At 72.7% G+C, this 223766-nt stretch carries 207 protein-coding genes, 2 tRNA genes and 1 pseudogene (2 of these 210 only partly in view); 122 read left to right on the forward strand and 88 right to left on the reverse strand.

Features of this window, described 5'->3' with window-relative positions; all coding sequences use genetic code 11:
- Positions 1-1415, forward strand: the 3' portion of a protein-coding gene (locus D3A60_RS01950; RefSeq protein WP_119717021.1) for an MATE family efflux transporter. The gene continues 28 nt to the left of window position 1, outside the view; 1415 of the gene's 1443 nt are visible here — the last part of the coding sequence; its start codon lies off the left edge, out of view; the stop codon is at positions 1413-1415.
- 52 nt (positions 1416-1467) lie between these two features.
- Positions 1468-3366: a signal peptide peptidase SppA gene (sppA, locus tag D3A60_RS01955; RefSeq protein WP_119717022.1), complete on the forward strand. Its 1899-nt coding sequence runs from the start codon at positions 1468-1470 to the stop codon at positions 3364-3366.
- Between the two features lie 116 nt (positions 3367-3482).
- Here sppA and D3A60_RS01960 read toward each other — a convergent pair whose 3' ends face one another.
- Positions 3483-3716, reverse strand: a complete 234-nt coding sequence (locus D3A60_RS01960; RefSeq protein WP_407062747.1) for a hypothetical protein — start codon at positions 3714-3716, stop codon at positions 3483-3485.
- A gap of 93 nt (positions 3717-3809) precedes the next feature.
- Between D3A60_RS01960 and D3A60_RS01965 the strand changes: the two genes are divergently transcribed.
- On the forward strand, positions 3810-4589 hold the full coding sequence (locus D3A60_RS01965) for an SDR family oxidoreductase (protein WP_119717023.1): 780 nt from the start codon (positions 3810-3812) through the stop codon (positions 4587-4589).
- Between the two features lie 6 nt (positions 4590-4595).
- Here the strand turns inward: D3A60_RS01965 and D3A60_RS01970 are convergent, their stop codons facing one another.
- From D3A60_RS01970 to D3A60_RS02010, 9 genes are all read right to left on the reverse strand, one after another.
- Positions 4596-5252 carry a DUF4124 domain-containing protein gene (locus tag D3A60_RS01970; protein ID WP_119717024.1) on the reverse strand — a complete coding sequence of 219 codons (657 nt, stop codon included), beginning with the start codon at positions 5250-5252 and terminating at the stop codon, positions 4596-4598.
- 29 nt (positions 5253-5281) lie between these two features.
- Positions 5282-6022, reverse strand: coding sequence for a DUF4124 domain-containing protein (locus D3A60_RS01975; RefSeq protein ID WP_119717025.1), 741 nt, complete (start codon positions 6020-6022; stop codon positions 5282-5284).
- A gap of 75 nt (positions 6023-6097) precedes the next feature.
- Complete coding sequence (locus D3A60_RS01980; protein WP_119717026.1) at positions 6098-6664, reverse strand: L-threonylcarbamoyladenylate synthase type 1 TsaC; 567 nt, start codon at positions 6662-6664, stop codon at positions 6098-6100.
- Positions 6665-6680: 16 nt separating this feature from the next.
- On the reverse strand, positions 6681-9224 hold the full coding sequence (locus D3A60_RS01985; protein WP_119717027.1) for a DNA topoisomerase I: 2544 nt from the start codon (positions 9222-9224) through the stop codon (positions 6681-6683).
- A 218-nt stretch (positions 9225-9442) separates the two neighbouring features.
- A complete protein-coding gene (locus D3A60_RS01990) occupies positions 9443-10384 on the reverse strand; it encodes an RDD family protein (RefSeq protein ID WP_196778613.1) in 942 nt (313 codons plus the stop codon).
- A gap of 49 nt (positions 10385-10433) precedes the next feature.
- Positions 10434-11150 (reverse strand): GYF domain-containing protein, encoded by a 717-nt coding sequence (locus tag D3A60_RS01995; RefSeq protein WP_119717029.1) that lies wholly within the window; start codon positions 11148-11150, stop codon positions 10434-10436.
- A gap of 71 nt (positions 11151-11221) precedes the next feature.
- Positions 11222-11710: a DUF494 family protein gene (locus tag D3A60_RS02000; RefSeq protein WP_119717030.1), complete on the reverse strand. Its 489-nt coding sequence runs from the start codon at positions 11708-11710 to the stop codon at positions 11222-11224.
- A gap of 84 nt (positions 11711-11794) precedes the next feature.
- Positions 11795-12970: a DNA-processing protein DprA gene (gene dprA, locus D3A60_RS02005; protein ID WP_231120360.1), complete on the reverse strand. Its 1176-nt coding sequence runs from the start codon at positions 12968-12970 to the stop codon at positions 11795-11797.
- Positions 12971-13205: 235 nt separating this feature from the next.
- Complete coding sequence (locus tag D3A60_RS02010; protein ID WP_119717506.1) at positions 13206-14369, reverse strand: LysM peptidoglycan-binding domain-containing protein; 1164 nt, start codon at positions 14367-14369, stop codon at positions 13206-13208.
- 155 nt (positions 14370-14524) lie between these two features.
- Between D3A60_RS02010 and def the strand changes: the two genes are divergently transcribed.
- From def to D3A60_RS02030, 4 genes are read left to right on the forward strand one after another with little or no spacing between them, the layout of a single operon-like run.
- Positions 14525-15040 carry a peptide deformylase gene (def, locus tag D3A60_RS02015; protein WP_119717032.1) on the forward strand — a complete coding sequence of 172 codons (516 nt, stop codon included), beginning with the start codon at positions 14525-14527 and terminating at the stop codon, positions 15038-15040.
- Positions 15041-15062: 22 nt separating this feature from the next.
- Entirely contained in the window at positions 15063-15983 is a 921-nt protein-coding gene (gene fmt / locus D3A60_RS02020; protein ID WP_119717507.1) for a methionyl-tRNA formyltransferase, read from the forward strand.
- Positions 15980-17269: a 16S rRNA (cytosine(967)-C(5))-methyltransferase RsmB gene (gene rsmB / locus D3A60_RS02025; protein WP_119717033.1), complete on the forward strand. Its 1290-nt coding sequence runs from the start codon at positions 15980-15982 to the stop codon at positions 17267-17269. The genes fmt and rsmB overlap by 4 nt, the downstream gene beginning before the upstream one ends.
- Before the next feature lie 34 nt (positions 17270-17303).
- Positions 17304-18977: a glycosyltransferase family 39 protein gene (locus tag D3A60_RS02030; RefSeq protein WP_119717034.1), complete on the forward strand. Its 1674-nt coding sequence runs from the start codon at positions 17304-17306 to the stop codon at positions 18975-18977.
- Between the two features lie 12 nt (positions 18978-18989).
- Here the strand turns inward: D3A60_RS02030 and D3A60_RS02035 are convergent, their stop codons facing one another.
- Together D3A60_RS02035 and D3A60_RS02040 are read right to left on the reverse strand one after the other, a co-directional pair.
- Positions 18990-19853, reverse strand: coding sequence for a glycosyltransferase family 2 protein (locus D3A60_RS02035; RefSeq protein WP_119717035.1), 864 nt, complete (start codon positions 19851-19853; stop codon positions 18990-18992).
- A gap of 3 nt (positions 19854-19856) precedes the next feature.
- On the reverse strand, positions 19857-20648 hold the full coding sequence (locus D3A60_RS02040) for a glycosyltransferase family 2 protein (protein ID WP_119717036.1): 792 nt from the start codon (positions 20646-20648) through the stop codon (positions 19857-19859).
- On the opposite strand from D3A60_RS02040, the gene D3A60_RS02045 reads away from it, so the two are divergent.
- Positions 20644-21696 carry a CDP-glycerol glycerophosphotransferase family protein gene (locus D3A60_RS02045; protein WP_196778639.1) on the forward strand — a complete coding sequence of 351 codons (1053 nt, stop codon included), beginning with the start codon at positions 20644-20646 and terminating at the stop codon, positions 21694-21696. The genes D3A60_RS02040 and D3A60_RS02045 overlap by 5 nt on opposite strands.
- Positions 21697-21718: 22 nt before the next feature.
- Here D3A60_RS02045 and D3A60_RS02050 read toward each other — a convergent pair whose 3' ends face one another.
- From D3A60_RS02050 to D3A60_RS02060, 3 genes are all read right to left on the reverse strand, one after another.
- The gene (locus tag D3A60_RS02050) at positions 21719-23179 is read right to left on the reverse strand and encodes a PH domain-containing protein (RefSeq protein WP_231120399.1); all 1461 of its coding nucleotides are present in this window, start codon (positions 23177-23179) and stop codon (positions 21719-21721) included.
- 82 nt (positions 23180-23261) lie between these two features.
- A complete protein-coding gene (locus tag D3A60_RS02055) occupies positions 23262-23789 on the reverse strand; it encodes a PH domain-containing protein (RefSeq protein WP_119717038.1) in 528 nt (175 codons plus the stop codon).
- A gap of 84 nt (positions 23790-23873) precedes the next feature.
- Positions 23874-24800, reverse strand: a complete 927-nt coding sequence (locus D3A60_RS02060) for a lauroyl acyltransferase (protein WP_119717039.1) — start codon at positions 24798-24800, stop codon at positions 23874-23876.
- Between the two features lie 77 nt (positions 24801-24877).
- Between D3A60_RS02060 and dtd the strand changes: the two genes are divergently transcribed.
- The 8 genes from dtd (at position 24878) to D3A60_RS02100 (ending at position 33424) form a co-directional block, all read left to right on the forward strand.
- Complete coding sequence (gene dtd, locus D3A60_RS02065; protein ID WP_119717040.1) at positions 24878-25318, forward strand: D-aminoacyl-tRNA deacylase; 441 nt, start codon at positions 24878-24880, stop codon at positions 25316-25318.
- 140 nt (positions 25319-25458) lie between these two features.
- Positions 25459-27312 (forward strand): RNA polymerase sigma factor RpoD, encoded by a 1854-nt coding sequence (gene rpoD / locus D3A60_RS02070; RefSeq protein WP_119717041.1) that lies wholly within the window; start codon positions 25459-25461, stop codon positions 27310-27312.
- 124 nt (positions 27313-27436) lie between these two features.
- Positions 27437-27512, forward strand: a tRNA-Ile gene (locus D3A60_RS02075).
- A 90-nt stretch (positions 27513-27602) separates the two neighbouring features.
- Positions 27603-29069, forward strand: a complete 1467-nt coding sequence (zwf, locus tag D3A60_RS02080; protein ID WP_119717042.1) for a glucose-6-phosphate dehydrogenase — start codon at positions 27603-27605, stop codon at positions 29067-29069.
- A gap of 69 nt (positions 29070-29138) precedes the next feature.
- On the forward strand, positions 29139-29843 hold the full coding sequence (gene pgl / locus D3A60_RS02085; RefSeq protein ID WP_119717043.1) for a 6-phosphogluconolactonase: 705 nt from the start codon (positions 29139-29141) through the stop codon (positions 29841-29843).
- Between the two features lie 85 nt (positions 29844-29928).
- Positions 29929-31782, forward strand: a complete 1854-nt coding sequence (gene edd, locus D3A60_RS02090) for a phosphogluconate dehydratase (RefSeq protein ID WP_119717044.1) — start codon at positions 29929-29931, stop codon at positions 31780-31782.
- Positions 31779-32774 (forward strand): glucokinase, encoded by a 996-nt coding sequence (glk, locus tag D3A60_RS02095; RefSeq protein ID WP_119717045.1) that lies wholly within the window; start codon positions 31779-31781, stop codon positions 32772-32774. Before edd ends, glk begins: the two co-directional genes overlap by 4 nt.
- Positions 32771-33424 carry a bifunctional 4-hydroxy-2-oxoglutarate aldolase/2-dehydro-3-deoxy-phosphogluconate aldolase gene (locus D3A60_RS02100; protein WP_119717046.1) on the forward strand — a complete coding sequence of 218 codons (654 nt, stop codon included), beginning with the start codon at positions 32771-32773 and terminating at the stop codon, positions 33422-33424. The genes glk and D3A60_RS02100 overlap by 4 nt, the downstream gene beginning before the upstream one ends.
- Before the next feature lie 302 nt (positions 33425-33726).
- Here the strand turns inward: D3A60_RS02100 and D3A60_RS02105 are convergent, their stop codons facing one another.
- Positions 33727-36423 (reverse strand): TonB-dependent receptor, encoded by a 2697-nt coding sequence (locus tag D3A60_RS02105; protein WP_119717047.1) that lies wholly within the window; start codon positions 36421-36423, stop codon positions 33727-33729.
- Positions 36424-36737: 314 nt separating this feature from the next.
- Between D3A60_RS02105 and D3A60_RS02110 the strand changes: the two genes are divergently transcribed.
- Positions 36738-39431, forward strand: a complete 2694-nt coding sequence (locus tag D3A60_RS02110) for an alpha-amylase family glycosyl hydrolase (protein ID WP_157981375.1) — start codon at positions 36738-36740, stop codon at positions 39429-39431.
- A 9-nt stretch (positions 39432-39440) separates the two neighbouring features.
- Here the strand turns inward: D3A60_RS02110 and D3A60_RS02115 are convergent, their stop codons facing one another.
- Together D3A60_RS02115 and D3A60_RS02120 are read right to left on the reverse strand one after the other, a co-directional pair.
- Positions 39441-41306, reverse strand: a complete 1866-nt coding sequence (locus D3A60_RS02115) for an alpha/beta hydrolase-fold protein (RefSeq protein ID WP_157981376.1) — start codon at positions 41304-41306, stop codon at positions 39441-39443.
- Between the two features lie 28 nt (positions 41307-41334).
- Entirely contained in the window at positions 41335-44043 is a 2709-nt protein-coding gene (locus D3A60_RS02120) for an alpha-1,6-glucosidase domain-containing protein (RefSeq protein ID WP_119717509.1), read from the reverse strand.
- 166 nt (positions 44044-44209) lie between these two features.
- Between D3A60_RS02120 and D3A60_RS02125 the strand changes: the two genes are divergently transcribed.
- Positions 44210-45745 (forward strand): tryptophan halogenase family protein, encoded by a 1536-nt coding sequence (locus D3A60_RS02125; RefSeq protein WP_119717050.1) that lies wholly within the window; start codon positions 44210-44212, stop codon positions 45743-45745.
- Between the two features lie 28 nt (positions 45746-45773).
- Here the strand turns inward: D3A60_RS02125 and D3A60_RS02130 are convergent, their stop codons facing one another.
- Positions 45774-47390: an alpha-glucosidase family protein gene (locus tag D3A60_RS02130; protein ID WP_119717051.1), complete on the reverse strand. Its 1617-nt coding sequence runs from the start codon at positions 47388-47390 to the stop codon at positions 45774-45776.
- A gap of 313 nt (positions 47391-47703) precedes the next feature.
- On the opposite strand from D3A60_RS02130, the gene D3A60_RS02135 reads away from it, so the two are divergent.
- The 3 genes from D3A60_RS02135 (at position 47704) to D3A60_RS02145 (ending at position 53124) form a co-directional block, all read left to right on the forward strand.
- Complete coding sequence (locus tag D3A60_RS02135) at positions 47704-49959, forward strand: Six-hairpin glycosidase-like protein (RefSeq protein ID WP_455423422.1); 2256 nt, start codon at positions 47704-47706, stop codon at positions 49957-49959.
- Positions 49956-51347, forward strand: coding sequence for an MFS transporter (locus tag D3A60_RS02140; RefSeq protein ID WP_119717052.1), 1392 nt, complete (start codon positions 49956-49958; stop codon positions 51345-51347). Before D3A60_RS02135 ends, D3A60_RS02140 begins: the two co-directional genes overlap by 4 nt.
- 169 nt (positions 51348-51516) lie before the next feature.
- Positions 51517-53124 carry an alpha-amylase family glycosyl hydrolase gene (locus D3A60_RS02145; RefSeq protein ID WP_119717510.1) on the forward strand — a complete coding sequence of 536 codons (1608 nt, stop codon included), beginning with the start codon at positions 51517-51519 and terminating at the stop codon, positions 53122-53124.
- A gap of 7 nt (positions 53125-53131) precedes the next feature.
- Here the strand turns inward: D3A60_RS02145 and D3A60_RS02150 are convergent, their stop codons facing one another.
- Positions 53132-54160 (reverse strand): LacI family DNA-binding transcriptional regulator, encoded by a 1029-nt coding sequence (locus tag D3A60_RS02150; protein ID WP_119717053.1) that lies wholly within the window; start codon positions 54158-54160, stop codon positions 53132-53134.
- 312 nt (positions 54161-54472) lie between these two features.
- On the opposite strand from D3A60_RS02150, the gene D3A60_RS02155 reads away from it, so the two are divergent.
- The 4 genes from D3A60_RS02155 (at position 54473) to hemC (ending at position 58292) form a co-directional block, all read left to right on the forward strand.
- Positions 54473-55165 (forward strand): alpha/beta hydrolase, encoded by a 693-nt coding sequence (locus D3A60_RS02155; protein WP_119717054.1) that lies wholly within the window; start codon positions 54473-54475, stop codon positions 55163-55165.
- Positions 55166-55172: 7 nt separating this feature from the next.
- Positions 55173-56255, forward strand: coding sequence for a sensor histidine kinase (locus tag D3A60_RS02160; RefSeq protein ID WP_119717055.1), 1083 nt, complete (start codon positions 55173-55175; stop codon positions 56253-56255).
- Between the two features lie 8 nt (positions 56256-56263).
- Entirely contained in the window at positions 56264-56989 is a 726-nt protein-coding gene (locus D3A60_RS02165) for a LytR/AlgR family response regulator transcription factor (RefSeq protein WP_119717512.1), read from the forward strand.
- A 385-nt stretch (positions 56990-57374) separates the two neighbouring features.
- Positions 57375-58292, forward strand: a complete 918-nt coding sequence (gene hemC / locus D3A60_RS02170; RefSeq protein WP_119717056.1) for a hydroxymethylbilane synthase — start codon at positions 57375-57377, stop codon at positions 58290-58292.
- Between the two features lie 12 nt (positions 58293-58304).
- On the opposite strand, the gene D3A60_RS02175 is transcribed toward hemC, so the two are convergent.
- The 5 genes from D3A60_RS02175 to D3A60_RS02195 form a co-directional block, all read right to left on the reverse strand.
- Complete coding sequence (locus D3A60_RS02175; RefSeq protein WP_119717057.1) at positions 58305-58961, reverse strand: DUF481 domain-containing protein; 657 nt, start codon at positions 58959-58961, stop codon at positions 58305-58307.
- Positions 58962-59029: 68 nt separating this feature from the next.
- A complete protein-coding gene (locus tag D3A60_RS02180) occupies positions 59030-60007 on the reverse strand; it encodes a dimethyl sulfoxide reductase anchor subunit family protein (RefSeq protein ID WP_119717058.1) in 978 nt (325 codons plus the stop codon).
- Between the two features lie 67 nt (positions 60008-60074).
- The gene (locus tag D3A60_RS02185) at positions 60075-60935 is read right to left on the reverse strand and encodes a 4Fe-4S dicluster domain-containing protein (RefSeq protein WP_119717059.1); all 861 of its coding nucleotides are present in this window, start codon (positions 60933-60935) and stop codon (positions 60075-60077) included.
- The gene (locus D3A60_RS02190; RefSeq protein WP_119717060.1) at positions 60932-61174 is read right to left on the reverse strand and encodes a hypothetical protein; all 243 of its coding nucleotides are present in this window, start codon (positions 61172-61174) and stop codon (positions 60932-60934) included. The genes D3A60_RS02185 and D3A60_RS02190 overlap by 4 nt, the downstream gene beginning before the upstream one ends.
- A complete protein-coding gene (locus tag D3A60_RS02195; protein ID WP_119717061.1) occupies positions 61171-64086 on the reverse strand; it encodes a molybdopterin oxidoreductase family protein in 2916 nt (971 codons plus the stop codon). Before D3A60_RS02195 ends, D3A60_RS02190 begins: the two co-directional genes overlap by 4 nt.
- 195 nt (positions 64087-64281) lie before the next feature.
- Here D3A60_RS02195 and D3A60_RS02200 point away from each other — a divergent pair, with 195 nt between their 5' ends.
- Positions 64282-65250, forward strand: a complete 969-nt coding sequence (locus D3A60_RS02200) for a helix-turn-helix transcriptional regulator (RefSeq protein ID WP_119717062.1) — start codon at positions 64282-64284, stop codon at positions 65248-65250.
- On the forward strand, positions 65250-66191 hold the full coding sequence (locus D3A60_RS02205; RefSeq protein ID WP_119717063.1) for a patatin-like phospholipase family protein: 942 nt from the start codon (positions 65250-65252) through the stop codon (positions 66189-66191). Before D3A60_RS02200 ends, D3A60_RS02205 begins: the two co-directional genes overlap by 1 nt.
- A 25-nt stretch (positions 66192-66216) precedes the next feature.
- Here D3A60_RS02205 and D3A60_RS02210 read toward each other — a convergent pair whose 3' ends face one another.
- Positions 66217-66801, reverse strand: coding sequence for a lipocalin family protein (locus tag D3A60_RS02210; protein ID WP_119717064.1), 585 nt, complete (start codon positions 66799-66801; stop codon positions 66217-66219).
- 161 nt (positions 66802-66962) lie between these two features.
- Here D3A60_RS02210 and D3A60_RS02215 point away from each other — a divergent pair, with 161 nt between their 5' ends.
- The 10 genes from D3A60_RS02215 to hslU all read left to right on the forward strand — a co-directional run bounded on the left by D3A60_RS02215 (position 66963) and on the right by hslU (position 78040).
- Positions 66963-67307, forward strand: coding sequence for a hypothetical protein (locus D3A60_RS02215; RefSeq protein ID WP_231120362.1), 345 nt, complete (start codon positions 66963-66965; stop codon positions 67305-67307).
- A gap of 73 nt (positions 67308-67380) precedes the next feature.
- Positions 67381-69597, forward strand: coding sequence for a prolyl oligopeptidase family serine peptidase (locus tag D3A60_RS02220; RefSeq protein WP_119717065.1), 2217 nt, complete (start codon positions 67381-67383; stop codon positions 69595-69597).
- Positions 69598-70288: 691 nt separating this feature from the next.
- Positions 70289-72421: a S9 family peptidase gene (locus tag D3A60_RS02225; protein WP_119717066.1), complete on the forward strand. Its 2133-nt coding sequence runs from the start codon at positions 70289-70291 to the stop codon at positions 72419-72421.
- Between the two features lie 79 nt (positions 72422-72500).
- Positions 72501-72932, forward strand: coding sequence for a YbaN family protein (locus tag D3A60_RS02230; RefSeq protein WP_231120363.1), 432 nt, complete (start codon positions 72501-72503; stop codon positions 72930-72932).
- A gap of 31 nt (positions 72933-72963) precedes the next feature.
- Positions 72964-73296, forward strand: a complete 333-nt coding sequence (lptM, locus tag D3A60_RS14660; RefSeq protein ID WP_119717067.1) for an LPS translocon maturation chaperone LptM — start codon at positions 72964-72966, stop codon at positions 73294-73296.
- A 14-nt stretch (positions 73297-73310) separates the two neighbouring features.
- Positions 73311-74165: a diaminopimelate epimerase gene (gene dapF, locus D3A60_RS02240; protein WP_119717068.1), complete on the forward strand. Its 855-nt coding sequence runs from the start codon at positions 73311-73313 to the stop codon at positions 74163-74165.
- Positions 74162-74836 (forward strand): DUF484 family protein, encoded by a 675-nt coding sequence (locus tag D3A60_RS02245; protein ID WP_196778615.1) that lies wholly within the window; start codon positions 74162-74164, stop codon positions 74834-74836. Before dapF ends, D3A60_RS02245 begins: the two co-directional genes overlap by 4 nt.
- Positions 74837-74852: 16 nt before the next feature.
- Positions 74853-75740, forward strand: coding sequence for a tyrosine recombinase XerC (gene xerC, locus D3A60_RS02250; protein WP_119717070.1), 888 nt, complete (start codon positions 74853-74855; stop codon positions 75738-75740).
- A gap of 265 nt (positions 75741-76005) precedes the next feature.
- Complete coding sequence (hslV, locus tag D3A60_RS02255) at positions 76006-76557, forward strand: ATP-dependent protease subunit HslV (RefSeq protein ID WP_119717071.1); 552 nt, start codon at positions 76006-76008, stop codon at positions 76555-76557.
- A gap of 112 nt (positions 76558-76669) precedes the next feature.
- Entirely contained in the window at positions 76670-78040 is a 1371-nt protein-coding gene (gene hslU / locus D3A60_RS02260; RefSeq protein ID WP_119717072.1) for an ATP-dependent protease ATPase subunit HslU, read from the forward strand.
- Positions 78041-78053: 13 nt separating this feature from the next.
- Here the strand turns inward: hslU and D3A60_RS02265 are convergent, their stop codons facing one another.
- On the reverse strand, positions 78054-78503 hold the full coding sequence (locus D3A60_RS02265; RefSeq protein ID WP_119717073.1) for an OsmC family protein: 450 nt from the start codon (positions 78501-78503) through the stop codon (positions 78054-78056).
- Positions 78504-78813: 310 nt separating this feature from the next.
- On the opposite strand from D3A60_RS02265, the gene D3A60_RS02270 reads away from it, so the two are divergent.
- A complete protein-coding gene (locus tag D3A60_RS02270) occupies positions 78814-80574 on the forward strand; it encodes a S8 family serine peptidase (RefSeq protein WP_119717074.1) in 1761 nt (586 codons plus the stop codon).
- 94 nt (positions 80575-80668) lie between these two features.
- Here the strand turns inward: D3A60_RS02270 and D3A60_RS02275 are convergent, their stop codons facing one another.
- Both D3A60_RS02275 and D3A60_RS02280 read right to left on the reverse strand, forming a co-directional pair.
- Entirely contained in the window at positions 80669-81127 is a 459-nt protein-coding gene (locus tag D3A60_RS02275; RefSeq protein WP_119717075.1) for a nucleoside deaminase, read from the reverse strand.
- Entirely contained in the window at positions 81124-81624 is a 501-nt protein-coding gene (locus tag D3A60_RS02280; protein ID WP_119717076.1) for a GNAT family N-acetyltransferase, read from the reverse strand. Before D3A60_RS02280 ends, D3A60_RS02275 begins: the two co-directional genes overlap by 4 nt.
- A gap of 126 nt (positions 81625-81750) precedes the next feature.
- Between D3A60_RS02280 and ubiE the strand changes: the two genes are divergently transcribed.
- The 6 genes from ubiE (at position 81751) to D3A60_RS02310 (ending at position 87983) form a co-directional block, all read left to right on the forward strand.
- Positions 81751-82554, forward strand: coding sequence for a bifunctional demethylmenaquinone methyltransferase/2-methoxy-6-polyprenyl-1,4-benzoquinol methylase UbiE (gene ubiE, locus D3A60_RS02285; RefSeq protein ID WP_119717077.1), 804 nt, complete (start codon positions 81751-81753; stop codon positions 82552-82554).
- Between the two features lie 250 nt (positions 82555-82804).
- Positions 82805-84736 (forward strand): M1 family metallopeptidase, encoded by a 1932-nt coding sequence (locus D3A60_RS02290; protein ID WP_119717078.1) that lies wholly within the window; start codon positions 82805-82807, stop codon positions 84734-84736.
- 27 nt (positions 84737-84763) lie between these two features.
- Positions 84764-85726 (forward strand): alpha/beta fold hydrolase, encoded by a 963-nt coding sequence (locus D3A60_RS02295; protein ID WP_119717079.1) that lies wholly within the window; start codon positions 84764-84766, stop codon positions 85724-85726.
- On the forward strand, positions 85723-86475 hold the full coding sequence (locus tag D3A60_RS02300; protein ID WP_231120364.1) for a hypothetical protein: 753 nt from the start codon (positions 85723-85725) through the stop codon (positions 86473-86475). The genes D3A60_RS02295 and D3A60_RS02300 overlap by 4 nt, the downstream gene beginning before the upstream one ends.
- Before the next feature lie 184 nt (positions 86476-86659).
- The gene (locus tag D3A60_RS02305) at positions 86660-87127 is read left to right on the forward strand and encodes an aminoacyl-tRNA deacylase (RefSeq protein WP_157981377.1); all 468 of its coding nucleotides are present in this window, start codon (positions 86660-86662) and stop codon (positions 87125-87127) included.
- A gap of 79 nt (positions 87128-87206) precedes the next feature.
- Entirely contained in the window at positions 87207-87983 is a 777-nt protein-coding gene (locus D3A60_RS02310; protein WP_407062748.1) for an EAL domain-containing protein, read from the forward strand.
- Positions 87984-88203: 220 nt separating this feature from the next.
- On the opposite strand, the gene D3A60_RS02315 is transcribed toward D3A60_RS02310, so the two are convergent.
- A complete protein-coding gene (locus D3A60_RS02315) occupies positions 88204-89136 on the reverse strand; it encodes a carbohydrate kinase family protein (RefSeq protein WP_119717082.1) in 933 nt (310 codons plus the stop codon).
- A 219-nt stretch (positions 89137-89355) separates the two neighbouring features.
- Between D3A60_RS02315 and D3A60_RS02320 the strand changes: the two genes are divergently transcribed.
- From D3A60_RS02320 to rarD, 15 genes are all read left to right on the forward strand, one after another.
- Positions 89356-90402, forward strand: coding sequence for a rod shape-determining protein (locus tag D3A60_RS02320; protein ID WP_119717083.1), 1047 nt, complete (start codon positions 89356-89358; stop codon positions 90400-90402).
- 106 nt (positions 90403-90508) lie between these two features.
- On the forward strand, positions 90509-91636 hold the full coding sequence (gene mreC, locus D3A60_RS02325; RefSeq protein ID WP_119717084.1) for a rod shape-determining protein MreC: 1128 nt from the start codon (positions 90509-90511) through the stop codon (positions 91634-91636).
- Complete coding sequence (gene mreD, locus D3A60_RS02330) at positions 91633-92118, forward strand: rod shape-determining protein MreD (RefSeq protein WP_119717516.1); 486 nt, start codon at positions 91633-91635, stop codon at positions 92116-92118. Before mreC ends, mreD begins: the two co-directional genes overlap by 4 nt.
- 3 nt (positions 92119-92121) lie before the next feature.
- Positions 92122-94170 (forward strand): penicillin-binding protein 2, encoded by a 2049-nt coding sequence (gene mrdA / locus D3A60_RS02335; RefSeq protein ID WP_119717085.1) that lies wholly within the window; start codon positions 92122-92124, stop codon positions 94168-94170.
- Positions 94167-95279: a rod shape-determining protein RodA gene (gene rodA / locus D3A60_RS02340; RefSeq protein ID WP_119717086.1), complete on the forward strand. Its 1113-nt coding sequence runs from the start codon at positions 94167-94169 to the stop codon at positions 95277-95279. Before mrdA ends, rodA begins: the two co-directional genes overlap by 4 nt.
- A gap of 106 nt (positions 95280-95385) precedes the next feature.
- A complete protein-coding gene (gene mltB, locus D3A60_RS02345) occupies positions 95386-96612 on the forward strand; it encodes a lytic murein transglycosylase B (RefSeq protein ID WP_119717517.1) in 1227 nt (408 codons plus the stop codon).
- Positions 96609-97847: a septal ring lytic transglycosylase RlpA family protein gene (locus D3A60_RS02350; RefSeq protein WP_119717087.1), complete on the forward strand. Its 1239-nt coding sequence runs from the start codon at positions 96609-96611 to the stop codon at positions 97845-97847. The genes mltB and D3A60_RS02350 overlap by 4 nt, the downstream gene beginning before the upstream one ends.
- Positions 97848-98032: 185 nt before the next feature.
- On the forward strand, positions 98033-99244 hold the full coding sequence (locus tag D3A60_RS02355) for a D-alanyl-D-alanine carboxypeptidase family protein (protein WP_119717088.1): 1212 nt from the start codon (positions 98033-98035) through the stop codon (positions 99242-99244).
- 144 nt (positions 99245-99388) lie between these two features.
- The gene (locus D3A60_RS02360; protein ID WP_119717089.1) at positions 99389-99667 is read left to right on the forward strand and encodes a DUF493 family protein; all 279 of its coding nucleotides are present in this window, start codon (positions 99389-99391) and stop codon (positions 99665-99667) included.
- Complete coding sequence (gene lipB, locus D3A60_RS02365; RefSeq protein ID WP_119717090.1) at positions 99655-100353, forward strand: lipoyl(octanoyl) transferase LipB; 699 nt, start codon at positions 99655-99657, stop codon at positions 100351-100353. Before D3A60_RS02360 ends, lipB begins: the two co-directional genes overlap by 13 nt.
- A gap of 101 nt (positions 100354-100454) precedes the next feature.
- Complete coding sequence (gene lipA / locus D3A60_RS02370) at positions 100455-101468, forward strand: lipoyl synthase (protein WP_119717091.1); 1014 nt, start codon at positions 100455-100457, stop codon at positions 101466-101468.
- A 242-nt stretch (positions 101469-101710) separates the two neighbouring features.
- Positions 101711-103897: a carboxy terminal-processing peptidase gene (locus tag D3A60_RS02375; RefSeq protein WP_119717518.1), complete on the forward strand. Its 2187-nt coding sequence runs from the start codon at positions 101711-101713 to the stop codon at positions 103895-103897.
- 66 nt (positions 103898-103963) lie between these two features.
- Positions 103964-104896, forward strand: coding sequence for a bifunctional transcriptional activator/DNA repair enzyme AdaA (locus D3A60_RS02380; RefSeq protein WP_231120365.1), 933 nt, complete (start codon positions 103964-103966; stop codon positions 104894-104896).
- Positions 104897-105069: 173 nt separating this feature from the next.
- Entirely contained in the window at positions 105070-106020 is a 951-nt protein-coding gene (yedA, locus tag D3A60_RS02385; RefSeq protein WP_119717092.1) for a drug/metabolite exporter YedA, read from the forward strand.
- Positions 106017-106952 carry an EamA family transporter RarD gene (gene rarD, locus D3A60_RS02390; RefSeq protein WP_119717093.1) on the forward strand — a complete coding sequence of 312 codons (936 nt, stop codon included), beginning with the start codon at positions 106017-106019 and terminating at the stop codon, positions 106950-106952. The genes yedA and rarD overlap by 4 nt, the downstream gene beginning before the upstream one ends.
- Positions 106953-106961: 9 nt before the next feature.
- Here the strand turns inward: rarD and D3A60_RS02395 are convergent, their stop codons facing one another.
- The 4 genes from D3A60_RS02395 to D3A60_RS02415 all read right to left on the reverse strand — a co-directional run bounded on the left by D3A60_RS02395 (position 106962) and on the right by D3A60_RS02415 (position 111508).
- Entirely contained in the window at positions 106962-108149 is a 1188-nt protein-coding gene (locus D3A60_RS02395) for an ABC transporter permease (protein ID WP_119717094.1), read from the reverse strand.
- Between the two features lie 186 nt (positions 108150-108335).
- Positions 108336-109496, reverse strand: a complete 1161-nt coding sequence (locus D3A60_RS02405; protein ID WP_119717096.1) for an ABC transporter permease — start codon at positions 109494-109496, stop codon at positions 108336-108338.
- A gap of 13 nt (positions 109497-109509) precedes the next feature.
- Complete coding sequence (locus tag D3A60_RS02410) at positions 109510-110181, reverse strand: ABC transporter ATP-binding protein (protein WP_231120400.1); 672 nt, start codon at positions 110179-110181, stop codon at positions 109510-109512.
- Between the two features lie 76 nt (positions 110182-110257).
- On the reverse strand, positions 110258-111508 hold the full coding sequence (locus D3A60_RS02415) for an efflux RND transporter periplasmic adaptor subunit (RefSeq protein WP_119717098.1): 1251 nt from the start codon (positions 111506-111508) through the stop codon (positions 110258-110260).
- 288 nt (positions 111509-111796) lie between these two features.
- Here D3A60_RS02415 and D3A60_RS02420 point away from each other — a divergent pair, with 288 nt between their 5' ends.
- From D3A60_RS02420 to D3A60_RS02435, 4 genes are all read left to right on the forward strand, one after another.
- The gene (locus D3A60_RS02420; RefSeq protein ID WP_119717099.1) at positions 111797-112711 is read left to right on the forward strand and encodes an ABC transporter ATP-binding protein; all 915 of its coding nucleotides are present in this window, start codon (positions 111797-111799) and stop codon (positions 112709-112711) included.
- The gene (locus D3A60_RS02425; RefSeq protein WP_119717100.1) at positions 112711-113517 is read left to right on the forward strand and encodes an ABC transporter permease; all 807 of its coding nucleotides are present in this window, start codon (positions 112711-112713) and stop codon (positions 113515-113517) included. The genes D3A60_RS02420 and D3A60_RS02425 overlap by 1 nt, the downstream gene beginning before the upstream one ends.
- A 64-nt stretch (positions 113518-113581) precedes the next feature.
- On the forward strand, positions 113582-114814 hold the full coding sequence (locus D3A60_RS02430) for a sensor histidine kinase (RefSeq protein ID WP_407062749.1): 1233 nt from the start codon (positions 113582-113584) through the stop codon (positions 114812-114814).
- A 58-nt stretch (positions 114815-114872) separates the two neighbouring features.
- On the forward strand, positions 114873-115475 hold the full coding sequence (locus D3A60_RS02435; protein ID WP_119717101.1) for a response regulator transcription factor: 603 nt from the start codon (positions 114873-114875) through the stop codon (positions 115473-115475).
- A gap of 64 nt (positions 115476-115539) precedes the next feature.
- Here the strand turns inward: D3A60_RS02435 and D3A60_RS02440 are convergent, their stop codons facing one another.
- From D3A60_RS02440 to D3A60_RS02480, 9 genes are all read right to left on the reverse strand, one after another.
- Positions 115540-116922, reverse strand: a complete 1383-nt coding sequence (locus D3A60_RS02440; RefSeq protein ID WP_119717102.1) for a leucyl aminopeptidase family protein — start codon at positions 116920-116922, stop codon at positions 115540-115542.
- Complete coding sequence (locus D3A60_RS02445; RefSeq protein WP_119717103.1) at positions 116919-117638, reverse strand: HAD family hydrolase; 720 nt, start codon at positions 117636-117638, stop codon at positions 116919-116921. Before D3A60_RS02445 ends, D3A60_RS02440 begins: the two co-directional genes overlap by 4 nt.
- Positions 117639-117657: 19 nt before the next feature.
- On the reverse strand, positions 117658-118785 hold the full coding sequence (locus tag D3A60_RS02450; protein WP_119717104.1) for an AI-2E family transporter: 1128 nt from the start codon (positions 118783-118785) through the stop codon (positions 117658-117660).
- Positions 118786-118787: 2 nt separating this feature from the next.
- Complete coding sequence (locus D3A60_RS02455) at positions 118788-119213, reverse strand: hypothetical protein (RefSeq protein ID WP_119717105.1); 426 nt, start codon at positions 119211-119213, stop codon at positions 118788-118790.
- Between the two features lie 51 nt (positions 119214-119264).
- Positions 119265-119831 carry a phage holin family protein gene (locus D3A60_RS02460; protein WP_231120366.1) on the reverse strand — a complete coding sequence of 189 codons (567 nt, stop codon included), beginning with the start codon at positions 119829-119831 and terminating at the stop codon, positions 119265-119267.
- A 156-nt stretch (positions 119832-119987) separates the two neighbouring features.
- Complete coding sequence (locus tag D3A60_RS02465) at positions 119988-120350, reverse strand: hypothetical protein (protein WP_119717106.1); 363 nt, start codon at positions 120348-120350, stop codon at positions 119988-119990.
- Positions 120351-120387: 37 nt separating this feature from the next.
- Positions 120388-121818 carry a Do family serine endopeptidase gene (locus tag D3A60_RS02470; RefSeq protein ID WP_119717107.1) on the reverse strand — a complete coding sequence of 477 codons (1431 nt, stop codon included), beginning with the start codon at positions 121816-121818 and terminating at the stop codon, positions 120388-120390.
- A gap of 96 nt (positions 121819-121914) precedes the next feature.
- A complete protein-coding gene (locus tag D3A60_RS02475; RefSeq protein WP_119717108.1) occupies positions 121915-122547 on the reverse strand; it encodes a hypothetical protein in 633 nt (210 codons plus the stop codon).
- A gap of 134 nt (positions 122548-122681) precedes the next feature.
- A complete protein-coding gene (locus D3A60_RS02480) occupies positions 122682-123200 on the reverse strand; it encodes a hypothetical protein (protein ID WP_119717109.1) in 519 nt (172 codons plus the stop codon).
- 120 nt (positions 123201-123320) lie between these two features.
- Here D3A60_RS02480 and D3A60_RS02485 point away from each other — a divergent pair, with 120 nt between their 5' ends.
- Complete coding sequence (locus D3A60_RS02485) at positions 123321-125225, forward strand: winged helix-turn-helix domain-containing protein (RefSeq protein ID WP_119717110.1); 1905 nt, start codon at positions 123321-123323, stop codon at positions 125223-125225.
- Here the strand turns inward: D3A60_RS02485 and D3A60_RS02490 are convergent.
- From D3A60_RS02490 to D3A60_RS02500, 3 genes are all read right to left on the reverse strand, one after another.
- Entirely contained in the window at positions 125222-127417 is a 2196-nt protein-coding gene (locus tag D3A60_RS02490) for a TonB-dependent receptor (protein ID WP_119717111.1), read from the reverse strand. The two genes, D3A60_RS02485 and D3A60_RS02490, sit on opposite strands and share 4 nt — an antisense overlap.
- Positions 127418-127483: 66 nt before the next feature.
- The gene (locus tag D3A60_RS02495) at positions 127484-129499 is read right to left on the reverse strand and encodes an autotransporter outer membrane beta-barrel domain-containing protein (protein WP_119717112.1); all 2016 of its coding nucleotides are present in this window, start codon (positions 129497-129499) and stop codon (positions 127484-127486) included.
- 94 nt (positions 129500-129593) lie between these two features.
- Positions 129594-131357, reverse strand: coding sequence for an autotransporter outer membrane beta-barrel domain-containing protein (locus D3A60_RS02500; protein ID WP_157981379.1), 1764 nt, complete (start codon positions 131355-131357; stop codon positions 129594-129596).
- Positions 131358-132135: 778 nt separating this feature from the next.
- On the opposite strand from D3A60_RS02500, the gene D3A60_RS02505 reads away from it, so the two are divergent.
- The 3 genes from D3A60_RS02505 to D3A60_RS02515 all read left to right on the forward strand — a co-directional run bounded on the left by D3A60_RS02505 (position 132136) and on the right by D3A60_RS02515 (position 136068).
- Positions 132136-134304 (forward strand): adenosylcobalamin-dependent ribonucleoside-diphosphate reductase, encoded by a 2169-nt coding sequence (locus D3A60_RS02505; RefSeq protein WP_119717114.1) that lies wholly within the window; start codon positions 132136-132138, stop codon positions 134302-134304.
- 262 nt (positions 134305-134566) lie between these two features.
- A complete protein-coding gene (locus D3A60_RS02510) occupies positions 134567-135172 on the forward strand; it encodes a hypothetical protein (protein ID WP_119717115.1) in 606 nt (201 codons plus the stop codon).
- A 116-nt stretch (positions 135173-135288) separates the two neighbouring features.
- Positions 135289-136068: a TSCPD domain-containing protein gene (locus D3A60_RS02515; RefSeq protein ID WP_119717116.1), complete on the forward strand. Its 780-nt coding sequence runs from the start codon at positions 135289-135291 to the stop codon at positions 136066-136068.
- A gap of 94 nt (positions 136069-136162) precedes the next feature.
- Here the strand turns inward: D3A60_RS02515 and D3A60_RS02520 are convergent, their stop codons facing one another.
- Complete coding sequence (locus D3A60_RS02520) at positions 136163-136903, reverse strand: DUF1828 domain-containing protein (RefSeq protein ID WP_119717117.1); 741 nt, start codon at positions 136901-136903, stop codon at positions 136163-136165.
- Between the two features lie 1743 nt (positions 136904-138646).
- Here D3A60_RS02520 and D3A60_RS14440 point away from each other — a divergent pair.
- Entirely contained in the window at positions 138647-139789 is a 1143-nt protein-coding gene (locus tag D3A60_RS14440) for a hypothetical protein (RefSeq protein WP_157981380.1), read from the forward strand.
- 25 nt (positions 139790-139814) lie between these two features.
- Here D3A60_RS14440 and D3A60_RS02530 read toward each other — a convergent pair whose 3' ends face one another.
- The 6 genes and pseudogenes from D3A60_RS02530 to D3A60_RS02555 all read right to left on the reverse strand — a co-directional run bounded on the left by D3A60_RS02530 (position 139815) and on the right by D3A60_RS02555 (position 144410).
- Entirely contained in the window at positions 139815-140873 is a 1059-nt protein-coding gene (locus D3A60_RS02530; RefSeq protein WP_119717118.1) for a diguanylate cyclase domain-containing protein, read from the reverse strand.
- Positions 140874-141003: 130 nt separating this feature from the next.
- Positions 141004-141351, reverse strand: a complete 348-nt coding sequence (locus tag D3A60_RS02535; RefSeq protein ID WP_119717119.1) for a thioredoxin family protein — start codon at positions 141349-141351, stop codon at positions 141004-141006.
- 212 nt (positions 141352-141563) lie between these two features.
- Positions 141564-141953, reverse strand: a complete 390-nt coding sequence (locus D3A60_RS02540) for a hypothetical protein (protein ID WP_119717120.1) — start codon at positions 141951-141953, stop codon at positions 141564-141566.
- A 430-nt stretch (positions 141954-142383) separates the two neighbouring features.
- Positions 142384-142875 (reverse strand): annotated as a pseudogene (locus D3A60_RS14665) (pyridoxamine 5'-phosphate oxidase family protein); the annotation flags it as partial.
- 154 nt (positions 142876-143029) lie between these two features.
- The gene (locus D3A60_RS02550) at positions 143030-143506 is read right to left on the reverse strand and encodes a glycine zipper domain-containing protein (protein WP_196778617.1); all 477 of its coding nucleotides are present in this window, start codon (positions 143504-143506) and stop codon (positions 143030-143032) included.
- Between the two features lie 376 nt (positions 143507-143882).
- Complete coding sequence (locus D3A60_RS02555) at positions 143883-144410, reverse strand: hypothetical protein (RefSeq protein WP_119717122.1); 528 nt, start codon at positions 144408-144410, stop codon at positions 143883-143885.
- A gap of 145 nt (positions 144411-144555) precedes the next feature.
- Here D3A60_RS02555 and D3A60_RS02560 point away from each other — a divergent pair, with 145 nt between their 5' ends.
- From D3A60_RS02560 to rnk, 3 genes are all read left to right on the forward strand, one after another.
- The gene (locus tag D3A60_RS02560) at positions 144556-144942 is read left to right on the forward strand and encodes a DUF488 domain-containing protein (protein ID WP_119717521.1); all 387 of its coding nucleotides are present in this window, start codon (positions 144556-144558) and stop codon (positions 144940-144942) included.
- A gap of 145 nt (positions 144943-145087) precedes the next feature.
- A complete protein-coding gene (locus tag D3A60_RS02565) occupies positions 145088-145510 on the forward strand; it encodes a YqaA family protein (RefSeq protein WP_119717123.1) in 423 nt (140 codons plus the stop codon).
- A 113-nt stretch (positions 145511-145623) separates the two neighbouring features.
- On the forward strand, positions 145624-146049 hold the full coding sequence (rnk, locus tag D3A60_RS02570) for a nucleoside diphosphate kinase regulator (protein WP_119717124.1): 426 nt from the start codon (positions 145624-145626) through the stop codon (positions 146047-146049).
- A gap of 14 nt (positions 146050-146063) precedes the next feature.
- On the opposite strand, the gene D3A60_RS02575 is transcribed toward rnk, so the two are convergent.
- A complete protein-coding gene (locus D3A60_RS02575; protein ID WP_119717125.1) occupies positions 146064-146696 on the reverse strand; it encodes a hypothetical protein in 633 nt (210 codons plus the stop codon).
- A gap of 143 nt (positions 146697-146839) precedes the next feature.
- Between D3A60_RS02575 and D3A60_RS02580 the strand changes: the two genes are divergently transcribed.
- The 4 genes from D3A60_RS02580 to D3A60_RS02600 all read left to right on the forward strand — a co-directional run bounded on the left by D3A60_RS02580 (position 146840) and on the right by D3A60_RS02600 (position 151804).
- Positions 146840-147133, forward strand: a complete 294-nt coding sequence (locus tag D3A60_RS02580) for a hypothetical protein (protein WP_119717126.1) — start codon at positions 146840-146842, stop codon at positions 147131-147133.
- A 183-nt stretch (positions 147134-147316) separates the two neighbouring features.
- The gene (locus D3A60_RS02585; RefSeq protein WP_119717127.1) at positions 147317-148153 is read left to right on the forward strand and encodes a hypothetical protein; all 837 of its coding nucleotides are present in this window, start codon (positions 147317-147319) and stop codon (positions 148151-148153) included.
- 364 nt (positions 148154-148517) lie between these two features.
- Positions 148518-149792: a cation:proton antiporter domain-containing protein gene (locus D3A60_RS02595; protein WP_119717129.1), complete on the forward strand. Its 1275-nt coding sequence runs from the start codon at positions 148518-148520 to the stop codon at positions 149790-149792.
- Positions 149793-149845: 53 nt separating this feature from the next.
- Positions 149846-151804, forward strand: a complete 1959-nt coding sequence (locus D3A60_RS02600; protein ID WP_196778618.1) for a hybrid sensor histidine kinase/response regulator — start codon at positions 149846-149848, stop codon at positions 151802-151804.
- A gap of 53 nt (positions 151805-151857) precedes the next feature.
- Here the strand turns inward: D3A60_RS02600 and D3A60_RS02605 are convergent, their stop codons facing one another.
- Positions 151858-152631: a glucose 1-dehydrogenase gene (locus D3A60_RS02605; protein ID WP_119717131.1), complete on the reverse strand. Its 774-nt coding sequence runs from the start codon at positions 152629-152631 to the stop codon at positions 151858-151860.
- Positions 152632-152752: 121 nt separating this feature from the next.
- Here D3A60_RS02605 and D3A60_RS02610 point away from each other — a divergent pair, with 121 nt between their 5' ends.
- From D3A60_RS02610 to D3A60_RS02620, 3 genes are all read left to right on the forward strand, one after another.
- The gene (locus D3A60_RS02610; RefSeq protein ID WP_119717132.1) at positions 152753-153772 is read left to right on the forward strand and encodes an NAD(P)/FAD-dependent oxidoreductase; all 1020 of its coding nucleotides are present in this window, start codon (positions 152753-152755) and stop codon (positions 153770-153772) included.
- A 120-nt stretch (positions 153773-153892) separates the two neighbouring features.
- A complete protein-coding gene (locus D3A60_RS02615) occupies positions 153893-156607 on the forward strand; it encodes an EAL domain-containing protein (RefSeq protein WP_157981381.1) in 2715 nt (904 codons plus the stop codon).
- Between the two features lie 76 nt (positions 156608-156683).
- Positions 156684-157580: an aldo/keto reductase gene (locus tag D3A60_RS02620; protein WP_119717134.1), complete on the forward strand. Its 897-nt coding sequence runs from the start codon at positions 156684-156686 to the stop codon at positions 157578-157580.
- 15 nt (positions 157581-157595) lie between these two features.
- Here the strand turns inward: D3A60_RS02620 and D3A60_RS02625 are convergent, their stop codons facing one another.
- Together D3A60_RS02625 and D3A60_RS02630 are read right to left on the reverse strand one after the other, a co-directional pair.
- Complete coding sequence (locus D3A60_RS02625; protein ID WP_119717135.1) at positions 157596-158177, reverse strand: hypothetical protein; 582 nt, start codon at positions 158175-158177, stop codon at positions 157596-157598.
- A gap of 131 nt (positions 158178-158308) precedes the next feature.
- On the reverse strand, positions 158309-158848 hold the full coding sequence (locus D3A60_RS02630; RefSeq protein WP_231120401.1) for a fasciclin domain-containing protein: 540 nt from the start codon (positions 158846-158848) through the stop codon (positions 158309-158311).
- Between the two features lie 288 nt (positions 158849-159136).
- Here D3A60_RS02630 and D3A60_RS02635 point away from each other — a divergent pair, with 288 nt between their 5' ends.
- Entirely contained in the window at positions 159137-159547 is a 411-nt protein-coding gene (locus tag D3A60_RS02635; protein WP_119717137.1) for a hypothetical protein, read from the forward strand.
- A 7-nt stretch (positions 159548-159554) separates the two neighbouring features.
- On the opposite strand, the gene D3A60_RS02640 is transcribed toward D3A60_RS02635, so the two are convergent.
- Entirely contained in the window at positions 159555-159866 is a 312-nt protein-coding gene (locus tag D3A60_RS02640; protein ID WP_119717138.1) for a hypothetical protein, read from the reverse strand.
- 100 nt (positions 159867-159966) lie between these two features.
- Here D3A60_RS02640 and D3A60_RS02645 point away from each other — a divergent pair, with 100 nt between their 5' ends.
- On the forward strand, positions 159967-161205 hold the full coding sequence (locus D3A60_RS02645) for a cation:proton antiporter (protein ID WP_119717139.1): 1239 nt from the start codon (positions 159967-159969) through the stop codon (positions 161203-161205).
- A gap of 99 nt (positions 161206-161304) precedes the next feature.
- Here D3A60_RS02645 and D3A60_RS02650 read toward each other — a convergent pair whose 3' ends face one another.
- A complete protein-coding gene (locus D3A60_RS02650) occupies positions 161305-161511 on the reverse strand; it encodes a hypothetical protein (protein ID WP_119717140.1) in 207 nt (68 codons plus the stop codon).
- Positions 161512-161708: 197 nt separating this feature from the next.
- Between D3A60_RS02650 and D3A60_RS14445 the strand changes: the two genes are divergently transcribed.
- On the forward strand, positions 161709-162227 hold the full coding sequence (locus D3A60_RS14445) for a hypothetical protein (protein WP_157981382.1): 519 nt from the start codon (positions 161709-161711) through the stop codon (positions 162225-162227).
- 37 nt (positions 162228-162264) lie between these two features.
- Positions 162265-162894 carry a Rossmann-fold NAD(P)-binding domain-containing protein gene (locus D3A60_RS02665; protein WP_119717143.1) on the forward strand — a complete coding sequence of 210 codons (630 nt, stop codon included), beginning with the start codon at positions 162265-162267 and terminating at the stop codon, positions 162892-162894.
- Between the two features lie 72 nt (positions 162895-162966).
- On the opposite strand, the gene D3A60_RS02670 is transcribed toward D3A60_RS02665, so the two are convergent.
- Positions 162967-163515, reverse strand: a complete 549-nt coding sequence (locus tag D3A60_RS02670) for an outer membrane beta-barrel protein (RefSeq protein WP_157981383.1) — start codon at positions 163513-163515, stop codon at positions 162967-162969.
- A gap of 258 nt (positions 163516-163773) precedes the next feature.
- On the opposite strand from D3A60_RS02670, the gene D3A60_RS02675 reads away from it, so the two are divergent.
- Positions 163774-164619: an N-acetylmuramoyl-L-alanine amidase gene (locus D3A60_RS02675; RefSeq protein ID WP_231120367.1), complete on the forward strand. Its 846-nt coding sequence runs from the start codon at positions 163774-163776 to the stop codon at positions 164617-164619.
- Between the two features lie 378 nt (positions 164620-164997).
- Complete coding sequence (locus D3A60_RS02680) at positions 164998-165855, forward strand: lytic transglycosylase domain-containing protein (RefSeq protein ID WP_119717145.1); 858 nt, start codon at positions 164998-165000, stop codon at positions 165853-165855.
- A 30-nt stretch (positions 165856-165885) separates the two neighbouring features.
- On the opposite strand, the gene D3A60_RS02685 is transcribed toward D3A60_RS02680, so the two are convergent.
- Positions 165886-166383 carry a hypothetical protein gene (locus tag D3A60_RS02685; protein WP_119717146.1) on the reverse strand — a complete coding sequence of 166 codons (498 nt, stop codon included), beginning with the start codon at positions 166381-166383 and terminating at the stop codon, positions 165886-165888.
- 121 nt (positions 166384-166504) lie between these two features.
- On the opposite strand from D3A60_RS02685, the gene D3A60_RS02690 reads away from it, so the two are divergent.
- The 9 genes from D3A60_RS02690 to fnr all read left to right on the forward strand — a co-directional run bounded on the left by D3A60_RS02690 (position 166505) and on the right by fnr (position 172092).
- A complete protein-coding gene (locus D3A60_RS02690; RefSeq protein ID WP_119717147.1) occupies positions 166505-166696 on the forward strand; it encodes a CPXCG motif-containing cysteine-rich protein in 192 nt (63 codons plus the stop codon).
- Between the two features lie 306 nt (positions 166697-167002).
- Positions 167003-167365 (forward strand): EF-hand domain-containing protein, encoded by a 363-nt coding sequence (locus D3A60_RS02695; RefSeq protein WP_119717148.1) that lies wholly within the window; start codon positions 167003-167005, stop codon positions 167363-167365.
- Positions 167366-167504: 139 nt separating this feature from the next.
- The gene (locus tag D3A60_RS02700) at positions 167505-168245 is read left to right on the forward strand and encodes an HAD family hydrolase (protein ID WP_119717149.1); all 741 of its coding nucleotides are present in this window, start codon (positions 167505-167507) and stop codon (positions 168243-168245) included.
- A gap of 126 nt (positions 168246-168371) precedes the next feature.
- Positions 168372-168848: a hypothetical protein gene (locus tag D3A60_RS02705; protein ID WP_119717150.1), complete on the forward strand. Its 477-nt coding sequence runs from the start codon at positions 168372-168374 to the stop codon at positions 168846-168848.
- Positions 168849-168972: 124 nt separating this feature from the next.
- Positions 168973-169434, forward strand: coding sequence for a hypothetical protein (locus tag D3A60_RS02710; RefSeq protein ID WP_231120368.1), 462 nt, complete (start codon positions 168973-168975; stop codon positions 169432-169434).
- A 124-nt stretch (positions 169435-169558) separates the two neighbouring features.
- A complete protein-coding gene (locus tag D3A60_RS02715) occupies positions 169559-170308 on the forward strand; it encodes a hypothetical protein (RefSeq protein ID WP_119717151.1) in 750 nt (249 codons plus the stop codon).
- A gap of 9 nt (positions 170309-170317) precedes the next feature.
- Positions 170318-170761, forward strand: a complete 444-nt coding sequence (locus tag D3A60_RS02720) for a GFA family protein (protein ID WP_231120369.1) — start codon at positions 170318-170320, stop codon at positions 170759-170761.
- Between the two features lie 26 nt (positions 170762-170787).
- Positions 170788-171273, forward strand: coding sequence for a GNAT family N-acetyltransferase (locus D3A60_RS02725; protein WP_119717152.1), 486 nt, complete (start codon positions 170788-170790; stop codon positions 171271-171273).
- Positions 171274-171336: 63 nt separating this feature from the next.
- Positions 171337-172092 (forward strand): fumarate/nitrate reduction transcriptional regulator Fnr, encoded by a 756-nt coding sequence (gene fnr, locus D3A60_RS02730; RefSeq protein ID WP_119717153.1) that lies wholly within the window; start codon positions 171337-171339, stop codon positions 172090-172092.
- A gap of 4 nt (positions 172093-172096) precedes the next feature.
- Here the strand turns inward: fnr and D3A60_RS02735 are convergent, their stop codons facing one another.
- From D3A60_RS02735 to D3A60_RS02785, 11 genes are all read right to left on the reverse strand, one after another.
- Positions 172097-172813: a sulfite exporter TauE/SafE family protein gene (locus tag D3A60_RS02735; protein WP_119717154.1), complete on the reverse strand. Its 717-nt coding sequence runs from the start codon at positions 172811-172813 to the stop codon at positions 172097-172099.
- A complete protein-coding gene (gene ccoS, locus D3A60_RS14805; RefSeq protein ID WP_119717155.1) occupies positions 172806-173060 on the reverse strand; it encodes a cbb3-type cytochrome oxidase assembly protein CcoS in 255 nt (84 codons plus the stop codon). Before ccoS ends, D3A60_RS02735 begins: the two co-directional genes overlap by 8 nt.
- A complete protein-coding gene (locus D3A60_RS02745) occupies positions 173057-175447 on the reverse strand; it encodes a heavy metal translocating P-type ATPase (protein ID WP_231120370.1) in 2391 nt (796 codons plus the stop codon). The genes ccoS and D3A60_RS02745 overlap by 4 nt, the downstream gene beginning before the upstream one ends.
- A 2-nt stretch (positions 175448-175449) precedes the next feature.
- Positions 175450-175953, reverse strand: a complete 504-nt coding sequence (locus D3A60_RS02750; RefSeq protein WP_119717156.1) for a FixH family protein — start codon at positions 175951-175953, stop codon at positions 175450-175452.
- Positions 175950-177494: a 4Fe-4S dicluster domain-containing protein gene (locus D3A60_RS02755; protein ID WP_119717157.1), complete on the reverse strand. Its 1545-nt coding sequence runs from the start codon at positions 177492-177494 to the stop codon at positions 175950-175952. The genes D3A60_RS02750 and D3A60_RS02755 overlap by 4 nt, the downstream gene beginning before the upstream one ends.
- Positions 177495-177504: 10 nt before the next feature.
- Positions 177505-177792, reverse strand: coding sequence for a hypothetical protein (locus D3A60_RS02760; RefSeq protein ID WP_119717158.1), 288 nt, complete (start codon positions 177790-177792; stop codon positions 177505-177507).
- The gene (gene ccoP, locus D3A60_RS02765; RefSeq protein WP_119717159.1) at positions 177789-178733 is read right to left on the reverse strand and encodes a cytochrome-c oxidase, cbb3-type subunit III; all 945 of its coding nucleotides are present in this window, start codon (positions 178731-178733) and stop codon (positions 177789-177791) included. The genes D3A60_RS02760 and ccoP overlap by 4 nt, the downstream gene beginning before the upstream one ends.
- On the reverse strand, positions 178730-178870 hold the full coding sequence (locus D3A60_RS02770; RefSeq protein ID WP_119717160.1) for a cbb3-type cytochrome oxidase subunit 3: 141 nt from the start codon (positions 178868-178870) through the stop codon (positions 178730-178732). The genes ccoP and D3A60_RS02770 overlap by 4 nt, the downstream gene beginning before the upstream one ends.
- Positions 178871-178872: 2 nt before the next feature.
- Positions 178873-179499, reverse strand: a complete 627-nt coding sequence (ccoO, locus tag D3A60_RS02775) for a cytochrome-c oxidase, cbb3-type subunit II (protein ID WP_119717161.1) — start codon at positions 179497-179499, stop codon at positions 178873-178875.
- 10 nt (positions 179500-179509) lie between these two features.
- Positions 179510-180964, reverse strand: a complete 1455-nt coding sequence (gene ccoN, locus D3A60_RS02780; protein WP_119717162.1) for a cytochrome-c oxidase, cbb3-type subunit I — start codon at positions 180962-180964, stop codon at positions 179510-179512.
- A gap of 75 nt (positions 180965-181039) precedes the next feature.
- Complete coding sequence (locus D3A60_RS02785; protein ID WP_119717163.1) at positions 181040-181462, reverse strand: universal stress protein; 423 nt, start codon at positions 181460-181462, stop codon at positions 181040-181042.
- Positions 181463-181597: 135 nt separating this feature from the next.
- Between D3A60_RS02785 and D3A60_RS02790 the strand changes: the two genes are divergently transcribed.
- The 6 genes from D3A60_RS02790 to D3A60_RS02815 all read left to right on the forward strand — a co-directional run bounded on the left by D3A60_RS02790 (position 181598) and on the right by D3A60_RS02815 (position 187347).
- Entirely contained in the window at positions 181598-182425 is an 828-nt protein-coding gene (locus D3A60_RS02790) for a universal stress protein (RefSeq protein ID WP_119717164.1), read from the forward strand.
- Positions 182426-182506: 81 nt separating this feature from the next.
- Complete coding sequence (dusA, locus tag D3A60_RS02795) at positions 182507-183532, forward strand: tRNA dihydrouridine(20/20a) synthase DusA (RefSeq protein ID WP_119717526.1); 1026 nt, start codon at positions 182507-182509, stop codon at positions 183530-183532.
- On the forward strand, positions 183529-184440 hold the full coding sequence (locus D3A60_RS02800) for an arginine deiminase-related protein (protein WP_119717165.1): 912 nt from the start codon (positions 183529-183531) through the stop codon (positions 184438-184440). The genes dusA and D3A60_RS02800 overlap by 4 nt, the downstream gene beginning before the upstream one ends.
- Before the next feature lie 169 nt (positions 184441-184609).
- On the forward strand, positions 184610-184978 hold the full coding sequence (locus D3A60_RS02805) for a PepSY domain-containing protein (protein WP_231120371.1): 369 nt from the start codon (positions 184610-184612) through the stop codon (positions 184976-184978).
- Positions 184979-185074: 96 nt separating this feature from the next.
- Positions 185075-185758 (forward strand): response regulator transcription factor, encoded by a 684-nt coding sequence (locus D3A60_RS02810; RefSeq protein ID WP_119717166.1) that lies wholly within the window; start codon positions 185075-185077, stop codon positions 185756-185758.
- A gap of 188 nt (positions 185759-185946) precedes the next feature.
- Positions 185947-187347, forward strand: coding sequence for an ATP-binding protein (locus D3A60_RS02815; RefSeq protein ID WP_119717167.1), 1401 nt, complete (start codon positions 185947-185949; stop codon positions 187345-187347).
- Between the two features lie 33 nt (positions 187348-187380).
- Here D3A60_RS02815 and D3A60_RS02820 read toward each other — a convergent pair whose 3' ends face one another.
- The gene (locus D3A60_RS02820) at positions 187381-188130 is read right to left on the reverse strand and encodes a M90 family metallopeptidase (RefSeq protein ID WP_269203655.1); all 750 of its coding nucleotides are present in this window, start codon (positions 188128-188130) and stop codon (positions 187381-187383) included.
- Between the two features lie 40 nt (positions 188131-188170).
- Entirely contained in the window at positions 188171-188434 is a 264-nt protein-coding gene (locus D3A60_RS02825; protein WP_119717168.1) for a hypothetical protein, read from the reverse strand.
- 178 nt (positions 188435-188612) lie between these two features.
- Here D3A60_RS02825 and D3A60_RS02830 point away from each other — a divergent pair, with 178 nt between their 5' ends.
- The 10 genes from D3A60_RS02830 (at position 188613) to D3A60_RS02875 (ending at position 195943) form a co-directional block, all read left to right on the forward strand.
- Positions 188613-190493 (forward strand): DegV family protein, encoded by a 1881-nt coding sequence (locus tag D3A60_RS02830; RefSeq protein WP_196778619.1) that lies wholly within the window; start codon positions 188613-188615, stop codon positions 190491-190493.
- Positions 190494-190597: 104 nt separating this feature from the next.
- On the forward strand, positions 190598-191281 hold the full coding sequence (gene plsY, locus D3A60_RS02835) for a glycerol-3-phosphate 1-O-acyltransferase PlsY (RefSeq protein WP_119717170.1): 684 nt from the start codon (positions 190598-190600) through the stop codon (positions 191279-191281).
- Complete coding sequence (gene birA, locus D3A60_RS02840) at positions 191278-192279, forward strand: bifunctional biotin--[acetyl-CoA-carboxylase] ligase/biotin operon repressor BirA (RefSeq protein ID WP_119717171.1); 1002 nt, start codon at positions 191278-191280, stop codon at positions 192277-192279. Before plsY ends, birA begins: the two co-directional genes overlap by 4 nt.
- Complete coding sequence (locus D3A60_RS02845) at positions 192276-193019, forward strand: type III pantothenate kinase (RefSeq protein WP_119717172.1); 744 nt, start codon at positions 192276-192278, stop codon at positions 193017-193019. Before birA ends, D3A60_RS02845 begins: the two co-directional genes overlap by 4 nt.
- A 94-nt stretch (positions 193020-193113) precedes the next feature.
- The gene (locus D3A60_RS02850; protein ID WP_119717173.1) at positions 193114-193836 is read left to right on the forward strand and encodes an SPOR domain-containing protein; all 723 of its coding nucleotides are present in this window, start codon (positions 193114-193116) and stop codon (positions 193834-193836) included.
- 54 nt (positions 193837-193890) lie between these two features.
- Positions 193891-193963 (forward strand) — tRNA-Thr (locus tag D3A60_RS02855).
- A gap of 28 nt (positions 193964-193991) precedes the next feature.
- Complete coding sequence (gene rocF, locus D3A60_RS02860; protein ID WP_119717174.1) at positions 193992-194915, forward strand: arginase; 924 nt, start codon at positions 193992-193994, stop codon at positions 194913-194915.
- Positions 194916-194982: 67 nt separating this feature from the next.
- Positions 194983-195117, forward strand: coding sequence for an entericidin A/B family lipoprotein (locus D3A60_RS02865; protein WP_196778620.1), 135 nt, complete (start codon positions 194983-194985; stop codon positions 195115-195117).
- A 225-nt stretch (positions 195118-195342) separates the two neighbouring features.
- A complete protein-coding gene (locus tag D3A60_RS02870) occupies positions 195343-195495 on the forward strand; it encodes an entericidin A/B family lipoprotein (RefSeq protein ID WP_119717176.1) in 153 nt (50 codons plus the stop codon).
- A gap of 247 nt (positions 195496-195742) precedes the next feature.
- Entirely contained in the window at positions 195743-195943 is a 201-nt protein-coding gene (locus D3A60_RS02875; RefSeq protein WP_119717177.1) for a CsbD family protein, read from the forward strand.
- Positions 195944-196117: 174 nt separating this feature from the next.
- Here D3A60_RS02875 and D3A60_RS02880 read toward each other — a convergent pair whose 3' ends face one another.
- Positions 196118-196942 carry a hypothetical protein gene (locus tag D3A60_RS02880; RefSeq protein ID WP_119717178.1) on the reverse strand — a complete coding sequence of 275 codons (825 nt, stop codon included), beginning with the start codon at positions 196940-196942 and terminating at the stop codon, positions 196118-196120.
- A 141-nt stretch (positions 196943-197083) separates the two neighbouring features.
- On the opposite strand from D3A60_RS02880, the gene D3A60_RS02885 reads away from it, so the two are divergent.
- From D3A60_RS02885 to D3A60_RS02900, 4 genes are all read left to right on the forward strand, one after another.
- A complete protein-coding gene (locus tag D3A60_RS02885) occupies positions 197084-198412 on the forward strand; it encodes a tryptophan--tRNA ligase (protein ID WP_119717179.1) in 1329 nt (442 codons plus the stop codon).
- On the forward strand, positions 198409-198732 hold the full coding sequence (locus D3A60_RS02890; RefSeq protein WP_119717180.1) for a hypothetical protein: 324 nt from the start codon (positions 198409-198411) through the stop codon (positions 198730-198732). Before D3A60_RS02885 ends, D3A60_RS02890 begins: the two co-directional genes overlap by 4 nt.
- 118 nt (positions 198733-198850) lie before the next feature.
- Positions 198851-199780, forward strand: a complete 930-nt coding sequence (locus D3A60_RS02895) for an MBL fold metallo-hydrolase (protein ID WP_119717181.1) — start codon at positions 198851-198853, stop codon at positions 199778-199780.
- A 103-nt stretch (positions 199781-199883) separates the two neighbouring features.
- Positions 199884-200981, forward strand: coding sequence for a GGDEF domain-containing protein (locus D3A60_RS02900; protein WP_119717182.1), 1098 nt, complete (start codon positions 199884-199886; stop codon positions 200979-200981).
- 31 nt (positions 200982-201012) lie between these two features.
- Here the strand turns inward: D3A60_RS02900 and D3A60_RS02905 are convergent, their stop codons facing one another.
- From D3A60_RS02905 to D3A60_RS02930, 6 genes are all read right to left on the reverse strand, one after another.
- Positions 201013-201399, reverse strand: a complete 387-nt coding sequence (locus tag D3A60_RS02905; protein WP_119717183.1) for a VOC family protein — start codon at positions 201397-201399, stop codon at positions 201013-201015.
- Positions 201400-201470: 71 nt separating this feature from the next.
- Positions 201471-202826, reverse strand: a complete 1356-nt coding sequence (locus D3A60_RS02910; protein WP_119717184.1) for a dihydrolipoamide acetyltransferase family protein — start codon at positions 202824-202826, stop codon at positions 201471-201473.
- Position 202827: 1 nt separating this feature from the next.
- Positions 202828-203175, reverse strand: a complete 348-nt coding sequence (locus D3A60_RS02915; protein ID WP_119717185.1) for an SH3 domain-containing protein — start codon at positions 203173-203175, stop codon at positions 202828-202830.
- Positions 203175-204236, reverse strand: coding sequence for an alpha-ketoacid dehydrogenase subunit beta (locus D3A60_RS02920; protein ID WP_119717186.1), 1062 nt, complete (start codon positions 204234-204236; stop codon positions 203175-203177). Before D3A60_RS02920 ends, D3A60_RS02915 begins: the two co-directional genes overlap by 1 nt.
- Positions 204233-205306 carry a pyruvate dehydrogenase (acetyl-transferring) E1 component subunit alpha gene (pdhA, locus tag D3A60_RS02925; RefSeq protein ID WP_119717187.1) on the reverse strand — a complete coding sequence of 358 codons (1074 nt, stop codon included), beginning with the start codon at positions 205304-205306 and terminating at the stop codon, positions 204233-204235. Before pdhA ends, D3A60_RS02920 begins: the two co-directional genes overlap by 4 nt.
- 195 nt (positions 205307-205501) lie before the next feature.
- Positions 205502-209158, reverse strand: a complete 3657-nt coding sequence (locus D3A60_RS02930) for a Calx-beta domain-containing protein (protein ID WP_231120372.1) — start codon at positions 209156-209158, stop codon at positions 205502-205504.
- Positions 209159-209344: 186 nt separating this feature from the next.
- Here D3A60_RS02930 and D3A60_RS02935 point away from each other — a divergent pair, with 186 nt between their 5' ends.
- Complete coding sequence (locus D3A60_RS02935) at positions 209345-210232, forward strand: tryptophan 2,3-dioxygenase (protein WP_119717188.1); 888 nt, start codon at positions 209345-209347, stop codon at positions 210230-210232.
- 163 nt (positions 210233-210395) lie between these two features.
- A complete protein-coding gene (locus tag D3A60_RS02940; RefSeq protein ID WP_119717189.1) occupies positions 210396-211901 on the forward strand; it encodes a peptide MFS transporter in 1506 nt (501 codons plus the stop codon).
- A 72-nt stretch (positions 211902-211973) separates the two neighbouring features.
- Here D3A60_RS02940 and D3A60_RS02945 read toward each other — a convergent pair whose 3' ends face one another.
- Positions 211974-212477 (reverse strand): MarR family winged helix-turn-helix transcriptional regulator, encoded by a 504-nt coding sequence (locus tag D3A60_RS02945; protein WP_119717190.1) that lies wholly within the window; start codon positions 212475-212477, stop codon positions 211974-211976.
- 96 nt (positions 212478-212573) lie between these two features.
- Between D3A60_RS02945 and hppD the strand changes: the two genes are divergently transcribed.
- The 3 genes from hppD (at position 212574) to D3A60_RS14450 (ending at position 215853) form a co-directional block, all read left to right on the forward strand.
- Positions 212574-213665, forward strand: coding sequence for a 4-hydroxyphenylpyruvate dioxygenase (gene hppD, locus D3A60_RS02950; RefSeq protein WP_196778621.1), 1092 nt, complete (start codon positions 212574-212576; stop codon positions 213663-213665).
- Positions 213666-213776: 111 nt separating this feature from the next.
- Positions 213777-215096 (forward strand): homogentisate 1,2-dioxygenase, encoded by a 1320-nt coding sequence (gene hmgA / locus D3A60_RS02955; RefSeq protein WP_119717191.1) that lies wholly within the window; start codon positions 213777-213779, stop codon positions 215094-215096.
- Between the two features lie 106 nt (positions 215097-215202).
- The gene (locus D3A60_RS14450; protein WP_196778622.1) at positions 215203-215853 is read left to right on the forward strand and encodes a lectin; all 651 of its coding nucleotides are present in this window, start codon (positions 215203-215205) and stop codon (positions 215851-215853) included.
- Here D3A60_RS14450 and D3A60_RS02970 read toward each other — a convergent pair.
- Positions 215832-216530 carry a hypothetical protein gene (locus D3A60_RS02970; RefSeq protein ID WP_119717194.1) on the reverse strand — a complete coding sequence of 233 codons (699 nt, stop codon included), beginning with the start codon at positions 216528-216530 and terminating at the stop codon, positions 215832-215834. The two genes, D3A60_RS14450 and D3A60_RS02970, sit on opposite strands and share 22 nt — an antisense overlap.
- Positions 216531-216688: 158 nt before the next feature.
- On the opposite strand from D3A60_RS02970, the gene D3A60_RS02975 reads away from it, so the two are divergent.
- Genes D3A60_RS02975 through D3A60_RS02985 form a run of 3 tightly spaced genes read left to right on the forward strand, consistent with a single transcriptional unit; the run spans position 216689 to position 219871 of the window.
- Positions 216689-217693 carry a sodium:calcium antiporter gene (locus D3A60_RS02975; protein WP_119717195.1) on the forward strand — a complete coding sequence of 335 codons (1005 nt, stop codon included), beginning with the start codon at positions 216689-216691 and terminating at the stop codon, positions 217691-217693.
- A gap of 50 nt (positions 217694-217743) precedes the next feature.
- On the forward strand, positions 217744-218985 hold the full coding sequence (gene nhaA, locus D3A60_RS02980) for a Na+/H+ antiporter NhaA (protein ID WP_119717196.1): 1242 nt from the start codon (positions 217744-217746) through the stop codon (positions 218983-218985).
- 1 nt (position 218986) lies between these two features.
- A complete protein-coding gene (locus D3A60_RS02985; RefSeq protein ID WP_119717197.1) occupies positions 218987-219871 on the forward strand; it encodes an SDR family oxidoreductase in 885 nt (294 codons plus the stop codon).
- 4 nt (positions 219872-219875) lie between these two features.
- On the opposite strand, the gene D3A60_RS02990 is transcribed toward D3A60_RS02985, so the two are convergent.
- The 4 genes from D3A60_RS02990 to D3A60_RS03005 form a co-directional block, all read right to left on the reverse strand.
- The gene (locus D3A60_RS02990) at positions 219876-220784 is read right to left on the reverse strand and encodes a DMT family transporter (RefSeq protein WP_196778623.1); all 909 of its coding nucleotides are present in this window, start codon (positions 220782-220784) and stop codon (positions 219876-219878) included.
- On the reverse strand, positions 220784-221284 hold the full coding sequence (locus D3A60_RS02995) for an Mpo1 family 2-hydroxy fatty acid dioxygenase (RefSeq protein WP_119717199.1): 501 nt from the start codon (positions 221282-221284) through the stop codon (positions 220784-220786). The genes D3A60_RS02990 and D3A60_RS02995 overlap by 1 nt, the downstream gene beginning before the upstream one ends.
- Before the next feature lie 64 nt (positions 221285-221348).
- Entirely contained in the window at positions 221349-221570 is a 222-nt protein-coding gene (locus D3A60_RS03000; protein ID WP_119717200.1) for a hypothetical protein, read from the reverse strand.
- A gap of 11 nt (positions 221571-221581) precedes the next feature.
- Positions 221582-222523 (reverse strand): phosphoribosylaminoimidazolesuccinocarboxamide synthase, encoded by a 942-nt coding sequence (locus tag D3A60_RS03005; RefSeq protein WP_119717201.1) that lies wholly within the window; start codon positions 222521-222523, stop codon positions 221582-221584.
- 143 nt (positions 222524-222666) lie between these two features.
- Between D3A60_RS03005 and D3A60_RS03010 the strand changes: the two genes are divergently transcribed.
- Positions 222667-223005, forward strand: a complete 339-nt coding sequence (locus tag D3A60_RS03010) for a J domain-containing protein (protein ID WP_119717531.1) — start codon at positions 222667-222669, stop codon at positions 223003-223005.
- A 91-nt stretch (positions 223006-223096) separates the two neighbouring features.
- Here D3A60_RS03010 and D3A60_RS03015 read toward each other — a convergent pair whose 3' ends face one another.
- Positions 223097-223766, reverse strand: the 3' portion of a protein-coding gene (locus tag D3A60_RS03015; RefSeq protein ID WP_119717202.1) for an outer membrane protein. It continues 176 nt past the right edge of the window; only the last 670 of its 846 coding nucleotides appear in the window; the start codon falls outside the window, past its right edge; the stop codon is at positions 223097-223099.

The following is a 223766-nucleotide window of genomic DNA, read 5'->3' on the forward strand; positions in this document are numbered from 1 at the left end:
TGCCCACGGCGCCCGCGCGCCGCGCGTTCGCGCACGAGGTGCGGACCAGCGCGGTGCTGGCCGCGCCGCTGGTGCTCGGGCACATGGCCACCGGGCTGATCGGCTTCGTCGACAGCGTCATCGCCGGCCACCACGGCACCGCGACGCTGGCGGCGGTCGCGGTCGGCACCGCGCTGTTCTGGCTGCCGATGATGATCCCGATGGGCACGCTGATGTCGCTGCCGCCGTCGGTGTCGCAGCTCGACGGCGCCGGCCGGCGCGCCGAGATCGCGCCGCTGTTCCGCCAGGCGCTGTGGCTGGCGGTCGGCCTTGGCGTGCTGCTGTTCGGGTTCATGACGCTGGCCGTGCACGCGCTCGCGCCGATGGGCATCGCCGCGGAGATCCGCCCCGGCGCGGCGGCGTTCCTGCACGGCATCCGCTGGGGGGTGCCGGCGCTGACGCTGTACCTGTGCATGCGCTACCTCAGCGACGGCCTGCACTGGACGCTGCCGACGATGCTGCTCGGCTTCGGCGGGCTGGTCGTGCTGGTGCCGCTGGGCTACTGGTTCACCTACGGCGGCTTCGGCCTGCCGTCGATGGGCGCCGGCGGGCTCGGCCGCGCGTCGGCGGTGATGATGTGGGCGCAGGCGATCGCGTTCGCGCTGTACCTGCGCCGCGCGCGCCGCTTCGCCGACCTCGGCCTGTTCGCGCGCTTCGACCCGCCGCGCTGGGGGCCGATCCGCGGCCTGCTCGCGACGGGCCTGCCGATCGGCGTGACCGTGACGATGGAGGGCGGGCTGTTCATCGCAACCGCGCTGCTGATCGGCCGCATCGGCGACGTGCCGGCGGCGGCGCACCAGATCGCGATCAACGTCGCCAGCCTGTGCTTCATGATCCCGATGGGGCTGGCCGAAGCGACCACGGTGCGGGTCGGCCACGCGCTCGGCCGCGACGACCCGTACGGGGTGCGCCGGGCGGCGTTCGCCGGCTACGCGATCATGCTGGCGACCCAGCTCGTCTCGGGCCTGGTGCTGCTGCTCGGCAACGACGCGCTGGCGGCGATCTACACCCGCGACGCCGCGGTCGCGTCGCTGGCGGCGGTGCTGCTGCTGTATGCGGCGACGTTCCAGTTCCCCGACGGCGTGCAGGTGCTGTCGGCCGGCGCGCTGCGCGGGCTGCGCGACACCCGCGTGCCGATGCTGCTGGCGGCGCTGGCGTACTGGGGCATCGGCATGCCGCTGGGCGCGGTGCTCGGGCTGGGCTGGGGCGGGTTCGTCGCGCCGATGGGTCCGCAGGGCATGTGGATCGGCCTGATCGCCGGGCTCAGCGTCGCGGCGGTCCTGCTGGGCGCGCGGTTCCTGCGCTCGAGCGCGCCGGCGCGGCTGGCGCGGGGCGCGCCTGCATCCCTGCGCGGCCCGGTTACGAATGGCGGATGAAGTCCCCCTGCGCGGCGGTTAGGCTGGCCGGGCAATCCTTGGAGCACCTGCAATGACCCAGTCTTCCCCCCGCGGCCCGCTCGTCGAGTTCCTCGTCGGCGCCTGGAACGCGGTGAACTTCACCCGCAAGCTGATCCTGAACCTGATCTTTTTCGGCCTGCTGTTCCTGCTGCTGCTGGTGTTCATCGCCGCGCTCGGCGCCGGCGCCGGCAAGCCGGTGCTCGACGGCACCACGCTGGTGGTCGCCCCCGAAGGCCGGCTGGTCGAGCAGTACAGCAGCGACCCGGCCACGCGCGCGCTGAACAAGGCGATGGGCGGGCGGGGCGCCGGCGAGGTGCAGCTGCGAGACATGCTGCGCGTGATCGACGCGGCGGCAAAGGACAAGCGCATCGAGCGCGTGGTGCTGCGCGTCGACGAGCTGCAGGGCACAGGCATGGCGTCGATGCGCGAAGTTGCCTCCGCGCTCGCGCGCGTGCGCGCCTCCGGCAAGCAGGTGCTCGCGTTTGCCGAGGCGCTGGACCAGAGCCAGTACCTGCTGGCCGCGCAGGCCGACGAGATCTACCTCGACCCGATGGGCGGCCTGCTGCTCGAAGGCCTGGGCCGCTACCGGCCGTACTACCGCGAGGGGCTGGAGGACAAGCTCGGCGTCGACGTGCACCTGTTCAAGGTCGGCGAATACAAGTCCGCCGCCGAGCCGTACGTGCGCGACGACGCGTCGCCGGAAGCCAAGGAGGCCGATCTCTACTGGATGAACGACGTGTGGCAGCGCTACCTCGCCGACGTCGCCAAGGCGCGCGAGCTGACGCCGGCGCAGCTGGCCGAGAGCATCGACCAGCTGCCGGCGCTGATCGCCGCCGCGCAGGGCGACCTCGCCCAGTACGCGCTGCAGCGCAAGCTCGTCGACGGGCTGAAGACGCGCGAGCAGTTCGAGGACCTCGTCGCCGAGCGCGGCGAGAAGGACGAGGACGCGCCCGGCGGCTTCCGCCAGGTCTCGCTCGACGGCTACCTGACCCACCTGAACCTGTCGCGCAAGGCCAGCGACGCGCGGCCGCAGGTCGCGATCGTCGTCGCCGAGGGCGAGATCACCGGCGGCGAGCAGCCGCCGGGCACGGTCGGCGGCGAGTCCACCGCCGCGCTGCTGCGCGACGCGCGCGACGACGAGAAGGTCAAGGCCGTGGTGCTGCGCGTCGACTCGCCGGGCGGCGAGGTGTTCGCGTCCGAGCAGATCCGCCGCGAGGTCGACGCGCTGAAGAAGGAAGGCAAGCCGGTCGTCGTGTCGATGGGCGACCTTGCCGCGTCCGGCGGCTACTGGATTTCGATGAACGCCGACCGGATCTACGCCGACCCGTCGACGATCACCGGTTCGATCGGCATCTTCGGCCTGATCCCGACGATCCCGCGCGCACTCGACAAGATCGGCGTGCACAGCGACGGCGTCGGCACGACGCGCTTCGCCGGCGCGTTCGACCTGACCCGTCCGCTGCAGCCGGAAGTCGGGCAGGTGATCCAGTCGGTGATCGACAAGGGCTACCGCGACTTCACCGGCAAGGTCGCGCAGGCGCGCGGCAAGCCGGTGGCCGACGTCGACGCGGTCGCGCGCGGCCGCGTGTGGACCGGCACCCAGGCCAAGGAGCGCGGGCTGGTCGACGACCTCGGCGGGCTGCAGGCCGCGCTCGACGACGCCGCCAGGCGCGCCAAGCTCGGCAAGGCCGGCGAGTACCGGGTGCGCTACCTCGAGAAGGCGGCCACGCCGTTCGAGCGGCTGTTCGGCGGCTTCGCCGAGAGCCGAATCGGCGCGCAGTGGCTGCGCGAGTCGGGCATGGCGCAGGCGCTCATCGCGCGCGCGTCGCCGCAGGCCGCGGCCGACCTGCGCTTCATCGAGCGCGCGCTGCAGCCGGCCGCCGGGGTGCCGGTGAAGGCGCTGGTGCACTGCTTCTGCGCGCTGGACTGAGACGCGCGGCGCGCTGCCGCGGTTGACGCTCCACCCGAACGCGCGCCGGTGACCCGGCGCGCGTTTCTTGTTTCTGCTCGCGGGACCGCTCGCGCCGAACGCGCCGCGCCGGCCGGCTAGCCGCCGGCGGCGTCGATCGCCGCGCGCTGCGCGTCGGCGGCCTGCTGCACCTCGTCCTCGACCGCGCGCGCCTTGTCCTGCGGCGCCTGGATCGCGTCGCGCAGTTCGGTCGCCTGCGGCCGCGCCGCCTGCGGCTCCGGCGGCTTGTCGGTGTCCGGCGGCGGCGGCCGCGAGCACGCGGCCACCGCGAGCAGCACGGCCGCGGCGGAAACCCTGAGCATCGTGTCCATGGCGCGCCCTCGTCGCTCGCCGGAGCGCATTGCGCCGGCGCGGCTATCCTACGCCGGTCGCGCGGGTGGCGCGGCGCTGCCCCGGAGACGCGCATGGACCCGAAACGCTGGCGACTGGACGGACAGCTCGCGCTGGTGACCGGCGGCAGCGCCGGGATCGGCCGGGCGATCGCGCGCGAGCTGCTCGGCTTCGGCGCCGACGTGCTGATCGCAGCGCGCGACGCGGCCGCGCTCGAATCGGCGCGCGCCGAGCTGGTGGAGGACTTTCCCGAGCGCGACATCGAGGCGTTCGTCGCCGACGTCGCCGACGACGAGCAGCGCCGCGAACTGCTCGACTGGGTCGAGGACTTCGGCGACGGCAGCCTGCACATCCTGGTCAACAACGCCGGCGGCAACCTCAACAAGCCGGCGACCGACTACACCGAGGACGAGTGGCGGCAGGTGTTCGAGGTCAACCTGTTCTCGGCGTTCGAGCTGTCGCGCTACGCGCACCCGCTGCTGACCCGCCACGCCGCGTCGAGCATCGTCAACGTCGGCAGCGTGTCCGGCCTGACCCACGTGCGCACCGGCGCGCCGTATGGGATGAGCAAGGCGGCGATGCACCAGATGACGAAGAACCTCGCCGTCGAGTGGGCCGAGGACGGCATCCGCGTCAACGCGGTCGCGCCGTGGTACATCCGCACCCGGCGCACGCACGACAAGCTCGCCGACCCCGACTACCTCGACGAGGTGCTGCTGCGCACGCCGCTGGGCCGGATCGGCGAGCCGGAGGAGGTCGCCGCAGCGGTCGCGTTCCTGTGCCTGCCGGCGGCGGGCTACGTCACCGGCGAGTGCATCGCGGTGGACGGCGGCTTCCTGCGCTACGGCTTCTGACCCGCGTCAGCGCGCGCAGGTGGTCTCGCGCACGACGCGCGCGATGCGCTCGAAGTCGGCCTTGACCGTCGCGCGGTCGCCGGTGCCGAAGCGCAGCTGCGACTGCACCTCGCGCAGGCGCTTGCGCCAGCCGTCGCACAGGGCGTCGTCGCCGAGCTGCTGGCACTGGTCGTTGACCATCTCGCAGGCCTCGCCCGCGCCCATCGAGGTGTCGCCGCCGAGGCCGGTGGTCTGCAGTGGCGCGCAGCGCGGCGGCGGATTCGCGTCCTCGCGCAGGTAGCGGTCCTTGTCGTAGGTGCGGCACTCGAACAGCGCCGGCGGCGGCAGGCGCTCGGACGCAGACACCTGCGCGGAGGGCAGGTCGGCGAACTCGTCGGGCACGGACTGCGCCGAGTCGAGCCGCGCGTTGCCGCGCGGCGCGGCGGGCTCGCCGGTCGTGCCCGGCGATGCGCCGCCAGGAAACGGCGGCAGCGACAGGCCCGACGGCGGCGCGGCGTCGAGCACGCGCTTATCCTGCTTGCTGCCGGCCGGGCACGGCACGTCGTTCTGCACGGTCAGTGCGCCCTTAGCGTCGGTGCAGCGGTAGATCGTCACCCGGCCCGACTGCGCCGCGGCCGCGCCGATGCCGGCGAGCAGGCCCGCAAGCGCGATGCCCGCCGCCACGTGACGCATTCGCTGGGCCCGTGTGTCGTTCATCGTCCGCCGCATTCGCTGTCCAGTCGCGCGTCGATGCCGCGCTGCTCCAAGGTGATCTGCGCGCGCTCGCCCTGCATCGCGCTGTTGTATCGCGTGTTCAAGGCCCAGCGCCGGTCGCGCAGGCGGTCGCAGACTTCCGCCGCCGGTAGCGCATGGCACGCGTCGCGCACCCACGTGCCGGCGGGCACCGCGACGATGCCGGGGCCGGCGTGGCCGGGGCCGCGCGGGTACGCGGGCCGCGGGTCGCCGATCCGCAGCGTGCCGCGCACGTCGCCGCCGCCGACGTCGACGCGCCCAGTGAGCCCACCGGTCGGCCGGCCGATCGGCACGCCGGTGACGATCGGGTAGCCGAGCGTCCACAGCGGCACCCAGCGCGGGTTGCCGTCGGCGTTCTCGCTCTCGTAGCGATCGCCGTCCGGCGTCGTGCATTCGTACAGCGGCCGCGGCGCGGTCGCGACGACCACCCGCACCGGCGCCGCGGGCGCGGGTGCGCTCGGCGGTGGCGCCGCGGGCGTCGCACGCGGCGCCGGGTCCTGCGGGCGCAGCATCGTCCGCGCGCGCTGGCGTTCGCCGGCCAGGCACGGCGTGTCCCGCAGCGTCTCGCGTCCCTGCGCGTCGGTGCAGCGGTAGATCGTCACGCTGGCCGCGTGTGCGCGCGTCGCCCAGGCGCCGGCGACCGCGACCGCCACGGCGGCAGTCGTGCACGCGAGAACGGCGAGGGCGGGGCGCATCGGCATGCGCGCATCTTGCGCTGCGCGGGCGGGCGGCGGAAGGCGCGCCCGCGTGCACCGGGCGCGCCGGCGCTGAGCGGTTCAGCCGCGCAGCACGTCGCCGCTGCGCGCGTCGCGGATCACGCTGGGTGCGTTGCGGCCGCCGGTCTCGCCGGGCGCGACCGCGTCGACGCGCGCGAGCAGCGCCGGATCGAGCTCGGCGCGCGTCACCGCCGATGGCGCGCCGGTGAGGTTGGCGCTGGTCGACACCAGCGCGCCGCCGAACGCCGCGCACAGCGCGACGACCTCCGGGTGCGCGCTGACGCGAACGGCCAGGGTGTCGTGCGCGCCGGTGATCCAGCGCGGCACGCGCGCGGTGACCGGGACGACCCACGTGTTCGGCCCCGGCCAGCTGGCGTCGACGGCGTCGCGCTGCGCGCGTTCGAGCGCCGGCCAGTCGACCAGCGCGTCGAGCTGCGCGGCGTCGCCGGCGATCAGGATCAGCCCCTTGTCGACCGGGCGCTGCTTGATCGCCAGCAGCCGCAGCACCGCCGCCTCGTCGAATGGATCGCAGCCCAGCCCCCACACGCCTTCGGTCGGGTAGGCCACGACGCCGCCGTGCCGCAGCGCGGCGACGGTCTCGGCGAGCGTGGTGCCGTCGTCGGTCATCGCCGGTGCCGCGCGGTCAGAACGGCGCGTCGTCGCCGGCGTCGGCGGTCGCCGCGCGCTTGGTGGCGGCCGGCGCCTTGGTCGCCTTCTTCGCGACCTTCTTGCCGGCCTTCTTCGCGGTGGTCTTCTTCGCTGCCTTCTTCGCGACCTTCTTCACCGCCTTCTTGGCCGGCGTCTTCGTGGCCGCGCCGTCGGCCGCCGCGGCGGTCTTCTTTGCGGCCTTCTTTGCCGGCTCCTTCTTCGCCGGGGCCTTCTTGCCGAAGCCCTTGCGCACCGGCTTGCCGGTGTCGGCCAGCAGCTGGATCACCTCATCGAGCGTCAGCGACGCCGGCTCACGGTCCTTCGGGATCTTGCCGTTGAGCTTGCCGTCGCTGATGTACGGGCCGAAGCGGCCGTTGAGCACCTGGATGTCGGAGTCGTCCCACTGCTTGATGATCCGGTTGCGCGCGATCTCTTCCTTCTCCTCGATCAGGAACACCGCGCGCGCCAGGTCGATCGTGTACGGGTCGTCCTCCTTCTTCAGCGAGGCGTACACGCTGCCGCGCTTGGCGAACGGGCCGAACCGGCCGATGCCGACGCTGACCTCCTCGCCGTTGCTCTCGCCGAGCTTGCGCGGCAGCTTGAACAGCTCCATCGCGTCGGCGAGCGTGATCGTGTGCATCGACTGGCCCGGGCGCAGCGACGCGAACTCCAGCTTTTCGTCGGTGTCCTTGTCGCCGATCTGCGCGTACGGCCCGTAGCGCCCGAGGCGCACGCTGACCGGCTTGCCGGACTTCGGGTCGGTGCCGAGCTCGCGCGCGCCGGTGGCCTCGCTGCGGTCGACCGACTCGGTCTTGTCGTCGACCAGCTCCTTGAACGGCCCCCAGAACTTCTCCATCAGGGGGACCCAGTCCTCCTCGCCGCGGCTGACGGCGTCGAGCTCGTCCTCCATCTTCGCGGTGAAGTCGTAGTCGACGTAGCGGGTGAAGTGGCTCGACAGGAAGTTGCTGACCGCGCGGCCCACGTCGGTGGGCCGGAAGCTGCGGCTCTCCATCTCGACGTACTTGCGGAACAGCAGGGTCTGGATGATCGACGCGTACGTCGACGGGCGGCCGATCCCGTACTCCTCGAGCGTCTTGACCAGCGCCGCTTCGGTGAACCGCGGCGGCGGCTGGGTGAAGTGCTGCTCGGCGAGGATGTGGTCCAGCGGCACGCGCTCGCCCGGCTTCATCGCCGGCAGCTTGCGGCCCTCGTCCTCGTCCTCGGCGGCCTTGGTGTCCTTGCCTTCCTCGTACACGGCGAGGAAGCCCGGGTCGATCACGGTCGTGCCACTGGCGCGGAAGCTGTGGGCGCTGCCGGCGGCGAGGTCGACCGACACGGTGTTGAGCGTGGCCGGCACCATCTGCGAGGCGACCGCGCGCTTCCAGATCAATTCGTACAGCCGGCGCTCGTCGTCGGTCAGGAAGCGCGAGACCCGGGCCGGCGTGTGCAGCGCCGAGGTCGGGCGCACCGCCTCGTGCGCTTCCTGCGCGTTGGCCGACTTGGTCTTGTAGACGTTCGGCTGGTCGGGCAGCGCGCGGGTGCCGTAGTCGCGGGCGATCACGTCGCGGATCTCGGCGACGGCCTCGGCCGACAGATTGACCGAGTCGGTACGCATGTAGCTGATCAGGCCGACGGTGCCCTCGTCGCCGAGCGCCACGCCCTCGTACAGCTTCTGCGCGACCTGCATCGTGCGGCGGGTGGTGAAGCCGAGCTTGCGCGAGGCCTCCTGCTGCAGGGTCGAGGTCGTGAACGGCGGCGCGGGCCGGCGCTTGCGCTCCTTGCTGGCGACGTCGGTGACGTGCAGCGCGCCCTGCGCGGCCTGCACGATCCGCGCGCGCGCCGCCTCGGCGGTGTCGCCGTCGGTGACGGTGAACTGCTCGAACTTCTGCCCGTCAAGCTTGGTCAGCTTCGCGCTGAACGTCTGGCTCGGGTGCGCCAGCTGCGCCTCGATGCTCCAGTACTCGCGCGCGATGAAGGCTTCGATCTCCTCCTCGCGCTCGACGATCATCCGCAGCGCCGGCGACTGCACGCGGCCGGCGGACAGCCCGCGCTGCACCTTGCGCCACAGCACCGGCGACAGGTTGAAGCCGACCAGGTAGTCGAGCGCCCGGCGCGCCTGCTGGGCGTCGACCAGCGGCCCGGCGATCTGGCGCGGCTTGAGCATCGCCTCCTTGATCGCGCGCGGGGTGATCTCGGTGAACACCACGCGCTCCAGCGACTTGTCCTTCAGCAGGCCGCGCTCACGCAGGATCTCGGCGATGTGCCAGCTGATCGCCTCGCCCTCGCGGTCCGGGTCGGTCGCCAGGAACAGGTGGTCGGCGGCCTTGGCGGCCTTGGCGATCGCGTCGACGTGCTTTTCGTTCTTCTCGATCACCGCGTAGGTCATCGCGAAGCCCTTGTCGGGGTCGACCGCGCCCTCCTTCGGGACCAGGTCGCGGACGTGGCCGTAGGAGGCCAGGACGGTGAAGTCCTTGCCGAGGTACTTGTTGATCGTCTTGGCCTTGGCGGGCGACTCGACGATCAGGAGGTTCTTGGCCATGGGGGAGTTGGCTCCGCAGGGCCCGGCCGGGCGCTGCATGGATGACGCAGAGAAGGCGACGCCCGCGGCCATCGGGCGCGGGCGTTCAGGATGGTTCCTATTAATAGTGTCACCACGCGCCTGCTGCGGGTGTCAAGCGCGCCGGGTGCGCGGCGGCGGCCGCGCGCGCCCCGCACGGCGCGCGCAGGGCAGGCGCGACAAGGCCCGGCGGGCCGCGGTCAGGCGCCGGCGGCGCCCTGCACGAACTGCTGGTAGGCCGGGATCGCGATGGCGACGATCACCGCGGCGTACGCCAGCATCGCCAGCACCGCCAGCGCGATCACGACGACCGTCACAGTCCCCAGGTCGCGCCGTTGGCGTTCGGGCTGGCCGGTGTACGCCCACTGGTCGACGACGAGCGTGCCGGCGACCATGTCGTGGAGGCCGCGCTTGCGGTCGGTGAAGGCGGCCATCAGGTAGCCGATGTAGATCGTCACGTAGCACAGCAGGTGCGAGGCCCAGCGCGCCAGCGCCTGGCCGCGCGACAGGCGGCGGCCGTGCTCGTCGGTCACCTTGATCCCAACTGCCATCTTGCCGAGGGTGGCCTGCCGCGCCGAGGACTCGAAACCGGCGTAGTACAGCGCGCTGATCACCGGGTACATCAGGTACACCATCGCGAGCAGCCCCAACATGCCCGCGCCCGCCGCCCCCGAGTCGGCACCGAAGCCGGCCATGCCGACGCCCGCCACCAGCACCGCGGCGATCAGCAGCGCGTAGTAGACGACGCCGACCAGCAGCGAATCGATCGCCAGCGCCGCGAAGCGCTTCCAGAAGCCGGCGTAGACCACCTCGCCGCCGGCGACGTGCAGCTCGGCCGGATCGACGGACGTGGCCGGCGGCGCGTACGGCGAACGCGGCTCGGCCATCGCATACGGATTGGCCGGCGCGTCGGCCGGCGCGTCGGGCCCGGCGGTCGCGTGGCTGACCGCCGCGGCCGGGCCCGCCGACGCCGGGACCACTTCGCCGACCAGCGCGCTCCACGGCTGCCAGCTGGCCAGGCCATCGCGCCAGACCAGCGTGTCGGCGGCCAGATCGCCGGCGGCGTGGAGCTCGGCCATGGTCTCGGTCGCCACCGGCCCGTGGCGGTTGCGCTGCGCGTCGCTGTAGTACCACTGGCTCATAGGTCGAGGTCTCGTCGGGAAAAGGGCGGGGCGGGTCGCCGCGCGGGGCTCAGGGCGGCGGCGCGCGGCAGGGAGCGGGCCGGTAGCGGGGCGGCAGCGTGCCGCCGCTGCAGTCCCAGCGGCCGTCGCCGTCAGCGACCGGCGCCGCATAGATGAGGGTCAGGCCGTCGGCCTGGGGACCGATGCCGGCCAGCGTCACCTCGAATGCGCAGCGGCCGTCGGCGAGGCGCCCGAAGGCAACGGTCTCGAGCGCCGTGCCGCTGGCCGCGCGCGCGGCGGTCGCCGGGCCGGCCGTTCCCTCCTCGGCGCACGCGCCGGTGCGGTCCCGATGCTCGATCACCGCCGCCTTCAGGGCGGGGACCTGCACGAGCTCGGCCGCCACCTTGGCCCGGATGGTGTAGTCCCGGTACGCCGGCAGCGCGATCGCCGCGAGGATGCCGGCCATCGGCACCGCGACGACTGCCAGCACGATCGCCGCGATGGCGCAGCCGCCGAGGCCGCGGCGCGGTGCCGGCGCGTGGTGCGGCAGGGCGGCGGAAGCCGCTGCGCCTGGAAGGCGGGGCGGCGGCAGCGGAGGCGGCAGCGCAGCGACGTCGAGGCCGAGTTCGCTGGCCAGCCGCGACAGCGGCTGCCACTCGGGCAGCCCGGCGCGCCAGACGAGCGTCTGCGCGTCCAGCCGACCGGAGCGGAAGTGCTCGCGCAGGGCGTCGGCCGCCATCGGCCCAACGCGGCCGCTGGCGGCGTCGTGGTAGTACCACTCGATCATCCCTGTCCCCCAATCGACGCGCGAGTGTGGCCGCGACCTCCCCAGGTCACGGCCCGCGCGGCCCGTCCGGCCTAATGTACCGGCTCGGGCTCGTCCTCGAACATCTGCGTTTCCATCCACGCATACGCGGCTTCGGAGCCGGGCTGGTTGAACAGCACCATCAGCACGACCCACTTCAGGTCGTCGAGGTCGAGCGGCTCGTGGTCCAGCGCCATCGCACGGTCGAGCACCAGCTCGCGCTGGTCGGCGTCGAGCACGCCGTGCTGCTCGAGGAACAGCAGGAAGCCGCGGCACTCGACGTCGAGCTTGTCGAGTTCGGGGCCAAAGTAGACGCGGGTCGGGCCGCCGACGCGGGCAGGGCTCGCCGCGGGGCGCTGGCGGGCGAGGGCGTCGAGCCACTCGATCGCCTTGTTGATTTCGGCTGGGCTGAAACCGGCCCGGCCGAGTTCGTCGAACAGGGCGGTGCCGTGGAGCGACTCGCTGTCGCGGACCAGGTCCGCGTTGTCGGTGAAGTAGTGCTCGAACAGGTACAGCAGGACGTCCAGGATGCTCTCTTTCATTTCCCTCGGCCTGCGCCGCACGCGGCGCGGTGGGCGGAACTTGCAGACAAACCGCAGCCAAAAAGCAGGAAAACCCCGGGTGTTTCAGCCAATGCGGAAATACCGGCCGTGCTTCACCGCGACACGGCCATCAAGCTCCATGGCCAGCAGCATGGAGGACAGGTTGGCGGGCGTCAATCCAGTGCGCTCGACCAGCTGATCCATAGCCGTGGGGTCGAAACCCAGGGCCTGCCACAACCGGTTGTAGTCCCCGCTCCGTGACGGCGGTGCGGTGGAATCGCTCTCCGGGGACCGCGTGGTGCCGAGAGCGACCTCACCTGCGGCGGAGAAGGTCTCGGCGATATCGGCCGAATTGGGGGCGCCGAGCTCGCGCCGCAATCCCGCCGCCTGAACGGCCGCCAGCGGACCCAGGACGTCGAGCACGTCGGCCGTCGATTCGGCCAGCGAGGCGCCGTCGCGGATCAACCGGTGGCAGCCGCGCGCCATCGGGTTGTGGATCGAGCCGGGCAGCGCGAACACCTCGCGGCCCGACTCGGCCGCCAGGCGGGCGGTGATCAGCGCGCCCGAGCGGTGCGCGGCCTCGATCACCACGGTGCCCAAGGCCAGCGCGGCGAGGATGCGGTTGCGGCTGGGGAAATGCTCGCGCCGGGCGGTCGTGCCGGGGAGGTGCTCGCTGACGACCGCGCCGTCGGCGGCGATCCGCGCGAGCAGCGCCGCGTTACCGCGCGGGTAGGCGACGTCCGGGCCGGTGCCGAGCACCGCCACGGTGGGTGCGTCCAACGCGAGCGCGGCGTGGTGGGCCACGGTGTCGATGCCGGCGGCCAAGCCGCTGGCGACGACGAGTCCGGCCCGCGAGAACGCCGTGGCGAAATCGCGCGCGTTCTCGCGACCGACAGGCGTCGGCGTCCGGGTGCCGACCACGGCGACGGCCGGCCGCCACAGCAGCGTCGGGTCGCCGGCGACGAACAGCGCCAGCGGCGGCTGCGGCGCACCACGGAGCGACGGCGGGTAGTCGGCATCCCACGACGGCAGCAGGGCGTGGCCGGGCTGGCCCAGCCACGCGTGCGCATGCCGCTCGGCGGGCGTCGTCGGCCCGCCCAGTGCCTCGATCTGCCGCGCGTCGAGCCCGGCTGCTCGCCAAGCCGTCGGTCCGGCGTCGAGCGCCGCCGCCGCGGAGCCCCAGCGGTCGAGCACGGTCCGGCGCGGGGCCACGGCCCCGCCGACCGCCAGCCAGCGCAGCAGCGCGCGCGTCTCGCTCACGCATGGCGCCCCGCTGCCGGATGCCGGGGCGGGACGGCGCGGCACGTTTGGGCCCTGGTCTGGGGGCGATCGAGCACCTGCCGGGATGCCTGCCGCGTCGAGCGCGAACGCATCGGCGGACGGGGGTGCGTACATCGGCGCGGGCGGGGGCTCGTTGGGCATGCCCCAGCGTCGCCCACAAACAGCGACGGCGCCCTCGGGCGCCGTCGTGCGGTCGGGTCGGAAAACCCCGCGGTCAGCGCTTCGCGTCGGGGTGCTTGAGCTCGTAGCCGACGCGGCTGGGGCGGATCGAATTCATCACCAGCGCATAGCTGACCTTGTCGAACGTGCGGAACACCATCGCGTGGCCGGCGTACTCGTCCGGCAGGCGCGCCTTGCCGCCGCGCGACACCGTGTCCGGGCTGCGGTCGAAGCCGGTCTGCACCCGGTCGACCTCGGTGCTGCCGACGCGCCAGGTCGAGAACACGGTGCCGTTGTCGACGCCGTCCGCGGCGCCGACCGACAGCGCGATCACGTCGCGCGGGCCGCCGGTGGTCAGCATGTCGGCCACCGCGAGGATCTTGGCGTGGCCGTAGGCGAACTCGCGCGCCGGCGGGTGCGGCATGAACTGCAGGTCGTAGGGCTGCGGCTCGACCGGGATCAGGCGGTCGCCGACGCGGACCTCGCGGCCCTCGTTGTCGACCAGCAGCGTGGTGACGTCGACGCCCTGGGCCTGGTCCTGGTCGCCCAGGGCCTTGCTGACGGTCGCCGTGGTCAGCTGCATCAGCTCGTGGCCGAGGAACTCGCCCTTGCCGGCCGGCAGGAGGTGGCTCCACATCTGCTCGAGGCCGCGGATCGGGCGGCCGCGGAAGTCGAGGTCGTCCTGGCGCTGGCCGGACACGTCGCAGCAGCGGGCGGGGTTCAGGCGGTGGTAGGTGACCTGCGGGCGGACGATCGCATAGCGCTGGCCGGCGGCCGCGCCGTCGAGGCCCTTGACGTACGCGACCTGGCCGCTGGCGCTGCGCAGGCGGTCTTCCTCGAGCGCGACCACGTACGGCAGCTGCTCGAACTCGTCGACCACGCGCAGGTTCTTCAGGAACGCTTCGATGTCCGACAGCGGGATCGTGTTGATCGGCGCCTCGTCGCGCGGGCCTTCCTGCACCGCCACGCGGTCGAGGTAGGCCAGCGAGATCACGTCGCCCGGATAGATCAGGTGTGGGTTGCGGATCTGCGGGTTGGCCTGCCAGATCTCCGGCCACAGCCACGGGCGCTTGAGGAACTTGCCGGCGATGTCCCACAGCGTGTCGCCGCGCTTGACCACGTAGGTGTCCGGGTGGCCGGCGGCCATTTCCTGGGCAACCGAGAAGGTCGCGACGGTCAGCAGCGCAGCGGTCACGACCGTGCGGATTGGTTTAAGCATGGTGGCCATGTACCTGATTCCCCTTGCCAGTTTTCCCCACAGGCGCGGGCACTATAGCCCAGAAGGACCGCGCGGTTACAAGCGCTCCGGCCCGTTGCCGGGGTTACAATCCAACGACCGGTTGCGGATGTGACCGACGCCCCCATTTCGACGCCATGGCCCTGCTTCCGATCCTCGAATTCCCCGATCCGCGCCTGCGCACCGTCGCCGCGAAGGTCGATCCAGCGCGCGTCACCGAGCCTGCGTTCCAGCAGCTGCTCGACGACATGTTCGAGACCATGTACGACGCGCCGGGCATCGGCCTGGCCGCGAGCCAGGTCGACGTGCACCAGCGCTTCATGGTCATCGACGTCTCGGACGACAAAAGCCGGCCGCTGGTGTTCATCAACCCGGAGATCACCGCGCGCGAAGGCGAGCAGGTGTGCCAGGAAGGCTGCCTGTCGGTGCCGACGATCTTCGCCGACGTGACCCGCGCCGACCGCATCACCGTCGAGGCGATCGGTCGCGACGGCCAGCCGTTCACGCTCGACGCCGACGGCCTGCTCGCGGTGTGCATCCAGCACGAGATGGACCACCTCGCCGGCAAGCTGTTCGTCGACTACCTGTCGCCGCTGAAGCGCGAGATGGTGCGCAAGAAGCTCGCCAAGCAGCGCCGCCAGGCCGCCGCCTGATCCTGCCGCCGCACCGATGACCCTGCGGATCGTTTTCGCCGGCACGCCGGAGTTCGCCGTGCCGTGCCTGCGCGCGGCCGCCGAGCGCAATGAAGTCGTCGCCGTCTACACCCAGCCCGACCGGCCCGCCGGCCGCGGCCGCGGCGTGGCGATGTCGCCGGTCAAGCGCGAAGCGCTGCAGCGCGGCATCGAGGTGCTGCAGCCGGAGAACTTCAGGTCGGTCGTGTCGAAGGACGCGCTGCGCGCGCTGCAGCCGGACCTGATGGTGGTGGTCGCGTACGGCCTGATCCTGCCGCAGTCGGTGCTCGACATCCCGACCCATGGCTGCTGGAACGTGCACGCCTCGCTGCTGCCGCGCTGGCGCGGCGCGGCGCCGATCCAGCGCGCGATCGAGGCCGGCGACCGCGCCTCCGGCGTGTGCCTGATGCAAATGGAGAAGGGACTCGACACCGGCCCGGTGCTGCTGTCGCAGTCGCTGCCGATTGGCGAGCACGACACCGGTGGCCAGCTGCACGACCGCCTGGCCGAGCTCGGCGCGCAGGTGCTGCGCGACGGCCTCGGCCTGCTGCGCGCCGGCATCCACCCCGTGCCACAGCCGCAGCCGGAAGACGGCGTCACCTACGCGCACAAGCTCGACAAGGCCGAGGCGCGGCTCGACTGGTCGCTGCCTGCGCGCACGCTCGCCAACAAGGTGCGTGCGTTCAACCCGTGGCCAATGGCCGAGGCCGTCGTCGCCGGCGAGCGCCTGCGCGTGCACGGCGCGGTCGCGCTCGACGAGGCGCACGACGCCGTGCCCGGCACGCTGCTGCGCGCCGGCCGCGACGGCCTCGACGTCGCCTGCGGCGACGGCGCGCTGCGGATCCGCGTGCTGCAGCGCGATGGCGGCAAGGCGATCACCGCCGCCGACTACCTCAACGGCCGGCCCGACCTGAGGGGCGGATGAGCGGCGGCGCGTCGCGCGTCGCGGCGGCGCGCGTGCTCGATGCGGTGCTGCACCGCGGCCGCTCGCTGAAGGGCGAGCTTGCCGCCGTCTTGCCGACGGTGCCCGACCCGCGCGACCGCGCGCTGGTCGAGGCCATCTGCTACGCCGTGCTGCGCCAGCCGGCGCGCTTCGAGTCCGCGCTCGCCGCGTGGGTCGCGCGCCCGTTGCCGGCGCGCGACGGGGAGCTGCGCGCACTGCTGCTCGCCGGGCTCGCCCAGCTCGATCCGCTCGGCCTGCCGCCGCACGCCGCGGTGGCCGCGACGGTCGAGGCCGCGCGCGGCCTCGGTCGGCCGCACCAGGCGGGCATGGTCAACGCGATCCTGCGCCGCGCGCAGCGCGAGGGACTGCCGGCCGGCGATCCGCACGCGCACTGGCCGCGCTGGCTGCGCGACGCGATCGCGCGCGACTGGCCGGACGATGCCGCCGCCGTGCTCGACGCCAGCGCGCAGGCGCCGCCGCTGTGGCTGCGCGTGAACCGTCGCCGCCTCACGCGCGACGCCTACGCGGCGCAGCTGCGTGAGGCCGGCTTCGAGCCGCGCATCGACGATTCGCTCCCCGATGCGATCGAACTGGCGCACGCAGTGCCGGTGGCGACGCTGCCGGGCTTCGCCGACGGCGCGGTGTCGGTGCAGGACGCCGCCGCTCAGCGCGTCGCCGATGCGCTCGCGCCGCCGCCGGGTGCGCGTGTGCTCGACGCCTGCGCCGCGCCGGGCGGCAAGACCGCGCACCTGCTCGAGCGCGACGCGTCGCTGCGGCTGACCGCGCTCGACGTCGATGCCGGCCGCCTCGCGCAGGTGCGCATGACGCTGGAGCGGCTGCGCATCGGCAAGTCGGCGCGGCTGGTCGCGGCCGACGCCACCGACGTGGCCGCGTGGTGGGACGACGTGCCGTTCGACGCGGTGCTGCTCGACGCGCCGTGCTCGGCGACCGGCATCGTGCGCCGCCAGCCGGACGTGCTGCTGCACCGGCGCGCGTCCGACCTCGATGCGCTGGTCGCGCTGCAGGCGCGGCTGCTCGATGCGCTGTGGAGCACGCTCGCGCCGGGCGGCGTGCTGCTGTACGCGACCTGTTCGATCCTGGCCGCCGAGAACGCAGGGCAGGTCAACGCGTTCCTAGCGCGCACGCCCGACGCCATCGCCGAGCCGCTCGACGCGCGCTATGGACGCGCCAGCGGCGCCGGCCGCCAGCGGCCGCCGGGCGAGCACGGGCACGACGGCTTCTACTACGCGCGGCTGCGCAGGCGCTGACGCGTCCCAGCGCGGGGCTCCGTATCATTCGCGGATGCCGAAGACCTCGATCGCCCGCGACACGTGGCTGTTCTGGATCGTCGCCGCGCTGATGCTCGGCGCCGGCCTTGGCCTGCGCGATCCGTGGCCGGCCGACGAGCCGCGCTTCGCGCTCGTCGCCCGGCAGATGGTCGAGAGCGGCGACTGGCTGTTCCCGCACCGCGGCATCGAGCTGTACTCGGACAAGCCGCCGCTGTTCATGTGGCTGCAGGCGGCGGCGTACACATTCGTGCGCGAGTGGCGCGTGGCGTTCCTGCTGCCGTCGCTGCTCGCGTCGCTCGGCACGCTGTGGCTGGTGGTCGACCTCGGCCGCCGACTGTGGAACCGCCGCGTCGGCCTGTACGCCGGCTGGGCGCTGCTGCTGGCGCTGCAGTTCACGTGGCAGGCGAAGAAGGCGCAGATCGATCCGGTTGTGGTGTTCTGGATCACGCTGGCCAACTACGGCCTGCTGCGCCACGTGCTGCAGGTCGCGCGCCAGCGCGGGCCGGACTGGACGATGTGGATGCTCGGCTGGGCCGCCGCCGGGCTGGGCACGATTACCAAGGGCGTCGGCGCGATCGCGCTGCTGATGCTGGTGCCGGCCGGGATCGCGTCGCTGCGCGGCTGGGACGTGCGCGTGCACGTCAGGGACCCGCGGTTCTGGCTGGGTCCGCTCGCGTTCGCGCTGGCCGCATGCGTGTGGCTGGTGCCGATGCTGCTCGCCGCGTTCGGCAACGGCTCGGCCGAGTACCGCGCGTACGTCAACGACATCCTGCTTCGGCAGACCGCCAAGCGTTACGGCGCGTCGTGGGACCACGGCCAGCCGCCGTGGTACTTCCTCGAAGTGATGGCGCTGATGTGGCTGCCGACCGCGCTCGCGCTGCCGTGGGCGCTGCCGGCGTGGTGGCGCCGCCTGCGCCGGCGCGACCCGCGCTACCTGCTGCCGCTGGCGTGGTGGGCGCTGGTGATCGTGTTCTTCAGCATCCCGGCCGGCAAGCGCGACATGTACATCCTGCCGGCGCTGCCGATGGTGGCGCTGGCGCTGGCGCCGCTGCTGCCGGGGCTGATGCGCAAGCTCGCGGTGCGGCGCGCGGCCCTCGGCTTCACGGTGGCGCTGCCGGCGCTGCTGCTGCTGGCGGGGCTGGCGATGTGGTTCGGCGAGCCCGGCTTCGAGCGCCGGCTCGTCGACGACCGCGGCCTGGGCCGCGAACTGCCCGCGCTCGCGGCCACGCTCGCCGCGATCGGCGCGTTCGGCCTCGCCGCGGCGCTGTGGGCCGGGCAGCGCCGCGCGTTCGGGGCGCTGGTGGCCGGACTGGTCGCGCTGTGGGTCGGCTTCGGCGTGATGCTCGCGCCGCTGCTCAATGACTCGTCGTCCGCCCGCGGCCTGATGCGCGAGGTCGACCGGCGCATCGGCGCCGACGGGCAGCTCGCGCTGGTCGCGTGGCGCGAACAGAACCTGCTGATGGCCGTGCGCCCGGCGACGACGTTCGGCTTCAAGCTGGACTTCGCCGAGCAGATGCGCCGCGGGCTGGCGTGGCAGCGCGAGGCGCCGGCGACGCGCTGGCTGCTGGTGCAGGACGTCGCGCTGGCCGACTGCGTCGACGCGTCGCGCACCGTGCACCTGGGCAGCGCCAACCGGCGCGGCTGGACGCTGGTGCCGGGCGACGCTGCGCGCGGCTGCGCGCCGTAGCGCCGCGCGGCGTCAGGCGTCGCGCGCGGCTACGCGCAGGTCCGGCAGCGGCCGCGCCGCGAATTCCTGCAGGTGCCGGTCGAGCCCGCGTTCGGCGCGAATGCGCCGGGTCGCGCGGGTGTCGGCCAGCAGCGCGTCGTTCGGGCTGGCGCCCTCCTCGTGGCGCTCCGGGTGGTACAGGTGCGTGGCCAGCCCGGCGAAGCGCAGCGAGCGCCGCTGCAGCCCGGCGTGGAACGCGCGCTGGGCGAGGTCCTTGTCCTCGCGGCCCCAGCCCTCGTAGCGCTCGTCGAAGCCGTTGATCGCGACCAGGTCGTCGCGCCACCAGCCCTGGTTGCAGGTCTTGATCGCGCTGCCGCTCCGGCCGGCCGACGCGCGCAGCGACAGCGCGGCCAGCGGCGGCACCCGCAGCGTGTGGCGGCGCCGGGTCAGGCCGCGGTCGAAGAAGCGCAGGCGGTCGGTCTCACCGGACAGCAGGCGGTCGCGGCCGACCGCGTCGGTGAGCACGCGCATGCCCTGCACGAAGCTGCCGCGTTCGGCCGCGCGCAGGTGGTCCTCGACGAAGCGCGGGTGCGCGACCATGTCGCCGTCGAGCAGCAGCACGTAGTCGCCCGTCGTCGCCGCGATCGCGCGGTTGCGCGCGAGCGCGACGCGAAAGCCGCGGTCCTCGACCCAGCTGTGGCGCAGCGGCACCGGGTAGTCGCGCGCGAGCCGCTCGATCAGCGCGCGGGTGTCGTCGCGCGAACCGTCGTCGGCGACGACCACCTCGTGCGGCGGCACGGTCTGCCGGGCCAGCGCCTGCAGCGCGCGCTCGAGCGCCTGCGGCCAGTTGTAGGTGGTGATGACCACGCTCGCGCGGGCCGGTCGTTCGCTCTGCATCGCTCAGTCCACGCGCTGCCCGTTGCGCAGCATCCACAGCATGATCGTCTTCTGCCGCACGTAGTTGGCACGCACGTACGCATAGACCAGCCCGTGCCAGCCGTCGAGGAAGCCGGCGCGCAGCACGTAGCCGCGCCAGAACCGCCACGCCGGCGCCAGCACCAGCTTGGCCAGCGTCGCGCGCTTGCCGCGGGCGAAGTCGTGCTCGGCCATCATCCGCGCGTAGCGCTGGGTCTTGGCCAGCTGCTGGTCCAGCGAGCGGTACGGATGGTGGACGAGGTCGCCGCGCAGCGTGCGCACGGCGCCGTCGACGCTGGCCGCCTCGTGCACCTCGCGGGTGCCGCGCCAGCCGCCGCGGCGGCGGTCGAACAGCCGCAGCACGCGGTCCGGATACGCGTTGCCGTGGCGGAGGAACTTGCCGAAGTACTCGCTGAGCCGGGCGAAGCGGTAGGCGGCCGCGCCGTCGAAGCCGCGCGCGCGCTCGGCCTCGATCGCCTCGCGCAGCGGCGGGGAGACGCGCTCGTCGGCGTCCAGGCACAGCACCCAGTCGTGCGCCGCCTGCTCGATCGCGAACTGCTTCTGGCTGCGGAAGCCGTCGAACGCCCGCTGCAGCACGCGCGCGCCGCGCTGCGCGGCGATCGCGACGGTGTCGTCGGTCGAGAACGAATCGACCACGACGACCTCGTCGCAGAACGCGAGCGACGCGAGGCAGTCGCCGATGCGGTCGGCCTCGTTGAACGCGATAATGACCGCCGACAGCGGGACCCGCTGCGGGGATGGCGAGGAAAGGCTGATGGCGGAGTACCTGTTGTTCGCGACCGAGCGCTACGCGCTGCCCATCCTGCAGCCGCTGGCCGACGCGCTGCAAGCCAAGGGCCTGCCCGTGTGCGCGCTGTTCGTCGACGGCGCCGCCGGCGCGCGCCTGGCCGAGCCGGTGCGCATGGTCACCGTGCGCGAGGCCGCCCGGCTTCGCCCGCGCGCGGTGTTCAGCGCCGCCAACTGGGTGCCGCCGTTCATCAGCGGCGCCAAGGTGCAGCTGTTCCACGGCTTCAACGTCGAGAAGCGCGACGACGCGCGCGGTCACTTCCGCGTGCGCGGCCTGTTCGGCCTCTACTGCACGCAGGGCCCGGCGACGACCGCGCCGTTCAAGGCGCTGGCCGCGCGGCACCGGCACTTCGCCGTGGTCGAGACCGGCTGGCCGAAGCTCGACCCGCTGTTCCACGACGACCGGGGCGCGTCCGCCGCGCTGCGCGCGCCGGCGAACGACCGGCCCGTGGTGCTGTTCGCGTCGACGTTCACCGAGCGCCTGAGCGCCGCGCCGCACCTGTTCGATGCGATCGCCGCCGAGATCGCGCGCGGCGACCGCTACTGGCTGCTGACCCTGCACCCGAAGACCGCGCCGGCGCTGGTCGAGCGCTACCGCGCGCTGGCCGGCGACAACGCCGCGTGGGTCGAGAGCGAACAGCTGGTCGCGGCCGAGCGCGCCGCCGACGTGCTGGTCGCCGACACGACCTCGGTCGTCTCGGAGTTCGTGGTCCAGCGCAAGCCGGTGGTGACGTTCCGCAACCGCGCGCCGAAGCCGCACATGCTCGACTTCGACGACCCCGCGCGGCTGCCGGCGATGCTGGAGCGCGCGTTCGCGCCCGACGACGCGCTGCGCGCGCACATCGCCGCGTACGCCGACGAGATCCATCCGTACCGCGACGGCTATTCGTCCAACCGGGTGCTCGCGGCGACCGAGGCGGTGATCGCCGGGCGCCTCGGCCGCCTCGGCAGGAAGCCGCTGGCCGCGCGGCTGCGCGCGCTGCAGATCCGTGCGGCGATGAACTACTGGTGGCCGTGACGCGACGGCCGCGCGGGTAGGCCTACCAGCGCAGCGGACGGGTCGCGAGCACGGCGGAAAGCCGGTCCTGCAGCGCGATCGCGTCCGCTTCGGGGATGAAGCGCAGCCGCAGCGGCGGCGCCATCGGGCCGGCGCCGGCGGTGTCCAGCCACAGCGACGCGGTGCCGCAGCGGCGGTCGATCGGCGAGCGGCTCAGGTGCAGCGCCTGCAGCTTGTCGATCTCGGCGAAGCGCCAGCGCCGCGACCACCAGCCCTCGCGCACCGCGACCAGCGTGCCGTCGACCGCATAGCCGGCGCGCCGCGCGTTGCGGACCGCGGCCAAGGCCGCCCATGGCAGCCACGCCAGCACCAGCAGGCCCCAAGGGCCGAAACGCGCGCTCGCGACCGCGGTCACCGCCAGCGTGACCAGCGCGCCCGGCCAGAACAGCCGCAGCCAGCTGCCGCGCGGCAGCGGCTGCCAGTCCAGCGCATCGAACCGGGCGCGCGGCAGCAGGTGGGCGACGAGCGCGTCGCAGGCATCGGGCGTGGCGATCGGCGCCAGTTCGCGCAGCGCGCGCTGCGAATGCTGGGTCTCCACCGCGACCGCGATGTCGACCTCGAGGCTGCGTCGCTTCAGCCAGCGGTGCAGCACGCCCTCGCGCAGCGTCCACGCCTGGATGCGCCGGCGCGACGCGCTGGTGCGCCAGCGCGCGAGCAGGCCGCGCTCGACCGTGAGCCGGCGTCCGTGCTCGCTGAGGCGGAACCCGTGGTATTGCAGCAGCGCGATCGCGATCGAGAACAGCCGCAGTACCAGCACGCACGCGGCGACGAACACGATCGCGCCCAGTGCGTAGTCCACCGGGCCGGACAGGTGGCTGCCGGCGTAGCCGAACACGCCCTTGCCGACGCTCTGCATCAGCGTCGTCAGCAGCTTCGGGCTGAACTGCGAAACCGCTGCGAACGCGGCGCCGACCACCAGCATGCCGCGGTTCGACACCACGCCCAGGCGCAGCACTTCGCCCAGCGGCAGGTGCAGCAGCGTCTGCGCGTCGCCCTCTCCATCAACCGCCGCGCCGGCCGCCGGGCCCGCCGCGGCCGTCGCGGCGCCGCGGCGGCGCACCAGCGCCTCGAGCGCGAGCGCGTCGTCGAGCCGCAGCACGCGCATCTCCGCTTCCGGCCGGGTGCCGCCGGCCGACTCCAGCCGGACCTCGGCGACGCCGAACACGCGGTGCAGCAGCGACTGCTGCACGGCGACGTTGTGGATCCGCGCGAACGGGATCACCCGCAGGCTGCGTTCGAGCAGGCCGCTGCGCACGACCAGGCGGTCGCCGTCGATGCGGTAGCGGTAGGTCAGGAACTGCCACACCGCCAGCAGCACCAGCGCGCCGACCGGGATCAGCGTCCACAGCTCGTTGCGGTCGCCGCGCTGGCCGAACACGACCAGCGCGACCAGCGGCACGATGAACTGCTTCAGCTGCGCGAGCAGCACGAACAGCCACGACATCGGGTGCAGCCGGCGATCGGCGTCCGACGGCGCCGCGTCGCCGGGGTGGGGCGGCAGCGGCGGCGGCAGCGTGGGGCCGACCTCAATCGTCATCGCGGTCGATCTGCTGGCCGAGCCGGTCGCGCAGGTGCTCGGCGTCGTCGGCGTCGAGGTTGGGGACCGTCACCGCGCTGTGGCGGGTGCCGGCGGTGTGCACCACCAGCGTGGCGAGGTGGCGCCGGCGCTGCAGCGGGCCGCGCTTGAGGTCCAGGTGCTGGACGCGGGTGATTGGAACGCGCGTCTCGCGCTGCCAGAAGCGGCCGCGTCGCACCGCGAGGCCCTCGCCGTCGAGCCGCCACGCGGTGCTCCGGTGCTGCTTGGCCCCGAGCCACGCGCCGAAAAGCGCCGCGGCCAGCGCCAGCAGCGCGGCGCCGAGCCACGGCGTCAGCAGGTCCGACACGCGCGCGAGCACCGCGCCGGCGACGGCGGCCGGCATCGCCAGCGGCAGCGCGCCGCCAAGCACCGCCAGCACCATCGCGCGGGCCGGCAGCGGCTGCCAGCCGGTCGGGACCGGGTCAGTCGGAAGCGCGTCGAGGCCGACGACGATCGCGTCGGTCGGATGCTCATTCATTCGCCGGGCTCCCGCTGGGCTGGCGTTGGCGTCGTGAGGCGTGCAGGTGCGGCATTCCGTTGTCCCCCGGTGCCCGCGCTCCGGTCAGCGCGGTTCGTAGTACGGGTTCTCTTCCCCGGAACCCGGCGGCCGCAGCGTATAGCGTTTGTAGGTCCACTGGTATTGGGCGGGGTCGCGGCGCGCGATGCGTTCGACTTCGGCGTTGAGCGCGGCGACGGCGATCGCCGGGTCCGGGTCGGCGATCGCCGCCGGCGCCTCGTCGATGTGCAGCGCGAACGCCGGCTTGCCGTCGTCGCTGCCGATGCGTTCGCACCAGGCGAACAGCACCGCGGCGCCGGTGCGTTCGGCGAGGCGACCGACCAGCGTCATCGTCAACGCTGGAACGCCGAAGAACGGCGCGAACTCGCCGTCGCCGGCCTTGGGCTGCTGGTCGGGCAGGATGCCGACGACGCCGCCGTCGCGCAGCAGCTTGAAAAGCTGGCGCACCGCCGGGCCCTCGGCGCGCACTTGGGTCACGCGGTCGGGATCGCCGTGGCTGGCGCGCACGCGGTTGAGGAAGGCCTCGCCGATCGCCGACTCCGGCGGCCGGTACAGGATCGCCAGCCGCGTGTGGTCGGCGAGCCACTGGTTCAGCAGCTCCCAGTTGCCGTGGTGCGGGGCGGCGACGATGACGCCGCGGCCGGCGGCGATCGCCGCGTCGAACCGTTCGACGCCGTGGGTCTCGCGCAGCAGCGCCAGGTTCTCGGCGCGCGGCCGCGACCACAGCCGCAGCGTCTCGACCAGCTGGCGCGCGGTCGTGCGCAGGATCGCGCGGTGCAGGTCGTCGCGCTCGGCCGGATGCAGCCCCGGGTACGCCAGCCGCAGGTTGATCCGCGCGACCCGGCTCTCGCGCACGTCGCGGCGCAGCCACAGCGCGGCCAGCGCGTCCCCGGCGGCCATCAGCCAGCGCCACGGCAGGCGCGCGAAGGCGGCGACGAGCGCGTGCAGCGCGCGGGCGATCAGGTCGGTCATGGCCGGAGTGTAGCGGGGGCCTCGCGTCGCCCCGGCGCGCCGTACGATGCGCGCCTCGACCCGTCGCGGAGGTGCCGATGCTCGCCCTGATCCAGCGCGTGACCGAAGCCAGCGTCCGCGTCGACGGTGCGGTCGTCGGCCGCATCGGCCCCGGGCTGCTCGCCCTGGTCGGGGTCGAGCCCGGCGACGGCGGCGCCCAGGTCGCGCGCATGGCCGAGCGGCTGCTGGGCTACCGCGTGTTCGACGACGGCGCGGGCCGCATGAACCTGTGCCTCGGCCAGACCGGCGGCGGGCTGCTGCTGGTCAGCCAGTTCACCCTCGCCGCCGACACCCGCAGCGGCATGCGGCCGGGCTTCAGCAGCGCGGCCGCGCCGGAACTGGCTGAACCCGTGTTCAACCGGCTGGTCGCGGCCTGCCGGGCGGGCCACGCCGGCGGGGTGGAAACCGGGCGCTTCGGTGCCCATATGGTCGTCAGCCTGGTCAACGACGGCCCGGTGACGTTCCTGCTGCGGGCCTGACACGGACCGGAGGGCGCGGGAGGCCGGTCGGCCGGCCCTCGCCCCGCCAGCGCGGGAGAAATTCGCCCCTGCCGCCGGCCGCCAGCGCGCCGGCTGGTATAATGCAGGGTTCCCCAGCTTCAACCCGCGGTGCCGAGTACATGGCCAACGAACGTCAGCCCCCCGCCTCCGACATCAAGCAGCTCATCAGCAAGGGCCTGGAGCAGGGCTACCTGACCTATGCCGAGGTCAACGACCACCTGCCCGACGACATGGTCGATGCCGAGCAGATCGAAGACATCATCGGCATGATCAACGGCATGGGCATCCAGGTGCATGAAGTTGCGCCGGATGCCGAGACCCTGCTGCTCGCCGGCGAAAGCGCCGGCGGCCGCGAGGTCGACGACACCGCCGCCGAGGAAGCCGCCGCCGCGCTGACCGCGCTCGACGGCGAGGGCGGCCGCACCACCGACCCGGTGCGCATGTACATGCGCGAGATGGGCACGGTCGAGCTGCTGACCCGCGAGGGCGAGATCGCCATCGCCAAGCGTATCGAGGAGGGCCTGAACCAGGTCCAGGCCTCGCTCGCGTCGTTCCCGGGCACGATCCAGGTGCTGCTGGAGGACTACGAGCTGCACAAGGGCGGCAAGAAGCGCCTGGCCGAGATCGTGGTCGGCTTCAACGACGCCGAGCCCGAGCCCGAGCCGGTGCCGGTCGTGGTGGTCGAGGCCACTGACGAAGTCGAGGACGAGGAAGAAGAAGTCGAGGCCGCCGAGGACACCGCGGACGAGGGCCCGACCGGTCCAGACCCGGCCGAGGTCGCCAGCCGCATGGGCGCGATCGCCGACGCCTACGCCAAGTTCGAGAAGGCCCACGCCAAGCACGGCCCGTCGCACAAGTCGGTGCTGAAGCTGCGCGAGGAGATGGCCGAGGTCTTCGTCTCGCTGAAGCTCCCGCTGAACCTGACCGACAACCTGGTCAAGAACCTGCGCGAGTCGGTCAACGCGATCAAGGAGCACGAGCGCCGCATCCTCGACCTGTCCACGCGCGTTGCGAAGATGCCGCGCAAGGACTTCATCCGCGCGTGGGAAGGCAACCAGACCAACCTCGAGTGGGTCGACGAACTGCTCAAGCGCAAGCAGAAGTGGTCGTCGGGCCTGCGCGACGTGCGCGAGCAGATCATCGACGAGCAGCAGGCGACGATCGCGCTGGAGCACAAGCTCGGCGTGACCCTGGCCGACCTGAAGGACATCAGCCGGCAGATGGCCTACGGCGAGGCGCGTGCCCGAAAGGCCAAGAAGGAAATGGTCGAGGCCAACCTGCGCCTGGTCATCTCGATCGCCAAGAAGTACACCAACCGCGGCCTGCAGTTCCTCGACCTGATCCAGGAAGGCAACATCGGCCTGATGAAGGCCGTCGACAAGTTCGAGTACCGCCGCGGCTACAAGTTCTCGACCTATGCGACCTGGTGGATCCGCCAGGCGATCACCCGCTCGATCGCCGACCAGGCGCGCACCATCCGCATTCCGGTGCACATGATCGAGACGATCAACAAGCTCAACCGCATTTCCCGCCAGATGCTCCAGCAGTACGGCCGCGAGGCCACGCCGGAGGAGCTGGCCAAGGAAATGGACATGCCCGAGGACAAGATCCGCAAGGTCATGAAGATCGCGAAGGAGCCGATCTCCATGGAGACCCCGATCGGCGACGACGAGGACTCGCATCTGGGCGACTTCATCGAGGACACCAACGTGGAGTCCCCGGTCGAGGCGACGACCAACATCAACCTGTCCGAGACCGTCCGCGACGTGCTCGCCGGGCTGACGCCGCGTGAGGCCAAGGTGCTGCGCATGCGCTTCGGCATCGACATGAACACCGACCACACGCTGGAAGAGGTCGGCAAGCAGTTCGACGTGACCCGCGAGCGCATCCGCCAGATCGAAGCCAAGGCGCTGCGCAAGCTGCGCCACCCGAGCCGCTCCGAACAGCTGCGTTCCTTCCTCGACATCGACTGATCGCGGTACCGGCGGCCTCGCCGCCGACCCGCAAGCCAAGGCCCGCCGCGTGCGGGCCTTTCGCTGTCTGCCGCCGCGAGCGCGGGCGGCCGCGCCGACGCCCGCGATATCATCCGCGTCGCACGGGCCTATAGCTCAACGGTTAGAGCAGGGGACTCATAATCCCTTGGTTCCAGGTTCGAATCCTGGTGGGCCCACCACGGCCGCTCGGCACGGGGGCTGTAATCGTATGCACGGCTGCGCCCCGGCGCCGGCGCGGTAGATTGGGGCGGTCGTCCACGGACCCGCCCATGACCTCGCACGCCGCCTCGCTGCTGACCATCTTCGGCGCCTCCGGCGATCTGTCGCAGCGGATGCTGCTGCCGTCGCTGTACGGCCTGCAGGCCGACGGCCTGCTGCCCGAACGCATGCGCATCCTCGGCACCGCGCGCAGCGCGCTCGACGACGCCGGGTTCCGCGCGCTGGTGGCGGAAGCGATCGCGCGGTTCGTGCCGAAGGCAGAGCAGGACGCCGCGACGCTCGACGCGCTGCTCGCCCGCGTCGGCTACCAGCCGGCGGTGGTCGACGACGGCGACTCGATGGCCGCGCTCGCCCGCCGCGTGCAGGCCGAGCGCGAAGGCGGCGACGTGGTCTACCACCTCAGCACTGCGCCGCGCTTCTACGCGACGATCTGCGACGCGCTCGCGGCCAACGGCGTCGCCGGGCCCGGCACGCGCGTGCTGCTGGAGAAGCCGATCGGCCACGACCTGGCCAGTTCGATCGAGATCAACGACGGCGTCGCCGCGTCGTTCGACGAGGACCGCGTGTTCCGCGTCGACCACTACCTCGGCAAGGAAGGCGTGCAGAACCTGCTGGCGCTGCGCTTCGGCAACGCGCTGTTCGAGCCGCTGTGGAACGCGCGGCACATCGAGCAGGTGCAGATCACCGTCGCCGAGACCGTCGGCGTCGAAGGCCGCGGCGACTACTACGACCACTCCGGCGCGCTGCGGGACATGCTGCAGAACCACCTGCTGCAGCTGCTGTGCCTGACCGCGATGGAGCCGCCGTCGCAGTTCGACCCGGGCGCGGTGCGCAACGAGAAGCTCAAGGTGCTGCAGTCGCTGCGCCCGATCGGGCGCGACGACGTGGCCAGCGAGACCGTCGCGGGGCAGTACACCGCCGGCGCGATCGGCGGCGCGGCGGTGCCGGGCTACCTCGACGAGCTCGGTCGCGGCAGCCGCACCGAGACCTTCGTCGCGCTGCGCGCGCACATCGACAACTGGCGCTGGTCCGGCGTGCCGTTCTACCTGCGCACCGGCAAGCGCATGGCGCGCCGCGCGACCGAGATCTACCTGCAGTTCCGCCAGGTGCCGCACTCGATCTTCGCCAGCGGCGGCGCCAGCGTGCAGCCCAACGCGTTGCTGATCCGGCTGCAGCCGGAGGAGCGCATCGAGCTGCTGCTGATGAACAAGACGCCCGGCCTGGACCGCGCCGGGCTGCGGCTGTCGCAGGTCGCGCTCGACCTCGACCTGCACGAGGAGTTCGCGTCGCACCGCCGGCGCATTGCCTACGAGCGCCTCTACCTCGACGCGATCGAGAACAACGGCACCCTGTTCGTGCGCCGCGACGAGACCGAGGCCGCCTGGCGCTGGGTCGACGCGATCCGCGACGGCTGGGTGCACGCCAACCTGGCACCGCGTCCGCACCCCGCAGGCACGTGGGGCCCCGGCAGCGCGGTGACGCTGACCGAGCGCCACGGCCACAGCTGGCGAGAGTGAGCCGACGGTGATGCAATCGCCCGCCCCGGCGGCGCGCCCCGCGCGCGCCGCGACCCGCAGGAGCCGCTGATGGGCTGGACGCTGCGTGCCTACGATGACGCCGACGCGCTCGCCACGGGCGTCGCCGACGCGCTCGCCGCCGCGTGCGATGCGGCCCTAGCCGAGCGCGGCCACGCGTGGCTCGCGTTGGCCGGCGGACGCACGCCTTTCCCGGGCTATCGCGCGCTGGCGGCGCGGCCGCTGCGCTGGGCCGACGTCACCGTGGTGCCGACCGACGAGCGCTGCGTGCCGCACGAGCACGAGGCCAGCAACCTGCGCGGTCTGCGCGAGGCGTTCGCCGCCGCGGCCGGCGTGCGGATCGAGTCGCTGACCACCGTCGACGGCGAGCCCGGCGCGTCGGAAGCGCATGCGCAGTCGCTGCTCGCGCGTGCCCCGGCGCGCTTCGACGCGGCACTGCTCGGCATGGGCAACGATGCGCACACGGCGTCGCTGTTCCCCGGTGCGCCGCAGGTGCGCGCCGCGCTCGACCCGCGCGGCGCCGCGCGCGCGTGCCGCGTCGACCCCGTCCCGCTGCCGCCCGAGGCCCCGTACCCGCGCATCAGCCTGACGGCGGCGGCGCTGCTCGCCGCGCGCGCGGTGCACCTGGTGATCACCGGCGACGGCAAGCGCGCGGTGCTCGAGCAGGCATCGGCGGCCGGTGATCCGCTGCGGTACCCGATCGCCGCGATCCTGCTGGCGCCCGACCTCGACGTGCAGGTGCACTGGTGCGCGTGAGCCGCGCCCACGCTCCCGTCGCGCGCGCCGGGCGTACCCTCGCTGCTGCCGCGCAGCGCAGCGCAATGACCCAAGAGACCCGCTGATGGCCCTGCACCCGACCCTCGACCGCGTCACCGCGCGCATTGCCGAGCGCAGCCGCACGCTGCGCAACGACTACCTCGCGCGCATGGACGCGGCCCGCCACGACGGCCCGGCGCGCGCGCGTCTGGGCTGCGGCAACCTCGCGCACGGCTTTGCCGCGTCCGGCGTCGACAAGCCGGGGCTGCGCGGCGGGCGCGGCGGCAACATCGGCATCGTCACCGCGTACAACGACATGCTGTCGGCGCACCAGCCGATGGAGCAGTACCCGACGCTGATCCGCGCCGCCGCGCGCGCCGCCGGCGGCAGCGCGCAGGTCGCCGGCGGCGTGCCGGCGATGTGCGACGGCGTGACCCAGGGCCGCGACGGCATGGAGCTGAGCCTGTTCTCGCGCGACGCGATCGCCCTGGCCACCGCGGTGTCGCTGTCGCACGACATGTTCGACGCGGCGCTGCTGCTGGGCGTGTGCGACAAGATCGTGCCGGGGCTGCTGATCGGCGCGCTCAGCTTCGGCCACCTGCCGGTGATCTTCGTGCCGGCCGGGCCGATGACCTCGGGCCTGCCGAACAAGGAGAAGGCCGCGGTGCGCCAGCGCTATGCCGAAGGCCTGGCGACGCGCGAGGAGCTGCTGGAGGCCGAGGCGGCCAGCTACCACGGCCCCGGCACGTGCACGTTCTACGGCACCGCGAACTCCAACCAGATGCTGATGGAGGTCATGGGCCTGCACCTGCCGGGCAGCGCGTTCGTCAATCCGGGCACGCCGCTGCGCGACGCGCTGACGGTCGCCGCGACCGAACAGGCGCTGCGCATCAGTGCGCTCGGCGACGACTACCGTCCGCTGGCGCGCACCGTCGACGAGAAGGCCATCGCCAACGCGATGGTCGGCCTGGCCGCGACCGGCGGGTCGACCAACCACGCCCTGCACCTGGTCGCGATCGCGCGCGCGGCCGGGCTGCTGATCGACTGGGACGACCTCGACGAACTGTCGCGCGTGACCCCGCTGCTGGCGCGCATCTACCCGAACGGCGGCGCCGACGTGAACCACTTCCAGGCCGCGGGCGGGCTCGGCTTCGCGATCCGCGAGCTGATCGACGCCGGACTGCTGCACCCGGACATCGCCTGCGTGCACGGCGGCGACCTGCGCCGGCAGGCGATGGAGCCGCACATGGACGACCTGGCGCTGCGCTGGCGCGAGCCGCCGGCGGCGTCGCTCGACGACACCGTGCTGCGCGGTGCCGCCGCGCCGTTCGACCGCGAGGGCGGGCTGCGACGGCTGCAGGGGAACCTCGGCCGCGCGGTCGCGAAGATCTCGGCGGTCGCGCCCGAGTTCCGCACGATCGAGGCGCCGGCGCGCGTGTTCGATTCGCAGGACGCGATGCTGCATGCGTTCCAGGCCGGCGCGCTGACCGGCGACTTCGTCGCGGTGATCCGCGGCCAAGGCCCGCGCGCGAACGGCATGCCCGAGCTGCACAAGCTGACCCCGGCGCTGGCGGTGATGCAGGACCGTGGCCAGCGGGTCGCGCTGCTGACCGACGGGCGCATGTCCGGCGCGTCCGGCAAGGTGCTCGCCGCGATCCACGTCAGCCCCGAGGCGGCCGACGGCGCGCCGATCGCGCGCGTGCGCGATGGAGACGTCATCCGCATCGACGCCGACGCCGGCACGATGGACGCGCGCGTCGACGCCGCCGAGTGGGCCGCGCGGACGCCGGCGACGCTGGCGCTGGCCGGCAACCGCTTCGGCATGGGGCGCGAACTGTTCGGGCTGATGCGTGCGCAGGTCGGCAGCGCGGAGCAGGGCGCGTGCAGCCTGTTCGGCGACGAGGACGCGGCCCACGCCGCGCGGGGTGCCGCGCGATGACGGCCGGGCTCGACCTGGCGCTGATCGCCGACATTGGCGGCACCAACGCGCGCTTCGCATTGACCGACCTGGCCTCGCCGCGGCCGCGGCTGCTCGAGGTGCGGTCGCTGGTGGCGGCCGAGTTCGCCAGCCTGCAGCACGCGGCCGAGCACTACCTGCAGCAGGTCGGCGCGACGCCGACCCGCGCCGGCATCGCGGTGGCCAGCCCCGCCGACGCCGACGAGATCCGCCTGACCAACCGCGCGTGGTCGTTCAGCCAGCGCGAGCTGCAGCGCACGCTCGGCCTCGCGCAGCTGCGGGTGCTCAACGACTTCGGCGCGATCGCGCACGCCGTCCCTGCGCTGCAGGCCGACGACTGCGTCGCGCTGTACGGGCCGACCGACGCGCCGCTGCGCGGGCCGGTGACGGTGATGGGCCCGGGCACCGGGCTCGGCGTCGCCCAGCTCGTCGGCGGCCGCGACGACGACTGGCACGTCGTCGAGACCGAGGGCGGGCACGTGACGTTCGCGCCGCTCGGCGACGAGGAGCTGGAGATCGCGCGCTGGCTGACGCGGCAGCACGGCCGCACCTCGACCGAGCGGGTCCTGTGCGGCGCCGGCATCGCCAGCATCGACGCGGTGCTGCGCGGCGTGCAGCCGGGCGCGCCGGCGTCGGCGCTGCGCGAACCGGCCGCGGTGGTCGCCGCCGCGCTGGAGGGGCACGACCACGCCGCGCGTCGCGCGCTCGCGCGCTTCTGCGCCGTGCTCGGCAGCGTCGCCGGCGACGCCTGCCTGATCCACGGCGCGCGCACGCTGATGATCGCCGGCGGCATCGTGCCGCGGTTCGTGCCGTTCCTGCGCAGCAGCGCGTTCCGCGAGCGCTTCCTTGCCAAGGGCCGCTTCGCCGCGTACCTGGAGTCGGTCGCGATCCACGTCATCACCCACCCGAACCCCGGGCTGCTCGGCGCCGCGATGGCGCTGCGCCAGTCCGCCGCGCACGGAGCCGACGCATGAGCCAGTGGACCCCCGAGCTGCGCGCGCAGCGCGTCGACGCGATCCTGTCGCAGGCGCCGGTGCTGCCGGTGCTGAGCATCGCGAACGTGGACGACGCGGTGCCGCTGGCGCGCGCGCTGGTCGACGGCGGCCTGCCGGTGCTCGAGGTCACGCTGCGCACCGCGGTGGCGGTCGAGGCGATCGCGCGGATCGCGCGCGAGGTGCCCGGCGCGGTGGTCGGCGCCGGCACGATCCGCACCGGCGCCGAGCTGGCGGCCGTGGCCGATGCCGGCGGCGTGTTCGCGATCTCGCCCGGCGCCACCGAGGCGCTGTACGACGCTGCACAGGCCGCGACGATTCCGTGGATCCCGGCGATCGCGACGGCCAGCGAGTTGATGCGCGGCCTCGAGCACGGCCACCGCCGATTCAAGTTCTTCCCGGCCGAGTCGTCCGGCGGCATCGGCGCGCTGAAGGGCTTCGCCGGCCCCTTCGCCGAGGCGCGCTTCTGCCCGACCGGCGGCATCGACGCGGCCAAGGCCCCGGGCTACTTCGTCCAGCCGAACGTCGTCACCGTCGGCGGCTCGTGGATGGTTCCGTCCGACGCGCTCGCGTCGCGCGACTGGCCACGCATCGCCACGCTGGCGCGCGAGGCGGCCGCGCTGCGCGGCTGATTACCGCACGGCCGCGGGCGGCGGGGTCCCCGCGCCCTTGCTTCCAAGTCGCGATCCGCCGCGACAGCTCCTCCCATTGCCAAAGCGCTGTTGGGCCCTCAGCCCGGCGACGCTGCGTCTGCCGTCGCCGCGCATTCCAAGCACAACCGGTCGCTGCTGGCGCGGGCGAAACGCCGCCCGCCCGCGCGCACGCCACGCGCCGGCCTGCGCTGCACCTGCGCCCAGTCGCGCCGGGCCGCGCATAAAAAACCCCCGCCGATTCGCATCGGCGGGGGCGGGGATGACGCAAACCGCTGCGTGGATCAGAAGCGGTAGTTGACGCCGAACAGGTAGGTGCGGCCGTACTCGAAGAACTCGCGCGGACGGTCCTGGCGGCCGTCGAACGTCGAGCGGAACGGCTCGTTCTCGACGTTGTTGACCTGCAGCAGGAACGACAGGTTCTCCAGCGGGCCCGACTGGATCGTGTAGCCCAGCTGCACGTCGGTGACCTTCTCGCCTTCGAAGATGCGCACGGTGCGGTCGCCGCCGAAGCCCTGCACTTCGCCACGGAAGTCCGAGCGGGTGCGCTGGCTGACGCGGGCCGAGAAGCCGAAGCGCTCGTAGTAGGCCGTTGCGTTCGACACGTACTTGGACAGGCCGGGCAGCGTGGTGGCCGGGCGGTCCGGACCGTCCGGGCGGATCTCGCTGTCGACTTCCGAGTAGTTCGCCTGGATGCCGAAGCCTTCCAGCGGCGCCCACAGCATCTCCAGCGGGATCGACACCGCGAACTCCCAGCCCTTCAGCGTGCCGCCCTCGCCGTTGATCGGCTGGCTGAACTCGCCGATCGACGACTGCGGAATGGCGGACGCGGGCAGGTTCGGCGGCAGCGGCAGCTGGCTGAAGTCGAACTGGGTGACCTGGTCGTACACGTAGGTCTTCAGGTCCTTGTAGAAGTAGCCGGCGCTGACGTAGCCCTTGCCGGCGAAGTACTTCTCGTAGCTCAGGTCGAGCGCGTCGGCCTCCCACGGCCGCAGCTCGGAGTTGCCGCCGCTGCCGGACCACTGCGGGCACGGCGGCGCGTCGCCGGCCGGGCACGTCGTCGGGGTGCGGTTGATGCTGTAGCCGGCGTTGGCGCGCATCTGGTCCATGCGCGGACGCGCCTGCTGGCGGCCGGCACCGAAGCGGATGTACTGTTCGGCCGGAAGCTGCGCCTTGAGGTTCAGGCTCGGCAGGTAGTCGGTGTACGTGGCCCCGCGGGTGGCGGGCTGGTCGAGCGTGATGCCCTCGAACGTCGACACGCCGGTCGAGGTCTGGTCGACGTTGATGCCCTGCACGCCGATGTTGCCGCGCACCGGGATCGAGCCGAGGTCGAAGTCGAGGTTGGCCTGGACGTAGAACGTCGCGACGCGCTCGTTGACCTCCCAGTTCTTGTTGTTGATGTCGCCGTTGTTGATGTTGGCGCGGCGGTTGTAGATGGTGTTGAACGCGTTCAGCGCGTCGTATCCGTACAGGCCAGTGAGGCCGGCGAAGTCGAAGTCCGAGCCGTTGCCGGCCGGCAGCGGCGCCTGGGCGCCGTCACGGCACGCGTTGAGGCACAGGAAGTTCTCGTTCGACGCGCGGCTCTTGGTGCGGTCGGTCAGGTTGACGCCGAAGTCCAGGCTGCTCAGGACGCCCGACTCGAACGTGCGCTCGAGGTCGAAGCGCACCGAAGTCAGCTCGTCCTTGACCTCGAAGTCCTTGATGTAGCCGTCCTGGCCCCAGCCGCCGGCGTCGGTCAGGCGCAGGATGCTCGGGTCGGTGTAGTCGTAGCCGAAGTCGAAGTCGAAGTAGCCGTCCGGGTTGAACGTGATGCCGACCGTGTCGCCGGCGACGCCGTTGGCCAGCCCCGCGTACGTCTCGAGGATGCGCTCCTCGCGCTTGGCGCTGGACGAGCTGATGTCGGCCGACAGCGTCCACGCCTCGTTGAGGCGCAGCTTGTTGTTCCAGCCGATCGAGAACAGGTCGTCCTTGGCGGCGTTGTAGTCGTTGCGGATGACCGGATCGAAGTTGTTAAACGTCGCCTGGATCGCGGTGCCTTCGGCGTTGTTGGTGCGGCTGACCGGCTGGCCGGGCGGGCCGAACACCAGGCCGAATTCCATGCCGCGCTTGGTCTCGAGCTTGTCGAACTTCGAATAGAACAGGTCCAGTCGCGACGAATAGACGTCGTTCGGCTTGAACTCGAGCACGCCGACGAAGCCGTCGCGCTCGTTGTCGTTGTCGATCTGGTACAGCTTGCCGCCGCCCAGCACGCCGTTGTCGTAGCCCCAGGACTCGAACTGGGTGCCCTGCACCGGGTTGTTCAGCCGCGCATAGCCGAGCGCCAGGCCGACGGTGTTGTCGGCGAACTGGTCGACGTACGACAGGCTGAAGCGGTTGCCGTATTCCTTGTTGTCGCCGCGCTTGTTGAGGTCGCCGCGCACGTTGACCGCGATCACCTGCTCGCCGTACGACAGCGGGCTGACGGTCTGCAGGTCGACGGTGCCGGACAGGCCCTGGCCGACCAGCGAGGCGTCCTGGGTCTTGTACACGACGACCTGGTTGATCAGCTCGGACGGGTACTGGTCGAACTCGACGCCGCGGTTGTTGCCGAGGCTGACCTGTTCGCGCCCGTTGAGGGTGGTGGTGGAGAAGTCGCCGGAGAAGCCGCGGATGTTGATTTCCTGCGGACGGCCGCCGAAGCGCTGCGCGGTCAGGCCGGGCAGGCGCGCGATCGAGTCGGCGATCGAGGTGTCGGGCAGCTTGCCGATGTCCTCGGCCGAGATGGCCTCGACGATCGACGAGTTCTCCTGCTTGGTCTCGATCGCGTTCTCGATGCCGGCGCGGATGCCGGTGACGACGACCTTGTCGAGTTCGGTCGCCTCGCCCTCGGTGGCGGGAGCCTGCGTCTGCGGGTCTGCGGTTTGCGCCTGGGCGCCGGTGGCGATCAGCACGGTCGCCGAAGCGAGCGCCATGCTGAGCAGGTTGCGCTTGAGTCTCAACATCTCCCCTCCACTCCAACTCTCTAATGTTGTAGGCGGAACCGCTCGGCGCCGGTGGCGTCTGCACGGGATCCGGTGCGCCCAGGGACCAAAGGCGGTCCTGGAGCGTGGGGCGATGGTAGTCGGCGGGGTGGCTGCACAAAGCCCCTTGCATACGTATTCATTAAAATTGCGTGACAGCCCGGTGGGACAAGGCTTTGCGGGCCGTGCAACAGTCCGTCGCGCACCCCCGCCGCCCGTCTGCCGCCGGCAGCCGCCGGCGCGTCCACGGCCCTGTTCAGCCGTCCGCGACGACGCGAGTGCGCGAGGAGTCGGCGATGCGAAGCACCTTCCCGATGCGCGAGTGGCCGGCGCTGGCCGCGGTCCTGCTGGCCGTTGCCGCCGGCGCCGGCTGCGTCAGCGCTCCCAGCGCGCCCGCAGCGCCGAGCGCGCCGCCTGACGCCGACGCCGCCGCGGCCGGCCCGCTGCACGTGCCGTCGCCGGACTGGCGCGACCAGGTCATCTACTTCGTGATGACCGACCGCTTCGCCGACGGCGACCGGTCCAACAACGACCAGGGCGCGGGCGAATACGATCCGGCCGACAACGCGCGCTGGAGCGGCGGCGACCTGCGCGGCATCGCCCAGCGCCTCGACTACATCCGCGGCCTCGGCGCGACCGCGGTGTGGGTGACGCCGCCGGTCGCGAACCAGTGGTGGAACCCGCGCACGCGCTACGGCGGCTACCACGGCTACTGGGCGGTCGACTTCAAGGCGGTCGACGCGCACTACGGCACGCTCGACGACTACCGCGCGCTGTCGCGCGCACTGCACGGCGCCGGCATGTACCTGGTGCAGGACGTGGTGGTGAACCACACCGCGAACTTCTTCGAGTACGACGCCGGCCACGACCCCGCCGACCCGACCCGCGGCTACGCGCGCCACGCCGACACGCAGGGCCGCTCGGCGCCGGTGCAGCCGCCGTTCGATCGCAACGACCCGCGCGATCCCGACGACCGCGCCGCCGGCATCTACCACTGGACGCCGACGATCCGCGATTTCGGCGATCGCACGCAGGAGCTGACCTGGCAGCTGGCCGGCCTCGACGACCTCGCCACCGACAACCCCGCCGTGCGCCGCGCGCTGCGCGACGCCTATGGCTTCTGGATCCGCGAGGCCGGCGTCGATGCGTTCCGCGTCGACACCGCGTATTACGTCACGCCGGAGTACTTCACCGACTTCCTGCACTCCGACGACCCCGCCGCGCCCGGCATCGCCAAGGTGGCCGCCGCCACAGGGCGCCGCGACTTCCACGTGTTCGGCGAAGGCTTCGGCATCGACCGCGCCTACGACGACGCGCAGGCGCGCAAGATCGACGCATATATGCGCGCGCCCGGCGCGCCGTCCGGTACGCCGCCGGCGTACCTGCCGGGGATGATCAACTTCCCGCTGCACGGCACGCTGCTGGACGTGTTCGCGCGCGGCCACGCGAGCGCCGAGCTCGGCCACCGCATCGAATCGATGATGAAGGTGCACGCCGATCCGTGGCGGATGCCGACGTTCGTCGACAACCACGACGTCGACCGCTTCCTCGCCAGCGGCGACGAGGCGGGGCTGAAGCAGGCGCTGCTGGCGATGCTGACGCTGCCGGGCATCCCGACCATCTACTACGGCACCGAGCAGGGGCTGCGCGAGCAGCGCGCGGCGCTGTTCGCCGGCGGCGTCGGCAGCGGCGGGCGCGACCGCTACGACACCGGCGCGCCGCTGTACCGCTACCTGCAGCGCGCGATCGCGCTGCGCCGCTCGAACCCGGTGTTCTCGCGCGGCACGCCGACGGTGATCGGCAGCAACGCCGCCGCGCCCGGTGCATTGGCATACCGGATGGACCACGGCGACGCGCGCGCGATCGTCGCGTTCAACAGCGCGCCGCGCGCGAGCCTGATGGACGGCGTCGACACCGGCCTGCCGCCCGGCACGGTGCTGCGCGGCGTGTTTGCCATCCAAGACGACGACGCCGACGGCGCCGCGCCCGAGCTCGTCGTCGGCGACGACGGCCGGGTGACGCTGCCGCTCGCCGCGCGCGCGGGCTTCGTCTGGCTCGACACCGGCACCCGCCGCGTCGGCGCCGCGGCGACGGCCGCGCTGGCGATCGACGCCGGCGCCCCGGCGCGCGCCGGCGGCGACTTCACCCTGCGCGGCAGCGCGCGCGGGGTCGACGCGTTCCGGCTGGTGGTCGACGGCAACCTCGACGACGCGATCACCGTCCGCCCCGGCCGCGACGGCCGCTGGCAGGCCACGGTCGACACGTCGGCGATCGTCGACGGCGACGCGCTGCACCGCGTCGTCGCCTGGGACCCGGGCACCGGCGCGCGCGCGACGGCGCACGAGTTCCGGGTCGCGCGCGAATGGGCGCTGCTGGCCGACGTCGCCGACCCGGCCGGAGACGACGCCGGTCCGGCCGGCCGCTACGTCTACCCGACCGATCCGGACTGGCAGGCGCGTCCGCTCGACCTGCGCCGCGTGCGCGTGTTCGGCGCCGGCGGCGCGCTGAAGGTCGAGATCACGACGAACCGGCGCATCGCCACGTGGAACGGCGCCAACGGCTTCGACCACGTCGCGTACACGCTGTTCGTCGGGGTGCCCGGCCGCCCCGGCGGCGCGACGGTGATGCCGCTGCAGAACGGCACGCTGCCCGGCGGCATGCGCTGGCACGTGCGCGCCCGCGCCCACGGCTGGAGCAATGCGCTGTTCGCCAGCGACGGCGCCAGCGCCGCGGCGGAAGGCACCGCGATCACGCCGGTCGCCGCGCTTGCGCTCGGTCCGGGCGAGCACACGGTGACGTTCACCGTGCCGGCGAGCGCGCTCGGCAAGCCCGCGTCGCTGTCGGGCGTGCAGCTGTTCGTCAACACCTGGGACTACGACGGCGGCTACCGCGGGCTGACGGCGACGCCCGGCGGCTACACCGTCGGCGGCGGCGACGGCCGCGTCGATCCGCTGTGGATGGACGACAGTGGCGTGATCACCCTGCCGTAGCGGCGCGGCTCACCGTCCGCCGCCTTCGCGGCCGAACAGGAAGCGCAGCGGCGCGTCGAGGCGCGCCCGCCACGCCTGCTCGGTGTGCTCGGCGCCGTCGAAGCGGCGCGTGGTCCAGTTCTCGCCGTCGACGTAGCCGGCCGCGCGCAGGTAAGCGTCCATCCGCCGCTGGAACGGCGCGTAGCCGGCGTCGAGCGTCGCGGTGCCGTGGTCGAAGTACAGCCGGTGCGTGCGCGGGTCCGGCAGGTGGCGACCGAACCAGTCGACGGTGACGCCGTCGCCGATCGGCCAGTGCGTGGACAGCGCCGCGACCTTGCCGAACACCTGCGGGTACTGCGCGGCCGCGTACAGCGAGATCAACCCGCCCATGCTCGAGCCCATCACCGCGGTGTCGTCTCGCCCCGGGCGCGTGCGGTAGGTCGCATCGATGAACGGCTTGAGCTCCTCGACGAGGAAGCGCAGGTACGCGTCGGACTGCAGCTGCGCGGCCGGCACCGGCGCGATGCCAGGCACGCCCGTAGCCAGCAGGCCGCCGGCATCGACCACCGGCGCGCGCGGCATGTACTCGTCGAGCCGGCGCGGGGTGTTCGACACGCCGACGACGATCGCCAGCTCCATGTCACCGCCGGCGATCAGCCGCGTCATCCAGCCGTCGACGTCCCAGTCGGCGCCGGTCCACACCTGCGCCGGGTCGAACAGGTTCTGGCCGTCGTGCGCGTACAGCACCGGGTAGCGGCGAGTCGGGTCGTCGGCGTAGCCCGGCGGCAGCCACACGTCGACGGTGCGCGCGGCGACGTGGCGAGACGGCACGTCGTGCCAGCCCTCGACGGTGCCGGTCGCGTCGATCGCCGGCGCGCGCACCGCGTACGCCCACCGCAGGAACACCGGCAGCATCCGCGCCCACGTCGCCTGGTTGTGCTCGCCGCCGTCGAGCTCGTACAGCGCCAGGTCGGCGCGCGTCGGCCGCACCGCGTGGCTGGCGTTGACGGTGTAGCCGAGCTGGCGCAGCCCCTTGGCGCGCACGGTGTCGCCGGCGACGTCGCCGAGCACGAACTCGCGCACGTCGTCGAGCGCGTCGTTGATGCCGTCGCGGTCGCGGTCGTCGGTTTCCTCGGTGGTGCCGACGGCGACGAAGAGCCTCGGGCCGTTGGCCGGCGTGGCGCGCGCGAGCTGCCCGTGGGCCAGCCGGGTGCGCTGCGCGGCCTCGGGCGTGCTCGAGTCCGCCGGCAGCCACAGCGACGGCGAGAACGAGCCGACGCGCCCGAACACCTCGCGGTACTGCCAGCCGAGGTTGAACGCGTTGAGGCCACCGAGCGACCAGCCGAGCACGGCGCGCGCATCTGCGGTGGCGCGGGTGCGGTAGCGCGCGTCGATCGCCGGCACCAGCGTGGTCGCCACCCACTCGGAGTAGGCGTGCGCATGGGTGCCGACGGCACCGTGCCGGGTGTTGGCGACGAGGCTGCGCGCGGCCGCGCGATCCGACAGGCCGTAGGCGCCGAGCCGGTCGGCCGGCATGTCGATCGCGACGACGATCGGCGCGCGGATCGTGCCGTCGCGGGCGAGCCGGTCGAGCGTGTCCGCGAGCGCGACGGCGTCGCGGTCCTGCCCGTCGTTGACGTACAGCGTCGCGTGGCGCGCGTCGCCGGCGGCGTAACCGGGCGGCAGCAGCACGGTCGCGGTCATGCCGTCCGGCGCGAACGCGGTCGCCGGGAACGCGATCGACTCGGCCGTGTAGGTCGCGGTCGGGGACGCGGCGGGCATCGCGCCGGGCGCGGGCGCGTCGGACGGCGCGACGTGCGCGCAGCCGGCGAGCAGCGCGGCGAACGCGGCCACGCAGGCGGACGACAGCAGGGAACGGCGGGGAGCGGCGTGCATGGCGGGTCTCGATGGGAATGGGGCAGGGCTACTCGACGACGAACACCACCGCGGTGCGCGCCGGCACGGTCAGCCGGCCGTCGCGCCGCGACCAGCGCGCGTCGCGCGCGCGCCGGTCGGCGGCGTCGCGCGCGCGGTGCACCGGGTGCAGCACGAAGCGCACGCCCGCGTGCTCGGGCAGCGCCAGCGTCTGTGCGCTCGGCGCGACGTTGATCGCGTACAGCACCTGGACGAATCGGGCGTCGTCGAGGCCTTTGCCGTCGAGTTGGCCGACGACGACGGCCGGGTTCTGCGCCGCGCCGCTGTTCGGGAACGTCAACCGCCGCTGCACGTCGTCTGCCGTGCGCAGGCGGAACAGCGGCGTGCTCGCGCGGATCCGCAGCAGGTCGTGGAACGCGTCGCGGGTGAACGCGATCTCGCGCGGCGAAGGCGCGATCAACGCGTCGCGCAGCAGCGGCCGCATGAGGTCCCAGTTCGCGCGGTTGTCCGACGCCGGCGGCAGGCCGGTGCCGAAGTGGTTGGTGGTGTAGGTCCAGTCGAGGCGGTTGAACCAGTCGCCGGAGTCGAAGCTGTTGCGGTCCAGCGACTTGCTGCGCAGCACCTCGACGCCGGCGTGCCAGTACGCGACACCCTGGCTGAAGGCGGTCGTCGCCAGCGCCAGCACCTGTACGCGCGCGCGGTCCTCGCGCGAGGTGTCGCGCGGCAGTTTGTAGGCGTTGAGGTCGAACAGGGTCTGGTTGTCGTGGTTCTCGACGTAGTTGACGACCTCGTCGGGCTGGCTCGCGTAGCCGGCCGGCTGGCCCTTGTAGTCGACCTGCGACGCCGGCTTGCGCACGCCGTCGGCGGCGGTGAACGCGTAGTCGCGCAGCGTGCCGGCGAGGCCGACGCGGACCAGGTCGGCGGCGTGGCGCAGGGCCTGCTCCGTGGCCGCGCTCTGCCGCACCGAGGGCGCGTTCGGCGCCAGGTGCAGGCCGTTGACCCAGCCCTGCGCGCTGACCAGCGCGTCGCCCGAGTCGGCCGGGCCGCCGCCGCGCACCGCGTCGCGCGCGCGGTCGCTGAAGGTGCCGATGCCGCTGCCGTTCAGAGACAGCTGCGAGGCCTGGACGAAGCGCTTGCCGTCGGCGACCTCGCCGAAGTTCCAGCCCTCGCCGATGAAGTGGATGCGCCGGCCGGCGGCGGCGTCGACGCGGCGCGAGATCGCCTCCATCGCCGCGCGCGGCTGGTGGCCCATCAGGTCGAAACGGAACGAGTCGATCCGGTGCGCGGTCGCCCACAGCACGATCGAGTCGGCCATCAGCCGCGCCATCATCCGGTGTTCGGTCGCGGTGTTGTCGCAGCAGGTCGATCGCTCGACCGTGCCGCTGGCGTCGAGGCGGTGGTAGTAGCCCGGCACGATCCGGTCGAGCACCGCGCGCGGCTCCTGGCCCGATGTGGTCATGTGGTTGTAGACGACGTCCATGCCAACGCGCAGGCCCTCGCGGTGCAGCGCCTGCACCATCGAGCGCAGTTCGCGGATGCGCACCGCGCCGTCCATCGCGTCGCTGGCGTAGCTGCCCTCGGGCGCGTTGAAGTGGTACGGGTCGTAGCCCCAGTTGAAGCAGTCGCGCGCGGCCACCGCCATCACCGCGGCCTGCTGCGCGTCGCTGTCGGGCGCGGCGTCGGGCACGGTCGGGGTGGCGCAGCCGATCTCAGGGATCGTCGCCAGGTCGAACACCGGCAGCAGGTGCACGTCGGTCAGCCCGGCCGCGCGCAGCGCGCGCAGGTGGCGCATGCCGTTCGAGTCGCGCTGCGTGAACGCGAGGTACTTGCCGCGGTGCGGTGCCGGCACGCTGGCATCGTCGCGGGAGAAATCGCGCACGTGCAGCTCGTAGATGCTCATGTCGACCTGCGCGGCGAGCGGCGCGGGCCGCGGCGTGGCGTCCCAGCCGTCGGGCTTCAGCGCCGGGTCGTCGAGGTCGGCGATCAGGGTGCGCTTCGAGTCGGCCGACAGGCTGACCGCGTACGGGTCGGTCGCGCGGTTGCGGACGACGCCGACGCCGCGCACGAACACGTCGACGAGGTAGGTGTAGTAGGCGCCGCGGCGGTCGCCGGGCAGCGTCGTCGTCCAGGTGCCGCTGGCGTCGTCGCGCGTCAGCGGCAGCGCCTGCGTTGCCGGGGACTGCGGGCCGTCGTACGTGCACAGCGCCACCGACTGCGCCGTCGGCGCCCACAGCGCGATGCGGGTGCCATCGGCGCGCGGCGTCGCGCCGAGCGCCGGCGCGGACTCCGCGGCGGCGTAGCGGTCGTCGAGCGCGCCCGGGTGCTGCACGTACGTCGCATCGACGACGCGGCCGCGCGCGTCCTCGCGCACCAGCAGCAGCTGACCGCGCAGCAGCGCGTCGATGCGATCGGTCTGCGCGGACGGCAGGGCGGCGTCGACGCCCGGCGCGACGAAGCCGAAGCGCGCGGCGACCGCGGGCGGCAGCGCGTCGGTGGGCGTCTCGAGCGCGATGGCGCCGTCGCCGCCGCGCACCGGGCGGCCGGCCTCGGCGCGCAGGATGCCGGCCGCGGCGTGGTGCAGTCGCAGGCGCTCCCCATCGGCCAGCGCGACGCCGGGCCAGCGCAGCCGCGTGGCCGACAGCCAGACCGCGCGCGCGTCGGTGCCGGCATGCGCCACTGGCGCCAGCACGCGGGTCGGCTCGGCGGCGTCGCAGTCGGCGCTCGACGCGACGGGCCACGTCCCCTGTGGCGCGGCCATCGCGCCCGTGTTCAGTCCCGCCAGCAGCGCGCCAGCGGCGATGAATACGATTGCAGGTCGCGCCGCGCGCGGCCCCGGCGCCGACGCGTTGCGTCGCTGCGTCGCAGAATGCCGGGCGGCCGATGCGGTCGCATACTCGCCGCGGGCGAGGGAACGGGTGTCAGTCATGAGTGCAGTCCACGCGGGTTCGGGCCGGATAACGGAAGTGGTGATCGTCGGCGGCGGCACCGCCGGCTGGATGACGGCCGCGGCGCTGTCGAAGGTGCTGTCGCGCGAGTACACCGTCCGCCTGATCGAATCGGAGGAGATCGGCATCGTCGGCGTCGGCGAGGCGACGATCCCGATGATCAAGCTGTACAACCAGGCGCTGGAGCTCGACGAGGCCGACTTCGTCCGCCGCACCAAGGGCTCGTTCAAGCTCGGCATCGAGTTCCGCGACTGGGGCCGCATCGGCGACTCGTACATCCACGGCTTCGGCAAGATCGGCCAGGACCTCGGCGTGGTGCCGTTCTACCACTACTGGCTGAAGATGCACGCGCTCGGCAAGGCCGGGCCGCTGGACGAGTACTCGATCAACACGATGGCCGCGCGCCACGGCAAGTTCATGCGCGCGGTCACCGACCGGCCGAACTCGCCGCTGGCCGACATCGCCTACGCGTACCACTTCGACGCCGGGCTGTACGCGCGCTTCCTGCGCGAGTACGCCGAAGCGCGCGGCGTGCAGCGGATCGAGGGCAAGGTCGTCGACGTGACCCTCGACGGCGAGAGCGGCGACGTCGCCTCGGTGACGATGGACGGCGGCCGGCAGGTGGCTGGCCAGCTGTTCATCGACTGCTCCGGCTTCCGCGGCCTGCTGATCGAGCAGGCGCTGAAGACCGGCTACGTCGACTGGACCCACTGGCTGCCGTGCGACCGCGCGATGGCCGTGCCGTGCGCGTCGACCGGCGAGATCACCCCGTACACCCGCTCGACCGCGCGCGAGGCCGGCTGGCAGTGGCGGATCCCGCTTCAGCACCGCATCGGCAACGGCTACGTGTATTCCAGCCGGCACATCAGCGACGACGAAGCCGCCGCCAAGCTGCTGTCGCGGCTCGACGGCGAGGCGCTGGCCGACCCGCGCCCGCTGCGCTTCGTCACCGGCAAGCGCAAGCGCACGTGGAACCGAAACGTCGTCGCGATTGGTCTGTCCAGCGGCTTCATGGAGCCGCTGGAGTCGACCAGCATCCACCTGATCCAGGCGGCGATCGCGCGCCTGACCGCGTTCTTCCCGCACGCCGGTTTCGATCCGGCCGACATCGACGAGTTCAACGCGCACTCGGATTTCGAGGTCGAGAAGATCCGCGACTTCCTGATCCTCCACTACCACGCGACCGAGCGCAGCGACACGCCGTTCTGGGACTACGTGCGGACGATGGACGTGCCCGACACGCTCAAGCACCGCATGGCGCTGTGGAACGCGAACGGCCGCGTGTTCCGTGAGCACACCGAAATGTTCGCCGAGCCCAGCTGGGTGCAGGTGATGCACGGCCAGCGCATGGTGCCGGCCGGCTACCACGGCCTGGTCGACATCCACTCCGAAGAGAAGATCGCCGAGTACCTCGAGGGCATCCGCGGCGTGATCGGCAACTGCGTGCGCGCGATGCCGACCCACGAGGCGTTCATCGCGCGGCACTGCGACTCCGAGCAGCGCGCGGCGGCCTAGCCCGCCGGCGCCCGCCGCGCGCGGCCGCTCAGGCCAGCGCGGCGAACAGCGCGCCATGCGCCGGCAGCTGCAGCTGCCCGGCGTCCAGGCGTGCGGCATTGACGCCGGGCGCGTCGAGCGCCAGCGCGGTCAGGCCCGGCGGCAGCGGCCACGACACCGGTTCGGCGGACAGGTTGAACACGACCAGCCGGCGCTCGCCGTCGAGCGTGCGGGTGAACGCGAGCACCGGCTCGGGCGCGTCGATGAAGGCGATGTCGCCCCACATCAGCGCCGGCTGCGTCTTGCGCCAGCGCAGGAAGCGCCGCACCGCGTTGAGCGGCGAGCGCGGGTCGGCATCCTGCAGCGCGACGTTGCGCTCGCGGTGCGCGGCCGGGATCGGCAGCCACGGCGCGTCGCTGCCGAAGCCGGCGTCGGCGCTGCCGTCCCACGGCATCGGCGTGCGGCAGCCGTCGCGGCCCTTGAACTTCGGCCAGAAGGTGATGCCGTACGGGTCCTGCAGCGCCTCGAACGGCACCTCGGCCTCGGTCAGGCCCAGCTCCTCGCCCTGGTACAGGCACACCGAGCCGCGCAGCGAGCAGACCAGCGCAACCAGCTGCTCGGCCAGGCCGGGGCCGGCGCCGCGGCGGCTCCAGCGCGTCACCGCGCGCTGCACGTCGTGGTTCGAGATCGCCCAGCACGGCCAGCCGTCGGACATCTTCGATTCGAGGTTCTCGACTGTGCCGCGCACGTAGGCCGCGGTGCAGTCGTCGGTCAGCAGCTCGAAGCTGTAGCCCATGTGCAGCCGGCGCTCGGTGACGTACTCGGCCATCGTCGCCAGCGAGTCCTCCGACGAGATCTCGCCGAGTGTGGTCGCGTCGCCGTAGCGGTCGAGCAGCGCGCGCAGGTCCTCGAGGAACGCGATGTTTTCCGGCTGCGTGTTGTTGTGGTGGTGGTACTGGAACGCGTACGGGTTGTCGGGGCTGAAGCCGCGGCCGACGCGCAGCGCCTCGGGCTTGGGCGGGTTGTCGCGCAGCCGCGCGTCGTGGAAGCAGAAGTTGATCGCGTCCAGACGCAGCCCGTCGACGCCGCGGTCGAGCCAGAACTTCACGTTGTCCAGCGTCGCCGCCTGCACGTCCGGGTTGTGGAAGTTCAGGTCCGGCTGGCTGGCGAGGAAGTTGTGCAGGAAGTACTGGCAGCGCCGCGGCTCCCACTGCCAGGCCACGCCGCCGAAGATCGACAGCCAGTTGTTCGGCGGGCTGCCGTCGGGCTTGGCGTCGGCCCACACGTACCAGTCGGCCTTCGGGTTGTCGCGGCTCTCGCGGCTCTCCTTGAACCACGCGTGCTCGATCGACGTGTGGCTGAGCACCTGGTCGATCATCACCTTCAGGCCCAGCGCGTGGGCCTTGGCGAGCAGGCGGTCGAAGTCGCCCAGCGTGCCGAACATCGGGTCGACGTCGCGGTAGTCGGCGATGTCGTAGCCGAAGTCGGCCATCGGCGACTTGAAGAACGGCGAGATCCAGATCGCGTCGACGCCGAGGCTGGCGACATAGTCGAGCTTGTCGATGATGCCCGGCAGGTCGCCGACGCCATCCCCGTTGGTATCGAGGAAGCTGCGCGGGTAGATCTGGTAGATCACCGCACCGCGCCACCAGCGACTCGTCGTCATCCCGCACCACCGCATGAAAGAACGCACGCCCGCTCGGCGCACAGGGGCGCCACTATTCCACGCGCCGCGTCCGCGGGCATGCCAACGTTTGGCACGCGCCGATGAATACGTTTGCAGGTGAATTTGTGCGGGCGGGCGGCTGACTACCATGGCCGCGCAATGCGGTTTCGGCGGCCTGCACGGCTTGCGATTGCTGCAGTTGCAGCATCCCCGACCCCGCGGAGCGCCGCCCCCGATGAGTTTCCTGCCCCGGCGTTTGCGATCGCGTCCGCCCGCCCCGCGCGCGGCGCGCGCCGCGCTGTGCACCGCGCTGCTGCTGGCCGCGCCCGTGTTCACCGCGCACGCCGCATCGTCGCCCACGGCGGACGTCCCCGCGGCCGACGACCGCATCGACGCCGACGCGCTCCAGTGGCGTGGGCTGCGCGCGAGCGTGGTCGTGCAGCCCGACGGCAGCGCGCGCCTGCGCACGCCCGGCGGCGAGCAGCGCATCGCTGCCGCGCCGATGCGCAGCGAAACGGCGAGTCCGCTGTTCGACGCGCTGTTCGCGCTGGCGCAGAACGAGATCGAGGCGGCCAAGGTCGAGGCGATCACCGACTGGGGCTTCAACGACAACCGCCCGCTGCCGTGCCCGTGCTTCGAGACCGGTGAGAAGTGGCGCTACGTGTGGACGCGCGACCTCTCGTTCGCCGCCGACCTCGCGCTGGCGCGGCTCGAACCCGAACGTACGCGCACCTCGCTGCGCTTCAAGCTGTCCGAGCCGCGCGTGGCCGCCGCGCCGCCCGGGCTGTACGTGGCGCAGGACACCGGCTCGGGCGGCAGCTGGCCGGTCAGCACCGACCGGGTGGTGTGGTTTCTCGCCGCGCGGCACCTGATCGACGGCGACGACGCCGACGCCAAGGCCTTCGACGAGCAGACCTGGCGCGCGCTGACCGCGACGCTGGCGCAGGACCGGCTGCACGCCTTCGACGATGCACGCGGCCTCTATCGGGGCGAGACCTCGTTCCTCGACTGGCGCGAGCAGACCTACCCGGCCTGGACCGCGAACGAGGTGACCTTCATCGCCCAATCGTTCGCGCTGTCGACCAACGTCCTGCACCACCAGGCGCTGCGGCTGGCCGAGCGGATGGCGCGGGCGCGCGGCGACGCGCGCGCGGGCACGTATGCGGCGCAGGCCGATGCGCTGGCCAAGGCGATCGACGCGCGCTTCTGGCGCGAGGACCGCGGCCGGTACATGAGCTACGTCGGCACCGCCCAGCACCCGGTCGACATCGAGGCCTACGACCTGCTCGGCATCGCGCTGGCGATCGACGCCGGCATCGCGCCGCCGGCGCGCGCGCGCCGCGCGCTGGCGAACTACCCGACGCTGCCCAGCGGCAGCCCGGTGATCTGGCCGCAGCAGCCGGGCATCCCGATCTACCACAACCGCGCGATCTGGCCGTTCGTCAGCGCGTACGCGCTGCGCGCCGCGCGCCGCGTCGACGCGCCGGCGCGCATCGCCCACGAGCTGCGCTCGCTGCTGCGCGGCGCGGCGCTGTCGGGCTCGAACATGGAGAACTTCGAGCTGACCACGCAGGCCGTGCAGTTCGACGACACCGCGCCTGACGGCCGGTCGCTCAGCGGCCCGGTGGTCAACTCGCGTCGGCAGCTGTGGTCGGTCGCGGGCTTTGCTGCGATGGTGATCGAGGGCGTGTACGGGCTCGAGGCGGACGGCCGCGTCGCGCCGAAGCTGCCGGCCGAGCTGGTGCCGCTGCTGTTCGCCGAGCGGCGCGAGATCACACTGCAGCTGCGCGACCGCCGCATCACGCTGCGCCGGCCCGCCGACGACGCGCTGGCGGCGGCCGGACCCGATGCGCTGCTGGTCGCGGGCCGGACCATCCGCGCCGGCCGCGACGTGCGCGTGGAGCTGAAGCCGGTCGCCACGACGGCCGCCGCGATCGCGACCCACGCCGACGCGTTCGCGCCGGCGTCGCCGGACGCGCCGGCATTCACGCGCGCCGACGCCGGCTGGCGCGTCGACGTCGCCGACGACCAGCGGCTGTATGTCGACGGTGCGCGCCGCGGCGCCGGCGCGAACGCGATCGCCGACGACGGCGCGCAGCACTGCGCCAGCCTGACGCGCGTCGACGCGGCCGGCCTCGAATCGCTGCCGGGCCCGACCGCGTGCGTCGGCCCGTCGACCAGCGTTGAAGGCGACTGGCCGCGGCGCTGGACCGCCCCGGCCGCCGGCACGTACCGCGCGCAGCTGCGCTACGACAACCGCAACGGCCCGATCAACACCGGCGTGACCGCCGCGGTGAAGCGCCTGCACGTCGACTGCGACGGCCAGCCGCCGCAGGCCGGCACGCTGGTGATGCCGCACAGCGTCGGGGAGCAGGCGTCGACGACGGTGGCGTTCACCGCGCCGGCCGGCGCGGCATGCGCGTTCCGCCTCGACGACGGCTTCAACATGAGCTACCTGCGGCACTTCGCCGACTACACCGGCGGCAAGGGCGGGCGCACCGGCCCGCTGAATTCGGCCACACTCGGCGCGCTGATCGTGGCCCCGGCACCCAAGGACTCCTCGCGATGAACCAAAAACCGACGCTGTCGTTCTGGCAGATCTGGAACATGTCGTTCGGCTTCCTCGGCATCCAGTTCGGCTTCGCGCTGCAGGGCGGCTTCATGTCGCGGATCTTCCAGACGCTCGGCGCCGAGAAGGACGCGCTGCCGCTGCTGTGGATCGCCGCGCCACTGACCGGCCTGCTGGTGCAGCCGGTCATCGGTTACTTCAGCGACCGCACCTGGCACCCGCTGCTCGGCCGCCGGCGGCCGTACTTCCTGATCGGCGCGATCCTCAGCTCGATCGCGCTGGTGTTCATGCCGTACTCGTCGGCGCTGTGGATGGCCGCCGGCCTGCTGTGGGTGCTCGACGCGTCGATCAACATCTCGATGGAGCCGTTCCGCGCGCTGGTCGCCGACAAGCTGCCCGAGCGCCAGCGCTCGTACGGCTTCGTGCTGCAGACGCTGATCATCGGCATCGGCACGTGGGTGGCCAGCAACCTGCCGTGGTTCGTGACCCAGATGGGCGTGTCGAACGAGGCCGGCCCGGGCGTGGTGCCGCCGTCGGTCAAGGTCGCCTTCTCGATCGGCGCGTTCGTGTTCCTGGCCAGCATCCTCGTCACCGTGCTGACGACGAAGGAGTACCCGCCGGAGGACCTGCAGCAGTTCGACGCCGACAGGAAGTCGGGCAAGGGACTGGTCGGCGAGATCGTGCACAACGTCGTGCACATGCCGCGGCAGATGCGCGCGATCGGCGCGGTGCAGTTCTTCAGCTGGCTCGCGTTCTTCTCGATGTGGTCGATGGCCACGCCCGGCCTGACCGAGCACGTGTTCAAGGCGCCGGCGCCGAACCCGGCCGCGTTCGACATGGCCGACTCGGCGCAGGCGGCGACGTTCACCGCGGCCAACGCCGCGTTCCAGGACGCGGCGGACCTGGTCGGCTCGTTCATGGGCTACTACGGCCTGTCGTCGATGGTGGTCGCGCTGCTGCTGAGCGTGTACGCCGCGCGCCGCCCGCTGAACCGCCGGCTGGTGCACTTCGTGTCGCTGCTGCTCGGCGGCGCCGGCTTCCTGTCGATGGCGTGGGTGCCGTCGCCGGCGTGGCTGATCGGCTCGTTCGCGCTGGTCGGCGTGGCGTGGGCGAGCATCCTGTCGATGCCGTACGCGCTGCTGGCCTCATCGGTCGAGGCGCACAAGATGGGCATCTACATGGGCATCTTCAACATGTTCATCGTGGTGCCGCAAATCGTCGCGGCCACGCTGCTCGGCCCGGCGCTGCGCGGCTTCTTCGACAATCAGGCGATCTACGGCCTGGTCATCAGCGGCGTCAGCCTGGTGCTGGCCGCACTGTGCCTGGTGCGCGTGCGCGAACCCCATCACGAGACCGGCGCGGCGCCGCAGCCCGCGCCGGCGCATTGAGCCCAAGGAGTTGCGCGTGATCCGTTTCCGTCCTGCCGTGCTGCCGCTCGCGCTGATCGCCACGCTCGCGGCGTGCCAGCCGTCCACGCCGACCCCGTCCGCCGACGCGCCGGCGCCGGCGGCCCCGGCGAAGGTGCCCGCCGTCGAGTACGTCGGCACCACCGAGCCGATGGCCAGCGACGCGGTGTACTTCGTCGTCACCGACCGCTTCGTCAACGGCGACCCCGGCAACGACCAGCGCGACCAGGCCGCCGGCGACCCGGCGCTGCGCACGTTCGACCGGCCGACGCCGGGCGCGCGCGCCGAGGGCGACAACGTCGGCTACCTCGGCGGCGACTTCAAGGGCATCGTCGACCACCTCGACTACATCCGCGAGATGGGCTTCTCGGCGGTGTGGATCACCCCGATCGTCGACAACCCGGACGAGGCGTTCACCGGCGGCAAGCGCGCGCAGAAGGGCGGCTTCTGGACCGATGGCGGCAAGACCGGCTACCACGGCTACTGGGGCGTCAACTTCTACAAGCTCGACGAGCACCTGCCGAGCCCGGGACTCGACTTCGCCGGCTTCACCAGGGCGCTGCACGCGCGCGACGTCAAGGTCGTGCTCGACATCGTCGCCAACCACGGCACGCCGTCGTACTCGGCGCCGACCGACCGCCCGGCCTACGGCAAGGTGTTCGACGCGGCCGGCAACAAGGTCGCCGATCACCAGAACCTGCGCCCCGAGCAGCTCGACCCCGCGGGCAACCCGATGCACGCGTTCTTCAACACCAAGCCCGGGCTGGCCGAGCTGTCGGACTTCAACGAGAGCAACCCGGCGGTGATGGACTACATGGTCGGTGCGTACGCGCAGTGGGTGGGCCAGGGCGCCGACGCGCTGCGGATCGACACGATCCCGTGGCTGCCCCATTCGTTCTGGAGCGAGTTCACCCGCCGAATCCGCGCCGAAAAGCCGGGGATGTTCATGTTCGCCGAGGCGTTCGACTTCGACCCGAACAAGATCGCCGAACACACGCAGGCTGCGAACGGCGGCGTCAGCGTTCTCGATTTCCCGCTGAAGGAAGGGCTGGCCAAGGCGTTCGGCAACGAAGCGGCGGGCTTCGAGGAGCTGGCCGGCCGGCTCTACCTCGACGCCGGCCCGTACGCCAATCCGTACGAGCTGATGACGTTCTACGACAACCACGACATGCCGCGGCTCGACGCCGACGACGCGGGCTTCATCGACGCGCACAACTGGCTGTTCACCGCGCGCGGCATCCCGGTCATCTACTACGGCTCGGAGATGGCGTTCATGCGCGGCGCGGCCGAGCACGCCGGAAACCGCAACTACTTCGGTGCCGAGGGCATCGCGCAGGCGCGCGCGCACCCGATCCGCGCCGCGCTGGCGCGCATCGCCAAGGTGCGGCAGGCGTCGCCGGCGCTGCAGCGCGGCCTGCAGCTCAACGTCGTGATGCGCGGGCAGCGCGCGGCGTTCTACCGCGTGTACCAGCGCGGCGACGAGCACCAGATCGCGCTGGTGCTGCTGAACAAGGGCGACCAGCCGGTGAACTTCGACGTGCGCGAGCACCTGCAGGCCGGGCGCTGGACCGCCGCGATCGGCGGCGGCGCGGTCGACGTGCCGGCCGGCGGCGCGCTGAAGGCGACCGTGCCGGCGCACGGGGTCGAGGTCTACCTGCTCGACGCACCGGTCACCGACCCGTCGCTGAAGGCCGCGCTCGAGCCGCTGCGCAACCGTCGAGTCGCGGCGGTGCCGTACGCGCCGCCGAAGCAGCCCTAGGCGCGGATCAGCCGCCGCTGGAGCGGCGCACGACCAGCTCGGCCGGCAGCAGGGTGCTCTCGGCCGGCTCGTCGCGGACCAGCTTCATCAGCGTGTCGACCAGCAGCTCGCCGGCGCGGGTGGTGTCCTGGAACACCGTGCTCAGCGGCGGGTTGGCGAACGCCGCCATCGGGATGTCGTCGAAGCCGACTACCGCCACGTCTTCAGGCACGCGCCGGCCGTGCTCGGCCAGCGCGCACATCGCGCCGATCGCGATCAGGTCGCTGGCGGCGAACACCGCGTCGAACGCGACGCCGCGGCGCAGCAGCTCGGTCGCGGCGGCGTGCCCGTCCTGCTCGGAGCTTTCGGCGTCGACCTGCAGCGCGGCGTCCATCGCCACGCCGGCGTCGGCCAGCGCGGCCTCGCAGCCGCGGTAGCGCGCGAAGAACTCCGGGAAGCGGTTCGACGCCTCGCCGAGGAAGGCCACGCGCGTGCGCCCGCGCTCGAGCAGGTGCTCGCCGACGTGGCGGCCGCCGGTGAAGTTGTCGCAGCCGATCGACAGGCCCGGCTGGTCGGGCAGTACCGCGCCCCAGCGGACGAAGTGGGTGCCGTTGGCGACCAGCTGGTCGAGCTTGTCGCGGTAGGCCAGGTAGTCGCCGTAGCCGAGCAGGATCAGCCCGTCGGCCTTCATGCTGTCCTCGTAGTCGGCGTGCCAGTCGTCCGACAGCTGCTGGAACGACACCAGCAGGTCCTGGCCCTGCTTCGCGCATGCGCGCGTGATCGAGCCGAGCATCGACAGGAAGAACGGGTTGATGTGCGACTCGTCGCTGGTCGGGTCCTCGAACAGCAGCAGCGCCAGCGTGCCGGCGCGCTGGGTGCGCAGGCTGGAGGCGTGGCGGTCGACCTTGTAGTTCAGCTCGCGCGCAAGCGCCTCGACGCGCCGGCGCGTCTCGGCGTTGACCAGCGGGCTGCCGCGCAGCACGCGCGAAACGGTGGCCTGCGAGACGCCGGCGAGGTGGGCGATGTCGAACGAGGTCGCCTTGGACTTCTTGCGCATGCGGTCGAGGATCGCTGCAGAGCGGCCGCGAGTGTAGCCACGCGCGCCGTGATCGGCATCCGCGCGCGGCGGCGGCGCGTCGCGCGTCGCATCGCCGATGGCCGTCGTGCAGGCGCCGCGGCCTGCCGCAGCGCGCGATCGCGCGACTCGCGCCGGTCGCGATCGGCTGCGACGCGACGCAGCGCGACGCATCGGCGAGCGCGCCGGGTTTGTTGCGATGCGTCACGGATCTGCGCGGCGCGACCGCAGCCGGCCGCGTTCGCCGCGCCCGCGCAGTGGCGTCGCGGCGAGCGCTGCCGCCACAATGCGGGCATGACCCTGACTGCGAACGATGCCGCCGTCCTCGACACCGTCGAGCACGAGACCGGCCCCCATCCCGGCTGGACCGTGCTGTGGCTGCACGGCCTCGGCGCCGACGGCCACGACTTCGCCCCGATCGTGCCCGAGCTGGTGGCGCGCGACTGGCCGGCGATCCGCTTCGTGTTCCCGCACGCCCCGGTGCGCGCGGTGACGATCAACAACGGCGTGCGGATGCGCGCGTGGTACGACATCCGCGACTTCGACCTGGCCAATCGCGCCGATGCCGACGGCGTCAACGAATCGGTCGAACAGGTCGAGGCGCTGATCGCGCGCGAGGCGGCACGCGGCGTGCCGGCGTCGCGGATCGTGCTGGCCGGCTTCTCGCAGGGCGGGGCGATCACGCTCGCCGCCGGCCTGCGGCGCGCCGAGCCACTGGCCGGCCTGGTCGCGCTGTCGACCTACCTGCCGATGGCGCAGGAGCTGCTCGGGCAGGTCGGCGCGCGCGCGCATGCGCAGCCGGTGTTCTTCGCCCACGGCAGCGGCGACCCGGTCGTGCCGTTCGCCGCCGGCCAGCACAGCGCCGCCGCGCTGCAGCGCCTGGGCTTCGACGTCGAGTGGCACGCGTACCCGATGGCGCACCAGGTCTGCGCGGAGGAGATCGCCGACCTGCGCGCGTGGCTCGGCGCGCGGTTCCGGGCCGGCTGACGCGTCGATGGCCGACGCCGGCGACGCGCGCGAGCCCTGGCTGCCGGACCTGTGCCGGCTGCCGCGGCTGGCGGTGATGCTGGGCATGGCCGAACTCGTGGTCGTCGTGCTGGCGCTCGCGCCGGACGGCGGGGCGCGCTGGGACGTCGAGCGCTTCGTCACCGCCAGCGGCTTCTCGCTGTGGCTGGCGCTGACCGCGTCGGTGCTGCTGTGCGTCTCGCGCCGCTCGCTGTCGCGGCTGCCGCCGGCGCTGGGCACGGCGCTGGCGCTGGTCGGCGGCGGCACGGTGGCCGCCCTCGGCGCGGCGATGATGTACGTGATCGACGACAGCCTCGGCTATGGGCTGGTGCCGCGCGAGGTCTCCGCCGTGCGCTTCGCGTGGGGGTCGGCGGCGATGACGATGCTGATCGTCGGCGTGGTGCTGCGCTACCTGTACGTCAATGACGGCTGGAAGGCGCAGGTGCGCGCCGCGGCGCGTGCGGAGGCCGACGCGCTGCAGGCGCGGATCAAGCCGCACTTCCTGTTCAACAGCATGAACACCATCGCCGGGCTGGTCCGCCACGATCCGGTCGTGGCCGAGCGCGCGGTGCTGGACCTGTCCGACCTGTTCCGCGCCGCGCTCGGCGCCGGCGAGCCGAACTCGACGCTGCGCGAGGAGGTCGAGCTGGCCGAGCGCTACCTGGCGATCGAGCAGCTGCGCCTGGGCCATCGGCTGCAGGTGGAGTGGCGCAAGCACGAACCGCTGCCGTGGACGCTGCCGATGCCGCGGCTGGTGCTGCAGCCTCTGGTCGAGAACGCGGTGCTGCACGGCATCTCGCGGCTGCCGGCCGGCGGGCTGATCGAAATCGACCTGTCGCAGGACCAGCACACGCTCGTGGTCGCGGTGCGCAACCCCGCGCCGCCTCCGCGCGAACGTGACGGACCGCACGCCGACGGCGGCAGCCCCGGCGCGCAGCACGCGCAGACCAGCATCGGCCAGCGCCTGCGCTACGCGTACGGCCCGCAGGCGAAGATGACCGCGGGCTGGGCAGACCACTACTATCTGTGTGAACTTCGGGTGCCGACGGGGATGGAGGCGCTGAATCGATGACGATGGCGATGAAAGTGGTGGTTGCCGACGACGAGCCGCTGGCGCGCGAGCGACTGCGCACGCTGCTGGCCGACATCGACGGCGTCGAGGTGGTCGCCGAAGCGGCCGACGGGCACGAGGCGCTGCACGCGTGCGCCGAGCAGCGGCCGGACCTGGTGCTGCTCGACATCGCGATGCCGGGCATCGACGGCCTCGAGACCGCGCGCCACCTGGCCGCGTTCGAGCCGCGCCCGGCGGTGGTGTTCTGCACCGCCTACGACGCGCACGCGCTGTCGGCGTTCGAGGCCGAGGCGATCGACTACCTGGTCAAGCCGGTGCGGCCGGAGCGGCTGGCCGCGGCGATCGACCGCGTGCGCACGTTCGCCGCCGGCCGCGGCATCAATCCCGCCGCGCCGACCCAGCGACGCACCCACCTGTGCGCGCGCCTGCGCGGCAGCCTGCGGCTGATCCCGATCGAGGACGTCCACTACCTGCAGGCCGAGGAGAAGTACGTCGTCGTCCACCACGCGCGCGGCGAGGACCTGATCGAGGAGTCGCTGAAGTCGCTCGAGGAGGAATTCGCCGAGCGCTTCGTGCGTATCCACCGCAACTGCCTGGTCGCGCGGCACGAGATCGTCGAGCTCAAGCGCAGCCCCGACGGCCACGTGCAGGCGGTGCTGCGCCACGGCAAGACCCCGCTCGAGGTCAGCCGCCGCTGCGTGGCGGGACTGCGCGACACGCTGAAGCACCTTTGATCGGGCAGGCCCTGGCGAAGCGCTTATCGTCGCTGGGGCTCTGAGCGCGGCTTACTTCGACGGCTACAACTGCGAAGGCTTCCGCGCCGTCGGCGCGGGTCACTTTCTCTTGCATGCCCAAGAGAAAGTAACCAAAGAGAAGGGCACCCCGGGGCTGCGCGCCCTCCGCTTCGCTGCGGGTTCGCGGACGGACCGGGGTTTTTCGACAGGACATCCCTGTCCTGTCGAAAAATGCGCGGCGTCCCTGCCGCGCACCCTGCGGGCCTGATCCGGTCCCTCCGCCGCTGCGCTACGGGGCCCGGAGCCGAATCAACGGCAGCGGCCCGAGTCGTTCCGGGGACACGCGTAGGTCGGGGACGCGAGCCAAACCGGCGATAATGCGCGCATGAACCTGCTTCGCATCGCCACCCGCAAGAGCCCGCTCGCCCTGTGGCAGAGCGAACACGTCGCCGACGCGCTGCGCGCGGCCCACCCCGGGCTCGACGTGGTGCTGGTGCCGATGAGCACGCGCGGCGACGAGGTGCTGGACCGCTCGCTGTCGGCGATCGGCGGCAAGGGCCTGTTCCTGAAGGAGCTCGAGCTCGCGATGCTGCGCGGCGACGCCGACTGCGCCGTGCACTCGCTGAAGGACGTGCCGATGGAGCTGGAGCCCGGCTTCGTGCTGCCGGCCATCCTCGCCCGCGCCGACCACGCCGACGCGTTCGTCAGCAACCGCTACGACGGGATCGACGCGCTGCCGCATGGCGCGGTCGTCGGCACGTCGTCGCTACGTCGGCAGGCGCAGCTGCGCGCGCTGCGGCCGGACCTGGTGCTGCGCGACCTGCGCGGCAACGTCAACACGCGGCTGGCCAAGCTCGACGCCGGCGAGTACGACGCGATCGTGCTCGCCTGCGCCGGCCTGCAGCGGCTGGGCTTCGACGACCGCATCCGCGCGCGCCTCGACGCCCCGTCGTGGCTGCCGGCGCCGGCGCAGGGCGCGATCGCGATCGAGTGCCGCGACGACGTGGCCGCGACGATCGCGCTGTGCGCGGCCCTCGACCACGCCGCGACGCGCACCTGCGTCGAGGCCGAGCGCGCGATGAACCGCGCGCTGCACGGCAGCTGCCACGTGCCGGTCGCCGCGCTGGCGCGGCTGGACGGCGACACGCTGCGACTGGATGGGCTGGTCGGCTCGGCCGACGACGGCCGCGCGGTGCGCGCCGGTGCGCACGGCGGCAGCGACGCCCCGGACGCGCTCGGTCGCGACGTCGCCGCCTCGCTGCTGGCGCAGGGCGCCGGCGCGCTGATCAACGCCGACGGATAAGCCGCCCCGCGCTCAGAACCAGCGGCGCAGGCCCAGCCAGCCCTCGGCGTGGCGGCTGCTGTCGTCGATCTGGCTGCCGTGGCGGATCACGTAGTCGGTCTCCAGCAGCCACGCCGGCCACACCTCGACCTCGAGCCCGAACGACTGCTTGATGAAGGTGTCGCCGTCGCGGCCGGCCTCGACCTGCACGCGCTGCGTCCACTGCGCGCGCTCGCCGAGCTTGCGGCCGAAGTCGACTTCGCCGCGCAGCACCGGGCCGGTGTCGGCGATGCCGTCGTCGTGCAGCGGCGCCAGCCGGTAGCCCGCGCCGACCTGCACGCCCAGCCGCGTGTCGGGTTCGCGCACCGCCTGCACGCCGACCCGGCCGCCGACGCGGAACGGGTTCGAGTAGCCGGCGCGCGAGGTGCGCGCCGTCGCGCCGGCGGCCAGCGGCGCGCGCGGCTTGGCGCCGGGCAGGACCGGCAGGCCGGCGGCGCGTTTCGCCGGCAGCGGCGGCAGGCTCGGATCGCGCCGCCACTCCTCGTCGCCGCAGCGGGTCGAGTAGCAGTGCAGGCGCAGCCCGCCCGGGCGGCTGGCGAGCGCGACCAGCGCCGGATCGCCGCCGTACTGCGGTCCGGGCGCGGTCATGAACGGGGCGCCGAGCAGCGCCAGGGCAACGGCCTCGAGCATCAGCGGGGGAAAAAAGCCAGCGGCATCAGCAGCCTATGATGCCACGGCCGCCCCGCCGGGCCGGCGCGTCAGTAGTAGAGCGTGACCAGGTGCCGGGCCTGGGCGAAGAACAGCCAGCGCTCGACCACCGCGCCCAGCCACGCCGCCAGCGCCGCCACGGCGAACGCCGGCGCCGCCGCCGCCGGCTGCAGCGCCGCCAGCACGGCGGCCAGCAGCGGCACCGCCGCGAACAGCACCAGCGCGATCGCGCGCAGCCGGCCCGCGTGGCGCCGCGCGACCACGTAGCCCATCTCGCGCAGCAGGTAGTTGCTCTCGGTGTGCGGCCGCTCGAACACCGACACCGCGCGGCCCGACAGGCCGACCGCGTCGCCGCGGTCGACGGCCAGCGGGGTGCGGTCGATCGCGCGCCAGTAGCCGAGCTTCACCAGCGCGGTCGCCAGCGCGCCGGCGCCGAGCACCAGCGCGTAGCCCGGCACGGCCGCGGCGTCGAGCCCGACCAGCGCCAGCAGCATCGCCAGCAGCGCGGCGCCGGTCAGCAGCGCGAACGCGAGGTAGGCCGGCACCACCAGCGCCTGCCGCCACGCAGGGATCGGCTTCAGCGACGCGTAGATCATCGCCGTGCACGCGACGGTCGCTAGCGCGAGCGCCGTCATCGCGATCGCCAGTACCGGCAGCCACGGCCCCTGCAGCGCCGGCAGCGTGGTCGGGTGGTCGAGGTCGAGCGCGACCAGTGCCAGGAACGCCAGCACCGGCACGTAGCTGGCCAGCGCCAGCACGCCCTCGCGCGAGAGCCACGACGTGCGCCACTGGGAGAACGCGCGCCATGCACGCCGCGGCTGGCCGAGGTGGCCGACCGAGCTGAGCAGGCCGACCGTCACCAGCACCAGCGCGAACGCCAGCAGCGCACCGAACACCAGCGGCGTGGTGCCGCCGAGCCGCGCGCCCTGCAGGTGGCCCCACGCGAGCATCGCGCCGATCCAAGCGATCAGCCCGTAGCCGGCGCCGGACAGTGTGGTGAAGAAGATGACCGAGAAGGCGGGGTGCATGGCGGGCCGGGATTCGCGACGTCGGGGTGGGTGCGGCGGTGGCTCGGAACGGCGGGAACGCGGCGCGTCAGCGCGACAGCGCGCGGTCGAGCCAGCGAAGCAGCGGCGGCAACGCGGCGGTGTCCAGCGCCTCGGCCGGCTCCGTCGTCGGCGCCGCGACCGGCGCGCCGCCCGCGCGGCGCGGCCGCGGCGGCAGGTAGCGGTTGACCGGCGCGTAGCCCAGCTGCGGCAGCAGCGGCACGCCGCCGCGCTCGGCGACCAGCTTCGACACGTTCGACTCGGGATCGCCGAGGTCGCCGAAGTGGCGCGCGCGCGTCGGGCACGCCTGCACGCACGCCGGCTGGCGCTCGGCTTCGGTCAGGTGCTCGTTGTAGATCCGGTCGACGCACAGCGTGCATTTCTTCATCACGCCCTCGACCGCGCTGTACTCGCGCGCGCCGTACGGGCACGCCCACGAGCACAGCTTGCAGCCGATGCACTTGGACTCGTCGACCAGCACGATGCCGTCCTCGGCGCGCTTGTAGCTGGCGCCGGTCGGGCACACGGTCACGCACGCCGGCTGCTCGCAGTGCAGGCACGAGCGCGGGAAGTGCAGGGTCATTGCCGGCTGCGCGGCTTCCTGCGCGAGGCTGCCGGCCGTGCTGCACGCGGTCGCCGGCGCCGCGCCGCCGAGGCCGAGCGCGTCGTGCGCGCCGGGGTCGAACGCCGGCGTCGCGTAGTCGGTGCCGGCGACCTCGTAGCTGTGCACGCGGTTGAACCACACGCCCGACGGGTCCTTGCCGTACGGCTGCTCGTCGGTCAGCGGCCCGGCGATGCCGCCGGCGTTCCACTCCTTGCAGCTGACCGCGCAGGCGTGGCAGCCGACACAGGTGTCGAGGTCGATGACCAGCCCGAGCTTCTTCGTCGACGGCGGCGGCAGCGCGGTCATCGACGCGCCCCCTTGACCAGCCACACCCCCACCAGGAACACGCCGAACGCCAGCAGCACCGTCGGCGCGAACCCGGCGAGCAGCGCGCCGATCGACGCCGCATCCGATGCCGCCATGCCGAACGGCTCGATCGCGCCGACGCCGAGGCCGACCACCAGCGCGAAGCCGAGCAGCACCAGCGCGACGCCGGCGACGAGGCGCGCGGTGCGCGCGCGGGAGTGCAGCGGGGACGGGGTCATCGGGTCGCCTTCTCGCGCGCGGCGCGCAGGTCCGCACCGTAGCGCAGCGGTCGGGGGTCGGCGTCGCCGGCGGCCACCGGGGCGAACTGCGGCGCGCTCTGCGTGGCCGACGACGCGGCGACGTCCGCGCGCTCGATCCGCACGCGCAGGTCGAACCAGGCGGCCTGGCCGGTGACCGGGTCGGCGTTGGCGTACGCGCCGCTCGGCGTCACGTCGGAAATCAGGTGGTTCAGCAGGAAGCCCTGCCGGCCTTCGGGCGCGTCCTTCGCCAACTTCCACGCGCCCTTGCGCTTGCCAATCGCGTTCCAGGTCCACACCGTGTCCGGCTGCGTGTTGGCGGCGAACTTCGCCTGCACGGTGACCTGGCCGTGGTGCGAGGTCACGGTGACCCAGTCTTCGTCGGCGATGCCGTGACGCTTCGCGGTGTCGGGGTGCAGGTACAGGTAGTTGCGCGCGGCGATCTGCCGCAGCCACGCGTTCTGCGAGCCCCACGCGTGGTACATGAACATCGGCCGCTGGGTCACCGCGCTGAGCGGGAACCGGGCGTCGAGGTTGTCGATCTGGGCGCCCTCGAACGGCTCGTACCAGATCGGCAGCGGATCGAAGTACGTCGCCACGCGCTCGCGGTGCGCGGCCGGCGGCACGTGCGGGCCGAATCCCTGCGCGGCGAGCCGGAACTTCTGCAGCGTCTCGGAGTACAGCTGCAGCACGGTCGGCTCGGCGTGGCCGAGGAATCCCATCTTCTGCGCCCAGTCGAGGTAGCCGCGGTTGGCCATCTTGTAATAGCGCGCGTCGTGCGGAAGCTCGCTGCGCCAGAAGCCGCCGTGGTCGATGTAGCGCTGCAGCTGGTCGGGGTTCGGCTCGCCCTTGGCCTCGTGCTCGCCGTTCGCGCCGCGCCAGCCGGCCAGCAGGCCGACGCCGGGGGCGCGCTCGTGGCGGGTGATGTAGTCGGCGTAGTCGCGGTAGCGCGCCGAGCCGTCCTCGTTGACCAGCCCGGGCAGGCCCAGCCGCGCGCCCAGGTCGATCAGCACCGACTGGAAGCCGCGCACGTCGCGCGGCCTCTCACCCGACGCGGGTGACTGCGTCGCCGGATCGAGCACCGGGTGGCGGATCGCGTCGCTGGCGCCGTCGGCGTCGGAGATCGGCCGGTCGAGCAGGCTGATCGCGTCGAAGCGCTCGAGGTAGGTGGTGTCCGGCAGCACCAGGTCGGCGTAGGCGACCATCTCCGATGAATACGCGTCGGCGTAGATGATCCGCGGGATCCGGTACTCGCCCGACGCGTCCTTGTCGGTCAGCCAGCCGATCGTCTCGCGCGTGTTCATCGCCGAGTTCCAGCTCATGTTGGCCATGAACATCATCAGCGTGTCGATCTTGTACGGGTCGCCGGCCCACGCGTTGCGGATCACCGTGTGCATCATCCCGTGCGCGCTGAGCGGGTAGGCCCACGAGAACGCGTGGTCGATGCGGCGCGGCTGGCCGTCGGCGTCGACCAGCAGGTCCTCCGGGCCGTGCACGAAGCCCAGCGGCGCGGCGTCGAGCACGCCGTTGGCCTGGCGCTGCCTGCCCGGGCGGTTCGGCGGCGGGATCGGCTTCGGGAACGGCGGCTGGTAGCGGAACGAGCCGGGCGTGTCGACCGCGCCGAGCAGCAGCTGCAGCAGGTGCAGCGCGCGACAGGTGTGGAAGCCGTTGCTGTGCGCGCTGATGCCGCGCATCGCGTGCATCGCAACCGGGCGGCCGGTCATCGTCGCGTGCTCGCGGCCCCACGCGTCGGTCCATGCGATCGGCAGCTCGATCGCCTCGTCGAACGCCGCCTGCGCGAGCTCGCGCGCGATCCGGCGGATCGTGTCGGCGGGAACGCCGCAGCGCGCGCTGACCGCGTCGGGCGCGAACGCCGGGTCGAGGTAGCGTTCGGCGACCAGCTGGAACGACGGCACCGCGACCCGGCCGTCGGCCAGCGTGACCTCGCCGACCACCGCCGGCGCGGTGCCGATCGCGTTCGCGTTCGCCGGCGCATTTGTGCTGCGGTCGAAGCACAGCGGCTGGCCGTCGGCGTCGCGCGCGAACAGCCCGTCGTCGGCGCCGCCGGGGTTGCGGATCACCAGCCAGTGCGCGTTGGTGTAGCGCACCAGGTAGTCGAGGTCGATGCGGTCGGCCTTGAGCAGCTCGTGGATCAGCGCGAACGCGAACAGCCCGTCGGTGCCGGGGCGGATGCCGATCCACTCGTCGGCGATCGCGCCGTAGCCGCTGCGCACCGGGTTGACCGCGATGATCTTCGCGCCGCGCGCCTTGAGCTTGCCGAGGCCCAGCTTGATCGGGTTGGAGTCGTGGTCTTCGGCCACGCCCCACAGCATCAGCACGCGCGCGTGCTCCCAGTCGGGCTCGCCGAACTCCCAGAAGCTGCCGCCGAGCGTGTACAGCCCGCCGGCGGCCATGTTCACCGAGCAGAACCCGCCGTGCGCGGCGTAGTTGACGGTGCCGAACTGCTGCGCCCACCAGCCTGTCAGCGCCTGCGACTGGTCTCGCCCGGTGAAGAACGCCAGTTCGTCAGGGTTGCGCTCGCGGATCGGCGCCAGCCACGACGTCGCCAGCGCCAGCGCCTCGTCCCATTCGATCTCGCGGAACTCGCCGCTGCCGCGCTCGCCGACGCGCAGCAGCGGCTTGTCGAGCCGCGCCGGCGAGTAGTGCTGCATGATCCCGGCCGAGCCCTTCGCGCACAGCACGCCCTGGTTGACCGGGTGTTCGGGGTTGCCCTGGATGTATCTGATGCGTCCGTCCTGCAGCCACACCTTGATGCCGCAGCGGCACGCGCACATGTAGCAGGTCGTGGTCTTGACCTCGTCGCCGGGCGAGGGCGAGGTGTCGATGACGGGCTCCTTCGGGGCCCGCGGGACCGGCGGTGTCGGCGTGCGCATCGCGCCATTGTGCCCCGCGCCGTCGCCCGCCGGCGAACGCCCGCGCGAAGTTGGCGTGAGCACATGCGCGCGAGCGCCCGCCGGCGCGGGCTTTCCGCCATCGGCCGCAGCGCGGCGACCGCGCAGCAGTGGCGGCCGCGCGTCGCGCGGTGCGATGCTTGCGGGAGGAACCCCCGCCCTGACACCGGCCCCGCCATGGAACGCATCGAACGCATCCACGCCCTGCACCGCATCCTGACCGCGGCGCGCTACCCGGTCACCGTGCAGCGCCTGCAGGAGGACCTGGAGTGCTCGCGCGCGACGGTCTACCGCGACCTGGCGTACCTGCGCGACTACCTGATGGCGCCGGTGGTCGGCAACGGCGAGGCCGGGTTCCGCTACGACACCAGCGAGGGCGACCGCTTCGAGCTGCCGGGCCTGTGGCTGAGTTCGGAGGAGCTGCACTCGCTGCTGGCCGCGCAGCAGCTGCTGATGCGCAGCGGCGGCGGGGTGCTGTCGAACGCGCTCGCGCCGCTGCAGCAGCGCATCGAGAAGCTGCTCGACGAGCACGCTGGCGGCCGCCGGCTACCGGTCGAGCGCGTGCGCGTGGTGCCGCACCGCACCCGCAAGCTCGACGAAAGCGTGTTCCGCACCGTCGCCACCGCGGTGCTCGACCGCAAGCGGCTGGCGTTCGACTACCGCGCGCGCTCGACGGACGAGCACACCCGCCGCAACGTCGCGCCGCAGCGGCTGACCCACTACCGCGACAACTGGTACCTCGACGCCTGGGACCTCGACCGCGAGGGGCTGCGCAGCTTTTCGGTCGACCGCATGACCGCCGCGCGGATGCTCGACGAGACCGCGCGCGATCTGCCCGACGAGGAGCTCGACCGGCACCTGGCGTCGAGCTACGGCATCTTCTCCGGCACGCCGAAGGGCTGGGCGACGATCGTGTTCAGCGCCAAGGCCGCGCGCTGGGTCGCCGACGAGCACTGGCATTCGCAGCAGCAGGGCCGGTTCCTCGCCGACGGTCGCTACGAGCTCAAGCTGCCGTACAGCGCCGGCCGCGAGCTGCTGATGGACGTGCTGCACTACGGCGCCGACGCGGAGGTGGTCGAGCCGCCGTCGCTGCGCGAGCAGGCGCGCTCGCTGCTGTCGCTCGCGCTCAGCCAGTACGACCGCTGATGGCGGCCGCGGACGCGCCGAAGATCGAGCGCGGCGAAGCCGTCGCACTGGTGCTGGGCGCCGGCGGCGCGCGCGGGCTGGCGCAGATCGGCGTGATCGAGGCGCTGCAGGCGCGCAACCTGCACGTGACCGCGGTCGCCGGCTCGTCGAGCGGCGCGCTGGTCGGCGGGCTGTTCGCCGCCGGCAAGCTCGGCGAGTACCGCGACTGGCTGTACGGCCTCAACCGCGCGCAGATGCTGCGGCTGCTGGACCCGGCGCTGGGCCGCTCGGCGCTGTTCGGCGGCGAGCGGCTGATCCGCGCGCTGCGCGACCTGACCGGCGACGTGCGCATCGAACAGCTGCCGATCCAGTTCACCGCGGTCGCCGTCGACCTGATGCGCCAGCGCGAGGTGTGGCTGCGCGAGGGCGACCTGTGGGACGCGGTGCGCGCGTCGTTCGCGATCCCGGGCGTGTTCACCCCGCACCGCGTGCACGGCCGCGACCTCGTCGACGGCGGGCTGCTGGCGCCGCTGCCGATCGCCGCGACGCGGCTGTCCGACGCGCACCGGCTGATCGCGGTCGACATGCACGGCTGGCCGACGCGGCCGCCGGGCAAGCCGGCCGAGGCGGTCGAGCCGGTGGAGTCGACGCCCGACCGGCTTGTCGCGGGCGCCGAGGCGCGCTTCGCGGCGTGGTTCGGCCGGCGCATGGACAAGGCCGCCGCGCCGCCGGCGGCGGGGGCCAACGGCCTCGGCGAGCTCGGCTTCACCGAGCTGATGGCGCGCTCGCTCGACACCATGCAGGCGCAGATCGCGCGCGTGCAGCTGGCGCTGGACCCGCCGGAGCTGGTGATCCGGATTCCGCGCGATGCCTGCCAGTTCTACGAGTTCTGGCGCGGCCGCGAGCTGGCCGAGATCGGCCGGCGCGAGGCTGACCGCGTGCTCGACGAAGCCGGCTACTGAGCGACGACGGCGGCGTGCGCGCCGCTCAGCGGGCGCGCGGCTTTTCGGCCTCGGCGTAGCCGGGCTGGCCTTCCTGCTCGGGCACCTGCGGCACGCGCACCAGCTTGGCGGTGTCGACGCCGTGGCCGGCCATGCGCCGCAGCAGGTCCTGGTACAGCGCTTCGTCGATCTGCGGCTGGCGCGCGAACACCCATGCCAGGTCGCGGCCGGGGTAACCGATCAGCGCCCACGAGTAGTCCGGGGCGACCTCGAGGATGCGGAACTTGGTCGGGATCACGCCGAAGAACCACGTGGTCCAGTCGCGGTCCCCGGAGTCGGGCTTGACCGTCGCGCGCGATTCGAACTGCTTCTCCGGCTCGCCGAAGCCTTCGCGGTAGACGTAGCGCACGCCGATCTTTCCCGGCCCCGTCAGGGTGTACTCGTCGCGGCTGGCGACGTCGCCGTTCTCGGCGAAGTACGGCACGCGCGCGATCACGTGCCACGGGCCCATGAAGCGCTGCAGGTCGATCGGGGCGGCGCCGGCGACCGGGGGGGTCGAGCGGCAGGCCGACAGCAGCACCAGCGCCAGGCCGGCGACGGTGGCGAGCAGGAGGGGGCGGGAACGCGGCATCGGCAGCTCCGTGACGTCGGTGGGTACCGGGTAGCTACGCCGCCCGGCCCGTTCGGGAGGCGCCACCGTCGCCGACGTCCGGCGAACAGCGCGTCAACGGCGGTCGCAGCCGGTGAGATGGCCGGCGGCGATGGTGCCTCCATCCCGCCCGGAGCGCCGCCATGAAAGCCGCCATGACCGCCAAGACCCCGACCGACCGCCCCGTCCACCCGCTGCTCGACGCGGCGGTGCGCCACGCCGTCGCGGCGGGCACGGTGATCGTGCTGCTGGTCCCGTCCGCGCGCGGGGTGCACGCGGCGATCGGGTGGCTGCCGCTGTGGCTGGTGGCGATGCCGCTGCTGGCGTGGTGGGCGCTGCACGGATTCGCGCTGCCGCGCCGGGCTGCGCCGCCGGTCGCCGCCGCGCCGACCGTGCGCCCGCGCCGGCGCAGCGCTGAACAGGCGCGGCGCCGCAGCCGCGCGGGCGCGCGTCCGTCGGGCGGGGCCGCGGGCCGCGAGCTGGGGTGACTTCGGGCATTCCAGCGCGGCGCGGGCCCTGTGCTAGCGTGCCGGGCCCTGTCCCACAGCCGCTGGAGTGACCATGCCCGTTGCGAGTCGTGCCCCCGGAACCCTGCTGTCGCAGGCCTGCCAGAGCCTGATCGTCAGCGCCGGCCTGGCCGTGGCGGCCGTCGGACCCGCCAACGCCCAGACCAACCGCCCGGAGGCCCCGCAGGTGAACACCGCCAACGACCCGTACCTGTGGCTCGAGGATGTCGGTGGCGAAAAGGCCCTGTCGTGGGTGCGCGAGCGCAACGCCGTGACCGAGGCCGAGCTTGCCGCCAAGCCCGAGTTCAAGCGGCTGGAGGCGGACATCCGCGCGATCCTCGATTCGGACGCCAAGATCCCGGCGGTCGAGAAGATCGGCGACCACTACTACAACTTCTGGCGCGACAAGACCCACGAGCGCGGCCTGTGGCGCCGCACGACGCTCGAGGAGTACCGCAAGGCCAAGCCCACGTGGGAAACGGTCATCGACCTCGACGCGCTGAACAAGGCCGAGAACGAGAACTGGGTCTGGCACGGCGCGAACTGCCTGAAGCCGGTCGACCCGAAGGCCCCGGTCGAGCGCTGTCTGGTCGCGCTGTCGCGCGGCGGCGCCGACGCCGATGTGACCCGCGAGTTCGACCTGGCCACGAAGACCTGGGTCAAGGACGGCTTCTACCGCGCCGAGGCCAAGGGCGCGCTGGGCTGGATCGACCGCGACACCGTTTACGTCTACACCGACTTCGGCAAGGACGCGAAGGGCAACACCACGCTGACCAGCTCGGGCTACCCGCGCGTGGTCAAGCAGTGGACGCGCGGCACGCCGATGGCCGACGCCACCGCGGTGTACGAAGGCACCGGCGAGGACATGTACATCGCCGCGTACCGCGACGACACCCGTGGCTTCGAGCGCGACTTCGTCAGCCGCACGATCGCGTTCTACAACGACGAGCTGTACCTGCGCACGCCCGCCGGCCTGACGAAGGTCGACGCGCCGAACTCGGCCAACAAGGTCGTGCACAAGCAGTGGCTGATGCTCGAGCTGCGCGAGCCGTACGCCGCCGGCGGCACGACCTACCCGGCCGGCAGCCTGCTGGCGACGAAGTTCGACGACTTCATGGCCGGCAAGCGTGTGTTCACCGCGCTGTTCACGCCGACCGAGCGCGCCTCGCTGTCGAGCTTCACGTGGACGAAGAACAAGCTCGTGCTGAACGTGCTCGAGGACGTCAAGAACCGGCTCTCGGTGCTGACGCCCGGCGACGGCGCGTGGGCGAGCGAACCGTTCACCGGTGCGCCGGCGTTCGGCACGCTGACGGTGTCGGCGGTCGACGCCGACGACAGCGACGCGGTGTGGCTCAGTGCCGCTGACTACCTGACCCCGAGCACGCTGGCGCTGGCCACGCTCGGCCAGGCGCCGGAAGTGCTGAAGTCCAACCCGGCGTTCTTCGACGCCTCGCGCCACGCGATCGAGCAGCACTTCGCCACCAGCGCCGACGGCACCCGCGTCCCGTACTTCATGGTGCGGCCGAAGGACCTCGCGTTCGACGGCACCGCGCCGACGCTGCTGTACGGCTACGGCGGCTTCGAGGTCTCGGAGCTTCCGCGCTATTCGGGCGCGGTCGGCAAGGGCTGGCTCGAGAAGGGCGGCGTGTACGCGGTTGCCAACATCCGCGGCGGCGGCGAGTACGGCCCGCGCTGGCACCAGGCCGCGCTGAAGGCCAACCGCTACAAGGCCTACGAGGACTTCGCCGCGGTCGCCCGCGACCTCGTCGCGCGCAAGGTCACCTCGCCGCAGCACCTCGGCGCGCAGGGCGGCAGCAACGGCGGCCTGCTGACCGGCAACATGCTGACCCAGTACCCGGAGCTGTTCGGCGCGATCGTCGTGCAGGTGCCGCTGCTCGACATGCAGCGCTACCACAAGCTGCTGGCCGGCGCGTCGTGGATGGCCGAGTACGGCAATCCGGACACGGCCGACTGGGAGTTCATCCGCACGTTCTCGCCGTATCACCTGTTCGACCCGAAGCGAGACTACCCGGCGACGATTTTCATGACCTCGACCCGCGACGACCGCGTCCACCCGGGCCACGCGCGCAAGATGATGGCGCGCATGCTCGAGGCGGATAAGGACGTGCGCTACTACGAGAACATCGAAGGCGGCCATGGCGGTTCGGCCAACAACGCGCAGGCCGCGCACATGAGCGCGCTGGCGTTCACGTTCCTGTGGAACGAACTGGGCGGCAAGGGCGGTGGCGGCGCGGCGGCGTCGGCGAAGTAGCCGCGCCGAGGCGGCGGGCGCTTCGCGGCGTGCGTGACTGTCGGTGCTCCGCTGCCCTTGATGCGGGGATGACTGAGCCTGTCGCTGTCGCTGTCGCTGTCGCTGTCGCTGTTGAATGAATCGCGGGCGAGGGGCGATCGCCCCAGACCCGAAGGGCGCCGCACATGGATGTGCGGCGTTTTCCGACTGAGCCAGGATGGCGAGTCGGAAAATCCTGGCGGGGCCTGTCCGTCGCGACGGGAGATCTGTCGAGGAAGCCGTTTCTTTTGGTTACTTTTCTTTGGGCGAGCAAAGAAAAGTGACTCGCCGACAGGCGAAAGCCGTTGCTGTTGCTCTTGGCATTAGAGGTGAACATCCAAAACTTCCGCCGCTGTTGCGGCGGGTAACGTTTCTTTGCTGGTGCAGAGTCCGAGTGGATTCCCTGACGCTCAAAAAGTCGCCAATTCTCCTGACAACCCCCTCCCGTGCGACCAGCTGCTTTCGCCGGGATCTTTCGACACGCGTCCCTGCCGTGTCGAAAAACGCCGCACATCCCTGTGCGGTGCCCTCCGGGTCTGGTGAGGGCGGCCACGTTCCAGCTTGTTCGTGGGTCAAAGGCTTCAAGTCAAAGGCGGCAGCCGCCGCGATACGTGATACGTGATACGTGATACGTGATCCAACCCAGTTGCAAACCCGCCGTCGGACCCCATCCATGAAACCCACCCTGCTGTTGGCGACGCTGCTGATGACCACTTCCCCGATTCTCGCCGCCGATCTCCCGCCGCCGCCGGACGCGCCGCGCCAGCCGTTCGAGGTCAAGGCACCGCACGGCGCCACGCGCAGCGACGAGTACTACTGGCTGCGCGACGACAAGCGCCAGAAGCCGGAGGTGCTCGACTACCTGAAGGCCGAGAACGCCTACGTCGACGCCTACATGCAGCGGCTCAAGCCGCTGGAGAACCGCCTGTACGACGAGATCGTCGGGCGCATCAAGCAGGACGACAGCTCGGTGCCGTACCGCGAGCGCGGGCACTGGTACTACTCGCGCTTCGAGACCGGCAAGGACTACCCGATCTACGCGCGCCGCGCCGGCACGATGGACGCCGCCGAGCAGGTGCTGCTCGACGTCAACGCGATGGCCGCCGGCAAGGACTACTTCAGCGTCGGCGACTGGGAAGTCAGCCAGGACAACGCGCTGCTGGCCTGGGCCGAGGACGCGGTCGGCCGCCGCCAGTACACGATCCGGATCAAGGACATCGCCAGCGGCAAGGTGTTCGATGACGTGATCACCGGCGTGTCGGCCAACCTGGTGTGGGCCGACGACAACCGGACGCTGTTCTACGTCGAGAACGACCCGGAAACGCTGCTGACGGTGCGGGTCAAGAAGCACGTGCTCGGCACGCCGGCCTCGCAGGACGTGGTCGTCTACGAGGAAGAGGACGACAGCTTCTACATGGGCATCGGCCGCACCCGCGACGACCGGTTCATCTGCATCGGCGTCGACAGCACCGTGTCGAGCGAGGCGCGCTGCGCGCCAGCCAGCGACCCGCGCGAGTTCACCGTGCTGGCCCCGCGCGAGCGCGATGTCGAGTACAGCGCCGACCACTTCGGCGGCCGCTGGGTGATCCGCACCAATGCTGGCGGCGCAAAGAACTTCAAGCTGGTCACCGCGCCGACCGGGTCCACCTCGCGCGCGCAGTGGACCGACTGGGTCGCGCACCGCGACGACGTGTTCATCGACGGCTTCGAGCTGTTCGACGGGTTCACCGCGATCGCCGAGCGCTCCGACGGCCTCGAGCGCCTGCGCCTGCTGAAGGGCGACGCGGAGGAATACGTCAAGGCCGACGAGCCGGCGTACTCGATGGGGCTGGACGTCAACGCCGAGCCGGACACCGACTGGCTGCGCTACAGCTACACGTCGCTGACCACGCCGGTGACGACGTACGAGTTGAACGTGCGCACCGGCGAGCGCCGCGAACTCAAGCGCCAGCCGGTGATCGGCTACGACCCGTCGAAGTACACGACCGAGCGGGTCTGGGCGACCGCGCGCGACGGCACCCGCGTGCCGGTGTCGCTGGTCTACCGCAACGGCTACCAGCGCGACGGCAGCGCGGCGATGCTGCAGTACGCGTACGGCAGCTACGGCAGCTCGACCGACCCGAACTTCAACCTGCCGGTGGTCAGCCTGCTCGACCGCGGCGTGGTCTACGCGATCGCGCACATCCGCGGCGGCCAGGAGATGGGCCGCGCGTGGTACGACAGCGGCAAGCTGTTCAACAAGAAGAACACCTTCACCGACTTCATCGACGTGACCGACTTCCTCGTCGCGCAGGGCTACGCGGCGAAGGACCGCGTCGCCGCGTACGGCGGCAGCGCCGGCGGCCTGCTGATGGGCGCGATCTCGAACATGGCGCCGGACCGCTACGCGGTGATCCTGTCGCAGGTGCCGTTCGTGGACGTGGTGACGACGATGCTCGACCCGTCGATCCCGCTGACCACCAACGAGTACGACGAGTGGGGCAACCCGGAGAAGCAGGACTATTACGACTACATGCTGTCGTACTCGCCGTACGACCAGCTGTCGAAGCAGGCGTACCCGGCGATGTTCGTCGGCACCGGGCTGTGGGACTCGCAGGTGCAGTACTGGGAGCCGGCGAAGTACGTCGCCCGCCTGCGCGACCTGAACACCTCGGGCCGGCCGGTGCTGTTCCGCACCAACCTCGACGCCGGCCACGGCGGCAAGTCGGGCCGCTTCCGCCGCTACCGCGAGCTGGCGGAGATGTACGCGTTCCTGCTCGACCGCCTCGGTGCCGACGGCGCCGGCGGCGTCGCGGCCGCGAAGTAGGGCTCGCCTCGCCGCCGCACGTCCCGCGACGGGGCGGTGCGGGGGCGCGCGTGTCCCGGGCGCGCATTAAGCTGGAACGGTGAGCCGCCCGCCCGTGCCCGACCGCGACGAAGCGCACCCGCCCATCGCCACCCGATGGCGCTGGGCGTGGTGGCTGCTGGCGTATGCCAGCCTCGCGCTCGGGCTGGTCGGCGTGCTGCTGCCCGGGCTGCCGACGGTGCCGTTCGTGCTGCTGGCCGCTTTCGCGGCCGCGCGCGGTTCGCGGCGGCTGCATGGCTGGCTGCTGGCGCACCGCCAGTTCGGCCCGGTGATCCGCGACTGGGACGCGTACGGCGCGGTCAGCCGCCGGGCCAAGCGGCTCGCGCTGACGATGATGGCCGCCTGCGCGGTGATCCTGTTCCTGACCGCGCCGCGCTGGTGGATGGCGGCGATCGGCACCGCGTTCATGGCCGCCGTCGGCACCTGGCTGTGGGCGCGGCCCGAGCCGCCGCCGCGCCCGCCGTCGCATTGAGCGGGCACGGCGCCGCGCTACACTGCGGCGCATGAACCTGAAGACGCTTGCCGTACTGATCGCGCTGTCGCTGCCGCTCGCCGGCTGCGGCAACAAGGGCCCGCTGGTGCTGCCGCAGAAGCCGGTGCCGGTCGAGGAATCGATGCCGCTGGAGGCGCCGCCGGAGCCGGCCGACGCCACCGTCGAAGCCACCACCGACGCGCCCCCCGCCGACGCCGACGCCGACGCGACCGTCGACGCAGATGCGGACGCGGACGCCGACACCGACGCCGACGCCGACGCCGACGCCGACGCCGACGCCGACGCCGACGCCGGCGCCGACGCGCTACCCCCGGCCGAGCCGCCGCCGACGCCGCTGCGCTGAGCCCCGGGGCCGCCATGCGCTTCAGCAAGATGCACGGCGCCGGCAACGACTTCGTCGTGCTGGACCTGCGCGACGGCATGGCGCCGCCGGACGCCTACGAGTGCCGGCGCCTCGCCGACCGCCACAACGGCGTCGGCTGCGACCAGATCCTGACGATCGAGTCGCCGCGCAGCGGCGAGTCGGTGGCCAGCTACCGGGTCTGGAACAGCGACGGTTCGACCTCGCAGCAGTGCGGCAACGGCGCGCGCTGCATCGCCGCGTGGCTCGCGCGCGACGCCGCCCGGCACGGCCATCCGCTCGGCGACTCCTTCGGCGTCGACAGCCCCTCCGGTACCCATGCGGTCGAACGCCTGCGCGGCGACGGGCGCGCGGGCGATGGCTTCCGCATCGCGATGGGCGTGCCCGAGTTCACCCCGTCGCGGATCCCGATGCACGGCGTCGACACGGCCGCGCCGGAGTACGTGCTGCAGATCCACGACACGGTGCTCGCGTTCGGCGCGGTGTCGATGGGCAACCCGCACGCGGTGATCGAGGTCGACGACGTCGACGCGGCGCCGGTCGCACAGATCGGCGCGCTGCTGCAGGCGAACGGGATGTTCCCGGAGTCGGTCAACGTCGGCTTCGCCCAGGTGCTATCGCGCGACCGCGTGCGCCTGCGCGTGTTCGAGCGCGGCGTCGGCGAGACCCTGGCCTGCGGCAGCGGCGCGTGCGCGGCCGCCGCGGTGCTGATGCGCCGCGGGCGTGTCGACCGCGCCGTGACGCTGGCGCTGCCCGGTGGAGAGCTGGAGGTGGCGTGGCCGGACGACGACGCCACGCTGACGATGGCCGGCCCGGCCGCATTCGTGTTCGAGGGGGAGTGGGAACGATGAGCGACACCGTGGAAAAGCTCGGCGCGCATGAAGTCGCGGCGTGGCTGCGCCGGCACCCCGGCTTCCTGAAGCAGTTCCCGGACCTGGCGCTGAGCCTGGTCGTGCCGCGCGACGAGGGCCCGGCCGCGTCGCTCGCGAGCTACCAGCTCGAAGTACTGCGCGACAAGAACCGCGAGCTGTCGCGGCGCCTGCAGGACCTGTTCGCGAACGCGCAGGAGAACGAGCGGCTGGCCGTGCGCACGCACCAGCTGACGCTGGCGCTGATGCGACAGGGCACCGCCGGCGACACGCTGCGCGCGATGGCGGCATCGTTGGCCGAGGACTTCAACGGCGACCTCGTGCGGCTGGTTGTGTTCGAGCCGATCGCCGGTCTCGAGGAAGCCGACTGGCTGCAGGTCATTGACGCCGGCGATGCCCGGCTGGCCCCGTTCCGCGACTGCCTCGCCGACGGCGAGCCGATCTGCGGCCGGCTGCAGCCGGAGAAGCACGCGCTGCTGTACGGGCTGCGCGCCGAGGACGTGGAGTCGACGGCGCTGCTGCCGCTGCCCGGCGTCGGCCTGATCGCGGTCGGCAGCCGCGACGCGAACCGCTTCTTCCCTGGCATGGGCACGCTGTTCCTGCGGATGATGGGCGAGTCGCTCGCCACCGCGCTGCGGCGCTTCCAGGGCTGATCCGCGCGGCGCGCGCATGCAGCCGGTGCCGCTCGCCGCGATCGAGGACTACCTGTCGCACCTGCGCGTCGAGCGCGCGGTGTCGGCGCACACGCTCGACGCCTACCGGCGCGACCTCGACGCGCTCGCGCAGTGGGCGCACGCGGCCGGGCACGACGTCGTCGCGCTGCAGGCCGAACCGCTGCGCGCATTCGTCGCTGCCGAACACCGCCGCGGGCTGTCGCCCAAGAGCCTGCAGCGCCGGCTGTCGGCGTGCCGCAGCTTCTACGGCTGGCTGCTGAAGCAGGGGCGCATCGCCGCGAGCCCCGCGGCGGCGATCAAGGCGCCGAAGGCGCCGCGCAAGCTGCCGCAGGTGCTCGACCCCGACGAGGCCAAGGCGCTGGTCGAGGTGCCGACCGACGCGCCGCTGGGCCTGCGCGACCGCGCGCTGCTCGAGCTGTTCTATTCGTCGGGCCTGCGCCTGAGCGAGCTGTGCGCACTGCGCTGGCGCGACCTGGCGCTCGACGACGGCCTCGTCACCGTGCTCGGCAAGGGCAGCAAGCAGCGCAGCGTGCCGGTCGGTTCGCACGCGCGCTCGGCGCTGGCGCAGTGGCGCGCGTCGACCGGAGCCGGCAGCGACGCGTTCGTGTTCCCCGGGCGCAGCGGGGCGATCAGCCCGCGTGCGGTGCAGCAGCGGCTGCGCGTGCTTGCCCAGCGCCAGGGCCTGTTCAAGCGCGTGCACCCGCACCTGCTGCGGCATTCGTTCGCCAGCCACGTGCTCGAGTCGTCCGGCGACCTGCGTGGCGTGCAGGAGCTGCTCGGCCATGCCGACATCGCCACGACGCAGATCTACACGCACCTCGATTTCCAGCACCTGGCCAAGGTGTACGACGCGGCGCACCCGCGGGCCAAGCGCAAAGCGTAGGGCGGGCTCGAGCCGGCCGGCTGCGGGGTGTTTGCGTCGTCGATGCCGCATGCCATCGTCTACAGCCGTGGGCTTCGATGGGCGTAACCGAGGCGGAGCGATGGCGGCGGCGTGAGCCCACCCGACGCCCGCCCCACGACCGCCCTCCATGCGTCCCGCGCCGCCCGTGCCGGGGCTGCCCACGTCCTGCGTCGAGCACGCCCGGCCCTGGCGCTTGAACGGGTCGGCCCCGGCCCCACGTTGGTGGGACCCCCACGGAGGTCGCATGGACCCCAGCCAGAACCCCACCACGTTCCACGCCACGACCATCGTATCGATCCGCCGCGACGGCCGCGTCGCGGTCGCCGGCGACGGCCAGGTCACGCTCGGCCACACGGTGATGAAGTCCAACGCGCGCAAGGTGCGCCGGCTCGGCCGCGACGGCCAGGTGCTGGCCGGCTTTGCCGGCGCGGCGGCCGACGCGTTCACCCTGTTCGAGCTGTTCGAGGCCAAGCTCGAGAAGCACGGCCAGCTGACCCGCGCCGCGGTCGAGCTGGCCAAGGACTGGCGCACCGAGCGCCGGCTCGGGAAGCTCGAGGCGCTGCTGGTCGTCGCCGACCGCGACACCTCGCTGATCATCAGCGGCACCGGCGACGTGATCGAGCCGGAGGACGGCATCGTCGCGATCGGCTCGGGCGGCATGTACGCGCTGTCGGCCGCGCGCGCGCTGGCCCAGCACACCGCGCTCGACGCCCGCACGATCGCGGTCGAGGCGCTGAACATCGCCGGCGACGTGTGCATCTACACCAACCGCAACGTCGTCGTCGAAGAACTCTGATCGCTGCCCGTCGCCGACCGCCGCCGCGCCACGCCATCTGGCGCGCGCCGTCGCGACCCTGCCCCCCACAGGACCCGAGATGACCCCCAAGCCCGACACCAGTTCCGCCTCCATGACCCCGCGCGAGATCGTGCAGGAGCTCGACCGCCACATCGTCGGCCAGAACGCGGCCAAGCGCGCGGTCGCGATCGCGCTGCGCAACCGCTGGCGGCGCATGCAGCTGCCGGCCGAGCTGCGCAACGAGGTCATGCCGAAGAACATCCTGATGATCGGCCCGACCGGCGTCGGCAAGACCGAGATCGCGCGGCGGCTGGCGACGCTGGCCAACGCGCCGTTCGTCAAGGTGGAGGCCACGCGCTTCACCGAGGTCGGCTACGTCGGCAAGGACGTCGAGCAGATCGTCCGTGACCTCGCCGACACCGCGGTCAAGCTGTACCGCGAACAGGCCAAGCAGCGCGTGCGCAGCCAGGCCGAGGAGCGCGCCGAGGAGCGCATCCTCGACGCGCTGCTGCCGCGCCGCGCGCCGGCGACCACGATGTTCGGCTTCAACCCGCAGGAGGCCGCCAAGGACGAGGCGTCCGCACACCAGCACTCGCCCGAGGCCAGCGACACCCGCGCCAAGCTGCGCCGGCAGCTGCGCAGCGGCGCGCTCGACGACCGCGAGATCGAGGTCGAGGTCGCGATGAACGTCGGCGTCGACATCATGGCGCCGCCGGGCATGGAGGAGATGGGCCAGCAGCTGCGCCAGGTGTTCTCGCAGATGGCCGGTGCCAAGACCCACTCCAAGACGCTGACGGTGCGCGCCGCGCGCGCGCAGCTGACCGAGGACGAAGCCGGCAAGCTGGTCAGCGAGGACGACGTGCGCGAGGCGGCGATCGAGGCCTGCGAGCAGCACGGCATCGTCTTCATCGACGAGATAGACAAGGTCGCCAAGCGCGGCGAGTCCGGCCTGTCCGGCGGCGACGTCAGCCGCGAGGGCGTGCAGCGCGACCTTCTGCCGCTGGTCGAAGGCTCGACCGTCAGCACCAAGTACGGGCCGGTCAAGACCGACCACATCCTGTTCATCGCGTCGGGCGCGTTCCACCTGGCCAAGCCGAGCGACCTGATCCCGGAGCTGCAGGGCCGCTTCCCGATCCGGGTCGAACTGACCGCGCTGAGCAAGGACGACTTCGTCCGCATCCTGACCGAGCCGAAGGCGGCGCTGACGACGCAGTACGTCGAGCTGCTGAAGACCGAAGGCGTGACGCTGGCGTTCGCGCCCGACGCGGTCGAGCGGCTGGCCGAGATCGCCGCGACCGTCAACGAGCGCCAGGAGAACATCGGCGCGCGGCGCCTGCACACCGTGCTCGAGCGCCTGCTCGACACGCTCAGCTACGAAGCGCCCGACCGCGGCGGCAGCGCGCTGACGATCGACCGCGCCTACGTCGATGCGCACCTGGGCGAGCTGGTGCAGGACCCGGACCTGAGCCGCTACATCCTCTGATCGGCCGGCGGCGTCAGCTGGCCTGCGGCTCGACGACGACCTCGCAGCGCACCGAGTTGGCGATGAAGCAGTTGCGGTGCGCCGATTCGTGCAGCCGGGCCAGTGCGTCGGCGTCGGGCGCGTCGCCGCCGAACGCCACGCGCGGGCGCAGCACCACCCGCGTGATCGCCAGGCGCCCGTCGGCATTCTTGTCCAGCGTGCCGACCGCGTCGTCCTCGTAGCGATCGATGACGAGCTGCTTCTTCGCCGCGATCGCGAGGAACGTCAGCATGTGGCAGCCCGACAGCGCGGCGACCAGCGCCTCTTCCGGATCGACCGCGTCGGCGGCGCCGCCGTAGCCCGGCGCGGCCGACGCGCGAAGGGTCTGGCCGGAATCGAAGCTCCACGCGTGCTCGCGCGGGTAGCCGGCGTCGAACGCGCGGTCGTCGCGCGACCAGCGGATCGAGGCGGTGTGCTCGGACATGGGGGAACTCCTCGGAACGGAGGGCCGATTATCGGTCCATCGTCCAGGGCGCACGGGGTCGGGACGGCGTCGCGATGGCTCGCGATGGGCGTCGATCTCGGGCCGACGCCGCCCCATTGCGGACCGGTCCGCGCGACGCCCCCGCCGCCGCGGCGACCGGTGCCGTCGCCGCGCCGCGTTGGAACTGTCGGGTCCGGGTCCATGCGGCAGTGCACAACCGTGTTCAGCCGCGCCCGGGCGTATGGTCGGCGCTCGCGTCCGTACAGGGGCGGCGCGGACCTTGGCAGTCCACTCAACGGGGAACCCTTGCATGAAGCAGCATTCGCTCGCCGCCGCGCTGGTCGCGGCCCTCGCGCTGTCCGCCACTGCCGCCGCCACCGCCGCCGGGCCCGACCCCGACCGCGTGATGGTCAAGTTCCGTCCGGGCGCCGCGGCGCAGGTCGAGAACGCCCTGCGCGCCGCCGGCGGCCGCATCCACCTGCAGCTGGCGCCGCAGCGCGTGTTCGCCGTCAGCGTGCCGGCCCAGGCGCTGGCCGGACTGCGCAACAACCCGAACATCGAGTACGTCGAACTCGACGCGCCGCGCTATCCGAGCGCGCAGACCACGCCCTACGGCATCAACAACGTGCAGGCCCCGGAAACGTGGGCGGTCGGCGCCGACGGCACCGGCATCAAGGTGTGCGTGATCGACTCGGGCATCAACGCCGCGCACGAGGACTTCGCCGGCGTGTCGATGACCGGCTACCCCAGCGGCTGGAACAGCGACAGCTGCGGCCACGGCACCCACGTCGCCGGCACGATCGCCGCGGCCAACAACAGCGTCGGCGTGGTCGGCGTCAGCCCGGGCAAGGTCTCGCTGCACGTGGTCAAGGTGTTCGACGGTGCCAGCTGCGGTTGGAGCTACGCGTCGACGCTGGTCGACGCCGCCAACCGCTGCGCGTCGGCCGGTGCCAAGGTCATCAACATGAGCCTCGGCGGCTCGACCAGCAGCGCAACCGAAAGCAACGCGTTCGCCACGCTCGACAGCCAGGGCATCCTCAGCATCGCCGCGGCCGGCAACGCGGGCAACAGCAGCAACAGCTACCCGGCCTCGTACCCCAGCGTGATGTCGGTGGCCGCGGTCGACCAGAACAACGCCAAGGCATCGTTCTCGCAGTTCAACGCGCAGGTCGAGATCGCCGGGCCGGGCGTCGGCACGCTCAGCACCTACCCGTTCCGCAGCGCCTCGATGAGCGTCGGCGCGTCGAGCTACATCGTCTCGGCGATGGAAGGCTCGGTGCAGTCCACCGCAGGCGGCGCGCTCGTCAACGGCGGCCGCTGCACCGCGGCGGGCAGCTGGGCAGGCAAGGTCGTGCTGTGCGAGCGCGGCGACGTCAGCTTCGCCGACAAGGTCAACGCGGTCACCGCCGGTGGCGGCGTCGCCGCGGTGGTCTACAACAACGCGCCGGGCGGCTTCTCCGGCACGCTCGGCACCGGCGTGACGTCGACCATCCCGGCGCTGAGCATGAGCCAGGAGGACGGCCAGTCGCTGGTCGCCGGCGCGATCGGCCAGAACGCGGCGGTGAGCTCGGTGACCCAATCCAACACCAGCGGCTACGCCTACCTCGACGGCACGTCGATGGCGACGCCGCACGTGGCCGGCGTGGCCGCGGTGGTGTGGAGCGCCAAGCCGACCGCGACCAACGCGCAGGTGCGCAGCGCGCTGACCTCGACCGCGCTCGACCTCGGCGCCGCCGGCCGCGACACCAGCTACGGCTACGGCCTGGTGCAGGCCTTCGACGCGACCGAGGCGCTGCTCGGCGGCGGTGGCGGCGAACCGGCGCCGGCGCCCTCGGGGCTGACCGCCAGCAACCTCGGCACGGTCAAGGGCAAGGTCTCGGTCGGGCTCGCCTGGAGCGGCGGCGCGGTCACGATAGACGTGTACCGCAATGGCGCGAAGGTGAAGTCGGCCATCAGCAACACCGGCGCGACCAACGACGCGGTCAAGGTGCGCGGCAGCGGCACGCTGACCTACCAGGTGTGCAACGCCGGTACCACGAGCTGCTCGGGCAGCGCCACCGTCAACTACTGACGCGCGCAATCTCGGCGTCGACAGGGGCCCGCTTCGGCGGGCCCTTTCCGTTCGTCGCCTGTGGACCGGAGGGGCGCGGTCGGCGCGCGCGCGATCAGTCCTCGCCGATGTCCTCGTGCCAGACGTCCGGATTCGCGGCGATCCAGTCGCCGAGCATCGCGATGCATTCCTCGTCGGCCAGGTCGATCACGTTGACGCCGCTGGCGCGCAGCCAGTCGACGCCGCCGGCGAAGTTCACCGACTCGCCGACCACGACCGTGCCGATGTTGAACTGCCGCACCAGCCCGCTGCAGTACCAGCACGGCGCAAGCGTGGTGACCATGATCGTGTCGCGGTAGCGGCGCTGGCGGCCGGCCTTGCGGAAGGCGTCGGTCTCGCCGTGCACGGACGGGTCGCCCTCCTGCACGCGGCGGTTGTGGCCGCAGCCGAGCAGCACGCCGTCGTTGCGGTACAGCGCCGCGCCGATCGGAATGCCGCCCTCGGCCAAGCCCTGGCGGGCCTCGGCGATGGCGGTGGCGAGCAGGGCGCGGTAGTCGGGGGTCTCGAGGGTCATGCGGGCTCCGCGGCGCCGTGGCGGCGCAGCATGTCGACGTGGGGGATGCCGTCCTCGTCGTAGACGTCGGAGACGGCGACGAAGCCGGCGCGGCCGTAGTAGTGCACGAGGTGCGCCTGCGCGCCGATCTGCACGTCGCAGCCCGGCCACTCGCGCGCGACCAGCGCCAGCGCCTCGCGAAGGAGCGGCAGGCCGAGCCCGCGCCCGCGGAACGCCGGCGCGGTGACGATGCGGCCGATGCTCGGCTGCGGGTAGCTCAACCCCGGCGGCAGCACGCGCGCGTACGCGGCGAGCGCGCCGTCGACGCGGCCGCACAGGTGCCACGCCCGCGGGTGCAGGTCCTTGCCGTCGGCATCGAGGTAGGCGCAGGCTTGCTCGACGACGAACACCGCGCTGCGCAGCGCCAGCAGTTCGTACAGCGCATCCGGCGCCAGTTCGGCGAATCGGCACGCGTGCCAGTCGACGGCGGGCGGGGCGAGGGCGGCGGGCTCGTGCATGCGGCCATGATGCCAGCGCAGCGCCGAGCGGGTCCGGCGCGGGCGCGCGTCGCGCGACACGCGCCGCCGCCGAGCGCCCGGCTGCGCGGGTTCGGCCGCTTCCCCGCGATCGGCGATAATCGGCGCATGAACGAGACCCGCCCCCCGTCGGACCCCAGCGCCGGCAGTGCCCGTCCCGGCAGCGACCGCGCCGGCACCACCCACTTCGGCTTCCGCGACGTGCCGGTCGGCGACAAGCAGAAGCTGGTCGGCGAGGTGTTCTCGTCGGTGGCCGGCAAGTACGACCTCATGAACGACCTCATGAGCCTCGGCATCCACCGGGTCTGGAAGCGCTATTTCGTCGGCACCGCGCAGGTCAAGCGTGGCGACCGCGTGCTCGACCTGGCCGGCGGCACCGGCGACATCGCGCTGCTGCTGCGCGACCGCGTCGGCGACGCCGGCAGCATCGTGCTCGGCGACATCAACGGCGAGATGCTTCGCGTCGGCCGCGACCGCATGACCGATGCCGGCAAGGTCGCCGGCTTCGAGTACGTGCAGCTCAACGCCGAGAAACTGCCGTTCCCGGACGCCAGCTTCGACCTGGTCACGATCGCGTTCGGGCTGCGCAACGTCACCGACAAGGACGCCGCGCTGCGCGAGATGCACCGCGTGCTGAAGGTCGGCGGCCAGGCGCGCGTGCTCGAGTTCTCCGAGGTCACCGCCGAGTGGTTCAAGCCGATCTACGACTTCCACTCGTTCAACATCCTGCCCCGGCTGGGCAAGCTGTTCGCCGGCGACAGCGGCAGCTACCAGTACCTGGCCGAAAGCATCCGCAAGCACCCGCCGCAGGCCGAGCTGAAGGCGATGATGGAGGCCGCCGGCTTCGCCCGCTGCAGCTTCCGCAACCTGTCCGCCGGCATCTGCGCGATCCACACCGGCTACAAGGCGTAGGCCTGCGCGGGCCCGCCGTCGCGGCGCGTCCAACCGCCGCGACGGCCGGTCATCCCCCCGACGGGAAGTCGGTGTTGCCATCACGACGGCTCGCGCGCAGCCCAGCGCGGCTTCCGCGCTGAGGTGCCGCGCGGAGGCCGCGCACGTTGGCCTGCGCCCGCCCGACGACTGAATGCGTGGCCCCGGGGGTCACGCGCCCGCGGCGGGGGCCGGCGCTAAACTCGCGGCTTTCCACCACCGCAGGCCTCCCATGCGCTATTCCGTCCTGACGATCTGCCTCGCCGCCGCGCTCGCCGGTGGCTGCCAGCGCGATGCCGCGCCGACTGCCGAGCCCGCGACCCCGGCCGCCGCCGCGCCGGCGACCGCCGACGCGCGGCTCGACGAGCATTCGTACGCGCAGCCGGACAAGGTCCGCACCCAGGACCTCGCGCTCGCGCTGAAGGTCGACTTCGACGCCAAGACCCTGTCGGGCAGCGCGACGTACACGCTGGAGTGGCTGGACCCGAAGGCCACGCAGCTGGTGCTCGACACCCGCGACCTGACGATCGAGAAGGTCGTCGGCGAGCGCGAGGACGGCAAGTGGGTCGACCTGCCGTTCGCGCTGGCGCCGGAGGACGAGACGCTCGGCAGCAAGCTGACGATCGAGGCGCCGCAGCGCAATCCGCGCATCCGCGTCACCTACACGACGTCGCCGGAGGCTTCGGGCCTGCAGTGGCTGACCCCGGCGATGACCGAGGGCAAGAAAACGCCCTTCATGTTCAGCCAGTCGCAGCAGATCCACGCGCGTTCGTGGGTGCCGCTGCAGGACACGCCGATGGTGCGCTTCACGTACACCGCCAAGGTGACGTCGCCGCAGGACGTGATGGTGCTGATGAGCGCCGACAACGACCCGAACGCCGCGCGTGACGGCGACTACACGTTCTCGATGCCGCAGAAGATCCCGTCGTACCTGCTGGCGATCGCTGCCGGCGACCTGGTGTTCAAGCCGATCAGCGCGCGCAGCGGCGTGTGGGCCGAGCCGACCGCGGTCGACAAGTCGGTCGCCGAGTTCGCCGACACCGAGAAGATGATCCAGGCCAACGAGGCGCTGTACGGCCCGTACCGCTGGGACCGCTACGACATGCTGGTGCTGCCGCCGTCGTTCCCGTACGGCGGCATGGAGAACCCGCGCCTGTCGTTCATCACCCCGACGGTGATCACCGGCGACAAGTCGCTGGTCGCGCTGATCGCGCACGAGCTCGCGCACAGCTGGTCGGGCAACCTGGTGACGTTCGCGACGTCGAAGGACGCGTGGCTCAACGAAGGCTTCACCAGCTACGTCGAGAACCGCATCATCGAGGAGCTGTACGGCAAGGAGCGCGCCGACATGGAGAACGTGATCGAGCGCAACGAGCTGGCCAGCGAGTTCAAGACCATCGACCCGTCGCTGCAGGTGCTGTCGCTGAAGCCGGGCACGCTGAAGGATCCGGACGGTTCGAGCAGCGCGACCGTCTACACCAAGGGCGCGTGGTTCCTGCAGTTCCTCGAGCAGCGCTTCGGCCGCGAGGTGTTCGATCCGTTCCTCAAGGGCTACTTCGACCACTTCGCGTTCCAGAGCATCCCGACCACGACCTTCCTCGAGTACCTGAAGGCGAACCTCATCGACAAGCACCCGGGCAAGGTGACGATGGCCGAGGTCGAGCAGTGGGTGTACGAGCCGGGCGTGCCGGACAGCGCGCCGAAGACCGCTTCGCCACGCTTCGATGCGGTCGACGCCGCGCGCAAGGCGTGGCTCGACGCCGGCACGCTGCCGGACGCCAAGCTCAGCGCCGGGTGGACCACGCAGGAGTGGGTGCATTTCCTCGAGGGCATGCCGGAGACGCTCAGCGTCGACCAGCTGTCCGCGCTCGACGCCGCGTACCGCTTCACCGGCACGCCGAACGGCGAGATCGCGCAGCGCTGGTACCCGCTCGCCGTGCGCAGCGGCTACACCCGCGCGAACGATGCGATCGCCGCGTTTCTGCAGACCATCGGCCGGCGCAAGCTGATCATGCCGACCTACGAGGCGCTGGTGAAAACCCCCGAAGGCCTGAAGCTCGCCGAGGAAACCTTCGCCAAGGCGCGGCCGGGCTACCACCCGATCACCACCGGCTCGGTCGAGGGCGTGATCGCCAAGGCCAAGGCGCCGCCGGCCGCGAAGTAGCCGGTGGCTGCGACGGCGTCGCGCCGCATGCGCTTCGTTGCGGCCGCCGTGCTGGCGGCCGTGCTCGGCGCCGCTGCGCTCGTCGCATCCGATCCGTACGCACTGGTGCGCGCGCAGTTCGCGCGCCAGCGCGTCGCGACGGGCCTGGACAAGGCGACCGTCGACGTCGCCGGCCACCGCTGGGTCTATGCCCACGCCGACGACGCGCCGCCCGGCGCGCCGCTGGTGGTGATGGTGCACGGCTTCACCGGCAGCAAGGAGAACTGGTACCCGCTGGCCGAACGCCTGCGCGACCGCTACCGCGTGGTCGTGCCGGACCTGCCGGGCTGGGGCGAGAGCCAGCGCATCGCCGGCGCCGATTACGGCTTTGGCGCGCAAGCCGAGCGCGTCGCGGCGTTTATAGAACGCATCGCCGGCGACGCGCCGACCGGCGAGGTCGTGCTGCTCGGTCACTCGATGGGCGGCGGCATCGCGGCGCTGGTGGCCGCGCGCCACTGGGACCTCGTCGACCGCATCGGCCTGCTCGACGCCGCCGGCGTGCGCTTCGCCGACAACCGGTTCGGCGTCGACGTGCTCGCCGGGCGCAACCCGTTCGAGGTGACCGATGCGGCTTCGCTGGACGCCTACCTCGACGTGCTGTTCCAGCGCGACGACGCGCGCCCGTGGATCCCGTGGCCGGCGTCGCGCGGCTACATCGACCGGCGCCGCGCGCAGGCTTCGTTCGAACAGGACGTGCTCGCGCGCATCGGACGCGGGCCGGAGCGCTTCGCGCCGGGCGACGCGGCGGTGGGCATCCGCCAGCCGGCGCTGCTGCTGTGGGGCGCCCAGGACCGCGTGATCGACCCGAGCGCGATGGGCCTTTACGCGCAGCGCATGCCGCACGCGACCCAGGTGCTGATCGACGACGCCGGCCACATGGCGCTGATGGAACACCCCGACGCGGTCGCCGCCGCGGTGACCGCACTGATCGAACGAGGACGGCCCCGATGATCCGACCGATGCTCCAGAGCATTCCACGCCCGCTGCTGCTGGCCACGCTGTGCACCGTCGCCCTGGCCGCCTGCCAGCGCGGCCCCGACCCCGCCGAACAGGCGGCCGCGGCCGCCGCCGAGGCCGCGCGGATCGAGGGGCAGGCCGAGGAGATCGCCGCGCGCTTCGACGCCGAGTTCGCCAAGGGCAACTGGGAGCTCGCCGCGATGCACGGCCAGGCGCTCAAGTCCGACTTCCCCGACAGCGCCGCGTTCAAGCGCATCGCCGCGCAGTTCGACGAGGCCAGCACCAAGGGCGACGCCGCGCGCGAGCAGCGCCGCATGCAGGGGCTGTGGTCGTACTCGCGCGTCCCGGCTGGCAAGGGCACGCAGGTGTCGGCGTCGATCTACGCGCGCGACGGCGTGCGGATCGACGGCGCCGCGCGGTCGGTGCGGCTGATCTTCCGCGACCACCCCGAGTGGGGCCGCAGCAGCTACCTGGTGCTCGAGTCCGGCGATTTCGACTGCTACGGCGGCTGCCGACTGAAGGTGGCCGTCGACGACGGCGCGGCGAAGTCGATGGCCGGCAGCCGGCCGAAGACCGACGAGGCGATCGCGATGTTCGTCGAGGACGAGCGCGCGCTGTGGCGGCTGGCGAAGTCCGCCGAGCGCACGCTGTCGATCGAGGTGCCGGTCAAGGGCGCCGGCAAGCACACCGCGGTGTTCGAGGTCGGCGGGCTCGACGCGGCGCAGCTGCCGGGCTGGAACTGAATCGCGCCGGATGGCGCGGGCGACCGACGACGGGCGGTCGTGTGCTGCGCCGCACCCAGGCGTAGCCTCGTTGCACGGCGGTGCGTCCCTGCGCCGCCGGCCCGTGCGCGACGGAACGGCGCACGCCAACGACGCGCGGCGCCTGCCCGAGCGCACCGTCCGCGCCTCGACCGAGGATGCCGCCATGCTCGCCCCCCGACTGCACAGCCTGCTCGACGAGGGCCACGCCCCGTACACCGAGATCCGCCACCCGCGCACGTTGACCGCGGTCGAGACCGCGGCGGCAGCGCACGTCGACCGCATGCTGTTCGCCAAGAGCGTCGTCGTTCGCATCGACGGCAAGCTCGCGCTGGTCGTGCTGCCGGCCGGCAACCGCGTCGACCTGACGCGCCTGTCGCGCGCGCTCGGCGAGGCGCCGGTGGAGCTCGCCAGCGAGGACGAGTTCCGCGGCGCGTTCCCCGACTGCGAACTCGGCGCGATGCCGCCGTTCGGCCACCTCTACGGCATGCCGGTCTATGTCGATTCGCGCCTGGCCCAGCAGCCGGAGATCGCGTTCAATGCCGGCACCCACACCGACGCGGTGCGGATGCCGTACACCGAGTTCGAACGCCTGGCCGAGCCGGAGCTGCTGTGGCTGGCGCATGTGATGTAGGCGACCGCCGCCGTCCCCCGGGGCCGACCGGGTAAGCTCGCGCAACGGCCGCGCCGCGGCCGACCCGTGGACGGTGCCGATGTACCTCGACCGCTTCTTCGCCGACCTGCCGGAAGCGCGTCAATGCGTGCACTGCCGCGGCGGGTCGCTCGACCTCGAGCTGCAGATGGCGTTCCAGCCGGTGGTCGACGCGGTCGAGCGCAGCGTCTACGCGTACGAAGCACTGGTGCGTGGGCCGAGCGGAGAGGGCGCCGGCCACCTGCTGCGCGACGTGTCGCCGGCGCAGCTGTACCTGTTCGACCAGACCTGCCGGGTGCTGGCGATCGACACCGCGGCGCGCCTCGGGCTGCGCGAGCGGCTGTCGCTGAATTTCTTCCCGAATGCGATGTACGAGGCCAGCAGCTGCATCCGCCTGACCCTGGCCGCGGCCGGCAAGGTCGGCATGCCGGTCGGGCAACTGGTGTTCGAGCTGTCGGAGGCCGAGCGCATCGACAACCCCGACCACGCGATGACGATCCTGCGCGAGTACCGCAAGCAGGGCTTCAACACCGCGATCGACGACTTCGGTGCCGGCTACGCGGGGCTGTCGCTGCTGGCCAGCTTCCAGCCCGACGTGGTCAAGATCGACCGCGCGCTGGTGGCCGGCATCGCCACGGCGCCGGCGCAGCGCGCGATCGTCGTCGGCGTGCTGTCGATCTGCGCGGCGCTGGGCTGCCGCGTCGTGGCCGAGGGCGTCGAGGACGTGCGCGACTACGCGGTGCTGCGCGAGCTGGGCGTGCGCCTGTTCCAGGGCCACCTGTTCGCGCGCCCGGTGATCGGCGCGCTGCCCGAGCCCGACTGGCACGCGTTCGGCTGAGGGCGCGCGGCGGCCGCCACCCGTGCGGGATGCGACGGGTTGCGCCGCGATTTCGCGGAGCGCGATGGCGGGCCGGGGCCCGCCCTAACGCGCGTAGCCGAACTGCTGCTTGAACTGCTCGGCGAACCCGGCGCAGTCGAAGCGCACGCCAGACCGGCACGGTGCAACGGCGATGCATGGGCCGTCGCCACGGCCCGCGGTACCCATCGCGCAGGGTCGCTTACAGTGCGTAGCCGAACTGCTGCTTGAACTGCTCGGCGAACTCGGCGTAGTCGAAGCGCTGGTTCTGCGTGCCCGGGTGCTCGACCTTCAGCGCGCCCATCAGGTTGCCCATGCGGCCGATCGTCAGCCAGTCGTAGCCCTTCTCGATGCCGAAGATCAGCCCGGCGCGGAACGCGTCGCCGCAGCCGGTCGGGTCGGTGACGCGGCGCTCGTGCGCCGGCGGGATGTCGTAGGTCTTGTCGGGCGTGTGGATCTGCGAGCCGTGCGGGCCGCGCGTGGTGATGTACGCCTTGACCCGCTTGACGATGTCGGCCTCGCTCCAGCCGGTGCGCTCCTGCAGCAGGTTCGACTCGTAGTCGTTGACGGTGACGTAGTCGGCCAGCTCGATGAACGCGCGCAGCTCCTCGCCGTTGAACAGCGGCATCGCCTGGCCCGGATCGAAGATGAAGGGAATGCCACCGTCGGCGAATTCCTGCGCGTTCTGCAGCATGCCCTCGCGCCCGTCGGGGCTGACGATGCCGAAGGTGATGCCGGCCACGTCGCGCACGTGGTTCTCGTACGAACGCATCATCGCGCCCGGATGGAACGCGGTGATCTGGTTGTTGTCGTGGTCGGTGGTGATGAACGCCTGCGGCGTGAACAGCTCCTCGATCTCCTTGACCTGGTCGAGGCGGATGCCGTGCTCGGTGAACCATTCGCGGTACGGGCCGAAGTCCTGGCCGACGGTCGCCATCGGCACCGGGTCGCCGCCGAGCAGCTTGAGGTTGTAGGCGATGTTGCCGGCGCAGCCGCCGAACTCGCGGCGCATCCGCGGGACCAGGAACGACACGTTCAGGATGTGCACCTTGTCCGGCAGGATGTGGTTCTTGAACTGGTCCGGGAACACCATGATGGTGTCGTAGGCCAGGGAGCCGCAGATCAGGGCTGACATCGGTTCGAACGTCCGTGGGCAGGCGGCCGGTGCCGCGCGGGCGCGTAGGGTAGCCGGTGACGTCCGGGGCGGCCAGAAGCGGCCTGCGGCCGGGGCGGTCCGGCGACTGCCGCTGCGCGTCACAAATCGCGCCAAAACGTTGATTCTCCTTGCTCCTGACGGCACGCGATTGCTAGTCTGGCGAGCCTGCTCCCGCCCTCCTGACGGCCACTTTCCCCGATGTTCAAGAAGTTTCGCGGCATGTTCTCCAACGACCTGTCCATCGACCTGGGCACGGCCAACACGCTCATCTACGTCCGCGGACAGGGCATCGTGCTGAACGAGCCGTCGGTGGTCGCGGTCCGCCAGGACCGCCTGATCGGCGGGACCCGCTCGGTCGCCGCGGTCGGCGCCGAGGCCAAGCAGATGCTCGGCCGCACCCCGGGGCACATCACCACGATCCGGCCGATGAAGGACGGCGTCATCGCCGACTTCACCTACACGGAGGAGATGCTCAAGCACTTCATCCGCAAGGTGCACAAGTCGCGCTTCCTGCGCCCGAGCCCGCGCGTGCTGGTGTGCGTGCCGTGCGGCTCGACCCAGGTCGAGCGCCGCGCGATCAAGGAGTCGGCCGAGGAGGCCGGCGCCCGCGAGGTCTACCTGATCGAGGAGCCGATGGCCGCGGCGATCGGCGCCGGCATGCCGGTGACCGAGGCGCGCGGCTCGATGGTCGTCGACATCGGCGGCGGCACCACCGAGGTCGCGGTGATCGCGCTGAACGGCATCGTCTACTCGGCGTCGGTCCGCATCGGCGGCGACCGTTTCGACGAATCGATCATCAGCTACGTGCGCCGCACCTACGGCACCCTGATCGGCGAGGCCACGGCCGAGCGGATCAAGCTCGAGATCGGCTGCGCCTACCCGCAGAAGGACCCGCGCTCGATGGAGGTGTCCGGCCGCAACCTCGCCGAGGGCGTGCCGAAGATGATCACGATCAGCGCCAACGAGGTCCACGAGGCGCTGCGCGAGCCGCTCAGCGGGATCGTGGCCGCGATCAAGCTCGCGCTCGAGCAGACCCCGCCGGAGCTGTGCGCCGACGTCGCCGAGCGCGGCATCGTGCTGACCGGCGGCGGCGCGCTGCTGCGCGACCTCGACCGGCTGATCAGCGAGGAGACCGGCCTGCACGTGCAGATCGCCGACGACCCGCTGACGTGCGTGGCCCGCGGTGGCGGGCGCGCGCTGGAGCTGGTCGACATGCACGGCAACGAGTTCTTCGCACCCGAGTAAGTGCTGCGCGGGGGCGGCGCTGCCGTCGTCCCCGCCGTCCGGCCGCGGCTGTCGCCGCTGCCGCTTCTTCCTGCCGTCCCCCCCGCCGACCCTGCGCTGACCTGACGTGCCGCCCTACGCCGGTCCCTCCACCGCCGCCCGCTCGGGCGATGTCGCCGGCACGCTGAAGCTGCTGGCGTACCTGGCGCTGTCGGTGACCCTGATCCTGCTCGACCACCGCGGCGGCTGGCTCAACCAGGCGCGACGCCAGGCCGCCGTGCTGGTGCAGCCGCTGTGGCTGGTCGCCGGCCTGCCCGGGCGGCTGATGCAGACGATCAGCGAAGACGCCGGCACGATCTCCTCGTTGACCGAGGAGAACCGCCGCCTGCGCAACGAGCTGCTGGTCAGCCGCGCGCGCATGGCGCGGCTGGCGTCGGTCGCCTCCGACAACGCGCGGCTGCGCGGGCTGCTCGCCGCGGCCCAGCAGGGCGCGCTGGACGCCCAGCTCGCGCCGGTGCTCGACATCGACCTGGAGCCGACCCGCCAGCGGCTGGTGCTCGACGCCGGCAGCAGCGACGGGGTGCGCGTCGGCCAGAGCGTCATCGACGCCGGTGGCCTGATCGGCCAGATCATCGACACCACGCCGATGCACGCCACCGTGCTGCTGCTGACCGACCCGTCGCACGCGGTGCCGGTCGCGCTGGCGCGCAACGGCGTGCGGCTGGTCGCGTACGGCACCGGCCGCACCGACCGGCTGCAGCTGTCGAACGTGCCGCTGTCGACCGACATCAAGGTCGGCGACGTGCTGGTGACGTCCGGCCTCGGCGGGCGCTTCGCCGCCGGCTTCCCGATCGGCACCGTCACCGCGCTGCGGCCCGACGAGAGCCGTGCGTTCCTCGTCGGCGACGTGCGCCCGGCCGCGCAGCTCGACCGCGGCCGCGACGTGCTGATCCTGCGCACCGCGCCGGCGCGGCCGGTGATCGGCCCGACCGCGCCGCTGGCGAACGCCGGCGCAGTCCGGATCGACGGACTGCAGGTCGAGGCGCCGCCGGCGCCCGCAGCCGCGTCGGCGCCGGCTCCGGCGTCCGCGGCGGGGCAGGGTGCCGGTCCAACGCCCGCGTCGCCGGCCGCGCAAACACCGCCCGGCGCTGGGCCGCCAGCGGCGACCGCCGCGCCGCCGGCATCGCCCGCGTCGCCCGCCACGGCGCCGCCGGGCCCGCCGTCCACGCCGCCGGCCACCGGGGAGCGCCGCTGATGCGCGCCCGTTCGCCGTGGCTGCGTCCGGCCAGCCTTGTCGCCGCGCTGCTGCTCGGCCTGCTGCCGCTGGCGCCGGCGCTGCAGCCGCTGCGGCCGTACTGGCTCGCGCTGGTGGTCGCGTACTGGGTGATCGAGGACCCCGACCGCGTCGGCCTCGGCTACGCGTTCCTGGTCGGGCTGGTCGCCGATCTCGCGTTCGGCAGCCTGTTCGGCGAGCAGGCGCTGCGGCTGGTGGTGATGACCTTCATCCTGCAGCGCTTCCGCGCGCGCCTGCGGTTCTTCCCGCTGTCGCAGCAGGCGCTGGCGATGGGCGGCCTGCTGCTCAACGACCGAATCGTCACCGCGGCGATCCACCTGACCCTCGGCCTGCCGACGCCGCCGTCGTCGGCGTGGATCGCACCGCTGGTCGGGCTGCTGCTGTGGGCGCCGGTGTTCCTGGCGCTGGACGCGCTGCGGCTCGGGCACTGGCGCAGGCGCTGACCGGTGGGCCCGCGCCGCCGCATCCTGAAGAACGCCTCGGCCGAGGCCGAGCAGTTCCGCCGCCGCTCGGCGCTGGCGTTCGCGATGGTCGCGCTGATGATCGGCGGGCTGGCGCTGTGGTACTTCCGCCTGCAGGTCTGGCAGCACGCCGACTACGCCAGCCGCGCCGAGGAGAACCGCATCCGGCTGCAGCCGGTGGTGCCCGGGCGCGGGCTGATCCTCGACCGCAAGGGCCGGATCATCGCCGACAACGTGCCGGCATACCGGCTCGACGTGGTGCCGAACGAGGCCGGCGACAGCAAGCGCTGGCTGCCGGCGCTGGGCGCGATCGTCAGCCTCGCGCCCGAGGACATCGCCCGCTACGAGGCCAACCGCCGCGTCGCCCGCGGCTTCAAGCCGGTGCCGCTGAAGCTGCGGCTGACCGAGGAGGAGGCCGCGCGCTTCGCGGTCGACCGCTGGCGCTTCCCGGGCATCGAGCTGGTGTCGTACCTCAACCGCCGCTACCCGCACGGCGAACTGACCTCGCACATCACCGGCTACGTCGCCCGCGTCGACGCCGACGACCTGGCGATGCTCGGCGAGGGCGGCTCGGCGCTGAGCCACATCGGCAAGACCGGGCTGGAGCGCTATTACGAGGAAGCGCTGCGCGGCAAGATCGGCTACGAGAAGATCGTCACCAACGTCGACGGCCGCCCGATGCACTCCGCCGGCCGCGTGCCGGCGGTGCCCGGCGCCGACCTGCGGCTGAGCATCGACCTGGACCTGCAGCAGGCGATGGTCACGGCGTTCGGCGACCGCGACGGGTCCGCGGTCGCGGTCGACCCGCGCACCGGCGAGATCCTGGCGATGGTCAGCCTGCCGGCCTACGACGCCAACCTGTTCGTCAACGGCATCAGCCAGACCCACTACACCGCGCTGACGACCAACCCGTCGCGCCCGCTGTTCAACCGCAACGTGCTCGGCGGCGGCCCGCCGGGCTCGACGGTCAAGCCGCTGGTCGCGCTGGCCGGCGTCGACAGCGGCCTGCGCACGCCGGCGTCGACGGTGTTCTCGACCGGCGAGTTCTTCATCCCCGGCCAGCGCCGCGGCTACCGCGATGCGCACGGCGGCGCCGGCACGACCGACCTGCGCAAGTCGATCGCCGCGTCGGTGAACTACTACTACTACAAGCTCGCCTACGAGATGGGGATCGAGCGCTTCGACCAGTACATGCGCAAGTACGGGTTCGGCGAGCCCAGCGGCATCGACCTGGCCGGCGAGAACCCCGGCGTGGTGCCGTCGCCGCAGTGGAAGGCGAAGAACAGCAAGGAACGCTGGTACCCGGGCGAGACGGTCATCGCCGGCATCGGCCAGGGCTACTGGATCGCCACCGCGCTGCAGCTGGTGCGCGCGACCGCCGCGGTCGCCGACGGCGGCGAACTGCGCCGCCTGCACCTGGTCTCGGCGCGCCGCGACGGCTTCGAGGCGCCGTGGACGCCGCTGCCGCAGCCGGCGCCGCGCCGCATCACCGACAACCCCGACCACCTGCGCGCGGTGCAGGAGGGCATGGTCGCGACGATCCATGGCGCCGGCGGCACCGCGCGCGCGATGGCGATCGGCGCGCCGTACCTGATGGCCGGCAAGACCGGCACCGCGCAGAAGATCAGCCGCCGCGGCAACGTCAGCGTCGACCCGAAATCGCTGCCATACCACCTGCGCCACCAGGCGCTGTTCGTCGGCTATGCGCCGGCCGAGAACCCGACGATCGCGATCGCGGTCGTCGTCGAGCACGGCGGCTACGGCGGCACCGCGGCCGCGCCGATCGCGCGCAAGGTCTTCGACGCGTGGCTGCTCGGCAAGATGCCGGAGCCGGAGGAGGGCGTGCTGCGCTCGCCGCAGGGCGGCGCGTCGCTGGTGCCGGTGGTGCAGCCGCCGGCCACGACGCCGGCCCAATCGGCCACGCCCGCAGCGTCGCCCGGCACGCCGCCCGCCGCCACGGCCCCCGCGCCCGCCACGCGTCCGGGCGCGTCCACGCAGCGGCCGCCGGCACCGGCCACGGGACCGTCGCGATGAAAGTGATCCTGCGCTGGCTGTTCGACCTGCTGCTGCGCTTCACGCGCACGCTCGACCTGCCGCTGCTCGGCGCGCTGCTGGCGCTGATGGCGGTCGGCCTGGCGGTGCTGTACAGCGCCGGCGAGCAGTCGACGCGGCTGGTGTTCGCCCAGGGCGCGCGGTTCGCGGTTGGGCTGGGCGCGATGTGGCTGCTGTCGCGGATGCCGCCGTCGCAGCTGCGCAACTGGACGCCGCTGGTCTACGGCGCCTCGCTGGTGCCGCTGCTGGCCGTGCTGTTCCTCGGCGACGGCAAGCACGGCAACCACTGGCTGAACCTCGGCGTGTTCTATTTCCAGCCGGCCGAGGTGCTGAAGCTGAGCCTGCCGATGATGGTCGCCTGGTACCTCAACCGCCGCCCGCTACCGCCGCGGCTGCCGGTGGTGCTGATGGCGGGACTGATCATCGGCGTGCCGACCGGCATGATCCTGCTGCAGCCGGACTTCGGCACCGCGATGCTGGTCGGCATCAGCGGCGCGTTCGCGCTGTACCTGGCCGGGCTGCCGTGGTGGTGGTTCGGCGCGGCGTTCGGCGGCATCGCGGCCGCGGCGCCGGCGGCCTGGTTCTGGCTGCTGCGCCCGTACCAGAAGGACCGCATCCTGACCTTCCTCAACCCCGAGTCGGACCCGCTCGGCACCGGCTGGAACATCATCCAGTCAAAGATCGCGATCGGCGGCGGCGGGCTCACCGGCAAGGGCTGGGGCGAGGGCACGCAGGCGCACCTGAACTACATCCCCGAGCACACCACCGACTTCATCTTCGCCGTGCTCAGCGAGGAGTTCGGCTGGATCGGCGTCGTCGGCGTGCTGGCGCTGTACCTGTTCGTCGTCGGCCGCTGCCTATGGATCGCGGTCGAGGCGCGCGATGGCTATTCGCGTCTCGTCGCCGGCGCGCTCGGCCTGGCGTTCTGCGTGTACGTGCTGGTCAACGGCGGCATGATTTCCGGGCTGCTGCCGGTGGTCGGCGTGCCGATGCCGCTGTTGAGCTACGGCGGCACGTCGGCGGTGTCGCTGCTGGCCGGCCTCGGCGTCGTGATGGCGGTGCGTGCGCACCGGCCGGTGCACGGCCGCTGATGCGCCTTCGCGGGCTCGCGGCCACGCGTTGACCAAGCTGACTGGCGCGTTCATTCGCGCCCGATTCGCGGCAGACGCGCCGTGGCTGCGTGATAACCTCGCGACGATGATCCGACGCCGCTCCTACGTTCGCAGCGCCCTCGTCGGCGCCGTCCTGATCGCCCTCGCCGGCTGCGCCACCCAGGCCCCGCCGCCGACCGCGACCACGCCTCCGCCCGCCGCAGCGCCCGCGCCGGCTGCGCCCGCCTCGGCGCCGGCGCCTGCTGCCGCGGTTCGACCCGCGCCGCCAGCGGCCCCGACCACCGCGCCCACGCTGCTGCCGACGGTCGAGCCGACCGCCGAGCAGCGGGCCGCGTTCGCGCGCGAGACGGCGCAGCGCTTCGGCGTCGACGCCGCGTACGTGGAGTCGGTGCTGGCCCGCGCGCAGATCCGCGACAGCATCGTCAGCGCGATGTCGCGTCCGGCCGAGGCCAAGCCGTGGCGCGACTACCGCCCGATTTTCATCACCCAGTCGCGCATCGACCAGGGCCGCGCGTTCCTCGCCACGCACCGCGACGCGCTCGCCCGGGTCGAAGCGCAGACCGGCGTGCCGGCCGAAGTGATCGTCGCGATCATCGGCGTCGAAACCAGCTACGGCGGCAACACCGGCAAGTTCTCCGTGGTCGACGCGCTGTACACACTAGCGTTCGCGTATCCGCGCACCGGCGACCCGGCCAAGGCCGCGCGCGAGGACGCGCGCACCGCGTTCTTCCGCGACGAACTCGCGCAGCTGTTCGCGCTCGGCAAGGAAACCGGCCTCGACGTGACCACGCTGACCGGCAGCTACGCCGGCGCGATGGGCTGGGGCCAGTTCATGCCGTCGAGCTACCGCGACTACGCGGTCGACGGCGATGGCGACGGCAAGCGCGACCTGTTCAACGACCTCGACGACGTGTTCGCTTCGGTCGCCAACTACTTCGTCAAGAAGGGCGGTTGGGTCCGCGGCGGCCCGGTCGTCGCGCGCGCGAACCGCAACGCGACCGCCGCCGATTTCGTCGCCGAAGGGCTCGAGCCGCGCTACACGCTCGACGATCTGGCCGCGCGCGGGTACCGCCCGCTCGTCGCGGTGCCGCCGGGCGAGAACGCCACGCTGCTGAACCTCGACGGCGTCAACGGCCCGGAGTACTGGCTGGGCTTCCAGAACTTCTACGCGATCACCCGCTACAACATCTCCAAGCACTACGCGATGGCGGTGCACCAGCTTGCCGAGGCCATCGCGGGCCGCGACGCCGCGGTCTCAGCGCCCGCGCCTGCCACCCCCGCCGCAACCGCCAGCGGAGCCGCCGGCGCATGAGCCGCGCGCTGCTCGCGGCGCTGCTGGCGCTCGGGCTGGCCGCGTGTGCCGGCACACCGAAGAAACCCCAGGCCACCGCGCCGGCGGCCGCGAAGCCTGCGGCCGCCGCGGCTTCCGCGCGAGGCGCCAAGGTGTCGCCGTACGCGCCCGCGCAGGAAGACCCGAGCAAGCGCGGCAACTACGTCGCCGGCGGCCTGTACGCGCCGGGCGTGGCCGACACGACCCCGGACTACGTGCCCGATGTCGAGCGCATCCCGGAGCCGGAGGTGGTCGACGAGCCGCGCTCGCGCTACGGCAACCGCTCCCCATACCAGGTGCTCGGCAAGAGCTACCACGTGCGCGACAGCGCGCACGGCTACGTCGAGCGCGGGCTGGCCTCGTACTACGGGCAGAAATTCCACGGGCGCCGCACGTCGAACCTCGAGGTGTACGACATGTACGCCTTCAGCGCCGCGCACAAGACGCTGCCGCTGCCGAGCTTCGCCCGCGTCACCAACCTCGACAACGGCAAGTCGGTGGTGGTGCGCGTCAACGACCGCGGCCCTTTCCACGCCGGCCGCGTCATCGACCTGAGCTACGCCGCGGCGGTCAAGCTCGGCATCACCCGGCGCGGCACCGGCAATGTCGAGGTGCGCGCGCTGAAGCCCGGCGATCCGGACGTGCCGGTGCTGGCGCGCGCGCAGCCGCCGGCACCGCCGGCAGTCGGCGCGACCAGCGCCGGCAGCGGCCTCGACACGCTGGTCGCGGCGGTCTCGCCGATCGGCACCGCGCGCGCCGGCGAGCCGGCGCCGCGCGCGGCCGCGCCGACCGACTACCGGTTCGACATGCGCCGCGACGGCAAGCCGATGACCGCCGACGAGTTCGACGCGTGGATGAAGGCGCGCCAGGTGCGCGTCGCCACCGGCAAGCCGGCGCCGCGCGCCGCCACCACGCAGGCCGTCGCGCCGCCGCCGCCGCCGCCGGCGCAGGCCGCCGCCGCGGTCGCGCGCGCCGCGCCGGCCGGCGACGCCGTGACCCTGCAGATCGCCAGCTTCACCGCCCGCGCCAACGCCGACCGTGCGCTGTCGATGCTGCGCGCCGCGGGCATCGACGACGCGCGCGTGCTCGACGCCGACGCCAACGGGCAGAAGGTCTGGCGCCTGCGCGTCGGCCCGCTGCAGGCCACGGCCGCGCCGGAACTCGCCGCCCGCGTGGTCGGACTGGGGTTCGGCACGCCGCAGCGCGTGCGCGAGTAGCGCCGCTCCAGCCTGGATAGCGCACCATACGCACCTCGATTTCGCCGCATCCCGCGGGGCCGGAGGCCCTGCCCGCGACCGGGTTCCGACCCGGCGCCCGCCAGCGAAACGCGCCGGACGCGCGCCTCGCCGGCTGCACCCCCTGCCACCGACCGGTCGCCGCCGGTCCCCGGAGCCGTAAACCGATGAAAGCCCGCCTTACCTTCGCCGCGATCGCCGTCGCCGCCCTGGCCACCTCGGCCGCCGGCCTCGTCCTCGCCCAGGCGCCCGCGCCCGATGCCCCGGCCGCCGCCGCCAGCGCCGCGCTGCCGGTGCCGCCGCCGCCGAAGATCACCGGCACCGCGTGGGTGCTGATGGACTACGCCAGCGGCAACGTGCTCGCCGGCGAGAACTACGACACCCCGCTCGAGCCGGCCAGCATCACCAAGGTCATGACCAGCTACGTCATCGCCGCCGAGATGAAGGCGGGCAAGGTCAAGGAAACCGACCAGGTGATGATGAGCGAGAACGCCTGGCGCTCCGGTGGCGCCGGCACCGACGGCAGCTACTCGGGCTTCGAGGTCAACAAGACCGCGCCACTGCTCGAGATGGAAAAGGGCATGGTCGTGCAGTCGGGCAACGACGCGGCGATCGCGCTGGCCGAGCACGTCGCCGGCAGCACCGACGCGTTCGCGTCGCTGATGAACCAGTACGCCGCTCGCATCGGCATGAAGAACAGCCACTTCGTGAACCCGCACGGCCTGCCGGCCGAGGGCCACGTCTCGACCGCGCGCGACCTGGCGTTGCTCGGCCGCGCGCTGGCGCGCGACTACCCGGTCGCGTACTCGTACAACAAGATCAAGGAGTTCACGGTCGGGCCGATCACCCAGCCCAACCGCAACCTGCTGCTGTGGCGCGACCCGTCGGTCGACGGCATCAAGACCGGCCACACCTCCGGCGCCGGCTACTGCCTGATGGCGTCGGCCAAGCGCGGCGACCAGCGCCTGATCTCGGTGGTGATGGGCTCCACGTCCGAGGCCCAGCGCGCGAGCGACAGCCAGGCGCTGCTGAACTGGGGCTTCCGCTTCTTCGAGACGCACGAGCTGTACGCCGCCGCCAAGCAGGTGGCCAAGCAGAAGGTGTGGAAGGGCAAGGCCGACGAAGTGCAGCTCGGCGTCGCCGCGCCGATGCTGGTGACCGTGCCGCGCGGCCGCTACGAGCAGCTCAAGCCGATGATGGACGTGCCGGCGACGCTGGTCGCGCCGATCGCCAAGGGCCAGAAGATCGGCACGGTCAAGGTGATGCTCGACGGCAAGGCGATCGCCCAGCAGCCGCTGGTCGCGCTGAACGCGATCGAGGAGGGCGGCTTCTTCAAGCGCCTGTGGGACGAGTTCTGGATGTGGTGGGAATCGATCTGATCCACCGCCCCGTCCGAGGGATGCAGCAGGGCCGGCGAAAGCCGGCCCTGTGCGTTCCGGCGGTCCTGTTCGCCGCCTCGGGACGCTTGGCACGGGGGCGGGCCGCCGCTTGGGTTCGCCGCCGGCCGTACCCATAATCGGCCGATGGACATCAAATCCGACAACCCCGACCACGGCTTCCAGTTCCCCGGCACCTTCGAGCTGTCCGCGATGGGCCCGGCCGAGAAGGACCTGGAGACCGTCCTGCCGACGCTGCTGCTCGATGCCGGCATCGAGGTGCTGCACGAGTCGGTCAACTGGAAGGCCTCGTCGAACGGGCGCTTCGTCTCGGTCCGCATCAGCATCCGCGCCGACAGCCGCGAGCAGTACGAGCGCGCGCACCAGGTGCTGCGCGAGCACCCGGAAGTGAAGTGGACGCTGTAGGCGTCGCCGAACCCGCGGCCGCACCGGCCGCTGCCCGGGTGCGGGCCGCCGCGCGCCTGCGCGACCTCGGCCGGCAGCCGTACGAGCCGGTGTGGCGCGCGATGCAGGCCTTCACCGACGCGCGCACCGACGACACGCCCGACGAGCTGTGGCTGGTCGAACACGACCCGGTGTTCACCCTCGGCCAGGCCGGCAAGCCCGAGCACGTGCTGATGCCGGGCGACATCCCGGTGCTGCACGTCGACCGCGGCGGCCAGGTGACCTACCACGGGCCCGGCCAGATCGTGCTGTACCCGCTGCTCGACCTGCGCCGGCTCAAGGTCGGCGTGCGCGAGTACGTCGAGCGCATCGAGCAGGCGGTGATCGACACGCTGGCCGAATGGAACATCGAGGGCCGGCGCCGCGACGGCGCGCCGGGCGTGTACGTCAACGGCGCCAAGGTGATGGCGCTGGGCATCCGCGTGCGCCGCGGCTGCACGTTCCACGGACTGGCGTTCAATATCGCGATGGACCTGTCGCCGTACCGGCGGATCAACCCCTGCGGCTACGAAGGGCTGCAGGTGACCTCGGTGCTAGACTTGGGCGGCCCATCGGGCATGGAGCCGGTCAAGCCGGTGCTGGTCGCGCAGCTGGCGCGGCAGTTCGGCCTCGACGTCGACGCGGCCCCGCCGCCGACGCTGGCCTGAGCCGCCGCGGCCCGCCGGCGCCCGACGCGAAGCCGCTCCCCGACGCCCCTCCCACGCCCGCGCGCCGCGCCGGCGACCCCGCTCCGCCCGGACACCCTGCAATGACCGACCCCGCCGCCAAGTCCATCCCGCTCGCCGTCGTCGATGGCGCCGCGCCGGCGCCGCTGCAGGCCGGGGTCAAGCAGCTCGGCGGCGACAAGATCGCGCGCTCGCCGGTGCAGTTCGCCGACGCGCCGGTGCTGCGCAAGCCGTCGTGGATCCGGGTGCGGATCCCGTCCGGCAACTCGGTCGCCAACCTCAAGGCCAAGCTGCGCGAGAACCGCCTCGTCACGGTGTGCGAGGAGGCCAGTTGCCCGAACATCCACGAGTGCTTCAGCCACGGCACCGCGACGTTCATGATCCTCGGCGAGGTCTGCACGCGCCGCTGCAGCTTCTGCGACGTCGCCCACGGCCGGCCGAAGCCGCCGGACCCGGCCGAGCCACTGAGCCTGGCGACCACCGTCGCCGACATGGGCCTGAAGTACGTGGTGGTGACCAGCGTCGACCGCGACGACCTGCGCGACGGCGGTGCCCAGCACTTCGTCGACTGCATCGCCGCGATCCGCACCCACAGCCCGCGCACCCGCATCGAGGTGCTGACGCCGGACTTCCGCGGCAAGGGCCGGATGGAGCGCGCGCTCGACATCCTGGCGACCAACCCGCCGGACGTGTTCAACCACAACGTCGAGACCGTGCCGGACCTGTACGCCAACGTGCGCCCCGGTGCCGACTACCAGTGGTCGCTGACCCTGCTGCAGAAGTTCAAGGCGCAGCACCCTGGCGTGGCGACCAAGTCCGGGATCATGCTCGGCCTTGGCGAGACGATGGAGCAGGTGCAGGCGACGCTGCGCGACCTGCGCGCGCACGACGTCGACATGGTCACGATCGGCCAGTACCTGCAGCCGACCGCGCACCACCATCCGGTGCTGCGCTACTGGACCCCGGACGAGTTCAAGCAGCTCGAGGCCTACGGGCTGTCGCTGGGCTTCACCCACGTCGCGTCCGGTCCGCTGGTGCGCTCGTCGTACCACGCCGACCAGCAGGCCAAGGACGCCGGGCTGCTGGCGCTGGCGTGATCGTCCGTCGCCCCTGAACAGGGGGCACGACACGCGGATCGCGTGCGCCGGAGGCCGCGCCGCGCGGTGGCCTGCGCATCCGCAGCTGAACGTTTTCCCGTATCGATTCCATAACGGGGTCGGTGGCACGCTTCATCGCGCCCGTGTCGCGTGACAGCCCCGGCAACTTTCGGCACTGTGGGGTGGTCCTACCCCGCGTCATTCTCGACCCCATGGCCGACCCGGCCGAGACGCCTCCCGTGATGAACGCCAAGACCTCCCTGCTTGCCTTCCTGATCGCCGCGCCGATCGCGCTGCTCGCGCGCGCCGACGGCGGTGCCACCGCGACCGCCCTGTCCGCCGCGCCGACGACCGACCAGGTGACCGCGGCCAAGATGGTCTACGGCTGGCTGTCCGACAGCCGCTACGCCTACCGCCCGCGCGCGCTCGACGACGCGCTGTCGGCCGACATGTACGACCGCTACCTGGAGTCGCTCGACGCCGGCAAGCAGTTCTTCACCGCGCAGGACATCGCCACGTTCGACGCGTACAAGCTGCGGCTCGACGACGCGATCAAGAGCGGCGAGCTCGACCCGGCGTACGCGATCTTCGCGACCTACCGCCAGCGCGTCGACGAGCGCGTCGCATTCGCCCGCGCGCAGCTCAAGCGCGACATTTTCAACTTCGCCGGCAGCGACCGCTTCGAGTTCGACCGCGAGAAGTCGCCGTGGGCGGCCGACCGCGCCGCGCTCGACGCGCTGTGGACGCAGTCGGTGCGCAACGACTGGCTGCGCCTGAAGCTGGCCGGCAAGCAGCCCGAGGACATCCGCAAGACCCTCGACAAGCGCTACGCCAACCTCGGCAAGGGCATCGCCGAGCTCAAGGGCGAGGACGTGTTCCAGACCTTCCTCAACAGCTACGCCAACGCGATCGACCCGCACACCGATTACCTGACCCCGCGTTCGGCCGACAACTTCAACATGTCGATGTCGCTGTCGCTGGAGGGGATCGGCGCGGTGCTGCAGAAGCAGGACGACGTCGTCGCGATCCGCGAGATCGTGCCCGGCGGCCCGGCCGGCAGCTCCGGCAAGCTGAAGCCGGGCGACCGCGTGGTCGGCGTCGGCCAAGGCGACAGCGGCGCGATGGAGGACGTGATCGGCTGGCGCATCGACGACGTCGTCGCCAAGATCCGCGGTGCCAAGGGCACCAAGGTGCGGCTGGACGTGATCCCGGCCGAGGCCGGCCTCGACAGCAAGCCCAACCGCATCGTGCTGGTGCGCGACAAGGTGCGGCTCGAAGACCAGGCCGCGAAGTCCGAGATCATCTCGATCCCGGCCGCCGGCTCGACGCCGGCCAAGCGCATCGGCGTGATCAAGCTGCCGGGCTTCTACCAGGACTTCGAGGGCCGGCGGAAGAACGCCAACGACTACGCCTCGGCGACCCGCGACGTCGGCAAGCTGCTGGTCAGCCTGCGCGCGCAGAAGGTAGACGGCGTCGTGCTGGACCTGCGCAACAACGGCGGCGGCTCGCTCAACGAGGCGATCGAGCTGACCGGCCTGTTCATCGACCGCGGCCCGGTCGTGCAGGTGCGCGAGTCCGGTGGCCGCGTCAGCGTGGAGGGCGACGGCGACACCGGCATCGCGTGGGAGGGCCCCCTCGCGGTGCTGATCAACCGCGGCTCGGCCTCGGCGTCGGAGATCTTCGCCGGCGCGATCCAGGACTACGGCCGCGGCCTCGTCATCGGCGAGACGACCTTCGGCAAGGGCACGGTGCAGAACCTGGTCGACCTCGACCGCTGGCCGGCCAACGAGACGCCGCGCTACGGCCAGCTGAAGCTGACGATCGCGCAGTTCTTCCGCGTCAGCGGCGGCAGCACGCAGAACAAGGGCGTGGTGCCGGACATCGCGTTCCCGGTGTCGGTCGACGCGACCGAGTTCGGCGAGAGCACCTACGACAACGCACTGCCGTGGACCAAGATAGCCGCGGTGCCGCACACGCGCTACGGCAACTTCGGCCCGCTGGTGCCGAAGCTGCGCGCGCTGCACTCCGCGCGCGTCGCCACCGACAAGGAGTTCCAGTGGTGGTCGGACGACGTCGCCCAGTTCCGCGAGGAGCGCGCCAAGACGTCGGTCACGCTGAACGAGGCCGAGCGCCGCGCCGAGCGCGACCGCGAGGACGCCAAGCGCAAGCAGCGGCAGGAGCAGCGCCGGGCGCTCGGCCTGGCGATCGATCCGCTCGGTGACGACGACGCCGACGACGGCCTCGCCGCCAGCGAGCGCGACATCGCCAAGGACGCTGCGCGCGAGAAGCTCGCCGACCAGCGCCCGGACCCGCTGCTGCGCGAATCGGCCGCGATCCTCGCCGACGCGGTGCGCCTGCTCAACGCGGACCGCCAGCTGTCGGCGCAGGTGCTGCCGACCGCGGTGCAGCCGGGCCACTGGGCCGACTGACGGCCGCGGAGCGATGCGCAAGGAACGGATAGCGGGCGCCTTCGGGCGCCCGCTATCGTTTGGGCCATGGACACGACCACCGACCGCACCGCGACCGCCCGGCCCGTCACGCGCCCGGCGTCCGACCACGTCTCCCACACCGCGCGGATGACCGCCCGCCGCCCGCCGACGTCCGACCGCCCCGCGCCTGCCGACGTGCTCGACCGCGCCCGCGCGCTGCTCGACGCCGGCGAGCCGACGCTGGCCGAACTCGCGCGCACGCTCGGCCTCGGCGCGACGCAGCTGCAGCGCCGCTTCACCGCGCGATTCGGCCTCAGCCCGTCGGCCTACCTGGCCCAGCGCAAGCTCGGCGCGCTGCGCGCGGCGCTGCGCGACGGCGCCGACGTCTCCGCCGCGCTGTACGACGCCGGCTACGGCTCGCCGTCGCGCGTTTACGAGGACGGTGCCGCCAGGCTCGGCATGACCCCCGCGCGCTACCGCGCCGGCGGCGTCGGCGAGCAGATCCGCTGGAGCCTGGTCGACACCGCGCTGGGCACCGCGCTGGTCGCGGCGACCGCGCGCGGCATCTGCATGGTCGAGCTCGGCGACGACGGCGAGGCGCTCGAGGCGAAGCTGCGCAGCGAGTTCCCGAACGCCCAGATCGAGCGCGTCGACGCCGGCCGCGACGAGTTCCTCGCTCCGCGCCTGCACGCGGTTGCCGACGCGCTCGCCGGCCGGCACGCGGCGGTGCCGGTGGCGCTGGTCGGCACCGCGTTCCAGAAGCGGGTCTGGGACGCGCTGATGAAGATTCCGGCCGGGCAGACGCGCAGCTATGCGCAGGTCGCCGAATCGCTCGGCGCGCCGCGCGCCGCGCGCGCGGTGGCCAGCGCCTGCGCCGGCAATCGCGTCGCGGTGGTCGTGCCGTGCCACCGCGTCGTCCGCGGCGACGGTTCGCTCGGCGGCTACCGCTGGGGCGTGGCGATGAAGCAGCGCCTGCTCGAGCGCGAGGGCGCGCGCTGAGCGATGCGCCTTCGCACGGCGCGTCGTTGCGCGCGTGCCGCGCCAGCGTCCCGCCCGGTGTCACTGACGCTGCCGTGCGCGCGCCGTTACCCTAGTCGCCGCCGCGCGCCGCACGATGTCCCGCAAGAGCACGTCCCGCGCCGCCTCGATCCCTCCGCCTGAGCCCGCCCCCGATGCGCCACGCCGCCCCCGAAGCCCCGCGCGCCGCGCCCAGCGGGCTGGCGATCGCCGCCGCGCTGCTCACGCTGTACGTGCTGTGGGGCTCGACCTACCTGGCGATCCGCTTCGCGCTCGAGGGCTACCCGCCGTTCCTGCTCGGCGCGATCCGCATGTCGATCGCCGGCGCGCTGATGTACGCGATGCTGCGCTGGCGCGGCGAGCGCGGGCCGACGCGCCGGCAGTGGAAGACCCTCGCGGTGCTGTCGATCTGGATGGTGCTGCTGTCGAACGGGCTGGTGAACCTGGCCGAGACCGAGGTCGGCTCCGGGCTGGCGGCGATCGCCGTCGCGTCGATGCCGCTGTTCGCCGGCGTGTTCGCGATGCTGCGCGGCCGCCACCCGACGCGGATCGAATGGGTGGGACTGGTGGTCGGTTTCCTCGGCGTGATCTGGCTCAACGCCGGCAGCGAGCTGTCGTCGTCGCTGCTCGGGCTGGTGTGCCTGACGATCGCGCCGATCGCGTGGGCGTGGGGTTCGATCTGGAGCCGCGACCAGGACCTGCCGGGCCCGTTCATGTCGGCGGCCGGGCAGATGCTCGCCGGCAGCGCGTGGATGCTGCTGGCCGCACTGCTGACCGGCGAGCGCATCGTCGCCGCGCCGTCGTTCGATGCGACCGCGGCGCTGCTGTACCTGGTCGTCGCCGGTTCGATCTTCGGCTTCACCGCGTACATCTGGCTGCTGCACCACGTGCGCCCGGCACTGGCGACCAGCTACGCCTACGTCAACCCGCCGATCGCGGTGCTGTTCGGCGCGCTGCTCGGCGGCGAGCACTTCACCGCGCACGACCTCGGCGCGATGGCCGTGATCCTGGTCGGCGTGGTGATCATCACGCTGTCGAAGGCGCGCGCCAGTCGCACTGCCGCGCCCCAGCCCGCGGCCGCACCCGCCAGCGAGCCGGCGGCATGAGCCCGTCGGCGGCGCAGGAGCGCCGCGCCGGGCTGTGGATGGCGCTCGGCGCATTCGTGATCTGGGGGCTGATGCCGCTGTACTGGCACCTGCTGAAGGCGGTGCCGTCGTGGCAGATCGTGCTGCACCGGATCGCGTGGGGCGCGATGCTCGTGTCGGCGTGGCTGCTGTGGCAGCACGGACGCGGCTGGCTGCGCGCGACGCTCGCGCGCCCGCGCGTGGCCGCGACGCTGGCGCTGACTGGCGTGCTTATCGCGTTCAACTGGGGCCTGTACATCTGGGCGGTCAACGCCGGCCACGTGGTCGAGACTGCGCTGGGCTACTACATCAACCCGCTGCTCAACGTGGTGCTCGGCGTGGCGCTGCTGCACGAGCGGCTCAATCGCGCGCAGTGGGCCGCGGTCGCGCTGGCCGCGTGCGGCGTGGCGTGGCTGACCTGGCAGTTCGGCCAGCCGCCGTGGATCGCGCTCGCGCTGGCGCTGTCGTTCGGGCTGTACGGCCTGCTGCGCAAGCTGGTGCCGGTCGACGCGGTCGCCGGACTCGGCGTCGAGAGCCTGTACCTGCTGCTGCCGGCGCTGGCCGGGCTGGCCTGGGCCGAAGCCACCGGCCGCAGCGGCTTCGTCGGCCTCGGCGACGCGCCGGCGTGGGGCGTCGGCATCGACGCGCTGCTGGTCGTCGGCGGTGCGCTGACCGCGCTGCCGCTGATCGGCTTCGCCTACGCCGTGCGCCGCGTGCCGCTGTCGGTGGTCGGCTTCCTGCAGTACATCGCGCCGACCCTGCAGCTGCTGATCGGCGTGTTGGTGTTCCACGAGGCGTTCCCGCGCGAGCGCGCGGTCGGCTTCGTGCTGATCTGGCTCGGCCTGGCGGTGTTCGCGATCGACGGCTGGCGACGCTCGCGCGCCCCGGCGCCGGTGCCGGCCAGCGCCGGCTGACGCGAGCGCTCAGGTCGCGCGCAGCGCGTCGGTGACCGGGATGCGCGCGGCGCGGACGGCGGGCATCAGGCCGCCGAGGAAGCCGATCAGCAGCGCCCAAACGAGGCCCTGCACGACCAGCGCCGGCGTCACCGCGAAGTTGAACGCGACCTGGGTGAACGAGCCCGGGCTCAGCGTCGATACGCTGTAGCCGTTGAACAGCACGTACGCGAGCACCGCGCCGACGAGGCCCCCGGTCACCGCCAGCACCAGCGACTCGGCCATCACCGAGGCAATCACCGGCAGCCGGCCGAAGCCGAGCGCGCGCAGCGTGCCGATCTCGCGCGTGCGCGACGACACCGCCGAGTACATCGTGTTGAGCGCGCCGAACAGTGCGCCGAACGCCATGATCACCGTGATCACGTTGGTCAGCAGCCGGATCAGGAACGTCAGCGATTCCGACTGCGCGCTGAAGTAATCGAGCTCGCGCTCGACGTCGACCGTCAGCTGCGGGTCGTCCTGCAGCCGCGCCTTGAGGCCGTCGAACGACGCGGCCGAGTCCAGCTGCACCAGCACCGACGAGTAGCCGCTGCGGTCGAACGCGTTCTGCACCGCCTCGGTGTCGGCCCACAGCTCGGACTCGTGGCCGTCGCCGTTGGACGCGAACACGCCGACGATCGTCCACGGGGCGCCCTTGAACACCAGCACCTCGCCGACCGCGAGGCCGTCGAACTGCCGCTGCGCGCTGCGCCCGACCATCAGCTCCTGCAGGCCGGGGCGGAAGCGCCGGCCCTCGACGATCGCGACCTCGGGCCGCAGCTCGAACGCGTTGGGCTCGACGCCGCGCAGGGTCACGTTGGTGCCGCCGGCCTCGCCCTTGCGGGCGACCTCGGTGATCACGATCAACTCGCCCGACGCCAGCGGCAGGCCGTCGCGGCCGCGCACGACCGCCGGGTCCTGCTTGATCAGCGTGACCAGCCCGCGCTCGAGGAAGCTCGACAGCTCGGCGTTGCTGCCGGCGCGCAGCACGATCGCGCGGTCGTCACGGCCGGTGGTGCCGAGCGTGCGGGTCAGGCCGGCCGACATCGACAGCATCGCGACGAGCACCGCGACGACGCCGGCGATGCCGACGACGATGACCAGTGAGGCGCCCCACCGCTGCGGGATGCTCTGCAGGTTCATCGCGACGATCTCGCGGGTCTGGCGCAGCGCGGTCATTGGCCGATCTCCGTGCATCCCGCCGAGCCGTCCCTGGCGCACCGAACCGGCCCGCGCATCCCTGCGCGGGCGCTCAGCGGCGCGCGCCAGTGCCGCGCGACAGCCCCGCTTCGCCCCCACCGCTGCGGGATGCTCTGCAGGTTCATCGCAACGATCTCGCGGGTCTGGCGCAGCGCGGTCATCGCGTCACCGCCCCGCCAGCGCGTCGACGATCTTCAGCCGCATCGCGCGCAGCGCCGGCGGCAGGCCGACCGCGGTCGCCAGCACCAGCACCGACACCGCGACGAACACCCACACGCGCCGGTCCGGCTGCAGCGGCGGGAACTCAGGCGGCAGCCCGGCGGTCACCACCGCGGCCAGCGCCATGCCGAGCGCGGCGCCCAGCGTGCACAGCAGCAGCGCCTCGGCCAGCACCAGCCACAGCACGGTGCGGTCGGTGAAGCCCAGGCACTTGAGCACCGCGAGTTCGGGGATGCGCTCGCGCACCGCCTGGCTCATCGTGAAGCCGGTCAGGATCAGGATGGTGAAGAACACCGCGCCGGAGATGGCGTTCATGATGAAGCCGATGTCGCCGAACTGGCGCAGGAAGCCGAGCTGGAAGTCCTGCTCGTTCTGGCTCTTGGTCTCGTCGGCCGAATTGGCGAAGCGGCGGTCGATCTCGGCGGCGACGCGCGGCGAATCCAGCGGGTCGGCCACGCGCACGACGAACACGCCGGCCAGCCCGCGCGCGCCGGCGCTGCGCGCCTCGTCGAACTGGCCGTAGTTGAGGTACATCAGCTGCGCGCGGTCCTGCCACTCCGCGTCCTTGCCGTCGAAGATGCCGACCACGCGCCACTCCCACACGCGCGAGCCGTCGGCCTTGGTCCAGATGAAGCTGTTGAGCGGCACCACGTCGCCGAGCTTCCAGCCGTACTTCTCGGCCAGCTTGCGGCCGACGATCGCGCCGTCCTGGGTCGACACGAACGCGCGCCACTGGTCCTCGTCCATGACCCACTCGGGGTAGGTGTCGCGCAGGCGCTGCGGGTTGACCGCGAACTGCGGGAAGCCGGCGCGCTCGTCGCGGTACTGGCCGCCGAAGAACTGCGAGTGGCCGACGCGCTCGACGCCCGGCACCGACTCGATCTGCGGCATCAGCCGCATCGGCAGCGGCTGGGTGAAGCTGGTCTTGGCCTGCACGATCAGCCGGTTGGCGCCGAGGAAATCGGCACCGCCGGCGAACAGCGAGTTGACCGCCTGCAGCAGCCCGAGCAGCAGGAACGCCGCGGTCAGCGACAGCAGGGTGAACGCCGTGCGCGTCTTCTTGCGGAACAGCGCGCCCCAGACCAGCGGGAAGTACTTGCGGATCATCGTCGGCGCCCCTTCAGTGCGGCGACGGCTCGTCGACCAGCGTGCCCTTGTCCAGGTGCACGGTGCGGCGCGCGTACTCGGCCGCCTTCGGGTCGTGGGTCACCATCACGATGGTCTTGCCGAACTCACGGTTGAGTCGCTGCAGCAGGGTCAGCACCTCGTCGGCGGTCCTGCGGTCGAGGTCGCCGGTCGGTTCGTCGCAGATCAGCAGCAGCGGGTCGGACACCAGCGCGCGCGCGATCGCGACGCGCTGCTGCTGGCCGCCGGACAGCTCGTTCGGCTTGTGCCGCGCGCGGTCGCCGAGCCCGACCAGCCCCAGCGCGATCTGCGCGCGCCGCGCACGCTCGGACGCGCCCATGTCGGTCAGCAGCAGCGGCAGCTCGACGTTGCGCTGCGCGGTCAGCACCGGCATCAGGTTGTAGCTCTGGAAGATGAAGCCGACCGTGTCCGCGCGCCACGCGGCCAGGTCGTCGCCGGACAGGTCGTCGATCGCGACGCCGTCGACGCGCAGCTCTCCGTCGCTGGGCGAGTCGAGCCCGCCGATCAGGTTCAGCAGCGTGGTCTTGCCGGAGCCGGACGGACCCATCAGCGCGACGAAGTCGCCGTGCGGGATGTCCAGGTCGATGCCGTGCAGCACCTCGATGCGCTGCTTGCCGCGCTCGTAGGCCTTGGTCAGCGCGCGGATCTCAACCAGCGGCCGCGCTTCGGGCGGCAGGTCGGGCGCCGCGCCGTGGACCGGACGATGCTCGGCGTCCATCGGACTACTTCGCGTCCGCGCCGGCGACGGTCACGCGCTGGCCGTCGCGGACCTTGGCCGGATCGATGACGACGGCTTCGCCGGGCTTCACGCCCGACGCGAGCCGGCGGTCGGCGTCGCGGGTTTCCGCGAGCGCGACCTCGCGCGCGTCGGCGGCGCCGTCGACGACGACGAACACCGTGCCGCGCGTCGCCTTGGCCGCGCCCTTCGGATCGGTGCCCTCGGGCAGCACGATCGCCTTCGACGGCACCCACACGCCGGTCGGCTTCGGCGCGTTGGCGGCGTTCTTCTCGAGGAAGCTCACGCGCACGCCCATGTCCGGGACAATGCGCGGGTCCTTCTCGGCCAGCGAGATGCGCACCTTGACCGTGGCCTTGCTGCGGTCGGCGGTCGGGATGATCGCGATCACCGCGCCGGGGATGCGCCAGTCCGGGTACGCGTTGAGCACCGCCTCGATCGGCATGCCCGGCTGCACGCGGCCGATGTAGGCCTCGTTGACGTCGACCTGCACCTCGAGCGAGTCCATGTCGACGATCGTGCCGATGCCGGTGCGGGTGAAGCCGCCGCCGGCCGACACCGGCGACACGATCTCGCCCGGCTGCGCGGCCTTGGCGGTGATCACGCCGGCGAACGGCGCGCGCACGATGGTGTTGTCGACGCCGAGCGCGGCGACCTCGAGCTGCTCGCGCGACACCGCGACGTTGCGCTGCGCAGACGCCAGCTGCGCGCGCAGGGCGTCGCGCTGCGCGAGCGCCTGGTCGTACTGCGCGCGCGACACCAGCTGCTGCTGCACCAGGCTGCCGAGCCGGCGCGCATTGGCCTCGGCCTCGCGCAGCTGCGCCTGCACCTGGTCGATCTGGCTGCGCGACGCGGCCAGCTGCGCGGCGGCGAGCTGCTGCTGCGCGCCGGCGTCGATCGGATCGAGCCGCGCCAGCACCTGGCCTTCCTCGACGCGCTGACCTTCCTCGATCAGCACCTCGCGGACCTTGCCGGAGATCTTGGTCGACACCGTGGCGATGCGGCGGGCGACGATGTAGCCCGACGCGTCGAGCACCGACGCGTTGGCGGGGTCGGCCGCGTCGCGCGCCGGGACCGTCTCGACCGCGACCGGGCGGCGCATCGCCAGCACCGCGAGCAGCGCCACCACGACGACTGCGGCGCCGACGACGAGCGGCCACTTGCGTCGGCGGGGCTTCTTCGCCCCCGACTTGCGCTCGATGCGCAGTTCCTTGAGGGCGTCTTCGGGGCGGCTCATGCGGGGGCGTCCTGGCGATGGGGGCGTGCGCGGGGCAGTGTGGCCGTGCTCGGGTGCGCCGCCAACCTGCCGGTCGTCACCTTCGCAGTACGCCGGGACCGGCGCTGCGGAGGCGCGGCCGCGGCGGCGTCGCCGCGGCGGACCGCGTCGATCGCGACGGCACCCAGCATCGACGAGCAGCGGGGCCGTGTCACCTGACGACTGTCATGGCATCGGCATGACGCGCGCGACTGCCGGCGCCGCGAACGGGCGCCTAACGTGGTCGCACCGTCCCCGCTGGAGTGCGCCATGCCGTCCCCGTCCCCGGTCCTCGCGCGCCTGCACGGCGCCAGCAAGCGCTACGGCGAGGTCGTCGCGCTCGACGGCGTCGACCTCGAACTGCGCGGTGGCGAAGTGACCGCGCTGCTCGGCGCCAACGGCGCCGGAAAGACCACCGCGGTGGGCCTGCTGCTCGGCCTGCTGCAGCCCGACGCCGGCCGCGTCGAGCTGTTCGGCACCACGCCGCAGTCGCTGGCCGCGCGGCGCGGCATCGGCGTAATGCTGCAGGCGAGCGCGCTGCAGGACACGCTGCGCGTCGGCGAACTGCTCGAGCTCACGCGCAGCTACTACGACGCGCCGCGCAGCGTCGCCGACTGCGTCGCGCTCGCGGGCCTCGACGGCCTGCTCGGCCGCCGCTACGGCGCGCTGTCGGGCGGCCAGCAGCGGCGCGTGCAGTTCGCGCTGGCGATCTGCGGCCGGCCGCGGGTGCTGTTCCTCGACGAGCCGACCACCGGGCTGGACATCCACGCGCGGCAGGGACTGTGGCGCGCGATCGGCGAGCTGGTCGGGCAGGGCGCCTCGGTGCTGCTGACCACCCACTACCTCGAGGAGGCCGAACGCCTGGCCGACCGCGTCACCGTGCTGGCCCGCGGGCGCGTCGTCGCCGACGGCGCGATCGACGCGGTCCGCGCGCACGTCGTCCGCCGTCGCGTGCGCTGTGTGTCGACCCTCGACGCCGCCGCGCTCGCCGGCTGGCCGCAGGTGTGCGAAGTACGGCGCGACGGCGAGCGGCTGGAGCTGGTCGCGCACGACGCCGCCGAGCCGCTGGTGCGGCGGCTGCTGGCCGAAGACCCCGGCCTGCGCGAACTCGAAGTGGAGCGCGCCGGCCTGGCCGACGCGTTCCTGGCCTTGACCGGCGACAACGAACTGAAGGAGGCCGCGTGATGGACACGATGATCGACACCACTGCCGCACCCGCCGCCGCACCCGCCGCGGTCGCGCCGCGCCGCCCCGCGCGCATCCGCAGCTACTGGCTCGAGGCCAAGTACGAGTTCGTGCGGCTGCTGCGCACGCCGATGTTCGCCGTCCCGACGATCGCGTTCCCGGCGCTGTTCTACCTGCTGTTCGGGGTCGCGCTGGGCTCGCGCGGCGACGGCCAGGCCGCGCAGTACCTGCTGGCCACGTATGGCGTGTTCGGCGTGATGGGCGCGGCGCTGTTCGGCTTCGGCGTCAGCATCGCGGTCGAGCGTACGCAGGGGCTGCTGGCGCTCAAGCGCGCCCTGCCGATGCCGCCGGGCGCCTACCTGCTGGCGAAGATGGCGATGGCGATGCTGTTCTCGACGCTGGTGTCGCTGCTGCTCCTGCTGCTGGCGGCATCGCTGGGCGGGGTGGTGCTCGACCCGTGGCAGTGGGCGCTGCTGCCGGCGATCCACGTGGCCGGCGCGCTGCCGTTCTGCGCGATGGGGCTCTACCTGGGCACTCGCGTCAGCGCCAACGCGGCGCCGGTGGTCGTGAACCTGCTGTACCTGCCGATGGCGTTCCTGTCCGGGCTGTGGCTGCCGCTGCGGGTGCTGCCGGACGCGCTCGCGGCCGCCGCGCCGGTGTGGCCGGCGTACCACCACGCGCAGCTCGCGCTGAAGGTGGTGGGCATGGATGCCGGGGGCTCCATCGCCCTGCACGTGCTCGTGCTGGTGGCCTTCACCGCGGTGTTCTTCGGGCTGGCGCGCGCGCGCCTGGCGCGTCGTGGCTGAGCGCGGCGCGGGCCCGTCGACGCGGTGGCATCATCGGCACCGTTGGCCGCATCGCGGAGTGCGCATGAACGGCGGGGGCGTGGCACGGTTCGTCCCGGCGTGGCTGCAGCCGGCGCCCGATTCGATCGCCGCCACGCTGCGGCGCGAGGGCAAGTCGCCGTGGTCGGACGCGGTGCACGTGCTGTGGTCGGCGTGGATCTTCATCACCCCGGCGTTCTCGCCAGCCGGCTACGACGCGCGCTGGCTGGTGGTGACGGTGCTGTCGTACCCGGTGTTCCTGCTGCTGTTCGCGATGACGCTGCTGGCGCCGCCGCGGCAGGTGCCGCGCTACGCGCTCGGCATGGTCGCGATGAGCCTGGCGCTGCTGCCGTGGTACCTGTCGGGCCTGAGCTACTTCGTGTTCGGCTGCGTGATGCTCAGCCGCGGACAGCCGCACTCGCTGCTGCGCCACGCCGCCGTGCTGCTCGCGCTCAGCGCGGTGCTGGTCGGCTACGCGGTGTGGCTGGGCTATCCGTGGCAGGCGGTCGCGTGGCTGCCGCTGGTGACCCTGATCGTCGGCTCGGTGGTCCAGGTCGATTGCCTCAACCAGCGGCGCGACGCCGCGCTGCGGCTGTCGCAGGAGGAAGTGCGCCGGCTCGCCGCGACCGCCGAGCGCGAGCGCATTGGGCGCGACCTGCACGACCTGCTCGGGCACACGCTGTCGCTGGTCGCGCTCAAGTCGGAACTGGCCGGCAAGCTGGTCGAGCGCGACCCGACGGCCGCGCGCAGGGAGCTGGCCGACGTGACCCGCGTGGCCCGCGAGGCGCTGACCCAGGTGCGCAGCGCGGTCACCGGCATCCGCGCGGTCGGGCTGGCGAGCGAACTGGCGTCGGCGCGGCTGCTGCTGGAATCCGACGGCGTGCATTTCCATTACGCGCTGGCGCCGGTGGTGCTGCCGCCGGAGGTCGAGGCGGTGCTGGCGCTGACCCTGCGCGAAGCGGCCACCAACATCCAGCGGCACGCGCGCGCCCGGCGCGCCGAGGCGGCGCTGGAGGTCGCCGGCGACGCGGTGGTGCTGCGCGTCGAGGACGACGGCCGCGGCGGCGACATCGCCCCCGGCAACGGGCTGTGCGGCATGCGCGAGCGGATCGAGGCGCTCGGCGGGCGGCTGCGCGTCGACGCCGCCCCCGGCCGCGGCACGCGCATCGAAGCGATCCTGCCGATGCCGCGCCCGGCCGACGGCGTGCGCGGCGACGCCCCGCCAGCGCCCGCGCACGCGCCCGGACCCGGCGACGCCGCCTCGTCCGCGGCGGCGTAAGCGCGCGCGGCGATCTGCGGTAACGTGCCGCAGGGCCAACCGGCACGGGGTGCGCGCAATGATCGGGGTGCTGCTGGCCGAGGACCAGGCGATGGTGCGCGGCGCGCTGTCGGCGCTGCTGAAGTTGGAGTCGGACCTCGACGTGCTCGGCACCGCCGCCGACGGCGAGGCCGCGTGGCGCGACGTGCAGCGGCTGCAGCCGGACGTGCTGGTCACCGACATCGAAATGCCCGGCCTGACCGGATTGGAGCTCGCGCAGCGGATCGCCCGCCACGGGCTGGCCACGCGCGTCGTCGTGCTGACCACGTTCGCGCGCCCGGGCTTCCTGCGCCGCGCGCTCGACGCCGGCGCGCGCGGCTACCTGCTCAAGGACGCGCCCGCCGAGAACCTCGCCGAGGCGATCCGCCAGGTGCACCGCGGCGGCCGGGTCATCGATCCGCAGCTCGCGGTCGACGCGTGGGGCGAGCCCGACCCGCTCAACGAGCGCGAGCGGCAGGTGCTGCGGCTGGCCGGCGAGGGGCTGTCGGCCGGCGACATCGCCGCGCAGCTGCAGCTGTCGGCCGGCACCGTGCGCAACTACCTGTCCGAGGCGATCGGCAAGCTCGGCGTCGGCAACCGCATCGAGGCGTACCGGCTCGCGCGGCAGAAGGGCTGGCTGTAGGCGGGCGCGGGCCGGTCTACAGTGCTGCCCAATCGCACGGCAGCGGGCGCGAGCCCGCCTTGCATCACCCGCAGCGCGACTTCAACAGCGCATACGCCGCGCGCAGGCCCTGCGCCTCGCCGCCGGCGGGGCGGCCGGGGCGGTCGGCGTCGTTCCAGCTGTAGACGTCCAGGTGCGCCCACGGCTGGGTCGGCGGCACGAAGCGGTCCAGGTACAGCGCCGCGGTGATGCTGCCGGCCATCTTCGACGGCCCGCCGTTGGCCAGGTCGGCGATGCCGCTGGCGAGATAGCGCAGGTACGGGCGCCACAGCGGCATCCGCCACAGCGGGTCGCGCAGCTCGCGCCCGGCGGCGAGCCACGCGTCGGCGACTGCGTCGTCGTTCGCGTACAGCGCCGGCAGGTCCGGGCCCAGCGCGATTCGCGCGGCGCCGGTCAGCGTGGCGAAGTCGAGCACCAGCGTCGGCGACTGCTCGACCGCGTACGTCAGCGCGTCGCACAGCACCACGCGGCCCTCGGCGTCGGTGTTGTCGATCTCGACGCTGATGCCGGCGCGGGTCGCGATCACTTCGCCGGGGCGGTACGCGTTCGGCCCGACCGCGTTCTCGACCGCCGGCACCAGCAGGGTCATGCGGATCGGCAGGCGGCGCGCCATCACCAGCTCGGCCAGCGCGATCGCGTGAGCGGCGCCGCCCATGTCCTTCTTCATGTTGCGCATGCCGTCGGCCGGCTTGAGGTCGAGGCCGCCGGTGTCGAAGCACACGCCCTTGCCGACGATGACGACGTGCGGGTGCGAGGCATCGCCCCACGCCAGCTCGATCAGCCGCGGCGCGCGGTGGCTGGCGCGGCCGACGGCGTGGATCGCCGGGAAGTTCTTCGCCAGCAGGTCGTCGCCGCCGACCACGTCGATCCGGGCGCCGAAGCGCTCGGCGAGTTCACAGCACACCTGCTCGAGCTGGTCGGGGCCCATGTGCTCGGTCGGCGTGTTGACCAGGTCGCGCACGCGCACGCACGCGGCGAGCTGGTCGAATACCTCGGCGATCGCGTCGCCGTCGGCATCGACCTGCAGCAGCGCCGGCGCGCGCGGCGCCGCCTTGTAGCGGCTGAAGCGGTAGCTGCCCAGGCCCCAGCCGAGCTGCAGCGCGGCGAGCGCCGCCGGCTCCAGCCCGTCGGGTGCGCGCCAGCGCAGCGCCGGCAGCGCGAACGGCGCGTGCGCGTAGCCGAACGGATCGAGCGGGTCGCCGATGCCGAGCACCGCGGCCGCCGCCGCGCCGCCGTCGCCCGGCAGCACCAGCGCCGTGCCCGGCGCGCCCTCGAAGCCGTGCGCGTCGAGCCATGCGCCGGCGGCCGCCGGCTGCGCGGCCTTCCAGTCGGCCAGCGTCGCGCGCGACACCAGGTGCAGGGGCAGCGCGTCCGCGCCGGCGTCGGTGTAGCCCAGGGGCAGGTTCATGCGGCGGCGTTGTCCGTCTGCAGGGCCGCGTCGAGCCAGTCGGCCAGCGCGGCGAGGTCGGTGAATTCCAGGTCCGGGCGCAGCGCGGCGTGCGGCCACGTGCGTCCGTCGCGGTTGATCCAGCAGCTGCGCAGCCCGGCGCGGTGCGCGCCGACCACGTCCATCTCGATGTCGTCGCCGACGTGCAGCACGTGGGCCGGCGGCACGTCGAGCCGCGCGCACGCGGCGTGGAAGATGCTCGGGTCGGGCTTGGCGGCGCCGTGCTCGCGCGCGCCGAGCTGGAATGCGAAGCGGTCCATCAGCCCGATCCGCACCAGGTCGGCGTTGCCGTTGCTCAGCGCCGCCAGCGGCACGCGCGCGGCCAGCCGGTCGAGCGCGTCGACGGTGTCGTCGTAATGGACGACGTCGCAGCGCGCGGCGAAGAACGCGTCGAACGCCGGCTGCGCCAGCGCGACGTCGTCGCCGGCGGCGGCGAGCATGCGCTCGAGCGAGATCATCCGCTGGCGGGTGAAGTCATGCGCCAGGTGCGGGTGCTCGCGCGCGACCTCGTCGCGCAGCGCGCGCATCGCCTCCAGCGGGAACCGTTCGGCAGTGCGCGGGGCGTGCCGGCGCAGCCACTGGCCGAGCACGGTTTCGGCGCGCAGCACCACGGGCGCGATCGGCCACAGGGTGTCGTCTAGGTCGAGGGTGATCGCACGGACGGGAAAAGGCGCCATGAGCGCATTCTAGCGCCGCTCACTCCATCAGCCGGGCCCAGCCGTCCATGCCCTCGATGCGCTCGAGCACCAGCTTGACGCAGACCAGCAGCGGCACCGCCAGCAGCAGCCCGATCAGGCCCCACAGCCAGCCGAACACCATCAGCGCCAGGATCAGCACCAGCGGCGACACCCGCATGCTGCGGCCGAGCACGATCGGCGTGACGATCTGGCCTTCCAGCGTGTGCAGGCCGAGGTAGATGCCGGCCGGCACCAGCGCCTTCCAGTCGTCGAACGCGACGAAGCCCATGATCAGCATCATGCCGATGCCGATCAGCGGGCCGACGTACGGGGCGAAGTTCAGCAGCGCGGCCATCGTGCCCCACAGCAGCGCCTCGGGCAGCGGCACCTTCAGCCAGTGCAGCAGGCCGGCGAAGATCAGGCCGACGGCGATGTTGATCACGGTGATCGTCAGCACGTAGCGCGACAGCTCCAGCTCGATCGACTGCATGATCTCGACCGTCAGCTTCTTCTGCTGCCGCCCGGGCAGCAGCGCGATCGCGTTCTTCTGCAGGTTCTCGCCATAGACCATGAAGAAGAACGTCAGCAGCACGACCGCCAGCACCGAGGCGATCAGCTTCGGGGTCGTGGTCAGCATCTTGTAGGGGTCGTCGGTTTCGGTGCGCACGACCTGCACCGGCTTCGACTCGCCGCCGGCGGCGCGGGCGATGTTCTCGGCGGCGCGGTTGGCGTCCTGCACCGGCTTGGTCAGCTCGCGCAGCTTCGGGGTCATCTCGCGCATCGCGCGCGGCGCCTGCCGCACCCACTCGCTGGCCGGCTCGACCAGCTGGGTGCCCAGCGCGCCGGCGATCGCCAGCCCGCCCAGCAGCACCACCAGCGCGCCGAGCACGCGCGGCACGTAGAGCCGCCGCAGCGCGCGGATGATCGGGTTGCCGACCAGCGCGAAGAACACGGCCAGCAGCACCGGCAGGATCAGCTCCTGCGTCGCCCACAGCACCGCGCCGACGGCGATCGTCGCCAGCAACGCCGCGGCCGCGGACGAGCGCGGGCGCGGTTCGGTCGGCGGCGCGTTCGGGATCGGCGCGTCGGGACCGGGCGCAGCCGGCGACGCCGGAGCGGCGTCGGCGGGGGAATCGATCGGCGGCATGGTCAGGACTCGGCGGCGGTGTGCGTGCGCGCGTCCTGCGCCGGAGGGGAAGCGGGTGCGGCGGCAGAACCGGCGGCGGCGTGCGGGAGGTCGTCGACCGGCACGCCGGCGCGTTCGGCGACTTCGGTCGTCGTCTCGGCGGCGCGTTCGGCCTCGCCGGCTGCGGCCTGCGCGCTGCCGCCGGCCACCAGGCTCGACACCATCGAGATCATCTGCATCAGCGAGCCGCCGCTGGCTGCCGCGCGCAGCGGCCGCGCGCGGCCGACGAAGAAGCCTGTTACCAGGCCGGCGACCACGATGCGCCCCGGCGTCCACGCCGCGCGCCACGACGACTTCAGCTGGCGCAGGTCGGCCGACACGCGCCGCTCCTGCGCCTCGAGCGCGTCCTCGGCCTGTTTCACCTTCGCGATCAACTGTTCGAAGCTCATGGCTGTTCGACGCTCATCGGCTCGTCGGCTCGGGAAAGGGGCGCGGCGCGGTCATGGCGGCGTGACGTCGATGCCGCGGCGGTCCTTGACCGGCGCGCCGTCGGCGGCCTCGACCGGTGCGGCCTCGGCGGCGGCGCGGGTCGACACCGGCGAGCCGGGATCGGGCGTGAAGTCGGCCAGCTCGCCGAGCCCCAGCCGCGCCAGCTGCCGGCGCGTGGCCTGCAGCCGGGTGTGTTCGAAGTAGCGCATGCTCAGCCACCCGGCGACGCCGGTGACGACCAGGCTCAGCACCGCGGTCAGCAGCAGCGATACGGTCCACGACCACTGCAGCGTGCCGTTGAGGAACACGATCAGCGTGGCCATCAGCAGCAGCCACGCCGACGCGCCGAACGCGATCGCCACGCCGGTCAGCGCCAGCGTGCGGCCGAGCGCGCTGCGCGCCAGCGAGATGTCGGCGAACACCAGCGAGCGCATCGCCTTGGCCGCATCGACGCTGGCGCCGAGGCCGGCGCGACCGGTCGCGCCGATCTGGCGCAGCGCTTCGGCCAGGTCCGGCGGCGGCGCGGCGCCGGTGGCGTCGTCGCCGTCGCGCGGCGCATCGGCGCGCGGGTCGTTCAACGGTGCATCCCCTCTGCAGGTGGCGGTGCGGTCTGCGCTGCGTTCATGGCGTTCCCCTGCCGCAACGCAAAGGTCGTGTCGCGCGCTGCGCGCGGTTCGAAGCCGGACGGACCGGCTGGCCGGCCCGCGACGTTCGCGCGGGCCGGCGACATCGGCTTACTTGTCGCCGCTGCGGGCGAGCTTGGCAATGATCCAGCCGGCCGCGAAGGCCACGCCGAACGACGCCAGCGGACGCTCGCGGATCAGCTCGGCGGCGCTGTCGATCAGGTCCCGGCCCTTGTCCATCAGCGCGTCGACCTGCTCGCCGGCGGCGCTGCCGGCCTGCTCGGCGGCATTGAGGCCGGCCAGCGCGCCGTCGGCCAGGTCGGCCTTGACGTGTGCCTTGCCGATCTTGAGCTCGGCGCCGGCGGCGCTGGCGGCGTTGACGAGCGCGGCGCCCGCGTCCGAAGCGGCCTGCTTCAGGTTGCTGCCGGCTTCGCCGAGATTGGTCTTCATGCCGTCGGTGGCGGTGGGGCTCATGGGGCGGATCCTCGAATTCGGGTGGGGGCGACCGGCGTCACTGCATCAGCAGGGTGCCCGGGCGATTGCCGCGCATGACGCGCAGCACCAACTGTGCAGGAGCCTGCGTGAAGCTCGCGCGCAAGCCGGGCAGGTCGCTGAACGCGCCGGCCGACGCGGCCACGACCACGTCGCCGGGCTGCAGCCCGCTGCGCGCCGCGCGGCTGCCGCGGGCGACCGATTCGACCAGCACCCCGCGCAGCCCGCCCTGGCGGTAGCGCTCGGGCAGTTCGGCGAACGTCGCGCCTTCGAGCCGCGGATCGAGCTCGACGCCGGCGATCTGGCGCGGGTGCTCGCGCAGCGTGGCGCGCACCGTCAGCGGCTTGCCGTCGCGGAGCACATCGAGGCTGACCGGGGCGCCGACGGCCTGCAGGCCCTCGAAATTGCGCAGCGCGCCGGCGTCGTCGACGCGCTGGCCGTTGGCCGCGAGCACCACGTCGCCGCTGCGCAGCCCGGCCGCGGCCGCCGCGCTGCCCGGGAACACGCGCGTGACCACCGCCCCGCGCGGGTCGGCCAGCCCCAGCGCCTGGGCGATCCGCGCGTCGACCGTCTGCGCCTCCAGCCCGAGCGTGCCGCGCCGGACCTCGCCGGTCGCGACGATCTGGTTGACCACGTCGCGCGCCAGGTTGGTCGGGATCGCGAAGCCCAGCCCGATGTTGCCGGCCGCCGACCCGCGCGGGTTGAAGCTGGCGGTGTTGATCCCGATCAGCTCGCCGTTGAGGTTGACCAGCGCGCCGCCGGAGTTGCCGGGGTTGATCGACGCGTCGGTCTGGATGAAGTTCTGGAAGCCGAGCCCGCGCAGGCCGCTGCGACCGACCGCCGAGACGATGCCCGAGGTCACCGTCTGGCCGATGCCGAACGGATTGCCGACCGCGACGACGAAGTCGCCGACGCGCAGCGCGCCCGAGTCGGCCAGCGGCAGCGCGCTGAGCTTGTCGGCCTTGATCCGCATCACCGCGACGTCGGTGTCCGGGTCGGAGCCGACGAACTCGGCCGCCAGCGTGCGCCCGTCGCTGAGCGTGACCGACACCGCGTCGGCGCCCTCGATCACATGGTGGTTGGTGACGATCAGCCCGCGCGCGGCATCGACGATCACGCCCGAGCCGAGCGACTCGTTGATCCGCTCCTGGGTCAGCTCCGGGAACATCCGCCGGAACATCGGATCGGCGCCGAACGGGCTCACCTGCACGCGCTGCTTGGCGTGCACGCTGACCACCGCCGGCGTGACACGCGCGAGCATCGGCGCCAGCGACGGCAGCGGCGTGGTGCCGACCGCCGCCGGCAGCGCCGCGACGGTCGGCGCGGCCGCCTGCGCCAGCGGCGCGGCGTCGGCCGGCGCCTGCACCGCGTCGCGCATCGCGGTCGCGGCGAAGCCGCCGAACGCGGCGGCCAGGGACAGGGCGATCAGGGTCTTGGACGAGTTCTTCATGCGGGGTCGATCCGGGCGCGAGTGGGCAACCGGGGCTGCCGGCTGAACGGAGTCAGTCTCGACGCGAATCGTACAATCGCCGCTGAAGACGGGCCGTCAGCGCGCGCCCTCGACGTCGCTCCCGCGCACGTGTCTGACCGGGCCATCGACGAGCATCCGCTCGACGCTGCCGGCCTGAGCGCATGCGCCCGGCGCGCCGTTTAGGCAGGCATGCACGCGCCACCAGCCCGGCCGCGGCCGCGCGACCGGTGCCAGGCGACCGTCTGCATCGACGGGCACGGCGATCGCGGTCCCGATCGGCAGCGGCGTGCGCGAGCGCAGGCAGTAGTCGCCCCCCGGCGGCCGCACCCAGCACTTGCCCCGCCCGTCGGCCGCGCCCTGCCGGTCGAGGCAGTACGCGTGGCCGCCCGCGAACGCCGGCGCGAGCCGGCACTCGCTGTCCGCCCGGCAGCTTTCGCCGCCGTTCGGACCGCTGCTGTAGACCAGGCACGCGCCGCCGGACCCGTTCGACACGATCCCGTCGGGGTGTGCCTCGATCCGGAACGACGCGTGCATCCCGCGCGCGTCGACGTCGACCGGGCCGGGCACGATGCGCATCGGCGTCTGCGCGCTGGCCACCGCCGCGAGCGCGCACAGCGCCGCCAGCGCGAGTGCTTGAGCCCGCCGCCTCCGGACCTGCATCCGCATGTGCATGTCGATCTCCTTGAAGGGTGGCGCCCTGCCGATCATGCGCGCTCGATCGCGCCGATGGCACGTGGGGCGCGGGTGGCGTGGCGCGGCACGGTTGCGCCACGCCGCGACAGCGCCGGGCCAGCGGCGCGCAGGCAGCTGCCGCGCGCCGCGGGCGAACCTCGACGCGGGCGCTACTGGATCCGGACGCCGGATCCGGTCCCGCACTCCTCGGCGACGATGCTGCCGTCGGGGCGGTAGCGGACCGCGCGGACGGGCCCGGCGTTCTGGGTGCCGTCGTTGCTCAGCAGGATCGTCCGCTCGACGACGCCGTAGCCGTGGTAGGCGCCGTCGACGAAGTAGTCGAAGCGCAACTGCATCGCGTACTGCCCGGTGGCGGGGTTGTACGACCACGTCCCCAGCCCGATCGAGCGCTGGGTGATGCCGGGCACGCCCTGCACGTTGGGCACGCCGTTGGGCGGGAAGCGCGCGTTCTCGACCACGATGCCGCCGGCCTGGAACACGATCGTGTTGCGCACCGTGCGGAACGGCAGCCCGCTGCCGCACGGCTGCACGAGCCCGGTGCCGTCCCACGCGCCGACGATGCGGTTGGCCGGCACCGCCAGGGCGCCATCGCGGGCAGGATCGGCGCCGGCGGGCAGCGTGACGGCGGCGACGGCGAGGGCAAGGGCGAACGTGGTAGTCAGGTTCATGATGCGCACTCCTGTGTGGTGGCCCCGGATCGGGGTGCGGCGACCGTGCCGGTCCATGGCCTGCCTGTCGCCCAAAATCCGCTGAAACAATCTGAAATCCCCTGAAACGGAGTCACCGGGTTGGCCACCAGCGTCCGCTTCGACGGTTTCCGCCTCGACCCGGCCACGCGGCAGCTGCGCACCGAGGCCGGCGCGCCGGTGGCGCTGACGGCCAAGGCCTTCGACACGCTCGCCTACCTGGTCGAGCACCGCGACCGCGTCGTCAGCAAGGACGAGCTGCTCGCCAGCGTGTGGGCCGGGCGGGTCGTGGAGGAGAACAACCTCACCCAGGCGATCTCCGCGCTGCGCCGCGCGTTCGGCACCGGCGCGGGCGAACACCGCTACATCGTCACGGTCCCCGGCCGCGGCTACCGCTTCGTCGCCGAGCTCGACCCGGCGCCGCTCGATGCCGGGGCGCCCGTGCCCGTCGCCGGCACGCCGGCCGCCGCGTCGGCGCCGCGCCGCCCACGCTGGGAGCACGCGCTCGTGCCCGGGGCGCTGCTGTTCCTGCTCGCGCTGATGTCGATCGCGGCCTGGCAATCGCAGGACCGCGGCGCCGCGTCGCCGCGCGTCGTGCCGCCGGCCCCGGCGGCGGCGACGGGCGCGCCGGCGGACACGCTGGCGGTGCTGCCGTTCCGCTCGCTGTCGCCCGGGCCGCGCGACGAGCTGCTCGAACTCGGCCTCGCCGACACGCTGATCGCGCGCATCAGCAGCGCCAGCACCCTGCACGTGCGTTCGCTGGCGTCGAGCCAGCGCTTCGCCGGCAGCCGCCACGACCCGCTCGAGGCGGCGCGCAAGCTCGGCGCGACGTACATCGTCGAAGGCACCACCCAGCGCAACGGCGACGCCATCCGCGTCTCCACCCGGCTGCTGGACGCGCGCGACGGCCGCGCGGTGTGGTCGGGCACCTTCGACGAGTCCATCGGCCGCGTGTTCACCCTGCAGGACCGCATCGCCGCGTCGATCACGTCCGCGCTCGCGCTGAAGCTCGCGCCGGCCACCGGCCGCCCCCCGTGCGAAGGCGCTAACGCCGACGCGTACCGCGCCTACCTGACCGGCAGCTACCAGCTCGGGCGTCCGTCGGCCGAGCGGATGCGCAGTGCGCTGGCCGCGTTCTACCGCGCCATCGACCTCGACCCGACGTGCGCGCGCGCCTACGCCGGCCTGTCGTTCGCCTACCGCGCGCTGGTGATGACCGGCGACGAGAACCCGCGCGTGGCCTTCCCGCTGGCCGAGGCGGCCGTCGAGAAGGCCCTGGCGATCGATCCGGGCCTGGCCGAGGGCTACTCGTCGCGCGGCTTCATCCAGTTCTGGTACGGCTGGGACTGGGCGGCGTCGGAGGCCTCGCTCAAGCGCGCGATCGAACTCAATCCCAGCCTCGCCGAAGCGCACCTGGCGTACGCGCACCTGCTGCACAACATCGGGCGCATGCCCGAGGCGGCCGTGCACGCGCGCGAGGCGATCGCGCTGGACCCGCTGTCGCCGCTGGTGGGCACGCTCGGCGCGGCGTTCCTCGGCGCGGCCGGGCATCGCGACGAGAGCGCGGCGGTGCTCGACGGCGTGCTCGAGCGCGACCCGGAGTTCTGGACCGCGCTGATGGTGCGCGCGCAGCGGCGGATCAAGCAGGGCGATCCCGCCGGCGCGGTCGCCGACATGCGCCGCGCGCTGTCGCTGTGCGGCAACTGCAGCCAGGCCGAGGCGGTGCTCGGCGCCACGCTGGTCGCCGCCGGCGACCGCGACGGCGCGCGCGCGCTGGTGCGGGCCATGCACGAGCGCCGGCGCGAGGACTACGTGCCCGCGACCAGCATCGCCGCCGTGCACAACGCCCTGGGCGACACCGACGCCGCGCTCGACCTGCTCGAGCGCGCCTACGCGGAGCGCGACGTGCGCATGACCTTCCTCGCCTCCGACACGCGCTGGCACAACCTGCGCTCGCAGCCGCGCTTCCGGGCGCTGCTGCAGCGCATGCGCCTGACGGCCGGCTAGAACGCGTACGACACCGTCAGCGAGACCGTGCGCGGCGGGCCGTAGTGGTCGGTCAGGATGCCGAGGGTCGGGAACGCGAACCCGGTGGTCCGGTACGACGCATCGGCCAGGTTGTCGCCGCGCAGCGCCAGCTGCCAGCGCTCGCGCGGCGACGTCCATGCGACCCCCGCGCTCCACACCGCGTAGCCGTCCTGGGCCAGCGCGTCGTTGAGGTCCGGCGTCGGCCAGCTCCTGCTCTGGTACCGCCCGTCGACGCGCCACGCGAGGCGGCCGCCTCGGCGCAGCGGCACGTCGACCAGCACGCCGCTGCCGGCCGTCCAGCGCGGCGCATTGGCGAAGCCGCGACTGGGGCGCAGGTCGCCGCTCGCGTCCTCGTAGCGGTCGTAGGCCGCGTCGAGGTAGCCGACGTGGCCGGTCCAGCGCAGCCGGCCGGCGAACACGCGCCACTCGAGTTCCGCGCCGCGCGTGGTGCCGTCGCCGGCGTTGCGGAAGTCGCGCAGCAGGCTGTCGTCGACGCCGTCGCCGTCGGTGTCGTGGTTGACGAACACGCTGAGCTGGATGTCGCGGTACGTGTTGTGGAACAGCGCGAGGTCAAGCTGTGCGCGCCCGTCCCACCACGCGGTCTTGGCACCCAGTTCGACCGCGGTGACGGTCTCGTCGTCCACCGCGTGCACGGTGCCCGGCGCGCGCGGGTTCGGGACGATGTTGAAGCTGCCGCCCTTGAAGCCGCGGCTGGCGTGCGCGTACAGCGTCGTGGCCGCCATCGGCCGCCACGCCAGCCCGACCCGCGGGGACGGCGACCGGAACCAGCGCGCCGCGGCGTAGTCGGCCGATGGCGCGCCGAGCGGCACCGCCAGCCCTGCATCGGCATAGGCCTGGTTGAACACGTCGGTGGCCTTGCGCTCGACCGTGTAGCGCAGGCCGAGGTCGAGCTCCCATGCGTCGCCGAGCGCGCGCGTCAGGTGGCCGTACAGCGCCGCGCTGCGGGTCTCGATCGTGCTGCGGGTCACGCTGACGCTAGGACTGCGCGAGCTGTTCGTCCCGACCCCGCCGGAATCGGCGTCGAACAGGTACAGCCCGGCTACCGCGTGCGTGCCGCCGGCGTTCCAGTGCAGCTGGAATTCCTGCGACGCCTGGCGGTCCTCGAAGCGGCGGCGCAGCGTCGAGATGTTCAGCGGCAGCGTGTCGAAGTCGACGTAGCCCAGCGACTCCCCGCTGCGGTACGCGCTGATCGCGCGCAGCGTCCACGCCGCGCCGGGCGACCAGTCGACGGTCGCCGATGCGCCGCCGGCCTCGAGGTCCTGCAGGTCCGGCGCGTTGCTGCGCACGTCGTGGCGACCCGGGTCGGGCGGGGTGCGCGCCGGATCGAACGGGTTCACCGTGCGGCGGCGGAATCCCTGCGCGCCGGACTGGTCGAGCGTGCGGTCCCAGGCCAGCCGCACCTCGACGTCGTCGGCCGGGCGCCACAGCGCGGTGGCGCGGGCGACGACCGCGTCGCGCGCGCTGACGTGGGTGCCGGTGACGATGTTGCGGCCGTAGCCGTCGCGTTCGAACGATGCCAGCGCCACGCGGGTGCGCAGGCGATCCCCGGCCGGCAGGTTGACCACGAGCCTGCCGTCGCGGCGCCCGTAGCGGCCGATCGTCGCCGACGCGCTGCCGGAGAACTCCGCCTCGGGCTCGCGGCTGACGTACTTGATCGCGCCGCCGAGGGTGTTCTTGCCGTACAGCGTGCCCTGCGGGCCGCGCAGCACCTCGACGCGGTCGACGTCGATCAGTTCCAGCAGCGCGCCCTGCGGCCGCGCCAGGTACACGTCGTCGAGGTACACGCCGACGCCGGGTTCGACGCTCCAGATCGGATCGGACTGGCCGATGCCGCGGATGAAGGCGGTGACCGTGCCGTTGAACGCGCGCGCGGGGTAGACGGTCAGGTTCGGGGTGATCGCGCCGAGCGCGGCAATAGTCTCGGCGCCGCGCGACTCCAGCTCCTCGCCGTCGGCCACGGTCACGGCCATCGGCACGTCGGACAGCACCTCGGCGCGGCGGCGCGCGGTGACGACGATGGTGTCGAGCTCGAACGCCGCCGGCCCGGCCGCCGGGGCGGCAGGCGGCCCGGACGGCTCCGCGCCGCGGGCGTCGTGCACCGCGGCGGCCGCGCACAGCATCCACGCTGCGCGGGTCGGTCTGCCTGGCATCCAGTTCCTCCCAGCGTCCTGTCACACGTGGACGGTGCACCCCGTCCCCAGCCTACGCCGCCGCCGTCACCACGGGCGGGCGAACGCCAGCTGCCAGCGCACCGGATCGGCGGCGGCCGGAACGTGCGTCCCCTGCAGGGACCACGCCCAATCGCGCCCGAACCGGCCGAGCAGCGACCACTCCGCCCACGTGGCGTCGCGCGCCGCCGTCCAGTCGACCACGTCGAACGCCGCGCCCGGGGTGGCGACGAATCCGCCGCGCAGCGTGCCGTCGGTGCCGAGCCGCCGTTCGCGCCGGACGTCGAGGTGCAGCTCGACGCCGCGCGAACCGGCCAAGCGCCATTCGCGCACGTAGCGCACGCCGAACGACGCGCTGGACTGCGCGATGCGCGCGCCGTCCGCGGCCAGTTCCCAGCCGGTGTCGCCGGACTCGCCGAACGCGCCGGCGTGCACGCGCGAGTGGTCCAGCCCGACGTACGGGCTCAACCCGCCGCCGGCCACGTCGAACGGCCGGCTGGCCTGCGCGTGCACGGCGGTCCAGCGCAGGTGCCGCTGCGACGCCGCCGTGCGCAGACCGGCGTCGCCAAGGTCGACCGGGCGCCGCACCAGCGCGGTCGTGTGGCCGATGGTCACCGAGCCCGTCGCCCGCCAGCTGCCGAAGCGGCGGTGCAAATAGGCGCCCGCGCTCGCGCCGGCGTCGTGCGCGCCGGCGCCCGAGACGTGCGCACCGCGCGCCATCGCGGCGCCGACCAGCCAGCCGTCGCCGAGCCAGCGGTCGCCGCCGTGCACGCGCCCGCCATCGTCGAGCGAGGCCGACCACGCACCGGCAGGTTCGCCTTCGCGTCGCCCGTCGAGCTGCGCATCGACGCGCGCGGCCAGCCGCGCCGCGGCGCGATGCGCATCGTGCTGGAGCCGCGCATGCGCGGCGCCGCCGAGGCTTTCCAGCCGACGCGCCGCGCGCGCGGGATCGGACTCCATCAGCAGGTCGGTGCTCGCCGCCACGAAGCGCCGCCGGGCGGCGTTCGTCGCCGCGGCCGGGTCGAAGCGGTCGGCCACCTCGAGCGCGCGGTCGACCGCGCCCGCGCCGGCCTGCGCCGCCGGGGTCGCCTGGGCGCTCGACGCGATGGCGCTCTGCATCGACAGCCGGGTCATGTCGAGCCACACGTCGTTCGGTCCGTAGCGCAGGCCGCCTTCGATGAAGAGCCCCGGCGACGTCCACTGCGCGAACCGGCCGAACACGCCACCGTCGGCGTGCAGGATCTGCGCGCTGTACGGCGCCGCGGGCAGCGGATAGCCCTCGCCCCAGCCGTCGACGAAGCTGCGGACGATCAGCGTGCCTGCCAGATGCGCCTCGCCGTTCACCTGCAGGGTGCTGACGTCGCGGGCCAGGCCGTACGGGTCGACCATCAGGGTGACCACCAGCGCGCCGGTCGGCGACTGGCGGAAATTGCTCTGCAGGGTGGGGAGCGGTACGTCGCGCTCGGTCACGCCGACTTCCAGCTGGCCGTCGTTGTCGAAATCGCCAGCGACCTGGCCGAACAACCGCAGCGCACCGAGGTTGGCCACCTCGCCCATGACGACGCCGGCGATCGACGCATAGCCGCGGTTGATCAGCGTGCCGCGGATCATCCCATCGGGGGCGGCCCCCCGCAGTCCGCCGCCGAGCGACAGGTACCCGTCCGGCCCCACCTCCACCAGCGGCGACGACAGCGTGTTGCCGGCGCGGATCGACAGCGAACCCAGTTCGACCGCGGTGCGGCTGAACGTGTACGTGCCCCAGCCCAGCGTGGTGTCCAAGCTGGGATCGTCGCGCCCAAGGACCAGCTCCCGGTACTGCCCGCGCACGATCAGCGCATGGCCGCTGGTCCGACCTCCGAGCATGATCGCGTTGTCGCTCACCACGCAGTCGGCCAGCACCGGCGGCGGGCACGGACCGATCGGGGCCGCGGCCGGGGGCGGCGGTGGCGGAAGTGCCGGCGGCGGGGTCGGGGCGCGCACGTTGTCGCCGCCACCGCCCGAGCCGCAGGCGGGCAGCAGGCAGGCGACGGCGGCGGTCAGCAGGGTGATCGAAGGCGTGCGCATGGCGTAGCTCCTGTACGGAGGGGCCGGCCGGGCCGGCAGGAACGGGAGGAGGGGCGTGTGGGTCGGGCCGGCACAGGGGCGCGGGTGCGTTCGGTCAGAACCGGCGACGCACGAACAGTGACCAGCCCGCATCCGGCGCCCCGGTCGCGCCGCCGTCGCGGTAGTCCATCGCCCACTGCCAGCCCGACGGAAACCGACCGGTCAGGCCGGCGGCGACGTACCCGGCCCCGGGCGAAGCCGGGCCGGCGTCCAGCGCGAACGTCGCATCCGGCGTGCCGGTGAACGCGGCCCGGGCGGCAGCGCCGTCTGCGTCGAGCCGCATCCGGTACCGCGCGTCGACCGACACGCCGACCAGGGCGGCGCCCACCGGCCATTCGCGCGCGAACCGCGCGCCGGCCGACAGCGCGAACTCGCGCGTGTGCCCGTCTCCGGTGGCGAGTTCGAGGCCGGTGGCGCCGTCTTCGACGAAGCGCCCGGCGCGCACGGCGCTGTAGTCGACCGCCACGTACGGCGTCCATGCGCCCGCGCCGAACGGCACGCGCCGGCCCGCTTCCGCGCGGACGTACGCGTGCGACAGCGGGCGGCGCGCGGTCGCCACATGCACCCCGGCGTCGCCGAGGTCGATCGTGCGCGACGTCGTCAGCGCTGCGCGGCCGTGTCCAGCCTGCACCGTGAGATGCCGTCCGCCGTCGCGGCGGTGGGCGAACACGCCGCCGGCGACAGCGCGTCCGTGGGCGCGCCCGCCCATCGCGTCGAACCCGACCGTGGCGTCGCCGGCGGCGACGTGGGCGCCCACCAGCCAGCGACGATCGAGCCAGTGCGCGCTGCCCGCGGTCGTGCCGTCCAGCGACGCGCCGCCAGCGGTCGCGGCGCGCAGCGCGGTGGGCTCGGCCCACGCATGCGTGCGCGCGTCGGCCGGGACGGCGGCCAGGCGGGCGTCCAGCTGCCCCGCGGCGTGGATCGCCTGCCGACGCAGCGCATCGCCGAGCAGGGCCTGTCCCTGGCCCGACAGGCTCGACAGGCTGCGCTCGGCCTGGTGGCGGTCGCGGATGTGCTGCAGCGACGCGGCCGACGCGAGGAAGTGCCGCTGCGACGGCGCGAGCCGATCGGCCGGAGACCCGGCGAACCGGTCGGCGTGCGCGAACGCCGCGTCCAGCCGCGCGGCCGACGCGCGCGCCGCGGGCGAGGCCTGTGCGCTGGCCATCGCCGCCGCCAGCGAGATCCGGGTCGCGTCGAAGTAGACGTCCTGCGCGGTGTAGCGCAGCGTGCCGTCGAGGAACAGGCCGCTGCTGCGCCAGCCGTCGAACGCGCCGCTGATTCCGCCGTCCGCGCGCAGCACCAGCACGCTCGACGGCGCCGTCGGCAGCACGTAGCCCTGCGACCGCGCGCCCATCAGGATCAGCTGGCCGTCGAGCGCCGCGGTGCCGGTGACCTGCAGCTCCCAGCCGAGCACCGCCTCGAGCGTTCCGGTCGGCGCCTGGATGTAGTTGCCTTCGATCCGGCTGCGCTGCGGCTGCACGCAGAAGGTGATGCCGGTGCCGCACGTGTGGTGGAGCGTCACCCGGTCCTCATTGAGCACGTTGCCGCGCACGGTGCCGGCCAGCCACAGCTCGCTGGGGCCGAATCCCAGTCCGGTGGGGTCGTACTGCACGTGCACGTTCGACACCAGGGTGTCGTGGACGACGAGGCCCGCGCCCGCGATCTGGGTGCCGCCGGAAAACCGGTACTCGCCGCCGAACAGGTTCAGCCACCCGCCGTCGCCGGCCACCACCAGGCGGAAATCACTCTGCCGCCCACCGGTCATCCGGAACTCGTCCCACGTCGGCGTGTACCTGACCGGGACGACGCAGTCCGCCACCACCGGGCTCGGGCACGGCTCCGCCGGTGCGCCGCCGGGCGGCGGAGGCGGTGGCGTGGGGGGCGGCGGAGCAGGCGGGGGGTCGTTGCGGACCAGGCCGCCCCCGCCGCCCCCGCCGCCGCAGGCCGAAAGGCTCAAGCACAGCGCGCACAGCACCGCGATCGATGAACGTTTCATGTGAGTGCCCGGTTGCGGCGGGAGTCGCCAGGTGCGGCCGACGCTGCGCCCGCGCCGGCGCGTCGCGCCACGTGCAGCGGCTGAAAAAAACTGAAAGAAGCTGAAGGCGCCGCGCGCGCGACCCCGTCGGCGGCGGGTGTCACGCGCCGCGCCGCGCGCCGGCCGGACGCGGCGCGCGGCCCGTTGCGCGCGTGCAATCCGGCGTCGCGCACGCGTCTTCGGCGCCGTTCGCGCGCCGGATGCCCACGCGACGCGGCGCGTCGCCGCAACGCTGCGACGGCCATCAAAAAACCGTTGACTTCACCCGGAGCCGGGCGTAGTTTCAGTCTCCGCCCCCGCCACAAGATGTAGTGGTTACTGGCGGGAGAAGCCCAAGCGAAAGGGTTCTCAGGCTTGGGACGTGTGGAACGTACAGCCACCGCTGGGGAGCGGTGGGGGGACGGGAGCTGACACGACCACAAGCGGATAAAAACACGATGCCACGCGACGCGAACACGCGGACGCGGGCACGGCCGTCGGCGGGATTCACGCCGGCGGCGTCCAACCAGAACACACTCGGTCGCGGCCCGTCCCCGACCGGAACTACGGAGACAGGTCAGGCATGAGCACGGTGCGCCTCGAGGCGGTGAAGATGACGACGGTCGAGCAGGCCCGGCCTGACGGAGACATCCCGATGCAGCCGGCGTCCCAGGACATCTGGGACAAGAAGTACCGGCTCAAGACCAAGTCGGGCGAGGCGGTCGACGCCGACATCGATGCCACCTACCAGCGCGTCGCCAAGGCCCTGGCCGAGGCCGAGCCGACCGCCGAGACGCAGCAGTACTGGCACGAGCGCTTCACCTGGGCGCTGCGCCGCGGCGCGATCCCCGCCGGCCGCATCACCTCCAATGCCGGCGCGCTCGAGCACAAGCCGGCCACCAGCACGATCAACTGCACCGTCAGTGGCACCATCGAGGACTCGATGGACGGCATCCTCGAGAAGGTCCACGAGGCCGGCCTGACCCTGAAGGCCGGCTGCGGCATCGGCTACGAGTTCTCGACGCTGCGCCCGCGCGGCGCGTTCGTCGCCGGCGCCGGTGCGTACACGTCCGGCCCGATGTCCTTCATGGATATCTACGACAAGATGTGCTTCACCGTGTCGTCGGCCGGCGGCCGCCGCGGCGCGCAGATGGGCACGTTCGACGTGTCGCACCCGGACGTGAAGGACTTCATCCGCGCCAAGCGCGAGGACGGCCGGCTGCGCCAGTTCAACCTGTCGCTGCTGATCACGGACGGCTTCATGGACGCGGTCAAGACCGACGCCGACTGGCCGCTGGTGTTCCCGGTCAACGAGAAGGAGCGCGGCGACATCAACCTCGCCGACCCGGCGCAGGTCGTGTGGCGCGAGTGGCCGACCCACCGCAACTACATCACCCGCGACGACGGCCTGGTCGCCTGCAAGATCTACGGCCACATCCGCGCGCGGCACCTGTGGGACATGATCATGGTCTCGACGTACGACTACGCCGAGCCGGGCTTCATCCTGATCGACCGCGTCAACGAGATGAACAACAACTGGTGGTGCGAGACGATCCGCGCCACCAACCCCTGCGGCGAGCAGCCGCTGCCGCCGTACGGCGCCTGCCTGCTCGGCTCGGTCAACCTGACCAAGTTCGTGCGCAACCCGTTCACCGACCAGGCGCAGTTCGACTGGGAGGAATACAAGGAAGTCGTGCGCGTGTTCACCCGCATGCTCGACAACGTGGTCGAGGTCAACGGGCTGCCGCTGCAGCAGCAGCGCGACGAGATCATGCGCAAGCGCCGCCACGGCATGGGCTTCCTCGGCCTGGGCAGCACGGTGACGATGCTGAAGATGAAGTACGGCTCCAAGGAGTCGTGCGAGTTCACCGAGCGCGTCGCCCGCGAGATGGCCGTCGCCGGCTGGGAGATGGGCCTGGCGCTGGCCAAGGAGAAGGGCGCCGCCCCGATCATGGCCGAGCGTTTCGAGGTCACCGCCGAGATGCTGCGCAAGCGCCCGGAGATGAAGAAGGACGGCTGGAAGGTCGGCCAGCAGATCGAAGGCCGCGTCCTGCACGCCAGGTACAGCCGCTACATGCAGCGCGTGGCCGAGGTTGCCCCGGAGCTGGTCGCCGAGCTGGCCGAGGTCGGCGCGCGCTTCACCCACCACAGCTCGATCGCCCCGACCGGCACCATCAGCCTGTCGCTGGCCAACAACGCCTCCAACGGCATCGAGCCGTCGTTCGCGCACCACTACAGCCGCAACGTGATCCGCGAAGGCAAGAAGTCCAAGGAAAAGGTCGACGTCTACTCGTTCGAGCTGCTGGCCTACCGCGAGCTGGTCAACGCCAAGGCGATGCCGTTCAGCGACGAGCCCGACGCGAAGCTGCCCGACTACTTCATCTCCGCCGACGACATCTCGCCGAAGGAGCACGTCGACGTGCAGGCCGCGGCGCAGAAGTGGGTCGACAGCTCGATCTCCAAGACCGCCAACGTCCCGACCGATTACCCGTACGAGGACTTCAAGGACATCTACCGCTACGCCCACGAGCAGGGCCTCAAGGGCTGCACCACGTTCCGCTTCAACCCGGCCGCCTTCCAGGGCGTGCTGGTCAAGGAAGCGGACCTGGAGAACACGACCTACCGCTTCGAGCTCGAGGACGGCAGCGTGGTCGAGGTCAAGGGCAACGAGCAGATCGAATACGACGGCGAGATGCACAGCGCCGCCAACCTGTTCGACGCGCTGAAGGAAGGCTATTACGGCAAGTTCTGATCGTCGCGGTGCCGGCCGCGCGTAACGCGCGGCGGCGGCGATCGCGGCATCGGGTGCGCTCGCGGTGCAACGCGCGCGCACCCCGGACGAGGCGACCGCATCGCCTCGCGCGCAGACCGGGCCGGTTGCGTCGCGAGTGTCCAGGCCCCGCGCGATCGGCGTCGTTGACGGCATTGCGCGCGCTGCAGGTATAGCATCGCCCCGTGGAGCGCCATCCCGGTGTTCCCGCCCCGATTACACAAGCACATCCGACGAGGTCCACATGAGCAACGGTAATGGAGTGACGGCGACCCTGACGCAGGCCGCCGACAGCGTGAAAGAAACCGCCAGCAACATCGGCAGCGCGATCGCCCATGGCGCCGAAGGCGCGGTCAAGACGGTCAAGAAGACCGCGACCAAGGCCCGCAAGGCCGCGAAGAAGGCCGTCGGCACGGCGAAGAAGAAGCTCGCCAGCGCCAGCGCCGCCGCCAAGAAGGAAGCCGCTTCGCTGACGAAGAAGACCACCAAGAAGTCGACCAAGAAGACCGCGAAGAAGGCCACCAAGAAGGCCGCCAAGAAGTCGACCGCGCGCAAGCCGGCCGCCAAGAAGGCCGCGGCGAAGAAGGCGACGAAGAAGACGGCGAAGAAGGCCACGAAGAAAGCCGCCGCCAAGAAGACGGTGAAGAAGGCCGCCAAGAAGGTCGCGAAGAAGGCGACCGCCGCCAAGAAGGCAGTGAAGAAGGCCGCCAAGAAGGCGACCCGCAAGGCCCCGGCGAAGAAGGCCTCGGCCCGCAAGGCCCCGGCCAAGAAGGCGCCCGCCAAGAAGGCAATGAAGAAGACCGCCAAGCGTCCTGCAAAGAAGGCCGCGAAGAAGGCGTCGAAGCGGTAAGCAACACCCAAGCAACGAGCATACGTTGCCCCGATTGGTCCCCGCGCCCACGCGGCGCGGGGACCGCATTACCGGGGCGTAAGTGCACCACCCAGCACCCGCATCAGGACACGTCCATGGCCGTCAAGATCGAAAAGAAAATCAAGGGTTACGCCGTCCTCACCCCCGAGGACCGCGCCAAGGAAGCCGCCAAGGTCGAGACCGCCGCCGCGCCCGCCGCCGAGCCCAAGGCGACCGCCGACGTCATCCAGATGCACGAGCGCGTCGAGCGCCCGGAAGTGCTGATCGGCTCCACCTACAAGATCAAGACGCCGTTGGCCGAGCACGCCATGTACGTGACGATCAACGACATCGTGCTGAACCCCGGCACGGAGCACGAGCTGCGCCGCCCGTTCGAGGTGTTCATCAATTCCAAGAACATGGACCACTTCCAGTGGATCGTCGGCCTGACCCGGATCATGTCGGCCGTGTTCCGCAAGGGCGGCGACGTGACCTTCCTGGTCGACGAGATGAAGGCCGTGTTCGACCCGAAGGGCGGCTACTTCAAGGCCGGCGGCGTGTACATGCCGTCGCTGGTCGCCGAGATCGGCGCGGTGGTCGAGGACCACCTGAAGTCGATCGGCATGATCCACGACCCGGAGATGAGCCCCGCCCAGCGCGCGCTCATCGCCGAGAAGCGCGCCGCGTACGAGCAGCGCTCAAAAAAAAACTCTGACGTAGTCGCCGCGCCCGCCGACCAGGTCGGCGCGCAGGGCACCGAGGACGTCGCGGTCACCGGCGACGGCGCGTCGTTCCCGCCGTCGGCGTCGATGTGCCACAAGTGCAGCACCAAGGCTGTGGTGATCATGGATGGGTGTGCGACTTGCTTGAACTGTGGGTATAGCAAGTGCGGTTGATGAAACTTGCACTCTGAGAACAAAAAGGTCAGGTCAAAGATGACCTGACCTTTTTTCTGGTGGTGTTACGGGCGCAAGCCGCCCTGGGTGGATGTTAGGCGGCTAACGCCAGCGCACCACCGTCGTACACGACAACGTCGGCTGCGTCAGCGAAGTATCGGCCGGCCTTCTCAGTGTCCTTCGCAGACTCCAGGACCGCGATCAAACGTAGGCCCGGGCGCGCCGGCCGGATATCTCCAAACTTGCCGCCGGCCTCGTAAACCGACTTCCAACTGGTTTGGTTGTCATCCGCCGAGATGGTCTGGATCAGCGCCGGGCTTTGGCCGTCCAGATCGAGGCCGAAGGGGAACCGAAGCTGATGCCCGCTGATCCCCACAACTTCCGGGCGTCGGACAATCCGCTTGCCGAACTGGGCCTCAAGCAGCGTGCCGATGATTCGCTCGAACCGTTCGTTGTCCCTCGGGCGATGTTTCAAGCTCGCGTGTGCAATCGCGCTCGCTGCCTGCACATACCGCGCAACGGCAAAGGGGAGCTCGTCGGGGCTGCATGTTGCGCTAATTACCCCATCGTCGCCGAGTGTCAGGCCGAAGTCTTCCGCTAGCGCTCGGTAACGCGAAGCCCGATCGCGGGTCAATCTCGCACCAGCCACCGCGGCGTTGAACACGATGTCGCCGTCGTCCGTGACGCGAATCCGCCCAGCATCTGCCGCGACGATGTAAGCGCCGATCAGCGTGCCGTCGCCAGGGAACGTCCAGTTCGATTCCAAATACCCCGATCCCTCCGCCAGCTTCACGTAGCGGCCACAGAGCGCGGTAGCGATGGCGTCGTGGTTCATGGGAGTAGCCCGAGTTGGAGAGTTGGGAACTGGAAAGGTGGGGCGCCGGTTATTCCGGCCTTGGCAACAAAGTAATCCCAATAGCGTTCAAAGGGCACCGCGTCGAGCGGCTCGGCATACCCTTCGATTGAATCATCGCTGACCGTGTGGACATGCGGGAACCCAACTCGCTGGCAGAAGTGCGGCCTCCCCACTCCAACGCTATTAAAGTGCCCCCCCGGCCCGTTCTCGTCGACGGCGAATACGCGCGAATGGTTGAAGTAGAGCCCAAGGCTCAACTTGTCGGCGCATCCCGGGATACTGGCTGGCTTGAAGTAGCACTGGACGAAAAGGCTGGCTGGCTGCGACCCGTCAGGTAGGGACAGGCGTTCTCGAAAGGTGAACCCAGGCGGCTTGCCTCCAGCATCCACCCACGTCATCTCACTCGACGCGACCCACGCCTTCGGGAGGGCGATCGTACGTCTGATTTCGGCTACGACGGCCGGGTCGGGTATGCCCGAACGCTTACCTGCCACTGGGCCCGTCCTCTGCTCGCATCCAAGCTCTCCGATCCCCTCTTGCCCGAAGCCTAGCGTGGACTGTTGCCAATCGCCACGCGAGGAACATTCCCCTCAATCGCTAACCCGCAGGGGCAAGCCTGAGCCCTACACCTGCCGACGAATGGAAGGAATGGAGTCAGGTGCGGCTGCCCCAGCCGCGGCAGCCGTGCGGGCAAACTGCAAACCAGAAAGCTTTCACGCGCGTCGCGCGCGAGTCGCTTTTGTCCTGGCAAAAGTGACCAAAACCGCCCGCGCCGGACGCTCGTCGGGGCGGTGAAGCCGCCCCGATCCCCTGCGCTCCGCAGCGCATGGCGGCACGGCGCCCAAACTCGCTTCGCTCAGACATGGGCGCCTCTGCGGCCGCCACGCGCTGCGGTGCTCGGCGAGCTTTACGGCGCGCCCAAGATCAACTTCAACGTCACGGCAACGGCAACGGCAACGGCAACGGCGAAGGCGATGGGGATGGACGCGACCCGTAGGATGGGTCGAGCCGCAGGCGATACCCATCATCGGAAGCCGCAGGCGATACGCATCATCGGTAATGCGGCGCGCGATGACTCGCCCGCCCGGAACGCGAGGTGCTGGTTCCCGGGCCTCGACGGACCATGCTTCCACCTCGACAGCTCCAGACGTCGACCCGTAAGCGCGACGGCTGGACCCGGGCAGGTCGACGCTTCGACCTCGAGGCTTGGCGCTCCCACCCTGTGGGGTCGACGAGTCGACCCAAAGGGCTGAAGCTCCGACCTTGAGGGGTCGACGGTTGGACCTGCAGGCCCGGAGCGCCGACCCCCAAGGGTCAAACACTCGACCTTTTGGGGTCCACGGTCCGACCTCTTGGCTCGGAGGTTCGACCCCTGAGGGTTCGACGTCCGAGTCCCGGGGCTGACGTGCGAAGTGTCCTGGTTCGGCGAGGGAGGGGTTGCGGTCGTCAATCCCCGGAGATCAGACAGCTGGGCCCGGAAAGCAGTCATCGACGTCTAAAATTCACCCGGCGGTGCCTGGATTCCACTCACCGGTGCGTGGAAATCAGCGGGCGGCTAGTGCCGATCACGCACCGTCGCCTGTCCATTACACACCGGCGTCTGGAATCGAGCCGTCGTTGTCCGGGCATCGCTCGCCAGCATCCGAAACTCAGTCGGCCATGTCCGTAAATCACTGGGCCGACGGCCCCGCTTACACTCGAGCCGGATCGAAGGGGGCTGGCATGAAGTCAATTGGCACGGAGCTGTTCGCCGCGTCGCTCGGGGCGCGGGCGAATCCGAAGGTCGCGTACGAGCGACTGAGCGCGCGCGACCTTGAGCTGCGTGAGACATGGTTTCGCGATGCGATCTTCGACAATCCCGAAATCGTGATCGGGCCGTGCCGCGAAGCGGGGCGGGTCGACGATGCGGAAGTGTGGATGCCGTGGGGCATCGAGAAGAACTTCGGTGCCGGCCCCATCGACGTGCTGCTGGTGTCGTCGTACGGCCGCGTGGGTTTGGTCGAAACGAAGCTGTCCTACAACCCGCAGAAGCGCCGCGAGGTCGTGGCGCAGGTGCTCGACTACGCGCTCTCGCTGCAGGAGAAGGGGCGCAGCGCATTGCCCGACCTGCCGCAGTCCGACGACAGCCCGGACGAGGAGGATCTGGTCGACGCGGTGTCCAGCGGCAAGTTCCTGCTGCTGATCGCCGGCGACTCGCTCGATCCGCGCGCGCTTCGCCTGTCGGAGGCGCTGTTGGCCCGGCACCTCACCAACGAGTGGGACCTGGGGATGGTCGACATCAACCTGTTCCGCCATGCGGACCGCCCTGGCGAGGTCATCCTGGTGCCGGAGCTGCTGGGGCTGGTGCGCAGCGACGTGCGGCAGGTGGTGCGGGTGCAGGTGGAGGGGCAGGTGGCCGCCGCTCGCGTCACGGTCGAGCGCATCGCGCCGGACGTCTCGGTGCAGCGTGGTCGCAAGCTCGAATCCCCCGATGCGTACCTGCACCAAGTGGCCACCGTGGCGCCCGACACGCTGGAGACGTCGAGAACGCTGGCGGCGGCATTCGCTCTGCGGGCGACCTCGGCACCGTCGCGCATCCAGCTCGACCTCGAAACCCGCACGCTGAATCTGTACGCCCTGCTGCCCGGTGGAAGGCGGGCGCGGTTTCTCACGCTGTGGCCGCAGGGACGGGTCGTCGTGCTGTTCCGTTATCTCACCGCGAATGGCGTTCTGGTCGAACGGCTGAAGCAGGTCTGTCGCGAAACAACGGGCGCGACGCCGGGCGAGACAAGGTTTGAGCTGCAAATGGATGCCTTCAGCCCCGAGGTGCTGGTTGAGCTGACGAACGCACTGTGCGACGCAGTGGAAGCCCACGAGATCGCATAGGCACGCGGCACCTCCCAACCGTGCGTCAGCGCTCGGCATCCTCGTCCACCCGCCGCGCCCCCGGCCGGTGCGACACCGAATGTCCGGCGGGCAGGATGCGATGCGAATCGGGGCCGTGGATGGCGACGCAGTTGCGGCCGGTGTCCTTGGCGACGTAGCACATGCGGTCGGCGGCGGCGATGAGCTCGTCGACCGACAGGGCGCCGGTGTCGAAGTCGACCTGGCCGATGCTGGTGCCGATGCGGAACTGGCCGCCGTCCCACGCGAACGCGAACTCGATCACCGCCTTGCGGATCTTCTCGGCCACGGTGGTGGCGTGCGCGGACGTGCAGTTCTCCAGCAGCACGGCGAACTCGTCGCCGCCGAGCCGGGCGACGGTGTCGCGCTCGCGCAGCTGCCGACGCAGCAGCACGGCCAGCTGGCGCAGCAGTTCGTCGCCAGCGAGGTGCCCGCCGAGGTCGTTGACCGCCTTGAAGCGGTCCAGGTCGAGGTACAGCAGCGCGTTGCAGGTGCCGAACTGCGCGGCGTGGCCGATCGCGCGCTCGAGCTGCGACAGGAACGCGCGGCGGTTGTGCAGGCCGGTCAGCGGGTCGTGGTTGGCGTGGTAGGCCAGCTCGCGCGCGAGCCGCGTAGACGCGGTGACGTTGCGGAACGTCACCACCGCGCCGATGCGGCGGTGCCGGCGGTCGTGCACCGGCGCGACCGCGCCGTCGACGAGGATCGCGTGGCCGTCGCGGCGGCCCAGCGTGACGATGGCCTCGGGGTCGCTGCTGCTGAAGCCGTCAGCCACCACGTCGATCGCCCGGCCCTGGTGGTCGGTGAAGTTCAGCACCGACGCGAGCGGGCGGCCAAGGCACTCGCCTTCCTTCCAGCCGCTCAGGTGCGACGCCACCGGGTTGAGGCAGGTCAGCCGCCCGTCGTTGTCGACGATCGCGATGCCGTCGGCGATCGCGCACAGCGCGAGGTGGTTGCGTTCGGCGGTGAGCTCGCTGGCGCGCAGCCGCGCGCGCACGGCCGACAGCTCGGCCTGCAGGCGCGTGATCTCGTGCTGGGGCTCGGCGTCCGCGGAATCTGCGGGACGCACGCGCCGGCCGGGGCTCCTCATGGCGAAGAGCATCGCCGCGGCGACGCCAAGCGCGGGTGAGTGCCGGGCTCGCGCTGCGCGACGCGTCGTCGGAACTGTGCGCTGCGCGTGCAAGCCGGATGAAGCGGCGTCAGGGCGCGAGGGAGCCGGGCGCGTCGACGGCGGCGTCGAGCGCGGCCAGGTCGCGCGCCTCGCGCGGGCGCACGACGCGGGCGATCTCGACGCCGTCGCGCAGCAGCACCAGGCTCGGCCACAGCTTCACCCGGAACGCGCGGCCGAGCGGGCGGCCGCGGCCGTCCTCGATGCGCCGGTGCGCGAGCCCGTCGTGCGCGGCGACCCACGCGTCGACCGGCGCGCGCGCGGCCATGCAGTGCCCGCACCAGTCGGTGCCGAAGTCGAGCAGCACGAGGCCGGGCAGGGCGGCGACGTCGGCCGCGTCGGGCTCGTCAGCGCGGTACGAGGCGTCGCGGCGGGTCATGGCAATTCCGAAGTCGCAGGCCGGACAGGCACGGTGCGCCGCCGCGCGTCCATGGGGCGTCGATTCGGAGCGGGACGCGGGCATGCGCGGTGTCGTCGCCCGCGACGTCCGGTTCGAACGCCGTGAGCGCGGTGCGCGGCGTGCGCCATGGGAGCGACGTCAGCGACGGCCGCGACGGCTGCATCCGCTGCACGCCGTGCCGTGCGCGTGGATCACCGACCGTCGCGCGCGAGGCGGTCGCGGTTGCGCACCGCGGTGACCTGGGCCGGGCGCAGCGCGGCGTTGCCGACGCCGAGCCAGAGGCCGGCGCCGTCCATCCACGCGTTCATCCAGCCCGACGGCGTCCACGACGACGGTCGCGCCGCGAGCTGCATCAGCCGCATCGGCAGCATCGCCAGTTCGGCGCTGGCCGCGACCAGGCCGGCCTGCGCGGCCTCGAACTTCTCCGTGCCCATGCGCTGCGCCTCGGACTGGTGCCACGGCGACATCGCGGTGGCCGGGTTGGCGAACGCGCGCATGCGCGCGGCGACCACGCTGGCCGAGGCGCTGCCGGTGGTGTTCAACAGCGCGGCCGCGGTGCGGGCAGTGCGACGGGACGACATGGGGGAGCTCCGGAACGGGCGGTGGGAGCGCCACCGTGCGCGCCGGGGACTGAACCGAGTGTGCAGCCGCGGCGCGCGTCGAGGCGCGCGCCGGGCGGTATGTGGTGGTCGGCGGCGCGCATGCGCGCGCCGGGTGCAGCCGCTAGCGCGACGTGCGCTTGCCTGCGGCCTTCTTCGCGGTCTTGCGCGGCGCGCTCTTGCTGGTCGCGGCCTTGCCGGCGGATGCCTTCCGGGTCGGCGCCTTGCGGGAGGTCTGCTTCGCGGCCGGCGTCTTCGCCGCGGGCTTCTTGGCAGGCGTCTTCTTCGTTGCCGCCTTCTTTGCCGGCGAATTCTTCGCCGTCGCCTTCTTCGCCGCGGGCTTGCGCGGCGTCGGCGCGCGGCGCGTGCCCGGGCGGTCGGTGCCCGGCGGCTTGACGCTGCGGCCGGTGGCGACGTCGACGATGCGGTTCTCGGCCATCACGTCGTCGTTGCCGGTGAAGCGCGCGACCAGGAACGTGGCGGCTTTTCCGAGCCAGCTGCCCGGGCCGTCCCAGTACTCGATCGTGCGCACCTGCACTTCGATCAGGGTCAGGTTCGGATCGTCCTTGCCCTTCGGGAAGAACGCCTTCATCGCGTCGTTCCAGAACGAATCGATCAGCGCCTGGTCGCGGCGCACGCGCGCGTCGCCGGCGGCGGAGATGTAGGTGTTGGCGTCCTTCGACGAGTACGCCACGTTGACCTTGGGGTTGCGCTTGATCTCGGCGACCTTCGGGCTGTCGGCCTCGGTCATGAACCAGATGCGCTCGCCGTCGAACTCGGCGGTCTGCGTCGACAGCGGCCGGCTGACGAGGTACCCGCCCTTGCCGACCGTGGCCAGCATGGCGATGTCGATCTTCTTCATCAGCCTGGCGAGCGTTTCGATTTCCTGGTTGCGCGTGGCCATTGACGGTCTCCGGTGGGCGAGCGAACCGGGCCAGTGTCCACGCTGCGCGTCCTTGTCGCGTGATCGCGACGCGCGCGCGCGACGCGAGCAAAAGGCACAAAAAAAGGGCCCCGCGAACGGGGCCCTTCGATGCGTTGCGGTGTCGCGCTTGCGATCAGCGGCCGTCGCGGTCGGCATCGCCCGGAACGGCGCGCTCGACGCGGTGCCAGGCGGCGCGCGTGGCGTCCTTGGCGTCTTCCCACGCCAGGCGCGAGGTGCCCTTGGTGCGCTCGTAGTCGCTGCGCAGGTCGGACTCGACCTCGTCGAAGTTGCGGTCGGCGTACTTCGAACGGTTCTCGTAGCCGGTGCGGTAGGCCGGCGCGTAGTCGTCGTAGCTGTAGTTCGGCTTGACGTACGCTTCCTTCGAGTACTGCTCCTGCCAGTAGGCATTCTCGGCGGTCGGGTTGACCGCTTCGCCGGCGGCCTTGCCGCCGAGCCCGCCGACGACCGCGCCGACGGCGCCGCCGACCACCGTGCCGACCGGACCGGCGACCGAACCGACCGCTGCACCGGCGACCGCGCCGGCCGTCGCGCCCAGGCCGGTACCGACCGGATGCGCGCCCGGCGTGCCGGTGATCGGATCGCGGTTCATGTCATTGGATTCTTTGTTGCCCATGGTGGTGTCCTCGGGGGAGCGGCGCGTGTGCGCCGGGAACGATCAATCTGCGCGCGTGCCGGTCGTCGCCGCGTGTATGCCTACGCGGTTGCCGCGTTCAGCGTCGACGCATCGGCGCGCGAAGCGTGAACGGTTCACGGTGCGTCGCGCGGCGATCGGCAGGTCGCGTGCGGGTCGATCGACCACGCCTCGGCATCGTGACGCGCATGCGCGGCGCGGAGTGCGCGACGCGTGATGCGTGGTCGCTCGCACGAACCGCGTCGAGCCAACAGTCGCGCCAACAGGTGCGATCCCTGCGCACCGCTCGCGCGCGACGGCGTGCGCGCTGCGCGGCGCCGACTGCCCGTGCCGACTACTTGCCTTTGCGCTTGCGCGCCTTCTGCGCCTTCGCGCGCTGGGCGGCGGCCTTCTCCGCGGCCTGCTGCGCGCGCACGCGGGTGATCTCGGCCGGCAGCTCGCGCTGGAACAGTGCCAGCAGCTGCGCGACCGCGTCGTGGTCGATCGGCTTGCCGGCCGGCGTGGTCGCGGTGACGCGCGTCGTCAGGCGCCCGGGCGAGTCGGCCGCCGGCACCGCCTTGGTCAGCACCATGAACTGCGCGCCGCCGTAGCGCAGCGCGTACAGGTCGAGCATCTGCGCGCGGCCCTCGTAGTGCACGCCGGGCGTGCGCACCGCGATCTGGCCGATCGCGTTCCACGTGTCGAGCTTGTCGGCCTCGATCGCGAACTCGCCGCGCGTCACCGTCGGCGGCGCGGGGGCCTCGGCGACCGCGGGCGCCGGCTCGGCCGGTTCCGGCGCGGTGCGGCAGCCGGCCACGACGAAGGCGAACAGCAGCAGCGGCAGCAGCAGGCGCGACGGCGGGGCGGGGCGGTGGCTGGGCATCGGGTGTCTCCGTTCGTTGCGCCGTTGTGCCACCGCGGCGGTGAACGCAGGCCCAAACGCGCGCGTCGCCGCGCTTCGACGCGCGCGTGCGCTGAAGCGCCGTAGCATCGTGGCGTCGCCGTGCGATCCCCCTGTGGAGCCCGCCATGTCCGTCCGAATTGTCCGCCTCGGCACGCCGCGCCTGCCCGGCGAGGGCCTGCGGCTGGGCACCGTGCGCAGGCCGCCGCGCGGCGTGCCGAAGGCGCGTTTCGCCCGCGACGACTGGTTCGACCTGTGGTTCCCGAACCTGGCGCCGTCGGCCGAGGCGATGACGCTCGGGCGCGCCGCGTCGACGCCGGCGCAGTGGAACGCGTTCGCGCGTCGCTACCGGCGCGAGATGGCCGAGCCGGCCGCCGCGCACGACATCCGGCTGCTGGCCGCGCTGTCGCACACCGCGGACTTCTCGGTCGGCTGCTACTGCGACGACGAGGCGCGCTGCCACCGCTCGCTGCTGCGGCAGCTGCTGGCCGATGCCGGCGCGCGGCTGGCGTGAGCCGCGTTCGCGCGCGGGCACGACGCCCGCGCTGCGACGCGGCGCGCGTAAGCTCGGCCGCCCAACGTCCACTCGCATGCCGCAGCGCCGATGACGCACGCCAATCTCGCATCGCCGACGGCGCACCGCGCATGACGCACCGCCCATGATCTATGTCGGCCTGTTCGCCACCGCGCTGCTCGCGGCCACGCTGATGCCCGCGCAGTCCGAGGCGCTGCTGGTCGCGCTGCTGCTGGCCGACCACCCGGCGTGGCTGCTGGTGCCGGTCGCGACCGCCGGCAACGTGCTCGGCTCGACCGTCAACTGGTGGCTCGGCCGCGGGATCGAACGCTTCCGCGCCCGGCGCTGGTTCCCGGTCGGGCCGGCCGCGCTGGCGCGCGCGCAGCGCTGGTACGCGCGCGTCGGCAAGTGGTCGCTGCTGCTGAGCTGGGTGCCGGTGGTCGGCGACCCGCTGACGCTGGTGGCCGGCGTCATGCGCGAGCCGCTGGCGCCGTTCCTGCTGCTGGTGACGCTGGCCAAGCTCGGCCGCTACGTCGCGCTGGCGCTGGTCGCGCTGCAGTTCGCCTGAGCGCTGCGCGCCGGTTTGACCTTTCCGCGGCGCGGGGCCAGCATGCCGCCATCATCGACCGCCCCAGGGCAACGCGCACCGGCGCCTTGCCCTTTCTGCTTTCTGGAGACCGCATGTCCACTCCGTCGCCGCTCGATCCACCGCCGATCATCGTGTCCACGCACGACGCCCGTCGCCTGGAGGCGCTGCTGGCCGCGCCCGGCGCGGCCGACGCCGACGTCGTGGAGGCGCTCGAGGCCGAGCTGGCACGCGCCGAACTGCGCGAGCCGGACGCGATCGGGCCGGACGTGGTGACGATGAACTCGCAGCTGCGCTGCATCGACGAGACCAGCGGGGCGATGCACGAGCTGCGGCTGGTGTACCCGCGCGACGCCGGCGCCGCGCCGGGCAACGTGTCGGTGCTGGCGCCGGTCGGCGCCGCGCTGCTCGGACTGTCGGTGGGCCAGTCGATCGACTGGCCGCTGCCGGGCGGGCGCACCACGCGCCTGCGCGTCGACCGCGTGCTCGACCAGCCCGAGGCGCACGGCCGCGCCGACTGAGCGCGCGTCGTCGGCTACTCGGCGAGCGCGGCGCGCAGCTCCGGTGCCAGCACGATCGTCGCGGTGAACGCGTCGGCGTTGGCGTTGATCGCTTCGCACAGCGCGACGTCGTCGAGCCCGCCGGCCTGCGCGGCGAGGTCGCGCATGTTGTCGGCCATCAGGCGCTCCATCGCCGTCCGGCCGGTCGCCAGCACCAGCGCCTCGTCGACGCCGTGCGGGCGCCCCAGCGCGACCGCGCGGCGGTGGTCGTCGCCGTACGCGCGCGCGAACGCGGCGGCGAACGGGGCCAGGTCGACGCCGTGTCGGGCGCAGTAGTCGACCCGCACCACCGAATTGACCAGGTAGAACCCCTGCACGCTGGCGGACAGCTTGATCGCGCGCTGGCGCGGGTCGGTGCTGGCGCCGAGCGACTCGATCGCCGCTTCGTCGGCGGCCCGCTTGAGCGCGTCGGACATCGGCTCGTCCGGCCGGCGGATCCGCGCCGCGCGGTCGGTGAGCTGGCGGGCCTTCGCTTCGGCCAAGCCCTGCCCGAGCGCGATCTGTTCGGGCGTCGACGCGCGCGGTGCGTCGTCGGCGTGCGCCGTCATAGCGGGCACCGCAAAGGCGAGCGCGACGAGCGCGGCAAGCGTGGCATTCGTGCGTGGCATGCGTCCTCCCCGACGCGTTGAGAGCCCGCAGTCTAGCTACCGGCGGCGCGCCGCGGGGTCGGGTGCCGGGTTGAGCGCCGCGCGCGGCGGCGGGTACCGTGTCGCCCGGGCCAACGTCGGCCCGCCAGGGGAAGGGGAAACACATGCACGCAATCCGGATCACGGCCGCGCTCACGGTGCTGTTGGCATCGGCCTGCTCGGGCGGCACCGCCGGCTCGGACTCGCGCGACGTCACCGCGCAGGAGTGCCGCAGCTACTACGAATACACCTACCGGCTCGACGGGATGGACGCGAAGGCCGTGCTCGGCGAGGAGCAGCTGGCGAAGGATTCGGCGACCTGCGCCGACACCGGCATGGTCACGCGCCGGCACTACGACTGCGCGATGGCGGCCAAGTCGGTCGCGGCGCTGCAGGCCTGCGGCGCGCCGAACACCTGATCGAAGACCGGCCGGTCGCCGCGACGCGGCCGACACCGCGGGCCGGCGCCGCGCCGGCCTGCCGGTGGTCGCGGGCGACGCGCCCAGGCCGGTCCCGGAGCCACGCCGCGTGCACCGGGTGGCTTGAGAATGCCGCGGCACTCGGGAACACTGCGCGCTCCTCAAGGATGGAGTGACCGCAGGATGCGACACGTACTGATCGCGCTGGCCATTGCCGGCGCCGCCCCGTTCGCCCACGCCGGCGAATGCGAAGACAACTTCCGCAAGACCGGCAATCCGTTCACCGGCGCCGACTTCGCCAGCCGGGTGACCGTGCCGCAGCTGTCGGTCAGGCAGGCGCTCGGCCAGCTGCGCGGGATCATGATCGCCGAGAAGATGGACGTGATCACCGAGGACCCCGACGGCGGCTCCATGCTGGTTGAGCAGCGCTCCACCGCGATGACCCGCGCGGTACCGATCCTGATCAACGTCAGCGACGACGCCGGCGCGGCGGCGATCGAGATGACGGTCAAGACCGAAAAGGGCCAGTTCGCCCGCCAGGAGTCGATGCGCAGCGAGGTGTGCCGCCTGCTGGGCCAGGTGCAGGGCGGGAAGGCCGGCATCGCCGCGGCCGCGCAGGGCGCCAAGGCCCGCAACAGCGCCGACGTGACCGCCAAGGACGTGTACGTGTTCTCGCGCGAGATCGCGCGCGAAGCCAAGGGCAACGCACTGGCGGTCACTGCCCGGCACAGGGGCCGCCAGTACGCGCTCAAGGGCGAGGTCGACTACGTGCAGGAGGACGGCAGCGACTACAACGTGTCGTTCCGCGTGCCCGACCAGCGCGACGTCGCGATCCGCGTGCCCGGCGACGACGCGCCGAGGGTCGGCGTGGCCTGCCTGTTCCGCCCGAACCAGCTGGCCAACGTGCTGACGTTCCGCAAGGGCGACAAGGCCAACTTCACCGGCACGTTCCTGCGCTACGACGACGGCCAGCGCACGTTCTGGCTGGAGAACTGCCGGCAGACCGTGGCCCGGAAGTAAGCACGCCGCGCCACCGGGCCGGGTTGCCCGACGCCGGCGTGCAGCGGCGGGGCGGCCTCCTTCCAAGCGGCGATGCGCGCGGCTACCGCATCGGCGGGGCCGGCGCTTCGAGCAGGCGCTGCAATGCCATCAGCTGCGGGTCGCCCGGCGCCAGGGCCAGGGCGCGCGTGGCCAGCCGGGCGCGCGGCGGGTCGTCGGGTCGATGCGATCGTCGCGTGCGCTCATGCACCGTCGGCGCCTCTCCGAGGCCAGCGCAGCCCCGGTGCGCCGACGCCAGCGCCAGCCGGCGCGGCGCCATGCCGCGCCCTTCGCGCGCGCTCGGGCACGCTGCGCCGGCTGTGTCCCGACCCGCCGCAGGAGCGCCATGGATTCGTACCGCCTCGTGCTGCTGGTGGCCGGCGTCGCGCTGCTCGGCGCGGCGTGGCTGCCGCGCCTGCTGAAAGACCACGCGCTGAGTTTCCCGACGCTGTACGTCGGGCTCGGCGCGCTGCTGTACCTGCCGAACCTGCCGCTGCCGAGTCCGGACCCGATGCAGCACGGCGTGATCGTCGAGCGGCTGACCGAGCTGACCGTGCTGGTCGCGCTGCTCGGCGCCGGCATCCGCATCGACACGCGCTTCAGCTGGCGCGGCTGGCACGTCACGTGGCGGCTGCTCGGCGTGGCGATGCCGCTGACGATCGTCGGCGCGGCGCTGCTCGGCCACCACGTGCTCGGCTACGGGCTGGCCGCGGCGGCGCTGCTCGGCGCGGTGCTGGCGCCGACCGACCCGGTGCTGGCGTCGGACGTGCAGGTCGGCGCGCCGCACGAGGGCGACGAGGACCCGGTGCGCTTCGGCCTGACTTCGGAGGCCGGGCTCAACGACGCGCTCGCGTTCCCGTTCGTGTGGCTGGCGATCGCGCTGGCCGCGGTCGCCGCCGGCGACGGGACGATGGACTGGACGCGCTGGTGGACGCTCGACGTCGGCTGGCGGCTCGGCGGCGGGCTGCTGATCGGCTGGGGCCTGGGCAAGCTGCTGGTGCACCTGCTGTTCCGCGTGCTGCGCGAGGACTCGGTCAGCCGCAGCAGCGACGGCATGAGCGCGCTGGCGATCATCCTGATCGTCTACGGCGTGGCCGAGCTGTGCCACGTGTACGGCTTCCTCGCGGTGTTCGTCGCCGCGGTGGTGATCCGCCAGTCCGAGCGCGAGCACCAGTACCACGTCGCGCTGAACCTGTTCGCCGAGCAGTGCGAGCGGCTGCTGATGGCGCTGCTGCTGATCGGCTTCGGCGGCGCGCTGGCGATCGGCATCCTCGGCACGGTCACGTGGCGCGAGTGGGCGGTGGCGCTGGGCGTCGTGCTGGTGGTGCGCCCGTTGGGCGGCTGGCTGAGCCTGGTCGGCAGCGGCCTGCCGCGGCGCGAGCGCGCGGCGATCGCGATCTTCGGCGTGCGCGGCATCGGCTCGTTCTACTACCTGGCGTTCGCGTTCAACCACGGCGCGTTCGAACGCGAGGAGTCGCTGTGGGCGGTGGTGTCGCTGGTGGTGCTGCTGTCGGTGCTGTTGCACGGCCTGTCGGCCAAGCCGGCGATGCGCTGGCTCGACCGCTGGCGCAGCCGCCGGCGCGCCGCTGGGCGCGGCCGGGCCGCCGCGCCGCGGCGCTGACGGGAACGCTGCACGCGCTTTGCTATAACGCGCGCTCGAAACGTCCCTCCCCCGTGCTGCGAGCCCGTGCGATGCCGATGCGCCAAGCCTTCGACCCCGTCGAAGACCGAGTTGCCAGCCTGCGCGCGCTGGCCCACCTGGTCGAGGATGCGCCCGGCTTCATCGCGCACGTGCGCGGCGCCACCCACGTCTACGAACTGGCCAACCGCGCCTACGCCGACCTGGTCGGCCGCGCCGGGCTGCTCGGCCAGCCGGCGCGCGAGGCGCTGCCGGACGCCGCCGGCGGCCGCTTCTTCGACCTGCTCGACGAGTGCTACCAGTCCGGCCGCGCGATCGCGGGGCGGCGCATGGAGGTGCAGTTCGCGCGCGGCGACGGCCGCCGCGACCGCTACGTCGATTTCCTGTTCAGCCCGACCTTCGACCGGCCCGAGCAGCCCAGCGGCGTGTTCATCCAGGGCATCGACGTCACCGGCCAGGTCCACACCGAGCGCCGGCTGCAGGAAAGCGAGGCGCGCTTCCGCACGATCGCCGACGCGATGCCGCAGATGGTGTGGTCGACGCTGCCCGACGGCAGCCACGACTACTACAACCACCAGTGGTACGCGTTCACCGGGGTGCCGGAGGGCTCGACCGACGGCGACGGCTGGAATGGCGTCTTCCACCCCGACGACCAGCCGCGCGCGTGGCAGGTGTGGCGCGCGAGCCTGGCGACCGGCGCGCCGTACGAGATCGAGTACCGGCTGCGCCACCGCTCGGGCGAGTACCGCTGGGTGCTCGGCCGCGCGCTGCCGGTGCGCAACGACGCCGGCGCGATCATCCGCTGGATGGGCACGTGCACCGACGTGCACGAGCAAAAGCTCGCCCAGCGCGCGCTGCTGCAGTCCGAGGCGCAGCTGCGCGATGCCGACGTGCGCAAGGACGAGTTCCTGGCGATGCTCGCGCACGAGCTGCGCAACCCGCTGGCGCCGCTCGACGCCGCCGCGCACCTGATGCGCAGCGCGTCGCGCGACCCGGCGCTGGTCGAGGAATGCGCCGACATCATCGGGCGGCAGGTGCGGCACATGGTCAAGCTGGTCGACGACCTGCTCGACGTGTCGCGCGTGACCCGCGGCGTGGTGCGGCTGACGATGGAGCCGGTCGACCTGGGGCAGGTGGTCGCCGCGGCGGTCGAGCAGAACCGCCCGCACGTCGACGGCAAGCACCAGCAGGTCGTCGTCGACGGCGCCGACGCACCGGCCTGGGTGCTCGGCGACGAGACGCGGCTGCTGCAGGTGGTGTCGAACCTGCTGTCGAACGCGTCGAAGTTCACCGGCGACGGCGGCCGCATCGGCGTACGCGTGGCGCGCGCCGGCGAGCGCATCGAACTCGACGTCACCGACACCGGCATCGGCATCGACGCGCCGCTGCTGCCGCACGTGTTCGACCTGTTCGTGCAGGGCGACGCCTCGGCGGCGCGGTCGCGCGGCGGGCTCGGCATCGGCCTGGCGCTGGCCAAGGGCATCGTCGAGCTGCACGGCGGGCGGATCGCCGCGCGCAGCGACGGCGCGATGCGCGGCGCGACGTTCACCATCTCATTGCCCGCGCACGCTCCCGGCGCGGGCGCGACGGCGGCGCCCGCGGCGGACCGCGCGCCGGCGCGGGCGCTCAGCGTGCTGCTGGTCGACGACAACGTCGACGCGGCGCGGACGATGGCGGCGGTGCTGCGGCTGACCGGGCACCGGGTCAGCACCGCGCATGCCGCCGGCGACGCGCTGGCGCTGTGCCAGGCCAACGCGTACGACGTGTGCGTGCTCGACATCGGGTTGCCCGACCTGACCGGCCACGAGCTGGCGCAGCGCATCGCCGCCGGCCACGCGCACGCATCGCCGCGGCCGCGGCTGGTCGCGCTGACCGGCTACGGCCAGCCGCACGACGTGGCGATGAGCCAGGCCGCCGGGTTCGACCGCCATCTGGTCAAGCCGGTCGCGCCCGACGCGCTGCTGCGCGTGCTCGACGACGTTACGAGCGACTGACCGGCACTCCCTCGCGCGCCGCGCCCTCGACGCAATCGCCGACCGCCGGCGCCTCAGCTGAGGTAGCCGCCGTCGACGACGACGCTGGCGCCGGTCACGTACGACGCCGCCGGCGTGCACAGGAACGCGATCATCCGCGCGATCTCGTCCGGCTGCGCGGCGCGGCCGAGCGGGATCTGCCGGCGCATGGTCTTCATCAGCGCCTCGTCGTTGAGCAGCGGCGCGGCGAAGTGGGTGTCGGTCAGCCCCGGCAGCACCGCGTTGACGCGGATGCCGGCCGGGCCGAGCTCGCGCGCGAACGCCTCGGTCATCGAGATGATCGCCGCCTTGCTCAGCGAGTACGCGCCCTGGCCGGGCGCGGCGCGGCGGCCGTTGACCGAGGCGACGTTGACGATCGCGCCGCCGCCGCGCGCCTGCATGCGCCGCGCCGCCTGCGCGGTGGCGACGAAGTAGCCGCGGATGTTGACGTCGATGGTCTTCTGGAACGCGTCGAGCGGCTGGTCGAGCAGCGGGCCGTAGTACGGGTTGGTCGCGGCGTTGTTGACCAGCACGTCCGGCACCAGCCCGCGGTCGTCGAGCGTGGCGAACAGCTGCTCGATCGCGGCGACGTCGCCGATGTGCGCGGCAACCGCGGTCGCCTGCCCGCCGGCGGCGCGGATCGACGCGGCGACCGCTTCGCACGCGTCGAGCTTGCGGCTGGAGATCACCACGTGCGCGCCGTGCCCGGCGAGCAGGCGCGCGGCCGATTCGCCGATGCCGCGCGAGGCGCCGGTGACGAGGGCGACGCGGCCGGCGAGGGCGTCGGCGGCGGGGGTGGTCGGCGTCATGCGGCGCTCCTGCGGGGACTGCCGGCAGGGTAATCGACGCGGGCGTGCGTTCACGCCGCCTCGGTGGCGGCCGGTGCACCGTCGGGGTCCGCCGCGGCGCCGCCGCGCGCCGAGCTCCGCGATGCCGACCCCCACGCCCGTGCCGACCGACACCGAACGCCGCGAACCGGCGCCCGCCGACCGCGCGCCCACCGACCGCGCGCCGCCCGACACCGTGCCCGCCGACGCGGTGCTGCCCGATCCCGCGCCGCGCGACGACGAGCGCTTCGACGTGATCGTGATCGGCGGCGGCCCGGCCGGCCTGACCGCGGCGACCTACCTGGCGCGCTTCCACCGGCGCTGCGTCGTGCTCGACGCCGGCGACAGCCGCGCGCGCTGGATCCCGGAGAGCCACAACTGCCCCGGCTTCCCGTCCGGGGTCGCCGGCACCGCGCTGCTGGACCGGATGCGCGCGCAGGCGGCGCAGTTCGGCGCGCGGCTCGCCAACGCCACGGTGACGTCGATCGAGCCCGACGGCGACGGTTTCCTCGTCGGCAGCGACGACGCGCAGTGGCGCGCCGGCAAGGTCATGCTCGCGTGCGGCACCGCCGACGTGCTGCCCGACGTGCCGTGGATCGAGGACGCCGTGCAGTGCGGCGCGGTGCGGATCTGCGCGGTGTGCGACGCGTTCGAGGCCACCGACGGCCGGCTGGGAGTGTACGGCCCGGCCGACAGCGTGATCGGCCACGCGCGCTTCCTGCGCAGCTACTCGCGCGACGTCAGCGTGCTGCCGATCGGTGCGCTGGCGGCGGCCGACCGCGACGCCGCGACCGAGGCCGGCATCGCCTGCCTCGCGCCCGACGGCACGCTCGCGTTCGACGGCCGCCGCTGCCGCTACGAGGTCGGCGGCGAGGCGTTCGAGTTCGACACGGTCTACCCGTACCTCGGCTTCCGCACCTGCAAGGACCTGATCCGCGCCGCGGGGGTGCGCTGCGACGACGCCGGCGAGATCGTCGTCGACCGCCACCAGATGACCTCGGTGCCCGGCCTGTACGCGATCGGCGACATGGTCAGCGGCCTCAACCAGATCGCCGCCGCGGTGGGCCACGCGGCCGTCGCCGCGACCCACGCCCACAACACGCTGCCCCCTGCGCCGCGCTGACCCCGGGGGCGGCGCCACGCCGGGCGTCCATCCAAGCCGCCAACGTCGCGCCCGGCCCCGGCGCCATGCGCCGCGCGTACACTCGGCCCAACGCGGTGGGGCATCGGGGAGTCCGTGCGCATGAGTTCACCGGGCGGAGCGGGGCCGACGAGGGACGAGGCGGAGCGGCTCGACTGGCTGCGCCGGTCCGATGTCCTCGACAGCGACGAAGAGCGCGAATTCGACGACATCGTCGCGCTGGCCGCGCGCCTGTGCGAGGTGCCGATCTCGACGATCACCCTGGTCGACGAAGGCCGCCAGTGGTTCAAGGCCTCGGTCGGCCTTGACGTGCGCGAGACGCCGCGCGCGATCGCGTTCTGCGCGCACGCGATCCAGGGCAGCGCGCCGCTGATGGTCCCGGACGCGCTGCTCGACGCGCGGTTCGTGGACAACCCGCTGGTCACCGGCGATCCGCACCTGCGCTTCTACGCCGGTTTCCCGCTGTCGCCCGGCGGCGGCGCGACGGTCGGCACGCTGACGGTGATGGACCGCGTGCCGCGGCGGCTCGACGCCGAGCAGGTGTCGACGATGACCGCGCTGGCGTACCAGGCCGCCGCGCTGCTGGAGCTGCGCCTGCGCCTGCGCCGGATCCGCGATGGCGAGGCGACCCTGATCCTGGCGCAGCTGCAGCTCGAGGCGCAGGTCGAGGACCGCTCGCGCCAGCTTGAGCGCACGAATGCGCGGCTGGTCGAAGCCGAGCGCCTGTACCGCTCGCTGTGGGAAACGACCACCGACGCGGTGCTGATCCTCGACGAGGGCAGCCACATCCGCTACGCCAATCCCGGCGCCGAGGCGATGTTCGGCCACGCCGTCGGCGACCTGGTCGGCCAGCCGCTGGCGCTGATCCAGCCCGAGCGCCTGCGCGCCGCCCACGTCGCCGCGATGCAGGCGTACCTGCGGACCGGCGAGCGGCGGGTCAGCTGGCGCGGGGTCGAGACCGTCGGCCTGCACGCCACCGGTGCGGAGGTGCCGCTGGAGATCTCGTTCTCGCAGATCGAGATCCACGGCCGGCTGCAGTTCGTCGGCTTCATCCGCGACATCAGCGAGCGCAAGCGCGCGCTGGCCGCGCTGCTTGACGAACGCGAGCGCGCGCAGAGCACGCTGCGCTCGATCGGCGACGGCGTGATCACGACCGACGTCGATGGACGGATCGTGTCGTTGAACCCGATGGCCGAGCGCCTGATCGGATGGACGCAGGCCGAAGCCGCGTCGCGCCCGGCGCACGTGGTGCTGGAGCTGCTCGACGAGCAGGGCGCGCGCCGGCTGCCGCCGCTGGAGCAGTGGGCGGCCGAGCGCGGCGACGGTCCGCTGCCGTTCCCGCCCGGAACGCTGCTGCAGCCGCGTCACGGCCCGCCGGTGTCGGTCGAGGGCTCGCTCGCGCGCCTGACCGGGGCCGATGCGCGCCCGATCGGCTGGGTCGTCGCGCTGCGCGACGTCTCGCAGGCGCGCCGGCTCGCCGCGCAGGTGGAGTTCCAGGCCACGCACGACGAGCTGACCGGGCTGGTCAACCGCAGCGAATTCGACCGTCGCCTGCGCGCGGTGCTCGACGACGGCCGCGCGCGCGCGGCCGGCAGCTCGCTGCTGTACCTGGACCTGGACCAGTTCAAGATCGTCAACGACACCTGCGGCCACATCGCCGGCGACGAGCTGCTCAAGCAGCTGGCCGGCCTGCTCGCGCTGCAGCTCGACAGCGGCGACACGCTCGCGCGGCTCGGCGGCGACGAGTTCGGCGTGCTGATGCGCGAGCGCAGCGCGGACGACGCCCTGCGCGTCGCCCGCTCGCTGCTCGAGGCGGTGGGCCTGTTCGTGTTCACGTGGCAGGACCAGCGCTTCGCGACGGGCATCAGCATCGGCCACGTGCATTTCAGCGGCGACGGCTTGACCGCGACCGACATTCTCAGCCGCGCCGACGAGGCCTGCTACGTCGCCAAGGACCTCGGCCGCAACCGCATCCACAGCTACCAGCCCGGCGACGAGCTGCAGGCGCGCCGGCACGGCGAGATGCGCTGGGTCGGCCTGATCCGCGAGGCGCTGGAGCAGGACCGCTTCGTGCTGCACGGGCAGCCGATTGTCCGCGTCGCCGCCGCGGCGGAGCCGCCGCAGCACGTCGAGGTGCTGCTGCGGATGCGCGCGCACGACGGCAGCCTGATTCCGCCGATGGACTTCCTGCCGGCCGCCGAACGCTACGACCTGATGCCGCGGATCGACCGCTGGGTCGTGCGCGCGGCGATCGCCGCAGCGGCTGAGGCGGTCGCCGACGATGCGGCGCGGCCGGCGCCGCTGGTGGCGATCAACCTCAGCGGCGCGACGCTGTGCGACGCCGGCTTCGCCCCGTTCGTGCGCGCCGAGCTGGCGCGGGCCGGCGTGCCGGCCTCGCGCGTGTGCTTCGAGATCACCGAGACCGCGGCGATCGCCAACCTGACCAGCGCGGTGCGGCTGATCAACGAGCTCAAGGCGCTCGGCTGCCGGTTCTCGCTCGACGACTTCGGCAGCGGCCTGTCGTCGTTCGCGTACCTCAAGCACCTGCCGGTCGACCTGCTGAAGATCGACGGCGTGTTCGTGCGCACGATGGCGAGCGATCCGGTCGACCGCGCGATGGTGGCGTCGATCAACGAGATCGGCCACGTGATGGGGCTGGAGACCATCGCCGAGTTCGTCGAGAACGACGCGATCCTGGCCGAGCTGCGCGCGATCGGCGTGGACTATGCGCAGGGCTACGCGCTCGGCGCGCCGCAGCCGCTGGCCGAGGTGCTGGCCGGCGCACCGGCGCGTATCGCGGTGCCCGCGGCGCGCTGACCGGGAGGGTGCGCGCGCCGTGTCCGCGCGCGCCGCTAACATGCCGGCGCGTTGCCCTGCGCCCGAGGAGCCTGCGATGAAAGCCACCCTTCGCGACGACAACCCCGCCGGCCTGTCGCCGGTGCTCGCCGGCTGCTGGCGGATGGGCGAGTGGGACCTGGACGTGGCCGCGCGCGTGCGCTGGATCGAGGACGCGCTCGCGCTGGGCATCACCAGCTTCGACCACGCGGACATCTACGGCGACTACCGCGTCGAGGCGCTGTTCGGCGAGGCGCTGGCGGCCCAACCGTCGCTGCGCGCGCGCCTGCAGATCGTGTCCAAGTGCGGCATCCGGCTGGTGTCGGCGCAGCGTCCCGCGCACCGGATCAAGAGCTACGACACCTCGCCGGCGCACGTGGTCGCGTCGGTCGAGCAGTCGCTGCGCGCGCTGCGCACCGACCACCTCGACGTGCTGCTGATCCACCGGCCCGACGCGCTGATGGACCCGCACGCGCTGGCCGAGGCGTTCGTGTCGCTGCGCGCGGCCGGCAAGGTGCGCCACTTCGGCGTGTCGAACCATGCGCCGTCGCAGTTCGCGCTGCTGCACCAGTGCCACCCGCTGGTCACGAACCAGCTGGAGCTCTCGCCGCTGCAGCTGGGCGCGCTCGAGGACGGCACGCTCGACCAGGCGATCGCGCTGGGGCTGCGGCCGATGGCGTGGTCGCCGCTCGGCGGCGGCCGGCTGTTCGACGGCGTCGACGCGCAGTCGCTGCGCGTGCGCACCGCGCTGGCGGCGCTGGCCGCGCACCACGGCGCGTCGCTGGCGGCGGTGGCCTACGCGTGGACGCTGCGGCACCCGTCGCGGCCGCGGCCGATCACCGGGAGCGGCCGCATCGACGGGCTGCGCGACGCGGTCGCCGGGCTCGGCATCGCGCTGTCTTCCGAGGAGTGGTACGCGGTGTGGCAGGCCAGCCGCGGCCACGAGGTGTCGTAGCGGCGGGTTGCGTCGCTACTGCGCGATCGGCGGCGGTGCGGCAGGCGGCGGAGCGTTAGACGGCGGAGCGTTAGCCGGTGCGATCGCGTCGACGAGGCGGTCGCCGAGCCGGCGCGCGGCGATCGCCCAGGCCGTGCTCGCGCCGGCCAGCGTCGAGAACACCCCGACCAGCAGCGCGATGTCGGAGGCCGGCGACTTGCCGGCCTCGGCCGGCCACAGCGCCAGCGTCCACCCGCCGGCGGCGATCGCGAACGACGCGGCGGCGAACTTCCACAGCGCGATGCGCGGCCACTGGCCGAACAGCGCGCGGCACAGCGCGTCGGCCGCGTATACGCCGACCGTCAGCGCGCCCCAGGCGCGCATCAGCGAGTCGATGCCGCCGCGGCCGTCGGCATCGACGCCGCCGAGCCACACGAACGCACGCGTCAACGCGCGGGTCACGGTCTCGGTCGTGCTGCCGTCGCCGGCGGCGTGGCCCCAGGTCGCGAGCGCCAGCGTCATCCAGCCGCCATGGAAGACCACGGCGGCCGTGGCCTGCGTGGCGGCGACGTAGCGGATGAGCTGCGCGAGGAGCGCGCGTTGCCAGTGGACGTCCATGCGGTTTCCCCCCGCGCGGGGCGCGCGGCGGACGCATGGTCGCACGCCGCCGCGGCGGCGACGGCCGCACGCGCCGCGCAAAAAAAAGGAGCGGCCGAAGCCGCTCCCGGAGGTGTCGCGCCGCGCCGCGCTTACGGCAGCAGCACCTTGTCGATCACGTGGACGACGCCGTTGCTCTGCTTGACGTCGGCGGTCGTGACGTTGGCGACGTTGCCCTTGGCATCGGTCAGCGTGACCGTGCCGCCGGCGGCCTTGGCGGTCAGCACCGCGCCCTGCACCGTCGTCAGCTTGGCTTCGCCGCCGCCGTCGGTGATCTGCTGCGTCAGGGTGGCCGCGTCGATGTTGCCCGGCACCACGTGGTAGGTCAGCACGCCGGTCAGGTCGGCCTTGGCCTCGGGCTTCAGCAGGCCCTCGACCGTACCGGCCGGCAGCGCCTTGAACGCGTCGTCGGTCGGCGCGAACACGGTGAACGGACCGGCGCCCTGCAGCGTCTCGACCAGCCCGGCGGCCTGTACGGCGGCGACCAGCGTGCTCAGGTTCGGCGCGGCCGACGCGTTGGCGACGATGTCCTTGCTGGCGTCCATCGCGACGCCGCCGACCATCGGGTTGGTGGCGGCCGGTGCGGCCTCCGCCGGCGGTGCGGTTTCGGCGGGGGCGGCGGCATCGGGCATCGCGGCGGTGTCGGCGGGGGCGTCGGCCTGGTTGCCGCCGCAGGCGGCGAGGGCGAACGTCGAAGCGAGGGCGAGGGTCAGCAGCTTGTACGTCATGGGGGTCTCCTGGAAAGTTGAGCAGTGCTGGAGCGCGGGCCACGCAAGCGGCCGGCTTCAACTGCCGGGGGACATACGCCGGGCCCGCCGGGGCAGATGCATCACCGGTTCTTAACGTCCGCGCCGCAGCGGGGCGTCGTCGCGTCGCCCACGCGCGATCGGCGACAATGCGCGCAGACCCCGGGATCGCCCATGTCGAAACAGTCCAAGGCCAAGCGCGACGCGCGCAAGAAGAAGGAACCCGCGCGGCCGATCCGGCGCCTCGGCAGCACGCTGCGGCCGCATGCGCGGCTGGTCGACGCCGCCGGTGAGGTGTTCGGCGGTGCCGGGTTCCGCGACGGCGAGTGGCTGATGGTGCTGGCCGGGCAGGTCGTCGCGCGCACCGAGAGCGCGGCGATGATGATTGCGATGCTGCGCCACGCGGCGACGGTGCTCGAAGCGCCGGGCCGCACGATCGCGCTGAACTGCTCGCCGACGCTCGAGGGCGCCGCCGCGAGCGAGGCTCTTGGCGAAGGCCGCACGCTCGACGAGTACCTGGCGTTCCTCGAGGCCGAGCGCGCCGAGCGGGCCACCCGCGCGCAGGCTCCCGCCGCGCTGCACTGAGCCGCGCTCAGCCGGCGTCGGGATCGGGGTCGTACTTGCGGCGCAGGCCGGCCGGCGGTGCGATCCCGATCGGGAACTGGGTCGTCACCCGCGCGCCGCTGACCATGCCCCAGCGGATCCCGATGCGCCGCAGCCGCGCGCGCACGATCGGCTGCAGCGCCGGCGGCGTGATCGCCAGCACGGCGTCGTGGCGTTCGGCCCAGCCGCATGCCAGCTCGAACATGCCGCCCGCGTTGGCCTGCAGCTGCGGCATGCCGCGCTCCAGCGCCTCCAGCGCGGCGTCGATCTCGGGCGGGATGTGCAGCGTGTCGGTGGTCACGTTTCCGATCCTACGCCGCGCCGGCCGCGGCGGTTTTCACGCGGTCGCGACGCGCCCGGCCCTCGGGCAGACTGCGCCATCGCCCGCGCCCTGAATCCGCATGCCGCACGCCGTCACGACCACCGAGCTGTTCCTGATCGCGATGGCGATCATCTTCTCCGTGCCGTACCTGGTCTGGCGGCTGGGCCGCACCGAGTACGTGGCCCCGCTGGTGGTGGTGCAGATCATCGCCGGCATCGTGCTCGGGCCCGGCGTGCTCGGGAAGGCGTTTCCCGACTACTACGCGTTCGTGTTCACCGCCGACGTCGTCGCCGCGCTCAACGGCGTGGCGTGGTGGGCGGTGATGCTGTTCGTGATGATCGCCGGCATCGAGCTGGACGTGCGCAAGGCGTGGACCAGCCGCCGCGAGAGCGCGGTCACCGCGGGGCTCGCGCTCGGCATGCCGCTGCTGTTCGGCAGCGCGGCCGCATGGGGGCTGCTGGCGTTCCCGGGCTGGATCGGCGAGCGCGCGCAGTCGTGGCAGTTCGTCGTCGCCGTCGGCATGGCGTGCGCGGTGACGGCGCTGCCGATCCTGATCCTGCTGATGGAAAAGCTTGGCCTGCTGCGCGACCCGATCGGCCAGCGCATCCTGCGCTACGCCAGCCTCGACGACATCGCGATCTGGGGCGTGCTGGCGGTGGTGCTGATGGACTGGGAGCGGATCGGCCGGCAGGTCGCGTTCCTCGTCGCGTTCGCGCTGGCCTGCGTGCTGTTCCGCCGGCTGATGCGCCGGCTGGCCGAACGCGACCGCTGGTACGTCGCGCTGATCTGGCTGGCCGCGTGCGCGTTCGGCGCCGACTGGGCCGGGCTGCACTTCATGGTTGGTGCGTTCCTGGCCGGCGTGGTGATGGACGCGGAGTGGTTCGACCAGCACGGCATGGACACGCTGCGCCACCACGTGCTGCTGGTGCTGATGCCGGTGTTCTTCCTCAGCACCGGGCTCAAGACCGCGTGGACGCTCGGCGGCGCGGCGGTGTTCCTCGCCGCCGCGGCGCTGCTGCTGGCGTCGGTCGGCGGCAAGCTCGCCGGCGTGCACCTGGCCGGACGGTTCCTGAAGTGGCCGCGCGGCGAGGCCTCGCTGATCGGCTGGCTGCTGCAGACCAAGGCGCTGATCGAGATCATTTTCGCCAATATCCTGCTCGACAAGCAGATCATCACCAGCGGCATGTTCACCGCGCTGCTGCTGATGGCGGTCGCGAGCACGATGCTGACGGTGCCGCGGGTGGCGCCGATGCTGCGGCGGCGCGACGTCGCGCTCGTAGCCGCCCGCGACGCGCAGACCGGATCGCGGCCGCGCTGATCGCGGCCCCGCCGGGCGGCAGGTCGCAGCGCCCTGACGGCAGCGCGCACCGGCGATCGTCTCGCCGGCGCGCGCCGGGGTCGAACGAAGCGATGCGGGTCAGTGCTTGCCGCGACGGCCCTTCAGGTTGTCGCTGGTGCCGGACTCGTTGTTGGTGCGCGTGGTGACGTGGTCGTCGTCCAGGTGCGCGGTCGGCTGCTTCTCGTTGCGGTCGTTGGCGCGGGTGTCGTGGCTGGGCTCGTTGCGCGAGGCGTCGCGGGTCGGATCGCGGCGTTGCTTGTCCTGGGTGGTCTGGCGCTGGGTCATCGGCGGTCTCCATGGGGGACGCGGAACGTCGTGTGTCCGCGATGCCACCGTGCCGCGCGCGGCGTTAGCGCCGCGGCACGCCCGCGTTAGCGGCGTCGTCACCTTCCTGTCGCTCGGCCGCGCCATGCGGCGGTGAGCTGGCATTGCGTCGACACGCCGCGACTATGCTGGCGCGCCGCACCCCATGGAGAACCGCCATGCGCCAGAACCCCGTGCACCGCCCGACCGTGGGGGCCGCCGCCCTCGCGTTGACCGCCGCCGTCGCATCGAGCGCGCTGCTGGCCGCGTGCCAGCCCCGTACGCCCGCGACGGACGACGCCACCGCGCCGACCGCGACCGCACCGGCACCGGCGCCTGCATCGACGGCACCGACGTCCGCCGCGCCGCCTGCGCCGACGCCGGCAACGCCGCCGCGCTTCGCCGGCAAGGTCTGGCGCGCCGCGGCGGGCGGACCGGTCGAGCCGGGCACGACGTACGCGTTCCTCGACGACGGCACGCTGGTTATCGATTCGCCCAATGGCACTCCCATGGTCGGGGCGTGGGCGCAGGCCGACGGCCGAATGACGATGACCGAAGAAGGCGTCACCTACCCGGTCGACGTGCTGCAGCTGGACGACAGCACGTTCCGCCTGCGCAGCAACAATCCGGGCGGCGCGGTCGAGATCACCCTCGAGGCCGCGCCGGACGTCGCGCTGCCGGTGGCCCCGGCGAAGTGACGGCGCCCGTGCGCGCGCACGCACCGCAGGCCCGCGCATGCGCCTGCTGATCGCCGGTGCGACCGGCCTGGTCGGCGCGCAGGCCCTGCGGCTGGCGCTGGCCGATCCGCGGGCGCAGCGGGTGGTCGCGCCGACGCGCCGCGCGCTGCCCGCGCACATGAAGCTCGACAACCCGATCGTCGACTACGCGGCCCTGCCCGACGACGCGCCGTGGTGGCGCGTCGACGCGGTCGTGTGCGCGCTGGGCACGACGATCCGTGCGGCCGGCTCGCAGGCGGCGTTCCGCGCGGTCGACCACGGCTTCGTGCTCGCGGTCGCGACGCGTGCGCTCGCGCACGGCGCGCGCCGCTTCGCGCTAACCTCGGCGATGGGCGCCGACCCGGCGTCGCGGGTCTTCTACAGCCGGACCAAGGGGGAGGTCGAGCGCGACCTCGCCGCGCTCGGCTACCCCTCGCTGACCTTTGTGCGGCCCGGCCTGCTCGGCGGCGATCGGGCCGAATCGCGGCCGGCCGAACGCGCCGGCCTGCACGTGCTCGGCGCGCTCGGCCCGCTGCTGCCGCGTCGCTGGCGCATCAGCCCGGCGAGCCACGTCGCCCGCGCGCTGGTCGACGCCGCGCTGAGGGCGCCCCCCGGGGTCCACGTGGTTGGCGCCGACGCGCTCGCGTGACGAAAAGAAAGGCCGCCGGAAAACCGGCGGCCAATGGGGTGACGCGGAGAGAGAGGACGCGGCGGGCGCGGGTCAGAAGTCGAAGCGCACCTGCACCTGGCCGACGTCGAGGTCGGCGTCGTCGAGCTCGAAGCGGCTGACCTCGCCGCGCAGCGCGACCGAGTCGGTCAGCCGGTACTGCACACCTAGGCCGTAGGTCGGGTCGGTGCCGCTGTCGTCGACGCGGCCGGTCAGGCCCGGGATCGACGCGTCGACGTTCCAGCGCTGCACGCCGGCCTTGGCGTACGCCGAGAAGCGCTCGGTGATCGGCAGCGAGCCGACCGCGGTGAGGTACGCACTGTCGGCCTCGATGTCGGCGCCGACGCCGCGCGGCTCGAGCGTGCCGAAGTCGGTGTAGCCGGCCTCGACGCCGAAGTAGCGGTTGACCTGGTAGCCGCCGAACACCGAGAACGCGGTGTCCTCGTCGTCGTAGCCGGACTCGTCGACCATGGCCTGGCCGACGCCGGCGCCGGCGTAGAAACCGCCTTCGGCGGCCTGCGCGCCGAACGCGGCGGCGGCAAGGGCGGCGACGAGGACGGTGCGGGCCAGCAGACGGCCGGAACGGGTGGTGCGCTTGCTCATGTCATGGACTCCTGCGGCGGATCGCGCGACGAGAGGGGGGAGGGAGTCGGCGTCCGCGATGGGCCCCGGCGGGGTGCCTGGACGGCCATCGTTGCGGACCCTTGATGGGCCCGGCCCGCGGCGTCCGAAGGCCGCCGGCGGCGACGCAGCGTGCCGCCCGTGGAACGCGACTGGCCTCGGGCGCATTGTTGTTGCGCTGTTGGCGCCTAATCGCCATCGCCTACCATCGGCCCGACCCCTCCCGCAGGACCCGCGCCGATGCCCATGCCGCTGCCGCCGCGCCCTTCGCCGTTCCGCCGGGTGGCCGCGGTCGCGCTCGCGCTCGTGCTGGCCGCCTGCACGACGCCGCGGTCGGGCAGCGAACTGGCCGCGTGGACGCCGTCGCCGAACGTCGACGGGCGCCGCGCGCAGCTGGTCGTGCTGCACCACACCCAGACCGCCACCTTCGACGAAGCGCTGCGGATGCTGCGCACGCGCAACCCGTCCGGGCGCGTCAGCGCGCACTACCTGATCGGGCGCGACGGCCGCACCGTGCAGCTGGTCGACGAGAACGCGCGCGCCTGGCACGCCGGCGCGGGACGCTGGGGCGCGATCACCGAGGTCAACTCCGCGTCGATCGGCATCGAGCTCGAGAACGACGGAGTCGCGCCGTTTCCGCACGTGCAGGTCGACGCGCTGCTGCGGCTGCTCGACGACGTCACCGCGCGGCAGCGGATCCGCCGCGAGCAGATCGTCGCGCACGGCGACATCGCGCCGACGCGCAAGCAGGACCCTCATGCCGGCTTCCCGTGGGCGCGTCTGGCCGCCGCCGGCTACGGCCTGTGGCCGCGCGAGCCGCTGCAGGCGCCGCCGGCGGGTTTCGATCCGTGGACGGCGCTCGCGCTGGTCGGCTACGACGTGCGCGATCCGGCCGCGGCGCTGCGCGCGTTCCACCGCCGCTTCCGCGGCCACGACCGCGACGGCTGGGAGCCCGGCGATGCCGAGGTGCTGTACGACCTGCAGCGACAGCGGCTTGGCCTGCCGTCGCCGCCGCTGACGCCGGTGCCTTCGGTGCCGCCCGTCCGCGATCCGGCACAGCCGGCGGTGCCGGCGCCGCCGCAGTAGCGCCGGGCGCCGCGGCGTGAAGGTTGTGTTGCGTTCAGCGTCGCGCGCCGTGCGCAGCGCAGCGGCCGTCACGGGTTCGTTCGCGACGCGGTCACGCATTCCGCGCGGCTAGCGCAGCGCGCCGGTGACGCGCGTTAATTCGGCGTTGCGCGGCCGCAGCCCGCGCCGCTGCGGTTCATCCGCACCCGCGCACCGTGCCGAGGCGCGCCAGGCGGGTGGCGAACGTCCCGCAGAGGACGCGTCGGACGGTGGCGGGCAGGGCGGCACCACCGCCCTGCCTTTTTCGCTGGATCCCGCGCGCGGCGCTGCACCGTGTCGATGGTCGCCGTGACGAAGGGCTAACGCGCCGGCGCGGGCACGCGCCTAGACTCGGCCGCGATGAATCTGACCCTGCCCGCGCTGCTGTCCGCATGCGTCGCCGTCGTCGCGCTGGTCGCGCCGGGCGCCGCGCACGCGCGCACCGTGTACCGGTGCGTGCAGGGCGGCGTCGTCAGCCTCGCGACGGCGCCTGAGCCGGGCTCGCGCTGCGTCGCCCGCGAGGTCGACGACAACGCGGTGCAGGTCAACCTGTGGGGCGCGATGGGCGTGGTCAGCGGCACGCTGTACGAGCGCCAGCAGGATGGGCGCACCGTCTACAGCACGCGCAAGCTGCCCGGCTCGACCAGGGTGCTGTCGTTCACCGTAAAGACGCCGCCGGGCGAGCCGGCACACGCCGGGCTCGGCCGCGTCGGCGCGCCGCGGCTCGAGCCGCACGACGCGCAGTTCCGCAGTGCCGCCAAGCGCGCCGGCGTCGACGAAGCGTGGCTGCGTGCGATCGCGCATGCCGAGAGCGGCTTCGACGCCCGCGCGGTTTCGAACAAGGGCGCCCAGGGCGTCATGCAGCTGATGCCGGCCACGGCGCGCGAGTACGGCGTGCGCGATCCGTTCTCGCCCGAACAGTCGATCGATGCCGGCGCGCGGCACCTGCGCGCGCTGCTCAAGCGCTATCGCAACGACCGCGTGCTCGCCGCCGCGGCATACAACGCCGGGATCGGCGCGGTCGCGCGCCACGGCGGCGTGCCGCCGTACACCGAGACGCGCGACTACATCGCCAAGGTCGCTGCGCTCGAGTCGGCCTACGCGGCCGCGCTGCAGAAGGCGCGACCGAAGCGGCGCGCGGCCGCCGTGGGCGCAGCGCCGCCCGCACTGCGCGCCACGGTCGGCGCCGCCGGCGGAGCGCTCGCTGCGCCGCGCTAGCGCACGTAATGCTTCAAAAGTAAGGGCCTGCTAGGAAAGCGCCTTCGCGGCCTCGAACGGCAGGATCGTCGCGCCGCTGGCCTCGATGACCTGCGTGACGCCGTCGAGCATCGCCTTGTCGCCGTCGACGATCACCAGGATCCGGCCGGCCTCGATCTCGTCGTGGAAGCGGCGGCGGATCGGATCGGGCAGCGACGAGCCGGTCAGCGCCGACGCCCAGCAGCCGACCATCGCCCCGGCCAGGCCGATCGCGGCCGCGCCGGCGAGGGTCAGGCCCACCGGCGCCACGACCACCGCCACCAGGCCCGCCAGCAGCCCGGTGGCGCCGCCGTAGCCGGCGCCGCGCAGCGCGGCCGGCATCAGGTCGGTGTCGGCTTCCTTGTAGCGGTCGGGAATCGCTTCGAGCTCGATGTCCGAGCGCGCGACCAGCAGCAGGTCGTCGTCGGGCACGCCCGCGCGGCGCGCGGCGTCCATCGCGGCGCGCGCGGTGGCAAGGTCGGGCGTACTGAACACGTGGCGGGTTTTCATCGGGACTCCTTGTTCGAAGCCGGTCGCGCCGGCGCCCGTTCACGATCCGACGTCGACGGTTCAAGGCCCGTGATGGCGCAGGTGCGATGCTGTGCCACCACCGACCCTGCAGGACACCGCCATGCTGCCCACCGCCGACATCCAGTGCCCGTACTGCGGCGAGCGCATCGAAGTGATCGTGGACGACTCCGCCGGCGACCAGCGCTACATCGAGGACTGCCAGGTGTGCTGCCGGCCGATCACCGTCGTCGTGTCGATCGACGACGAGGACGGCCAACCGCGCGTCGACGCGTACGGCGAAGACGACGCGTGATCCGGACGGCGTGAGGGCGATGGACGCCGCGCCGGCGTCGCGGCCTTTGCGCGACCGGGCGTGAAGATTTCGTTTCCGTTCAGGCGACTGCCGCGCCACGCGCGCCGCCAATCCGCTGCGCGCATCACGCTTCGCGCCGGCGCGCGCTGCGTGCCTAGCGGCAACGGCACGCGCGTTGGTTAAGCGCGCGTTGTGCGTGCGATTCACGTCGCGGTTGGGTTCATCGACGCGGCGACAAGGTGCAGGCCGTGCGGAATCCCCGGTTCCACCGCCGCGCGGACCACTTTCGTTCAAGGAGACCCATCGATGACCATCCTGTCCCGCAACAACCGTCTGGTTGCCTTCGCCCTCGTCGCCTCGCTCAGCGCCCCGCTGGCGTTCGCGCAGTCCGCGGCCACCGACGCGCCGCCGGCCGAGCAGGCCTCGCCCGTCGCGCAGGAAGCCGCCGCGCAGCCGGCACAGGCGGCCGCCGCCCCGGCGAAGAAGAGCTGGGCCGACGTCGATGCCGACAAGGACGGCAAGCTGACCCGCGCCGAGGCCGACAGCGTGCCGGCGCTGGCGCAGGTGTTCGCGCAGGCCGACGGCGACGCCGATGGCGCGCTGACCGCGGACGAGTACAAGGCGTTCGTCGGCAAGCAGCAGGGCGCCGCCGCCGGCGAGACCAAGTAACGCGCGCCTGCACGACTCCCCCACGTGCATGCAAGGGCGGCCCTCGGGCCGCCCTTCTGCGTTCAGGGCCGGGCGGACAATGTTCTGCGTTGCGTCGGCGGCGCTGCCGCGCGGACGCGGCTTGCGGGAGAATGCGCGCATGACCGCCTCCCCCGACGATTCGATCGCGCTGGTCGGCTTCGATGCCGACGACACCCTGTGGCGCAGCCAGGATTACTTCGACGCCGCGCAGCTGGAGTTCGAGCGCATCGTCGGCCGCTACGTCGACCTCGGCGACGCCGATGCGCAGCAGCGGCTGTACGAGCTCGAGAAGCGCAACGTCGAGATCTTCGGCTACGGGGTCAAGAGCATGGCGCTGTCGATGATCGAGGCGGCCGTCGCGATCACCGGCGAGCGCATCAGCGGCGCCGACGTGCACCGCATCGTCGGCCTGGCCAAGGACCTGCTGCAGCACCCGGTCGAGCTGCTGCCGGGCATTGCCGAGGCGGTCGAACGGATCGCCTCGCGCCACCCGGTGGTGCTGATCACCAAGGGCGACCTGTTCCACCAGGAGGCCAAGGTCCGCCGCTGCGGGCTGGCCCACTGGTTCGGCCGCATCGAGATCGTCAGCGAGAAGGACGCGTCGACCTATGCGCGCGTGCTGTCGGAGTTCGACCTGCCGGCGTCGCGCTTCGTGATGATCGGAAATTCCCTGCGTTCGGACATCGCGCCGGTGCTGCAGCTGGGCGGCTGGGGCATTCACGTGCCGTACCACACGACCTGGGCGCACGAGAACGAGGCCGACGTCGCCGCCGACGCGCCGCGACTGCGGGTGGTGCGCGACGCACGCGAGCTGCCCGATGCGGTCGCCGCGCTGGCCGCTCAGGCGCACGCCAGCTGAACAGGCACCCCAACGGCGGCTGAGCGTCGACGCCGGGTGACGGAAAAATTAGGAGGCGGTTCACCTGCGCGGACGCATCGTCGGTCCCGTGCCCACCGCGGTGGTGGGTGTCGAAAGGAGAACCGCATGGCCACCTTGACCCGCTGGATCGCCCCCGTCGTCCTCGCCGCCGGCTTCGGCGCCGTGGCGATGGCCCCGGCTCCCGCACACGCCCAGAGCGGCGACGACCTGGCGCGCGTCATCGTCGACGTCGCCGACGTGATCTTCCGCAGCGGCCAGCCGTACTACCGCCATGGCAACTACGGCTACAACGACCGCCTGATCGTCGACCGCGACCGTTACGGCCGCCCGATCTACTACCGCTACGCTCCGCGCGAGGCCTATCGCAGCGGTCCGCCGTACGGCAACGCCTATGGCCACTACAAGAACAAGCACAAGGGCGTGAAGTGCGACAAGCGGGGCCGCTGCGAGACGCGCTACTACGACCCGCAGTACGACCGCAGCTACAACGCACGCTACGACAACCGCTACTACGACAACCGCTACGGCTATCGCGACGACGATCGCTACTGGGACGGCCGCCGCTGGCGCGACCGCGACTGATCGACCGCGCATCGGCGCGTGAACCACCCGACGGCACCGGCAACCCGGTGCCGTCGTCTTTTGCGGCGTCCGTCACCGGTGGCGGTGCTAGCCTGCGCCGACCCGAGACCACCGGAGCGCCCCGATGACCCGTCGACGCCGTCCCCCGACCGCCCTGCTGCTGGCCTTCGCGATCGCGTTCGGCGCGACGCTGCCCGCGCTGCCCGCCGCGGCCCAGTCCGGCGGCCCGATCGACTGCGAACTGCGCTTCGAACTGTCCGGCTGGTCCGCGTTCTACAAGCGCGCCGACGGCACCGGCACGATCACCTGCGACAACGGCCAGCGCATGGACGTGCGCATCAAGACGCGCGGCGGCGGCATCACCGTCGGCAAGACGCGCATCGCCGACGGGCGCGGCGAGTTCTCCGGCGTGTACCGGATCGACGACGTGCTCGGCACCTACGCGGCCGCCGAGGCGCACGCCGGCGCCGGCAAGTCGGCCGGCGCGCAGGCGCTGACCAAGGGCAGTGTGTCGCTGGCGCTGGCCGGCAAGGGCGAGGGCTGGGACCTGGGCGTGTCGTTCGGCAAGTTCGTCATCGAGCGCTGATTGCCCCGCCACCGGCAAGGCTGAACCGCGCGAACGCGGCGCGGTGGATTTCAGAACGCGTTCACTGCCGCGCGCCGAGACTCGCGACCACACACCGCGGCATCGGCCGCAGCTGGAGTTCGCCATGACCACCCGTACCGATCGATCGATCCGTTCGCCGCTGCGCACGCGCCTGCTCGCGATCGCGCTCGGCCTGGCCGCCGCCACCGGCGCCGGCAGCGTGGCCGCGCAGGATTACGTGTTCGGCTGGAACCCGCGCAGCGGCGACGTCTGGGTCGACAACACCCTCGGCGACATGAACCGCTACGGCAGCCGCTACCGCGATCCGTTCGTCGACGAGCTCGTCCGCTACCACGGCGCCCCGCGCGACCTGGTCACCGACCTGCTCAACACCCGCCGCTGGGCGCCGGGCGACGTGTACTACGCCTGCGCGCTGGCCTCGGCGCTGGGCCGCCCGTGCCGCTACGTGGCCGATTACTGGGAGCGCAACCACGGCAAGGGCTGGGGCGTCGTCGCGCAGGAGCTCGGCATCAAGCCCGGCTCGGCCGAGTTCCACCGCCTGAAGCGCGGCTTCGTCCCGACTTACGACCGCTGGTCGCGCCCGATCACCCTCGACGCCGACCTGCGCGACGACTTCCCAGGCCGCGGCAACGGCGGCAACCGCGGCGGCAAGCCGGTGACCGCGGGCGCTGGCAAGGGCAAGCCGGTCAGTGCCGGCCCGACCGCGGGCAAGGGCAAGGCGACGTCCACCGGCCCGGCGGCCGGCAAGGGCAAGCCGACCACGTCGCCGGCATCGGGCAAGGGCAAACCCGCGACGACCGGCGGCAAGGCGCAGGGCCAGGGCAAGGGCAACAAGGGCAACGGCAAGGGCTAAGCTTCGCGGGTGGACACGACTGCCCCCGCGAACGCCGTCACCCCCGACCTGCGACCCGGCGACGACCGGGTCACGCACCGCGGCGGCTGCCACTGCCGCCGCGTGCGGTTCGAGGTCGATGCGCCCGCGCACCTTACGGTGCTCGACTGCAATTGTTCGATCTGCCGGATGACCGGCTTCCTGCACCTGATCGTGCCGGCGACGCGGTTCCGCCTGCTGGCGGGCGCCGACGCGCTGGCCGAGTACACCTTCAACACCGGCGTGGCGCGGCACCGCTTCTGCCGCCACTGCGGCGTCAAGGCCTTCTACGTGCCACGCAGCCATCCGGACGGCATCGACGTCAACGTGCGCTGCCTCGATCCGGGCACCGTCGCGTCGATGCACGTCGACGCGTTCGACGACGCCGACCGCGACGCGGCGACCGCCGCGCTCGCGCACCTCAGCCGGGCCTGAGCGGCCCGGCGGATCGTCGTCTCGCGATGGCCAGCTCCGGGCACATCGAGATCGTCGACTACGACCCGCGCTGGCGGGCCGACTTCGCGCGCCTCAACCTCGAGTGGCTCGAACGCTGGTTCACGGTCGAACCGATCGACCGCGAGGTGCTCGGCGACCCGGACACCCACCTGCTCGCCGGCGGCGGGCGGATCCTGTTCGCGGTCGACGCCGACGGCCGTGCGGTCGGCACCGTCGCGCTGCGCCACGACGGCGACGGGGTCTACGAGCTGACCAAGATGGCCGTCGAACCCGAGATGCGCGGCCGCGGCGCCGGTCGCGCGCTGATGGAGCATGCGCTCGCCGCGTACCGCGAGCTCGGCGGCCGCGAGCTGTACCTCGAGTCGAGCAGCCGGCTGGCGCCCGCGCTCGCGCTGTACGAGCGCGCCGGCTTCGTCCACCACCCGGCGCCGCGGCCGGGCTCGCACTACGCCCGCGCGGACGTGCACATGATCTGGGTGCCCGCCAGCTGACGTGGCGCCGGCTTCTGGCGCGCGTGAAACGGCCGGGCCATCCACGCATGGCACCATAGGCGCATGGCCTCGACCGTCCTCGACCTGAATCACGTCCGTCGCGGCTGCGCCCAGTGCTCGCTGCAGCAGCTGTGCCTGCCCGCGGGAATCAGCGCCGGCGACCTCCAGCAGCTCGACGACATCGTCAAGCGGCGACGCCCGGTGGCCGGCGGCGAGCGGTTGTTCCGGCTCGGCGACCCGATGTCGGCGGTCTATGTCGCCCGCGACGGCGCGTTCAAGACCGTGGCCCTGAACGAGGACGGCGAGGAGCAGATCGTCGGCTTCCACCTGCCGGGCGAGCTGATCGGGCTCGACGCGCTCGGCTCGGGCCACCACCGCTGCGAAGGCGTCGCCCTGGTCGAGGCCAACGTCTGCGAGGTGCCGTACGACCTGCTCGCGCACGTCGCCGCGCAGCTGCCGAGCCTGCAGCAGCAGCTGATGCGGGTCATCGGCCAGAGCGTCGACCGCGACCAGGACCACGTGGGCATGCTGGTGCGCCGCTCGGCCGGCGAGCGCATCGCCCTGTTCCTGCACGGGCTGGGCGAGCGCTACCGGCACATCGGCCAGTCGGCGATCCAGTTCAAGCTGCCGATGAGCCGCGAGGACATCGCCAACTACCTCGGCCTGGCGCTGGAGACGGTCAGCCGCGGCTTCTCCAAGCTGCACGAGGACGGCGTCATCGCGGTCAGCGGGCGGCGCATCGAAGTGCTCGACACGCTCGAGCTCAACCGCCTCGCCCACGTGCACGAAGCGGTCGACGCCAAGCGCGGACGCGCCTGACGCCTCAGGCCAGCGGCAGGCTGCGGCAGCCCAGCGCCTCGAGCACGCCGTGCAGCGCCGGCGCTTGCGCGAGCCACGGCGCGGTCAGCGTCACCAGCCCGGCCGCGAGCACCAGCAAGCCCGCGGCGGTGCGCCAGCCGCTGCGCTGCAGCCGCTGGCCCACGCGCGAGCCGGCCCAGGTCAGCGGCAGCATCACCGACAGGGTGCCGATCCCGAACGCCGCCATCGTCGCCGCGCCGTGCAGCGGGTCGGCCTGCAGCCACGCGGCGGCGAGCAGCGTCGTGCTCAATCCGCACGGCAGCCAGCCCCACAGCAGTCCGAGCGTCATCCGCCTGGCGACGGTGTCGGCCGGCAGCAGTCGCTGCTGCAGCGGCCGCAGCCACTGCCAGGCGCGCGCGCCGGGGGCGCCGAAGAAGCGCAGGCGGCCGCGCCGGTCGAGCAGGCGGATCGCGGCGACGATCATCACCGCGCCGACCATCGCCCGCAGCGCGGTGGCCAGCCACGGCGCCCGCGCCATGCCGAGCAGGCCGTAGCCGAGCCCGCCGACGATCGCGCCGGCCAGCACGTAGCCGAGCACGCGGCCGAGGTTCGGCTGCGCGGCTTCCCACCAGCCGCCGCGGCCGGACATCGCGGTGGCGATGCCGCCGCACATCGCCGCGCAGTGGCCGCCGCCGAGCAGGCCGGTCAGCGCCGCGCCGCCGAGTACAAGCCAGTCAAGCATCGCCGCGCTCCGCGGCCGCGTCTGCGTCGCTTGCGACCGCGTCCGGATTGTCCGGACCTGCCGAGGCTGGCCCCGCGCGCGCGGTGTCCACGAGCACGTCGTCGACGAACTCTTTGTCGACGAGGATGTCGAGCGCCGGCGTGTCGAGGTCGTCGAACTGCCCGCGCTTGACCGCCCACGCGAACGCCCAGCCGGCGGCGACGACCAGCACCAGGCTCAGCGGCACCAGCAGCAGCAGGCTGTTCATGAGCGCCGCAGCCGCAATGCGTTGACGGTGACGGTCAGCGACGACAGCGCCATGCCGACCGCCGCCAGCCACGGCGTGACCAGGCCGAGCGCCGCCAGTGGCAGCGCGACGACGTTGTAGGCGATCGCCCACGCGAGGTTCTGCCGGACGATGCGGCGGGCGCGCCGCGCCAGCGCGATCGCGTCGGCGATCGGCGCCAGCCGGGTGCCGACCAGGACGAAATCGGCGCTGCGGTGCGCGAGCGCGGCGCCGTCGCCGATCGCGAACGACACGTCGGCGCCGGCCAGCACCGGCGCGTCGTTGATGCCGTCGCCGACCATCGCGACGACCCGGCCGTCGCGCTGCAGCGCGCGCACGCGGGCCAGCTTGTCCTCGGGGGCCTGGCGCGCCCGCGCGTCGGCGATGCCGAGCGCCTGCGCCAGCGGCGCGACCTTGGCGTCGGCGTCGCCGCTGGCGATGTGCAGCGCCAGGCCCTGCGCGCGCAGCGCGTCGACGGTGGCGGACGCATCGGCGCGAAGGCCCTCGTCGACGACGAAGCGCGCGCTGGCGGTCGCGCCGTCGCCGAGCCACAGCGCGTCGTCGTCGCCGGCCGCGCCGGTGGCGAACGCCGCGCGGCCGAACCGCCAGCGCACGCCGTCGACGTCGGCCTCGAGGCCGTGCCCCGGCACCGCGCGCAGGCCGGCGACCGCGCGTGCGTCGTCGAACGCGGCGAACGCGGCCGCGAGCGGGTGGCGGCTGTCGCGCTCGAGCGCGGCGGCGATCGCGAGCACCGCGTCGCGCGGCAGCGCGCCGTGCGTCTCGACCGACGCCAGCGTCGGCGCGCGATCGCACAGCGTGCCGGTCTTGTCGAAGACGATGTCCGTGGCGTCCGCGAGGCGCTCGAGCGCGTCGCCGCGCAGCGCCAGCACGCCGCTGCGCGCCAGCGCGCCGTGGGCGCTGGCCAGCGCCGCCGGCACGGCCAGCGACAGCGCGCAGGGGCAGGTGATGACCAGCAGCGCCAGCGTCACTTCGAACGCGCGCGCCGGGTCATGCACGCGCCACGCGAGGTACAGCGCGACGGCGGCAACCAGCAGCACCGCGACGAAGCGCGAGGCGATGCGGTCGGCGAGCGTCGCCAGAGCGGGCCGCTGCGCCTGCGCGTGTTCGACCAGCCGGGTCACCTGCGACAGCCGGGTCTGCGCGCCGACGGCGTCGATGCGCAGGCGTGCCGGCCGCTCGCGGCATGCGCTGCCGGCCAGCACCCGATCGCCGGGGCCGCGCAGCACCGGCTCGGACTCGCCGGTCAGCAGCGATTCCTCGAAGCGGGCGGGCGCATCGAGCACGGTGCCGTCGGCCGGCACGATCTCGCCGACCGCGACGCAGGCGACGTTGCCGACGGCCAGTGCCGCCAGCGGCACCAGCTCGCGGCTGCCGTCGTCGCGCTCGCGCGTCGCGAACGCCGGCCGCGCCCGCGCCAGCGCGTCGACCTGGGCGTTGGCCACGCGCCGCGCGCGCTGCTCGAGCACGCGCGCGGCCAGCAGCAGGAACACGAACATCACTGCCGCGTCGAACCACACGTGCGCGCCGCCGCGCAGCGTCTCGACCACGCTGGGGCCGTACGCGAGCAGCGTCGCGCCGGCGACCAGCGCGTCCATGCCGAGCGTGCGCGCGCGCAGCTCGCGCCAGGCGCCGGCGAGGAACGGCCAGCCCGAGTAGAACACCACCGGCGTCGACACCAGCATCGTCACCCAGCGCAGGAAGTCGCGCGTCGGCAGGGGCATCTGGCGGGCGACATCGAGGTACAGCGCCTCGGCGAACATCATCGCCTGCATCGCGCCGAGCCCCGCCACGCCGAGCCGCAGCAGCGAGCGGTTGCGCTCGGCGCGCAGCGCGTCCTCGCGCGCCTGCCCGGTCGCCAGCCACGGCCGGTAGCCGAGCGCGGCCAGCCGCCGCAGCGCGGCCGACAGCGGCGTGCGCGCCGGGTCCCACGCGATCCGCACGCGGCCCGTCACCGCGTTGGCATTGACCTCGAGCACGCCCGGCTCGCGCGCGATCGCGCGGTCGATCAGCCATGCGCACGCGGCGCAGCGCATGCCGTCGGCGAGCACGGTGATCTCGCGGCCGCCGTCGATCGCGCGGGCGTGCCCGGCGATCACGTCGTCGCGGTCCCACGCCGACAGGTCGATCGCCTCGGTTCCGACCCGCGCGGCGTAGCCGTCGCGCAGTCGGTAGTAGTCGGACAGGCCGGCGTCGCTGATCCACTGGGCGGCCGCTTCGCAGCCGTCGCAGCAGTAGCGCGACGCCGGCGCGTCCAGCGTTTCGCCGCAGTGCGCGCAGGCGCCGGTGGCCGCGCGCTGCGCGTCGCGCGCCGGGGTCGCCATCGACAGCGGGTTCGCCGCGACCGCCACGGTCACGGCTCCGGCAGCGCCGGCTGCAGCAGCACCGCGTGCTCGCCCTTGCCGAGCCGGCCCTGCAGCCGCCACGCATCGGCGGGTGCGCGCAGTTCGACGTTCCAGTGGGTGCCGGCGTCGAGCTCGCGTTCGGCGCGCCAGCCGGTCTCGGTGGGGGGCAGGGCGAGCGAGACGTCGCGCTCGGCGTGCGACGGGTGGTGGAACGCCAGCGCCAGCGTCTGGGTGCGGTCGAACGTGCCCTTCGCCGGCAGCGCCTCGACCACGCCGTCCTGCACGCGCAGCACCACGCGCAGCCCGGCCGCGCGGGCGCGCGAATCAGCGTCGAGGGCGGCGACCTGCACCTGGCCGGTGCGCCGCACCGGGTCGGCCACGCTGTCGCTGGTGCCGCCGGTGCGGCCGGCGACGAACAGCATCGCGATGCCACCGACCACGGCCAGCGCCGGCAGGCCGACGATCAGCCACAGCAGCGGGTTGCGCCACGGGGACGGGTGTTCGCCGGTCATGGGCTCGGTCCGAAGAAGCTGCTCTCGACGACCTTGCGCACGCGGCCGTCCGGGGATTCGACGACGAAGCGCACCGCGTGCCGTCCGCGCACGTCGCCGGCGGCAGCCACCGTGATCGGCAGCGACACCACCTGCTGCGGGGCCAGCGTGATGCTCGGCGTGGTGCCGCGGATCGCCAGCCCGGGCAGCCCGGATTCGAGCTGCAGCGAATACGTGGCGGCGGCGTCGCCCTTGTTGACCAGCTTCAGCGTGTAGCCGTTGGCGATGCCGTCGGCGGTCTCGCGGTACAGCGCGTTGCGGTCGCGCAGCGCCTCGACGATCAGCGGGCTGCGGGTGCCGACGCCCCACGCCCAGGCGATGCACAGCGCCAGCAGCAGCGAGCCGTAGACGACGATGCGCGGGCGCAGCACGCGCGTGGGCTGGCCGTCGATCGCGTTCTGGGTCGAATAGCGGATCAGTCCGCTCGGGTAGCCGACCTTGGCCATGACCTCGTCGCAGGCGTCGATGCACGCGCCGCAGGCGATGCACTCGTACTGCAGGCCGTTGCGGATGTCGATGCCGGTCGGGCACACCTGCACGCAGATCGTGCAGTCGATGCAGTCGCCCAGTTCCTCCGGCGGGAACTTCGGCAGCGGCAGCGCTTCGGCCAGCTCGCCGTCGAACGTGATCGTGCCGCGCGCGTTGGCGCGGTTGTCGGCGGCGGTCGGGTGGCGCGCCGCGCGGAACACGTAGTCGTACGCGACGGTCTTCTCGAGCAGGCCGCGCGCGCGCTCGAGCACGCTGCCGAGGCCGCGGCGGCGCGGGCCCCGCGGCTCCCCGCGCATCGGGTCGTAGGCGATCAGCAGGGTGTTGCGGTCGAACATCGCGCTCTGGAAGCGCGCGTACGGGCACATGTACTTGCACACCTGTTCGCGCAGCACGCCGGCGTTGCCCCACGTGGCCAGCGAGTAGAACAGCACCCAGAACGTTTCCCAGCCGCCCCACTGGAACGGCACCAGCCGCGCGCCCAGTTCGGTAATCGGGGTAAAGAAGCCGACGAAGGTGAAGCCGGTCCACAGCGCGAACGCCAGCCACAGCGCGTGCTTGGCGCCCTTGCGCAGCAGCTTCTCGCGCGTCCACGGACCGGCGTCGAGCTTCATCCGCTGGCCGCGGTCGCCCTCGGTCCAGCGCTCCATCCACAGGAAGACCTCGGTCCACACCGTCTGCGGGCACGCGTAGCCGCACCACAGGCGCCCGGCCAGCGCGGTGAAGAAGAACAGCGCCAGCGCGGCGATGATCAGCAGCAGCGCGAGGAACAGGAAATCCTGCGGCCAGAACGTCAGGCCGAACACGTGGAACTTGCGCGCCGGCAGGTCGAACAGCACAGCCTGGCGGCCGTCCCAGCGCAGCCACGGGAACACGTAGTACATGCCGAGCAGCCACGCCACCGCGGCCACGCGCAGCCGGTCGAAGCGGCCGCTGACGTCGCGCGGGTAGATCTTGCGTTCGCTGACGTACGCCGGACCGCCGTCGTCGAGCGCGATGTCGATGCGTCGGTTCATCGCGCGCCGATCATCCGTCGCGCAGCGCGCGGTTGAAGCGACTGGCCGGGCGCAGCAGGATCCACGTGAACAGGCTCGACGACGCGGTCGCCGCCCAGAACGCGAAGAAGCCCAGCGTGTAGCCGAGCTCGCGCGACACCGGCCAGTGCGGGAAGGTCTGGTCGCGCAGCGCGATCGGGTCGACAAAGGCGAAGAACACCATCGTCGCCACGCCGGCGGCGAAGAAGCTCGGCCACAGGATCGCGCCCAGCCGCTGCGCCAGCGGACGCGGCGGCGGGTCGACCGGAACCGCGTTCATTGCCCGGCCCCGGCGCCGCCGGCCGCGGCGGTGCGCTTGGCCGACAGCGACAGCACGTACGCGGCGACCAGCTTGGCGCGGGTCTCGCCGAGCAGCTCGCCGTGCGCCGGCATCACGCCGTGGCGGCCGCTGCGGATCGCCGTCGCGATCGCCTCGTTGCTGTCGCCGTACAGCCAGTAGTCGTCGGCCAGGCTCGGCGCGCCGAGGTCCTGGTTGCCCGTGCCGTCGACGCCGTGGCACGCCACGCACACGCCCTCGTACAGCGGGCGGCCCTGCGCGGCGAGGAAGTTGTTCTTCAGCCGCACGTCGGGGTCGCCGAGCGCACGCACGTAGGCGACCACGTAGTCGACCGCGTTCTCGCCGCCCATGCCGGTCAGCACCTTCTCCCACTCGGGCATGACGCCTTCGCGGCCCTCGACGATCGACTGCAGCACGCGCTCGGGCTCGCCGCCCCAGTGCCAGACGTCGTCGGTCAGGTTCGGGTAGCCGATCGCGCCCTGGCCCGAGGACCCGTGGCACGTCGCGCAGGTGTTGCCGAAGATCGACCGGCCCAGCGCCAGCGCCTGCGGATCGCGCGACAGGTCGGCGACGCTGGCGGTGCGGAACGGCGCGAACGTCTCGTCGAGGCGCGCGGTGTCGGCGGCCTTCTGGCGGTCGTGCTCGGAGGTGGACGTCCACTTGCCGTAGCCGGCGAACGCGCCCAGGCCCGGGTACCACAGCAGGTAGCCGATGCTGAAGACGATGGTCAGGTAGAACAGGTTGATCCACCACTTCGGCAGCGGCTTGTTGTACTCGGTGAGGTCGCCGTCCCAGACGTGGCTGGTGTCCTCCGGCTTCGGGTCGCCGGGGCGACGGCGCGCCGTCCACCACAGCAGCCAGGCGCAGCCGGCGATGTTGAGCACCACCAGGGCGATGACGTACCACGACCAGCCGGCGCTCACGGGCGGTCCTCCGCGTCATCGGACAGCGGCAGGCGCGCGGCGGCGTCGAAGGCGGCCTTGCGGCGCGGGCTCCACGCCCACGCCCAGCCGGCGACGAACAGCACCAGCAGGATGGCGGTGATGATTCCGGACAGCATGCTCAGCCTCCCCGAGGCGCGTGCTTGCCGAGCGCCTGCAGGTAGGCGACCACGGCGTCGAGTTCGGTCTTGTCCTGCACCTGCGCGGCGGCGCCGGCGATCTCCTCGTCGGTGTACGGATCGCCGAGGGTCTGCAGCGCGCGCATCCGCCGGGTGACCTGCGCGCCGTCGAGCGCGTTCTCGGCCAGCCACGGGAAGCTCGGCATGTTCGACTCCGGCACGACCGCGCGCGGATCGATCAGGTGCACGCGGTGCCAGTCGTCGGAGTAGCGGCCGCCGACGCGGGCCAGGTCCGGCCCGGTGCGCTTGGAACCCCACTGGAACGGGCGGTCGTACACCGACTCGCCGGCCAGCGAGTAGTGGCCGTAGCGCTCGGTCTCGAAGCGCAGCGTGCGCACCATCTGCGAATGGCAGTTGTAGCAGCCCTCGCGCACGTACACGTCGCGTCCGGCCAGCTGCAGCGCCGGGTAGGGCTTGACGCCGGGCAGCGGCTCGACCGCCTCGGCCTGGTACATCAGCGGCACGATCTCGGCCAGGCCGCCGAACGACACGGCCACCGCGATCAGCACCGCCATCAGGCCGATGTTCTTTTCGATCTTCTCGTGCGGATTGTGGTTGTTCTCGCTCATCGTCCGGTCCTCACGCACGCGCCTGCGACGCGTCCGGCATCAGCACCGGCTGCGGCGCCGGCGAACGCGCCATCGCGAAGGTCTTGATCGTGTTGACCGCCATCAGCAGCATGCCGGCCAGCACCAGCACGCCGCCGCCGAGGCGGATCAGGTAGTAGGGGTAAGTCGCGTTGAGCGCCTCGACGAAGGTGTAGGTCAGGGTGCCGTCGTCGTTGGTCGCCCGCCACATCAGGCCCTGCATCACGCCGGCGATCCACATCGAGGCGATGTAGAACACCACGCCGAGCGTGTGCACCCAGAAGTGCGTGTCGATCCACTTCGTCGAGTACATCGCCTGCAGGCCGAGCATCCGCGGCAGCAGCGCGTAGATCGAGCCGATCGAGATCATCGCCACCCAGCCCAGCGCGCCGGCGTGCACGTGGCCGACGGTCCAGTCGGTGTAGTGCGACAGCGAGTTGACCGTCTTGATCGACATCATCGGCCCCTCGAACGTCGCGATCATGTAGAAGCTCAGCGCGACGATCAGGAACTTCAGGATCGGGTCGGTGCGCAGCTTGTGCCACACCCCCGACAGCGTGAGGATGCCGTTGATCGCGCCGCCCCAGCTGGGCGCCAGCAGGATCAGCGAGAACACCATGCCGACCGACTGCGCCCAGTCCGGCAGCGCGGTGTACTGCAGGTGGTGCGGGCCGGCCCACATGTACACCGCGATCAGCGCCCAGAAGTGTACGATCGACAGGCGGTACGAGTAGATCGGGCGCCCGGCCTGCTTGGGCACGTAGTAGTACATCATCCCGAGGAAGCCGGCGGTCAGGAAGAAGCCGACCGCGTTGTGGCCGTACCACCACTGCACCATCGCGTCGACCGCGCCGGTGTAGACCTGGTACGACTTGCCGAAGCCGACCGGCAGCGCGAGGTTGTTGACGATGTGCAGCAGCGCGATCGTGATGATGTAAGCGCCGAAGAACCAGTTGGCGACGTAGATGTGCTTGACCGTGCGCTTGGCGATCGTGCCGAAGAACAGCACCGCGTACGCGACCCAGACGATCGTGATCAGGATGTCGATCGGCCACTCGAGTTCGGCGTACTCCTTGCCCTGGGTCATCCCCAGCGGCAGCGTGATCGCGGCGGCGACGATGACCGCCTGCCAGCCCCAGAACACGAACGACGCCAGCCGGTCGGAGATCAGCGGCGCGTGGCAGGTGCGCTGGACCACGTGCAGCGACGTGGCGAACAGCGCGCTGCCGCCGAACGCGAAGATCACCGCGTTGGTGTGCAGCGGCCGCAGGCGGCCGTAGCTGAGCCACGGAATGCCTTCGCCGATGGTCGGCCAGTACAGCTGCGCGGCGATCAGCACGCCGACGGCCATGCCGACGATGCCCCACAGCACGGTCGTTGCGGCGAACTGCCGCACCACTTTGTCGTTGTATGTCCGCAGCGGCTGCGGCGAGGCAAGCGTCGTCATCGTCACTCCCAGAACGTGGCGCCAGTTTAGGAATCGGGCCGCGGCGGCGGCTTGATCCGGATCAAGTCGTCGCCGTCACGGCACCACCGTCACCGGCACGCCGGCGCCGGCGACGACCTTGCGCGCGACCGAGCCGAGCAGCAGGCCCTCGATCGCGCCGCGGCCGCGCGTGCCCATCACCACGAGGTCGATCCGCGCCGAGCGCGCGTGGCGCACGATCGCGGCCGCCGGCTCGGCGACGACGACCTTCTCGGTGAACGCGACGCGGGCGCGGCGCAGCGCGGTGCGCACGGCGCGCAGCGCGTGGTTGGCGTTGTCGGCGTGGTAGTCGGCGGTGCCTTGTACGCCGAGTTCGAGCGCGGCGATCCGCGGCAGCGGCAGGTCGGCGTGGAACACGACCAGGGTCGGCGGCTCGGCCATCGCCTGGGCCAGCCGCGCCGCGTGGCGCGCGGCGCGCACGCTGGCGGGGCTGCCGTCCACGGCCAGCAGGATCTTCATGGCTCACTCCAACGGGGAACGACGGCCACCGTACGCGGGCGGCGCGGCCCGGGCTTGATCGCGATCAATTCGCCGCCGTCGCGCCGGGCGCAGGCTGCTCCCGCCGACACCCACGGCGACGACCGGAGACGACGCATGCGCGACTTCCTGGTGCTGGCCCGCCGGGCCTTCGAGGCGGACCACGGCGCGGCGTACGCGGCGCGACTGGCCGCGCGGATGCGCGCCACCCTGACCGGGCTTCACGTGCCGCTCGGCGTGTCGGGGCCGCTGCCGGCGTACGACGCCGACACCGTCATGGCCCAGTACGCGGCCTGGATGGCGGCCGAACTCGACCGCGCGCGGGCGATGGCGCCGGGCTTCGAAGCCTGGGCGGGGTCGCTCGGGGTGGCGCACCCGGCGTGGATCGTTGCCGACGGACCGCTGGCGGCGCTGGTCCGCTATGTCGGCCACTGGCACGACGTGCTGGTCGTCGGCGGCGACGCCGACGACGGCTGGAACACGCCGGGCGGCCTGGCCGACCTGCTGCTCGGCAGCGGCCTGCCGTGCGTGGTCGTTCCGGCCGCCACGCCGGCCGGGCCGGTCCGGCTGGAATCGGTCGCGGTGGCGTGGAACGGCTCGGTCGAGGCCATCCGCGCGCTGCACGCCGCGCGCCCGCTGCTGCAGCAGGCCGAACGCGTGCACCTGCTGGTCGGCGAGGAGCGCGCGTACGGCGGCAGCTGGCCGGCGTTCCCGCTCGAGCGCTGGTGCGCGTCGCACGGGTTGCACGTCGTGGCCGAACCGCTGCCGGCGGTCAGCGATGACGACGACGCCGGCGAGGCGATCCTCGACGGCGCGCGCGCCTGCGGCGCCGAACTGCTGGTGCTGGGCGCCTACGGGCGCTCCCGCTTGGCCGAGTGGGCGCTCGGCGGCGTCACCCGCCACCTGCTCCGGCACAGCCCGCTGCCGCTGCTGATGCGCCACTGAGCGCCCGCGCCGGGCCCAATGAACGCCGGCGCGCGCGGCGGCTTGGGCGCGCGCGGCATTCCGGCGGACAATGCGCGGCCGATGACCGTCTCCGTGCTGCCGCCGCCGTCCGACCTGCGCCTGTCCGTCGCCCCGATGATGGACTGGACGGACTCGCACTGCCGCGCGTTCCACCGCGTGCTGGCGCCGCACGCGCGGCTGTACAGCGAGATGGTCCACGCCAACGCCGTCATCCACGGCGACCGCGCGCGGCTGCTGGCGATGGACCCGTCCGAGCACCCGGTCGCGCTGCAGCTCGGCGGCAGCGAGCCGGCGCTGCTGGCGCAGGCGGCGCGGATCGGCGCCGACGCCGGCTTCGACGAGATCAACCTCAACTGCGGCTGCCCGTCCGACCGCGTGCAGGCGGGGCGGTTCGGCGCCTGCCTGATGCGCGAGCCGGCGCTGGTCGCCGAGTCGGTCGCGGCGATGCTGGCGGCGGTGCCCGAGGTGCCGGTGACGGTGAAGTGCCGGCTCGGCGTCGACGACGACCACGATTGGGACCGCTTCCTCGGCTTCATCGACACGGTCGCGGCGGCCGGCTGCCGGCTGTTCGTCGTGCACGCGCGCAACGCGTGGCTGCAGGGCCTGTCGCCGAAGGAGAATCGCGAGGTCCCGCCGCTGCGCTACGACTGGGCCTACCGGCTCAAGCGCGAGCGGCCGGAGCTGGCGGTGCTCGTCAACGGCGGCATCGCCGGGCTCGAGGAAGCGACCGCGCACCTGGCGCACACCGACGGCGCGATGCTCGGCCGCGCCGCGTACCACGATCCGTATCTGCTGCACCGGCTCGACGCCGCGTGGTTCGGCGGGCCGACGCGGACCCGCGGCGACCTGCTGCGCGCGTACCGCCCCTACGTCGATGCGCAGCTGGCGCGCGGCGTGTTCCTCAAGCACATCACCCGCCACGTGCTGGGCCTGTTCGGCGGCGAGCGCGGCGGCCGCGCGTTCCGGCAGGTCCTCAGCGAAGGCGCGCACAAGCCCGGCGCGGACTGGTCGCTGGTCGAGCAGGCGCTGGCGGTGACCGACGCGTTCGCGACCCCGCCCCACGCCATCGACCCGCAGGCCGCATGATCACCCGCAACGCCCACGCCTTCTTCGACCTCGCCCGCCAGTGCGGGCCCGATTTCGGCCCCGCCACCGCGCGGGCCGCGTTCCTGGTCGCGCCCGACGGCTTCGCGCTGGCCGTCGATTCGGCGCAGGACAACCGCTACATGGCGGCGGCGGACGGCTTCGACGCCGACGCCGCGTCGCGCCAGCACCGCGCGCTGCACCGCGCCGTCGCCGAAGTGCTGCCGGCGGTGTGCTTCGCCGGCGATCCGGCGACCCCCGACGCGGTGTTCCCGAACAACGTGTTCGCCACGGCGCCCGGGCGGGTCGTGATCGGGCGCATGCGCCACCCGGTGCGCCAGCGCGAGGCGCGGCGCGCCGACATCCGCGGCTTCTTCCGCGACACGCTGGGCTACGCCGAGACGGATCTGTCGATCCAGCCGCACCCGTGCGAGCTGACCGGGGCGCTGGTGGTCGACCGCGCCCGCGGACTGGGCTACTGCGGCCTCTCCGAGCGCTGCGACGAGGACGGCGCGCGGCTGATGCACGAGGCGCTGGGCCTGCGCGCGACCCTGCTGTTCGACTTGGCTGCCGGCGAGTACCACACCAACGTCGTGCTGGCGGTGCTGGCCGGTCGCGCGGCGATCGTGTGCCCCGATGGCTTCGCCGACCGCGCCGTGGCCGATGCCATCGCCGGGTTCTACGCGCCGCACGCGGTCGTCTGTACCACGGGCGAGCACGCCGCCTTCGTCGGCAACGCGATCGCCCTGTCGGACGGCACCGTGTGGATGAGCGCGCGCGCCGGTCGGGCGCTGTCGCCCGCTCACCGCCAGGTGCTGGCCACTGCCGGCTTTGACGTCCGCACCGTCGACCTGTCGGCGATCGAGGCCGGTGGCGGCTCGCTGCGCTGCTGCATCGGCGAGATCTACTGACCTGCAAACCGGCCTCGGCGCGGATTTTGCAGGCAAGTTCGCCGCTGAACGGCGGGAATGGCGCCCGGAAAAGTTCAGACCGGATTCACCGCCTGGTTCCAAGAATGACCGTCCATCACCGGACGTACACTCGTCCGCGCCGCCGCTCCCGGAGCCGGAAACGCCTGCCATGAAGCCCGTCATCGCCCGAGTTGCGCCCTTGCTGCTCCTGGCTGCCCTTGCGGTCGGGGCCGACAGCGCGCAGGCGCAGAGCCTCGGCGGGCTGCTGGGCCGCGGTGCTCCGCCGCCGCCGGAGCGGGGCCGCGACCACGACCGCGGCGCCGATCACCGCGCGCTGTCCGACGCGGTCCGCCGGGTCGAACGCCAGAGCGGCGGCCAAGTGCTCAGCGCGGAGCGGGTGCCGTTCGACGGCCGCGACGTGAACCGGGTGAAGGTGGTCGATTCCAACGGGCGCGTGCGCGTATACATGGACGACCCGCAGGGCCGCCGGGAGCCGCCCCCGCGGCGTATACGCGGCGACGACAGCGATTCAGATTAACCTGAACGCCACGGTCCCGACCGCGGCCACGACGGCCGCCCGCTGCGGCCAGACGCCGCCCCGACAGGCGGGACCGACCCCGAACTAGGAGCCCCCATGCGTATTCTGCTGGTCGAAGACGAAGCCCCCCTGCGCGAGACCCTGGCCGCGCGCCTGAAGCGCGAGGGCTACGCGGTCGATGCCGCGCAGGACGGCGAGGAGGGCCTGTACATGGGCCGCGAGGTGCCGTTCGACCTCGGCATCATCGACCTGGGCCTGCCGAAGATGTCCGGCATGGACCTGATCCGCGCCCTGCGCGAGGAAGGCAAGAAGTTCCCGGTGCTGATCCTGACCGCGCGCTCGAGCTGGCAGGACAAGGTCGAGGGCCTGAAGCAGGGCGCCGACGATTACCTGGTCAAGCCGTTCCATGTCGAAGAGCTGCTGGCGCGCATCAACGCGCTGGTGCGTCGCGCCGCCGGCTGGAGCAAGCCGACGCTCGAGTGCGGGCCGGTCACCCTGGACCTGGCCGCGCAGACGGTCACCGTCAACGGCGGCAACGTCGACCTGACGAGCTACGAGTACAAGGTCCTCGAGTACCTGATGATGCACGCCGGCGAGCTGGTCTCGAAGGCCGACCTGACCGAGCACATCTACCAGCAGGACTTCGACCGCGACTCGAACGTGCTCGAGGTGTTCATCGGCCGCCTGCGCAAGAAGCTCGACCCGGACAGCGCGCTGAAGCCGATCGAGACCGTCCGCGGCCGCGGCTACCGCTTCGCGATCCCGCGTTCGGGCGACTGACCGCCGCGCGGGCGCGCGCCCGGCGGCGACCGCGCCCTGCCGGGTGCAGCGTCGGCGAGCGCGCCTCGGCCCCGCGGGCCGCTCCGGCCGACGATCCCCATCCTCTGGCACGGCGCCCGTGAGCGGGCGTCCGCGCTAACCTGACTGCGCATGCTGCCCTCCCACGCCGCCACCCGACGCGCCCGCCCATGAGCTGGGGCCAACCGCGCTCGCTGCAGGCGCGCCAGCTGCTGGCCGCGAGCCTCGGCCTGCTGGCGTTCCTGGCGCTGGCCGGCTACGCCCTCGATCGCGCGTTCATTGAAACCGCGGAGAGCAACCTGCGCCAGCGTCTGGCGAGCTACGCGCTGGCGTACGCCGGGAAGGGCGAATTCGCCCGTAACGGCGAGTTCATCCCCCCGTACGACCCGATCGAGCCGCGGTTCGAGCGGCCGGGCAGCGGCCTGTACGCCGAGGTGGTGTTCCCGAACGGGCACTGGGACTCGCCGTCGGCGGTCGGGCCTGAGCTGCCGACGGGAGCCATGCTGGAAGCCGGGCAGGAGCGTTTCGAAGGCCCGCTGCCGATCACCGAGCTCGACGGCGACGCCGGCGAGGCCTACCGCTACGGCTACGGGGTCATCTGGGACGCCGAGCGCAGCGTCAGCGCGCAGTTTCCGTACACGATCTACATCATCGAGGACACGACGCTGCTGCGCCGGCAGGTCGCGGTGTTCCGCGAGGCGCTGTGGCAGTACCTCGGCGGTGCGGGGCTGGTGCTGATGCTGATGCAGGCGCTGGTGCTGCGCTGGAGCCTGCTGCCGCTGCGGCGCGTGATCATCGAGCTCAAGCGCGTGCAGCGCGGCGCGGCGTCGCGGATGAGCGAGCGCCACCCGCGCGAACTCGAGCCGCTGACCGAAAGCATCAACGCGTTCATCGAAAGCGAGCGCGAGAACCTCGACCGCCAGCGCAACACCCTGGCCGACCTCGCCCACAGCCTGAAGACGCCGCTGGCTGTGCTGCGCGCGCGCCTGGACGACACCCGCGCCAGCGAGGCGGAGCTGCGCGAGGAGGTCGACCTGCAGCTGCGCCGCATGAACGAAATGGTCTCGTACCAGCTCGCGCGCGCGGCGTCGGCCGGCCACGCGCTGTTCGCCGCGCCGATCGCGATCGAGCCGCATGCCGAACAGATCGTGCGCGGGCTCGAGAAGGTGTATGCGTCGAAGGGCGTGCTGTGCGAGTTCGACGTGGCCGAGGGCGTGCAGTTCCACGGCGAGCCCGGCGACCTGCAGGAGCTGCTCGGCAACCTGCTCGAGAACGCGTTCAAGTGGGCGCGCTCGCGCGTGCTGCTGACCGTGCGTCCGGGCGAATCGATGCCGAACCGCCGCCCGGGGCTGCTGATCGCGGTCGACGACGACGGCCCCGGCATTCCGCCGGAGAAGGTCGCACTGATCCTGCAGCGCGGTGTGCGCGGCGACGAGCGCGTGCAGGGCCATGGCATCGGGCTGGCGATCGTGCAGGACCTCGTGCGCGGCTACCGCGGCACGCTCGACGTCAGCGCGTCGGAGGAACTCGGCGGCGCGCGTTTCGAGGTGCGGCTGCCGCCGGGGCTCTGAGCCCGCGCGCGTCCTGCGCGCCCCGGCGCGCTGTCACTCGAACGGCGATGGGCCGTAGAAACGCGCCAGGTGCGCGGCGACCTTCGGCATCGCGCCGCGCAGCGTGGCCGGATCGCTGAAGTGGTACTCGGTGGCGACCGCGAAGAATTCCTCTTCGGCTTCGGCCGCGTACGGATCGATCGCGGTCTCGCGCCCGGCGTCGACGTCGGCGACGAACGCCTCGAACGCGGCCTGGAAGTCGCGTGCCCAGCCGCGCTGCCACGGGCCCGGCAGCGGCGGCGTGCCGTCCATGGCGCCGTCGAGCACGTCGAGCTTGTGCGCCATCTCATGCGCGGCGACGCAGAAGCCGGCGCGCGGGTCGGCGCAGTCGGCCTCGATGTCCGCCCACGACAGGATCAGCGGCCCGGCGTCCCACGACTCGCCGATCAGCTCGTCCTCCCACTCGTGCAGCACGCCGGCGGCGTCGACGTGGCTGCGGTTCACCCGGAACGCGTCCGGGTAGACGATCAGCTGCGACCAGCCGCGCAGGCCGGCCTCGCCGAACTCGAGTAGCGGCAGGCAGCACAGCGCGGCCAGCGTGCAGCGACGGGCCGCGTCGAGCTCCAGCTCGCCGATCGGGGTGATGGTCTTCTCGTGCAGGAACCGCGCCGCCAGCAGCGCCAGCCGCGCGTCGCGATCTGGGTCGAGCGCCGCCACCCACGGCACGGCCGCACGAGTGTCGCGCCAGAGTTCGGCGGGAATCGGGTCGGGTGGGCGCCGCAGGCGGCGCAGCCAGTCGATCAAGCGGTGCGGGGGTTCAGCGCGGCGTGCTTAGCGCGGCACGTCAGCGGAACATGCCCGGCAGCAGGCTGTGCCAGCGCTGCGGCTGCAAGCGGCTGCCGCCCGGGGCGTCGCTGTGCACGCTCGGCTTGAGCTTGGACTCGCGCGCCGGACGGACCGGTGCCGGGTTCTCGCGGACCGCGGCCGGCTTGCGCTCGGCGATGTTGGTCGGGCACCCGGCGCCGTCGAGGTCGCCGGACTTGGGCTCACGCGCAGCCACGCCAGCACTGGCGGCAGCGATCAGCAGGCACAGGCAGATCCGGAGCATGGCGGGGTCCTCGCGCCGGCCACGCTGGCCGGTCGACTGCGGACTATAACGGCAAAAGATGACCGACTCCGGCCGCGCCGGGCACCGGATCGGGCGTGCCGACGGGCGGCAGGGTCCGCGCCCTCTCTTGCGCAGCGCATCATGGCTACGGCGCACGGATCGGCGAGACTCGACCGCAATGAATACGCCCCCGAACGCCGCGGACCCTGCCCCGGCGGCGACCCCGGTCCCGACCACCCCATCGCTGACCGCGCCGGCCCTGCGCCGCGCCCTGATCGCCGGCGCGCGCCGGGTCATCGCCGGCCGCGACCTGCTGAACCGCATCAACGTGTTTCCGGTGGCCGACGGCGACACCGGCAACAACATGGCGCAGACCCTCGGGGTGCTGCTCAACGGCGCGCTGCGGCGGCGCAGCGCGCACATCGGCGAACTGCTGCTGCGGATCGGCCACGAGGCCATCGACGGCGCACGCGGCAATTCCGGCGCGATCCTCGCCCAGTTCCTCTACGGCGTGGCCGAGCATGCGCGCAGCGAGCCGGTGCTCGACGCGACCACGCTCGCGGCCGCGGTGCGCCGCGGCGCCGACAGCGCCCGGGCGGCGCTGGCCGAGCCGGCCGAAGGCACGATCCTCAGCGTGATCGGCGCGTTCGCCGACGCGCTCGACGAAGCCGCGCGCGAGGCCCGCAGCACCGGGCCGCGCGACGGCTTCAACCAGGCCCTGGCGAGCGCGCGCGTCGCGCTGGCGCGGACGCCGCAGCAGATGGCGCTGCTGCAGCGCGCCGGGGTCGTCGACGCCGGCGCGAAGGGGTTCCTCGAGCTGCTCGAGGGCATCGCCGAGTTCGTCGAGGGCGGCCCGCGCGCGCTGCGCGTGCGCGGCGCCGGCGTCGCGGCCAACGATGCCGCGCTCGACGCGGCCGGCCCCGCCGGGATGCCCGACGTCCACGACCACGTCGACCCCGACCGCCGCTGGTGCACCGAATGCCTGATCAACGGCGACGGCATCGATCGCGCGACGCTCGGTGCGGCGCTGGCCGCGCTCGGCGCCGACTCGGTGGTGCTGGCCGGCGGCGCGACCCACATGCGCGTGCACGCGCATGTCGCCGCGCCGCAGGCGCTGTTCGAGGTGTGCGCCGCGCAGGGGCGGGTCGACGGCATGAAGGCCGACGACATGCTGATGCAGCAGCGCAGCGCCGAATCAAGCCGGCCGGTCGCAGTCGTCACCGACAGCGCCGCCGACCTGCCCGATGCGATCGCCGAGCGCCATGCGATCCACTGCGTGCCGGTCCGGGTCAACGTCGACGGCCAGGACTTCCTCGACAAGGTCGCGCTGACGGCGGATGCGTTCTACCGGCGCATGGCCGGCGCGGCCGAGCTGCCGCGGACCAGCCAGCCGCCGCCCGGCGATTTCCGCCGCTGCTTCGAGTTCCTGCTCGCGCACCAGCGCGAGGTCGTCTACGTGGGCCTGTCGCGCGCGGTGTCCGGCACCCTGCAGTCGGCCGAACACGCCGCGCTGCGCGGCGAGCCGGGCCGGGTCACCGTGTTCGACACCGTAAACGCTGCCGGCGGCCAGGCGCTGCTGGCGTGGCGGGCCGGCGAGCTGGCCGACGCCGGCGCCGACGCCACGGCGATCGTCGCCGAGCTCGAGCGGCTGCGCCCGCTGACGCTGACCTGGGCGATGGCGCGCGACATCCGCCACGCCGTGCGCGGCGGCCGCATCCCGGCGTGGGCGGGGCCGGCGGTGCGCTGGAGCGGCCTGACGCCGATCGCCAGGGTTCGCGCGGACGGCCGGCTCGGGATCGCCGGCGGGCTGCTGGCCAAGGCCGGCGCGCCCGAGGCGTTCGCACGCTACGTGGCCAAGCGGCTGCCGCGCGGCACGCGCTGGCGGCTGATCGTCGGCCACTGCGGCGCGGCGGACGACGGCGAGCGGCTGCTGGCGGCGATGCGCGCGCGGATCGACGCGGTCGAGTCGTACCTGGTCGCGACCGGCCCGGCGATCGGCGCGCACGCGGGGCAGGGCGCGCTGGTCGTGGCGCTGCAGCCGGCGCCGTCGCCGGCCTGATCGCGCCGCACCGCGCCGCGGCGCCGGCGGCGAAGCATTCGCGCCGCGCGCGGTTCCAGGCCCCGGATCGCAGGGCCGACACGCCGCTCGCGCATACTTCGCGCATGCCGATCGAACCCGCCGCGCTGTCGTCCCTGCACTTCGCTCCGCTGACGTGGGGGCTGCTCGTCGCCGGGTACCTGCTCGGGTCGCTGTCCGGCAGCCTGCTGCTCGGCCGCCTGCGCGGCGTCGACATCCGCGAGCACGGCAGCGGCAACGCCGGCGCGACCAACGCGCTGCGCTCGCAGGGCAAGGGCTTCGCGGTCGGCGTGGCGGTGTTCGACATCGCCAAGGGCGCGCTCGCCGCGTGGCTGGCGCTGCGCTACGCCCCGGTCGCGACCGGCCTGTCGGTCACGGCGCACGGCTACCTGGTCGCGTTCGCCGCGATCGTCGGTCACGTGTGGCCGGTGTGGCACGGCTTCCGCGGCGGCAAGGGCGCGGCGACGATGATCGGCGCGCTGCTGGTGCTGTGGCCGTACGCGGTGCCGGTGGTGCTGCTGGCGTGGTTCGGCGTGGTGTTCACGTCCGGCTACGTCGGGCTGGCGACGGTGATCGCGACGTGGACCCTGCCGCTGCTTGCATGGTGGACGGACGCGGGCACGCCGCGACTGGCGTTCTCGATCGCCGTGGCGGTGCTGCTGACGATCACCCACCGCGCCAATCTGGCGCGCCTGCGCGCCGGCACCGAATCGCGCTTCGCCCGTGCGCGCCTGCTGCACCGCTGGCGGCGCGGACGGGACGCCGGATGAGCGACGACCGCCGGCTGCTGCAGCGGCTGATCGCCGGACCGGCCACCGGCGACGCCCTGGCCCGCGAATCGGGCCAGACGCGCGCGGCAGTGTGGAAGCGGATCGAATCTCTGCGCGAGGCCGGCATCGCGATCGACGCCGCGCCCGGGCGTGGCTACGCGCTGGCCCAGCCGCTTGACCTGCTCGACGCCGACGCGATCCGCGCGCGCCTCGCGCCCGACGCGGCGCGCGAGCTGGCCGCGCTCGACGTGGCGTGGACGATCGACTCGACCAGCAGCGAGCTGCTGCGCCGGCCCGTGCCCGCGTCCGGGACCGCGGCGCTGCTGGCCGAGCGCCAGAGCGGCGGCCGCGGCCGGCGCGGTCGCACGTGGCAGTCGCCGCTGGCCGCGCACCTGTACCTGTCGACGGCGCGCGGCTTCGGCGGCGGGCTCGCCCGGCTCGGGGGCCTGAGCCTCGCCGCCGGCGTCGCCTGCGCCGAGGCGCTGCACGCGCTCGGCTTCGATGCGCTGCGCTTGAAATGGCCGAACGATCTGGTCGTGCCCGACGGCGACGGCCTGCGCAAGCTCGGCGGACTGCTGGTCGAAGGCGGCGGCGAAGTCGCCGGCCCCGCGCGCGCGGTGGTGGGCATCGGCCTCAACGTGCGCATGCCGCCCGATGCCGCCGGACGAATCGACCAGCCGTGGACCGACCTGGCCCAGCTGGCAGGCGCCGGGCTGCCCGAACGCAGCGCGATCGCGGGGACGGTGCTGTCGCACCTGCTGCCCGCGCTGGCGCACTTCGATGCCGACGGACTGGCGCCGTTCCTGCCGCGCTATGCCGCGCTGGATGCGTTGGCCGGCCGGCGCGTTCACCTGCACGGCGAAGGCGGCGAAGTCGACGGCGTGGCGCTCGGCGTCGCGGCCGACGGCGGGCTGCGCGTGCGCGGCGGCGACGGCGTCGAACGCCGGCTGCATGCCGGCGAGGTCAGCGTGCGCGCGCTCGCGGACGCAGCCGCATGAGCGCGTGGCTGTTCGACCTCGGCAACACCCGGCTGAAGTGCACGCCGCTGCGCGACGACGGCGCGGTCGGCGAGGTGCTGGCCCTGCCGCACCGCCACGACGATGTCGCCGCGGCGCTCGAGCGCGCGCTGCCGGCGCGCATCGACGTGGCGTACCTGGCGAGCGTCGCCGACCCGGCCCTGCGCGTGGCCGTGCTGCAGGCGCTCGCCGCGCGCTGCGGTCGCATCTCGCTCGCGCGCACCCAGCGGCGCGGCGGCGGCGTGGCGATCGCGTACGCGCAGCCGCACCGGCTCGGCGTCGACCGCTACCTGGCGCTGATCGCCGCGCGCACGCGCGCGCCGGGCGGCGCGGTGGTGTGCGGCGTCGGCACCGCGCTGACGATCGACCTGCTCGACGCCGACGGCCGCCACCTGGGCGGGCGCATCGCGCCCTCGCCGGACCTGATGCGCGAGGCCCTGCACCAGCGCGCGGCGCAACTGCCGGTCGACGGCGGCGCCTACCGCGAGTTCGCCGACGACACCGACGACGCGCTCGCATCGGGCTGCCTCGGCGCCGCGATCGCGCTGGTCGAGCGCAGCGCGGCCGCGGCGCGCGCGCGGGTGTCCACACCGCCGGCGCTGCTGCTGCACGGCGGCGGCGCCGCGGCGCTGCGGCCGTGGCTGCCGGGCGCGCTCGACACGCCGCACCTGGTGCTCGAGGGGCTGGCGGTGTGGGCGCGCGACGAGCGCCCGCCGGCCTGACCAACGCGGCGCGCCGGCACGCCGGCGCCGATCCGCGCGCGCGATCACAGCGCCGCCGCGCCCGGCGCCGCGGATCGCGTGGGACAATCGACGCATGTGGAACCGCGCGCTGATCGTCCTGCTGCTCGTGCTCAACGTCGGCGTCGCCGCGTGGTGGGCCACGCGCGTGCCGCCGCCCGCGCCGGCGGCTCCGGCCGCGCCGATCGGGGTGGCCCGGCTGCAGCTGGTCGGCGAACCGGGCGCGGCCCCGCCGGTACCGAGCGCCGCGCCCGCGTCCCCGATCGCGCCAGCTGCCGCAAGCGTCTCGACCGGCTCGACCGGCGCGACGCCTGCACCGGACGCGACCGGCGCCGCGGCTTCGCGCTGCTACCGCTACGGCCCGTTCGCCGATGCCGCCGCGGCCGCCGCGGCGCGCGCGCGGCTGCAGCCGCTGGTGCAGCGCGCGCGCGCGAGCGTCGAGCCCACGGCCGCCGCCGGCAGCGGCTGGCGCGTCGTCCTGCCGCCGCTGCCGTCGCTGGTCGACGCGCAGGCGACGGCGCAGCGGCTCGCGCAGGAGGGCTTCGACGATTTCCTGATCGTGCGCGAGGGCTCCGAGGCCAACGCGATCGCGCTCGGGCGCTACGGTCGCGAGGACGCGGCGCGTCGACGGGCGCAGTCCCTGGTCGACGCCGGCTTCGCCGCACGCGCCGAGCCGCTCGGCCAGGGCGCGCCGGGCCACTGGCTCGACGTCGAGCCCGGCCCGGCGTTCGACGCCGCGCGCGCCCGCGCGGCGGCCGGCGCCGCGGTGCGCGACGCGGACTGCAGCGCCCTGCGCTGATGTCGCAACGGCGGCGGTGCCGCCCCTTGCGCCGGGCTAGAATCATCGTTCCACGCCGGCTTAGCTCAGTTGGTAGAGCAACTGATTTGTAATCAGTAGGTCGTCGGTTCGATTCCGACAGCCGGCATGCCCCACACCGCAGGGACGACCACCGCATGAGCCGAACCTACCCGCCCGTGTCGATCATCGGCGCGCCGACCGACGTCGGCGCCGGCCACCTCGGCGCCCGCCTCGGGCCGGAGGCGCTGCGCATCGCCGGGCTCGGCCAGGCGCTGGTCGCCCGCGGCGTCGACGTGGTCGACCGCGGCAACCTCGACGGCCCGCGCAACCCGTGGGAAGCCCCGACCGACGGCTACCGGCACCTGCCGGAGGTCGTCGCGTGGAACCGGCTGGCGATGGACGCGGTGCTCGCTGAGCTGCGCGGCGGGCGCATGCCGATCCTGCTCGGTGGCGACCACTGCCTGGGCCTGGGATCGATCACCGCGGTCGCCCGCTACTGCCGCGAGACCGGCAAGAAGCTGCGCGTGCTGTGGCTCGACGCCCACGCCGACTTCAACACCAGCCAGGTCACGCCGTCGGGCAACATCCACGGCATGCCGGTCGCGTGCCTGTGCGGCATGGGCCCGCGCGAGCTGACCCACCTGGGCGGCGACGCGCCGGCGATGCGGCCGGACGAGATCCGCCAGATCGGCATCCGCTCGGTCGACGACGGCGAGAAGCGGCTGGTCAAGGAATACGGCCTCGACGTCTACGACATGCGCTACATCGACGAGGTCGGCATGAAGCGGGCGATGGAGGAAGCGCTCGAGGGCGTCGACCAGAACACCCACCTGCACGTCAGCTTCGACGTCGACTTCCTCGACCCGAGCATCGCGCCGGGCGTCGGCACCACGGTGCCCGGCGGCCCGAACTACCGCGAGGCGCAGCTGGTGATGGAGATGATCGCCGACACCGGCCGGCTGGCCTCGCTCGACATCATGGAGCTCAACCCGGTCATCGACTCGCACAACGCGACCGCCGAGCTGTCGGTGGACCTGGTCGAGAGCCTGTTCGGCAAGTCGACGCTGATGCGCGACTGAGCGGATCCCGTTTCCGGTGCCGTCGCGCAGGCGGCGGCGCCGCTGGCAACCTCCCGGAGAACTGACGATGAAGCAAATGATCAAATTCGCCGCGCTGCTGGTGCTGGCCACCGTGGCGCTCGGCGGCTGCAACACGATGGAAGGGCTCGGCAAGGACGTGCAGAAGCTCGGCGACAAGATCGAGGACAAGGCCGCGAACTGACCCGGCGCAGGCGTGGTCTCGCACGAAGGCCGGCGCTCGCCGGCCTTCCGCATTTGTGCGACGGGATTCGCGAAGCGCGCGCCGAACCATGCCGGTGGATGAACGCGACCCAGCACCCGGCCGGCCAATCCACGCGGAATTCACACCTGCAAACGTCCTATAGCGCCACGGTCGAGGCGGCGCAGTTGGTGCGCTGCGACCCCGGACACTCCCGAGGAGGAATGCATGAAGCGTTTGATCGCCCTGATGTTCTTGGTTGCTTTTTCGACCGGCACCCTGACCGCCTGCAACACCATGAAGGGTGCGGGCCAGGACGTGCAGAAGGTTGGCGAAAAGGTCGAAGAGAAGGCCGAAGAGTGCAAGGACGCGAAGTGCTGATCCGCGTCTGACGCGCAGCACGTTTCGCCGAGAAGGCCGGAGCAATCCGGCCTTTTCTTTTGATCGTCGATCGCCCGCGGCGGGGGCTGGCGGTCGTGTTGCGGGCGATGCGGCTGAAGGCTTCACCGGGTTCATCGACGTGCAGGCACGGCTAACGGCTTCGTGACCGGACGCGAATGCACGCGCTGCGATGCTGTCCCTGCGGTGCAAAGACGCCGCGCCTCCCCCAAGAAGAGGACCAACATCGATGAACAAGGACATCATTGCCGGCAAGTGGAACCAGGTGAAAGGCCAGGCCCGTACGAAGTGGGGCGATCTGACCGACGACGATCTCGACGTGCGCGAGGGCAACGCCGAGTACCTCGCGGGCAAGCTGCAGGAGCGCTACGGCTGGCAGCGCGACCGCGCCGAGCAGGAAGTGCGCGACTTCGAGCGCACGCTGAACTGAGCTGCGTCAGCACGACTTGCCGCGCGCGCTGATGCGCGGCGTTGGCGAGGCAAAAACGGGCCGGGAAGCCGGCCCGTTTTCGTGTCGGGTGGCCGCGCCCCTGGTCGCGCTCGCGCAGTTCGGGGATTCGAGTCGGCGTGCCGGTGGAACGTGCCGGTGGAATGCACCGGACCGTCAGTACGGCGGGTCGGCGACGAATCCGTCGGGAAACGCGCGCGGCGCGTCGTGGCGGGGCCAGCGGTGGCCGCGCGGCCACACGCCGCGGGCCAACAGCCCGGCCGGATCGTCGTAGCGCACTTCGCGCACCTGCACCGGCGCACGCGTGGCCCGGTCGAAGCCGGTGCGACCGACCGGCGACCACGCGCGTGCGCCGTGGCCCGTGCCGAGGCCCTGCGTGGCCATCGCATCGGCGGCGCGCGATTCGGCCGCCGCGGGCGGCGCGGAGACCTTGCCACGCGCGGCGGACTCGCGCGCGGCGCTGCCGTGGCCGGCGATCGGCGCCGGCGCGTCGTAGTACGGAACCGACCTCGCCTCTGTGAACACGGCAATGCCGATGACCCCGACGTTGTCGGGCCGGCCGGTGCGCGCGGCGTAGCTGTCCGGCAGGTCGGTGAATACGAACTGCGCGACGTCGTCCATTGACTTGCGCCAGCCGTGGATCTGCGTGCTCTGCCACGGCTCCAGCACGTAGCCGGCCTGCGACGGATGCGCCGTCTGGCCGGTCACGGCGTTGACGCCGTCGACCGACAGCACCACCAGCACGCGCTCGCCGGTGGTGTTGGTCAGCTGCACCGAATAGCGGTGGCCGGGCGCACCGGCGATCCAGTCGCGGCCGCGGTGCGGGGTCGCGGGCAGCCACTGGCCGGACTCGCGGTCGACGACGGCCAGGTCGACCAGCGGGCGGGCCTGCGCCGGCAGCGAACAGGCCACCGGCGCGCACAGCAGCGCGACCAGCGGGACGGACAGCAGGGAACGCAGCGGGGGCAGGCGGCGACGCATCGGGGCGATCTCCTCGGGAGGTGCTGGGCGAACGCGCGACCGCGCCGGGTGGGGTTGTGCAACGGTGCGGCCCGCCGGCCGCGGGCTGCGGTGCCGGGGCGGCGGGTAAACTGGGCGGCCTCCCCGCGCGCGCCGCACCCGATGACCCCGACCCGCGTCCTCACCGGCATCACCACCTCCGGCACCCCGCACCTGGGCAACTACGCGGGCGCGATCCGGCCGGCGGTCGCCGCGAGCCGCACGCCGGGCGTCGAGAGCTTCTATTTCCTCGCCGACTACCACGCGCTGATCAAGGTCACCGACCCGGTGCGCGTGCAGCGCTCGACGCTGGAGATCGCCGCGACCTGGCTGGCCTGCGGGCTCGATCCGTCGACGGTGTGGTTCTACCGGCAGAGCGACATCCCGGAGATCCCCGAGCTGACGTGGCTGCTGACCTGCGTCGCCGGCAAGGGCCTGCTGAACCGCGCGCACGCGTACAAGGCCGCCGTCGACAAGAACCGCGAGAGCGGCGAGGACGACGACGCCGGGATCAGCGCCGGGCTGTTCATGTACCCGGTGCTGATGGCCGCCGACATCCTGATCTTCAACGCGAACAAGGTCCCGGTCGGCCGCGACCAGATCCAGCACATCGAGATGGCGCGCGACTTCGGCCAGCGCTTCAATCACCTCTACGGCGAACACTTCACGCTGCCGGAGGCCGCGATCGAGACGCAGGTGGCGACGCTGCCCGGGCTCGACGGCCGCAAGATGAGCAAGAGCTACGACAACACAATCCCCCTGTTCGCGCCGCGCGCGACGCTGAAGAAGCTGATCGCGGGGATCGTCACCGACTCGCGCGCGCCGGGCGAGGCGAAGGACGCCGACGCGTCGAACGTGTTCCAGCTGTACCAGGCGTTCGCCAGCGCCGAGGAGGCCGCCGCGATGCGCCAGGCCTTCGCCGACGGGATCGGCTGGGGCGATGCGAAGAACGCGCTGTTCGAGCGGCTCGACGCCGAGATCGCGCCGCAGCGCGAGCGGTACGAGGCGCTGATGGCCAAGCCAGCGGAGATCGAGGCGATCCTGCGCGACGGCGCGCAGCGCCTGCGCGCGCGCTACGCGACACCGACGCTGCAGCGCCTGCGCGAGGCGGTCGGCCTGCGAAACCTGTCGCAGGTGGCGGTGTCGACGGCCGACGCCGGCGACGACGACGCGCCGGTGGCGCCGACGTTCAAGCAGTACCGCGAGGCGGACGGCCGCTTCTACTTCAAGCTGCTGCGCGGCGAGCGCGTGCTGCTGCAGAGCGCCGGCTTCGATGGCGGCCGCGACGCGGGGCAGTGGGTCGCGCGCCTCAAGCGCGACGGCGGCGACGGGCTGCGCGAGGCCGGAGGGGTGCTGCACGTCGACGGCGCGGCGATTGGCGCCCTCGGCGACGGCGTCGCGCTGGCCGAGGTAGTCGACGCGCTGGCGAAGTTTGCCGAGGACGCGGCATGAGCGCGTTCGCCCAGCTGCACCTGACCCTGATCCTGTTCCTGCCGTGGTTCACGATCCTCGGCGTGCTGTTCTGGCTGCTGCCGCGCCAGCCGCGGCCGCCGGCGCGGCGCTGGTTCGATGCGATCGCGCTGCTGCTGTCGACCGCACTTTTTTTGGCCAGCGTGTACTGGTCCTTCGAGATCGCCGATCCGAAGTACGGCGGCATGTGGAAGCAGGTGCTGGCCACCGCGGTCGGCTATGGCGTGTTCCTGGCGGCGATGACGGTCGCGTTCCTGCTGCGCCGCCGCTGGCTGCGCGAACTGCAGGGCCGCGTGCTCTGAGCCGCATGCTCTGAGCCGCGTGCCCTGACGCCGGTGGTCGCGGCCTTCGACCGAGGTCGCATCGCCGCGCGGCGCCGCGCGCCCTAGACTCGATCGCGACCGACCACGGACCGCGCGCATGCACCTGCCCCACGGCATCACTGCCGTCGACACCGGCTTCCAGCGGCCACGCTTCGACGCGGCGTACCTGCTGGTCGAGAACGGCCGCGCCGCGTTCGTCGACTGCGGCACCAACCACTCCCAGCCGGCGCTGCTCGCCGCGCTGGCGGCGCAGGGGCTGGCGCCCGAGGCCGTCGACTGGCTGGTGCTGACCCACGTGCACCTCGACCACGCCGGCGGCGCCGGCGCGCTGATGCAGGCGTTGCCGAATGCGACCCTGGCGGTGCACCCGCGCGGCGCACCGCACATGGTCGACCCGGCCAGGCTGATCGCCGGCGCGACCGCGGTGTACGGCGAGGCCGAGATCGCGCGCAGCTACGGCTCGATCCAGCCGGTCCCGGCCGCACGCGTGCGCGAACTCGCCGACGGCGACGTGATCGAACTGGCCGGCCGCCCGCTGCGCTGCATCGACACGCCGGGCCACGCGCGCCACCACCTGTGCGTGTGGGACGAGGCCAGCCGCGGCTGGTTCAGCGGCGACACGTTCGGCCTGTCGTACCGCGAGTTCGACGTCGACGGCCGCGCGTTCGTGCTGCCGACGACGACGCCGGTGCAGTTCGAGCCCGACGCGTTGAAGGCGTCGATCGCGCGGTTGCTCGCCGCGTCGCCGGACAGCGTCTACCTGACCCATTACGGGCGCGTCGGCGACGTGCCGCGACTGGCCGCCGACCTGGTCGGGCAGATCGACGCGATGGTCGCGATCGCGCGCGCGGCGGACGGCACGCCCGACCGCCACGCTCGCATCGTCCGCGAGCTGGCAGACCTGTACGTCGACCGCGCCCGCGCGCACGGCGTCGCCATGGACGCGGCCGAGGTGACGGCGCTGCTGGCGATGGACATCGAGCTCAACGCCCAAGGGCTGGCGGTATGGCTCGACCGCCCGTGCTGAACGCAGCGGGCGCCGCGCGCCGGTGCGCGCCGCGCGCACGGCCCGCGCACTGCCACCCATTTCACTAACGGCGATTGCACGGCGCGTGCAGCATCCTTCGCGCATGCCGACCGGGGCCCCCGCCGCCGACGCCGTTGCCGCCGAGCCTCGCCGCCGCGCCGCGCTCGAGGCCTACGCGATCCTCGACACCGCGCCGGAGGCGGCGTTCGACGACATCGTGCGGCTGGCCTGCATGCTGTGCGACGTCGACGCGGCGGCGATCGCATTTGCCGACATCGACCGCTTCTGGTTCAAGGCGCGCCGCGGCATCGACGTCGACGGCATCCCGCGCGAGCCGGCGCTGAGCGAAGCGGTGCTGGCGGCACCCGGAACGCTCGAAGTGCCCGACCGGCTCGCCGTGCCGTCGCTGGCCGGCCTGTCGCTGCCGCTGGAGGACGGCCCGGCGTGCTTCATCGCCGCCGCGCCGCTGCGCGACCCGCACGGCTCGGTGCTCGGCGCGCTGTTCGTCAGCTCGCCGCGGCCGCGCCGGCTCAGTGCGACCCAGCGCGAGGGGCTGGAGCTGCTCGCGCGGCAGACGACCCACCTGCTCGAACTGCGCCGCTACGACGCCGAGCAGCAGCGCCAGCTGCGTGAGCGCGAGCTGCGCGCGCTGGCCGCCGAGCGCGCGCGCGCCGAACTGCAGCGCCACAACGAGCAGTTGCTGCTGAGCGTCGGCCGCGACGAGCTGACCGGCCTGCTGAACCGGTCGGCGCTGAACCGGCTGAGCGACGACGCGCAGGCCCATCCCGACGCCTCGCCGTCGCACTACAGCCTCGTGCTGCTCGACATCGACCACTTCAAGCAGATCAACGACCGCCACGGCCACCTGCTGGGCGACCGCGCGCTGCGCGTCGTCGGCGACGCGATCACCGCATCGGTGCGCGCCGGCGACGTGCCGGTGCGCTACGGCGGCGAGGAGTTCCTGGTGGTGCTGCCGGGCGGCACCCTGGCCAGCGCGGCCGAAGTCGCGCACCGGATCCGCGCCGCGGTGGCGGAAGCGTCGCTGCCGTTCCCGCTGACCCTGTCGGCCGGCATCGCCGCGGGCGACGCGCGCGACCGGCGCGAGGCGGTGTTCGAACGCGCCGACCAGGCGCTGTACCGGGCCAAGGCGATGGGGCGCGACCGCATCGTCGTCGACGACACGCCGCGCCTGCACGACTGAACTGCGCCAGCGCAGCAGCGCGGCCGACTGGCTAGTCCCAGCGCGTCGGCGGCGTGCCGCGTTCGGGGTGCTTCATTCGCACCACGCAGAAGCGCTGGCCGGTCGGGGCTTCCATCACCCACCAGCGCTTGACGAAGGCGACCTTGCGCGCGCCCAGCGCCTCCAGTCGCGCGGCTTCGGCGTCGACGTCGTCGGCCTCCATGTCCAGGTGCACGCGCGACTCGTGCGCGACCTTCTGCACCTCGATGTGCAGGTCGCCGGGCGTGTCGCCGAACTGCTGGTACTCGGCCTCGCCGTCGCCGGCGTCGCGGTCGGCAATCGACACGCCCAGCGCCTGGCTCCAGAAGTCCGCGGCCGCGTCGAGGTCGTCGGTGCGGCAGTCGATGATGAAGCCGGCCAGTCGGCTGTGGTGCGGCATTGCGGTTCTCCTTCGGATCCGGCGCTCGCCCGACGGGGGTCGAGCGCCGTCCGCTGCATGGCCTCGCTACGTCACTGCGGCAGGCCGAGGTCGTCCAGCAGCGCCTTGAGGAAGCGCGCCGCCTCGCCGCCGGTGCAGGCTCGGTGGTCGAAGGTCAGCGAGATCGGCATGCGCCGGTGCACTTCGATGCCGCCGATCACCGCGACCACGTCGTGCGACAGCTTGCCGGCGCCGACGATCGCCACGCACGGCGGCACGACCACCGGGGTCGCATAGCGACCGGCGAACATGCCGAAGTTCGACAGCGAGATCGTGTAGCCGGACAGCTCGCTGGCCGGGATGCTGCGGTCCTCGACCTGCGCGCGCAGCCGCTGGATGCCGGTGCGGATGCCCGCGCCGTCGAGCATGTCGGCGTTGCGCAGCGCCGGCACGAACAGGCCGTCGTCGGTGTCGACGGCGATGCCGAGGTCGACCTGCGGGTGCAGGGTGCGGGTCAGCGTGTCGCCGTCGAACCACGCGTTGAGCGCCGGCACGGTCTTGCACGCGGTGACGATCGCGCGCACCAGCCGCGCGGTGATGTCCTGCTTGCCGATCCACGCGTGCAGGTCGGCGTCGTCGACCAGCGTCGTCGGCACGACCTTGCTGTGCGCGTCGGCCATGACCCGCGCCATGTTGCGGCGCACGCCCTTGAGCTGCTCCGGCTGTCCGCTGGCGCTGACCCCGGGCGGCTGGGTGCGCATCGGCCTGCCGGCCTGCGAGACGGTGCTGCGCGCCGGCGTGGCCGGCGCGGAGGCCGGCGCGGCGGACGGCGCCGCGGCGGCGGCGCGCGCAGGGGCGGCCCCGGCCTTGGCGCTGCCGTCGGCGGCCGCGCGCTTGACGTCGTCCATCGTCACCACGCCGTCCGCGCCGCTGGCGCGCACGCGGGCGAGATCGACGCCGAGCTTGCGCGCCATCGCGCGCACCGCCGGCATCGCCTTGACGCCGCCGACCGCGACCGCGGCCTCGCTGCGCACGGCGTCCGAACTCTGCATCGCGCCGACGACGGTGCCGCTGTCGGCGCGCTCGGCCTGTGCCGCGGCCGCCGCGGGTGCCGGGGCGGGTGCCGCGGCCGGTGCCGCAGCGGCGTGGCCGCCGCCGTGGTGGTGGCCGGTGTCCTGGCCCTCGGCGCGCTGCGGCATCGACGGGTCGACCTCGAACTCGGCCAGCATCGTGCCGGTGACGACGATGTCGCCCGGCGCGCCGGCCAGCTTCAGCACCTTGCCGGACACCGGCGACGGCACCTCGACGACGGCCTTGGCGGTCTCCATCGACACGAGGTTGTCGTCGAGGCGGATCGTGTCGCCGACCTTGACGAACCATTCGACGATGGTCGCATCGGGCAGGCCCTCGCCGAGGTCGGGCAGGAGAAAGGTCTTGTTGGCCGTCATGTCAGTCCTCTGGAATCACGTCGATCGCGCGCGCGGGAATCCACCCGCTCGCGCCCTGTGCATTTTCCGCCCACCACCAGCTCGCCAGTTCGCGGTGCAGGGTGAGCAGTTCGCCGATGTCGGCATCGAGCTCGCGGGTGTCGTACTCGACCTGCGCCACGGCCTCGCCGCCGTCGCGGTCGAACAGCGCCGCCGGGATCCATCCGCCGAGCCCGCCGGCCAGCGTCGTCCACACGAAGTCGGGCCAGTCGAGGTCGCGCTCGCCGAGCGTCACCGGGTCGCCGGGCGCGACCCGGATCGGCGGCCGGTCCGGGGCGCGGTGCGTCACGATGACCCGGCCGCGCTTCATCAGCCGGCCGCGAGCGTCCGCTTCGCCGCGGCGACGATCTTGTCGACGCTCGGCAGGTACTTCATCTCGAGCCGGAACAGCGGGATGTGGGTGTCGTAGCCGGTCACGCGCTCGACCGGCGCGCGCAGGTCGAACATCGAGTGTTCGGCCAGCCGCGCGGCGATCTCGGCGCCGAAGCCGGCGGTGCGCGGGGCCTCGTGCACGATCACGCAGCGGCCGGTCTTGGCTACCGACTCGGCGATCGTGTCGAAGTCCAGCGGCGTCAGCGTGGCGACGTCGATGACCTCGGCGCTGATGCCGTCGGCGGCGAGCTTCTCGGCGGCCTCGAGCGTTTCCTTGACCTGTGCGCCCCACGTCACCAGCGTCACGTCGCTGCCGTCGCGCAGCACGAAGCACACGTCCAGCGGCAGCGCCTCGCCGTCGTCCGGCACGACCTCCTTGTACTGGCGGTAGATGCGCTTGGGCTCGAAAAAGATCACCGGGTCCGGGTCGCGGATCGCCGCCAGCAGCATGCCGTAGGCGCGCGCCGGCGACGACGGCATCACCACGCGCAGGCCGGGCACGTTGGTGAAGATCGCCTCGTTGGCCTCGCTGTGGTGCTCCGGCGCGCGGATGCCGCCGCCCCACGGCACGCGCAGCACCATCGGGCAGGTCAGCCGGCCGCGCGTGCGGTAGCGCATGCGCGCGGCGTGGCAGACGATGAAGTCGACCATCGGGTACATGAAGCCGTCGAACTGCGCCTCGGCGACCGGCTTCATGCCCTGCGAGGCCATGCCGACCGTGAGGCCGGCGATCGTGGTCTCGTCGAGCGGGGTGTCGAGCACGCGCTCGGTGCCGAACGTGGCCGACAGCCCGGCGGTGGCGCGGAACACGCCGCCGTTGACGCCGACGTCCTCGCCGAGGACGACGACCGCGTCGTCGTGGCGCATCTCGTAGGCGAGCGCCTGGGTGATCGCCTCGATCAGCGTGATCGCGGTTGGCGTGGCGGCGGCGGGTGCGTTCATCGCGGCGTCTCCTGCGTCGGTGCGCGCGTCGGCGGCGCTGGCGTCGGCCGGGCTCATGCGCGGCCCTCCAGCGCGAGCGCGGCATCGCGCTGCGCCACCAGGTCGTGCGGCAGTTCGGCATACAGGTGGTCGAACATCGCTTCGACCGGCTGCACCGGCGTCTCCAGATAAGCGTTGATCTCGACGTCGACCCGCTTGCCGCATTCCTCGGCCCAGGCCTTTTCCTCCGCCTCGCTCCACAGGCCCTGCGCGGTCAGGTAGGTGCGCAGGCGGACCATCGGGTCGCGCGTCCACGCGTCCTTGACCTCGTCTTCGCCGCGGTAGCGGCGCGCGTCGTCGGCGGTGGTGTGGTCGTGCAGCCGGTAGGTCATGAATTCGATCACGCTGCCGCCCTGGCCGCCGCGCGCGCGTTCGACCGCGCGGCGCATGCCCTCGAGCACGGCGATCAGGTCGTTGCCGTCGACCTGCAGGCAGTGCAGGCCGCCGGCGATGCCCTTCTGCGCCAGCGTCTGCGCGCCGGTCTGCGCCGAGCGCGGCACCGAGATTGCCCAGCCGTTGTTGATCACGCACAGCACCAGCGGCGCGGTGTACGCGCCAGCCGAATTGAGCGCGGCGTAGAAGTCGGTCTTGGACGAGCCGCCGTCGCCGCAGCAGGCCACCGCGACGCGCGGCTGCTTGCGCAGCTTGAACGACAGCGCCGCGCCGGCGGCCATCAGGCACTGGGTCGAGATCGGCACGCACCACGGGTAGTCATGCTTCGGCCCGGCGAAATCGTTGCCGCGCTCGTCGCCGCCCCAGTACATCAGCACCTCGCGCGGTTGCACGCCGCGCATGAACTGCGCGCCGTACTCGCGGTAGCTCGGTGCGAACACGTCCTCCGGCCGCATCGACGCGCCGATGCCGACGTGGGTGGCCTCGTGGCCCAGGCACGCGGCGTACGTGCCGAGCTTGCCGGTGCGCTGCAGCGCGATCGCCTTGGTGTCGAACGTGCGCACGAACAGCATCTGCTTGAACAGCGGGAGCAGCGCCTTGGGGTCGGCGAACGCGGCGGGCAGCTCGGCCACCGGCTTTCCGTCCTTGCCCAGGTACTGCAGGTATTCGATCTCGAAGCGCGCGGCGGTCGTCATCGCGACTGCATCCTCAGGTCAATCAACCGCACGATGATAACCACCGGACGGTCATTCGCCGTTGCGCGCTGCGGCAATGCGCTGTCCTGCCGCGCAAACAAAAAGCGCGGCCGGAGCCGCGCTTTGTGCACTTGCCGGCATGGCGCCGGCCGGTTAGGGCATGCCGATCACGGCATGCCGATCAGCGCACGCCGGTCACGGCACGCCGACGATGCGGTTGCGGTAGCTCGCCGTGTTGTCGGCCGGCACCAGCTCCGGCGTCGCCGACGCGGCGGTCGCCTGCAGCGTCAGGAACCCGGTGCTGTCGGGCCGCGCCGGGACGCGGATCGCCACATCGAAGCGCTGCGACGCCCCGGCCGCGAAGGCGCCGGCGGTGCGGCACGTGGCGACGAAGCGGGCGGCGTCGCCGGCCACCTCGCACGTCCAGCCGGCCACCGGCGCGATCGCCACGTTGGCCGCCGGCGCGTCGCCGGCGAGCGTCACCACCGGCTGCCACGCGGCGTCCGGGCCGCGGTGCGTGAACAGCAGCGCGAACGGCTCGACGCGGTCGTAGTGCAGCTTCTTGTCGGGGCCGCCGAGCGCGACCGCGAGGTCGGCCTCGGCGACGACGGCCACGCTGGCGACGGCCTCGTCGTTGGCCGGCACTTCGTCCAGCGACTGCGCCTCGACCGCCACCGCCAGGGTCAGCGGCGCGTTGGCCTGCGCCTGGGTGGTCGTCGCGCTGATCGAGAACGCGGCTTCCGCGCCGTTGGCGAGCGTGGCGGTCAGGCAGGCGACGGTGGTGCGGCCGGCGTCGACCTGGGCCGCGTCGCAGCTCCAGCCGGCCGGGGCCACCACTGCCATCGTCGGCAGCTCGCCGTCGAGCGCGAAGCCAACGCCGATCGCCTCGGCCGCGTCCGGGCCGTTGTTGCGCACGGTCGCGGTGAACGTCGCCGGCAGGTTGATCCGCGTAGCCGGGCCGGCCGTGGCGGTGACCGCCAGGTCGGCGCGCGGGCGCGGGTCGAAGTACGCGATCACCGGGTCGTGGTCGGCGGTGCGCGTCGGCACGGCCGCGTTGGCGCGGCTGGTGTCGGTGAAGTCCGCGTTGATCCGTGCGTGGTCGAGGGCGAGGCGGCGCGTGGTGACGACGGCCTCCTCGTTGACCAGCACGTGGTCGAGCGTCTGCGCGTTGCCGTCGAACATGAAGGAGTAGCGCTCCTCCGGCGGCAGCGTCTGGTCGAGGTTGACCAGGTCCGGGTCGACGTAGTCGATGCCGTCGCCGGCGACCACGGTCTGCGCGTCCGGCGTCGGCGTGCCGGTGACGACGTTCATCGAGTCGACCAGGCCGTCGTTGAAGCCGAACGCGTTGAAGTCGCCGAGCACGACCAGCCGCGTGTCGGCCGAGGCGGCCTGGCGCTGCTGCAGGTACTGGGCGAGGAACTCGGCCTGGCGCAGGCGCTTGAGGCGCACGCGCTCGCCGGTGGCGGTGTCGGCCTCGACGTCGATCAGCGAGCGCTGGTGCACGCCCACCACGGTGACCGGGTAGGCACGGCCGTCGTCGAAGCGGACCACCGCGTCGAGCACCAGCGGCGGACGGTCGTTGAGCGTGTCGGGCGAACCGTTCGGCTGCGTCCACGTCGCGTCCTTGCCGACCTGGGTCACCGCGAGCACCTCGACGCGCGGCGCGCCGCCGGCGGTCGCGGCGGTCTTGACCAGCATGCCGGTGTCGATGCCGCCGACGTCGTTGCCTTCCTCGAGGTACGCGACGTACTGCGGGTCCGGCTGGCCGGCGGCGACGGCGTCGGCGTTGATCCGCGCGGCCAGCGCCTGCAGCGTCGCCAGGTTCTCGACCTCGATCGTCACCAGCACGTCGGGCGCGTGCAGGTAGTCGCGGATGCCGAGCGACGCCTTGCGCAGGCGCAGGTCGAACTGCGCCGCGCTGAGCACCGGCTCGCCGATCGCCGGGTCGTTGACCGTGTCGAAGAAGCGCTCGAGGTTGTAGCTGGCGACGGTGAACTCGTCGGCCGTCGGCACGCGCGCGGCGCGGATCTGCGGCACGAACGCCACGTTGATCGGCACGGCCGGGTCGCGGTGCACGGTGTAGCGCAGGAAGCCGTAGTCGAGCGGGCCGGTCAGGCCTTCGATCACGCTGCCGGCCGGCAGGTCGAGCACGAACGCCGGGCCGCCGAGGGTGTCGCTGTCGATCGTGATCGCCTCGGGGTTCGCGTCCCAGACCGGGATCGGCGGACTGCTCGCGCCGCCGGGGATCGCGTCGAACACCGACACGCCCGGCTCGCGGAACGGACGCGCGACCCCGGTGATGACCGCGGTCAGGATGCCGTTGACCGTGCCGGTGGTCTTCGGGTCCGGGCTGCTGCCGAGCGTCGGCGCAACCACGGTGACGCTGGCGACGGTCACGCGCATGCCCTCGGCGAATTCGAGCTGCTCGAGGCCGCCGTCGGCGGTGGTCATGTCGGCCGTCAGCGGAATCGGCGCCGGCATCGGGTTGCCGGACGACAGAGCGGTCACGGTCGGGCTGCCGCCGAGCTGGGTCAGCGGACGCTGGGCCGGCGCGGCGGGCGGGACGAACTCGAGCACGGTGCCGCGCACGCGGACGCGGTTGCCGACCGTGGCCGCGGCCGACGGCGCACCGCCGGTGAACACGAACACGCCGTCGGACGTCAGCGGGTCGGCATCGGCCTCGGCGTCGGGCGCCTGCAGGAAGAAGCCGTTGTTCTTGCGGCCGGTGACGATGCCGGTCGTGGTGACGAACTGGCCCTCGATCGGCGAGCGCGAACCGCTGCCCTGGATCTGGTGGATCGCGGTCAGCACGAAGTCGTCGGTGCGGATCGTCGCGGCGGCCTGGCCGTCGGCGACGGTCGCGCCGGTGGCGGCGACGACGTTGACGAAGAACGCCTCGTCGCCTTCGACGGCGGTGTCGCCGAGCACGTCGACGCTGATCGTGACCGAGGTCTGGCCCTCGGCGATCGTCGCCTGGCCGGCGACCGCGACGAAGTCGCTGCCGGCGCCCGCGGTGCCGTCGGCGCTGGCGTAGTCGACGACCACGCCGCCGGCAGCGGCCGGCTTGTTGAGGCTGAAGGTGAAGAACAGCGGCGAGGACCCGGCGTCGCCCTCGTCGATGGCCGCGTCGGCCACCGACAGGCGCGGCGGGCTGACGCCTGCGCCGCGCGCGATGACGCTGACGTCGTCGATGGCGAGGCCGTCGTCGGCGCCGCTGGCGTCGGTGTCGACCCAGCGCAGCCACACGGTCGCGCCCTCGGGCACGGCCAGCGAGCCGATCGTGGTCGACAGCGCGGTGCGGTTGGCGGCGGCGTTGCCGTCGCGCAGGCCCACGGTGCCGGCGTTGGACGGCGCGACGAACGCGAGCTCCGTCAGCGTGCTCCAGGTGCCGTCGGCGAGCGAGGTCGCGTCGTAGCTGACCTGCACGTCGAGGCGGTCGACGCGGCCGGCGGTGCCCATGCGCCACTGCTCGCCGACATAGGCCACATCGAGCGCGGTGATGTCGCCGCCGGTGTCGTTGCGCAGGCACGCGCCGAAGCCCGGCACGAGGCTGCCGCTGCGCAGGCCGCCGAGCGCGCGCTCGCTGCTGCCACTGGCGCCGAAGCTGAAGCTGTCTCCGGTGTTCGAGCTGCCGGTGCCGGCGGTGTAGAGGCCGTTGGCATTCGTGCCGGTTTCGCGAAGCGCCCAGCCGGCCGGCAGCGTCGCCGAGCTGCCGCTGTTGGCCAGCGTGTCGAACGACTCGGTGACGGCGACGTCGGTCGACGCCAGGCTCAGGCAGGACTGCGCGTGCGCACTGCCGATGCCGGACAACAGCAGCAGGCCGAGCGCCGCGCGGCGCAGGACGGTGGTCATCGTTTGGAACTCCCCGGAAAAGGCACGGGGGCGGCCCCACGCGCGGCGACGATTGTGCCTGCAAGCGTGGCGGGGCGTTGTTGCAGTGCGGTGACCGGGCGGATCCGGCGAGACCGGTGCGTCCGCCGCGGCCGGGCCGTCGCGGGCGATGCGCTACCCTTTGCGCCCCGTTCGAACGCCCCCGCCATGACCGTCGACAAGAACGAGCGCGCGCTCGAAAGCGGCATCCACACCGACCTGTCCGGGCGGATGACCTACGCGGGCTACCTGCAGCTGGACCGGCTGCTGTCGGCGCAGCACCCCGCATCGAGCCCGCCGCACCACGACGAGATGCTGTTCATCATCCAGCACCAGACGTCGGAGCTGTGGATGAAGCTGCTGATCCACGAGCTGCAGGCGGCCGTGGCGCACCTGCAGCGCGACCAGGTCTGGCAGACCGGCAAGGTGCTGGCCCGCTGCAAGCAGGTGCTGCACCAGCTGACCGCGCAGTGGTCGGTGCTCGAGACGCTGACCCCGTCGGAGTACATGGGCTTCCGCGAGGTGCTCGGCCCGTCGTCGGGCTTCCAGTCGCTGCAGTACCGCAAGATCGAGTTCCTGCTCGGCAACAAGAACGCGCAGATGATCCCGGTGTTCGCGTACGACCCGCCGGCGCAGGCCGGGCTGGGGGAAACGCTGGCCGCGCCGAGCCTGTACGACGAGTTCCTGCTGTACCTGGCCCGCTGGGGCCACGCCGTGCCGGCGCGCCACCTCGACCGCGACTGGTCGGTCGCGCACGTCGCCGACCCCGAGCTGGTCCCGGTGTTCGAGCGCATCTACGAGGACACCGACCGCTACTGGCGCGAGTACGCACTGGCCGAAGACCTGGTCGACCTGGAGACGCAGTTCCAGCTGTGGCGCTTCCGGCACATGCGCACGGTCATGCGGATCATCGGCTTCAAGCGCGGCACCGGCGGCTCCAGCGGGGTCGGCTTCCTGCAGCAGGCGCTGCAGCTGAGCTTCTTCCCGGAGCTGTTCTCGGTCCGCACCAGCATCGGGCCGAGCACCGCCGCCGGCGGCGCCGAGGGCGCCTACTGACGGGCGCGGCGGGGTGGGCGGCCGCGCCGTTCAGGTGAACCCTGCTGCGTTGCACCACCGGCCGGAGGTTTGACGGACCCGACGCGAGCCGGTAAACCTCGCGCTCCCCGTGCCGACGGCCCGGGGCTCATTCATTCAGTCCAAGCACGACGGGGGATACCGCATGAGCGGAGCCGCAACCTCGGGCGCCAGCGCGCCCATTCCAGAGTTCAAGCAGGTCCTGGGGCATCCCAAGCCGCTGTGGATGCTGTTCATGACCGAGTTCTGGGAGCGCTTCGCGTTCTACGGCATGCGCTGGGCGCTGGCCCTGTACATCGTCGCCCAGTTCTACGCCGGCGACAGCGCCGGTGAAGCGCCGGCCAGCCGCCTGTACGGTGCCTACCTCGCGCTGGTCTACGCCGCCGCTCTGTTCGGCGGCTACGTCGCGGACCGGATCATCGGCTACCAGCGCTCGATCCTGCTCGGCGCGGTCGTCATGGCGCTCGGCCTGTTCATGATCGTCATTCCCAACGAACAGGTGTTCAAACTCGGCCTGGCGACGATCATCGCCGGCAACGGCCTGTTCAAGCCGAACATCTCGACGATGGTCGGCCAGCTCTACTCGACCAGCGACACGCGCCGCGACGCCGGGTTCACGCTGTTCTACATGGGCATCAACGCCGGCGCATTCATCGCCCCGATCCTCACCGGCTGGCTCGCCGAGCGCATGTTCGGCGGTTCGCCGGAGATGCCGGCGTACAAGGTGGTGTTCATCGCGTCGGGCATCGGCATGCTGATCAGCCTGGTGTGGTTCTGGGTCGGCCGTGCGCAGCTCGAGGGTGTCGGGCGCCCGCCCGAAGGCGATGGCGGCAAGCGCAACGTGCTGTACGTGCTCGCCGGCGTGCTGGTGGCGATCCCGGTCATCTACCTGCTGCTCGCGATCGACGCCGGCCACCTGCAGTGGCTGCTGACCGCGCTGTTCGTCGGCCTGTGCGTGCTGATCCTCAAGGAAGGCTTCAAGGACGGCGCGATCCGGCGCGACATGGCGATCGCGATGCTGATCATCTTCGCGTTCAACGTGCTGTTCTGGATGTTCTTCGAACAGGCCGGCAGTTCGTTCAACTTCCTCGCCCAGAACATCGTCGAGCGCGACCTCGGCGGCTGGATCTTCCCGGTCGGCTGGTTCCAGTCGGTCAACTCGCTGGCGATCATCACGCTGGCGCCGCTGATCGCGTGGATGTGGATCAAGATGGGCAGCGCCAACCCGTCGATCCCGCGCAAGTTCGGCCTCGGCATCATCTTCAACGGCCTCGCGTTCCTGCTGCTGATGTTCGCGCTGTCGAGCTTGGTCGACCCGGCCACGCTGAAGATCCCGTTCTGGACGCTGTTCATGGTCTACGTGATCCAGTCGATCGGCGAGCTGTTCCTGTCGCCGATCGGCCTGTCGATGGTGACCAAGCTGGCCCCGGTGCGGCTGGTCGGCTTCGGCATGGGCGGCTGGTTCCTGTCGACCGCGATCGGCAACAACCTGTCGGGCATCTTCGCCAGCCACGTCAGCGGCGAAACCGGCATGACCGTCGAGTCGGCACTGTCGGGCTACACGTTCGGCTTCTGGGTGCTGCTGGGCAGCGGCGTGCTGCTGTTCCTGATCGCCCCGCTGATCAACAAGCTGATGCACGGCGTGAAGTAAGCCGGTCCAGTGTCCGCACGAAAGAGAAAGGCGGCCCTCGGGCCGCCTTTTTCATGGCCATTGCGTCGCCGCTCAGCCGATGCCGGCGTCGACGCCCGCCTCGATCGTGCCGTCGGATTCGGCGCGCAGCTCCAGCTCGTCGAGCCGGCCGAGCAGGCCGAACAGCAGGTCGCGCTCGGCCGGCTGCATGCCGCCGAGCAGCTTGCGCTCGAACGCCAGCGCCAGCGGCGCGACCTGGTCGTAGATCCGGTAGCCCTCTTCGGACAGGGTCAGCACCGAGCGGCGGCGGTCGTCGTCGTGCATCTCGCGGCCCAGGCGCCCCATCTCGGTGAGGCGGGCCACGGCGCGGCTGACGGCGACCTTGTCCATCGCGGTGCGCTGGGCGACCTCGTTGGCGGACAGGCCGGGGTAGCGGCCCAGCACCGCCATGACCCGCCACTCGGTGATGCCGATGCCGAAGCGCTCGGAGTAGATCCGGGCCAGCGTCGCGCTGATCCGGTTGCTGAGCACCGACAGCCGGTACGGCAGGAAGTGCTCGAGGTCCAGTTCGGCGTGGCCGGTCGTGCGTGCGGTCATGGTGCGCTGTGCCTTGCTCTTGGTTACATGTGAAACTATAAAGAGGGTTCCCCCAAAGCCGACCCGCCGGGTCGGCCGCCATTGGAAGAGAGTGCCATGAACGCCCAGCCCAACCTCGGCATGCAGGTCACCACGTTCGAAAACCCGCTAGGCATCGACGGCTTCGAGTTCGTCGAGTTCGCCGCGCCGGCCGGGCAGGGCGAGTTGCTGCACGACTACTTCCGCCGCATGGGCTTCAGCCCCGTGCTGCGCCACAAGTCGCGCGCGATCACCGTGTACCGGCAGGGCGGCGTCAATTTCCTCGTCAACGAGGACCCGGACAGCTTCGCCGCCGACTTCGCCGCCGCCCACGGGCCGTGCGCGTGCGGCTTCGCGATCCGCTTCAAGGAGCCGGCCGGCAAGGTCTTCGACACGGTCGTCGGCAACGGCGGCGAGGCGATCGACCACAAGGCCGACAGCCGCGCGATCGACGCGCCGGTGGTCAAGGGCATCGGCGACTGCATGCTGTACCTGGTCGACACCTACGGCGCCAAGGGCAACCCGTACGCCGACTACCTGCCGGTGCAGGGCGCCGACGCGAACCCGCGCGGGTTCGGGCTGACCTTCATCGACCACCTCACGCACAACCTCTACTTCGGCAACATGCAGAAGTGGTCGGACTACTACGAGCGGCTGTTCAACTTCCGCGAGATCCGCTACTTCGACATCAAGGGCGCCAAGACCGGCCTGGTGTCGAAGGCGATGACCGCGCCGGACGGCGTGGTGCGCATCCCGCTGAACGAGTCGAGCGACCCGAAGTCGCAGATCAACGAGTACCTCGACGCCTACAAGGGCGAGGGCATCCAGCACATAGCCTGCTTCACCGACGACATCTATTCGACGGTCGAGGCGATGCGCGAGTCGGGGATCTCGTTCCTCGACACGCCCGACACCTATTTCGAGGTGATCGACCAGCGCGTGCCGAACCATGGCGAGGACGTCGCCCGGCTGGCGAAGAACAAGATCCTGATCGACGCCGACGCCGAGACCAAGCAGCGCAAGCTGCTGCAGATCTTCACCACCAACGCGATCGGCCCGATCTTCTTCGAGATCATCCAGCGCAAGGGCAACGAGGGCTTCGGCGAAGGCAACTTCCAGGCGCTGTTCGAGAGCATCGAGCGCGACCAGATGAAGCGCGGCGTGCTCTGACCGGGCGGCGTCGCTCGTTTCCACCGCGGCGTCCGGCGGACGCCGCGACCCCACTGAACTGACGGGCGCCCCGGCACCGGCCGGGGTGCGCACCCACCCAAGGCGGCGGCAATGGCGATCGACGGCAACGGCTACCAATCCGGCTTCGGCAACGAGTTCGCGACCGAGGCGGTCGCCGGCAGCCTGCCGGTCGGGCGCAACTCGCCGCAGCGCGTCGCGCACGGCCTGTACGCCGAGCAGGTGTCCGGCACGGCGTTCACCGCGCCGCGCCACAGCAACCGCCGCAGCTGGCTGTACCGGATCCGCCCGGCGGCGATGCACGGGCCGTTCTCGCGCATCGACCAGCCGCGCTTCCACAACCGCTTCGACGAAGCGCCGGTGTCGCCGGATCAGATGCGCTGGGATCCTCTGCCGATGCCGGAGTCGCCGTGCGATTTCGTCGACGGCCTGTACACGATGGCCGGCAACGGCGGTCCCGCGGCGCAGGTCGGCATGGGCGTGCACCTGTACGCCGCCAACCGCGACATGGACGGGCGCTTCTTCTACGACGCCGACGGCGAGCTGCTGATCGTGCCGCAGCTCGGCCGGCTGCACATCGAGACCGAACTGGGCGTGCTCGACGTCGAGCCGCAGCAGATCGCGCTGATCCCGCGCGGCCTGCGCTTCCGCGTGTCGCTGCCGGACGGCCAGGCGCGCGGCTACGTGTGCGAGAACTTCGGCGCGATGTTCAAGCTGCCCGACCTCGGCCCGATTGGCAGCAACGGCCTGGCCAACCCGCGCGACTTCGAGACGCCGCACGCGGCCTACGAGGATCGCGAGGGTGCGGCGGTCGGCAAGGATTTCGAGCTCGTCGCCAAGTTCCAGGGCCACCTGTGGCGCGCCGACATCGGCCACTCGCCGCTCGACGTGGTCGCCTGGCACGGCAGCTATGCGCCGTGCCGCTACGACCTGCGCCGCTTCAACACGATCGGTTCGATCAGCTACGACCACCCGGACCCGTCGATCTTCCTCGTGCTGCATTCGCCCAGCGACAGCGAGGGCGTCAGCAACATCGACTTCGTGATCTTCCCGCCGCGCTGGCTGGTGGCGCAGGACACGTTCCGCCCGCCGTGGTTCCACCGCAACATCGCCAGCGAGTTCATGGGTCTGGTGCACGGCGCGTACGACGCCAAGGCCGAGGGCTTCGCGCCCGGCGGCGCGTCGCTGCACAACTCGATGACCGGGCACGGGCCCGACGCGGCGACGTTCGACAAGGCGTCGGCGTCGGACCTGTCGAAGCCCGACGTCATCACCGACACGATGGCCTTCATGTTCGAGTCGCGCGCGGTGATCCGGCCGACGGTGCAGGCGGTCGAAGCCGCGCACCGGCAGCGCAACTACCAGGCGTGCTGGTCCGGCCTGCGCAAGCACTTCGTCGCGCCGACCGGCTGACCGCTTCGCGCGCCGTTCACCGCGCCGCGCCAGACTGCGCGCGGATTCGCGCCGGGTCGGCGCGCACACACGGGAACGGGCAATGGTGGCGAGCGTGGGCAGGGGCGTGGCTGCGGTGTTGATGGGCGTGCTCGCGGCCGGCTGCGGCCCGCGGCCGGTCGACGACGCGGACGTGGCGCCGCCCGCGCCGGCGGCGATCGACGCGCCCGCCGAGGACGTGCCGCCGGCCACGGTGCCCGATGCGGCCGCCACGATCGCCTCGGCGACCGGGTCGACGCCGCCCGCCGCTCCCGTGCCGACCGGGCCGGCGCCGGCGCCGGGGGCGATCGCCTACGGCGGCTTTGGACCCGCGGCGTACGGCGGCAGCGTCGAATCGCTGCGGATGGCCTGGGGCAAGGACCTCGACGGTGCGCCGTCCGACCCGCTTGGATGCCACCACCTGACGCCGAGCGGCGGCAGCGGCCTGGCCTTCATGGTCGAGAACGACGCGTTCGTGCGCACCGACGTCAGCCGCGCCGACGTCGAGGCCCCCGGCGGCGGTCGCGTCGGCATGACCACCGCGGACATCCAGCAGCGCTACGGGCCGCGCGTCGACGTGCGCCGGCACGAGTACGTCGACACCGCGCGGGTGCTGCGGATTGCCGATCCGGCCGGGGGCAACGGCGTGCTGGTGTTCGAGACCGATGCCGATGGCACGGTCGCGGCTTGGCGCACCGGCATCGCGCCGCAGGTCGATTACGCCGAAGGCTGCAGCTGAGGCGAGGGAGTCATCGGCGAGGGTCCCGGTGACGAGCGGTCGCCGCGCCCGCGCTCGATCGTGGCCCACGTGTCGAGCTGTTCGATCGGCAACACCTCCAACAGGCGCGCGCGGACGCGCTCGCAATACGACGGCGACGTCGCGCGCTGCAGCCGCGCGAGTGCATCGGCGATGGCGTCAAGCGTCGCGTCCGCCGAGCGCGCCTCGCGCAGCGCCGACTGCAGCACGGTGGTGTCGACGCCCCGCTGCAGCGCGAGCATGTCAATCAGGTACATGCGCGCGGCCAGCAGCGACCGCTTCGTCGCGCCCGGCACGCCCGTCGTGCTCGCGTCCGCCGTCGCCGTCGCCGTCGCCGTCGTGGGCGCGGGCGCGGGCGCGGGCGCGGGCGGACGCGCGGCCGGCGCGCTGGGCCGGGCGAACCGCGCCAGCGCACCTCGCGGTTCGGCGCCCTGCTCGGTCCGCGTCGACGCCGGCTGCGCCGACGGCGGCAGCTGCAGGTAGCCGGCCGCGAGCAGGCGCGCGATCGCCGGTGCCGCGTCGGCACCCAGCAGCGTGCCGACGTCGCCATCGCTGCGGTTGCCGTCGCACAGGATCAGCACCCGCCGCTCGATCACGCTGATCGCCGGATCGCGCGCGTGCAGCGCCGCGCGCGCCCGATCGGTCTTCGCCAGTCGCATGCCCGTCCTTCCCCCCGGAGACGCGGCGACGCTACCGGCGGCCGATGTAGCGGCGATGACAGGCGGCAGGCCGCCCTTGCCGTTGCGTTGACGCAGCCCGCCCCACATTCGCCGCGGGCCGGCGCATAGAATCGGCCAACTGAGGAGAGGGGACGCCGATGTTCGCAGCGATCGGGTGGTTCGTACTGGGGCTGGTGCTGCTCGCACTGGGCGGCGATTCGATCGTCAAGGGCGCGGCCGGCCTGGGCCGGCGGCTCGGCCTGGCGCCGTTCGCGGTCGGCCTGCTGCTGGTGGCCTTCGCCACGTCACTGCCGGAGCTGTGGCTCAACGTGATGGCGATCGCCACCGGCCAGCACTCGCTGGCGCTCGGCAACGCGGTCGGCAGCAACGTCGTCAACGTCGGCCTGACCCTCGGCGCGGCCGCGTTCGCCGCGCCGCTGCTGGTGCGGTGGCGTGCGCTCGCACCGCTGCTGGTGGTGCTGATCGCCGGCACGATCGGCGTGATGGTGCTCGGCCTCGACGGCGTGCTGTCGCGCGTCGACGGCGCGATCCTCGTGATCGCATTCGTCGCCGTCGTCGCGTACGCGCTGGTGCGCTCCCGGCACGAGTCGGCCGAGCTGCAGGCCGGCATCGCCGAGTACACCTACACCCAGGATGCGCTCGGGCTGAACCTGGTGCGCGTGCTGATCGGTGCGGCGCTGCTGACGCTCGGGTCGGGACTGATCGTCGGCGGCCTGCCGTTCTCGATGCTGGGCCTGGACCTGTCCGAAAGCCATGCGTCGATCATCGGCGCGGGACTGGGCATGACCCCGCTGGTGACCGGCCTGCTGCCGGTCGCGATCGCCACGGCGCTGCCCGAGGCGGCCGCCGCGATCGCCGCGGCGCGGCGCGGGCAGGGCGACATCGTCGCCGGCCACGTGATCGGGTCGAGCCTGGTCAACCTGCTGCTGGTCGTCGGTGGGATCGCGCTGGTGTCGCCCGCGCACGGCCTGGCGGTGCCGGCGTCGTTCCTGCGCTTCGAGTGGCCGGCCGCGCTGGTGTTCGCGCTGATGCTGGTGCCGGTGCTGCGCGGCGACCTGCGCGTGTCGCGCAACGAGGGCATCGGCCTGCTCGTCGCGCTGGTCGTGTGGATCGCGTTCGAGCTGGTACTGCTGCAGCGCTGAGCCCGTAGCACCTGCGCGGAGTCGCGGCGGGGCGTCGATATACTGGGGCGATGAACACGCCCACGCCCCCTTCGCCCGCCGCCCGCCCGCTGCCGGCGCGCGCCCTGCACGCGCTGTCGGAGTTCTTCCGGCTCGAGGCCGCGGGCGGCATCCTGCTGATCGTCGCGGCGGCGCTGGCGCTGGTCGCGGCGAATTCGCCGCTCGAGGAGGCCTACGAGGCCTTCCGCAGCCTGCCGGTGCAGGTGCGGATCGGCGGGCTCGACATCGCCAAGCCGCTGCTGCTGTGGATCAACGACGGGCTGATGGCGGTGTTCTTCCTGCTGGTCGCGCTCGAGATCAAGCGCGAGATGCTCAGCGGCCAGTTGGCCGGCCGCGAACAGCTGGTGCTGCCGCTGGTGTGCGCGCTCGCCGGCGTGGCCGTGCCGGCGCTGATCTTCACCGCGTTGAACCACGACAACGGCGACGCGATGCGCGGCTGGGCAGTGCCGACCGCGACCGACATCGCATTCGCGCTCGGCGTCCTGGCGCTGCTCGGCTCGCGCGTGCCGGTCGGGATGAAGCTGCTGCTGTCGACGATCGCGGTCATCGACGACCTGATCGCGATCGTGATCATCGCGCTGTTCTATTCGCACGGGCTGTCGGTGACCGCGCTGGCGTGGGCCGCCGCCGCGCTGGCGCTGATGGCGCTGCTGAACCGGCGCGGCGTGACCGCGCTGACCCCGTACCTGCTGCTCGGCGTGGTGCTGTGGGTGTGCGTGCTGAAGTCCGGCGTGCACGCGACGCTGGCGGGCGTGGCCACCGGGCTGATGATCCCGCACGTCAACACGCGCAACGCCATCGACGACGCGGTCGAGCACTCGCCGCTGGAGCACCTCGAGCACGCGCTGCACCCGTGGGTCGCGTACCTGATCCTGCCGGTGTTCGCGTTCGCCAACGCCGGGCTGGTGCTCGGCGGCCTGCAGCTCGGCGACGTGACCGCGGCGCTGCCGCTGGGCGTGCTGCTCGGCCTGGTCGTCGGCAAGCCGATCGGCATCGTCGGCGTCGCCCTGGCGATGCGCGGGCTCGGGTGGGCGCGCTTCCCCGCCGGCATGGACACCCGCGCGATGCTCGGCCTCGGCCTGCTGTGCGGCATCGGCTTCACGATGAGCCTGTTCATCGCCTCGCTCGCGTACCGCGACCCGCACTACTACGAGCAGGCGGTGCTCGGCATCCTCGGCGCGTCGGTCGCGGCGGCGCTGGTCGGTTACGCGTGGCTGCGCGCGGTGCTGCCGGCCCGCGCGACGCAGGGCTGACGTGCGCCACGCGCTGGTGTTCGGCGGCAGCGGCCAGATCGGCCGCCCGCTGCTGGTGCGGCTGCGCCGAGACGGCTGGCGCGTGACCGCGGTGTCGCGCGACGCCCGCGCCGACGAGCCCGGCCTGCACTGGCTGCGCGGCGACCTGTCGAACGTGCCGGCGCTGCCGCCGAACATCGAGGCGGTCGTCAGCTGCGGTCCGCTCGACGCGTTCGCGCGCTGGTACGCCGCGCACGCGCCGGCGGCGCCGCGCGTGATCGCGTTCGGCTCGACCAGCGCCGACAGCAAGCGCGGCTCATCGGATCCGGACGAGCGCGACGTCGCCCAGCGCCTGCGCGACGGCGAGGCGACGCTGCTCGACGCCGCCGCGCGGCGCGACGCGGCGCTGACGCTGCTGCGGCCGACGCTGGTGTACGGCGCCGGCCGCGACGCGACGCTGACCCGCATCGCCGAACTGGCGCAGCGCTGGGGTCGCTTCCCGCTGCCGCGCAACGCGAACGGCCTGCGCCAGCCGGTGCACGTCGCCGACCTCGCCGAGGCGGCCGCCGCGTGCCTGGGAAACGACGCGACGCACGGACGCACCTACGCGCTGCCGGGCGGCGAGACGCTGCCGTACCGCGACATGGTGGCGCGCGTGCTCGCCTGCCTCGAGCCGCCGCCGGCGCTGGTCGAGCTGCCGTCGCCGCTGTTCAACGCCGCGCTGCTGGCGGCGCAGGCGACCGGACGCGCGACTCACCTGGGCGAAGCCGCGGTGCGGCGGATGCGCAGCGACCTGGTGTTCGACCTGACGCCGGCGCAGCGCGACTTCGGCTACGCCCCGCGCGCGTTCCGCCCGACCGCGGGGATGTTCGTGCCGCGCGACGACGAGCGCGTCGACGCCGACTGACGGCTCACAGGTCCTCGGCCACCGGCGCGGTGCGCGATTTCGCGATCGCCCGCAGCGCGATCACCAGCACGCCTCCGAGCACCATCGCGCCGCCGACCAGCAGCCGCGGCCCGGGCCGATCGCCCCAGAACGCAATGCCCAGCCCGACCGCAAGCACCGGCACCAGCAGCAGCCACGGCGTCACCTGCGCGACCGGATGCCGCTGCACCAGCACGTAGTACAGCCCGTGGCCGAGCAGCGACGAAACGAACGCGGCATACGCGATGCCCGTCCACGCAACCCAGCTCACGTCGCCGAGCCGCGCGAGCGCGCCCGGCTCCCACCACGCGCTGATCGCCAGCAGCGGCGCGACGCTCAGCACCGCGGTCCAGCCCTGCTGGTTGTACGCGTCGACGCCGCGCAGCCGCTTCATCAGCACGGTGCCGACCGCCAGGAACAACGCCGACACCAGCATCAGCACCAGCGCGAGCGGGCGGTCGACGACCAGCGGGTCGAAGCCGAGCACCAGCACGCCGGCGAAACTCAGCGCGATCGCCAGCCCGGTGCGCCAGCCGAAGCGTTCGCCGAGCACCCACCAGGCCAGCAGCGCGGTCATCGGCACGTAGCTCTGCAGCACGATCGCCGGCGACGACAGGTCGCCGGCCAGCTTCAGCGCCGAGAAGCTCAGCCCGAAATGCAGCACGCCGATGCACAGGCACGACGCGACCAGCCGCGGCCACTGCCCCGGCGCCGGTGCGCGCAGCACGAACACCAGCGGCAGCGCGAGCAGCGCGAAGCGCAGTGCGGTGAACAGGAATGGCGGGATCTCACGCAGCGCCAGCGCGGAGGTCAGGAAGTTGCCGGCCCACGCGACGCAGACCAGCAGCACCAGCACCAGGTCGCGGCCGCCGAGGCCGCGCGGCGCCGCCGGCACTAGTACGACCAGCCGAGCTTGCGGTAGCCCTTGGCCAGCACCCACGCCGGGCCGATCAGCAGGTAGGTCAGGTCGGTCAGGAAGCTCGGCTTGCGCCCTTCGATCTTGTGGCCGACGAACTGGCCGATCCACGCGACGACGAACACCGCGATCGCGACGGCCAGCAGCACCTGCGTGCCGAACGCCTCGTGGATCGCGCGGGTCAGCAGCCCCATCGCGACGAACACCGCCACCATGCCGAGGCCGAGCCGGCGCGAGTGGCGGTAGTAGAACAGCGCCGCGGCGACCATCGCCGCGCCGGCCCAGATGCCCGGGCGGAACCAGCTGCCCGGCGCGGGAATGCACCACAGCAGCGCTATCACGCTCCACAGGATCGCCGGCACGCAGATCACGTGGATCAGCTGGTTGGTCGGGTTGCGGTGGTCGCCGGAGTAGCTGGCGAACCAGCGGTCGATCGGGCGGTCCAGCGGCTGGGGCGAAGCGTCGGCGAGCGTGCTCATGGCGGACTCGGGCGAAGGCGCGGCGGGCGGGTGCCCAGTATGCGCCGGCGCGCCCGCGGCAGCGCTAGCGGTGGTCGCGATGGCGCCGGAACACCAGCACCCCGATCGCGACGGCGACGAACAGCAGCGTCGCCGCGAGCCACTGGTCGAACGCGAAGCGCAGCGCCAGCGCCAGCGCGAGCAGCGCGCCGACGCCGATCCGCGCGCGGTCGCTGGCGTCGGCGCCGAGCACGAACCACGCGCCGAGCCCGAGCCCGGCGCCGGCGGCGATCAGCTCGTAGGCCATCGCCGTGCCGCTCAGTCGATCGAAATGCCGGCCAGCTTCTGCAGCGCTTCGGCGTACTTGGCGCGGGTGCGCTCGATGACCTCGGCCGGCAGGCGCGGGCCCGGCGGCGTCTTGTCCCAGCCCAGCGTCTCCAGGTAATCGCGGACGAACTGCTTGTCGTAGCTCGGCGGGCTGGTGCCGACCTCGTACTCGTCGGCGGGCCAGTAGCGCGAGGAGTCCGGCGTCAGCATCTCGTCCATCACGTACAGGCGGCCGTCGGCGTCGGTGCCGAACTCGAACTTGGTGTCGGCCAGCAGGATGCCGCGCTGCGCCGCGTAGTCGCGCGCGAACGCGTACAGCCGCAGCGTCGCGTCGCGGACCTGCTCGGCCAGCTCCGCGCCGACCGTGCGCACGGCGGTGTCGAAGTCGATGTTCTCGTCGTGGTCGCCGACGGCGGCCTTGGTCGACGGGGTGAAGATCGGCTCGGCCAGCTGCTCGGCCTGGCGCAGGCCGTCGGGCAGCGCGATGCCGCTGACCCGGCCGGTGCGCTGGTAGTCCTTCCAGCCGCTGCCGATCAGGAAGCCGCGCGCGATGCACTCGATCGGCACGGGCTTGAGCCGGCGCGTCACCACCGCGCGGCGGGCGTACAGCGCGGCGTCCACGCCGGCGGGCAGCACCGACGCGACGTCGATGCCGGTCAGGTGGTTGCGCACGATGTGCTCGGTCTTGCCGAACCAGAAATTGCTGATCTGGCACAGCATCTCGCCCTTGCCCGGGATCGGGTCGGGCAGCACCACGTCGAACGCGCTCAGGCGGTCGGTGGCGACCATCAGCAGGTGGCCGAGGTCCGACGCGGCGCCCGGCGGCAGCGGGTCGGGCAGGCGGTCGGCGGGCAGGTCGAAGACGTCGCGGACCTTGCCGCGGTGGCGCAGCGGCAGGCCGGGCAGGTCGGATTGAAGCAGGGTCGTGGACAACGCGAAGGCCCCCAGGCAAGACACGGGCCCCGTCGCCGCTCCGCGCGCGGGCGCGACGGGGCCGGGCAGTGTACGCCGGTCGGGACGGGCCGGGCAGTTACACTCGCGACACGGTCCGGATGCGGATGAACGGGGCAGCATCGATGGCGGGGAAACGCTGGTACGGCAAGCTGCTTGGGCTGTTCGCCGGCGCCGCGCTGATGCGCACGAACCCGCTGTTCGGCGCGGTCGTCGGCCTGCTGATCGGGCACGCGTTCGACATCGACTGGTTCCGGCTGCGCCGTGACAACCCGTACGCGGTGCTCGGCCTGACGTCCGACGCCAGCGATGCCGAGGTCGACCAGGCCTACCGCCGGCTGATCTCGCAGTACCACCCGGACCGCTTCAACGGCGCGGCCGACGAGCTGCGCCGGCAGGCCGAAACGCGCGCCGGTGAGATCAATGCCGCGTACGACCGGATCAAGACGCTGCGCAAGCGCTGAGCCTCGCCGGCGTCGGCATCATAGAAAAAGGCCCGACCCATCGAGGGGCCGGGCCTTCGCATGCGAGGCGACGCGGGCATGCCGCCGCGGATCAGAACCGGTAGCTGGCGGTGATGCGCAGGCTGTCGAGCTCGATGTCGGTGTCGCTGCGGCGGAAATCCGTGCCGTTCGGGTTCTGCAGGATGAACGGGTTGGTCGCCGGCGCCGGGCCGGCGGCGCGGACGCGGTAGTCGCCGTCGTCGAGCTCGGTGCGCAGGTACTCGACGCCGACCGTGAACGCCTGGCCGAAGCGACGCTCGTAACCGAGGCCGAGCTGGTGGCCGGATGCATCGGTGTCGCCGTTGTTGGTGAACGTGTTGACGCCGTTGCTGGTCGCGAACGTGTTCTCGATGCTGGCGCGCGCGCCGCCGGCGGTCGCATAGACCAGGTTGGCCTCGTCGTCGCCGACGACCACGCCGATACGCGCGCGCAGGGCGGCGATGCCGTCGATCTTGCGCAGCATCGAGTAGCGCGCCGGCGTGGTGCTGAAGGCCGAGACCGCGTCGCGCGCGTCCATCAGTCCGTACTCGCCGACCACGCCGAAGACGAAGCGGTCGAACTGCCAGTCGTAGCCGGCGCGCAGGCCCCAGTCGGCGCCGCCGGTGTTCTCCGCGCAGCCGCCGGCCGGCGTCGCCGTCTGCGCCACGCCGTTGCAGAAGCCCGGCGAGAACGCATCGGCGCCGGCGCCGGTGCGCACCGTGTCGTTGAAGTTGCCGTCCAGG

It is taken from the genome of Cognatilysobacter tabacisoli, assembly GCF_003586305.1.
Classification (GTDB): Bacteria; Pseudomonadota; Gammaproteobacteria; order Xanthomonadales; family Xanthomonadaceae; genus Cognatilysobacter_A; species Cognatilysobacter_A tabacisoli.

Coding starts and splice junctions, on each gene's coding strand:
- sppA (WP_119717022.1), top strand. CDS start 1,468: ATGACCCAGTCTTCCCCCCGCGGCCCGCTCGTCGAGTTCCTCGTCGGC.
- D3A60_RS01960 (WP_407062747.1), bottom strand. CDS start 3,716: ATGGACACGATGCTCAGGGTTTCCGCCGCGGCCGTGCTGCTCGCGGTG.
- D3A60_RS01965 (WP_119717023.1), top strand. CDS start 3,810: ATGGACCCGAAACGCTGGCGACTGGACGGACAGCTCGCGCTGGTGACC.
- D3A60_RS01975 (WP_119717025.1), bottom strand. CDS start 6,022: ATGCCGATGCGCCCCGCCCTCGCCGTTCTCGCGTGCACGACTGCCGCC.
- D3A60_RS01980 (WP_119717026.1), bottom strand. CDS start 6,664: ATGACCGACGACGGCACCACGCTCGCCGAGACCGTCGCCGCGCTGCGG.
- D3A60_RS01985 (WP_119717027.1), bottom strand. CDS start 9,224: ATGGCCAAGAACCTCCTGATCGTCGAGTCGCCCGCCAAGGCCAAGACG.
- D3A60_RS01990 (WP_196778613.1), bottom strand. CDS start 10,384: ATGAGCCAGTGGTACTACAGCGACGCGCAGCGCAACCGCCACGGGCCG.
- D3A60_RS01995 (WP_119717029.1), bottom strand. CDS start 11,150: ATGATCGAGTGGTACTACCACGACGCCGCCAGCGGCCGCGTTGGGCCG.
- D3A60_RS02000 (WP_119717030.1), bottom strand. CDS start 11,710: ATGAAAGAGAGCATCCTGGACGTCCTGCTGTACCTGTTCGAGCACTAC.
- D3A60_RS02010 (WP_119717506.1), bottom strand. CDS start 14,369: ATGCTTAAACCAATCCGCACGGTCGTGACCGCTGCGCTGCTGACCGTC.
- def (WP_119717032.1), top strand. CDS start 14,525: ATGGCCCTGCTTCCGATCCTCGAATTCCCCGATCCGCGCCTGCGCACC.
- rsmB (WP_119717033.1), top strand. CDS start 15,980: ATGAGCGGCGGCGCGTCGCGCGTCGCGGCGGCGCGCGTGCTCGATGCG.
- D3A60_RS02030 (WP_119717034.1), top strand. CDS start 17,304: ATGCCGAAGACCTCGATCGCCCGCGACACGTGGCTGTTCTGGATCGTC.
- D3A60_RS02035 (WP_119717035.1), bottom strand. CDS start 19,853: ATGCAGAGCGAACGACCGGCCCGCGCGAGCGTGGTCATCACCACCTAC.
- D3A60_RS02050 (WP_231120399.1), bottom strand. CDS start 23,179: ATGTCGTGGCTGTTCGTGCTGCTCGCGCAGCTGAAGCAGTTCATCGTG.
- D3A60_RS02055 (WP_119717038.1), bottom strand. CDS start 23,789: ATGAATGAGCATCCGACCGACGCGATCGTCGTCGGCCTCGACGCGCTT.
- D3A60_RS02060 (WP_119717039.1), bottom strand. CDS start 24,800: ATGACCGACCTGATCGCCCGCGCGCTGCACGCGCTCGTCGCCGCCTTC.
- dtd (WP_119717040.1), top strand. CDS start 24,878: ATGCTCGCCCTGATCCAGCGCGTGACCGAAGCCAGCGTCCGCGTCGAC.
- rpoD (WP_119717041.1), top strand. CDS start 25,459: ATGGCCAACGAACGTCAGCCCCCCGCCTCCGACATCAAGCAGCTCATC.
- zwf (WP_119717042.1), top strand. CDS start 27,603: ATGACCTCGCACGCCGCCTCGCTGCTGACCATCTTCGGCGCCTCCGGC.
- pgl (WP_119717043.1), top strand. CDS start 29,139: ATGGGCTGGACGCTGCGTGCCTACGATGACGCCGACGCGCTCGCCACG.
- edd (WP_119717044.1), top strand. CDS start 29,929: ATGGCCCTGCACCCGACCCTCGACCGCGTCACCGCGCGCATTGCCGAG.
- glk (WP_119717045.1), top strand. CDS start 31,779: ATGACGGCCGGGCTCGACCTGGCGCTGATCGCCGACATTGGCGGCACC.
- D3A60_RS02100 (WP_119717046.1), top strand. CDS start 32,771: ATGAGCCAGTGGACCCCCGAGCTGCGCGCGCAGCGCGTCGACGCGATC.
- D3A60_RS02105 (WP_119717047.1), bottom strand. CDS start 36,423: ATGTTGAGACTCAAGCGCAACCTGCTCAGCATGGCGCTCGCTTCGGCG.
- D3A60_RS02110 (WP_157981375.1), top strand. CDS start 36,738: ATGCGAAGCACCTTCCCGATGCGCGAGTGGCCGGCGCTGGCCGCGGTC.
- D3A60_RS02115 (WP_157981376.1), bottom strand. CDS start 41,306: ATGCACGCCGCTCCCCGCCGTTCCCTGCTGTCGTCCGCCTGCGTGGCC.
- D3A60_RS02120 (WP_119717509.1), bottom strand. CDS start 44,043: ATGGCCGCGCCACAGGGGACGTGGCCCGTCGCGTCGAGCGCCGACTGC.
- D3A60_RS02125 (WP_119717050.1), top strand. CDS start 44,210: ATGAGTGCAGTCCACGCGGGTTCGGGCCGGATAACGGAAGTGGTGATC.
- D3A60_RS02130 (WP_119717051.1), bottom strand. CDS start 47,390: ATGACGACGAGTCGCTGGTGGCGCGGTGCGGTGATCTACCAGATCTAC.
- D3A60_RS02140 (WP_119717052.1), top strand. CDS start 49,956: ATGAACCAAAAACCGACGCTGTCGTTCTGGCAGATCTGGAACATGTCG.
- D3A60_RS02145 (WP_119717510.1), top strand. CDS start 51,517: ATGGCCAGCGACGCGGTGTACTTCGTCGTCACCGACCGCTTCGTCAAC.
- D3A60_RS02150 (WP_119717053.1), bottom strand. CDS start 54,160: ATGCGCAAGAAGTCCAAGGCGACCTCGTTCGACATCGCCCACCTCGCC.
- D3A60_RS02155 (WP_119717054.1), top strand. CDS start 54,473: ATGACCCTGACTGCGAACGATGCCGCCGTCCTCGACACCGTCGAGCAC.
- D3A60_RS02160 (WP_119717055.1), top strand. CDS start 55,173: ATGGCCGACGCCGGCGACGCGCGCGAGCCCTGGCTGCCGGACCTGTGC.
- D3A60_RS02165 (WP_119717512.1), top strand. CDS start 56,264: ATGAAAGTGGTGGTTGCCGACGACGAGCCGCTGGCGCGCGAGCGACTG.
- hemC (WP_119717056.1), top strand. CDS start 57,375: ATGAACCTGCTTCGCATCGCCACCCGCAAGAGCCCGCTCGCCCTGTGG.
- D3A60_RS02175 (WP_119717057.1), bottom strand. CDS start 58,961: ATGCTCGAGGCCGTTGCCCTGGCGCTGCTCGGCGCCCCGTTCATGACC.
- D3A60_RS02180 (WP_119717058.1), bottom strand. CDS start 60,007: ATGCACCCCGCCTTCTCGGTCATCTTCTTCACCACACTGTCCGGCGCC.
- D3A60_RS02185 (WP_119717059.1), bottom strand. CDS start 60,935: ATGACCGCGCTGCCGCCGCCGTCGACGAAGAAGCTCGGGCTGGTCATC.
- D3A60_RS02190 (WP_119717060.1), bottom strand. CDS start 61,174: ATGACCCCGTCCCCGCTGCACTCCCGCGCGCGCACCGCGCGCCTCGTC.
- D3A60_RS02195 (WP_119717061.1), bottom strand. CDS start 64,086: ATGCGCACGCCGACACCGCCGGTCCCGCGGGCCCCGAAGGAGCCCGTC.
- D3A60_RS02200 (WP_119717062.1), top strand. CDS start 64,282: ATGGAACGCATCGAACGCATCCACGCCCTGCACCGCATCCTGACCGCG.
- D3A60_RS02205 (WP_119717063.1), top strand. CDS start 65,250: ATGGCGGCCGCGGACGCGCCGAAGATCGAGCGCGGCGAAGCCGTCGCA.
- D3A60_RS02210 (WP_119717064.1), bottom strand. CDS start 66,801: ATGCCGCGTTCCCGCCCCCTCCTGCTCGCCACCGTCGCCGGCCTGGCG.
- D3A60_RS02215 (WP_231120362.1), top strand. CDS start 66,963: ATGAAAGCCGCCATGACCGCCAAGACCCCGACCGACCGCCCCGTCCAC.
- D3A60_RS02220 (WP_119717065.1), top strand. CDS start 67,381: ATGCCCGTTGCGAGTCGTGCCCCCGGAACCCTGCTGTCGCAGGCCTGC.
- D3A60_RS02225 (WP_119717066.1), top strand. CDS start 70,289: ATGAAACCCACCCTGCTGTTGGCGACGCTGCTGATGACCACTTCCCCG.
- lptM (WP_119717067.1), top strand. CDS start 72,964: ATGAACCTGAAGACGCTTGCCGTACTGATCGCGCTGTCGCTGCCGCTC.
- dapF (WP_119717068.1), top strand. CDS start 73,311: ATGCGCTTCAGCAAGATGCACGGCGCCGGCAACGACTTCGTCGTGCTG.
- D3A60_RS02245 (WP_196778615.1), top strand. CDS start 74,162: ATGAGCGACACCGTGGAAAAGCTCGGCGCGCATGAAGTCGCGGCGTGG.
- xerC (WP_119717070.1), top strand. CDS start 74,853: ATGCAGCCGGTGCCGCTCGCCGCGATCGAGGACTACCTGTCGCACCTG.
- hslV (WP_119717071.1), top strand. CDS start 76,006: ATGGACCCCAGCCAGAACCCCACCACGTTCCACGCCACGACCATCGTA.
- hslU (WP_119717072.1), top strand. CDS start 76,670: ATGACCCCGCGCGAGATCGTGCAGGAGCTCGACCGCCACATCGTCGGC.
- D3A60_RS02265 (WP_119717073.1), bottom strand. CDS start 78,503: ATGTCCGAGCACACCGCCTCGATCCGCTGGTCGCGCGACGACCGCGCG.
- D3A60_RS02270 (WP_119717074.1), top strand. CDS start 78,814: ATGAAGCAGCATTCGCTCGCCGCCGCGCTGGTCGCGGCCCTCGCGCTG.
- D3A60_RS02275 (WP_119717075.1), bottom strand. CDS start 81,127: ATGACCCTCGAGACCCCCGACTACCGCGCCCTGCTCGCCACCGCCATC.
- D3A60_RS02280 (WP_119717076.1), bottom strand. CDS start 81,624: ATGCACGAGCCCGCCGCCCTCGCCCCGCCCGCCGTCGACTGGCACGCG.
- ubiE (WP_119717077.1), top strand. CDS start 81,751: ATGAACGAGACCCGCCCCCCGTCGGACCCCAGCGCCGGCAGTGCCCGT.
- D3A60_RS02290 (WP_119717078.1), top strand. CDS start 82,805: ATGCGCTATTCCGTCCTGACGATCTGCCTCGCCGCCGCGCTCGCCGGT.
- D3A60_RS02295 (WP_119717079.1), top strand. CDS start 84,764: ATGCGCTTCGTTGCGGCCGCCGTGCTGGCGGCCGTGCTCGGCGCCGCT.
- D3A60_RS02300 (WP_231120364.1), top strand. CDS start 85,723: ATGATCCGACCGATGCTCCAGAGCATTCCACGCCCGCTGCTGCTGGCC.
- D3A60_RS02305 (WP_157981377.1), top strand. CDS start 86,660: ATGCTCGCCCCCCGACTGCACAGCCTGCTCGACGAGGGCCACGCCCCG.
- D3A60_RS02310 (WP_407062748.1), top strand. CDS start 87,207: ATGTACCTCGACCGCTTCTTCGCCGACCTGCCGGAAGCGCGTCAATGC.
- D3A60_RS02315 (WP_119717082.1), bottom strand. CDS start 89,136: ATGTCAGCCCTGATCTGCGGCTCCCTGGCCTACGACACCATCATGGTG.
- D3A60_RS02320 (WP_119717083.1), top strand. CDS start 89,356: ATGTTCAAGAAGTTTCGCGGCATGTTCTCCAACGACCTGTCCATCGAC.
- rodA (WP_119717086.1), top strand. CDS start 94,167: ATGAAAGTGATCCTGCGCTGGCTGTTCGACCTGCTGCTGCGCTTCACG.
- mltB (WP_119717517.1), top strand. CDS start 95,386: ATGATCCGACGCCGCTCCTACGTTCGCAGCGCCCTCGTCGGCGCCGTC.
- D3A60_RS02350 (WP_119717087.1), top strand. CDS start 96,609: ATGAGCCGCGCGCTGCTCGCGGCGCTGCTGGCGCTCGGGCTGGCCGCG.
- D3A60_RS02355 (WP_119717088.1), top strand. CDS start 98,033: ATGAAAGCCCGCCTTACCTTCGCCGCGATCGCCGTCGCCGCCCTGGCC.
- D3A60_RS02360 (WP_119717089.1), top strand. CDS start 99,389: ATGGACATCAAATCCGACAACCCCGACCACGGCTTCCAGTTCCCCGGC.
- lipA (WP_119717091.1), top strand. CDS start 100,455: ATGACCGACCCCGCCGCCAAGTCCATCCCGCTCGCCGTCGTCGATGGC.
- D3A60_RS02375 (WP_119717518.1), top strand. CDS start 101,711: ATGAACGCCAAGACCTCCCTGCTTGCCTTCCTGATCGCCGCGCCGATC.
- D3A60_RS02380 (WP_231120365.1), top strand. CDS start 103,964: ATGGACACGACCACCGACCGCACCGCGACCGCCCGGCCCGTCACGCGC.
- yedA (WP_119717092.1), top strand. CDS start 105,070: ATGCGCCACGCCGCCCCCGAAGCCCCGCGCGCCGCGCCCAGCGGGCTG.
- rarD (WP_119717093.1), top strand. CDS start 106,017: ATGAGCCCGTCGGCGGCGCAGGAGCGCCGCGCCGGGCTGTGGATGGCG.
- D3A60_RS02395 (WP_119717094.1), bottom strand. CDS start 108,149: ATGACCGCGCTGCGCCAGACCCGCGAGATCGTCGCGATGAACCTGCAG.
- D3A60_RS02405 (WP_119717096.1), bottom strand. CDS start 109,496: ATGATCCGCAAGTACTTCCCGCTGGTCTGGGGCGCGCTGTTCCGCAAG.
- D3A60_RS02415 (WP_119717098.1), bottom strand. CDS start 111,508: ATGAGCCGCCCCGAAGACGCCCTCAAGGAACTGCGCATCGAGCGCAAG.
- D3A60_RS02420 (WP_119717099.1), top strand. CDS start 111,797: ATGCCGTCCCCGTCCCCGGTCCTCGCGCGCCTGCACGGCGCCAGCAAG.
- D3A60_RS02425 (WP_119717100.1), top strand. CDS start 112,711: ATGGACACGATGATCGACACCACTGCCGCACCCGCCGCCGCACCCGCC.
- D3A60_RS02430 (WP_407062749.1), top strand. CDS start 113,582: ATGAACGGCGGGGGCGTGGCACGGTTCGTCCCGGCGTGGCTGCAGCCG.
- D3A60_RS02435 (WP_119717101.1), top strand. CDS start 114,873: ATGATCGGGGTGCTGCTGGCCGAGGACCAGGCGATGGTGCGCGGCGCG.
- D3A60_RS02440 (WP_119717102.1), bottom strand. CDS start 116,922: ATGAACCTGCCCCTGGGCTACACCGACGCCGGCGCGGACGCGCTGCCC.
- D3A60_RS02445 (WP_119717103.1), bottom strand. CDS start 117,638: ATGGCGCCTTTTCCCGTCCGTGCGATCACCCTCGACCTAGACGACACC.
- D3A60_RS02450 (WP_119717104.1), bottom strand. CDS start 118,785: ATGCCGCCGATCGATTCCCCCGCCGACGCCGCTCCGGCGTCGCCGGCT.
- D3A60_RS02455 (WP_119717105.1), bottom strand. CDS start 119,213: ATGAGCTTCGAACAGTTGATCGCGAAGGTGAAACAGGCCGAGGACGCG.
- D3A60_RS02465 (WP_119717106.1), bottom strand. CDS start 120,350: ATGAGCCCCACCGCCACCGACGGCATGAAGACCAATCTCGGCGAAGCC.
- D3A60_RS02470 (WP_119717107.1), bottom strand. CDS start 121,818: ATGAAGAACTCGTCCAAGACCCTGATCGCCCTGTCCCTGGCCGCCGCG.
- D3A60_RS02475 (WP_119717108.1), bottom strand. CDS start 122,547: ATGATCGGCAGGGCGCCACCCTTCAAGGAGATCGACATGCACATGCGG.
- D3A60_RS02480 (WP_119717109.1), bottom strand. CDS start 123,200: ATGAACCTGACTACCACGTTCGCCCTTGCCCTCGCCGTCGCCGCCGTC.
- D3A60_RS02490 (WP_119717111.1), bottom strand. CDS start 127,417: ATGCCAGGCAGACCGACCCGCGCAGCGTGGATGCTGTGCGCGGCCGCC.
- D3A60_RS02495 (WP_119717112.1), bottom strand. CDS start 129,499: ATGCGCACGCCTTCGATCACCCTGCTGACCGCCGCCGTCGCCTGCCTG.
- D3A60_RS02505 (WP_119717114.1), top strand. CDS start 132,136: ATGAGCACGGTGCGCCTCGAGGCGGTGAAGATGACGACGGTCGAGCAG.
- D3A60_RS02510 (WP_119717115.1), top strand. CDS start 134,567: ATGAGCAACGGTAATGGAGTGACGGCGACCCTGACGCAGGCCGCCGAC.
- D3A60_RS02515 (WP_119717116.1), top strand. CDS start 135,289: ATGGCCGTCAAGATCGAAAAGAAAATCAAGGGTTACGCCGTCCTCACC.
- D3A60_RS02520 (WP_119717117.1), bottom strand. CDS start 136,903: ATGAACCACGACGCCATCGCTACCGCGCTCTGTGGCCGCTACGTGAAG.
- D3A60_RS14440 (WP_157981380.1), top strand. CDS start 138,647: ATGAAGTCAATTGGCACGGAGCTGTTCGCCGCGTCGCTCGGGGCGCGG.
- D3A60_RS02535 (WP_119717119.1), bottom strand. CDS start 141,351: ATGACCCGCCGCGACGCCTCGTACCGCGCTGACGAGCCCGACGCGGCC.
- D3A60_RS02540 (WP_119717120.1), bottom strand. CDS start 141,953: ATGTCGTCCCGTCGCACTGCCCGCACCGCGGCCGCGCTGTTGAACACC.
- D3A60_RS02550 (WP_196778617.1), bottom strand. CDS start 143,506: ATGAACCGCGATCCGATCACCGGCACGCCGGGCGCGCATCCGGTCGGT.
- D3A60_RS02555 (WP_119717122.1), bottom strand. CDS start 144,410: ATGCCCAGCCACCGCCCCGCCCCGCCGTCGCGCCTGCTGCTGCCGCTG.
- D3A60_RS02560 (WP_119717521.1), top strand. CDS start 144,556: ATGTCCGTCCGAATTGTCCGCCTCGGCACGCCGCGCCTGCCCGGCGAG.
- D3A60_RS02565 (WP_119717123.1), top strand. CDS start 145,088: ATGATCTATGTCGGCCTGTTCGCCACCGCGCTGCTCGCGGCCACGCTG.
- rnk (WP_119717124.1), top strand. CDS start 145,624: ATGTCCACTCCGTCGCCGCTCGATCCACCGCCGATCATCGTGTCCACG.
- D3A60_RS02575 (WP_119717125.1), bottom strand. CDS start 146,696: ATGCCACGCACGAATGCCACGCTTGCCGCGCTCGTCGCGCTCGCCTTT.
- D3A60_RS02580 (WP_119717126.1), top strand. CDS start 146,840: ATGCACGCAATCCGGATCACGGCCGCGCTCACGGTGCTGTTGGCATCG.
- D3A60_RS02585 (WP_119717127.1), top strand. CDS start 147,317: ATGCGACACGTACTGATCGCGCTGGCCATTGCCGGCGCCGCCCCGTTC.
- D3A60_RS02595 (WP_119717129.1), top strand. CDS start 148,518: ATGGATTCGTACCGCCTCGTGCTGCTGGTGGCCGGCGTCGCGCTGCTC.
- D3A60_RS02605 (WP_119717131.1), bottom strand. CDS start 152,631: ATGACGCCGACCACCCCCGCCGCCGACGCCCTCGCCGGCCGCGTCGCC.
- D3A60_RS02610 (WP_119717132.1), top strand. CDS start 152,753: ATGCCGACCCCCACGCCCGTGCCGACCGACACCGAACGCCGCGAACCG.
- D3A60_RS02615 (WP_157981381.1), top strand. CDS start 153,893: ATGAGTTCACCGGGCGGAGCGGGGCCGACGAGGGACGAGGCGGAGCGG.
- D3A60_RS02620 (WP_119717134.1), top strand. CDS start 156,684: ATGAAAGCCACCCTTCGCGACGACAACCCCGCCGGCCTGTCGCCGGTG.
- D3A60_RS02625 (WP_119717135.1), bottom strand. CDS start 158,177: ATGGACGTCCACTGGCAACGCGCGCTCCTCGCGCAGCTCATCCGCTAC.
- D3A60_RS02630 (WP_231120401.1), bottom strand. CDS start 158,848: ATGCCCGATGCCGCCGCCCCCGCCGAAACCGCACCGCCGGCGGAGGCC.
- D3A60_RS02635 (WP_119717137.1), top strand. CDS start 159,137: ATGTCGAAACAGTCCAAGGCCAAGCGCGACGCGCGCAAGAAGAAGGAA.
- D3A60_RS02645 (WP_119717139.1), top strand. CDS start 159,967: ATGCCGCACGCCGTCACGACCACCGAGCTGTTCCTGATCGCGATGGCG.
- D3A60_RS02650 (WP_119717140.1), bottom strand. CDS start 161,511: ATGACCCAGCGCCAGACCACCCAGGACAAGCAACGCCGCGATCCGACC.
- D3A60_RS14445 (WP_157981382.1), top strand. CDS start 161,709: ATGCGCCAGAACCCCGTGCACCGCCCGACCGTGGGGGCCGCCGCCCTC.
- D3A60_RS02665 (WP_119717143.1), top strand. CDS start 162,265: ATGCGCCTGCTGATCGCCGGTGCGACCGGCCTGGTCGGCGCGCAGGCC.
- D3A60_RS02670 (WP_157981383.1), bottom strand. CDS start 163,515: ATGAGCAAGCGCACCACCCGTTCCGGCCGTCTGCTGGCCCGCACCGTC.
- D3A60_RS02675 (WP_231120367.1), top strand. CDS start 163,774: ATGCCCATGCCGCTGCCGCCGCGCCCTTCGCCGTTCCGCCGGGTGGCC.
- D3A60_RS02680 (WP_119717145.1), top strand. CDS start 164,998: ATGAATCTGACCCTGCCCGCGCTGCTGTCCGCATGCGTCGCCGTCGTC.
- D3A60_RS02685 (WP_119717146.1), bottom strand. CDS start 166,383: ATGAAAACCCGCCACGTGTTCAGTACGCCCGACCTTGCCACCGCGCGC.
- D3A60_RS02690 (WP_119717147.1), top strand. CDS start 166,505: ATGCTGCCCACCGCCGACATCCAGTGCCCGTACTGCGGCGAGCGCATC.
- D3A60_RS02695 (WP_119717148.1), top strand. CDS start 167,003: ATGACCATCCTGTCCCGCAACAACCGTCTGGTTGCCTTCGCCCTCGTC.
- D3A60_RS02700 (WP_119717149.1), top strand. CDS start 167,505: ATGACCGCCTCCCCCGACGATTCGATCGCGCTGGTCGGCTTCGATGCC.
- D3A60_RS02705 (WP_119717150.1), top strand. CDS start 168,372: ATGGCCACCTTGACCCGCTGGATCGCCCCCGTCGTCCTCGCCGCCGGC.
- D3A60_RS02710 (WP_231120368.1), top strand. CDS start 168,973: ATGACCCGTCGACGCCGTCCCCCGACCGCCCTGCTGCTGGCCTTCGCG.
- D3A60_RS02715 (WP_119717151.1), top strand. CDS start 169,559: ATGACCACCCGTACCGATCGATCGATCCGTTCGCCGCTGCGCACGCGC.
- D3A60_RS02725 (WP_119717152.1), top strand. CDS start 170,788: ATGGCCAGCTCCGGGCACATCGAGATCGTCGACTACGACCCGCGCTGG.
- fnr (WP_119717153.1), top strand. CDS start 171,337: ATGGCCTCGACCGTCCTCGACCTGAATCACGTCCGTCGCGGCTGCGCC.
- D3A60_RS02735 (WP_119717154.1), bottom strand. CDS start 172,813: ATGCTTGACTGGCTTGTACTCGGCGGCGCGGCGCTGACCGGCCTGCTC.
- ccoS (WP_119717155.1), bottom strand. CDS start 173,060: ATGAACAGCCTGCTGCTGCTGGTGCCGCTGAGCCTGGTGCTGGTCGTC.
- D3A60_RS02750 (WP_119717156.1), bottom strand. CDS start 175,953: ATGACCGGCGAACACCCGTCCCCGTGGCGCAACCCGCTGCTGTGGCTG.
- D3A60_RS02755 (WP_119717157.1), bottom strand. CDS start 177,494: ATGAACCGACGCATCGACATCGCGCTCGACGACGGCGGTCCGGCGTAC.
- D3A60_RS02760 (WP_119717158.1), bottom strand. CDS start 177,792: ATGAACGCGGTTCCGGTCGACCCGCCGCCGCGTCCGCTGGCGCAGCGG.
- D3A60_RS02770 (WP_119717160.1), bottom strand. CDS start 178,870: ATGCTGTCCGGAATCATCACCGCCATCCTGCTGGTGCTGTTCGTCGCC.
- ccoO (WP_119717161.1), bottom strand. CDS start 179,499: ATGAGCGAGAACAACCACAATCCGCACGAGAAGATCGAAAAGAACATC.
- ccoN (WP_119717162.1), bottom strand. CDS start 180,964: ATGACGACGCTTGCCTCGCCGCAGCCGCTGCGGACATACAACGACAAA.
- D3A60_RS02785 (WP_119717163.1), bottom strand. CDS start 181,462: ATGAAGATCCTGCTGGCCGTGGACGGCAGCCCCGCCAGCGTGCGCGCC.
- D3A60_RS02790 (WP_119717164.1), top strand. CDS start 181,598: ATGCGCGACTTCCTGGTGCTGGCCCGCCGGGCCTTCGAGGCGGACCAC.
- dusA (WP_119717526.1), top strand. CDS start 182,507: ATGACCGTCTCCGTGCTGCCGCCGCCGTCCGACCTGCGCCTGTCCGTC.
- D3A60_RS02800 (WP_119717165.1), top strand. CDS start 183,529: ATGATCACCCGCAACGCCCACGCCTTCTTCGACCTCGCCCGCCAGTGC.
- D3A60_RS02805 (WP_231120371.1), top strand. CDS start 184,610: ATGAAGCCCGTCATCGCCCGAGTTGCGCCCTTGCTGCTCCTGGCTGCC.
- D3A60_RS02810 (WP_119717166.1), top strand. CDS start 185,075: ATGCGTATTCTGCTGGTCGAAGACGAAGCCCCCCTGCGCGAGACCCTG.
- D3A60_RS02815 (WP_119717167.1), top strand. CDS start 185,947: ATGAGCTGGGGCCAACCGCGCTCGCTGCAGGCGCGCCAGCTGCTGGCC.
- D3A60_RS02825 (WP_119717168.1), bottom strand. CDS start 188,434: ATGCTCCGGATCTGCCTGTGCCTGCTGATCGCTGCCGCCAGTGCTGGC.
- D3A60_RS02830 (WP_196778619.1), top strand. CDS start 188,613: ATGAATACGCCCCCGAACGCCGCGGACCCTGCCCCGGCGGCGACCCCG.
- plsY (WP_119717170.1), top strand. CDS start 190,598: ATGCCGATCGAACCCGCCGCGCTGTCGTCCCTGCACTTCGCTCCGCTG.
- birA (WP_119717171.1), top strand. CDS start 191,278: ATGAGCGACGACCGCCGGCTGCTGCAGCGGCTGATCGCCGGACCGGCC.
- D3A60_RS02845 (WP_119717172.1), top strand. CDS start 192,276: ATGAGCGCGTGGCTGTTCGACCTCGGCAACACCCGGCTGAAGTGCACG.
- D3A60_RS02850 (WP_119717173.1), top strand. CDS start 193,114: ATGTGGAACCGCGCGCTGATCGTCCTGCTGCTCGTGCTCAACGTCGGC.
- rocF (WP_119717174.1), top strand. CDS start 193,992: ATGAGCCGAACCTACCCGCCCGTGTCGATCATCGGCGCGCCGACCGAC.
- D3A60_RS02865 (WP_196778620.1), top strand. CDS start 194,983: ATGAAGCAAATGATCAAATTCGCCGCGCTGCTGGTGCTGGCCACCGTG.
- D3A60_RS02870 (WP_119717176.1), top strand. CDS start 195,343: ATGAAGCGTTTGATCGCCCTGATGTTCTTGGTTGCTTTTTCGACCGGC.
- D3A60_RS02875 (WP_119717177.1), top strand. CDS start 195,743: ATGAACAAGGACATCATTGCCGGCAAGTGGAACCAGGTGAAAGGCCAG.
- D3A60_RS02880 (WP_119717178.1), bottom strand. CDS start 196,942: ATGCGTCGCCGCCTGCCCCCGCTGCGTTCCCTGCTGTCCGTCCCGCTG.
- D3A60_RS02885 (WP_119717179.1), top strand. CDS start 197,084: ATGACCCCGACCCGCGTCCTCACCGGCATCACCACCTCCGGCACCCCG.
- D3A60_RS02890 (WP_119717180.1), top strand. CDS start 198,409: ATGAGCGCGTTCGCCCAGCTGCACCTGACCCTGATCCTGTTCCTGCCG.
- D3A60_RS02895 (WP_119717181.1), top strand. CDS start 198,851: ATGCACCTGCCCCACGGCATCACTGCCGTCGACACCGGCTTCCAGCGG.
- D3A60_RS02900 (WP_119717182.1), top strand. CDS start 199,884: ATGCCGACCGGGGCCCCCGCCGCCGACGCCGTTGCCGCCGAGCCTCGC.
- D3A60_RS02905 (WP_119717183.1), bottom strand. CDS start 201,399: ATGCCGCACCACAGCCGACTGGCCGGCTTCATCATCGACTGCCGCACC.
- D3A60_RS02910 (WP_119717184.1), bottom strand. CDS start 202,826: ATGACGGCCAACAAGACCTTTCTCCTGCCCGACCTCGGCGAGGGCCTG.
- D3A60_RS02915 (WP_119717185.1), bottom strand. CDS start 203,175: ATGAAGCGCGGCCGGGTCATCGTGACGCACCGCGCCCCGGACCGGCCG.
- D3A60_RS02920 (WP_119717186.1), bottom strand. CDS start 204,236: ATGAGCCCGGCCGACGCCAGCGCCGCCGACGCGCGCACCGACGCAGGA.
- pdhA (WP_119717187.1), bottom strand. CDS start 205,306: ATGACGACCGCCGCGCGCTTCGAGATCGAATACCTGCAGTACCTGGGC.
- D3A60_RS02930 (WP_231120372.1), bottom strand. CDS start 209,158: ATGACCACCGTCCTGCGCCGCGCGGCGCTCGGCCTGCTGCTGTTGTCC.
- D3A60_RS02935 (WP_119717188.1), top strand. CDS start 209,345: ATGACCGTCGACAAGAACGAGCGCGCGCTCGAAAGCGGCATCCACACC.
- D3A60_RS02940 (WP_119717189.1), top strand. CDS start 210,396: ATGAGCGGAGCCGCAACCTCGGGCGCCAGCGCGCCCATTCCAGAGTTC.
- D3A60_RS02945 (WP_119717190.1), bottom strand. CDS start 212,477: ATGACCGCACGCACGACCGGCCACGCCGAACTGGACCTCGAGCACTTC.
- hppD (WP_196778621.1), top strand. CDS start 212,574: ATGAACGCCCAGCCCAACCTCGGCATGCAGGTCACCACGTTCGAAAAC.
- hmgA (WP_119717191.1), top strand. CDS start 213,777: ATGGCGATCGACGGCAACGGCTACCAATCCGGCTTCGGCAACGAGTTC.
- D3A60_RS02970 (WP_119717194.1), bottom strand. CDS start 216,530: ATGCGACTGGCGAAGACCGATCGGGCGCGCGCGGCGCTGCACGCGCGC.
- D3A60_RS02975 (WP_119717195.1), top strand. CDS start 216,689: ATGTTCGCAGCGATCGGGTGGTTCGTACTGGGGCTGGTGCTGCTCGCA.
- nhaA (WP_119717196.1), top strand. CDS start 217,744: ATGAACACGCCCACGCCCCCTTCGCCCGCCGCCCGCCCGCTGCCGGCG.
- D3A60_RS02995 (WP_119717199.1), bottom strand. CDS start 221,284: ATGAGCACGCTCGCCGACGCTTCGCCCCAGCCGCTGGACCGCCCGATC.
- D3A60_RS03000 (WP_119717200.1), bottom strand. CDS start 221,570: ATGGCCTACGAGCTGATCGCCGCCGGCGCCGGGCTCGGGCTCGGCGCG.
- D3A60_RS03010 (WP_119717531.1), top strand. CDS start 222,667: ATGGCGGGGAAACGCTGGTACGGCAAGCTGCTTGGGCTGTTCGCCGGC.